The sequence below is a fragment of the Klebsiella sp. 2-CIP_Kleb. genome (assembly GCF_050378715.1).
Taxonomy (GTDB): domain Bacteria; phylum Pseudomonadota; class Gammaproteobacteria; order Enterobacterales; family Enterobacteriaceae; genus Klebsiella; species Klebsiella quasipneumoniae.
This window is the reverse complement of sequence record NZ_JBNRLG010000001.1, coordinates 447,703-669,392: the sequence shown is the minus strand read 5'-3', so window position 1 is coordinate 669,392 and position 221,690 is coordinate 447,703. Positions and strand designations below refer to the sequence as shown.

The following is a 221,690-nucleotide window of genomic DNA, read 5'->3' as shown; positions in this document are numbered from 1 at the left end:
TGCCAGCTTCACGCCCGATTTGAACAGCTACGAGACACCATAAAATACCAGAGCGCGGTGATGGACAACGGGATCTACCCGGTATGGCTGGTGGATCATGGCGGTAAAATTCTCTACGCCAGCGCGCATGCCGAACGCTACCTGCGCGCTAACACCCGCCTCTCCTGGTATAGCGGGGGCGATACGCTGTGCCTTGATACCGACAGCAAAAAACTGAAACGGACTATCGAGCAGGCCACCCGGACGGCAGAGCCGCCGAGGGCAGGCGTGTGCTATACCGCCGGGCGTCAGCCGAAACCAATCCTCGTGATCCCGGCGGCCCGTCTTGCCGGGGTCGCCTGCGTGATTATTCCCGAGCCGTTTCTCACCGGCAGCGCCTTGATGGAACTGTTTAACGTCAAGCCTGCCGAAAATGCGGTGGCGGAGCTGCTGGTGCGGGGCATGACGCCGGATGAATGCGCCTTACATCTGGGCGTATCTATCGCCACCATCAGAACCCACCTTAGCGCCCTGTACCGGAAAACCCACACCCGTAATCAGGCAGAACTGCTGCTGATCATTCGCGCGATTCACGGCTGATGCACTCGCATCCTCAGGAATGATGGTCGCGCAGGAAAACGGTCAGCACATCTTTCGGCGGCACGCCGCCGCATTCGCCAATCATCCAGCCTACCGCGCCGCGGTGATAGGCGCCGTGAAAGAGCATGTGGTTCAACATCTCCATCGCGGTCATATTGCCGTCGCCGCCGTCGACAAATTTGAAGGCGATACGTTCGTGGAAATCGGCGGGGGTCATGGCGCTGACGTAGTGAATGTATTCGTCCGTACAGGCGGTCATTGCCGTTTCCAGCGCATCAATGGTTGGCGTCTCGGGGGTATTCAGCGCGGTGTAACCGTGCGTCATGCCGCGCAGATTCGCCCGGAAAATCATGTCAACGACATGGATATGGTTCATCAGCCTGAGGGTCAGGTGACGCTTTTCGCCATGTATTGTTCCGTCTATCGCGCGGATCGCCTGCAAGGTGGCAAGGTCAATCCAGCGCTTGTACTTCAACAGCGTCACTACAGTATCTTTGTCCATAGTCGGTCCCGGGTTGGTTGAGCCATTATCTTAGCGATGATGCCAGCGAGTTGTCACTCTCCAGCGCCAGGCACAAAAAAAGCCTCGCCGGAGCGAGGCTTTTTAATAAGCAGGTGAGTTAGTCAAACACACCGTTAATCACGGCGGTGACAATGGCAGTGCTCAGCGCTACCAGCACCAGGTCATCGCCGACCGCCCGCCATTCATAGCCCGGATAATAGGGCAGATCGTTAATCATAGAAGCTGGCAGGGTCTTTTTCGCGATACCCGGAGGGAGCGGTTTGCCGCGGGCGACATTTTTGGCGATACCCGGAGGCAGCGCCTGATAGCCGACCAGACCGTAGTTCACGGCCAGGGAGCGCGCCCGTGAGAAGCTAATATCGCTGTCAACGTGGTCGGGCTTGCCGTAGTTTTTGCGGTTGCCATGATCGTCAGTGGACTGACCTTTATTTTGTCCTTTATTACCATGGTCGCCGCTGTTACCGCTGTTACCATGATTGCCGCTATTGCCATGGTTACCACTGTTCCCGTGATTACCACCGCCGCCGCCGTTGCCATTGCCGTTACCCGGGTTGGCATAGGCCGGTGCCGCCATGACGGCGAGAGAAATAACCGCCGCCAGTGCTGTTTTAATAGTGCGACGCTTAAGCATGATCTTGATTCCTTAATGTGGAGTACACGCATAAAAAATAAGATAACGCTATGCCTCAGGCAATCTCATATAGTCTTATTTTTTGCCGGGGTTTCACGGGAAGGTGATGAAAGGATAGCGGGGCGCGGACAAGCAATTCCTTTGCTGCGTTTTGACAGACGGGCGACCGCGCCCCGCTAAATTTGTCGCCGGCAGGATCGCTCCCGGGCGTGTCGCAAAAAAATGCCCGAAGCCATCGGGCAAAAATGAACAAAAATATTACGCTTCATTCATAACGCGTCTCACAAGACGGAGCGGATAGTAAATCCTGGCGCCGCTGCGCACAATCGACCGGTTGTTTAGAAATAAATAACCCCCGTCGGCCGCGCTCAGGACGCGACCCAATGGCAGGCCACCCGATGGCCAGGGGCCACCTCGCGCAGCGCCGGCGCTTCTCTGCGGCACCGATCGCCGGCCTGCGGGCAGCGAGATGAAAAGCGGCAGCCGGCGGGAGGATTGGTCGGATCCGGGATCTCGCCTTGCACCAGCGCCTGCGGTTCGCTGTGCGGGTCGAGGGTCGGCACCGCGGCTAGCAGAGCGCGGGTGTAGGGATGGAGGGGGCGGCTGAACAGCGCATCGCGGCTGGCGCTTTCCACCAGTTGCCCGAGATACATTACCGCCACATCGTCACATAAATGCTCCACCACCCCGAGGTCGTGGGAGATAAACAGAAACGTGACGCCGCGGTCGTCGCGCAGGTCGGAAAACAAATTGATGATCTGCGCCTGAATCGACACATCGAGGGCCGAGATGGGCTCATCGGCGACGATAAAATCCGGGTTGAGGATCAGCGCCCGGGCAATACCGATCCGCTGGCGCTGGCCGCCGGAAAACTGATGCGGAAAGCGGGCGTAGTGTTCCGGCGCCAGGCCGCAGATCTTCATCACGTCGATCACCCGGTCATAGAGCTCATCGCGGGTGCAGAGCTTGTGCTGCAGCATGGCTTCGCCTATCGCCTCGCCAATACGCAGCCGCGGGTTCAGCGAGCTGTAGGGATCCTGAAATACCAGCTGCATCCTCGGCCGAATGGCGCGCAGGGCGGGCCCGGTCAGGTCGGCCAGCTCCTGACCGTGAAATTTCACGCTGCCGGCGCTCTTCTCGTACAGGCCAAGCAGGGTTCGGCCGACGGTGGTTTTGCCGCTGCCGGACTCGCCCACCAGGCCAAAAATAGTGCCCGGACGGATGTTAAAGCTGACGCCGTCCACCGCGCGAAGCTCGCCGGTCTGCTGGCCAAAGAGGCCATCGCGCAGCGGAAAATACTTCTTCAATCCATCCACTTCAATAACATAGCGATCGCTCATGCTGTCGCCTCCGCAAATTCGCTATAAAAGCAGGCGGCCCGCTGGCGCTCGCCGAGCAGCGGCGGAATCGCCTCCCGGCAGCGCGGCGTCGCCCGTTCGCAGCGCCCGGCAAAAGCGCAGCCCGCCGGCAGGGCGGCCAGATCCGGTACCTGACCGGGAATCGAGTACAGTCGCCGACGCCGCTCGCCCGGTACCGGGCGGGAGGCGATGAGCCCACGCGTATAAGGGTGCTGCGGATGGCGTAGCACCTCCGCCGTGGCGCCCTGTTCCACGATCCTCCCGGCATACATCACCACCACCTGTTCGGCCATCTGCGCGATCACCCCCAGGTCGTGGGTAATCAGCATCATCGCCATCTGGCTGGCCCGCGCCCGGTCCCGCAGCAGGCGCAGGATTTGCGCCTGCACGGTGACGTCCAGCGCGGTGGTCGGTTCGTCGGCAATCAGCAGTTTGGGCTGACAGCTCAGTGCCATGGCGATCATCACCCGCTGCAGCATGCCGCCGGATAGCTGGTGGGGGTAGCTGGCCATCAGGCTGTCGCCGCGCGCCAGGCCGACCTCGCTTAGCAGCCGGATAGCCAGCTGCCAGGCGGCTTTCGGCGTGGCGCCGAGGTGGCGGATCGCTGGTTCGCACAGCTGTTCGCCGATGGTCAACACCGGGTTCAGGGCCGACATCGGTTCCTGAAAGATCATGGCCAGCTGGTGGCCGCGCAGGTCGGCCATCTGTCTGGGGTTCAGCCGCAGCAGATCGCGGTCCGCGAAACGAATTTCGCCGCCGTCGATGCGTGCGGCCTGCGACGGCAGGAGGCCCATCAGCGCCATGGCGGTGACGCTTTTGCCGCAGCCGGACTCGCCCACCACGCCAACGGTTTGCCCGGCCTGAATCGTGAAAGAGACGTCCTGCACCGCGCGCACGCGATGACGTTCGCCAGCGAAAGAGACGGAGAGATGATTAAAAGAGACTAACGGTAGGGTCATTTCAGCCTCGGTTTCATATTGGGATCCATGGCGTCGCGCAGGCCATCGCCCAGCACGTTAATGGCGATCACGGTGAGAAAGATGGCGATCCCAGGCGGCATCCACAGCCAGGGACGGCGCTGGAAATCGATCAGGCTATTGGCGGCATCCATCATATTGCCCCACGACGGCGTTGGCGGCACCACGCCGAGGCCGAGATAGCTCAGCGCGGATTCGCTGAGAATGGCGTTGGCGACAGCCATGGTCGCCATCACCACCAGAATCGGAATGGTATTCGGCAGCAGATGGCCGAACAGCCGGCGACGCGCCGACAGGCCCAGTACTTGGGTGGCCAGCATAAAATCGCGTTCGCGCAGGGAGAGACATTGCCCGCGCACCAGCCGCGCCAGTCGGGGCCACTCCAGCAGGCTGAGCATTACCACCACCATATAGATGCGCGAGTCCGGGGAAAAATCGAGCTCGGAAAGCATCGCCCCGGCAACAATCAACAGCGGCAATCCAGGGATGGTCATCACCAGGTCGGCCACGCGCATGATCACTCTGTCGGTTAACCCACCGACATAACCCGAGAGGGCGCCGAGCAGATAGCCGAGGAATACCGACATCACCATGGTCAGCAGGCCGATAATCAGCGAGATGCGCCCGGCCAGCAGCAGGCGGGTGTAGACATCGCGACCAAGGAAATCGGTCCCCAGCCAGTGTTCCGCCCCGGGCGGTTGGTTGATGCTCAGGGCGTCGGTGGCATCATCTTTCCACGGCGACCAGACGGGCCCCAGCACGCACCACACCGCCATTACGGCCAGCAGGATCAGGCAGAACATGGCCAGCCGGTTACGGCGCAGCTGTCGCCATCCCTGGCGCCAGGGAGAGGGGGTAATGTGCGCCAGCGCCGGGATAGCCGCCTGCCGCTGGCGGCGACGGGAAGCAAAGTAAGACAGGATCATCATGACCTCACCCGAATACGCGGATCGGCCCAGGCGTACAGCACGTCGGCGAGCAAATTACCGACTATCGTCAGCACCGCCAGAAACAGAGTAAACCCCATCAGCACCGGATAGTCGCGGGCGGCCAGCGAGTCGATATGGATGTGGCCTGCCCCCGGCCAGTTGAATACCTTTTCGGTAATGATCGCCCCGGAGAACAGCCCCGGCAGCTCAAAGCCCAGCAGGGTGATGATCGGCAGCAGGGCGTTGCGCAACGCATGTTTAAGGATCACCGTGCGCTCATGCAACCCCTTGGCGCGGGCGGTACGGATAAAATCCATTTTCACCACGTCGAGCATACTGGCGCGCACATAGCGCGTCAGGCTGCCCGCCTGCAGCATCACCAGCGCCAGCACCGGCAGCGCCAGGTGGGCAGCCACTTGCAGCACATACTGCCAGCCGCTTTCGTCGCTGCCGGTATTGGTCATCCCGCCTACCGGCAGCCAGTGGAGATCGACGGCAAACCATTTAATCAGCAACAGGCAGAGGAAAAAGGTGGGGAATGACATGGCGGCAAACACCGCAACGCTCACCAGATGATCAAACCAGGAGCCAGGTCGCAGGGCCGACACCACGCCGACCGCCAGGCCAATGCCCCAGTAAAAGACCAGCGCGACGCTGGCCAGCAGAAAAGAGTTCCAGATGTACTGATTGAGCAGCTGGCTGACCGGGATCTGATACTGCAGCGAAAAGCCTAAATCGCCTCGCAGAAGCTGTCCCAGCCAGTGGAGATAGCGGGTGAACAGCGGCTGGTCGAGGCCATAGATCGCCTTCAGCTCCGCAGCGCGGGCGGCGGTCAGGGTAATATTGCCATCGATAAAGTCGCCGGGGGTTTTGGCAAACAGCATAAAAATAATGAACGAGGCCAGCAGTAGCATCGGCAGCGTTTGCAGCAGGCGCCTCAGGATGAAATTTTTCATGACGATCTCGCATCAGCCGCCGGTTAACCCGGCGGCCAGGGGATTTACTTAACGATTTTCACATCCGGCAGGCTGCCGGTCAGGCCGTTGTAGATATCCGGTTTAAAGCCGGTGACGCGGGCGCTGCTGGCGGAAAGGATGTTGCGATAGCCGAGCAGGATCACCGGCGGATCGTCGGCCAGCACTTTATACAGCTGGTGATAGATCGGCTTGCGCTTTTCGATGTCGAGCACCGCGTTGCCAGCGTTAATCAGCTTATCGACCTCCGCGTTGTGGTAGCCGGACTCTTTAGCTTCGCTGCTGTAGAAATCCCATACCCCGTCGTGCGGGTCGTTGAGAGTGCTGGTGCTGAACGAGGCGAGATCGTAATTTCCGGCTTTGCGCTGCGCCATCAGAGCGTTGAAATCCACCACCTGCGGCTTAAGCAGCACGCCGATCTGCCGCCAGTTCTCTTTGGCGATGGGGATCAACGCATCGTTGAGCACCTTCTTGCTCACCAGCAGGGTTAGCTCCAGGCGTTGGCCCTCTTTGACGCGGATACCGTCGGCGCCAGCTTTCCAGCCGGCCTCATCCAGCAGCTTTTTCGCCTGCGCCGGATCGTAATGGTAAGGATTGACGCCTTCTGCGTTAAAGGCCCAGGAGATCGGGGCGATCGGCTCGATGGCGACTTTGCCGTACCCCTGATAGACCACGTCGATCAGCTTCTGCCGGTCCAGGCCGTAAATCAGCGCCTGGCGCACCCGCTTATCCTGCAGCGCCGGACGATGAACGTTGAATTCCACCTGGCTGTAGTCGCTGGAGCCGTAAAGATTAATGTTGGCGAAGCCGAGCATCTTCAGCTGTTCTATATCGTCAGGACGCGAGGTAAAGGCGTCGTAGTCGGTCTCCCCGGTCTGGAACAACTGGAAGTTGGTCGACGGATTGGTCACGCGATAGATAAAGCGCGGCGTTGGCGGCGTCCCACGGTAAAAATGGCTATTGGCATGGAAACGAATTTCCTGACCGGGAATATAGGTATCGTACACGTAAGGGCCGTTGCCCAGCGGCTTGCCGTGCAGTGAGCGCAGATAGTCGAGATGTCCCCGTTGATATCCTTTGCCGTACCAGGCTTTCGACAGCACTGGCCCGCCAATTTTGGCCAGCGTGGTGGCGCCTGGCTGGGTGGTGGTCACCTGAAGAGTGAGCGGGTCGATGACCTTCAGGCCGCTGACGCTGTCAGCCTTGCCGGCTTTGTATTCTGCGCCGCCAGCGATATTGGCCAGGGTGATGTCGGTATCGCCATCATATTTGGGGTCGAGCAGGACCGTCAGGGTAAAGGCGACATCTTCCGCCGTCAGCGGTGAACCATCGCTGAAGGTCAGACCAGGGCGCAATTTAATGGTATAGACTTTACTGTCCGGGCTGACCGTCCAGCTCTCCGCCAGCCCCGGGACCAGCTTGCCCTGGCTGTCCCAGTCGATCAGGCGTGAAAAAATGACGTTCGTGACGTTCTCATCCCAGCCGTTGACGAAAAAGTAGGGGTTAAAGATCCCCTGCGGCTCGGAGATCCCGGCCACCACCGTGTCTTTGCGCAGCTTGGCGCTGGCCGGGATCTGACTGGCGTCAGTGGCCGGGGTGATGCCTTCTTTCAGGAGACCCTCAGCAAAGACAGCAGAAGAAAATGCTACCACGCCGCCGAGCAGGGCCACTTTTAGCGCCAGGGCGAAGCGGGTTTTTTGGGTTTTTAATCCTTGTTGTAATCTGGACAAAAGTGCTACCTCATCAAGTGATTGCGTGGTGATTTACAATTCATGACGAAAGATAAGAGGCGCACTTCGCCCTGTCTAACACTGAAACGCTATGATTTATAACCAATTATCCTTAGCAAAGGATCGGAAATATAATTCCATTCTATGGCTATGGCGCAGTGGTTTCCGCTGCCTGAAGAGGGTGGGTCAAAATGCTGTCCGCGACCCAGCCATCCTGCACCAGCGCGCTGGCGGCCAGCGGCCCGCTCAGCCGGACCTGCAGCTGGCCGATGACCCGGCCCTGGATACGCTCGCAGTTGCTGTACAGCAGGCGGGCGTCGCCCCCCAGCAGGCTGGCGATATGCTGCAGATTGGGTTCGCGACCGCTGCTGCCGTCAAACCGTAAGGTCACGATCTGTTCGCCGTCGCGCAGCGATGGCCTGGCCTGCGGGCGGTCGGGGTGCTGCAGGCCGAGCATAGCGCGCGTCACCGGATGCTGCGGGTTGCCAAACACGCGCCAGACCTCCCCCTGTTCGACAATGCGTCCGCCTTCGAGCACGCTGACCCGATCGCAGAGGGTGCGAATAACCTCCATTTCGTGAGTGATCAGCACGATAGTCAGCCCCAGGCGCTGGTTAATCTCCTTCAGCAGGGTTAACACCGACAAGGTGTTTTCCGGATCCAGCGCCGAAGTTGCCTCATCGCACAGCAGAATTTCCGGTTGAGTGACCAGCGCCCGGGCGATGCCGGTTCGCTGTTTCTGGCCGCCGGAAAGGCGGGCAGGGTAGCTGTCGCGCAGGGCGCTGAGGCCCACCAGCTCAAGCATTTCCGTAACCCGCCGCTGACGTTCGCCGGCCGGGATGCCAGCCATCTTCAGCGGCAGCGCAATATTCTGCGCCACGGTTTTGGTGGCCATCAGGTTAAAGTGCTGAAAAATCATCGCCACCCGCCGACGCAGGTCGCGCAGCTGGCGCGGGGAGTAGCGAACGGTCGACTCGCCGTGGATGAACATCTCGCCGCTATCGGCACTTTCCAGGCGATTAAACAGGCGCAGCAGGGTGGATTTTCCGGCGCCGCTGCGGCCGATGATGCCGAAAATTTCGCCCTGACGGATGGTCAGGTCAATGTCCTGTAGCGCCTGCACGCCGTTAGGATAGGCTTTGCTGATACCAGCAAACTCAATATGGATCGGTGGGGCGGGGATATGCGTCACGATGATGCGCTCCGTTTGCCCGGGCAGCGGCTGTCGCCGCTGCCCGCGGTGATTAAAATCCGGGTAAAATTTTGCCCTGATAACGCGTCAGAATGAACTGACGAACGGCGTCCGAATGCAGCGCTTGCGCCAGTTTCTGAATGCCCGGGTCCTGAATATTGTCCGGACGCGCCACCAGATATTCGACGTACAGATCGCTGCCTTTTTCCACCAGCAACGCTTTATCGGTGTCGATACCGGCCTCCAGCGCATAGTTGGCAAAGATAAAGGCGAGGTCGACCTGCTTCACCGCCCGCGCCAGCATGGCGCCCTCCAGTTCGCGGATTTTAAAGTGATGCGGGTTGCTGGTGATGTCCTTCGTTGCCGATTGCGGATTGTGCGGATCCTTGAGGGTAATCAGCCCGGCGTTGCTTAACATCACCAGCGCGCGTCCGGTGTTCACCGGATCGTTAGGAATGGCGATCGTCGCCCCGTCAGGCACCGCGGTGAGACTCGTGTATTTGCTGGAGTAGGCGCCGAAAGGTTCGATATGCACCCCGACCACCGGAATAAGGTTGGTATGCCGGGTCTGGTTGTAGTTATCGAGAAACGGACGGTACTGGTAGTAGTTAGCGTCGAGGTGTTTCTCCGCCAGCTGCTGATTGGGCTGTATAAAATCGTTAAATACTTTGATCTGTAAATCGACGCCTTCCTTTGCCAACACGGGCTTCACAAACTCCAGGATTTCCGCATGCGGTACCGGCGTGGCGCCGACGATCAGCGTCTCGTTAGCCATTGCTGTGGTGGATAAGAGGGCCAGAAGTCCGGCGGCGATAATGGATTTTTTCATGATAGTGATTCCTGAAACCTGGAAGGGTAAGTTATTTGCGGCTGACGTAGCGCACCAGGCGGTCGCCGCTCATTTGCAGAAGCTGTACCAGCGCAATCAGCATCAGGACGGTGACCACCATCACGTCAGTCTGAAAGCGCTGATAACCAAAACGAATGGCCAGATCGCCCAGCCCACCGCCGCCAATCACCCCCGCCATCGAGGTGTAGTCGACCAGCAAAATGGCCGTCACGGTCACAGCGGCGATCAGCCCGGCCCGCGACTCCGGCAACAGCGTGTGCCAGATAAGCTGCCAGGTGCTGCCGCCCATCGACCAGCTGGCCTCCACCAGGCCGTGCTCCACCTCGCGCAGAGCGGTTTCCACCAGCCTGGCGAAGAACGGGGCGCAGCCGGCGACCAGCGGCGGAATGGTTCCTTCCACCCCCAGCGAGGTGCCGGTCAGCAACGTGGTCAACGGGATCATGACAATGAGTAAAATGATGAACGGCAGGGAGCGCAGCACGTTGACGCACAATGACAACAGGCGGTAAAGACGCGGGGCGTACAGCAAACGCGGCTCGCCGGTGAGATAGAGTACGATCCCCAGCGGAAGGCCCAGCAGCACGGTCCAGCCCAGCGACCAGGCCAGCATGGTGAGGGTATCGAGGGCGGCCTGGGCCACATCGCTCCAGTCGATTTGTGCGAAAAATGCCAGCAGACTCGTCATATCAGTTCCAGTCGTGTCGTTGCGGACGAATACCGTTCAGCACCCAGTTTCCGAGCAGCTGATACTTCCAGCGTACCGGGTCGTGCAGGGTGTGCACCCGGGCATTGCGCCAGTGGCGGTCGAGGTTGAGCGACTCACCGGTAGCCCGCGTGCCCCCCAGCTCAAACAGGCGGCTGGCGGCCTCCAGCGCTACTTCAGTGGTCCAGATTTTGGCGCGGGCGACGGCCAGCGATGCCTCTGCGACATGTTCCTCACTGAGGTCATTTTTATAGCGGTCGAGCACCCGTCCGGCCCGCTCCAGCAGCGCGTCGGCAGCGGCAAGACGGCTATCCAGCTGACCGATATGGTAGATAGTCAGCGGGTCGTCACTGGCCCGCGCCACACCGGCGTCGATCCACGGTCGGGCGCTGTTGCGCACGAACGCCACGGTATCGTCCAGCGCCGCGCGGGCGATACCGGCGTCTATCGCCGCGGTGGTCAACTGGGCAAAGGGGCCGGCAAGGGTCGGGCTGGCGTAGGACTTCCACGTTGGGAAAAGGTGGAAGGGATTGACCGGAAGATTATCGGCCAGTACGGTGCCGCTGGCGGTAGTTCGCTGACCGAGGCACGCCCAGTCATCGACCACCGTCAGCCCCGGGCTGTTCTGTGGCACAAAGGCGAGCTGGGCGCGATCGTCAGCATCCAGCGCCAGAATGCCAATCCAGTGGGCATACAGTGATCCGGTGCAATAGCCTTTACGGCCAGTGATCCGCAGCCCCTCGGCGCCTTGCACGATACGGGTACGAATATCGAGGACCGTTTTCCCCCCGGTTTCCGACAGGGCATTGGCGAAGCGATAGCCTTGCAGTACCTGGGCGAAAAAGAACGCCTGCTGGTCGTCGCTGCCCTGCAGACGAATATCTTCCAGCAGGCAATAGTGGTTCTGGGGAATCTGACCTAACGATGGATCGGCCGCGGAAAGAATGGCAATGACCTGCGCCAGGGTCGCGGCCGAGACCTCGGCGCCGCCAAAGCGGCGCGGCACCGTAATACCCCACAGCCCGCTGTTGGAGTAGGTATTGACGATCTCCACCGGGACGATACCCGTGCGGTCGCGCTCGGCGGCGCCGGGTTTGAGCACGGCGGCGATCTCATCGGCGATGGCGAGGGCTTCCGCATCGCTGGCAATAATATGCGCCTGCGGCGAGGACTGGGTGTAAGGCAGAGCGGGTGAACTGGCTGACATCATCTTCTCTCTTATTCAGTGAATAGCTTATGCGTAAATTGGATAAATAAATTATTCATAATGCCCATGTGTTATATGTATGAGTAAGCAAAACACGTGCCAGCGAGAGAGGAAGGCCGGTTGGCGATATTTAGCGGGCTGGCTATGTCTGCTGACGGAGCGGACTGCTGCAAATGCAGCGCACTTTTGCGCTGCCTGTTGCAAAGGCGACAGTTAGGGAAAAGCGACCTCCGGACAGAGGGAAGGCTGCCCGGCGGTGAGTGTGGCGAGTTCTCAGCGATCCTTCGCCGTAGGGGGAAGCAGTGAGGGGGCGGTCGCGGTTAGCGGCTGCCAGAGCCGCTCGGGGTCGCGAAACCCCGCTTCGACGAGGGCGTAAAAGCGGCTGGCATGGAGACCATCGACGAAGGCATGGTTAAATCGCCCGGCCACCGGGATCACGCCGTTCTGCAGTTTCCCCCAGGTGAGCGCCGGAATCGCGGCGCCCACCGCGTATTCCGCATGGGTCATCGAAGTAAAGTGGAGCCACGGCAGACAGCTGGCGCAGATAAAATGTTCGCCATCGACGATGAGCGGCGCCGGCGATGTCTCTCTTGCCGCGACGATCTTCGGCGTTGCCGCGGCGCTGAAGGCGGTGAACTCGGCAGCGTTGTCGCACCATACCTGGCGGAAGCCCTCCTCGACGGTCATCACCGGCGTCATGACCGCCAGGCTGTCATATTCAATCACCTCGCCATCGCGCACGCGCTGCCGGAGCTGCGGCACCCCGTTGGCCGCGCGCAGCAGGGCATAGAGCGCGAGCTGAAAAAATGAGACCCGCCGGTCCTTCGCACATTCGTACAGGCGCTGCGCCTCTATCGGAACGCAGAGATTAAAGCTGGGGTTGGCAAATTGTCGGTAAAAGGTGAAATGGTCCCGGCGGGGCCAGGCCGCGGTGTCGATGATCCGGTAACGTGCCATGGATGCCTCCTTATAGCTGGCGGTCTACTGACTATGCGACGATTTCAATCAGGTTGCCATCGGGATCGGCGAGCACCGCCTCATAATAGCCGTCGCCGGTGGTGCGCGGGGGTGAAACCAGTATTCCCGCCGCTCCGGCGCGTTGGGCAAGGGCATCGACCTGTTCTGCGCCGCCCACCGAGAGGGCCAGATGCGCCCAGCCGGTATGGTTATTATCCGCGCTGGCCTGCTGCAGGCCAGGCTTGGTCATCAGCTCGATCACTACTTCGTCGTCGATGGTGACAAAATAGGAGGCAAATCCGGGGTTGGTCTGGCTGAGGTATTTTTCATTAATACTGGCGGCAAAGAACTCGACCCAGAAGCGGGCCTGAGCCTCAAGCTGTTGGGTCCACAGAGCGAAATGGGCAATTTTCATGGTAAACCTCCGGGCTGGAACATTGACAATCACAGCAGGGCAGACGATCATGCTTACTGTTGCTCGTTTATGATTGTTTAAGGAGTTGCTTTGCTCGATTATGCTGCTTTTCCCCAACAGCGACAAGCGCTGATTTGCCAGATCCTGCAGGAAAACGGCAGAGTGGTGTGTGCGGATCTGGCGGCGCGTCTTCAGGTGTCTGAGCATACTATCCGCCGCGATCTGCATGAGCTTAGCCGCGAAGGCGTCTGTAAAAAAGTCTACGGCGGGGCGGTGTTGAGCCTGCCGGAAGCGGGAGACTACAGTGAACGGAAAGATAAAAACCGAGCAACAAAACTCAGGATCGCGCAGCAGTGCGCCCGGCTGGTGAAACCCGGCGGCACTATTTTCATTGATACCGGCACCACCAATCTGGCGATGGCCGAGGCGCTGCCCGCCGAGCTGGCGCTGACGGTGGTGACGAACTCTCCGGAGATCGCCGCGGTGCTGGTGAAAAAGCCGCTCTACGACGTGGTGATGCTCGGCGGTCAGGTGCAGCGGGCGAGCGGGGGCTGCGTTGGGGCCGCGGCGGTGGCTCAGGTGCAGGGGATGTTATTCGACCAGGGGTTTATCGGCGGCTGCGCCATGGCGCCAGAGTCAGGCCTGACCGGTTTTGACTATGCCGACTGTGAGTTTAAGAAAGCGGTGATTAAGCAGTGCAGCGAAATTATCATCGGCCTGACCTCGGATAAAATTCCGGCGGTGGCGCGGTTCGTGGTGGCCGCGAGCAGCGATATCGATGTGCTGGTGGTGGAGGAGAATATTAGTCGCGAATATCGCGTTGCCTTTCAGCAACACGATATCCGTATCCATACCGTGTAGCCGCTAGCGGGTGAGAGAGGTCGCGATAAGCCGCAGGCCCAGCGCCCCCAGCACCGTCGCGGTGGCGATATCGATTCGCCGCTTCAACCGCAGGTAGACCCGACGCGGGCGATCGGCGGAGAGCACCAGCGCCACCAGTGAATACCAGCTAACGTCAATCAGAAAACTCATCAGCGGCACGATGTAATAGAACGCGGTGGGGATCTGCGTCGGCAGCAGGGCGGTAAAAATCGAGGCAAACACCAGCGCGGTTTTGGGATTGCTCAGCTGGGTATACAGCCCGTCGCGGAAGGTCTTCAGCAACGAATGGTTGCCGGCCATGCCGCTGGCGGAAAAATCCATCGGCTGCGCCGAACCGCGGAAAATCTTATAGCCCAGCCACAACAGGTAGAGCCCGCCCGCTACTTTCAAGCCAATAAACAGCTCCGGCACCGCGGTGAGCACCTTCTGCAGGCCCAGCATCGCCATAATAGAAAAAATGGCGGCGCCGGCGCCGGTGCCGAGGGCGGTCACCAGACCGTGCAGGCGCGAGCGGGCGACCGCATTGCGCGCGACAAAAATAAAGCTCGGGCCGGGACTGATCACGCCCATGATCAGCACCGCGGCAATGGCCATCAGGCTGGATAAGAACATAGCAACTCCTGGTGTGTTCGCCGCCGTCAGGCGGTCGGCAACGTGGGGACGGTACGAGCAGACAGAGTAGCAAACTGGCTCAGGAAAGCACGTGAAAACCCTGTGGAATAGGCGAGGCTGAATGGGCATCCGCGGCGCGCGTTTTCTGCGCAACTGTTTGAATAACGATTCCCATTCTTGTCAGCAATGGTAAACTGAATAACTGTGATCTTTGTCATACCGTAATAACTACAGAGAAGAGACACTGCTATGCAACATATCATTGAGGGCTTCCTCAACTTCCAGAAAGAGATCTTCCCCCAGCGTAAAGAGCTCTTCCGCAGCCTGGCTTCCAGCCAGAATCCCAAAGCGCTTTTCATCTCCTGCTCTGACAGCCGTCTGGTGCCGGAACTGGTTACCCAGCAGGAGCCGGGACAGCTCTTTGTTATTCGTAATGCCGGGAATATCGTGCCGTCTTTCGGGCCGGAGCCGGGCGGTGTATCCGCGACCATTGAGTATGCCGTGGTTGCGCTGGGCGTGACTGATATCGTGATCTGCGGCCACTCAAACTGCGGGGCGATGAAAGCGATCGCCACCTGCCAGTGCCTGGAGCCGATGCCGGCGGTGTCTCACTGGCTGCGCTACGCTGATGCTGCGAAAGCGGTGGTGGAAAAGAAAACCTGGGCCAGCGAAACCGATAAGGTCAACGGCATGGTGCAGGAAAACGTCATCGCTCAGCTGAACAACATCAAAACCCACCCATCGGTGGCCGTCGGCCTGCGCGACCATACCCTGCGCCTGCACGGCTGGTTCTACGACATTGAAAGCGGCGAGATTCAGGCGCTGGATAAAAACACGAAATCCTTTGTTTCGCTGTCGGACAATCCGGACGTCTTTTTCGAATAAAGCCGTTCCCAGGGCACGGAGGCCCTGTTCATCTCATCTCCTCACCCCTACCACTCCACGCAAATTTTGCCGAAATGGGCGCCGCTTTGCAGATAGCGGAAGGCGTCTGGTAAGGCCGCAAAATCAAACACTTTATCGATGACCGGCCGCGACGCCTGCAGGTTCAGCGCGTTGACGTAGTCCTGTTGTTGCCGGCGATGACCCACCACCAGCCCCTGCAGCCGGGCCTGTTTACTCATCAGCAGATGGGTGGGCACATGACCTTCGAAGCCAGTCAGGACGCCGATGAGGGCGATGTGTCCGCCAACACGGACGGCTTCGAACGACTGGCTCAGGGTGCCCGGTCCGCCGAGCTCGAGGATAATATCGGCCCCGCGATGACCGGTGATGTCCTGCACCGTAGCACCCCACGCCGGGGTGGTGCGGTAATTGATGAGATGGTCAGCCCCCAGGGCGCGCGCGCGGGCGAGCTTTTCATCTGATGAGGAGGTGACGATGACCTGCGCGCCCATGCTTTTCGCCAGCTGCAGGGCGGTTATCGACACGCCGCCGGTGCCGAGCGTCAGCACCGTATCGCCCGCTTTTAGCCGCCCCTCCACCACCAGCGCGCGCCAGGCGGTGAGGCCGGAGGTGGTGATAGTCGCCGCTTCCCTGAAGCTCCATCCGTCAGGCGCATGGGTAAAATGGCTGGCCGGTCTGACCACATACTGGCAGGCAAACCCCTCGGCGCCGTCGCCCGGGGTCTGGCTGAAGTCCTTCACCTGCGGGCCAGGACGGCCATCCAGCCACTGCGGGAAAAAGCCAGCCACCACCCGGTCGCCTGGCTGAAACTCGCTGACTCCGGCGCCAACCGCTTCGACCACCCCCGCGCCGTCCGCCATCAGGATCCGCCGATCGGCGGTAGGAATCACCCCCGTCGCTACCAGCAAATCGTGATAATTCAGGGAGGTGGCGTGGAGCGCTACGCGGATCTCGCCTGCCGCCGGCGCGCCAGGGTCGGCAAGATCGACAAGCTGCAGATTGTCCAGTGAACCGGGTTTGTTGACGATCCAGGCTTTCATCATCGGGTTCTCTTTTCCGGGGGATATGGTAAGTATTGGCCCGGAATTGGCTGAACGCCACAGCGCGCCGCTCAGGAAATCACTGCCCGGAGAAAGAGGCGAAAAAAAAGCGCCGTTTTTGACGGCGCTTTTTTCATTGCGAAAGAACGAAGAGATTATTTGCTCAGCTCAGCCGTCATATGGACGCGATTATTAAACTGGGCGCTGGTGATTTTATAGGACGCACCCTGCTCAGCGGCCTGGGCGGCGATTTTGGCTTCAGCACGGTCCAGGGTGGAGGCGGTGGCGCTGACGCTCTGGGCGAAGCTAACGGAAGAGAACAGTGACAGTGCAGCAACAGCAACGAAAGTTTTGATGGATTTCATGGTCGTATTCCTTAATCTGGTGTCTGATATAGGGCTTGTCGCCCTGATGTGATAAAGAATACGCGCAATACCTGGAGGTTAAAATCAAAACAATTTGCGAAACTCATTCAAATTATATGAATAATTTTCGGCCGGTCGCGATGCGGCACGTCGTTGCCGGGCTGGCCGTACTCCTGGTCTATAGCAGCTGAGATCGGCGCAGAGGTGGCTAAACGTGGCCTCCGCGGTCATAAAATGATGAAAATGAGTATGGCTGACGAGGCGAAAATTCATTTTGATCCGCTCCAGTCCGTTATAAACCCGCTTGCGATTAACCCCCAGCGCGTCCGCCATCTGATTAATTGACTGTCCGTCGACCACGCCACGAATCATCTGCATCTCCAGGTCATTAAGTGGGGCTCGCAGCCGGGAGGAGTGACTCTGACGCTGATGGCGCGGCGCGAAAGGGCGGCTACGGTCTGCCAGCCGGCGCAGAAGGCGGCCGATCTCGTGAACGCTTTCCCGCTGGCTGACCCACAGGAGGGTATCCGCGTAAAAGGCGCGTCCGCGTCTCACATTGTTGGCGGAGGTAAATCCGACCACCAGACCGGGATAGCGCTGGGCTAATTCAGCAGCGGCCTGATAATCGTGATAGTTTTCCAGCGCTAAAATAATTACATCCATCCCGGCCAGATCGGGCAGATGGCTGAGCGGCAGTGAATGAATAATATTCAGACCGGGCAGGGTTTCCTGAATATCTCTGAAACACTGGGCGAGGCCGATATTAAAATAAATATTATTGCTGTGAATTAAAATATTCAAAGAATAAATCCTGTTGCAAGCGATCTAAACGGCGTGGAGAGGAGATTAGTTGCGAACCAGGAGCTTATTCATATCAGCAGGCGAGTTATTTATATAATTCATCATGCCCGGCGGTTTGAAGGAATAAATTTCGGCTACGCAAGCAGGATTAATATAATACCCTGCGCATTTAACGCGGACAATTAACGTGCTTTCGACCCCCGCCTGGTTTAAGCGAGATTTTAGGGTCTGGATAACCTGCCATAATCGCTGCGCGGACGGACGGAGATTATTTTTTTCCCAGACGTTAATCATTAACTCTTCATCGCTGACCAGACGTTCTCTGCCATGCGCCAGCAAATACTCCAGTAAACAAGCCATGGTGCTGCGCAGCTGAACCTGCGTTCGCGTCCCACGTAACGCGATAATTTCCCGATGATGCAGGCAGTAGAAAATATTATCCGCTAACTTATAGCCAAGTAGTTTATAGCCTGTAGTCATCCACCACTCCCTGACAAATCCCCGTATTGCCGGTGCAGAGTAACCGCCTGCGGCGGTCTGACCAAGTGAATTTTATTAGCTAGAATAATCAAAACAATTAACCACATTAGCATACATAACTAGAATAAAAATCTGATAATCTTGCCCTCTTCTGTTGGATTATGTGGTATAGGAAAAGTCTTAATCAAGCGGTGGCCGAAGTTAAACGGTTGAAAATATAGGTGGCGAAATCAAAAAATCGCACTTACATTGATCTAGATCAATTTAATACCTTTCAGGAGGCTTTCACCATTTACATAGTAAAACAAAGATTGAAATAACTTCCGTTACGCGATGATAAGCTGATTCTGAACTTATGGAATTACCCAGGGAACTGTTCATTACTTTCAGGAGCGTTTTTATGGTCATTGCAACTCGTAAGCCTCTGTGCAACAAACGCTGGTCCGCCAGCCCGGCCTCTCAGGATCTTCAGTTGACCCAGCTGCGTCACCCATGGGTCGCCACCAAAGCCAGCTGCAAAAGTAAAAAAGGCTGGAAGAGCCGCGGTTAACGGCTAGTCCACTTCCCCAGACACCACGCCCCGGTCGCGTTAATGTCACGACCGGGGTTTCGCTGTGATCGGTGTTTGCCGCGAAGGTCACACCGGGCGCAGGCAGTAGCCTGAGGCGGTATTCTCCACGCGGGCGAAACCCGGCAGGCCAAGATGCATACCGGCGATGAGCCACCGTTCGCTGGCGGCCTGGCGCAGCAGACTTTCCCGTGTATGCCGGGCCTGGTCAGGATCGACGTCAAATGCCACCGACACCTCTGGCCGGGCGCTCTGGATCGAGGGAAAGTGGACGATATCCCCCCAGATTAGCAGCGACGTTCCGCCCGCCTCAAGGCGATATCCGGTATGCCCTGGCGTATGGCCGGGCAGGGGACATGGCCGGATCCCGGCTACCGGCTCGTCTTCATCAATATCACGAATTTGCGTCGCACAGATCGCCATTATGCGGCGGACGAGCAGCACGTTACGTTGTCCACGATCGCTGGCGTTGTCCAGTGTCGATGGCGCCAGCCAGTAAGCGCTTTCCCGCGAGGGTAGGAACACCATGGCGTTGGGATAAGCCGGTGTACCGGCGGCGGTCAGCAGGCCGCCGATATGGTCCGGGTGCGCGTGAGTGAGAAGGATGGTGTCAATTTCCTCAGGGCGCACGCCGAGCAGCGCCAGATTGGCAATAAGCGCGCCGCCGACGCCGTTGGCCCCGCCGGTGCCGGTATCCACTAGCACCGTGTGCCCGCGTCCGCGGATCAGGTAAGCGCCGATCTCGATGGCCTCCGGCGAGGTTAACCCGGCCTGGCGCTGCAGACGCGCCGCCTCTTCAGGGGCGATCCCCGCGAGTAGCGTCAGCGGCGCTGTCATCTGACCATCACTGATGGCGCTTATCGTCAGGTCGCCTGCTGTCAGGGTATAAAAGGGAGCTGGTGTCATGTTGACCTCACGCTTGCTCCGCCGGGTGACGCAACCTGGCGGTAATGGGCTGATAGATAAAGACCGCGGCAGAGGTGACCCGGTGATGCAGGTCGTCACGCGGGACGATGGCGGCATAGCGGGTATGCCGGGTGGCCAGACCCCCGGGCTGCAGGACGATCGGCGCAGCGACGGGCAGGGCTTCCGCGGTATCGCTCAGCAGCAGCACCTCGTCAGGAGCCACCTCCCGCAGCGCGTGAGTCGTGAGATAGAGGTGGCGATGCCAGTCGGCGATCGCCGATTGCCAGCGGGCAAAATGACCCCCACCATTGCGGCGATAGGCGTCGCTGTCGAGGACGGCGGCATCGCGGATATCGTGTAGGGCCAGGTAGCGAGGGCAGCCCTCGCTGAACGTGCAGAAGCGCTGGGAGGCATGAAAACCGGGCACCGAGACCAGCGCCGGCAATTTTTCCCGATTGTAAAAGGTATTCCACGCCGCTTCGCTTTGCGGGTCGGTGTAGGCGCATTCGACGACATAGAGCATAGTGACCTCGAGAGACAGATGATTCAGCGCATAACGCGTTTTAGTGAGTTTTCTTCATCATATCCGGCAATAATGGCGCTGAAAAACGATGTTTATTCATCACTCAGTGATATTATGTCACTGACTTTCAATGGGCCCGCACAAGGAGCATTGGCTATGCGTCGTAAAATCCCCAGCAGCGCTGCGCTACTGGCCTTTGAGGCCGCCGCCCGCCACGGCAACTTTGCCCGCGCGGCGGCGGAGCTCGCGTTAACGGAAGGGGCCATCAGCCGGCAGATCGCCCGTCTGGAAGCGCTCCTCGACAGCAAACTCTTTGACAGGATCGGGAGCCGGGTACGGCTCAATCCGGCTGGCGCCCGCTATGCCAGACAGGTCCGCGAGATCCTCAGCAGGCTGGAGCGGGAAACCCACGACGTCAGCGGGATGCCCGCCGATGGCCGCAGTCTCGAGATCGCCGTGCTCCCCACCTTCGCCAGCCGCTGGCTCATCCCCCGGCTCGGGCAGTTCACGGCGCAGCATCCGCATATCGTGGTCAATATCGCCGCCCGCAGCGACCCCTTTATTCTGCCGGGCAGCGGATTTGATGCGGCGATCCATTTTGATCACCCGGCGTGGACCGGAATGGATGTGACGTTTTTATTTGCGGAGTATCTGCTGCCGGTCTGTCATGCCGCGCTGCTGACGGATGACGATCTCCCGGGGCTGCTGAACCGGCTGCCGCGCATTCATCGGCGGCAAAACCCGGACGCCTGGCTGCACTATGCCCGCGAGTGCGGTCTGGCGCTGGATAACCCGGCGCAGGGGCCGCGCTATGATCTGCATGAGATGGCAATCGCTGCGGTACTCAGCCAGCAGGGCGTGGCCCTGGTGCCGAAGATGTATGTGGAGAGCGAACTGCGCAGCGGGACGCTGGTCGCCCCATGGCCGGGCTTGCCGACGCTGGCCAAGCGCTTTTGCCTGATCAAACCCGGCGGCGGCGAGGGGGAGCCGGCGCTGCAGGTGTTTGAGCGCTGGCTGCAGACGACGATTGCGGCAGGTTAACTTATGGCGGGCCTGGGGGGCACTGCGCCGCCCGCTGGCGGGCATATTTGCCCGGCGATATCCCGGCATATCGGGTAAAGGCCACGCTGAACGCGCTGGTCGAGCCATAGCCGAGGCGCTCGGCGATATCCGTTATGCTGATGCCCGTCTCGCCCAGCCACTGCATGGCCAGGGTCATGCGCCAGCTCAACAAATAGCCCATCGGGGTCATTCCGGTCAGGCCGGTAAAGCGTTCAAATAACGTCGAGCGAGACAGCGCGCAGTCGGCGGCCAGGGCGTTGACGGTCCAGCGTCTGGCGGGGGCCTGATGCAGCAGGCGGATTGCCTGAGCGACCCGCGGGTCGCTCAGGCCGCGCATCAGTCCGGGGGTGGCGAGCGTTCCGCAGGATCGGATGGCCTCGATGAACAGCAGCTCAACCATCCGCGCCAGAACGAAAGATTTGCCTGCGCGATCCGCCTGGGCTTCCTCTTTCAGCAGCCCGACAAAGGTGGCCAGCCGCGGCTGGTTGCGAACCACCACTAAGGCGGGCAGCAGGGAGGTTAGCAGGCTGGCGTTATCCGAATCGGCAGCGCAGTGGCCAATCAGCGCCTGCATCTCCGCTGGCTGGTCGAGAGCTCCCAGGCGAAAGTGTTCCGCCGCAAGCTTCACCGGGGTGGTCTCCAGCGCCGGTGAAGGCGGCGGGGTCAGGCTGGTTAACGCGAAGCGGTACGCCGCCGGGATCAACATAAAATCCCCGGCGCGCAGGATCTGCGGCGCATGCTGGTCTATTTCCAGCCGACAGCCGCCTTCCAGTACCACGCCGTAGAACGACATTCCCTGGTCTGAACGTTTAACGCGCCATTCTCCCGCCCCCTCAATGGTTTTGGTCAGCACCGCTCTGAGATTGAGCATCGCTATGATTTCCGCCAGCGGGTCGCTCATTTCCGGACTCCTGCTAAAGAATAATGGATTATTGACCCTATATCGTCCGGAGCGGGCTGTCTATGATGAAAAGGAAGAAACCAACGGAGACAGAGAGATGCAAACGATTATGATCACCGGCTGTTCATCGGGTTTTGGTCTGGAGACGGCACGTTATTTTCTTGAACAGGGCTGGAAGGTTATCGCCACGATGCGGGTTCCGCGCGAGGATCTGTTGCCGGCCAGCGACCGTCTGCGGCTGGTGCGTCTTGACGTCACCTCAGCGCAGAGTATCGCCGAGGCGATTGCCGAGGCCGGAGAGATTGACGTTCTGGTCAATAACGCCGGAGTGGGGATGCTCAACGCCCTGGAGGGGGCGTCGCACGAGGCGATAGCGAACCTGTTTGCCACCAACACGCTTGGGACTATCGCCATGACCCAGGCGGTACTTCCCCGGTTCAGAGCGCGCCGTAGCGGGACGATCGTTAATATCACCTCGGCGGTCACCCTGCAGCCGATGCCCCTGCTGGCGGTCTATACCGCGAGTAAAGCGGCGGTGAATGCCTTCACGGAGTCGCTGGCGCTGGAGCTGCGGCCCTTTAATATTCGCGTCGGTGTGATCCTGCCGGGACGCGCTCCCCAGACCCGCTTCGGGGAAAACGCTCGTCGAACGATGGGCCAGCTCCCGGAGAGCTATGCGCCGCTCGGCCAGCAGATCCTCGACAGCATCCAGGATAACGCCAGCGTGACGCAGGCTGCCGATGTGGCTCAGGCCGTCTGGCGGATGGTGAAGGATCCTCAAGCCCCTTCGCGGTTGCCGGCAGGGGAGGATGCCCTGGCGATGGCGCAGGCTATTCATAGTCGCGAATAATCGGGTTTCGCTTTGTCGCTGGCAGGGTTCGATGACGTTCAGGCTGGAAGCGCAGAAGGCGTGCGTTTTCCGGTCACGATGCAGCAGGCTAATGTTGAGAGGGAATGATACGAAACGAGATTGGTGCGTCTGAATGGACTCGAACCATCGACCCCCACCATGTCAAGGTGGTGCTCTAACCAACTGAGCTACAGACGCATTATGGTGCGTTTAATTGGACTCGAACCAACGACCCCCACCATGTCAAGGTGGTGCTCTAACCAACTGAGCTATAAACGCATAATGGTGCGTTCGATTGGACTCGAACCAACGACCCCCACCATGTCAAGGTGGTGCTCTAACCAACTGAGCTACGAACGCAATGTTGTGGTGACAACGGGGACGCATATTAGCGGCAGGCAGGGGATGTGGCAAGAGGTAAACGTCACTTTTCTTGTACATTGTATGCGATTGCGGATCTTTTACCCACTCCGGCGATATTTTACTGAACCACAAGGATATTTCTTCGCCAGCAGGCGCCTCGCCTCTCTTTTCTTTGCCGGTCTCACCCTGCGCGTAAGGGTTGCCGTTGTGTTAAATTATCGCCCACCAGAAGAGAGGAGTAATAAGGAAGATGAAATCGATTGGTATTTTCTGCGGTTCTTCAGCTGGCGAACATCCGCTGTATCTCGAAACCGCCCGACGGGTTGGCCACATGCTTGCGCAGCAGGGACTGGCTGTTGTCTATGGCGGCGGCAAAGTTGGCTTGATGGGGGCGGTTGCCGATGCGGCGCTGGAGGCCGGGGGCACGGTCATCGGCGTAATGCCGCGCGGCCTGGTGGAGCGGGAAATTGCCCACCGCGGGTTGACGGAGCTGCATGTGGTGGAGGATATGCACGAACGGAAAACCAAAATGGCGGCGCTGGCCGACGGCTTTATTGCTCTGCCGGGCGGAGCGGGGACGCTTGAAGAGATTTTCGAACAGTGGACCTGGGCGCAGTTGGGCATCCATGAAAAACCGTGCGCATTCCTGAATATCAAGGGGTATTACGATCCGCTGCAGGCGATGGTCAATAACATGTTACGGGAAGGATTTATGCACCCGCGCTACGCGGAGATGCTGCCGTTTGCTGCTTCACCAGAGGAGATTATCGCCGGTTTCCGCGACTATACGCCGCCGGCCCGTAAATGGGTTCAGCAGCCCGCTATTTAAACATCAAGCGAAGGGTAAACAGCGCGCAGACGATGAGCATAACCAACAGCAATTCGAAGCGATAGCGTTGCAGCATGATGTCCTCCTGAAAAAAAACCGGCGCTATTCAGCGCCGGTTTATTACCTTAACGCCTGACCGTTATGCCGCCGGTTGTACCGCCGGTTTGGCTGCGTGGTGCGCCGCTTTATGGTGTTTCTTTGCTGCCTGCGCTTTCTGCGCTACGGCCGGTTTCGCCGCGGCTTTATGGTGCTTTTTAGCTGCCTGGGCTTTCTGCGCTGCTTCCGGTTTCGCCGCGGCTTTGTGGTGCTTCTTCGCTGCCTGGGCTTTCTGTTCGGCTGCCGGTTTCGCCGCCGCTTTGTGATGTTTCTTGTGGTGAACGGTGGTGTGGCTGGCTGCGGTAGCCGGGGTGGTGGTCGCGGCGTCGGCTGCGAAAGCAACAGATGACAGACCCATAGCAGCGGCAACAACCAGAGCTAATACTTTTTTCATGCTGAAATCCTCGAATTGGTTTCCTGAGTAACCCCACTGCGGGGCTGTTGGCCACACTATATGCATCTCCGGGGCGCTCATCAGTGAGTCTTTGGTGTCGGGGAGTAACGGAATGTACAACGTCGGAACATAACTGAAGAAAGAAAAAGCCCGCCAGGGTGGCGGGCTTTGGCAGGATTAGCGCGCGGCGCGCTGTAAGATGATGCTGGAGGGCTGGCGCTGCAGAAAACGCATCCGCAGCATCATCATAATAGCGGCGGAGGTCAGGCCGATGATAAATCCGCACCAGAAGCCGGCGGGCCCCATGCGGGGGACAATCACGTCGGTCAGCGCCAGCAGGTAGCCGCTGGGTAAACCCAGCACCCAGTACGCGGTAAAGGTGATAAAAAAGATAGACCGCGTATCTTTATAGCCGCGCAGGATACCGCTGCCGATCACCTGAATAGAGTCCGAGATCTGGTAGACCGCCGCCAGCAGCATCAGATGCGAGGCCAGCATCACCACCTCCGGGTTATCGTTGTACAGCAGGGCAATTTGCTTACGCATCAGCACGGTAAAGATAGCGGTAAACACCGCCAGGCAGACGCCCACGCCCACACCCGTACGGGCGGAAACCTGGGCATCGATCGTTGAGCCCTGGCCGAGGCGGAAGCCGACGCGAATGGTGACCGCGGCCGCCAGCGACAGCGGCAGAACGAACATCAGCGAGCTGAAGTTCAGCGCAATCTGGTGGCCGGCGACGTCAATGATCCCGAGCGGGGAGACCAGCAGCGCGACGACGGCAAACAGGGTCACTTCGAAGAATAGCGCCAGGGCGATGGGCAGCCCCAGCTGCACCAGCCGCAGCAGGACGGCGAAATCGGGGCCGCTGAAGCCCTCGGCGCAGCGGATATCGCGCATCGAACGCGACCGGCGCACCCACCACAGCATGCTGGCAAACATCACCCAGTAAACGGAGGCGGTCGCCACGCCGCAGCCGACGCCGCCCAGCTCTGGCATGCCGAAATGGCCATAGATAAAGATGTAGTTCACCGGAATGTTGACCAGTAAACCGATAAAGCCCATGACCATTCCGGGCTTGGTTTTTGCCAGCCCTTCACACTGGTTACGGGCGACCTGGAAGAACAGATAGCCCGGCGCCCCCCACAGCAGCGCGCGCAGATAGCCAACCGCTTTCTCCGCCAGCAGCGGATCGATGTTATGCATGGAGCTGATGATATACCCGGCATTCCACAGCACGACCATGATCAGCACCGAGACCAGCCCCGCCAGCCAGAAGCCCTGACGTACCTGCGGCGCGATACGCTCCCGACGCCCGGAGCCATTAAGCTGCGCCACCACCGGGGTCAGCGCCAGCAGCAGCCCATGGCCGAAGAGAATGGCCGGCAGCCAGATGGAGGTTCCGATGGCCACCGCGGCCATATCGGTGGCGCTGTAGCCGCCCGCCATCACGGTATCGACAAAACCCATCGCCGTCTGCGCTACCTGCGCAAGAATGACGGGTATAGCCAGAGCTAATAACTGACGCGCTTCAATGAAATACTTCTGCACGTGAACACCTTTGTATTGTTGTTATTTTGAGACTAAAAAAGCCGCCGTAACTGGCAGCAAGGGGATAAAAATGAGGAAATTCCAGTCTATTGTAGCGAGGATTAGCCATTAAGCCAGTGAAAAAAGAGTCGAGGCACGAAGCGCGCTGGCAACCGCTCAGCCCTCCTGTTATTGTTCCCGATAGCGAAAACGGTAATGATACCGTCATGATTTTCAACAGGAGCCAAACATGTTTACTGGTATTGTTCAGGGAACCGCGAAAGTGGTCTCCATTGATGATAAACCCAATTTTCGCACCCACGTGGTGGAGCTGCCGGCGCATATGCTGGAGGGGCTCGAAACCGGGGCATCGGTAGCCAACAACGGTTGCTGTCTGACGGTGACCGACATCAACGGCGCGCGCATCAGCTTTGATCTCATGAAAGAGACGCTGCGGATTACCAATCTCGGCGATATTCAGGTCGGGGATGAAGTTAACGTCGAGCGGGCGGCGAAATTCAGTGATGAAATCGGCGGGCATTTGATGTCCGGCCATATTATGACCACCGCGGAAATCGTGAAGATCCTCACCTCCGAAAATAACCGTCAGATCTGGTTTAAAGTACAGGACCCGACGCTGATGAAATATATCCTTTATAAAGGATTCATCGGTATCGATGGCATCAGCCTGACGGTAGGTGAGGTGACGGCAACCCGATTCTGCGTGCATCTTATTCCGGAGACGCTGCAGCGGACCACGCTGGGGGCGAAAAAGCTGGGCGACCGCGTCAATATCGAGATCGACCCGCAAACCCAGGCGGTTGTCGATACGGTCGAACGCGTGCTGGCGGCGAAAGAGATGGCGGCAAAGGTCAGTGAAGCCTGAAAAAAAATCCCCCGCCGGTGAGCGGGGGACTGTGTTTTAACGGGCGACGCGCAGTCCGTGTTCAACCCCGCGCGAGAACACCACCTGCCAGAGCTGAATGTCGCGGGCGCGGAAGGCGCCGGCGCAGGCGTTCAGGTAATAACTGAACATGCGTTTGAAACGCTCTGAATAGTTATCGGCAATTTCCGGCCAGCTGGCGAGGAAACGCTCATACCAGGCCATCAGGGTGGTGTCGTAATCGGCGCCGAAGTTGTGCCAGTCTTCCATCACAAAGTGCTTCTCACTGGCATCGGCGATCTGCCGTACCGACGGCAGGCAGCCGTTGGGGAAGATATATTTATTGATCCACGGGTCAACGTTATGGTCGGTGACTTTGGAACCGATGGTGTGCAGTAAGAAGCGGCCGTTGGGTTTTAAATTACGATCGGCGACCTCAAAGTAGGTGGCGTAATTTTTGGGACCCACATGCTCGAACATGCCGACGGAGACAATGCGGTCGAAGCTGTCGTGCAGATCGCGATAATCCTGAAGACGAATCTCTACGTCAAGGCCATCGCAGCGCGCCTGGGCCATCTTTTGCTGTTCGGCGGAGATGGTCACGCCGACAACGCTCACCTGGTAATTTCGCGCCATATATTCGGCAAGACCGCCCCAGCCGCAGCCGATATCCAACACTCGCATGCCTGGCTCGAGCTCCAGCTTACGGCAGATGAGATCCAGCTTATCCTGCTGCGCGGCTTCGAGGGTCTGCGCCTCTTTCCAGTAACCGCAGGAATATTGCATGTAGGGATCCAACATCCGGCTGAAAAGATCGTTGCCGAGGTCATAGTGCTCTTTGCCGACAATCCAGGCGCGTTTTTTACTTTGCAGGTTAAACAGGCGAGCGCCTGCGATGCGGAGTGTGTCTTTGAAATGATGAGGGAGTTGTTTTTCCAGCCCGGCGCGGAGCACTTTATGGAAGAATATATCCAGACGCTCGCAGTCCCACCAGCCGTCCATATAGCTTTCGCCTAAACCCAGCGACCCCTCCTGCAATACGCGTTTAAAAAAAAGAGGGTTTTTAATCCGCAGGTCTGACGGCGCGGAGCCGTTGATTTCAATTCCCGCACGGCCCAACAATTCAGCTGCAATCCGGTACCAGTCATCATTTGGTACACTTACTTCTTCTATACACGATGAACTCATAGCTTCTCCATCACGCCCAAGTGATCAGAACCTTAAAACAGCGTAGACGCTTTTTTGGCTTTGTGAGAAATCTCACGGATAATCCGTGAAGTCGCTATCCGACGTAGAACAGAGGAAGGGAGATAACCCTTGCCGAAAGGCCTTCCATGGTGAAACGGAGGCATCCTGCATCCGTTAATCTGTTAAATATTTTTTATTTATGTGAACCCGGATCCAGTATAGGACGCTAAGTACTGGCTTTCAATAAAAATATCTTAGCGTGCTAATCACTGGTCCGGGCTCTGGCGACGGGCGTCAGGCGTGGGAAGAGTGGGCCTCCAGCTCTGGCGTCTGCTGCAGTCGATAACCCACTCCGGCTAACAAAATAGAGACCAGCATCACGCTGGTGGTGGTCAGCAGCGGCGTGGCGATCAGCGCGGAGACTAACAGGCTGGTCAGGAAGCACAGGCCAAGCTGGAGCGTGTTCTGCAGCGCCGCCGCGCGGCCGGTTGCCTGCGGGAAAGGCTTCAGCGCCTGAGCGACCACAATAGGGTAGATCCCACCGTTGACTACCGCCATCAGGCAGAACGGGATCATTAACGCCACCAGCGAGGCATGCGTTTGCAGACCCACCAGCCAGGTGGCGGCGACGCTGACGGCGAAGATCACCAGCAGCCAAGGTAGCATCTGCTGTCCGGACCATTTTTGCAGCAGCGCGCGACAGCCATAACCGCCCACCAGAAAAGCGATGGTCTGCGGGATATAGCTCAACCCGATAGCGGTTGGGCCGTAGCCCATCTCATGAAGGATAAACGGCGAACCGGTAAGCCAGGCGAAGAAGCTGGCGGAACAGGCGGCGTAGATCAGGACGTTGCCGCTGTATTCCCGGGAGCGCAGCAGCGCGAGAAAAGTGATTTTCTTTTCAGTCACAGTGGCCGACTTAGCGGCGGCTTTCAGGCGCAGGGCAGGCAGCATCAGCAGCAGGGTGATGGCAAACAAGGTGGCGAAGATGGCCTGCCACTCGAAATGCACCAGCAGCCAGCTGCCCAGCAGCGGGGCCAGCGCAGGGGACAGCCCTACCAGCGGCATAATGGTGGCGAAGATGCGGTTGGTGCGCTGGGCGGGATAGTAATCGGTCACCATCGCCTGCCAGGTGACCGCCGCGGCGCAGACGCCAATCGCCTGCAGAAAGCGCAGCGCCAGCATCAGAGTGGCGTTCTGCACCCACAGCATCCCCAGGCAGCCGACCGCGAAAATCGCCAGGCCGCTCAGCAGCACCGGTTTGCGCCCGTAGCGGTCCGATAGCGGCCCCCAGAACAGCTGGCCCAGCGCGAAGCCGGCCAGGAACAGGCTCAGGCTGGCGCTAATGGATGCGGCGGAGGTGTCGAGATCCTGCTGCATGGCGGCAAATGCCGGCAGATACATATCGGTGGCCAGAAAGCCCAGCACGCTCAGGCCGGCCAGCCAGACTAAAAATCCTTTCCCAGGTTGTGACATAACGTTCTCATTTTTGGAGTACAGGTACGATGCCGCAGAGTGTAGGGAGTGCATGGTGGCTTGTGAAACGCTAATATTTGTCACATGCATTCAAAAATTTTGCAGGCAGAAAATGTGGTCTGAATACTCTCTGGAAGTGGTTGATGCCGTCGCCCGTAACGGCAGCTTCAGCGCGGCGGCGCAGGAGCTGCACCGGGTGCCTTCCGCCGTCAGCTATACCGTGCGTCAGCTGGAAGAGTGGCTGGCCGTCCCCTTGTTTGAGCGCCGTCATCGTGACGTGGAGCTGACCCCTGCCGGGGTCTGGTTTTTACAGGAAGGGCGCTCTGTTATCAAAAAAATGCAGATCACCCGCCAGCAGTGCCAGCAAATCGCTAACGGCTGGCGTGGGCAGTTGTCAATCGCGGTGGACGATATCGTGAAACCCGCGCGGATGCGCCAGATGATCGTGGATTTCTATCGCCATTTTCCCGACGTCGAACTGATCGTTTTCCAGGAAGTGTTCAACGGCGTATGGGATGCACTGGCCGACGGCCGCGTGGAGCTGGCGATTGGCGCAACGCGTTCTATTCCTGTCGGGGGGCGCTACGCGTTCCGCGATATGGGGATGCTGAGCTGGGACTGCGTGGTGGCGAGCGATCATCCGCTGGCGAAGATGGCGGGTCCGCTGAGCGATGATGTCCTGCGCAACTGGCCGTCGCTGGTGCGGGAGGATACCTCGCGTTCATTGCCCAAAAGGACAACGTGGCTGCTGGATAACCAGAAGAGGGTGGTGGTCCCCGACTGGGAATCGTCGGCCACCTGTCTGTCGGCAGGGCTCTGCGTCGGCATGGTGCCAAGCCATTTCGCCCGGCCATGGGTAGATCGCGGCGAGTGGACCGCGCTGGCGCTGGAAAATCCGTTTCCGGATGCGGCCTGCTGTCTGACCTGGCAGCAGAATGATGCTTCACCGGCGTTAAACTGGATGCTGGACTACCTGGGGGACAGCGACACGTTGAATCGGGAGTGGCTGCGGGCGCCGGAGTGATCCGCGCCCGCCAGTGCTTTAGCGACGATAGTCGACAAACGGGCCATCCGCCACTGAGCGGCGTTCGACAAGCCGAGGGTGCACCTCGATAGACTGCGACTCTTCGCGCTTGTTGACGATACGATCCAACAACATATTGAACGCGGCTTCGCCCAGCGAATCTTTCGGCTGATGAATGGTGGTTAACGCCGGGCTGAAATAGCGGGCGTTGCGCACATTATCATAACCGATCAGCGAAATGTCCTGTGGCACGCGCAGCCCCATTTCATCCGCGGCGCAGATGGCGCCCATCGCCATAATGTCGCCGCCGCAGAAGACCGCCGTTGGACGGTGCTGCTGGCTGAGGATCTGCTGCATGGCGCGGTAGCCGGACTCCGGCTCGAAGTCGCCCTGTACAATCCAGTTTTCCGGCACGCTGATATGCGCCTCTTTCATCGCCTGCATGAAGCCGGCCAGTCGCCCCGCGCCGGTGTTGCGCTCCAGCGGGCCCGGGATCACGCCGATTTCGCGGTGACCGCGTTCAATCAGGTAACGTCCGGCGATATACCCGCCCTGGAAGGCGTTATCGATCACCGCATCGGTAAAGTCGGCTTTGGCTTCGCCCCAGTCCATCACCACCATCGGAATATGGCGGTACTCTTCCAGCATGCTCAGGACGGAATCCGGATATTCCGAACACATCACCAGCAGACCGTCGACGCGTTTTTGCGCCATCATCGACAGATAGGCACGCTGTTTTTCCGGGTCGTTCCAGGCGTTGCCGAGGATCAGAGTATAGCCCTTCTGGAAACAGCTCTTTTCCACGGACTCAATAATTTCAGCGAAATAGGCGGCTTCGCTACTGGTCGCCAGCAGGCCAATCGATTTTGTATGATTGACTTTCAGGCTGCGGGCCACCGCGCTCGGCGAGTAGTGCAGCTCTTTAATCGCCGCCCATACCGCATTACGCGTCTCTTCGGCAACGAAACGGGTTTTGTTAATTACATGTGACACAGTTGTAGTGGAAACGTTTGCGCGCTTCGCTACATCTTTAATAGTTGCCATTACATCTCACTCCATGCCTTGACCTGATCGCCTGATCATCGATACGTAAACGTTTGCCTACACACACCCTGAATACAATTTTCAACATTGCATCACGTCGGGAAAACGACACAGAACGACAGGAAGGGGTCAATGGCCGATACGCTTTTAAATTAGCGTGGGATTTTGTCCGATCTTGGGGCAAAGTGGAAGAGCAAAAATGTGCATCGCCCTAAATCCCGGAAGATTTTTGCGATTTTTTGTGCAAAAATGAGCAAGCTCACTTTTGGTGTGGGGATAACAAGAGGGAAAAATGATGGATACCAATTTAAAGTTTTCGCTGATCACCACGATTATTGCTCTCGGCGTGATCGTCGCATTCAGCCTGACCGCCATTCTGCACTAATGCTCCAATGAGGGAGGAGCGCGGCTTCCTCCCCGTATCCCGCCATTATTATCAATTCTGCAAAAATCTTTTGTCATTTCGTTCACTTTTGTTTTTTTGTGATTGATGTCATGCTTTTGGCTTCTGATGTTATGCCGTCCCTCCCGACGGTCTGATGGAGTCATTGAATGAAAATCAACTTTCCTTTACTCGCGCTGGCGATCGGCGCCTTTGGCATCGGTACCACCGAGTTCTCCCCAATGGGATTGCTGCCGGTGATTGCCAAAGGCGTGGACGTTTCAATACCGGTGGCGGGAATGCTGATCAGTGCATATGCCATCGGCGTCATGGTCGGCGCGCCGCTGATGACTCTGCTGCTGTCGCATCGCGCCCGACGCAATGCGCTGATTTTTCTGATGGGGATCTTCACCGTCGGCAACCTGCTGTCATCCATTGCGCCGGATTACACTACGCTGCTGCTGTCGCGCATTATTACCAGCCTCAACCACGGCGCCTTTTTTGGCCTGGGGTCGGTGGTGGCGGCCAGCGTGGTGCCCAGGCACAAGCAGGCCAGCGCGGTGGCCACCATGTTTATGGGCCTCACCATCGCTAATATCGGCGGCGTGCCTGCCGCGACCTGGCTTGGGGAAACCATCGGCTGGCGGATGTCCTTCCTCGCCACCGCGGGGTTAGGCCTGCTGGCAATGGTGAGCCTGTGGTTCTCCCTGCCGAAGGGCAGCGCGGGCGAGCGGCCGGATGTCAAACAAGAGCTTTCGGTCCTGTTACGGCCGCAGGTGCTCTCAGCCTTGCTGACCACCGTGCTGGGCGCCGGGGCGATGTTTACGCTGTATACCTACATTTCGCCGGTCCTAAATACGCTGACCCATGCTTCATCGCTGTTTATTACCGCGATGCTGGTGCTGATTGGGGTTGGTTTTTCGCTGGGCAACTATCTGGGTGGCAAATTCGCCGACCGGTCGGTCTCCGGCACGCTGAAAGGCTTTCTGCTGCTGCTGATGGCGATCATGCTGGCGATCCCGCTGCTGGCGCAATCCCAGGCGGGTGCGGCCATCAGTATGATCGTCTGGGGCGCAGCCACCTTTGCGGTGGTGCCGCCGCTGCAGATGCGAGTGATGCGCGTGGCGCATGAGGCGCCGGGGCTCTCATCTTCGGTGAATATTGGGGCGTTCAACCTTGGCAACGCGCTGGGCGCCGCCGCAGGCGGGGCGGTGATCTCCGGCGGACTGGGATACGCTTTTGTGCCGGTGATGGGCGCGATCATTGCCGGTCTGGCGCTGCTGCTGGTCTGGTTTAGCGGCCGAGCGCAGCCGGAAGAGGCCTTTGCCAGTCAGTCATAAACGGGTGGGAAAGCGCTAAAAAAAACCGCAGCCGGGGGGACCCAGCTGCGGTTTGTCGTTTATGCGGCCAGGTTAGCGGCAACAAACTTCCAGTTAACCAGCGCCCAGAAGTGATCCAGATAGCTTGGACGGGCGTTGCGGTAGTCGATGTAGTAAGCGTGTTCCCAGACGTCAACGGTCAGCAGCGGCTTGGCGTCGGTGGTCAGCGGGGTACCGGCGTTGCTGGTGGAGACAATAGCCAGGCTGCCGTCGGCATTTTTGACCAGCCAGGTCCAGCCAGCGCCAAAGTTTTTCGCCGCGGCGTCGGTAAATTTGGCCTTAAACTCAGCGAAGCTGCCGAAGGATTTGGCAATAGCGGCAGCCAGCTCGCCTTCCGGTTCGCCGCCGGCGTTCGGTGCCAGGCAGTTCCAGTAGAAGGTGTGGTTCCAGACCTGCGCCGCGTTATTGAAAACACCGCCTTCAGAGGTGCGCACGATCTCTTCGAGCGACTTCCCTTCGAATGCGGTGCCTTTGATCAGGTTGTTAAGGTTAGTGACATACGCCTGGTGGTGTTTACCGTAGTGGTATTCCAGGGTTTCTGCGGAAATGTGCGGCGCCAGGGCGTCTTTTGCATATGGTAATGCAGGTAATTCAAACGACATTGCTACTCTCCTTATAACTTTTTTGTTTTATCTCACATTGACAAGATGAGGTTTTCACCTGAATCGAGTGCTGACCGCCCGACGCTTTCGCGTCCCGGGCCTGTTATTGTATTGAGAATGTTAACATTTGCCGCAGGCAGTGAAAAGCCTTACAACGATAAAGGCTATTATCACAGGCGCAACTGCCGAAGGCTTAACCGTTTTCTGCGGAGCAGAGCGTTAAGACGCCCGTAGATGTTGCAAAAATGTATAAGTTAAAGGGGGCAGGGTCACCAGTCTCTCGCCGCGATGGTTCATTCCTCAGCTCGTCATTCGAAGATCCTTGCAGCGCAAGCGCCTGAGTGGAAATAAGCATTGTAAATCAATTAATTAATGATGCTATGCTTTCAGGTAATCGCCACTATGCCAATAATTCATTGTCTATTTTCATATTTGTATGACAAATATAGCCGCCGGCAGCAATTTCCACAGGATGGCTACGATGGCAAAAACAGATGAAGTGGTAAGCCCGAAAATGATCCCGGTAGTGCAGGGGATCGTTGACTGGATTGAAGCACATATTTTTGACACCCTGCCGGTGAGCGCGATAGCGAAAAAGTCCGGCTACTCGCACTGGTATTTCCAGCGGCAATTCGCCATGGTGACCGGCTGTACGCTGGCGAGCTACGTCAGCCGACGGAAGATGACCATCGCGACAATCTACTTAACGCAGACCGAGGCCTCGATGCAGAGTATTTCTCAACGTCTGGGGTACGACGGGCAGGCGGCATTCTGCCGCACCTTTCACCGTCACTTTGGCATGTCGCCCACCCGCTATCGTCGGGAAGCGCCGGTCACAGAGGCGAATATGCAGTTTCCCCTGACGGTAGGGGCGGAGAACGGGCAGGTGAAGAGGGCTGCCGCCGTAGCGGCAGACCGGGATCAGCGAATGGTTTTCGGGGTCATGACGCGCCGGGCACCGACGTAATGGCGAACCCAGTAATCTTCGCTCAGGGAGGTGATTTGTATATCGCGACCTGTGCGCGGTGACTGAATGAATTTCCCGTTGCCGACGTAAACGCCTACGTGGTCGGCAGTGCCGCGTCCGCGGGTGCGGAAGAAGACGAGGTCGCCGCTCTGCAGTTCGTCACGATCGACCGGACGCGCATCGCGCAGGTGGTACATTTCGTTGGCGGTACGCGGGATATGAATCTTGACCAGGTCTTTGTAGGCGTAATAGACCAGCCCGCTGCAGTCGAACCCGGTGCGCGGGGAGGTGCCGCCCCAGCGATATGGTTTACCCAGCTGGCCCATCAGTTTGTTCATGGCGGTACTCTGCGCTTTTTGCACCCGGACTTTATGCGCATCGGCGATCGTCAGATTCGCTTCGCTGGCCTCGGGTTTACAGCGCTTTTTATAGCCCTTACGCACCACGCATTTGCTTTTGACGCTGTTCAACGCCAGGGTAGGCTCGGCGCTGGCGGCCACCGTTTTCGCGCACTGCTTTTTATACCCTTTACGCAGCACGCATTTTTTCGTGGCGCCGACGGCCTGACGATGAAGCGCGGTTTGGCTTGCTGCGGTAGTACGGGTAGGGAGCCGGGTGCTCGAGGACTTTTTACTGGTGGTTTTAGCGGTGGTTTTACTTTTTTGACTGGTTGCTTTTTTCTTGCGCTCTGAGCCGCTTTTCGCGGGCAACGCCTTTGGCGAGGCGGAGGCGTGCGTATGCCCTGAAGCCTGAGCCAGAGGTGTGAATGAGATAGATGTGAACAGTAATGCACAGAGCGATATCGCGATTTTGTTTAGCCGCGCCACTGAGCAATCCCCTGATTAATTACAGACATGTACAAATGCCTGACGATGAATGACAAACCGGAACGATTCTAAAGCATAAAAACCCGGAAAGTTAATATTCTTTTGTATCAAAAATGTCGATTGGTTAACGATTGCAAGAAAACGCGTCAGACATTGACCGCCTCGCACAGAAAATGCGCAACGCGCGCCTGCCCGCGGCGTCAAAATGATATTTTTAAGGCAACTTCGCGCAACAGAAGATAAAATATGAATAGTGAAAAAAATGTTATTATCGGTCCTGCCCTCGGGACGCTACAATGACAAGTTACTGCCGTAGAAAGAAGTTTAAGGAAGCACGACAATGAGCTCGACTTTAGAAAAGATCCAACGCCAAATCGCTGAAAACCCGATCCTGCTGTACATGAAAGGTTCGCCGAAGCTGCCAAGCTGCGGTTTCTCCGCTCAGGCCGTTCAGGCGCTGTCCGCCTGTGGCGAACGTTTCGCTTACGTTGATATTCTGCAGAACCCGGATATCCGCGCTGAGCTGCCAAAATATGCCAACTGGCCGACCTTCCCGCAGCTGTGGGTGGACGGTGAACTGGTGGGCGGCTGCGATATCGTCATCGAAATGTACCAGCGCGGTGAACTGCAGCAGCTGATCAAAGAGACCGCGGCGAAATATCACACTGACGAGCCGAAAGCGGAATAATTCCCGCTGTCAGTAAAAAAGCGACTTCCTGGAAGTCGCTTTTTTTATCACTCCGGCGTCGCTACCGGCAGCGGCCAGCCGCCCAGACGCTTCCAGCGGTTCACTATCTCGCAAAACAGCTGCGCCGTCTGCTCGGTATCGTAGAGGGCGGAATGGGCCTGCGCGCCGTCGAACGGCATCCCCGCGGCAATACAGGCTTTCGACAGCACCGTCTGGCCCAGCGCCAGCCCGCTCAGCGCGGCGGTGTCGAAGGTGACAAACGGATGGAACGGGTTGCGTTTTAGCCCCGCCCGTTCGGCGGCGGTCATGGTGAAGCTGTGGTCAAATGTGGCGTTGTGCGCCACCATGATAGCCCGACTGCAGTCGCTCTCTTTCATCCCTTTGCGTACCATTTTGAAGATGGCATGCAGGGCATCGTATTCGCTAACGGCGCCGCGCTCTGGATCGTGCGGGTTAATCCCGTTAAAGGCCAGCGCTTCGGGCTGGAGATTGGCGCCCTCGAAAGGTTCAACATGGAAATGCAGCGTTTCATCGGGCATCAGCCAGCCTTGCTCATCCATCTTCAACGTAATGGCGGCGATCTCCAGCAGGGCGTCGGTTTTGGCATTAAATCCTGCGGTTTCAACATCAATCACCACTGGATAAAAACCGCGGAAACGGTCGCACAGACCATTCAGTTGAGCGTTCTCGGACATCAGATTCTCTTAGCTGGTAAAAAGTAGCGCGCATTATGGCAAATTTTGCCACGGCTTGCAGCAGGCAGGGGTGAAAACAACGGGCGCCGCAGCGCCCGGGCGAGCGATGAAAATAAAGACGCTATGGTCGGGAGGGGTTAGTTGCCCAGCCCTTTGCCGGCGTCTTTCTCTTCAATCAGCTCAATTTTGTAACCGTCAGGATCTTCCACGAAGGCGATAACGGTGGTGCCGCCTTTTACCGGCCCGGCTTCACGGGTGACGTTGCCCCCGTTCTGGCGGATCCGCTCGCAGGCTTCGGCGGCGTTGTCGACGCTCAGCGCGATGTGACCGTAGGCGGTGCCCAGCTCATAGCTGTCCACGCCCCAGTTGTAGGTCAGTTCGATCACCGCGGTATCGCTCTCTTCGCCGTAGCCGACGAAGGCGAGGGAGTATTTGTACTCCGGGTTTTCGCTGGTGCGCAGCAGCTTCATGCCCAACACGTTGGTATAGAAGTCGATAGAACGTTGCAGGTCGCCAACGCGCAGCATGGTGTGGAGTAAGCGCATAATGTCCCCTATGCAGTTTATTTGCTAGATCAGAGCGTTGAGTATAGCGGCGATACGTCGCCGCTATCAATGGAGGGATTACAGCGTAGGATAATCGGTGTAGCCTTCCGCGCCGCCGCCATAGAAGGATTCCGGGCGCTGCGGGTTAAGCGCCGCTTTTTTCTGCAGGCGGGCCACCAGATCCGGGTTGGCGATGTAATCGCGGCCAAAGGCCACGGCATCAATCAGCCCTTTGTTGATCAGGTCGTTGGCTTTTTCAACGGTGTAGGCGCCAGCGCCAATGATCACGCCAGGGAAGCGGTCGCGAACTTTCTGACGGAAAGCTTCGCTATACGGCTTGCCGCCCGCCCAGTCCGGCTCGGACATGTGCAGATAGGCGATACCGCGTTTCGCCAGCTCGCTAATCAGATACAGCGCGTCTTCTTCTTCATTCGGGCCATTATCCACATTCTGGAAGCTGCCAATCGGCGACACGCGAATGCCAATCCGGTCAGCGCTCCACTCTTTGCTCACGGCGTCGACCACTTCCAGCACCAGACGGGCGCGGTTTTCCACGCTGCCGCCATACTGGTCGGTACGCTGGTTCGCCGATGGCGAGAGGAACTGGTGCAGCAGATAGCCGTGGGCCGAGTGCAGTTCAACCAGATCGAAACCGGCGTCACGGGCATTGCCCACCGCCTGACGGAAATCATCGACGATCCCCGGGATCTCTTCGGTTTCCAGAGCGCGAGGCATCGAGGTGTCGACGCGGATGGCGTGGCCGTTTTCGTCGCGCAGCGAGGTGCGGGTGCCGGCGCTCAGCGCAGACGGCGCTACCGGTGCAGCGCCGCCGGGCTGCAGGCTGCTATGGGAAATTCGTCCGGTGTGCCACAGCTGCACGGCGATATGGCCGTTTTCCGCGTGAACGCCGGCGGTGATTTTCTGCCAGGCGGCAATTTGCTCCGGGCTGTGCAGCCCTGGCGCGCCGGCATAGCCTTTGGCCTGGGCGGAAATCTGCGTCGCTTCGGTGATGATCAGCCCGGCGCTGGCGCGCTGACGGTAGTATTCGCCCATCAGCGGGGTAGGGATATCGCCCGGCTCGATGCTGCGCAGACGCGTCAGTGGAGCCATAAATACGCGATTAGGGACGGTGACAGCACCGACTTTCAACGGGGTGAATAATTTTGATTCCGACATAATGACTCCTGAGTAGACCGGTCGTCTAGGAACTGATGAAATAAAAACGCCTGTTATACAGCAGGCGCCGCAATAATCTGTTTCGCGTGGGCAAGGGCGCTCTCCAGCGGCGTTGCGCTACGCGTTATTTTGGCCTGCAGGTTGGCGCCGAGCCACAGGGAATAGAGTACCTGCGACAGCGTCCTGGCCTCGCCGTCAAAGGTCAGACTGCCTTCCTGACGCCCTTTCTCCAGCGCGTCGCCCAGCAGGGCGATGATCTGGCTGGCGCCGTGGTCCATGGCGGTGCGCATGTCTTCCGACAGATCGCAAACCTCTGCCGACAGCTTGACGGTGAGACACCCGCTAATAATCCCCTGCTGGTAAAACTGATTCAGCGTGTGCTGATAGTAGGCCAGCAGCCGATCGCGATAGTTGCCCTCGCCATGGGCGAAGTGATCGACAAGGCGCTGCAGATATCCGGCGTAATGGTTTTCAAGCAAGGCGACGCCGAAGGCTTCTTTAGAGCGAAAGTAATGATAGAAAGAGCCCTTGGGCACTTCCGCCGTCTTCAGGAGTTCGCTCAAGCCCATGCCGGTAAAGCCGCGATGCATGCATAGCTGCTCGCCGGTGGCCAGGATATGTTCTCGGGTATCGCAATCGCTGTGTCTGTTCATGGCGCACACTGTAGTAGACCGATTGGTCTAATGCAAGACTTAGCGCAAAAATGTTAGCTGGCGCAGCACGGAGTGAACAAAATTTGCGTCGGCGCAGGGAAACGTCTTCAATGAAAGGAGATGAGGGGACAGGAGGCGTGTGGTGGCAGAGCAGTTAGAGTTTTTCCCGGTGCAGAGCCCGTGCCGGGGAATTTGTCAGACCGATGAGCGCGGCTACTGTCGCGGCTGTTTCCGTAGCCGTGAGGAGCGTTTTAACTGGCAAACGATGAGCGATGCGCAGAAACAGGAGGTATTGCGTCTGTGCCGTCAACGCCTGCTGCGCAAAATACGCGCGAACAGACCAGAGGCGGCGGAAGAACCGCAGCAACCCTCACTGTTTTAAGCCAAAAATTACGTATACTCAGAGCACTTTTTTATTGAGGAAGTGGTTATGGTTCAGCGTATTGCTATGGCTCCCCAGGGGCCGGAATTTTCGCGTTTTGTGATGGGCTACTGGCGTCTGATGGACTGGAAAATGTCGCCAGGCGAGCTGGTCGGCTTTATCGAACAGCATCTCGATTTAGGCATTACCACCGTCGATCACGCCGATATCTATGGCGATTACCAGTGTGAATCCGCCTTTGGTGAAGCCCTGAAGCTGGCGCCGCATCTGCGTAGCCGGATGGAGATTGTCAGCAAATGCGGCATTGCCACCCGGGCGCGCGCTGAAAACACCATCGGTCACTACATTACCGACCGGGACCACATCGTGCTCAGCGCTGAGCAATCGCTGCGCAACCTGGCAACGGACCATCTCGATCTGCTGCTGATCCACCGGCCGGATCCGCTGATGGACGCCGACGAGGTGGCTGAAGCCTTCCTCGCGTTGCACCACAGCGGCAAGGTACGTCATTTCGGCGTCTCGAACTTTACCCCTGCCCAGTTCACCCTTCTGCAGTCGCGCTTGCCGTTTACACTTGCCACCAACCAGGTGGAGATCTCGCCGGTGCATCAGCCGTTGCTGCTTGACGGTACCCTCGACCAGCTGCAGCAACTGCGTATTCGTCCGATGGCCTGGTCCTGCCTCGGCGGCGGCCGCCTGTTTAATGAAGAGGGCTTTCAGCCGCTGCGCGACGAGCTGGCCCAGGTGGCCCACGAGCTCAACGCCGACAGCATCGAGCAGGTGGTTTACGCCTGGGTGATGCGCCTGCCGTCGCAGCCGCTGCCGATTATCGGCTCGGGTAAAATTGAGCGCGTGCGCTCGGCGATTGTGGCCGAAAAACTGAGTATGACCCGCCAGCAGTGGTTCCGTATCCGCAAAGCCGCGCTCGGTTACGACGTGCCGTAACGGGCATTTCGCCTCCGGAAAGCAGTTCCTGGTTTACACTTAACAGAGAGACAGCCATCCGGAGGTGTTATGCAACGATGTATTCTCGCTATCCTTTCCCTCGCATTTTGCGCTGGCGCGCAGGCCGTCAGTGAAGATGTGCCACTTAATCTCGTGACCAGCCAGGGCGTTGGTCAATCCATCGGCAGTGTAAAAATCACCGAAACCGACCGCGGACTCGAATTTGCTCCTAATCTGCGGGCGTTACCCCCGGGCAAGCACGGCTTTCATATTCATGCTGAAGGCAGCTGCCAGCCGGCGATGAAAGAGGGCAAAGCCGTAGCCGCCGGAGCGGCGGGCGGACATTACGATCCGCAACATACCGGTAAACATGAAGGGCCGTTGGGCACCGGGCATCTTGGCGATCTACCGCTGCTGGTGGTCAACGACGCGGGTGTGGCTGACCAGCCGATTATCGCTCCGCGTCTGAAAACGCTGGCGGAAGTGAAAGGCAAAGCGCTGATGGTTCATGTCGGCGGCGATAACATGGCCGACAGTCCGCAGCCGCTGGGCGGCGGCGGCGAACGGTTTGCCTGCGGGGTGATTAAGTAATCTTTTCGCCAATCGTTCCGGCGACCGGAGCCTGTTCCAGCTGCGACAGCGCGCAATACAGTCGCCATATCGCGGCGGCCAGCTCCCGGGCCGCCGGCTGATGATGGTGGTTCAGAACTTCGCAGATCCGCAGCAGCTCCTGCAGCGTGGAGGCCAGCGGCCGCTGCTGCACGCCACGCTCGCTCATCACATCGCGCAGCAGGTTGATACACAGGTCGCGCACCTGGGCGAGAGGATCGGAGCGCGTTTCCCACTCGCGAAGCTGCCAGACCACGTGGGAGCAGTTCAGCAATACCACCCCCCAGCGCAGCAGCCAGCGGCGAGCCAGCGCATCCTGGCTCTGACTGAGCTGGCTGACATGGTGATATACCAGCGATTCAAATTCGTGCTCGCTGTGCTGGGGGTGGCGGCTGAGCTGATCGACAAAGTGACGCCGTAACGCTCTGATGTGGCGTCGACCTTTACGGGCGTCCGAGCCGGGACTGAGCACCGCAAAGGCCAGCCATGCAAAGCCCACGCCGACAATCTTACTTAAATTGTCATTAAAAAAGGCCGCATAGTCGTAAACCGGTGGGTTGGTGACGGAGATAAACGAGCCCATAAAGACGATAAGCTGCCCCCACAGGCCGGCAAATTTTGGCCACTGCAGCTTGAGTAACTGCATGGTGGTCAGCAACGGGAACAGAAACAGCAAGAACTGCCACAGGTCGGTTATCTGCACCATCAGGCCAAATTTCACCACAAAACTGAACAGCGACAGCAGCACCAGGGTCTGCATCAGCAGCGTCAACGAACGAAACGGCGAGGCGGAAACCGAATAGAGCACGCAGCAAATGGAGGCCAGGGTCAGGGCCGCCGCGCAGCTGGTCCACTGGGTACTGATCCCCCACGCGCCAATCGCCACCAGCGCGCAAAAGGTACGGATGCCGTTGAGCAATGCCTCTGCCTGGTCGGTGTGGCGGGCCAGCGCGGGCGCGGAAGGGACATTGAACTCGGCGATCGCCGAGGCATTTTCAACCCGGCGGATCCAGCGGCTGCTTTCCAGATAAATGCGGCAGAAATAGCGTAACCGCGCCCAAAAGGCGAGGTGGCGGTAATCCGCGTCCGGCGGCGGCGCCAGCGGCGCCAGAATGCGGGCGACGTGATAGCTGTCAGCACTGGAGGTGGCGAGCTCCGCGAGCAACGATTCCAGCACCTGGCGGGTATTGGCCGGGGCGTCAGGCCAGTTCAGCAGCATACGCCGCAGACTGGAAATGACGCTGGTCATGCGGAGCTGCTGGTGCAGCAGGTAGTTCAGCAGGGGATTTTGCCGACGGAAGCGGTAGTGGCTCCAGAAGGCCTGGATGCGCAGCAGGTTCATGGTCAGGATCTGGCCAATTACGCTTTCATGGGCGGTGCGGATGGCATCCGTCGTTTCCGGGACCCACAGCAGACTGGCGTGCTCCAGCAGGCGGGCGTGCATGGTTTTCAGGGCCGTCAGCAGGTTGCTGCCATCGGAGGTGCTGGGCAGGATCATCATCATCAACCCGCCGCATAAGATCCCAACGATGACTTCGCAGACGCGCGACTGGGCAATCACCCATAGCTCGTAGCTGTCGCTGATATTAATCACCGGAAAGGCGATGATGGCGCAGGTATAGCCCGCCAGCTGAAAGGCGTAGGCCACGTTATTGGTGAACAAGGCGCAGGCCCACGTGCACAGCGCCAGCCAGCCGGAGATACTGAACAGGAACAGCCAGGGATCGTTGAGCGTATGGCCCGCCAGCAGCAGGGCGGCGCAGGCGCCGAGAAGGCTGCCGGCAATGCGGCCAAAACTTTTACTGATCACCCCGCCGACGGTGGGAAAGCTGACCACCGCCGCGGAGGTCATCGCCCAGTAGGGCTCATCCAGATCCAGTGCGTAGGCGATGCTTAACGCGAGACACATGGCGATGCCGTTGCGTAGCGCGTATCGCCACTGCGGTCGGGTGGCTTTAACCCAGGGCAGCGTGCGCCATGACAGGGTCTGCAGATTCATCACTGTCCGCCGATCGAGACGGTGCAGGTAGTGCCGGAGACCAGAGTGACATCGGCCGGCAACGTATCAAAGGCAATCCGCACCGGCACGCGCTGGGCGAGGCGGACCCAGGGGATATTCGGTTTGATATTGGCCACCAGCCCGGTTCCCTGTTCCACGCTCTGGTCGACAATCGCGCGACCGATGCTGGCGACATGCCCCTGCAGCGTCTGCTGATTGCTGTAGAGAATGATTTGCGCCGGATCGCCGATGCGAATATGGCGCAGTTTGGTCTCTTCAAAGTAGCCCAGCACGTAGAACGAATGGCTGTCCACCAGGGCAAAGACCGGATGGCCGGTGGTGGCGTAATCGCCGACCCGGGTGGAGAGGTTAGTCACCCAGCCGTCTACCGGCGCTTTGACGACCGTCTGGCTGAGCTGCCACTGCGCATGTTTCAGCGCCGCCTCGCTGACACCGACTCCCGCTCTGGCGGCCGCCAGGGTAGTGGTAGCGGTATTCAGGGCGGTATTGGCGTTTTCAAGGTCTTCAGCTGAGATGGCATTTTGCGACAGGTTTCTGCGACGGCGGGCTTCGCTGGCGGCTTTGCTTTGCTCCGCCTGCGCTTTCGCCACCTCAGCTTGCGCTTTCGCCAGCTGCGCCTGGGCGTTCAGCACCGCGATGCGGTAGGGGGTGTCGTCGAGGGTAAACAATACCTCACCGGCCTTGACCTGCTGGTTATCGGCCACGTTCAGCTGCAATATACTGCCGGAAACCTGAGGGGTGATCCCGACCTGCTCGGCGCGCACTTTACCGTCGCGGGTCCAGGGGGACTGAGTGTAGAAATTCCATAACAACCACGCGGCAACCAGAGCGATGGCCGCCACCAACAGCGTTGAAAGATATTTTAATTTTTTCATAACAGGAAGATCACCAGGCAATCAGTAACACCAGGGCCAGACAGACCGAGAGCGCGAACAGGGAGAGATCCATCAGCAGTGGATGCCAGATGTCGCCCGCATACATCCAGTCACGCAGCTGGCGATGTAAAAACAGCCAGATAAAGAAGCCCAGCAGGACGGCTTTGAACAACGGAGGGAAATAGACGGATGCGCCGAACACCAGGTCCTGCAGCGGCAATCCGGATGAATTAAGACTCAGTTTCACAAGCAAAAATCCTTTGCCATAACAGGGATAACCTCAGGACGTGCTACTCTTTAACAGTGTAAATCATTGTTTTGGTTTTTGTTGAATCAAGTAATTCATTTGTTTTGATTATTCAAATGCTGCACACTATTCTAAAATCAGTATAATAACTTAGCAAGCTAATTATAAGGAGATGAAATTGGAATCGCCACTTGGTTCTGATCTGGCACGTTTAGTTCGCGTCTGGCGCGCGCTAATCGACCATCGCCTGAAACCTCTGGAGTTAACGCAGACCCACTGGGTTACGCTGCATAACATCCACCAGCTGCCGCCTGAGCAGTCGCAGATCCAGCTGGCGAAAGCCATCGGTATTGAACAACCGTCCCTGGTGCGCACGCTCGATCAGCTGGAGGAGAAAGGGCTTATTTCTCGCCAGACCTGCGCAAGCGATCGGCGAGCCAAACGCATCAAGCTGACGGAAAAAGCCGAACCGCTGATCAACGAGATGGAAGAGGTGATAGGCAAAACCCGCGATGAAATCCTCGCAGGGGTCTCGAAGCAGGAAGTGGAAACGTTGCTTCACTTAATTCGTAAACTTGAACAAAATATCCTCGATCTCCAGGCAAAAGATTAATCGTTTTGCGGCCCGGTTTATCCCGGGCCTTTTTTTACCTGCCCTGGCGTCGCCAGATTACCACCCGGTTACGTCCGCTGTTTTTTGCTTCATACATGGCTTCGTCCGCGCGCTGGACGCACTCTTCGGCTGTCACACTGCCGTCATGGGTCGTATACACGCCCATGCTGATGGTCATCCGCTCTGGCAGAGGGGTTTGCTCGGCGCTGACCGCCAGGCGGATGCGCTCGGCGATCGCCTGCGCCTCGTCCTCTGCGGTGTTGACCAGCAGCAGGGCAAACTCCTCACCGCCAATGCGGGCGGCCGCGTCATCCTTACGCGAATGGCTGTCCAGCACCGAGGCGGCAAACTGGATCACCTTGTCGCCGGCGATGTGGCCATAGTTATCGTTGATGCGTTTAAAATGGTCGAGGTCGCAGATGATCACCGACAGCGGATGCTGGGCCTTCACCTTTGCCAGCTGCTGGTTGAGGGTATCGTAGAAGAAGCTGCGGTTGTAAAGCCGGGTCAGCGGGTCGCGGATCGAATTCTGGTATGAGTTGACATACTTGTGGTTAGACTCGCGATAGAGGATAAAGACGTCTACCAGCAGCACCAGGATCAGGAACAGGGTGCACAGCGTTTCAAAAAAACGCGCCTGATACCAGGCCTGATCGAGCTCCCCAACGGCAGAGAGCAGCTGGAAAATGGTGAACAAATATGCGCTGCAAAAAAAAGCGCCGCTGTACCAGAAAATATTGCGCAGTTTGCTAAACCAAATTATTAAAATCAGCGCGATAAACCAGACTGCCATCAGCAGCCAGCCAATAATACTTCGCCACAGCGGCGTAAAAGTATGGCTCAGATCGTCAATAAACCTAATGCTCAACCATGGCGAGTGGCTGGAGTAGATCCATGACAAAAAAATTATCATTAACGTAAAAACAATACATGCCGCGAAAGTCATTACATGGGCTTTAAAGGAGTGCATGATCCGTCGGCGAAAGTAATACAAAATAATTGACGACGTGAATAAGACGGCCATCATTATATTGCGAAAGAAATAATATATCACAGCGTCATTTTGTTTCACCACCGGCGCGGGATTACAGCTGAGCCAGTCCGGATAGCTACTGAGGGTGCCCAGCATCAGTAACGCCGAACAGGCAAAACCGAAAGCGACAGGCGTCAGATACAGGCGACGCTTGCTGCTCCAGTATTTCATGCCCATAAAACAGGCAATAGTGATATGAAAAACCATCAGAAAACTGGTCAGCAGGGGAAATAGTATTGATGAGGTGCTGTTGAATCTGGTCTCAAAAGAGCTGGTTAATCCGGTAATGCCGACTCCGGCCAGCAAACAAATAAAAAAATAAATGATAAGACGTCTAACAACATGATTCACATGTTTGGTCATAGGCAATATTCCAGAATAATAAACAACAGCAACGAGATTGGGTTGGCTTAATAATATTAACGGTTATAAGAGTAGTGGGGGCTGTGGGCAAAGATATTGCGCAGGCGCAATGATTGATGAAATATTAAAATTAATATGTGTTATCGCTAATACAAAACTTTTACGGCGAGATAAATGTGGGTGATAAGTACGATGCGGCGCAACTGGCCGCATCGTGACAGGTGTTAGCGAGGAGAGACGGTGACCTGGCTGCCGCTGCCGGCAATGGCTACGCGCTGTCCAACAGAGAACGGGGTGCTGCCCTGTTTCTGTACCACCATGATGGTGTTGCCATCATCTTTACGAATTTCCAGTTCCACGCCCTGGGTTTTATTCATGGCGCCCTGTACGCCCTGACCGGCTACGCCGCCCGCGACCGCGCCAGCCGCAGTGGCCAGAGAACGTCCGGTGCCGCCGCCGATGGTATTCCCGAGGAAGCCGCCCAGAACCGCGCCGCCAATCGCCCCGATGGCATTGCTGTCGTCGCCGCTCTGGATCTGTACGGCGCGGGTATGCACGATGGTACCGTATGTCACGCTCTGCACCTGTTTGGCTTCAGATGCGGAATAAACGTCGCCGGACAGGCCGCTGCTGCTCACACAGCCCGCGAGCGTAAAACCAATCATCGATACAGCCAAAACACGTAAAATCATTTATGAATCTCCTGTTCACCGAAGGTGTTCAATTGAACGTCCATGCGGTTAATTATATGGCATTTAGTCGTCGGCGGGCATAGCTTCCCCCCGGGATATACAAAAAATAATAATTAATGGTGCTTCAACCTAAACTAAACGCCGGTTCTTTACGATGTTCTCCGAAATGTCTCTCTATTGTTAAAAAGTATTATTACAACATAGCATTAGCAGACACTTTATGATGGAGTGAGACGCATACGAGGGTCATGGAATGAAGGAAAAACGTATGAGATCGGGTCGCTTTATTGGCGTTATGTCGGGTACCAGCCTTGATGGTATTGATGTCGTTTTAGCCGCTATCAACGAAAACATGGTGGCGCAGCAGGCCAGTCTCACCTGGCCCATCCCACACGCGATAAAAGAAGAGATCCTGGCGATTTGTCAGGGCCAGTCGCTGACCCTCTCGCAGCTGGGGCGTTTGGATACCCGCCTCGGAAGGCTGTTTGCCGAGGCCGTGCTGGCGCTGATGCGTCAGGAAAGTCTCAAACCCGCGGACGTCATCGCCATCGGCTGTCATGGGCAGACTGTATGGCACGAGCCGCAGGGCGATGCCCCGCACACGCTGCAAATTGGCGATAACAACCAGATCGCCGCCCATACCGGCGTCACTGTGGTGGGGGATTTCCGTCGGCGTGATATGGCGCTTGGCGGGCAGGGGGCGCCGCTGGTGCCGGCTTTTCATCATGCGCTGCTGGCGCACCCCGTTGAGCGGCGGATGGTGCTGAATATTGGCGGGATCGCTAATGTGTCGCTTCTGGTGCCGGGCCAGCCGGTGCGCGGCTATGATACCGGGCCGGGCAATATGTTGCTGGACGCCTGGATCTGGCGTAAGCAAGGTAAACCTTACGATAAAGACGCCCAATGGGCCAGTGAAGGCAAAGTGCTCCTGCCGCTGCTGCAGGATATGCTGAGCGATCCGTGGTTTGCCTTGCCGGCGCCGAAAAGCACCGGTCGGGAATATTTCAATTACGGCTGGCTGGAGCAGCATCTGGCTCGTTACCCGGGGCTGCGCGCACAGGATGTGCAGGCAACCCTCGCGGAATTAACCGCCGTGACCATCAGTGAGCAGGTATTGTTAAGCGGCGGCTGCGAGCGTTTGTTAGTGTGCGGCGGCGGCGCGCGTAACCCATTGTTAATGGCGCGCCTGGCGGCCCTGCTGCCGGGAACCGAAGTCTCCACCACCGATGAAGCGGGGATCAGCGGCGATGATATGGAAGCGCTGGCCTTTGCCTGGCTGGCCTGGCGAACCATCGCTGGCCTGCCGGGGAATCTGCCCTCCGTGACTGGCGCCAGCGAAGCCACGGTGCTGGGCGCCATTTTCCCTGCTAACCCGCCGCAGAATCGGAGTTAACTGAAATCTTAAATACGACGCGACCGGTAAACTGGACAAGTTAAGCGGAGGGCGGAGTGCCCTCCGTGACCGGGAAAGTCGAAGGCAAACGAATGAAAAAAATTCTTATCGCAGTTGTACCTTTTATGCTGGCGGGCTGTAGCTACTACAACCAGTTTGTCGAGCGGATGCAGACGGACACGCTGGAGTATCAATGCGACCAGAAACCGTTGACGGTCCATCGCAATAACTCACGCCAGCAGGTGAGTTTTATTTATGACAACCAGCAGCTGAATCTGTCAGAGGGGCTGTCGGCTTCCGGAGCGCGCTACACCGACGGCGTCTATGTCTTCTGGTCGAAAGGCGATACCGCCACCGTCTATAAGCGCGACCGCATCGTTCTCGATAACTGCCGGCTGCAGACCGCCAAACGTTGAGATTTCTGTCCGGGGGGCGCACAATAACGCCACCTTATGACTATATCCTCAATGGCCATGTCTGATAACGACGAACTCCAGCAAATCGCGCACTTGCGCCGTGAATACACCCGTGGCGGTTTGCGTCGCCACGATCTTCCAGCTGAACCTCTGCCGCTGTTTGAGCGCTGGCTGCGTCAGGCCTGCGACGCGAAACTCGCCGACCCGACGGCCATGGTGGTTGCCACCGTTGATGAAAGCGGCCAACCTTATCAGCGTATTGTGCTGCTAAAGCATTACGACGAAAAAGGGCTGGTGTTTTATACCAACCTTGGCAGCCGCAAAGCCCATCAGATTGAAAATAACCCGCAGGTCAGTCTGCTGTTTCCGTGGCATATGCTGGAGCGCCAGGTGATGGTGATCGGCAAAGCGGAACGCCTGTCCACGCTGGAGGTGGTCAAATATTTCCACAGTCGCCCGCGCGACAGCCAGATCGGCGCCTGGGTCTCGAAGCAGTCGAGTCGGATCTCTGCTCGGGGTATCCTGGAGAGCAAATTCCTCGAGCTGAAGCAGAAATTCCAGCAGGGTGAAGTACCGCTGCCGAGTTTCTGGGGCGGATTCCGCGTCAGCATTGAGCAGATGGAGTTCTGGCAGGGGGGCGAACATCGCCTGCACGATCGCTTTTTATACCAGCGCGATAACGGCGCCTGGAAAATAGACCGCCTGGCACCGTAATTGCCGAAATTAGTTATCGAAGCGCTGGCGCTGAAAGGGCCGGCGCTTTATTCTATGTACTTTTCGCATCTGGCGAAAAGTCGTGTACCGGCAGAGGTGCAGTCGTTTATACATGGAGAATTTGATGGCAAGCAGTAACTTGATTAAACAATTGCAAGAGCGGGGGCTGGTAGCCCAGGTGACGGACGAGGAAGCGTTAGCAGAGCGACTGGCGCAAGGCCCGATCGCGCTCTATTGCGGCTTCGATCCTACCGCTGACAGCTTGCATTTGGGGCATCTTGTTCCATTGTTATGCCTGAAACGCTTCCAGCAGGCAGGTCATAAACCTGTGGCGCTGGTGGGCGGCGCTACCGGTCTGATTGGCGACCCAAGCTTTAAAGCCGCTGAGCGTAAGCTGAATACCGAGGATACCGTGCAGGAGTGGGTGGATAAAATCCGCAAACAGGTAGCCCCGTTCCTTGATTTTGACTGCGGCGACAACTCGGCGATCGCGGCGAACAACTATGACTGGTTTGGCAGCATGAACGTGCTGACCTTCCTGCGCGATATCGGTAAACACTTCTCTGTTAACCAGATGATCAATAAAGAAGCGGTGAAGCAGCGCCTGAATCGTGACGATCAGGGCATCTCCTTTACCGAGTTCTCCTACAATCTGCTGCAGGGTTACGACTTCGCCTGTCTGAACAAACTGCACGGCGTGGCGCTGCAGATTGGCGGCTCCGACCAGTGGGGCAACATTACCTCCGGTATCGATCTGACCCGTCGTCTGCACCAGAACCAGGTGTTTGGCCTCACCGTGCCGCTGATTACCAAAGCGGACGGCACCAAGTTCGGTAAAACCGAGGGCGGCGCCGTGTGGCTGGATCCGAAAAAGACCAGTCCGTATAAATTCTATCAGTTCTGGATCAACACCGCGGATGCTGACGTCTATCGCTTCCTCAAGTTCTTCACCTTCATGGACATTGCAGAGATCAATGCCCTGGAAGAAGAAGATAAAAACAGCGGTAAAGCGCCGCGCGCCCAGTACGTGCTGGCAGAGCAGGTGACGCGTCTGGTGCATGGCGAAGAGGGTCTGGAAGCGGCGAAACGCATTACCGAGAGCCTGTTCAACGGCAACCTGAGCGACCTCAGCGAAGCTGACTTCGAACAGCTGGCTCAGGACGGCGTGCCGATGATCGAGATGGAAAAAGGCGCCGATCTGCTGCAGGCGCTGGTGGATTCCGAGCTGCAGCCGTCCCGCGGCCAGGCGCGTAAAACCGTCGCCTCTAACGCGGTGACCATCAACGGTGAAAAACAGGCCGATCCGGAATATGTTTTTGCTGACAGCGATCGCCTGTTTGGCCGCTACACCTTGCTGCGCCGCGGTAAGAAGAATTACTGCCTGGTCTGCTGGAAATAAAAAAATACTACCAGGGCGTGGGAAACCACGCCCTTTTTCTTTTTAGGGTTGTGGTAAGAAAATGAAGAACATCCTCGCCATTCAGTCTCACGTAGTGTTTGGCCACGCCGGCAACAGTGCCGCCGAGTTCCCGATGCGCCGCCTGGGCGCCAATGTCTGGCCCCTCAATACTGTACAGTTCTCTAACCATACGCAGTACGGCAAATGGACCGGCTGTGTGATGCCGCCTTCGCACCTGACGGAGATCGTCCAGGGCATCGCCGACATTGACAAGCTGCAGACCTGCGATGCGGTACTGAGCGGCTATCTCGGATCTGCTGAACAGGGCGAGCATATCCTGGGCATCGTGCGTCAGGTAAAAGCGGCCAATCCGGCGACGAAGTATTTTTGTGACCCGGTGATGGGCCATCCGGAGAAGGGCTGCATCGTCGCCCCGGGCGTGGCGGAATTCCACGTGCGCTATGCGCTGCCGGCCAGCGATATCATTGCGCCTAATCTGGTGGAGCTGGAGATCCTCTGCGGTCATCCGGTCGCCAGCGTGAGCGAGGCGGTGGCCGCCGCGCGGGAGCTGATTGCCCAGGGGCCGGAGGTGGTGCTGGTTAAGCATCTTTCCCGCGCCGGCATGAGCATGGACCGCTTTGAGATGCTGCTGGTGACCGCAGAGGAAGCCTGGCATATCAGCCGGCCGCTGGTGGATTTTGGCCTGCGTCAGCCGGTGGGCGTTGGCGATGTGACCAGCGGTCTGCTGTTGGTGAAACTGCTGCAGGGCGCCAGCCTGCGCGACGCGCTTGAGCACGTCACCGCCGCGGTGTACGAGATCATGTTGACCACCAAAAACATGCAGGAGTATGAACTGCAGGTGGTGGCGGCGCAGGATCGTATTGCCGTGCCGGAGCACTGCTTCAGCGCTACCCGGCTGTAACTTTCTGACTCTGCCCGGCAGACCGCCGGGCAGAGTCTGGTCTTACTTTAAGCCTTCCGCCGCCAGTGCGTCAGCCACTGCCGGACGCGCCGCCACCTGCGCCATCCAGCTGCCGATATGACCGCAGGCGGCCATATCCAGTTTAATCGCATAGCCCCAGCGCAGCACCGTGAACAGATAACCATCGGCGATGGTGAAGCGATGGCCGGTCAGCCACTGTTTATCCGCCAGCGAGGCATCCACGTACTGCAGTTTTTTCTCGAGCAACGCGCGGGCAACGGGCTTATAGTCTTCCGGTGTGTCCGGGCGGAACAGCGGCGTAAAGCCTTTATGCAGTTCGGTAGCCACGTAGTTCAGCCATTCCAGGGTCTGGTAACGGGCAACGGAGCCCACGGGCGCCAGCAGATGGCGGTCCGGCACCTGATCGGCGATGTACTGCATAATAGCCACGCCCTCGGTGAGCAGGATGTCATCATCCAGCAGCAGCGCCGGCACCTGACCTTTCGGGTTGATCAGCAGATAATCTTCCCCGTTTTCCAGCTGTTTCCTTGCCAGATCCACGCTCTGCAAAGTGAAATCCAGGCCGCTTTCGCGCAGGGCGATGTGTGAGGCGAGGGAACAGGCGCCGGGTTTGTAGAACAGTTTCATGCGTTACTCCTCGTGGCTGCAGTTTTCTGTATGTTAGTCCCGCCAGGGGTAAAAAAAAAGCCGCTAACCTAACGTTAGCGGCTTAAAAATAATTGGTTTTCCCTGCGGCGTCAGGCTGCCGCGGTTTCGCGTGCTTTTACGTCCGCGCTGTCGTCCTGAGTCATTCGGTTCAGCTTCGGCGCGGTCAGCAGCATCAGGGCGGCGATGACTGCGGTGACGATACCGATCTGCAGGAACACGTGGCCGTACACTTCCAGCGACACCAGCGGATCGGTGACGTTTTCCGGTACCGCCATCAGGTTGGCGATTTTCCCGGCGATGATTGCCGCACCGGCGGTGGTGAGGAACCAGCTGCCCATAATGAAGCCCATCAGACGCTGAGGAACCAGCTGAGCGACCATCGCCAGGCCGAGGCCGGAAATCATCAGCTCACCGATAGACTGCAGCGCATAGCTCAGGATCAGCCAGTTAACCGAGACGATACCAGCGTCGCTGGCGAACTTCGCCCCTAAAGGCAGGACGAGAAACGCGCCGGAGCACAGCACCATACCGATAGCGAACTTGTGCGGCATCGGCAGGCGGTCGCCCATCTTGTTATAGATGGCGGCCAGAATAGGGCTACCAATCATGATCCAGAACGGGTTCAGCGCCTGATACTGTTCCGGCTCGAAGGCGATGCCGAGGATCGAGTGCTCCACGTTGCGGATAGCGAAGAAGTTCAGAGAGGTCGGCATCTGGCTGTACAGTACGAAGAAGACGATCGCTTCTACCATCAGCAGGAAGGCGACGATCATTTTCCGACGCGCGGCGCCTTTCAGGCCCATCGCTTCTTTGGCGAAAATCACCACGATACCCAGCGCGATGACGCCCAGCGCCATGCGTGCGATACCCTGGTTGTGCAGCAGCCAGGTCGCGATAGCGACCAGCACCACCACGCCAGCGATGGTCGCCAGCAGTTTACCCATATGCACCGGGGCAAAGTCCGGTTTCGAACCGTACTGTTTTACCCATTTCTGGCAGAAGGCGAAGTTGATGATGGTGATCACCATCCCCACCACGCTCAGGGCGAAGGCGACGCTCCAGCCGAAACGCGCGGCCAGCCACGGAGTTGCCAGCATCGAGAAGAACGAACCGATGTTGATGGACATGTAGTACATGGTAAATGCACCGTCCAGACGCGGGTCGTTTTTGTCATAGCAGGTAGAGAGCAGGGAAGACGGGTTGGCTTTAAACAGGCCGTTACCGACGGCGATTGTCGCCATACCCATATAGACGATAGCGGCGTCATGGCCAGACCAGGCGACCAGCGCATAGCCGATGGCCAACACGATAGCGCCCAGCATAATGACGCGTTTGGTACCCAGCACTTTATCGCCCAGCCAGCCGCCAATGGCGACCAGGCCATAAACCAGCGCGCTAAAGGAGGAGAACAGAGTAATGGAATCCGCTTCCGACATACCCAGCTGTTTTACCAGGTAAACGGCCATGATCCCTTGCAGGCCGTAGTAACCAAAACGCTCCCACAACTCGATCGAGAAAATGAGATAGAACGCGCGTGGTTGTTTGAAAGCGTTCAGACTCACGCTTTCTGCTGGTTTATTGTTTGCAGTAGACACATATACCTCTTTTTTTACATCCCATATTTACTGGGGGGTGTTCGGGGCGCAATCTCGTTGGACCGCCGCCTTTATAGTTATTCTTGGAGGGAAAACGGCAGGTAATGTTCACTATCCTGGCGTATCAGGCAAGGCTTTTGTAATAATCTGTTACACATAATCAGGATGGCATAATGCTCCGGACATATGAATGTTATCCAGAGTTAAATTTCACCGTTACGTTATCGTTGATATTTTTATCTTTTTGATTGCCCGCTTTTCGCCAAAATGGCGATATATTCTGCTGATCGCGCAGTGAGGTAGTGATATGGTCCATTATCCTAAAAATTCATGGGCTATTATCCTGGTAATCTTTGCTTAGCCGTTGTATTACCTGACTTTAATTTCCATTTTCATAACATTCGTTCAACATTGAGTTGCGAGCATGATCTGGATCACAAATATATAGAAATTTTGCATTGATAAAAAATGAATGAGCTAGTTGTTTGTTATATAACCGGATAATTGCCCACCAAAATGCGGTTTAAGCGGTGTTAACGGCGGGTTAAATAGATAAATACAGACCATAACCCAGAGTGAGGCTATGGTCATGAGAAAGGCGCTCAGGCGTAAACTTTATCTTTGAATTCGCAAAGGTCTTCAATCAGGCAGGAGCCGCAGCGCGGCTTGCGAGCGATACAGGTGTAACGGCCGTGCAGAATAAGCCAGTGATGGCAGTCGACCTTAAACTCGGCGGGAACGACTTTCAGAAGCTTCTCTTCAACCTGTTCGACGTTTTTCCCGGGAGCGAATTGCGTCCGGTTGCAAACACGGAAGATATGGGTATCCACGGCGATCGTCGGCCAGCCAAAGGCGGTATTCAGCACCACGTTGGCGGTTTTGCGGCCCACGCCGGGCAATGCCTCCAGCGCGGCTCTGTCCTCTGGTACCTCGCCGTTGTGCTGCTCCAGCAGGATACGGCAGGTTTTGATGACGTTTTCCGCTTTGCTGTTAAACAGGCCGATGGTCTTGATATAGGATTTCACGCCCTCCACCCCCAGCGCCAGCATCGCCGCGGGCGTGTTGGCCACTGGGTAGAGTTTGGCTGTCGCTTTATTGACGCTCACGTCGGTTGCCTGCGCCGAGAGCAGGACGGCAATCAGCAGCTCAAACGGCGAGCTGAAGTGCAGCTCGGTGGTGGGGTGGGGATCATTGTCCCGCAGCCTGGTCAGGATCGCCAGGCGTTTGGCTTTGTTCATGTTACGCTTTCCCTGTCGCGTCAGACGGGGCGACAGCGTCGGCCCGGGCCGCCTGCGCCTTCCGCTGCTTGCTACGTTCATCGATAAGGTATTTTACCGCCAGCATCATGCCGAGGCCAATAAAGGCGCCTGGCGGCAGCATAGCCAGCAGGAAAGGGGTGTCCGTATGGAAAACCTCGATGCGCAGCACCTTTGCCCAGCTGCCAAGCAGGCTGTCGGCGCCGTCAAACAGCGTGCCATTGCCGAGGATTTCGCGCAGGGAGCCCAGCACGAACATCGCGCAGGTGGCCCCCATACCGATAGAGAAACCGTCCAGCGCCGACAGCGCCGGCCCTTTTTTGGCGGCAAAGGCTTCGGCACGGCCCACCACGATGCAGTTGGTGACGATAAGCGGGATAAATATCCCCAGCGACTGATACAGACCGAACGCATAGGCGTTGATCAGCATCTGCACCACGCTCACTACCGAGGCGATGATCATCACGTAAATCGGGATGCGGATCTCCGCCGGGGTCCAGCGGCGCAGGCTGGAGATGGTCAGGTTGGTCAGGGTCAGCACCAGGGTGGTCGCCAGACCCAGCCCAAGGGCGTTGGTGGCGGTCGAGGTGACTGCCAGCAGGGGACACATCCCTAACAGCTGAACCAGAGCGGAGTTGTTTTTCCACAGGCCCTGGACGATGACGTCTTTAACTTCGCTCATGGTTACTCTCCACAGGCGCTGAATTCAGGAAGTTGCGCAGGCAGCGTTTGTGCATACAGGCCTGCGCGCTTAACGGCATTGACCACCGCCCGGGGGGTGATGGTGGCGCCGGTGAACTGGTCAAAATCGCCGCCGTCTTTTTTGACCGCCCAATGGCTGTCGCCCTGACCGTGGATGACTTTCCCGGCAAAATGGGTGATCCAGTCCGACAGGCGAAGCTCGATTTTATCCCCCAGACCCGGGGTCTCATGATGCTCGGTCACGCGGGTGCCGAGGACCGTGCCGCTAAAATCGGCGGCCACCAGCAGCTGGATCGCTCCGGAATAGCCGTCCGGCGCGGTGGCTTCCATGACCGCGCCAATCGGCTGATCGTTATTTTTGGCAATCCACACTTTATGCTGGCCTTTGCCCAGCGCCGGGGCGCTGACCAGATAGCAGCTCTTGAGCAGATCGTTATTATAGCGGTCGGCAGGTAAAACCTGGTCGAATAACGCTTTCTGCTGCAGGGCCGCCTGCTGGTCGATGGTGCTTTTGGTCAGCTCATTGATCGCCGCCGTTAGCCCGGTGGAGCCGGCGGCAAAAAGCGCCAACGTGACGCCGTGTTTTCGCATCGTTTTTAACATCATCGTTCTCTCAACGGTGGCCATACACGCGCGGGCGCGTGTAGTAATCGATCAGCGGCACGGTAATATTCGCCAGCAGAACGGCAAACGCCACACCGTCCGGGTAACCGCCGAAGCTGCGAATAAGCCACACCAGCAGGCCGGCGAGGGCGCCGTAGATCAGACGTCCGCGGTTGGTTGTCGAGGCCGTCACCGGGTCGGTCAGAATAAAGAAGGCGCCAAGCATGGTGGCCCCGGAGAATAAATGCATCTGCGGCGAGGCCAGACTCTGCGGCGAGAAGATCCAGCCGAGGGTTGCGCACAGGCCAAGGCTGACGAGGAAGCTGACCGGGATATGCCAGCGGATCGCCTTCTGCCACAGCAGGAACAGACCGCCCGCCAGCCAGGCGATGTTCACCCACTGCCAGCCCAGCCCCGCCAGAACGCCGCCGTAAACCGGCAACTGCAGTACCTGCTGGACGCTATGCCCGGCATGCAGGGAGGTTTTGAAAGTATCCAGCGGGGTGGCCTGACTGATGCCGTCGATACCCAGCCGCAGGGTGGCCATGTCGTCTCCGACGGCGGTACGACCGGTGAAGATCATCTGCAGCGTATCGCTGAACGTCGGGATATGGGCGGCAATCTCGTAAGAAGGCAGCCAGGAGGTCATCTGCACCGGGAACGAAATCAGCAGCACGACGTAGCCGATCATCGCCGGGTTGAAAGGGTTATGGCCGAGTCCACCGTACAACTGCTTGGCGATCACTACGGCAAAGGCGGTGCCGAGCGCCACCATCCACCAGGGGGCCAGCGGCGGAATACTCACCGCCAGCAGCAGGCCGGTGAGCAGGGCGGAGTTATCCCTCAGGGTGGCCGCAACAGGCTGTTTGCGCAGTTTGAGAATAGCGGCTTCCGTTGCCCAGGCCGTCAGGGCGGCGAGGACAATCTGCAGGACGGTGCCCCAGCCGAAAAACCACGTCTGGATCACAATACCAGGCACGGCGGCGAGCAGCACCAGCAGCATAATGCGCGAGGTCTGCCGCTGGTTATGGGTATAGGGGGAGCTTGCGATTCTGAAAACCATTTATTCCTCGTTAACTGCCTGCTGTGTTGCTTTGCGCGCCTGAACGCGAGCGATCGCCGCGGCGACGGCCGCTTTGCGTGGGTCGTCATTGGCTGCGGTTGACGCAATATCCGCCTGGGCAGCCTGCTGTTCGGCTTTGCGCGCTTTGGCGCGGGCGATAGCGGCCTCCACCGCGGCCTTGCGCGGGTCGACCGGCTCGGCTGGCGGGGTTTCCGCCGGCGCGGCCTGCTGTTCGGCTTTGCGCGCTTTGGCGCGGGCGATAGCGGCTTCCACCGCGGCCTTGCGCGGGTCGACCGGATCGGCTGCCGGGGCTTCCGCCTGGGCAGCCTGCTGTTCGGCTTTGCGCGCTTTGGCGCGGGCGATAGCGGCTTCAACCGCCGCCTTGCGCGGGTCGACCGACTCGGCTGGCGGGGTTTCCGCCGGCGCGGCCTGCTGTTCGGCTTTGCGCGCTTTGGCGCGGGCGATAGCGGCTTCCACCGCCGCCTTGCGCGGGTCGACCGGCTCGGCCGCCGGGGTTTCCGCCGGCGCGGCCTGCTGTTCGGCTTTGCGCGCTTTGGCGCGGGCGATGGCGGCTTCCACCGCCGCCTTGCGGGGATCGGCTGCGTCGGTCGACGGAGTTTCCGCCGGCGCGGACTGCTGCTGTGCTTTACGCGCCCGGGCTTCGGCCTTCCGCGCTTCGCGGGCGGCAATCGCCTCGCTGTTGTCCGGTTTGGCGCCGGCCTGAATCACGATAGGCTGCGCGGCGTCGCGCTGTTTATCACGTACCCGGGCCAGGGCGGCGTTAATCGCATCCTGATCTTTGGCGGCTGGCTGGACGGCGGCTTTTTTATGCCGCTCGGCGCGGGCCGCTTTCTCACGCTCCAGGCGCGCCTGTCGGGCCTCGAATCGCGCCTTGGCTTCCGCAGCGCGCTGCTCTTCCAGACGAATCGCCGCGATCTCGGCTTTCTCCTGGCGGAAGTACTGCACCAGCGGAATATTGCTTGGGCATACCCACGCGCACGCGCCGCATTCGATGCAGTCCGCCAGATTGTGAGCGGTGGCTTTATCGTGCTGCTGGCCTTTGCTGAACCAGTACAGCTGCTGCGGCAGCAGATCGGCCGGGCAGGCGTCGGCGCAGGCGCTACAGCGAATGCAGCCTTTTTCTTCCTGCGGCTCGCCCATTTCGCTGGCGGAGGGCGCTAACAGACAGTTGGTGATCTTCACTACCGGGACGTCGAGCCCCGGCAGAGTAAAGCCCATCAGCGGGCCGCCCATGATCACCATCGGCTCAGCGCTGGCGCAGAATCCGGCGTCGTTCAACAGATGGCGCACCGGCGTGCCAAGGCGCGCCCAGACATTGCCCGGCCGGGTTACCGCCTCGCCGGTGAGGGTGACCACGCGCTCGGTTAACGGTTCGCCGTCAATTACCGCGCGTTTCACCGCGTAGGCTGTACCGACGTTCTGCATTAGCACGCCAATGTCCGAAGAACGACCGCCGTGCGGCACCTGTTTCCCGGTGAGAATCTGGGTGAGCTGCTTGGCGCCACCGGAGGGGTATTTGGTGGGGATCACGCGCAGCGAAATGCCATGGGCGTCGCAGAGTACCGCCCGCAGCATGGAGATGGCCTGCGGCTTATTGTCTTCAATGCCGATCAGCACCTCGTCAGGCTGCAGAATGTGGGCGAGGATGCGGATCCCTTCGACAATCTGCGCCGCGCAGTCCTGCATCAGGCGGTCGTCCGCCGTGATATAGGGTTCGCACTCGGCGGCGTTAATGATCAGCGTTTTAATTTTATCGCCGCCGCCGCGCAGTTTAGTGCCGGTGGGGAAGCCGGCGCCGCCGAGGCCGGCAACGCCAAACTGGTGGATGCGCTCAATCAGCGCTTCACGTGTGCGGGTCTGGTAGTCGCTCCAGCCGTCGCGTTCGATCCAGCGGTCTTCGCCGTCGGCGTCAATGATCACGCTCATCTCCGCCAGCGCGGATGGATGGGCGGTGGTGTGCGGGGCGATAGCGGCAACGGTGCCGGAGGTGGGGGCGTGAACCGGCAGCATTCTTCCCCAACCGCGGGTTAGCGGCTGGCCGCGCAGCACCCGGTCGCCTACTTTGACGCACAGTTCGCCTTCGGCGCCGATGTGCTGCTTCAGCGGGATCACAAAGCGCTGCGGCAGGGAAACCTGGCGCAGCGGGGTGCCGTTTGACTGGGTTTTCATCTCCGGCGGGTGAATACCGCCGTTAAAATCCCAGACTTTGTCTTTTCGGAAAGCGGAAAATAGCTTAAACATGTTGTTCCACAGGAATATTTCGCACCGGGATCGTGTGCAGATCCCATTTCCAGGTCTCCGGGGTGGTCGCCACCGGAACGAGTGAAATGCACTGGGTCGGGCAGGGGGCAACGCACAGGTTGCAGCCGGTGCATAGGTCGCTCATCACGGTATGCATGGCGCGGGTCGCCCCGACAATGGCATCCACGGGACACGCCTGAATACATTTGGTGCAGCCGATGCAGTTCGGCTCGTCAATCACGGCGAGCATGCGGGCCGGCTCGGCTGCCTGCTCGTCGCCATCGACAGGCTGCGGGTCGACGTTGAGCAAGGCGGCGATTTTTAACATCACCGCTTCACCACCCGGCGCGCAGCGATTAATTTTCTCACCCTGCACGCCCACCGCTTCCGCATAGGGGCGGCAGCCAGGGTAGCCGCACTGCCCACATTGGCTCTGTGGTAACAGTTCATCAATTTTTTCCACCACCGGGTCGTCCTGCACCGCGAAACGGCGCGACGCATACCCCAGTATTAAGCCGAAAATCAGCCCTAACAGGCTGATGGCGATCACGGCTATCCAGACTGCGCTCATTACAACTTCACCAAACCACTAAAGCCCATAAAGGCCAGAGACATTAAACCGGCGGTAATCAGCGCGATGGCATTACCGCGGAACGGCGCGGGGACATCGGCCACCACCAGACGTTCGCGGATCGCCGCGAACAGCACCATCACCAGCGAGAAGCCGACGGCGGCGGCAAAGCCGTACAGCGCCGACTGCAGGAAATTGTGGCCCAGGTTGATGTTCAGCAGCGCCACCCCGAGCACCGCGCAGTTGGTGGTGATAAGGGGCAAAAAGATGCCCAGCAGGCGATAGAGCGCCGGGCTGGTTTTACGCACCACCATCTCAGTGAACTGGACCACCACGGCGATAACCAGAATAAAGGCCAGGGTACGTAAATAAACCAGATTTAGCGGGATAAGGATCCAGGTATCAATCAGCCAGGCGCAAATAGAGGCCAGGGTCATCACGAAGGTGGTGGCGAGCCCCATCCCCATTGCGGTTTCCAGCTTTTTGGAAACCCCCATAAACGGACACAGGCCAAGGAACTTCACCAAAACGAAGTTATTGACAAGGACAGTACCGATAAAGAGCAGTAAATAATCAGCCATCATGCGACCTGAAACGAAAAAAAGCCGCTTATTATCGAATAAAACGATACCGGCGACAACAGGTTAAGTGTGGGGTTATTACGGATTAACAAAGGTCCGTTTTACCCGCTGTGAACGGCGAAAATAGGGCGCCAGCAGCGCGGCGGCCAGCAGCGGAAACAGTAGCTGACGCAGTGCAAGGACATCCGAAACGGGGGAGAAGGCAAACGCCTTTATCGCCAGCAGCAGCGTAATGAGCAGCCAGATAATATAGTGTTTCGGCACCAGCGAGCGCCGCTTGAAAAAGGCGATGGTCAGCCAGAGCGTATAAAACCACATGGCGAGGGCAAACAGCAACGAGGCGACCCACAGCGCCATGTGTCCGGTGCTCATGGCGCGCAGCAGGGCCCAGGTTTGCGGCGACATGAGGGCATTGGCAAAAAACAGCAGCGATAACGAGGCGCTCAGCAGCGCCACCAGCAACCAGGCCAGCGGTGCCAGCAGCCATCCGCCGATGCGTTCCGCAGATTGAGACGTCATGGTTCTCCCCTATTTAACGCCAGTATATAAAAGCAGGCCGGGAAGTATAAGCAACTGGCGTGAAGGATGACAGTCTTACTGCACGAATCGCCAAACGGATTTAGGCACCTGGCCCACATCGAACAATTTACCGCCGGAAACCAGCTCTGCCCGGCGGTGATCGGCGGCGCGATACATATTAACGATCTCTTCGGTGTCAGTCAGGGAGTAGTTAAGGTGATCAAATAGTTTTTCAAGACTTTCCAGCGAACTGATTTTGCGGAATTTTAATAAATAGTCCAGAACGGTCATTTTCGTATCCATTTTATAATCGGAATAATTACGTTGAATATTATCAGCATTCACTAAACCTACTCTCAACCAACGGCGCCTTCTGCCGGGGCCGCGTGGAATGTTTCAGGTTATATAAACCCATGACAAGGGGCAAAGCCAGCCTTGAAGAGCAGGGAGATGTTTAAGAATATTCTAAATCAGACCGGGCGCCGAATGGCGCCCGCAGGAGAAGATTAACGCTGTTCGCCGCGACTGGCAATAACAGATTTGTACCAATAAAAACTCTTCTTTCGTTTCCGTGCCAGATTTTGCTGGTGGTCCACATAGACAAAGCCATATTGCTTTTGATATCCGTTGAGCCAGCTAAGCAGATCGATAAACGACCAGGGATAATAGCCGCGAACGTCAGCTCCCTGCGCCAGCGCCTTTTCCAGAGCGCCAATATGGCTGCTCAGGTAGTCGATTCGCGGATCGTCGACCACCTCACCGGCAATAATCGGGTCTTTCGCTCCCAGCCCATTCTCGGTGATATAGATCGGGATATCGCCATAGCGCGCCTTGATCATCATAATGCCGTCGGTTAGCCCCTGCGGCCAGATCTCCCAGCCCCATTCGGTATAAGTGCTCTGCGGATTACGCACGAAATAGAATAACCCCTCCACGCCAGGCTCGCCGCCGGTGGGGATTTCGGGCGGCTGGGCGGATACCGTTTCCCGACGATAGTAATTCAGACCGATAAAGTCACAGCGGTTGTCTCGCAGCAGCGCGTCGTCGCCTGGAGCAAAGCGCGGTACTCCCCACAGGGCTTGAGTCTGCGCCAGCAGGGCAGCAGGATAGGTGCCTTTTAGCACCGGATCGTACAGCCAGTGGGTATGGATGGCGTCAGCCAGGTCGGTAGCCTGCCTGTCCGCCTCGCTGTCGGTGAGCGGGGTATGCGGCTGCAGCACATTGACGAAACCAATCTCGCCCGCCACGGCCATCTCGCGAAACGCCTTCACCGCCAGCGCATGGGCGATAAACACGTGATGACAGGCCTGGATGGCGCGCGCCGGATCGCGAACGGCCGGCGGATGCAGGCCGTTAATGTAGCCGTGGCCGATAAAGACGATGGTCTCGTTAAAGGTAGCCCACAGCTTCACCCGCGAACCAAAGCGGGCGTAGCACAGGCGGGCGTACTCGGCGAAGGCTTCGGCGGTGCTGCGTGCTTCCCAGCCACCCTCATCCTGCAGGGCCTGCGGCAGGTCCCAGTGATAGAGGGTAATCATCGGCTCAATATTATGCGCCAGCAGTTCATCGATCAGATCGCTATAAAACTGCACGCCTGCTTCATTAATCTCGCCGCGCCCGGTGGGCAGCAGGCGCGGCCAGGAGATGGAAAAGCGATAGCTCTGCAGGCCCATCTCGGCCATCAACGCCACGTCTTCGCGAAAACGGTGATAGTGATCGACGGCGATATCGCCGGTGGTCCCTTCAAAGGTGGTTCCCGGCAGGTGAGAGTAGATATCCCAGATTGACGGTCCCTTACCGTCAGCGTCGTGCCCACCTTCAACCTGATACGCTGCGGTAGCGGCACCCCATAGAAAATGTTGCGGAAAAGCGGCCATGAAAAAACTCCCAGTCTGATGATAGAGGGAGTGTAATCAAAGCAAGGATAACTGTGCAACCGGTTTCTGAAACCGGTTGCACAGTTGCGAAGCGGGTCACTGTTTCACGGCGGCGCTACTTTGTCTGCACCACATCCGCTGGCGGTGGCGACTGGTAGTTATCAATATGGTGCGCGATAACCAAAAGCAGTGCGGAAATCCCAAAAACAATCCAGCCAATAAGTTCTACAATACGAGTAAAAACAGTCGTCATAACACTTCAATATCCTTTGAACACAGTGGGAAATGTTACTCTATGGTCAGCAGATCACAAGGGGTATCTGTCTGATTTTGCACGCATGCGTTAAAACCTTAAGTGAAAAAATGATAAGTTTTATTCACGTTTTGTAAGAATATTCTCATTAGTCAGATATTGACATCAGCTGAATAAGAGAGGCGGTTAAATGAGTGATGCGATCCGGGTGGGGCTGGTGGGCTATGGCTATGCCAGCAAAACGTTTCACGCGCCATTAATCAGCGGCACGCCGGGCCTGGCGCTGACGACGGTCTCCAGCAGCGACGCGGCCAAAGTTCATGCCGACTGGCCTGGCGCGAAGGTGGTCAATGCGGCGGGTGAATTGCTGAACGACCCGGAGATCGATCTGGTGGTCATCGCCACGCCGAACGACACCCACTTCCCACTGGCGAAAGCGGCGCTGGAGGCCGGTAAGCACGTGGTGGTGGATAAACCCTTTACCGTGACACTGTCACAGGCTCGTGAGCTGGAGAGCCTGGCGAAGCACTGTGGCCGGGTGCTGTCGGTATTTCACAATCGGCGCTGGGACAGTGATTTCTTAACGGTCAGAACGTTAATCGACGAAGGCCTGCTGGGAGAGGTGTGTTACTTCGAATCCCATTTCGACCGCTTCCGCCCGCAGGTACGCCAGCGCTGGCGGGAACAGGCGGGGCCCGGGAGTGGAATTTGGTATGATCTCGGACCGCATCTGCTCGACCAGGCGGTGGTGCTGTTTGGTCTGCCGGTGAGCATCACGGTGGATCTCGCTCAACTTCGGCCCGGCGCGCAATCCACCGACTATTTTCACGCGGTGCTGGCCTATCCACAGCGGCGGGTGGTGCTGCACGGCACATTGCTCGCCGCCGCGGAGAGCGCGCGCTTTATCGTCCACGGCTCGCGGGCCAGCTTTATCAAGTACGGTCTCGACCCGCAGGAGGAGCGGCTGAAAAATGGCGAGCGTTTGCCGCAGGAGGACTGGGGGTATGATATGCGTGACGGTACCCTGACCCGCGCCGAAGGCGACGAACGTAGCGAGGAGACATGGCTGACGCTACCGGGCAATTATCCCGCTTACTATGCCGCTATCCGCGATGCGCTCAATGGGGTGGGAGAAAACCCGGTTCCGGCCAGCGAGGCGATTCAAATCATGACCCTGCTTGAGCTCGGTATCGAGTCGGCCCGGCATCGCGCCACGCTCAGCCTTGTGTGAGAGATAGCCCGGCAGCGCGGCTGCCGGGCCGGCTATCAGCCTTTAGCCACCCGCTGAATGAGCGCGGCTTTTTCCTGTTCGCTCAGAAACGCCTGGGTCAGACCATTGATCTGGGCCTGGCGGATCTGCTCCCGGCTCAGGCCCGCCGCCGGCGCCGCCACGGTGTATTCGTGGATAATATCGACCCCCTGGACCGCCGGATCGTCAGTGTTGAGGCTCGCCAGTACGCCGTGCTCAAGGAACTGCTTCAGCGGATGCTGGGCCAGAGAGGGTACGGTACTGGTTTGCACGTTCGAGGTGAGACAGGATTCAATCCCGATGCGGTGCTCGGCCAGATAGTCCATCAGGGCGGGATCCTGTACCGCTTTTACCCCGTGGCCGATACGCTCGGCGCCCAGCTCACGAATGGCCTGCCAGATACTTTCCGGGCCGGCCGCTTCGCCAGCGTGAACGGTGATATGCCACCCGGCATCGCGGGCCTGGTTAAAATGACTAAGGAACAGCGCCCCCGGGAAGCCCAGCTCATCGCCAGCGAGGTCGAGGGCGGTGATGCCATCGCGGTGGGCGAGCAGCGCCGCGAGCTCTTCCTGACAGGCCGCTTCGCCAAAGGTGCGGCTCAAAATGCCGATCAGGCGGGCGTCGACCTGAAAATCGCGGCACCCCTCACGTACCCCGGCGATCACTGCCTCTACCACGCCGTCAACCGGCAACTGGTGGGTCATCGCCATATAGCGTGGGGAGAAGCGCAGCTCCACGTAGTGCAGGCCATTGCGCGCCGCGTCTTCGACGTTCTCATACGCCACGCGACGGCAGGCTTCCAGCGAGGCCAGGACTTTCACCCCCCAGTCGAGCTTGGCGAGAAAACTGACCAGATCGGGCTCCAGGCTGGTGACCTGGACGTGGGGACGCAGCGTGTCAAGGGTGGTAGCGGGAAGGGTGATATTAAACTCGCGGCCAAGATCGAGGATGGTTTGGGCCCGGATGTTACCGTCAAGGTGGCGGTGAATGTCGGTTAATGGCAATGAGGAATCAATCATGGTCGCACTCTTTTTTTAGTTAAAGTGCACGTCATTATACAACATGGGCATAACTGTTTAAAAGCATTGAAAAAATCTATGCGATACAAACAGCTGGGGGCAATCAGGTCATTTTTACGCGCTTTTTGACTGGCCCCTTCAAAACAGGGGCCGAATGTCATGATCGACGCGATCCTGACCAGACAAGAAAAGCACACGCGCTGACCGCGGCACCCGCAAGGCAGACCGCCTGCCATCCCCAGTGGGAATAAAGCTGTGTGGCAACGATAGCCCCTGCCGCGCTACCCAGCGAATAAAAACACATGTAAGCCCCAACCAGGCGGCTTGCTGCTGCAGGCCTGGCGGCAATGATCAGGCTCTGGTTAGAGACATGTACGGCCTGTACCGCAAAGTCCAGCGCAATGACGCCAGCTAACAGCCAGAGCAAAGAGGTTTCAACATAGGCGATAGGCAGCCATGAGAGAGCCAGCAGCGCCAGCGCCAAGCCGGTAGTACGCTGAGCCCATCCCTGGTCAGCCCACTTTCCCGCTCTTGAGGCGGCCAGCACGCCAGCGAGGCCGGCTAAGCCAAACATCCCCGCCTGGGTGTGCGAGAGGGAAAGGGCGGTAAGCGGCATGACCATAGTTGTCCATAGCATGCTGAAGGCGGTGAAGATAAGAAGCGCCAGGATGCCGCGCTTTCTCAGTTGCGGTTCAGTGATATATAGCTGAAACACTGACTTCAATAAGGAAAGGTAGGTGGACTTTTGTGGCTGCGATTGCTTTGAGGGCGAAGGCATGACCTTCCAGACGACACCGGCCATCAACAGCATCATACAGGCAGCCGTGAGATAAACGGCTCGCCAGCCGGCAATATCGGCTATCGCGCCTGAGATAAACCGAGACAACAGGATGCCTGAAACAATTCCGCTGGTCAGGGTACCCACCGCCTGGCCTCGTTTCTGCGGTGTCGCCAGTATTGCCACCCACGCCACCATCAACTGCACCACAACGGCCATCAGGCCAACGATCAGCATGGCGCCAAGCAGAGTGGCTATATTGGGGGATAACCCTGCTACAACTAACGCCGCCGCTGAAAGCAACAGCTGAGTCATCACCACGTATTTACGGTTCAGCCAGTCCCCGAGCGGAACCAGGAACAGTAAGCCAATGGCATAGCCCAACTGCGTAGCGGTGATGACGCCGCCAATCATGCCTGGCGCCACCTTGAGGCTGACCGCCATCGAGTCGAGTAAAGGTTGAGCTGAATAAACGTTGGCTACCGCCAGCGCGCAGGTCAGTGAAAACAACGTCGTTATCCCTGCGGTGAGCATCGCGTCAGGGGCTGACGCGGTTTGAATTCCGTGGCCGGTACACCTGCTTGTCTTATCTTTCATAAGAGACCTTCTATCTGGTTGCTTTTTAAAACTCGTTTACCTATAGAAGTAGCCATAGTGGTTTTTTTTTGCAACTGGTAAAACGGAAGATTAAGCTAGCATTAGTAGACAGATTGATGAGGAGCGCGCAGATGGCAAAACAGGAATCACTCAGAACCAGTGAATGTCCGGTGGCGAGAACGTTGGAATCAATTGGTGAACGCTGGTGCCTGATGATTATCCGCGAAGCATTTGACGATGTACGGAGATTCAGCGAGTTTCAAAAAAATTTAGGGCTGGCCAAAAATATCCTTGCCGCGCGCCTGAAGCACCTGGTCGAGATCGGTATTTTCGAGATTTTACCGGCATCGGATGGCAGCGCATATAAGGAATACGTCCTGACTGAAAAGGGGCGCTCCGTGTTTCCCATTGTTGTGGCGATGCGTCAATGGGGAGAACGTTATATGTTTGAGCAGGGAGAAACCTACTCTGTCCTGCTGGATAACGAACACGGCCAGCCGCTTCAATATCTGGATGTGCGTTCCGCTCAGGGAGATAAATTGCAACCAGGCGACTGTCATCGCCGGCGCGTTGTATCAGATACCAGCGCCGAATAATGTCGTGAAGGGTTTGCGGGATTCTAGTGAGAATACGATCGTACCGCTAAAGGGTTGTGGAACAATCCTGACCTATTTTTTGCGCACTGCTTCTGATGCTAACTCCCCGGACGCGTAACAGTGACCCGCCGCCAGCCGCATAATCATTTACATTTATATTTTATTTGAATGTATTCATGTTACATATTAAATTCTGCTTACTTTATCGACGATGAGGCAGGGATGCGGATGTGGAAAGCGTAATCCATAATAATATTGAGGGTTTTCTGCTGTTGTTATTAAGCATGTGGCCCATTCTGCTGGTGGTATTCGTTGGCGTCGCGATCTCCTTCTATACCATGCTGTTACGCAAAACGGCGCTGGCCTGCCTGCTGTTCGCCGTCGCCATCGGCGCCGCAGGCTGGAGCTTTGCCTGACGCCAGGCCTCAGGGTTTATCCAGCAGGCTCATACTGGAGGTGGCGGCGCCATCATTCAGATTGGACGGCGAATGCCAGTCGCGACCCGCCAGGGCGCTGTCTCCCTGACCACTACTGGCGACGCTGTCCTGCTGCGTCGACAGCGTTGACCCTTCAAGCGCTTCCTCTGCCCCCGACTGGTCGGGCAGAGAACTGCTATACCCGCCATTATTCGAATACGTATCCATACCGTTGACTTCATTCGGCACCGTGTCGGTAGTGGTCCCGTCATCGTTAATGCAAAATGAGCCGCCGATGCCGTTAGGCTGACAGTCCGCGGCGAAAGTCGGGCTGGCCAGCGCGGTCAGCAGCAATAGCGGTAAGCTGATTTTCTTCATTTTCATCTCCATACGCAGCGTGGCCGACAGATGTTCTCAACTATAGAGGGGAGAGCGCGGCGGCAGGTAACAAAAATGTTTAATTTTGTAATAGCGGATGGTATCCGGCGCCCGTTTGCGTGGTCCGGGTGCAGTGGCTCAGCACAATGCGGTAATCAATTGTTAATTCAACGTAAAGGTTAATGAAAATTTAAGAGAAGGCCGCTATGTTGGCACAATCACACTTTCCATTAAGGATATTCCATGCGCGATAAATATTCCGGCCTGCAGATCGGCATCCACTGGCTGGTCTTTCTGCTGGTGGTGGTGGCCTATGCGGCGATGGAGCTGCGCGGATTTTTCCCCCGCAGCGATCGGCCGCTGATCAATATGGTTCATGTTTCCTGCGGAATCACCATTTGCGTGCTGATGGTGGCGCGTCTGCTGGTGCGGCTGAAAATGCCGACGCCGCCGATCGTGCCAAAGCCCTCACCGATGATGACTGGTTTCGCCCATCTCGGCCATCTGATTATCTATCTGCTGTTTATCGGCCTGCCGCTGATTGGCATGGTAATGATGTACTGGCGCGGGAATCCCTGGTACGCCTTTGGCCTGACGATGCCGTATGCTCCGCAGAGCGATTTTGAGCGGGTGGACACCCTGAAAGCGATCCATGAATGGTTAGCGAACGCCGGTTACTTCGTGATTGGCCTGCATGCCTTTGCTGCGCTGCTCCATCATTACTGGTGGAAAGATAATACCCTGCTGCGAATGATGCCCCGTAAGCGCTGAAGGGTTTGCTTCAACATTCAGACCCCGTCCCGAGACGGGGTTTTTTTTGCCTTTGTGGTGAATAAAATATAGTATACTCCCCTATATGATACGGAGGCGTTATCGTGCCACATTCACCTGAAGATAAAAAACGGGCGCTCAGCCGCGTACGACGCATCCGCGGCCAGGTTGAAGCCCTTGAACGCGCGCTGGAGTCCGGCGAGCCCTGTATGACCATCCTGCAGCAGATCGCCTCGATTCGCGGGGCGGCAAACGGTCTGATGGGCGAAATGGTGGAGATCCACCTGCAGGACGAGCTGGTCAGCGGCGACACCACCCCGGACCAGCGGGCCGCGAGAATGGCAGAGGTCGGTCATCTGCTACGATCCTATTTAAAATAACATCACGACGAGGAAGAGACAGTTATGAAATCACGCGCAGCAGTGGCCTTTGGCCCCGGTCAGCCGTTAAAAATCGTAGAGATTGACGTCGCGCCGCCGAAAAAAGGCGAAGTTCTGGTGAAAATCACCCATACCGGCGTGTGCCATACCGATGCTTTCACCCTTTCCGGCGACGATCCGGAAGGGGTCTTCCCGGCGGTGCTGGGCCATGAAGGCGGCGGCGTGGTCGTGGAAGTGGGCGAGGGCGTCACCAGCCTTAAGCCGGGCGATCATGTCATCCCGCTGTATACCGCCGAATGCGGCGAGTGCAAATTCTGTAAGTCGGGTAAAACCAATCTCTGTCAGGCGGTGCGCGCTACCCAGGGCAAAGGGCTGATGCCGGACGGCACCACCCGTTTCTCGTATAACGGCGAACCGATTTATCACTACATGGGCACCAGCACCTTCAGCGAATACACGGTCTGCGCTGAGATCTCGCTGGCGAAAGTCAATCCGCAGGCGCCGCTGGATAAAGTGTGTCTGCTGGGCTGCGGCGTGACCACCGGTATCGGCGCGGTGCACAACACGGCGAAGGTTAAGGCCGGGGATACCGTCGCGGTCTTTGGTCTGGGCGGCATCGGCCTGGCGGTGATCCAGGGCGCTGTGCAGGCGCAAGCCGGGCGCATTCTGGCAGTCGATACCAACCCGGATAAGTTCACTCTCGCTAAAGAGATGGGGGCTACCGACTTTATCAACCCCAACGACTACGATAAGCCGATTCAGGATGTGATTGTTGAGCTGACCGACGGCGGGGTGGATTTCAGCTTCGAGTGCATCGGTAATGTCAATGTGATGCGCGCGGCGCTGGAATGCTGCCATAAGGGTTGGGGCGAGAGCGTCATTATCGGCGTGGCCGGCGCCGGGCAGGAGATCAAGACCCGTCCGTTCCAGCTGGTGACAGGCCGCGTGTGGCGCGGCTCCGCCTTTGGCGGCGTGAAAGGCCGTAGCCAGCTGCCGGGAATGGTGGAAGACGCGATGGCGGGTAAAATTCGCCTCGACCCGTTTATTACTCATCGCCTGCCGCTGGAGCAGATTAACGAGGCCTTTGACCTGATGCATGAAGGCAAATCGATTCGCACCGTGATCCACTTTGGCGACCAGTAATCGCTAACGCGCAAGGCGTTTCGGCAACAGCATAAAAGGGCCCGGATGGGCCCTTTTGCTTAAGTCAATCAGTGATGGTCAGGGAGCGCGTAGGCGATAATGTAATCGCCGCGATCCGGAGACTGACGGGCGCCGCCCGCATTGATAATGATGTACTGTTTACCGGTTTTCGGCGACACGTAGGTCATCGGGCCTGACTGGCTGCCAACCGGCAGACGGGATTTCCAGATCTCCTTGCCGTTAGCGGTATCAAAGGCGCGCAGGTAGAAATCCTGAGTGCCGGCGAAGAACAGCAGCCCGGACTGCGTCGCCAGCGACGCGCCAAGGGTCGGCATACCGATCGGAATCGGCATGTGCATGCGGATCCCCAGCGGCCCGGTATCTTCTACGGTACCTACCGGCACCTGCCACACCAGTTTCCCGGTTTTCAGATCCACCGCGGACATGGTGCCGAACGGCGGCTTCTGGCACGGAATGCCCAGCGGCGACAGGAAACGTTCGCGCATGGCGCCAAACGGCGTGCCTTCCATCGGCACGATGCCCATCTCGATGCCGCTGGCGTCTTTCGCCACCTTCTCGCGCGGCACCATATAGTTGGCGAGACCCAGACGCATATCGTTAACGAACATCAGGCTGTTGTTGGGATCCACCGAGACGCTGCCCCAGTTCATGCCGCCAAGCGAGCCCGGGAACTGCAGGGAGCGGTCTTCCCCCGGCGGGGTAAAGACGCCCTGATGGCGCATCTCTTTGAACTGGATACGGCACAGCAGCAGGTCGATCGGCGTCGCTCCCCACATATCGGACTCGGTCAGCGTCTGGTTACCGATCATCGGCATTCCCACCGAGTAAGGCTGCGTCGGCGAGTAGCGCTCGCCTTTGACATTGCCCACCGGCACCGGCCGCTCTTCCACTTTCGCCACCGGCTCGCCGGTTTCGCGGTTGAGCATAAAGATCATGCCCTGCTTGCTGGTCTGCACCAGCACCGGGGTGGTGCCGCCCTTGCCGTCAGGCAGATCGTACAGCAGCGGCTGAGACGGCAGGTCAAAGTCCCACAGGTCGTGGTGGGTGGTCTGGAAGTGCCAGCGTACCTGGCCGGTAGCGGCATCCACGGCGACGATGGAGGAGCTGTATTTATCGTCCAGCGCGGTTCGTTCGCCGCCAAAGAAGTCAGGCGTAGCGTTACCGGTCGGCAGATAGATCAGGTTCAGCTTCGCGTCGTAAGACATCGCCGACCAGACGTTCGGCGTGCCGCGCGTATAGGTCTGGCCCTCCGGCGGTACGCCGGTCAGCGCCGGATTACCCGGATCCCACGCCCAGGCCAGTTTACCGGTGTGGACGTCAAACGCACGGACCACCCCCGGCGGTTCGCCGGTAGAGTAGTTATCCGCGACGCGGCCGCCGACCACCACCACATTACCCGCGACCAGCGGGGTGGAGGTCTGCTGATAGTAGCCTGCTTTGACTTCGCCCATCCCGACGCTAAGGTCGACAATACCGCGATCGCCGAAGCTCTCGCACAGCTTGCCGGTGTCGGCATCAATGGCGATCAGGCGGGCATCGATCGTCGGCAGGAACAGACGACGGGAGCAAGCGGCAGGCTGAGCGCCTGACGCTGGCGTCGTCTGCGCCTGGCTATCTTCGTAATAGCCTAAGCCGCGGCAGCGCTGCCAGTTAGGCGAAGAGGATTTGGAGTCATAGCGCCATTTCTCTTTGCCGCTGTCGACATCCAGCGCCAGCACTTTGCTGTAAGGGGTACAGACGTAGAGGGTATCGCCAATCTGCAGCGGGGTATTCTGATCTTCCGCGCCGGAGCCATTGCTCTGTGGGATATCGCCAGTATGCGCCACCCAGGCTACCTGCAGCTGGTTGACGTTTTGCTTGTTGATTTGATCCAGGGCGGCGAAGCGGTCGCCGTGGGTGGTGTTGCCCCAGTGCGCCCAGTTTTTCTGCTCTTCGCCCGGCGCGACGGGTTTCACCGGCACCGCTTCCGTGGCGCTGACCAGCGGTTCGGATTTAAACATCCAGCCAAAGCTTCCCGCCAGCGCCACGGCGAGCACGGCGGCGATGGCAAAAGCCGGGCCTTTTTTCGTCGGCGAGCTGGCAAGGAAAGGCCAGACCAGGGCGGCGAGGAAGGCCAGCACGCCAAGGGCGAACAGACGCGAGAAGAGCGGCCAGAAGTTCCAGCCAGCGTCGCCGATCGCCCAGATCACCGAAGCGATAAACGCCACGGCGTACAGCAGAATACCCCCGCGGCGGCGACGGAAAATCAGCACCGCCGCGATAACCATCACCACGCCCATCAGCGCGAAGTACAGCGTGCCGCCGACGAGAGCCAGTTTTGCCCCCAGAATACCGATAGCCAGACCGATGATGAGCATCAGTCCGGCGAGAAGCCACTGCAGGATCCGGGGGAATCCGCGCGGCGCGTTGCCAGTTGTCATGAAATCTCCTTAACCACACCAGCCACCTCAGTGCGAACCAAATGAAACAAAGTTATTTTGTTTTATTTTTGAATGAAGTGGTTTGTATCTTCATAAAGCCAAATTTATTGCCTGTTTTGATTTCGTATGAACCATTTGGTGAAATCGCGATATGATAGATCTGTTAAAGAAATTTGCGCAAATGTTAATAAATAATTTCGCACTAAATGATTATTTTGCTGAATGTGACGCAGTCAGCGTTGGCTCCCCGGCCGCTACGGGCCGGGGGATCAGCGGATCAGGCAGGCATTGATTTACGAATAGCGCTGAGCAGGGTTTGTGTCCCGGGGGTCAGCGTCGCATCGACGCGGGTTAGAATGCCGATGGGCTCCCCGGCGCCCTGGGTGGCAATCGGCAGGGCGGTCAGTACGCCACGGCGAAGATCGTCTTTCACCGCCCCGGAAGGGACGAACCAGACATAGTCAAAATCGACCGTCAGCTGGCGCGACAGTGAAGCGGAGAGGGTCTCGATGCAGCCGGCGGGCATTTTACAGCCCTGGCTCTGGAGCAGCGCTTCGGCGTTTTGCCGCGGCACGGTGCCCTTTGGCGAGACCACCACCGGCCACTCCATCACCCGACTGAGGGTCACGGTCTCCTGCAGCAGAGGATGTCCCGGGCGTACCACCAGCTTAAGGGATTCCAGGAACAGCAGTTCGTAATGCAGCCCGCTCATCAGCTCCGGATCGGACATCCGTCCGATGCCGATGTCGATCTCCCCGGATTTTAACCCGGCGAGCAGCATGGTGTTGTTCATGGTGGCGACCTGCAGCGTGATATCTTTTTGCTGCTTATGGAACTGGCCGATCACCGTCGGTAGGATCCCCAGCGCGGCGGTAGGCAGCGCGCCGATGCGCACGATATCGTTATTCAGGCCCTCTTTACGGTTCAGCGCCTGGCCCGCCGAGTTAAGGGCATCAAGCACTTTCACGGCATGAGTCAGAAACTGTTCCCCGACCAGGGTCAATTGCGCCCCCAGACGTCCCCGCTCAAACAGACGGGTACCGGTCAGCTGTTCAAGCTCGTTAAGCGTTTTTGAAAGTGCTGGCTGGCTCAGATTTAAAGTTTCAGCCGCGCGCCCCAGCGTTCCCTGTTGAGCGACGGCCACGAAGGTGTGTAGATGGCGCAAGCGAATGCGCTGACTGAAGAGACCATTTTTTTCCATAGTAAGATGATGTTAAAAACACAGCGGTGAAAGAGACAAGCGGCCTTGTTTAAATTTGATAACCAGATAGCAAAATATTATTAACATTTGAGCTGATTACATTACAAGATCTTTCCCTATGGTTTAACACGCCGTCGCCCCGGCTGTGCGGGGCGACGGCGGTGGTCAGCATGGCCGCTAGATATCGAAAAAGACGGTTTCGTTCTCGCCCTGCAGATAAATGTCGAAACGATAGACCACTTCCGCACCGCGAACCTCGCGCTCGGCGATTAAGGTTTTGCGTCTCACCTCCCATTCGATGAGATTCAGCACCGGGTCGCTGGCATTGGCCTCGTGCTCATCGGCGAAATACATCCGCGTATTCAGGCCAATGTTGATCCCCCGCGCCACCACCCACAGATTGACGTGCGGCGCCATCAGACGGCCGTCGCGGCCAACCACCGCGCCGGGCTTGATGGTTTCAAAGCGCCAGACGCCGGAGGTGAAGTCAGAGCAGGTGCGCCCCCAGCCGCGAAAGCCTGGGTCGACCGCTTTCTGCTGCTGACGGTCCTCAGGATGGTTATAGCGTCCCGCGGCGTTAGCCTGCCAGATCTCCAGCAGCACGTCGCGGACCGGGGTCCCGGAGCCGTCGATAACCCGGCCTTCAATGGTGATCCGTTCCCCGACCGTATCGGCGGTGGTGAGAACCGAACCAAAATTTTTTTCAAAAATATGAAAACCCGCCGCGTCCGGTGCCAGACCGATATGAACATAGGGTCCCGCAGTCTGCGAGGCGGTTTCAGGCAGATACTCTTTCATCGGGCGGCCCCCTGAGTGCGATTTTCAAACAGCGTGGCGCGATGGCCGCGCAGAACAAGGTCGAAGCGGTAGGCCAGACAATCCAGCGGCACGGCGGCGTGCATGTCCAGCTCGGCGATCAGGGTGCGCACGGCGTCGTCATTATTAATGGTCCTGACGATCGGGCACTGCTTGATCAACGGGTCGCCTTCGAAATACATTTGGGTGATCAGGCGCTGGGCCCAGGCGTCGCCTGAAAGCGAGAAATGAATATGCGCCGGACGCCAGTCGCTGGCCTGGTTGCGCCAGGGGTAGGGGCCGGGCTTGATGGTGCGAAAACAGTAATAACCGTTCTCGTCGGTCAGCACCCGACCGCAGCCGCCGAAGTTCGGGTCAATCGGCGCCAGATACTGATCTTTTTTATGTCGATAGCGGCCGCCGGCATTGGCCTGCCACACTTCCACCAGGGTGTTTTTCATTGGTCGGCCGAAACCATCCCGCACATAGCCGTGCACAATGATCCGCTCGCCAATCGGCAGGCCTTCTTTGGCATAGTTAAGGATAAGGTCATTATCCAGTGGTCCCAGGTCGTCGCGGCTAAACACCGGGCCGGTGATCTCTGACAGCGAGTTCTGCAGGGAGATTAGGGCGTTTTTCGGGGAGCGCAGGACGCTGGTTTTATAGCCCGGGGCGTAAGCGGGCGGGTGACTACTGTAATCGCGATGGATAACCTCGCGCGGGGACCATTTATCGTTCATCGGGTACTCCGTATAGAGGGTAGAGAGGCATGTTGTTGTAATGTCGCCAGAAACAGTGTGTGTAAATATATTGTTAATTTAAAGTGAAATTACCGGGTGTTTTTCATAACCGTCGGTTATGCCCTGCGCCATGCCCATTACCGTAAGCAGGTTATCGCCATCACAGTTTGTAAATTCTTCCCCCCGCCGGGAGGCAGCTTTCCTACACTCCAGGAAGTATTCACTGGAGGTAACACATCATGGCGAACACCATCACGGCTGATGAGATTCGGGAGCAGTTTTCGCAGGCCATGTCGGCCATGTACCAGCAGGAAGTTCCGCAGTACGGGACGCTGCTGGAGCTGGTGGCTGACGTCAACCTGGCGGTACTGGAAAATAATCCGAAGCTGCATGAACAACTGGCCAACGCCGACGAGCTGGCTCGCCTGAACGTTGAGCGCCACGGGGCGATCCGCGTGGGCACAGCGGAGGAACTGGCGACGCTACGTCGCATGTTTGCCATCATGGGGATGTATCCCGTCAGCTATTATGATCTTTCACAGGCCGGCGTGCCGGTTCATTCCACGGCGTTTCGTCCTGTCGACGATGCCGCGCTGGCGCGCAATCCGTTTCGGGTTTTTACCTCGCTGCTGCGTCTGGAGCTGATCGAAAACCGCGCTCTGCGTGAGCGAGCCGAGGCGATCCTCGCCCGGCGCAACATATTCACTCCCCGCTGTCTGGCGCTGATCGCCCGGCACGAGGCCGAAGGGGCGTTCACCCCTGCGGAAGCCCGCGAGTTCGTGCAGGAGGCGCTGGAGACCTTCCGCTGGCACCGGCATGCCACCGTCGATGAGGAGACCTACCACGCGCTGCATCGCGAGCATCGCTTGATTGCCGATGTGGTCTGCTTCCCGGGATGTCATATCAACCACCTCACGCCGCGGACGCTGGATATTGACCGCGCGCAGGCCCTGATGCCGGAGTGCGGCATTGAGCCAAAGGCCCTGATCGAAGGTCCGCCGCGCCGGGAGGTACCGATCCTCCTGCGACAGACCAGCTTCAAGGCGCTTGAGGAGCCAGTAATGTTCGCCGGCGAACACCGCGGCACTCACAGCGCCCGCTTCGGCGAAATTGAGCAGCGCGGCGTGGCGCTGACGCCAAAAGGACGCGCGCTATACGACCGATTGCTGCAGGCAGCAGGGACCGGCAAAGACAATCTCAGCCACCAGCTGCATCTGCAGGAGGTATTCCGCGAATTTCCCGACAGCGAATTTCTGCTGCGTCAGCAGGGGCTGGCCTGGTTTCGCTACCGCCTGACGCCGGCTGGCGAGGCCCATCGCCACGCGTTTCGCCCGGGCGACGATCCCCAGCCGCTGATCGAGCGCGGGTGGATAGTGGCCCAGCCTATCGTCTATGAGGATTTTTTACCGGTCAGCGCGGCGGGCATTTTTCAGTCCAATCTGGGTAACGAAACCCAGGCCCGCAGCCACGGGAATGCCAGCCGCGAAGCCTTTGAAGCGGCGCTGGGTTGTCCGGTGCAGGATGAATTTGAACTGTACCAGCAGGCGGAGGAGCGCAGCAAACGACGTTGCGGTCTGCTGTAAAATCAGTAACCTGCTGGCATCAGCCTTACAGGGAGCAGGTTATGCAACATCCGTCGAAACCGCTGGCGAAAACCCGGCAGGGCACGCTGGCCGGGAGTGCAGAGCAGGGGATCCATATCTGGCGCGGCATTCCGTACGCCGCGCCGCCCGTGGGGCCGCTGCGCTGGCGCGCGCCGCAGCCTCCCGCCCGCTGGCCGGGCGTGCGTCAGGCCGACGCTTTTTCCGCCGCCAGCTGGCAGGACATTGACTACTGCCGCGAACTTGGCGGCGGGGATCCCGGTCGCTTCAGCGAAGACTGTCTCTATCTCAACGTCTGGGCCCCCGCCAGCGCAGCGCAGCCGCTGCCGGTGATGGTCTGGCTGCACGGTGGCGGGTTTACCATCGGCGCCGGTAGCCTGCCGCCTTACGATGGCCTGGCGCTGGCCAGCCGCGACGTGGTGGTGGTGACGGTCAACTACCGTCTGGGCCACCTCGGCTTTTTCGCCCACCCGGCGCTGGAAGAAGAGGCGGGCGAGCGGCTGTATAACTTCGCGCTGCTCGACCAGATCGCCGCCCTGCAGTGGGTCCAGGAAAACATTCACGCCTTCGGCGGCGACGCCGCCAACGTCACGCTGTTTGGCGAATCCGCCGGGGCGCGCAGCGTGCTGTCGCTGATGGCCTCGCCGAAAGCGAAAGGGTTGTTCCATAAAGCGATTATTCAGAGCGGGTATACCTTACCCGATCTGCCGCGGGAAAAGGCGCTGGAGAAAGGCCGTCTGCTGGCGGAGCATTTCGCCTTACCACAGGCCAGCGCTGAGCAACTGCGGGCAATCCCGGCGGAGGCCTTCTGGTCGCTTTCCGCCCCGCTGAATATCGGGCCAGCGCCCATTGCAGGCGATATCGTGCTCCCGCAGCCGATGCTGGAGACCTTTTTTGCCGGGCGCCAGCATCCGATGCCGGTGATCATCGGCTCCAACAGCGATGAAGCCAGCGTGATGGCGGTGTTTGGCGTCGACATCGCCGGGCAGATCCAGAAACTGCGCCGTGAGCGCCGTCTGGGTCTGGGACTGATCAAACTCCTCTATCCCGGCGTAAAAGGCGATGAAGCGCTGGGGCGGGAAGTCTGTCGGGATATGGCGTTTACCACCCTCGGCTATGTTGTGATGCAGGCCCAGCAGCGCGTGGGCCAGCCGTGCTGGCGGTACTGGTTCGATTATGTCGCGGAAGCGGAACATGACGCCTATCCGCACGGCGCCTGGCATGGCAACGAGGTGCCCTACGTGTTTGATAACCTGCGGCTCACCGACCCGGTGCGGCAGTATGCCAGTGAAGCGGATCTGGCCTTCGCCGCTCAGGTCGCTGACTACTGGGTCCAGTTTGCCCGCGTCGCCAGCGGCGAGCAGGTGCTTGCCGGCGCGGTGCGCTGGCCGGCGTGCCTGCGCGGACGGGATCGTTTGCTGCGCATTGGCCTGCATAAGCGTGCCGGGTTTAAAGTGGAGAATCGCTTTATGCGCGCCCGGCTGGCGCTGTTTCGCCGGGTGATGAAGCACCACGTGACCCTCGAATAAAGGGGATGGGGGCGGCTCAGCGGGGCACGCCCCTGCTGCAGGCCGCGGGTGGCTAAGAAACGGCCCGGCGATGAGACAGGGCGCCGGGAGAGTGCTGTCCGCTTTGTTTAAGGCGGGTTTGCGTTAGAAATTGCGCTCTCCCTCCGCCGGCGATGAAAAAACAGCCTGTTCTGGTAGACAGGGCTTTTTTACCGTTTTTCTGCTGGCAACAATTGGATTATTAATCGTTTTTGTCTAGAGTGGGCGGAAATTATCACGCAGCGTGATGACGCGTTGCGAATCATTTCACCCGTGCAGAAGGACGCTTTCTCAGGCATGAACCGCAGACGTTTTCTTAAATCTTCCATGGCTGTTGCCGCCGTATGCGGAACGTCAGGAGTCGCTTCCTTATTCAGTCAGGCCGCGTTTGCTGAAGACGCGGGCATTGCCGACGGGCAGACGCGTCGGTTCGATTATGCCGTGCTGCAGGCGATGGCCCACGATCTGGCGCGCCAGCCGTGGGGCGGGGCACCGCGCGATCTGCCGCCGACGCTGGCCAATCTCACCCCGCAGGCTTATAACAGCATTCAGTATGACGCTAACCACTCGCTATGGAACAACATTGAAGAACGCAAACTGGATATCCAGTTTTTCCACGTCGGGATGGGGTTCCGTCGCCGCGTGCGCATGTTCTCTTTAGACGCCGCCACCCAGCAGGCGCGCGAGATCCACTTCCGTCCGGAGCTGTTCAAGTACAATGACGCCGGGGTAGATACCCGCCAGCTGGAAGGACAGTCCGACCTCGGCTTCGCCGGGTTCCGGGTATTTAAAGCACCTGAGCTGGCGCGCCGGGATATCGTGGCGTTTCTCGGCGCCAGCTATTTTCGCGCGGTAGACAGCACCTACCAGTATGGCCTGTCGGCCCGTGGGCTGGCGGTGGATACCTTTACCGATACCCCGGAAGAGTTCCCCGATTTCACCTCTTTCTGGTTCGAAACGGTCAAAGGGGACGCCACGGTCTTTACCGTTTACGCCCTGCTCGACAGCCCGAGCATCACTGGCGCCTACAAGTTCACCATCCACTGCCAGGATACCCAGGTCATTATGGACGTCGAGAACCATCTCTACGCCCGCAAGGATATCAAACAGCTGGGGATCGCGCCGATGACCAGCATGTTCAGCTGCGGCAACAACGAGCGTCGGATGTGCGATACCATCCACCCGCAGATCCACGACTCCGATCGGCTGTCGATGTGGCTGGGCAACGGCGAATGGGTCTGCCGGCCGCTGAACAACCCGCAGAAGCTGCAGTTCAACGCCTTCCAGGACAAGAACCCGCGCGGCTTTGGTCTGCTGCAGCTGGACCGTGATTTTTCCCACTACCAGGACGTGATGGGCTGGTATAACAAGCGTCCCAGCCTGTGGGTTGAGCCGCGTAACCAGTGGGGCAAAGGGGCGGTCAGCCTGATGGAGATCCCGACCACCGGTGAAACGCTGGATAATATCGTCTGCTTCTGGCAGCCGGAAAAGGCAGTGAAGGCGGGCGACGAACTCGACTTCCGCTACCGTCTCTACTGGAGCGCACAGCCGCCGGTCAGCACACCGCTGGCGCGTGTGCTCGCCACCCGCACCGGGATGGGGGGCTTCCCGGAGGGATGGGCGCCGGGCGAACACTACCCGGACAAGTGGGCGCGTCGTTTTGCCATCGACTTTGTTGGCGGCGATCTGAAAGCGGCCGCGCCGCGCGGTATTGAACCGGTGATCACCCTCTCCAGCGGCGAAGCGAAGCAGATTGAAATCCTCTACGTCGAGCCGTTCGATGGCTACCGGATCCTCTTCGACTGGTATCCGACTTCCAACTCGACCGACCCGGTGGAGATGCGTCTGTTCCTGCGCTGTCAGGGAGAAGCCATCAGCGAAACCTGGCTCTATCAGTACTTCCCGCCGGCGCCGGATAAACGTAACTACATTGACGACCGGATCATGAAATAACCCCGTGACAGCCGTGGCCCCAGGCACCCCCTGCGGGCCCGTAGAGAGCCCCATGACCACAGACATTCCAGCAGTACCGGAGTCGATCCCGGTGACCGAGGCGCTGACGCTTATCGCCATTGATGAACGCTACGTCAGCGACCTGCACCAGCTGGTGGTGAAAAACCAGCGCTGGCTACAGCAGTCGCTCAGCTGGGCCGGCGAGGTGCGCAGCGAAGAGGAGACCCGCCGCCATGTGCAGGGTAACGTGATGCTGCATCAGCGGGATTACGCCAAAATGTTTTTGCTGTTTCTCGAAAAGCGGCCGATTGGCGTTCTGTCGTTCAACCAGATCGAGCCGCAGAATAAGACGGCCTATATTGGCTACTGGATCGATGAGGATCACCAGGGGCAGGGGTATCTGTCCCGTTCCCTGCAGGCCTTTATCCACCACTATGCCCGCAGCGGGCTGGTGCGCCGGTTTGTGATCAAATGTCGGGTGGCGAATACCCGCAGCAACCAGGTGGCGTTGCGTAACGGGTTTGTTCTGGAAGGCTGTCTCCGACAGGCCGAGTATCTGAACGGCAGCTATGACGATCAGAATATCTACGCCCGTATTATTGACCGCGACGAGGCGCTACAGGGCGCCTAACAGCGGCGTTCGGGTGATCTGCTGTTGGCCGCCGAGGGTCTTCGGGCCGCGCAGGTGAATGGCTTCTCCTTCCCGTGCGGCGATTTGCACCTCGTCCCCAAGAGTGACCTGGTGCTCAACGATCACATCGCCGACGATGACAGCCCGCCCCTGGATCAGCACGTCATCATCAAGCAGAATCGGTCCACCGCGCAGCTGCGCCTCGCCGCCCACCATCGCCCGATGCTTTAGCAGACAGTTGCCTTCAATCACCGCATTCTCCGCGACCTGCGAGCTGTAGCGCACGGTGGGAATGGCGTCCTCACCGCGTCCCGCGATCAGACGGGCATGCCCGTAAATCCGCGCGTTATCGCACACCCAGACGTCGTTCTCCTCGTTTCCCTCGAGCCTGGCATGGTCAAAGACTTCCGCCCGATGTTCGACAAAAGCGTGTTCGACGAAGGCCTCGCCATAGATCTGCGCTTGGTGGAGAATGCGCGACGCGCTGACGGTGGCTCGCTGATAAATCTGCAGCACTTTGTCGCGATCGGCGGTCAGCCCACGGGCGGCAATGACTTGACAGTGGGGCAGAAGACGAGCCTCATCGGCGAGGCGACAGTAGCCGCGCACCAGACTCTGGCTAATCGTGACGTTGTCACCAATCTGCGCGTGATGGCTGACCTGCGAGGCGTGAATGGATGCCCGTCCGCTGATGATAGCCCCATGGCTGACCACGCAGGGGCCATTGAGTCGGGCATCGTCGAGGATGCGCGCCCCGGCGAAGACCACGCTATTGGCATCGTAGATCCAGCACTCTCCCTGCTGGCTGAGGGCGCTTTCTTCATCCACCCAGCCGCCTTCGCTGCCCGCTTTGACGTCAGCGAAATCGATAAGCGCCACGATCTGGCGCAGGGTGACGCACTGTTTACCATCCTCTTCCTGGTAACAATACTGCCGGGTCTGTTCGCTGAGACGGTATTTACGCATTCCCGATCCTCATTACTTATGGTTAACATAAACATAGCAAAGATCGCCGTAGCGCGTGGTATAAGGTTCCTTTAGAATGCAACTTCAAATTTAATTGATAACATCAATAAAATGAACAAAACGTATAGGTCGCAGCAGGTGCTTAACCTGCCGGCGGGATATTTTGGCATGGTGCTTGGCACCATCGGGTTGGGCTTTGCCTGGCGTTACGCCAGCACCCTCTGGCCGGTCAGCCGCAGTATTGGTGATGGGCTGGTGACGCTGGCGATAGCGATATGGGTCCTGCTCAGTATGGCGTTTATCAGCCGGGCGATCCGCTTTCCGGCGAGTGTGCTGCAGGAGATGCGACATCCGGTCAGCAGCAGCTTCGTCAGCCTGTTTCCCGCCACCACGTTGCTGGTATCGATTGGTCTGGCGCCCTGGTGCCGACCGCTGGCCATCGGGCTGTTTGTGCCGGGCGTGGCGCTGCAGCTGGCCTATGCCGCCTGGCAAAGCGGCGGCCTGTGGCGGGGAAACCATCCTCGCGAGGCCACTACGCCGGGGCTGTATCTGCCCACGGTGGCGAATAATTTTATCAGCGCGATGGCCTGCGGCGCGCTGGGGTTTACCGACGCCGGACTGGTGTTCCTTGGCGCCGGGGTCTTCTCCTGGCTGAGCCTCGAGCCGGCTATCCTCCATCGTCTGCGCAGCGCAGGCGAACTGCCGACCGCGCTGCGCACGTCGCTGGGGATCCAGCTGGCGCCTGCGCTGGTGGCCTGCAGCGCCTGGCTCAGCGTTAACGGCGGTGAGGCCGATACCTTCGCTAAGCTGCTGTTCGGCTACGGTCTGTTACAGCTGCTGTTTATGCTGCGTCTGATGCCCTGGTATCTTCGCCAGCCGTTCAATGCTTCTTTCTGGAGCTTCTCGTTCGGTATCTCCGCCCTGGCCACCACCGGCCTGCATCTGGGCCAGGCGAAGGCGGACGGCTTTTTTCATCATCTGGCGCTGCCTCTCTTTATTTTTAGCAATCTGGTCATCGGCCTGCTGCTGCTGCGCACAGGGCTGCTGTTGGTCAGCGGGAAACTGTTGCTACAGGTCGACCGGGAAACACTCCTGAATAAGAAGGAAGGATCATGACAACGCGAGACGCGGATTATTTTAGTGAAAAATATGGCCTGACCCGCACCCACTCTGAGGTGCTGCATGCCGCGACGATTGTGCCGCCGGGAAGGGCGCTGGATCTGGGCTGCGGCAACGGACGTAACAGTCTTTATCTGGCGGCGAATGGCTTCACGGTGACGGCGTGGGATAAAAATGCGATGAGCATCAACAATCTGGAGACTATTCGCGCCGCCGAAGGGCTGGATAATCTGCAGACCGCGGTGAAAGACCTCAACAGCCTGGCCTTTGACGGCGAGTATGATCTGATCCTCTCCACCGTAGTGATGATGTTCCTCGAGCCTGACACCATCCCTGGACTCATCGGCAATATGCAGCGCTGCACCGCCGCCGGGGGCTATAACCTGATTGTCGCGGCGATGGACACCGAGGACTATCCCTGCACCGTCGGCTTCCCGTTTGCTTTTAAACCCGATGAGCTTCGGGAGTACTACCGGGACTGGGAATTACTGAAATATAATGAGGACGTCGGTGAGCTGCATCGGACCGACGCCAGCGGCAACCTGATCAAATTGCGCTTCGCCACGCTGCTGGCGCGCAAGCCCGCATAATCCTCAGCGGCGCGTGTAATTACTGAGATTGACCGCGCCGCCTCTCACGAATACACCTCGGATCAAGAAGCGCGAAAATCCTCGCTGAAAAGAAAGGTTAAAGCCGACCTGTTAACGTTTTAAGTAATTATTTAATAACGTAATGTTGATCCCATCAATATTTGTATATCTTCCTTGACGAAGCCCTCATTTTGTCACAAAACTAGTGGGTCTTATCTGCTATAACGTCTGCCGAAAAAACTGCATTTACAGGGATCTCTTTATGCGTACTCGCGTGTTATTTAAAGTCGCCGCTCTGGCGGGGATGTTAGCGTTGACGGGCTGTGCGTCCAAACTGGCGCAACCGAATCAGTATTCGGGCTTTTTAAAAGACTATTCCAACCTGAAAGAAGCCACCACTGCCTCCGGTAAGTCGGAGCTGCGTTGGATCGATCCAAACTACAATCCGGCCAACTACGATAATGTCGTCTACCATCCGGTAACGTACTATCCAGTACCGAAGCCGACGACCCAGGTGGGTGAAAAGGCGCTGCAGGATATTTTGAATTACACCAACAAACAGCTCAAACAGGCCATTTCCGAGCGTAAACCGCTGGCAACCACCGCCGGCAAGCGTAGCCTTATTTTCCGCGGGGCGATTACCGGAGTGGACTCCAGCAAAGAAGGGCTGCAGTTCTATGAAGTGGTTCCGGTAGCGATGATTGTTGCCGGTACTCAAGCCGCCACCGGCCATCGTACGATGGACACCGACCTCTATTTTGAAGCCGAACTGATTGACGCCAGCACCAACAAGCCAGTGATCAAAGTGGTTCGTAAAGGTGAGGGCAAAACCCTGGCCAATGAAAACACGCCGCTGACTATCGAAACCATGAAGCAGGTGATCGATGATATGGCGGTAGACGCCGTCAAATTCGACCCTTCCCAGCGGTAATCTCGTCAGCGCCGTCTGCCGACGGCGCTGATTTATCTTCCGCCGTTTCAGGCCAGCTTTCGGCGCAGCAGCAGCTGTTCCGGTTTGGCAAACATCACCAGATTACCCAACAGGATCAGCGCCAGTCCGATAACGGCGTTGCTGTGCCATACATACCCTTCATAGACGGTGGAGATGGACAGGGCGACCAGCGGAAACAGCAGCGTACTGTAGGCGGCTTTGCTGGCGCCGATGCGCCCTACAAGGGTGAAATAGGCGCCGAAGGCGACAACTGAGCCGAACAGCGCCAGGTAAAGCAGGGCGCCAAGATAGCTGACGGTCCACTCCGGCATGAAATTATCCCCGCGGAGCAGAGCGATAGCCACCATCACCAGCGTGCCGTACAGCATCGCCCAGCTGTTGGTGGTCAGCGTCTCCAGCCCCCGCCGCTGGTGACGAATACTGAACATATTGCCCAGCGAAAAGCCATAGGTGCCCAGCGCGCTCAGACCGATCCCCCACAGTAGCGTAGCGTTTAGCCCGTTGGCCAGCAGGTCATCCCAGAACAGGGTGACGATACCGGCCAGACCGAGCGCGGCGGCAGCCCAGAAGCGTCCCGGCGGCTGCTGGCGGAAGAAAAGAAAGCTGTTGATGGCGTTAAACAGTACCGCCATGGAAAAGATCACCGACTCCAGACCGGTGTTGATCCAGGCGGCGGCGGTATAAAAGCACCAGAAATTGAAGCAGAAGACGCAGCAGCCCTGCAGCAGGCAGCAGAAATGGTCCTTCGCGCCCAGCGGCCGCAGACGTCGTGTGACGAGCAGAATCGTCAGCATTGTGACGCTGGCCACGGCGAAACGCCAGAATATCGATACCGGCGCCGCCACCGGCCCCTGCTGTAAAAAAATAGCAATCCACGTCGTCCCCCAGATAACGACAACGAGTGCATAAAGTAATGCGTTCACCCTGGTTCTCCTCTGCTTGTTGAACGGAGGAGTATGCCGCCTGCCGCAACCTGCGGCTTTCATCCGCTTGTTGTCGGCTTGCAAATTCTTGCGCTTATTTGTCTTTTGCCGGCGGTGAGGACTGGAAACCGCATCGCAGTCTCCCTAGACTAGAGTTTTCTTGACAGAACAGATGTGTGAAGGCGATGGGTTACGGGACGTTTGAAACATTACGGCGACAGAATGCGGTGCTGAAGGGCACCGTGGAGCTGAATTCCGGTATTCAACTGGCCGCGTGGTATAACAACTGCGATACCGTGACGGTGCGCAGCGATCATCATACCTTAAGCCTGTACATCGCCGATGGTTATGAAAGCTATCAAAAGACGCCGCACGGCTGGAAGAATGGCGGCGGCCCGGATCGCTTTTGCCTGATGCCGAAAGGCGATGAAAGCGTCTGGGATATCCGCGGCGATCTGTCGTTTGTCCATCTCTATTGTACCGATGCGCATCTGCGCCGCGTTGGGGAGGAAGTGTGGGATCGCAGCCCGGCTAACTTCACCCTTCAGGAAAAAACCTTCGCCAGCGATGACAAAATCACCAGCGTGTATCGTCAGTTTTTGCTGGCTAATGACTGGCGACAGCCGGCGAACCAGCTGACACTTAGCGCCGCCAGCAGTTTGTTGCTCACCCATCTGATCCAGCACTATTCCACAGTGCAGTGGCGCTTGCCCTCGGTCACAGGAGGACTGGCGCCAGGGGTGAAGCGTCACGTGCTGGCCTGGATCGACGCTCATCTCGATCAGCCGTTGACCCTGGCCGACCTGGCGCAGCAGGCGGGACTGAGTGAATTTCATTTTGCCCGTATGTTCCGCCAGTCGCTGAATATGGCTCCGCATCAATATGTGATGCAGCAGCGAATGGCGAAGGCGCAAAACCTGATCTGCCACAGCGCGCTGCCGCTCACCGAGATCGCTCTGGCCTGCGGTTTCAGCTCCGCCAGCCATTTCAGCCATCGGGTCAAAGCCGCCACCGGCCTGACGCCCTCCCAGCTACGGGCGGCGCAGCGCGGATAACACGCCGTAGCTCACTCCGCCGAGCATCACGCCCCAGAACGCCGAACCAATTCCCGCCAGCGTCACCCCGCTGGCGGTGATCAGAAAGGTCAGCACCGCCGCGTCGCGCTCACTGGCCTGGTGTACCGCCTGAAACAGGCTACCGCCGATGGTGCCGAGCAGCGCCAGGCCGGCCAGCATCTGGATCCACGCTGTCGGCAGGGCCGACATCAGCGCAGTGATCGATCCCCCGAACAGACCGGCCAGCAGATAAAAACCGCCGGCAGCCATGGCCGCCAGCCAGCGCTGCTGAGGATCCGGGTGCGCTTCCGGGCTCTGGCAGATGGCGGCAGTGATCGCCGCAATACAGATGGAGTAGACCCCAAACGGCGCCAGCAGCAGCGCCAGCCCCCCGCAGACAACGATCAGCGCGGAGACCGGTACGACATAGCCTGCTGCCTGCAGGGTAGCGAACCCGGGCGCGTTCTGTGAAGCCATGGTGACGAGGAAGAACGGCAGGCCGACGCTGAGAAGCAGCGCCGGGGTAAACTGCGGGGCGATCCATTCCGGTGCGACAAACGCCAGCGGCACAGCGGCGCTGGCTACTTCCCCGGAGATCGCGGCTATCAGCGCCCCCGCAGCCAGCGCGGCCACCACGGCGAAGCGGGGCCACAGCGCCTTACACAGAAGCCAGGCGGCGAGCATGCCGCCGCACAGCAGCAGATGATCCTGTAAGCCGGCGAAGGCTTGCAAACCGAAACGCAGCAGAATGCCGGCCAGCATTGCGGCGGCCAGCGAATGGGGAATGATTTTCATCAGCCAGGCAAACAGGCCGGTGACGCCGCAGAGGACGATCAGCGCATTGGCGAAGATAAATACCCCCACCGCCTCGGGGAGGGTCACCCCCTGCAGGCCGCTGACCAGCAGGGCGGCGCCCGGCGTTGACCAGGCGGTGAGCACCGGCACTTTTCGCCAGCCGCTCAACGCGAGGGTGCTGACGCCCATGGCGAGGCCCAGGGCCGTCATCCAGCCGGCGATCTGCCCGGGCGTGGCGCCGGCGGCCGCGGCGGCCTGCCAGATGATGGCGGCAGAACTGGCGTAGCCCACCAGCACGGCGACGAAGCCGGCGAACAGGGTGGGAAGCGGAACGGTAAACGAGCGCATAGTTTTCTCTTGTGCGTTATAACGTCCGTTTACTCTATCATTGTACGTTATAGCGCACAAGCTATCCGCGGCGTGAGGGTAGCGCCACCGAGGCGCTCGTCGCAAACGGCCCGCGATGCCGCTAATCGCCCTGTAGAATGAGGCAAATGGGGGTATACTCTGGGCTGAAAAATCAGGAGGTAGGATGAATATTGCGCAACATCTGGCGGCCACCCTCAAACATCTGCGTCAGCAGCGCGGCTGGAGCCTGTCGCGTCTGGCGGAAGAGACCGGGGTGTCGAAAGCCATGCTCGGGCAGATAGAGCGGAATGAATCGAGTCCGACGGTAGCGACGCTGTGGAAGATTGCCACCGGGCTGAACGTGCCGTTTTCGGCATTTATCGTTCCGGATGACAGCGTGGCGCCCTCCGCGTTTGACCCGCAGCAGCAGGCGATGGTGGTAACCCCGGTCTTTCCGTGGGACCCGGAGCTGCGCTTTGATCATTTCTCGATAACCCTCGCTCCCGGGGCGCTGAGTGAATCGACGCCGCATGAACAAGGGGTGATTGAGCATGTGGTGGTGATTAGCGGTACTCTGGAGCTCTGCTTACAGGGGGAGTGGCACTCGCTGCAGGCGGGTGAGGGGCGGCGCTTCGCCGGCGATGCGGCGCATGCCTATCGGAACAGGGGCGTCCTGGCGGCTCATTTCCATTCGCTTATCCATTATCCAAAAGAAAAAACCGCGGGCGAACCCGCGGCCAGACAAGATGACTGATGATAACCACTCACAACGTGACGAGGAAAATCCGGAATACGTAATGACAGTACTCTGTACGGTGATTTGAAGGAAATATCTTTTCCTTCAATACTTTGCTGAAAACTGAAAATTCGTCGTCCCGCGACGGCGGAAAAGGTTTTCGTCTGCGCCCGGTTCTGACTACAATAGCCGCCATTTCGACCCCCTTATACTGGATAACAACACGCGTATGCGCCTGCACAATCATCGTCTTGAACTTCTTAGTCCTGCCCGCGACGCCGGTATCGCTCGCGAAGCGATCCTTCACGGCGCTGACGCCGTTTATATCGGTGGACCTGGCTTTGGCGCCCGCCACAACGCCAGCAACAGCCTGAGTGACATCGCCGGGCTGGTGCCTTTCGCCCATCGCTTTGGCGCCAAGGTCTTTGTGACGCTGAACACCATTCTGCATGACGATGAGCTGGAGCCGGCGCAGCGGCTGATCACCGATCTCTATGACGCGGGCGTCGATGCACTGATTGTTCAGGATATGGGGATCATGGAGCTGGATCTGCCGCCAATCGAGCTGCACGCCAGCACCCAGTGCGATATCCGTAGCGTGGAGAAAGCAAAGTTTCTCTCAGACGCCGGCTTCAGCCAGATCGTGCTGGCGCGCGAGCTGAACCTCAGTCAAATCAAAGCCATTTACGATAATACTGACGCCACCATTGAATTCTTTATCCATGGCGCGCTGTGCGTGGCCTATTCCGGCCAGTGCTACATTTCCCACGCTCAGACCGGACGCAGCGCCAACCGCGGCGACTGCTCGCAGGCCTGTCGCCTGCCGTATACCCTGAAGGACGATCAGGGGCGCGTGGTGGCCTATGAAAAGCATCTCCTGTCGATGAAAGACAACGACCAGACCGCCAACCTGGCGGCGCTGATCGACGCCGGGGTACGCTCCTTCAAAATTGAAGGCCGTTACAAAGACATGAGCTACGTGAAAAACATCACCGCTCACTACCGCCAGATGCTGGACGCCATAATCGAAGACCGCGGCGACCTCGCGCGCGCTTCAGCCGGCCGCACTGAGCATTTCTTTATCCCGTCCACCGATAAAACCTTCCACCGCGGCAGCACCGACTACTTCGTTAATGCCCGTAAAGGCGATATCGGCGCCTTTGATTCGCCAAAATTTATCGGACTGCCGGTGGGCGAAGTGCTGAAGGTGGGTAAAGACCATCTCGACGTCGAGGTTAGCGAACCGTTAACCAACGGCGACGGCCTTAACGTGATGATTAAGCGCGAAGTGGTGGGTTTCCGCGCCAATACCGTGGAAAAAACTGGCGAAAATCGCTATCGAGTGTGGCCGAACGAGATGCCTGCGGATCTGCATAAAGTGCGTCCGCATCAGGCGCTTAACCGCAACCTCGACCACAACTGGCAGCAGGCGCTGCTGAAGACCTCCAGCGAACGCCGCATCGCCGTAGACGTCACCCTAAGCGGCTGGCAGGAGCAGCTGGTTCTCACCATGACCTGTGAAGATGGCGTCAGCGTGACCCATACCCTTGACGGGGTGTTTGCCGAAGCTAACCAGGCAGAGAAAGCGCTAACCAACCTGCGTGACGGTGTCACAAAACTGGGGCAAACCATTTATTATGCGCGCGATGTGCAGGTCAACCTGCCGCCGCTGTTTGTTCCCAACAGCCTGCTCAACCAGCTGCGTCGTGAAACCGCCGAAATGCTGGATGACGCGCGTCTCAACGCCTGGCAGCGCGGTACCCGCAAGCCGGTCTCCGTGCCGCCCCCGGTTTACCCGGAGACCCATCTCTCCTTCCTCGCCAACGTCTATAACCATAAGGCGCGGGCGTTCTACCAGCGCTATGGCGTGCAGCTGATTGATGCCGCCTATGAAGCGCACGAAGAGAAGGGCGATGTGCCGGTGATGATCACCAAACACTGCCTGCGCTTTGCCTTCAATCTCTGTCCGAAACAGGCGAAAGGCTCCATCAAGAGCTGGAAAGCCACGCCGATGCAGCTGATCCATGGCGATGAAGTGTTGACCCTGAAGTTTGACTGCCGTCCGTGCGAAATGCACGTGGTCGGCAAGATCAAAAACCATATCCTCAAAATGCCGCATCCGGGGAGCATCGTGGCCTCCGTTAGCCCTGACGAGCTGATGAAGACCCTGCCGAAGCGCAAAGGGGCCTGATCTGCGGCGACGCTACTGGCTGTGTGATGCCCGCGGTTTGCGGGCGTCCTGCCAGCGGTGATGCTCGCGCAGGTCGGCGGCGTTCTCTTCGCACCGGCTGCGAAGCTCATCGCTATCCGCCTCATGCAGCAGCTGCTGTTCGAGACCCTGTACCGGAAAGTAATCGTGCCCCTGACGGTGGGCCAGCAGATGCCCGGAAAATAGCGCGCACAACAACAGCAGGGCACTCGTGCTTCTTCTCAACATACCTTTTCTCTGCGAATCAATGGCGTGGGCTTACTATGCCAGGGGCTGTGCAGGTTTTTTTCCCGGTTTATCAAAGAAGGGCAAGGGTTTGTCAATGTCTGCTGAAAGAGGGTGAAAAAAGCCTGGCGTAGAAGGCCAGGCCTGAGGGATTACGCTTTTGGCGGCAGTGGTTTCCCGCTGTGCTCGCCGCCTTTTGGCGGCTGCTTACCACCATGCTGCGGTTGTTTGCCGTCTCGTTGCGGCTGCTTGCCATCATGCTGCGGCTGCTTGCCGTTGTGTTGCACTTGCTTACCGTCGTGTTGGCCCTTTTTCGCCGGCAATTTACCCTGATGGTGCGCGCCTTTTTCTGGCGGCGGCGGGTTGTCGGCAGCGAAAGCCCATGACGATATTCCCAGCGTCAACGCGGCGGAGAGTAAAGCTAACTTCTTCATAGCAATATCCTTTATTCTGATGTGTCCGCGTATTTCAGCAGGTAAAAGTGAAGACAAGATGGAGAAGTCCAGATCCGGAATACTCTGCATCCCGGTTCAAACTTTAAGACCTGCGGCGGTCATCAGCAGGCGAAATAGCAGGCTGATGGCGGCCAGCGTCAGCACGCTGCCTCCCCACAGCGCGATCAGCCACAGCAGACGTTTGGACCAGACGGTTTTCATCAATGATAACCCTCCCCGGGCTGGACTTTGCCGCGGAACACGTAATAGCTCCAGCAGGTATAGCCAAGAATAACCGGAATAATCAGCAGCGCGCCCACCAGCATAAAGCCCTGGCTTTGCGGCGGGGCGGCGGCCTGCCACAGGGTGATCGACGGCGGAATAATATGCGGCCAGATGCTGATCCCCAGTCCGCTAAAGCCGAGAAACACCAGGCCCAGCGTCAGGGTGAAAGGCGAGACATGGCGGTCATGCAGAGGCAGCGTGCGCCATAGCCAGGCGCTAATCAGGAGCACCAGCAGCGGCACCGGCAGCAGGAAATAGAGATTCGGCAGGCTGAACCAGCGGGCGGCGATCGCCGGGTGCGCCAGCGGCGTCCACAGGCTGATGACGGCAAATACCCCCAGCAGCGCGACCAGCATCTGCCGCGAAGCCCTGCGCATCCGCTGCTGCAGCGCGCCTTCGCTCTTCATTACCAGCCAGGTGGCGCCGAGGAGCGCATAGGCCACGCACAGCCCGAGTCCGCAAAAGAGGTTGAACGGGGTCAGCCAGTCAAACATGCCGCCGCTGAAGGCGCGACCGCTGACGGTAAAACCATTAATCACCGCTCCGACCACCACGCCCTGGCTGAAGGTTGCCAGCAGGGAACCGCCGAAAAAGGCGCGATCCCAGAACGGCCGGTGCGACGGCGTGGCCTGGAAGCGAAATTCAAAGGCCACGCCGCGAAAGATCAGGCCGATCAGCATCAGGGTCAGGGGGATCGACAGGGCGTCGATAATCACCGCGTAGGCAAGAGGAAAGGCGCCAAACAGACCGGCGCCGCCCAGCACCAGCCAGGTCTCATTGCCATCCCAAACCGGGGCGACGCTGTTCACCATCACGTCGCGCTCTGTGCTGCCCTGGACCGTGCCGAACAGTATGCCAATGCCCAGATCAAAGCCGTCCATGACGATGTACATCAGCGTGGCAAAGACGATAATCACGAACCAGATCACCGATAATTCGATACCCATTAGCGGGACTCCTTCTGCAGATAACCTTCAGTAGCGGCGGACAGCGGGCGGGCTGGCGTACCGGTTGTCGCGGGTTGCACCGCCTGCGGCCCCTTGCGGATCAGGCGCAGCATATAGCTGTAGCCGACGCCGAAGACGGCGCTATAAACCACAATAAAGGTCAACAAACTGACCGACATATGCAGATCGCCGTGGGCGGAAACGGCCTCGGCGGTGCGCTGAACGCCATACACTACCCATGGCTGGCGGCCCACTTCGGTGGTCACCCAGCCGGCGAGAATGGCAATCAGTCCTGAGGGGCCCATCCACAGGGCGAAGCGCAGAAACGGCCGCGAGTGGTACAGCCGGTCGCCGCGGCGCAGCCACAGGGCCAGCACCCCGAGCAGCAGCATCAGCATACCCAGACCGGCCATCAGGCGAAATGACCAGAACACCACGGTGGAGTTTGGGCGATCCTCAGGGGCGAACTCCTTCAGCGCCGGCACCTGTTTATCCAGGCTATGGGTGAGGATCAGGCTGCCTAGCGCCGGGATCTCAAGCCCGTAGCGGGTGCGCTCCTGCTCCATATCTGGCCAGCCAAACAGCAATAATGGCGTCGGCTCGCCTGGCGGGTTTTCCCAGTGTCCCTCAATGGCGGCGATTTTTGCCGGCTGGTGTTTCAGGGTGTTCAGGCCATGCATATCGCCGATCAGCGCCTGGACCGGCGCGACCAGCAGCGTCATCCATAGCGCCATGGAGAACATCTTGCGGATCGCTGGCGACTGATTGCCGCGCAGCAGATGCCAGGCCGCCGAGGCGCCGACGAACAGCGCGCTGCTGAGAAATGCCGCCACCGTCATGTGCAGTAAGCGGTAGGGGAACGACGGGTTAAATATCACCGCCAGCCAGTCGACGGGCACCACCTGGCCATCGACGATCTCAAACCCCTGCGGGGTCTGCATCCAGCTGTTGGAGGCGAGGATCCAGAAGGTCGAGATGATAGTCCCCAGCGCCACCATGCAGGTGGCGAAAAAGTGCAGCCCCGGCCCCACGCGGTTCCAGCCGAAGAGCATGACCCCGAGAAAACCGGCTTCCAGAAAGAACGCCGTCAGGACTTCATAGGTCAGCAGGGGGCCGGTGATGCTGCCCGCGAACTGCGAAAAACCGCTCCAGTTAGTGCCGAACTGATAGGCCATCACCAGCCCGGACACCACTCCCATACCGAAGTTGACGGCGAAGATCTTCGACCAGAAATGGTACAGCGAGCGCCAGGTGGGATTTTTGCTTTTCAGCCACAGGCCTTCGAGAACCGCCAGGTAGCTTGCCAGGCCAATGGTGATGGCGGGAAAGATAATATGAAACGAGACCGTAAAGGCGAATTGAATTCGCGCCAGATGGAATGCATCAAGACCGAACATGCAGGACTCCACAACAAAATTGATTCAGCGCAATTTTAGGCAGGGTGGCGGCAAGGGGGCAGAGGCAGTCGGTTCATTTTTTATCATAACAGTTGGCGGCTGTTATGATCTTTTTGCCGGTCTCCGGGGACCGCCAACATGGAGATCCCTCGGGTGAACAGCGTCATTTTTAACGCTGAAAGCAAAGCCAGATTGTTGGCCAGGAAAATATTAATAATCTATTTCACTGTATTATCGTAGTCTTACGGATCAGCTTAGACCTATAGCTGCCCGGGAAAGCGCGGTCGTTTAATTTTTGTGAGCAATATCCTCTGATTACGACAGATATAGCATTTTATTATCTGTTCTTTATTAATGAATTTAACGTCTGCACACGTTTGCTAGTATGAGAATCAGTAAAAAGGATGAGTCAGTTAATTATGAATTAAATAATTTTAAATTGTCGTATTTAGCCGTGCTTTGTATTTTATTCTCAGGATATCAATAAAAGGGAATGGTCATGTCAGAAAAAGGATTACATAGCTTATGTATTACCATCAGTATCATGTTCATTTTTTGGTTATGCATCATATCGTTTTTTTGGACAATTTTCTCGTGAACCTTTCCTGCGGGCGTTCTGTGTGACCGGGTTGCGCTGTTTTACATAACAGTTACTTAAAAGTGTTAATTTATAACAACTGATATATGATAAAGGGAGGTTGCAGCAAGGAAAGGGTGACAATGAAAAAGTATCAACAGCTGGCGCAGCAGCTGACCGACCAGATCGCGCTTGGCGTCTGGTTGCCGGGCGATCGGCTCCCCTCGCTGCGCGAGCAGGTGGTCAGCAGCGGCATGAGCTTTATGACCGTCAGCCATGCCTATCAGCTACTGGAAAGCCAGGGGCGCATCGTCGCCCGACCGCAGTCGGGATATTACGTCGCCCCCCAGCCGGTGAAGCTTCGTCAGCCGGCGCCGCCTGCTCAGGTGACCCGCGATGAAGCGGTCGATATCAATACTTACATCTTTGAGGTGCTCCAGGCCAGCCGCCAGGCGTCAATGCTGCCCTTTGCCTCGGCCTTCCCGGACCCGCGTCTCTTTCCACTCCAGCAGCTTAACCGTTCGCTGGCGCAGGTGAGTAAAACCGCCACCGCCATGAGCGTGATTGAGAACCTGCCGCCGGGCAACGCGGAGCTACGGCACGCCATTGCCCGGCGCTATGCCCTGCAGGGGATGAACGTCTCGCCCGACGAGATCGTCATTACCGCCGGAGCGCTGGAGGCGCTAAACCTCAGCCTGCAGGCGGTGACCGAGCCGGGGGACTGGGTGGTGGTGGAAAATCCCTGTTTCTACGGAGCCCTGCAGGCGCTGGAGAGGCTGCGTCTGAAGGCGCTGTCGGTGGCCACCGACGTCAAAGAGGGCATTGACCTGACGGCGCTGGAGGCGGCCCTGCAAAACTATCCGGTCAAGGCCTGCTGGCTGATGACCAACGGCCAGAACCCGCTCGGCTTCACCCTCAGCGCCGAAAAAAAAGCAGCGCTGGTGGCGCTGCTGGCGCGCTATGACGTGATGCTGATTGAAGATGATGTTTACAGCGAGCTCTACTTTGGCCGCGAGAAGCCGTTGCCGGCGAAGTTCTGGGATCAACAGGATATGACGCTGCACTGCAGTTCGTTTTCAAAATGTCTGGTGCCCGGCTTTCGCATCGGCTGGGTGGCGGCCGGGAAACAGGCGCGGCGGATCCAGCAGCTGCAGCTGATGAGTACGCTCTCCACCAGCTCGCCGATGCAGTTAGCCCTGGTGGATTACCTGTCGACCAAACGTTATGACGCCCATCTGCGCCGTCTCCGTCGCCAGCTGGCGGAACGTAAACAGCAGGCCTGGCAGGCGCTGCTGCGCCATCTGCCGCCGGAAGTCACTATCCATCACAGCGACAGCGGCTATTTTCTGTGGATCGAACTACCGGAAGGGGCCGACGCCAGCGTGCTGAGCGCCCGGGCGCTGGCGTCGCACATCAGCATCGCCCCGGGAAAAATGTTCTCCACCTCCGCCAGCTGGACCTCGTTTTTCCGCTTTAATACCGCCTGGGGCTGGGGAGAACGCGAAGAGCAGGGGGTGAAGCGCCTGGGCGAGCTAATTCGTGAGCAGCTTTCCTGATCGCTTTGGCTATTATTCGCCGCGATAACCAATCGCTAAAAATAAACGAAGATGGATTTTTATCGAGGCCGGTCATTATTTTACCGGCGCTCACCATAGGAAATACGCATACCCCTCCTTTTTCTCTAACTCGTTGTCTATAATCCATAAAGTCAGTCTTGTGTTGGCGATTTTTGCGTAATGCGTCCCGGGTCACAACCTGAATAAATTCCCCCGAGGGCGTTAATCCGCTGACTACCCTTATTTCAGGAGATATTTTTACGGCACGGCTGCCGCTAATTCCCTTGTGACAGGAGTAACACCTGATGAGCAAAAAATTGGCCCGTTGCAGCCTTTATGTGCTGGGGATGGCCTGCCTGACCGTCCAGGCGGCTGAGCCACTCACCTCGCTGGATAAACCGGAAGGGCGGCTGGATATTATTGCCTGGCCGGGGTATATCGAACGCGGTCAGACCGACAAGCAGTACGACTGGGTCAGCCAGTTTGAAAAAGAGACCGGCTGTCAGGTTAATGTGAAAACTGCCGCCACCTCTGACGAAATGGTTAGCCTGATGGCCAAGGGCGGCTACGATCTGGTGACTGCCTCGGGCGATGCTTCGCTGCGTCTGATCATGGGCAAACGCGTTCAACCGATTAACACAGCGCTGATTGCCGGGTGGCACACTCTCGACCCGCGCATTGCGCAAGGGGCATGGTTTAACGTCGGGGGCAAAGTTTACGGCACGCCGTATCAGTGGGGACCGAATCTGCTGATGTACAACACCCGCGTATTCCCGACGCCGCCGGACAGCTGGAGCGTGGTCTTCGTGAAGCAGGATCTTCCGGATGGCAAAACCAATCAGGGGCGGGTGCAGGCCTATGATGGCCCGATCTATATCGCCGACGCTGCGCTGTTTGTCAAAGCCACCCAACCGCAGCTGGGGATCGAAGATCCCTATCAACTGACCGAAACCCAGTACAACGCGGTGCTGAAGGTGCTGCGTGACCAGCAACCGCTGATCCACCGCTACTGGCATGACGCCACCGTGCAGATGAACGACTTCAAAAACGAAGGGGTGGCCGCCTCCAGCTCGTGGCCCTATCAGGCCAACGGCCTGAAGGCGGAAGGCCAGCCTGTCGCCACCGTATTTCCGAAGGAGGGGGTGACCGGCTGGGCGGATACCACCATGCTGCACAGCGAGGCGAAGCACCCGGTCTGCGCCTATAAATGGATGAACTGGTCGCTCACGCCGAAGGTGCAGGGCGATGTGGCGGCCTGGTTCGGCTCGTTGCCGGTGGTGCCTGAGGGCTGTAAAGCCAGCGCGCTGCTCGGAGAGAAAGGCTGTGAGACCAACGGCTATGACCAGTTTACCCGCATCCACTTCTGGAAAACGCCGATTGCCGAGGGGGGGAAATACGTTCCCTACAGCCGCTGGACGCAGGACTACATTGCGATAATGGGCGGCCGCTAAGGATCGGAGGTAAACAATGACGTACGCGGTCGAGTTTCAGAATGTATCGCGCCTGTATGGCGATGTACGGGCAGTGGACGGGGTCAGCATTGGCATCCGTGACGGCGAGTTTTTCTCGATGCTGGGTCCTTCGGGCTCGGGGAAAACCACCTGCCTGCGGCTGATTGCTGGTTTTGAGCAGCTCTCCGGCGGCACCATTCGGATCTTCGGTCAGCCGGCCAGCGAGCTGCCGCCCTGGCAGCGGGACGTCAATACCGTGTTCCAGGACTATGCGCTGTTTCCCCATATGTCGATCCTCGACAATGTTGCTTACGGCCTGATGGTCAAAGGCGTGGCGAAGAAAGCGCGCCATGCCCGCGCCCAGGAAGCGCTGGAGAAAGTGGCCCTCGGTTTTGCGCACCATCGCAAGCCCTCCCAGCTCTCCGGTGGTCAGCGGCAGCGGGTCGCCATCGCCCGGGCACTGGTGAACCAGCCGCGGGTGCTGCTGCTCGACGAGCCGCTGGGCGCTCTGGATTTAAAGCTGCGCGAGCAGATGCAGGTGGAGCTGAAAAAGCTACAGCAGTCGCTGGGGATCACCTTCATCTTCGTTACCCACGACCAGAGCGAAGCGCTGTCGATGTCCGATCGCGTGGCGGTGTTTAACAACGGGCGCATTGAGCAGGTGGACGCCCCGCAGGATCTTTATCTGCATCCGAAGACCGCCTTTGTCGCCGGTTTTGTCGGCACCGCCAACGTCTTTGAGGCCGAGGCGGCCCGGCGGTTATGCGGCCTGGCGGGCTGCTGGTCGCTGCGCCCGGAGCATGTTCGCCTGCAGGGCGGCGGGGAGGTGCAGGTGCAGGGCGTGGTTCAGGCGGTACAGTATCAGGGGGCGGCGACGCGGATCGAGCTCCGGCTGGCGGATGGCGACAAGCTGCTGGTCAGCCAGGCCAATATCGACGGCGCGGCGGCGAGCGTTCCTCGAACCGGGCAAACGGTGCAGGCGTCATGGTCGCGGGCGGCGATGACCCCGCTGGAAAGCGGAGGCTGAGATGACCATGGCGATTGTTCCTGCGCAGGCCGGACGCGTATCGGGGATCTTCTGGCGCCGGCCGGCGCTGGGCCTGTTTTTGCTGCTGCTTGGGCCGTTGATGTGGTTTGGCATCGTCTATCTGGGCTCGCTGCTGACCCTGCTGTGGCAGAGTATCTACACTTTTGACGACTTCACCATGTCGGTGACCAGCGACTTTACGCTGGCCAACCTGCAGGCATTGTTCAACCCCGCCAACTACGACATTATCGTCCGCACCCTGGTGATGGCGCTGTGCGTGACCTTGGCCAGCGCCCTGCTGGCGCTGCCGATGGCCTGGTATATGGCGCGCTACACCAGCGGCAAAATGAAGGCCTTCTTTTATATCACGGTCATGCTGCCGATGTGGGCCAGCTATATCGTCAAGGCCTACGCGTGGGTGCTGCTGCTGGCCAAAGATGGCGTAGCGCAGTGGTTCCTCGGCCATCTCGGGCTGGAAGGGGCGCTGAACGCTCTGTTGACCGTCCCGGCGGTGGGCGGCAACACCTTATCCACTTCCGGCCTCGGACGCTTTCTGGTCTTCGTCTACATCTGGCTGCCTTTTATGATCCTGCCGGTGCAGGCGGCGCTGGAGCGTATTCCGGGCTCTCTGCTGCAGGCCTCGGCCGATCTTGGCGCTGCCCCACGGCAGACCTTTCGCTACGTGGTCCTGCCGCTGGCTATTCCCGGAATTGCCGCCGGGTCGATCTTCACCTTTTCTCTGACGCTGGGCGATTTTATCGTGCCGCAACTGGTCGGCCCACCGGGGTACTTTATCGGCAATATGGTCTACTCGCAGCAGGGGGCGATCGGCAATATGCCGATGGCGGCGGCGTTTACCCTCGTGCCGATCGTGCTGATTGCCCTTTATCTGGCGTTCGTGAAACGTCTGGGAGCCTTCGATGCACTCTGAACGCGCACCCTGGTACCTGAAACTGGCGACATGGGGCGGGGTGGTGTTCCTCCACTTTCCGCTGCTGATCATCGCCATCTATGCTTTTAATACCGAAGATGCTGCCTTCAGCTTTCCGCCGCAGGGGCTGACGCTGCGCTGGTTCAGTGAGGCGGCAGGGCGCAGCGATATTCTGGAAGCAGTGACGTTGTCACTTAAGATCGCCGCCCTGTCGACGGCCATTGCCTTAGTGCTTGGCACGCTTGCTGCAGGCGCCCTATGGCGGAGCACCTTTTTTGGTAAGAACGCGGTGTCGCTACTGCTGCTCCTGCCCATCGCCCTGCCGGGGATTATAACCGGCCTGGCGCTCCTGACAGCCTTTAAAGCGGTCGGCCTGGAGCCTGGTCTGCTGACCATCGTGGTGGGGCACGCGACCTTCTGCGTGGTGGTGGTGTTTAACAACGTCATCGCTCGCTTCCGCAGGACCTCCTGGAGCCTGGTGGAGGCCTCGATGGATTTGGGGGCGACTGGCTGGCAGACCTTTCGCTACGTGGTGCTACCCAATCTGGGTTCGGCGCTGCTGGCGGGCGGGATGCTGGCATTCGCCCTGTCATTTGATGAAATCATCGTCACGACTTTTACCGCGGGGCATGAGCGAACCTTGCCGCTGTGGTTACTGAATCAGCTGGGGCGGCCGCGAGATGTGCCCGTTACCAACGTTGTCGCGCTGTTGGTGATGCTGGTAACAACGATACCAATCTTAGGGGCCTGGTGGCTCACCCGCGACGGCGATAACGTCGCCGGAAACGGGAAATAAAACCATGAAACAGGATAATGCTATGCAACACAACCTCTTAATAAACGGTAAGTTAGTGGCAGGTGAAGGCGAAAAGGTGCCGGTATACAACCCTGCGACCGGCGAAGTGATCCTGGAGATTGCCGAAGCGACAGCGGCCCAGGTGGATGCCGCCGTTGAGGCGGCGGATCGGGCGTTTGATGCCTGGAGCCAGACGACGCCGAAAACGCGCGCGGAATGTCTGCTGAAGCTGGCGGATGCCATCGCGGCGCAGGCGGAGCCCCTGGCGCAGCTGGAGTCGCTGAACTGCGGCAAGCCGCTGCACTGCGTGCTTAACGATGAGATGCCGGCCATTGCGGACGTTTTCCGCTTCTTCGCCGGCGCCGCCCGTTGCCTGCCGGGGATGGCGGCCGGAGAGTATCTGGAAGGGCATACCTCGATGATCCGTCGCGACCCGGTGGGCGTGGTAGCCTCCATCGCGCCCTGGAACTATCCCCTGATGATGGCGGCCTGGAAGCTGGCCCCGGCGCTGGCGGCAGGCAACTGTGTGGTGATAAAACCCTCCGAGATCACGCCGCTGACGGCGCTGAAGCTGGCAGAGCTGGCAAAAGATATTTTCCCGGAAGGGGTGATCAACGTACTGTTCGGCCGCGGCAAAACGGTGGGCGATCCGCTGACCGCCCACGCGAAAGTGCGGATGGTTTCCCTGACCGGGTCGATTGCCACCGGCGCCCATATCATCGGCCATACCGCCTCGTCGATTAAACGTACCCATATGGAGCTGGGCGGTAAGGCGCCGGTCATCGTCTTTGACGACGCGGATATCGACGCGGTAGTGGATGGCGTTCGGACCTTCGGGTTTTACAACGCCGGCCAGGACTGTACGGCCGCCTGCCGGATCTACGCCCAGCAGGGTATTTATGAGCAGCTGGTGGAGAAGCTCGGGGCGGCGGTGGCCAGCCTGAAAATGGGGGCGCCGGAGGATGCCGCCACCGAGCTGGGGCCGCTGAGCTCGCTGGCCCATCTTGAGCGGGTCAGCGCCGCGGTGGAAGCCGCAAAGGCGCTACCGCATATTAAAGTGGTTACCGGTGGCAATCGGGCTGACGGCGCCGGCTATTATTTCCAGCCGACGCTGCTCGCCGGCGCCCGGCAGGAGGACGCTATCGTGCAGCGCGAAGTGTTTGGCCCGGTGGTCAGCGTGACGCCTTTCAGCGATGAAGCGCAGGCCCTGAGCTGGGCAAATGACTCCCAGTATGGGCTGGCCTCTTCGGTGTGGACGAAAGATGTTGGCCGCGCCCACCGGCTCAGCGCCAGGCTGCAGTACGGCTGCACCTGGGTAAACACCCACTTTATGCTGGTGAGTGAAATGCCGCATGGCGGCCAGAAGCTGTCGGGCTACGGGAAAGACATGTCAATGTATGGCCTTGAGGATTACACCGTGGTTCGCCATGTGATGGTTAAACATGGCTAACGGATTGACCCTTAAGCGGCAAAAGATTATTACGCAATGGGTGTGTTAGTGCGCTAATAGTCACGATGGCAAAAATGGTTAAAACTCGCGGCGGGGGATGTGAGATTATTCTGATACCCCTTCAAGAGCTAAGCCATCGTGAGTGCCGGAGATAAGCGCCGGATGGGGTTCGCCAGCCACCCTGGGCGCATCGCGCCCGGCGGGTGAGGCGGCAACGTCGCGGTTTGCGACCGGATACCGGCCCCTGCCTGATGGCAGGGGCTTTTTTATGTCCACAGTAAGCCAGGAAGAGGAGGATGCCAGCGACGCTGGAGCAGGGAGGAATTTGTTTTAACCGTGTTCAGCGTTTGGTTTTTTTGCTCGGCAAGCTGGCGCTGCGACGGTCACGTATATAGGAAATAAGATTATACACCGCCGCGACCAGCAGGATCAGCGCGATGACCAGCGTGATGATTCCGGACATATCCACCTCGAAATATAAAAGCGCACTGCGCTAAAAACATTACCAATAGTTATGAATGTAAGTATTCTCTGCAGAGAAGGCAAATGATATTTGTTGTCATTTAGCGCTATTTTGGGCCCTGGCCAGCGAGGCCAGACAGGAAAAGGTTTGGTTACAATAGCTTGTAGTCGCCTGTTATCTTATTCAGATCCAGCGCCAGTGTGGTATATCGCATTTTCGGTCAACGCGCGCTAATCTTTTCATTTGCGATTGGCGAAATATTATCTTTATCAGATGAATCAAATTGCGCTGAACAGAAACTATTTCACGACTATAAATAAGGATTTTATATTTGCAGTCAGCGGGTGATATTTATTCGCAATATTTAATCACCGACGAATCAATCCACCATACGCGCCAGCGCGGTGGCGCACGCTCCCGGGTTTGACTTTCCGCCGCCGCTCATGCGATCATTTCATGCATATTCGGTTTTAACGTTGATGTCGCTGTGAAAATTTTTGCTTTTATTCTGCTGGCTGTCGGCACCGTGGCGCTGAGCTATGGTAACGCGCCGGCAAAACGTATTCAGGACTGTGAGAACGCGGGAGTGGGGCAGGCCGTCTGCGCCGCTGCCGAATGGGATAATGAGAAAGTGAATGTTCTGCCTCATTATAACCCTGAGCTGAACAAGGTTATTATCGCAGGCCATTCAGCCCGTAGCGTTTATGACCCTGATAATGGCGCCAGCCTCCGCACGTAAAAAAGCAGCCCAGTGGGCTGCTTTTTTAGGTTTCGTTGCTGAGTAAAATGATTAAAACCAGCCAAATCTCACCGACAGCAGGCTGATAAGCGCGAACGCGGCGCAGACATTAATCATAACGACGGTCTTGCTGGAGACATCCATAACGCCACCTTAATGAGTAAGTCCCTAAAGGTATAGTACGGCGGGCGCGGTTGCGCTATCGGATTAAGACGAATCAGGCTTTGTTCTGAATATTGAGCCCGATTCTGAATTTGTTATACAGGTATCTCTGAATCACGACGTCATGGCAGATAATTATCCCACCATGGAACGCTCCTCAGGGAAGGAAAACTAAGAATGACGTTATATCAAAAAATGTTGGTGTTTTACGCCATTATGGGCGTGATCTGTGCCGTAATTAGCTGGTTTTTAACCAAAGAGAGTTGGGTGATCCGCCTGCTGGCGGCCCTGTTGATCGGTGCCACCTGGCCGTTCAGCTTCCCCATGGCGCTGCTCGTCTCGCTGTTTTAACCTTCCGGCGGCGGACGACAGAAAAGGGTGGCGGCAAAGGTAAGGTTACTGTATAAAAACACAGTAACCTTATCATGGAGGCAAACAGGTGAACGGTTTCTTTTCGTCCGTCGCAGGCGCCACATTGCGCTGGCTCGATCTCCCGGGAGAGGAGCTTCCGCTGGTGTTTATCCACGGCCTCGGCTGCGCGTCCTCTTACGACTACCCCCGCGTCGCCAGCGACCCCGCGCTCAACGGGCGGCGCAAAATACTTATCGACCTCCCGGGCTTCGGCTACAGCGATAAACCGCACGACTTTAGTTACAACATACATAAGCAAGCGCAAGCTGTGGAGCAGGTCCTCAACCACCTGCGCCTGCAGCGCTTCGCGCTGTATGGGCATAGCATGGGTGGAAGCATCGCCATCGAAGCGGCAGGGCTGCTGGCGGAGCGAGTGACGACGCTGCTGGTGTCTGAACCCAACCTGTTCGCCGGAGGCGGTGAGTACAGTAGACGCATTGCGGCGCAGGCAGAGGGGGCCTTTATCGCTGAAGGTTACGCCAGGATGCTGGCGGAAGAGCGCTCGCCGTGGGCCGGCTGTTTGCAAAACAGCGCCCCCTGGGCCGTCTGGCGAGCCGCCAGCAGCCTGATAAACGGCAGCGACACGCCCTGGTTTACCCAGCTCTGCCAGCTGCGCTGTCAGAAGATGCTGATCGTCGGCGAGCAGTCGCTCCCTTATGCGGATATCGAACGGGTAGAGGCGCACGGGATCCCAGTCGGGATTGTGCCCCACGCGGGGCACTCGATGGCGTGGGAAAACCCGGAAGGGCTGGCGCAACTCATCGCCAGCCACGGCTAAGGGGAGACGGCGTCAGAAAGGCAGTTCGCGGGGCTGGGTCTGGAGCGTTATCCAGCGCAGCTCAGTGAATTCTGCAATTCCGGCCCGGCCGCCGAACCGGCCATAGCCGGAGGCTTTGCAGCCGCCAAACGGCATTTGCGCTTCATCATGAACGGTTGGACCATTGATATGGCAAATGCCGGTTTGCAGACGTTGCGCCAGGTTCCACGCTCTGGCGCTGTCGCGGCTGTAGACCGCCGCGGAAAGGCCATATTCGCTGTCGTTGGCTACCGCCAGCGCCTCTTCGTCATTATTAACCCGAATAATCGCTTTTACCGGGCCGAAGGACTCTTCGTTCCACAGCCGCATCTCGCGGGTGACGCCGTCCAGTAAGGTCGGCGCCATGTGGGTATCACTGGCTTTACCGCCGGTCAGCAGGCGGGCGCCCTTGGCTAAGGCATCGTCGATTAACGCGTTGCAGCGGGTGACGGTATTCATGTCGACCACCGGGCCGGTCAGGCTGGCGGGGAGAGAGGCGGCGCGCCTCGCCAGCAGAGGGATAAAGCGCTCCGCCACGGCGTTGTCGACAATAATGCGCTCGGTGGACATGCAGATCTGTCCGGCGTTGGCGAAGGCGCCAAAAATGGCGCCCGCCGCCGCCTGTTCGATATCGGCATCGTCGAGGACCAGCAGCGGCGCTTTGCCACCGAGCTCCAGCACCGCTGGTTTCAGATACTGCCCGCAGGTGCGGGCGATAATCCGCCCCACCGGCGTGGAGCCGGTAAAGTTGACACGCCGCACCGCCGGATGGGCGATCAGCGACTCCACCAGCGCCGGCGCGTCTTGCGGCGCGCAGGTAAGATAGTTCACCACACCCGGCGGGAAGCCCGCCGCGTCGAGGGCGTCGATAATCAATCCTTGTGTCGCCGGGGAGAGCTCAGCGCCCTTGAGGATCACCGTGTTGCCGCAGGCCAGCGGCGTCGCCAGCGCCCGTGTGGCAAGGATCAGCGGCGCGTTCCACGGCGCCATGCCCAGCACCACGCCAGCCCCCTGGCGGACGCCCATCGCCAGATTGCCCGGCACGTTGGATGGAATGATCTGTCCTTCAATCTGGGTGGTCAGCGCCGCCGCTTCGCGCAGGATATCAGCCGCCAGATGGACGTTAAATCCGGCCCAGTGCGCGGTCGCGCCGGTTTCCGCCGCCATGGCGGCGATAAATTTAGCCTCCCGCAACAGCATATGTTCCGCCGCGTCGAGCAGTAAGCGACGCCGTTCCGCCGGGAGCGTATCGCGCCACTGTGGGAAGGCGCTGGCCGCGGCCTCGACGCAGCGTTTGCCGTCGGCGAGACTGGCGGCAGCGGCAACCGAAGCGACATCGTCTTGGGCCGGGTGGCGCCGGGTGAAGGTCCGACGGTCTTCGGCATCATGCCACTGGCCATCAATGTACAGATTGCAGGTGATTGTCATGGGGGTAGTAACCTCTTGTTCTGCGGTCCCTCCAGTGTACCGGTCGCCGCTGATGGCGAGCGTGAGCGGGGCGGTTATCGCACATTTTTTTGCCGGAATTGTGCGTAGCTCACAACATCCCAATCGTGCCTGACGCAAAAAGCAGCGCGACGCCGATTAAACCAGCAAATTCAGCGCGATTGGCATAAGGTGATAGCCATTGATTATTTGCCGGTGGCGAGGGGCTGTGCTGTTATTACTGTTCTTATAATCAATAATCAGGATTTATAACCATGTCTACAGGGAAAACCACGCTGGCGCTGCTGCTGAGCGCGCTGTTGCCGGTCAGCGCCGCATGGGCCGCGGGCAATGATACGCTGGTCTATTGCTCAGAGGCCTCCCCGGAGTCTTTCAACCCGCAGATCGCCAGCTCCGGCCCGTCGTTCGTCGCCAGCTCGCAGGTGCTGTATAACCGCCTGGTCACTTTTGACCCGGTGAAGAACACGCCGATCCCGTCGCTGGCCACCGAGTGGCACGTCTCTGAGGATGGCAAGACCTGGACCTTCACGCTGCGTCAGGGGGTGAAGTTCAACAGCAATAAATTCTTCAAACCGACCCGCGATTTTAACGCCGACGACGTCCTGTTTTCCGTGCTGCGCCAGATGGATCCTCAGCATCCTTATCACAAGGTGTCGCAGGGGAACTATGAGTACTTCCACGACGTGGGCCTCGATAAGCTGATTAAGTCGGTGAAAAAGGTCGATGACTATCACGTCCAGTTCGTACTTAACGAGCCGAACGCGGCGTTTCTTGCCGACTGGGGAATGGACTTCGCCTCTATTCTGTCGGCGGAGTATGGCGAGGCGATGCTGAAGAAAGGGACGCCGGAAAACGTTGATAACTGGCCTGTCGGTACCGGACCCTATGCCCTGCAGCAGTATAAAGTGGATTCGCAAATCCGCTATATCGCCAATCCCCACTACTGGGAAGGCGAGGTGCCGACTAAGCACTTAATCTTTTCCATCACGCCAAACGTCGAGACACGCCTGGCGAAACTGCAGACTAACGAGTGCCAGATTATTCCTGCGCCTTCGCCGGTTCAGTTCCCGGTAATTAAGGGCAATAAAGATCTGGCGCTGCACGCCGTCGAGGCGCTGAACGTCGGCTACCTGGCGTTTAACACGGAGAAAAAACCGTTTGATAATGTGCTGGTGCGCCAGGCGTTAAACTATGCCACCGACAAGCAGGCAATCGTTAAGGCGGTGTTCCTCGATTCCGGTACGGTGGCGAAGTCACCGATCCCGTCCACCATGCTCGGGTATAAAAAAGACCTCCCGGACTACGACTACGATCCGCAGAAAGCGAAAGCGCTGCTCAAGCAGGCGGGTCTGGAGCAAGGGGCGGAAGTGACCCTGTGGTCGATGCCGGTTCAACGTCCGTACAACCCGAACTCAAAACGCATTGCTGAAATGATCCAAAATGACTGGGCGAAAGTCGGGGTGAAAGCGAAGATCGTCAGCTATGAGTGGGGCGAATACCTCGCCGGCATGCGTAAAGGTGAACACGATAGCGCGCTGTACGGCTGGATGTCGGACAATGGCGACCCGGACAACTTTGCCGGCACGCTGCTCAGCTGTGATAATATCCAGACCGGCTCTAACGCCGCCCGCTGGTGCGATAAGTCGTATGACGCGCTGGTGAAGAAAGCGCTGCTGGTGAGCGATCCGCAGGCGCGCGCCACACTCTATGAACAGGCGCAAGAGATCTTCTACCAGCAGGCGCCGTGGATCACCCTGGCGACCGGCAAGACCTTCTATGCCACCCGCAGTAACGTCAGCGGCTACCGCGTGAGCATGATGGGCAGCGATTTTTCCAAAGCGAAGCTGAATTAAGCGAAAGGAGAACAGGATGGCACATCTGGATGAGGTTATCGTCAAAGTCGATGACACTATTGCCGAGGGGGTTATCGCTCATATGAATGAGCTGCTGATCGCCCTGAGCGATGACGCGCAACTCAGTCGTGAGGAGCGCTATACCCAGCAGCAGCGTCTGCGCACCGCTATCGCCCACCATGGCCGACAGCATCAGGAAGAGCAGGACGCGCGCCGCGAGCAGTTGACCAAAGGCGGCGCGATCCTCTGAAGAGGCGCTCAGAACTGGCGTCTGGCCACCAGCCAGGCGCCCACTACCAGCATCACCGCGCCGCATAATGGCCCGATCAGCGCCCGCAGCGGTACGCCGTGGGCGCGAATTAAATCCATGATCAACCCGCCGACCAGCTGGCTGGCCACCAGTACCGCAATGGTAGTGGCCGCGCCGACGTTTTGATAGCCGCTGATGCTGGCAAAAACGAAAAAGGACCCCAGCAGGCCAGGGATCAGCGTCCACCACTTCACGCTCAGGGCCAGCTCCTGAAAGCCAGCGGCGCCCTGGCGCAGGAGCAACAGGGTCACGAAAATAACGATACCCACCAGCGAATTGAGCAGCATGGCGATGAGGATCGTCGACGCTGACTGGGTGATGCGCACCATCAGGGTGTTCTGTAGTACCAGGCCTACGCCGGCGGCCACCAGACAGGCGAGGGTGAGCGACGCATTCATGCCTTACCGTCCGGTTCCTGGCGCGCATCCAGCTGCAGCTGCATAAAGGTGAGATCCAGCCAGCGGCCAAATTTGGTTCCCACCTGCGGCATCTGCCCGGTGGTGATAAAGCCCAGCGTTTCATGCAGGTGCAGCGAGGCGTGGTTCTGCGACTCGATCCCGGCGACCATCACATGTTTATTCAGCCGCCGCGCTTCGGCGATCAGCGCAACCAGCAGTTTGCGGCCCAGGCCTTTCCCCTGATGGTCGGGGTGAACGTACACCGAATGCTCCACGGTGTGGCGAAAGCCGTCAAACGCGCGCCAGTCGCCAAAAGAGGAATAGCCGGTGATGACGCCGTTTTCCTCGCTCACCAGCACCGGAAAGCCGGCCAGCTGGCGGGCTTCAAACCACGCGATGCGGTTGTCGGTATCCACGGTTTTATCATTCCAGATAGCGGCGGTATGCACGACGGCGTGGTTATAGATCTCGGCGATCGCCGCGCAATCGTCTTTAATGGCAGGGCGGATGGACATAGCAAACCTCAGTTCTCGTACACTATAGTAGTACGTTATTATTACAATAATGAACGTCACGCTGTCATCCATTTTCAGCGAAATATTGCTGATGGGCCAGGGGGGGCGCGGCCCAACGGGCGATTGTGTAATGCGGGCGCGCGCACTATAGTGTTACGTTATGAATACTATAGAAGACAACCTCAATCAGCGCATCAGCGCGCGCATCCGCATCGAGCGCGAATCCCGCGGCTGGTCGCTGAACGACCTCGCCGAACGGGCCGGCGCCTCGCGGGCGATGATCCATAAGATCGAGCGCGGTGAAAGCAGTCCGACGGCCTCAATGCTGGGCCGCCTTTCCGGCGCCTTCGGGATCAGTATGTCGACGCTGATCGCCCGGGCGGAAATGCAGGAGGGCAAGCTGCTGCGTTTTGCCAGCCAGCCGGTATGGCACGACCCGCAAAGCCACTATCTCCGTCGCCACGTCTCGCCGCGCAGCGATCTGCCCATTGATATGGTGCAGATCGAGCTGCCGCCCGGCAGCGATGTGCCGATGCCGGCCTCGTCCTACGCGCTGGCCCGCCAGCTGATCTGGCTGCAGCAGGGCGAACTGGTGTTCATGGAAGGGAATACCCGCCACGAGATGCAGACAGGGGACTGTCTGGAGCTCGGCCCGCCGAACGACTGCCGCTTTATCAATGAGTCCGCAGAGACCTGCGTCTATCTGGTGGTGCGCCTTAATCAATCGCCATCCGGCTCTTAATGTTAAAGCGCATTGCGCATAAAGCAGCTAGCCTCAGTACAGTCTGCTAACAAGAGGAGTTTGCTATGACAGAACAACCGCAACGCCATCGCCGCTGGGTACTGGCTTCCCGTCCCCATGATGAACCGACGGCAGAGCATTTCCGCCTGGAAGAGAGCGAGGTACCGACGCCAGGGCCGGGTCAGGTTCTGCTGCGTACCGTTTATTTATCGCTGGATCCCTATATGCGCGGGCGGATGAGCGACGCGCCGTCCTATTCACCGCCGGTGGCCATTGGCGCGGTGATGGTGGGCGGGACCGTGAGTCGCGTCGTGACCTCGCAGCATGATGATTTTCAACCAGGCGACTGGGTGCTTGGCTACAGCGGCTGGCAGGATTATGAGCTTTCCGACGGCAGCGGACTGGTGAAGCTGGGGGACAACCCGCAGCACCCGTCCTGGTCGCTGGGGGTTCTGGGGATGCCGGGCTTCACCGCCTACATGGGGTTGCTGGACATTGGCCAGCCGAAGGCGGGTGACACGCTCGTGGTCGCTGCGGCCACCGGGCCGGTGGGCGCCACGGTCGGACAGATCGGCAACATTAAGGGCTGCCGTACCGTCGGCATCGCCGGCGGCGCGGAGAAGTGTCGCTATGCGGTTGACACCTTAGGCTTTGATGTCTGCCTTGACCATCGCGCAGCGGACTTTGCCGAACAGCTGGCCCAGGCCTGCCCGCAGGGCATTGACGTCTACTACGAAAACGTCGGCGGCAAGGTGTTTGACGCGGTGCTGCCGCTGCTGAATACCGCGGCCCGGGTTCCGGTCTGCGGGCTGGTGAGCGGCTATAACGCCACCGGTCTGCCGGATGGGCCGGATCGTCTGCCGTTGCTGATGGCGACCATCCTCAAGAAACGCATCCGGATGCAGGGCTTTATTATCGGCCAGGATTACGGGCATCGGATCGCGGAATTCCAGCAGCAGATGGGGCGCTGGGTGCAGGAGGGGAAAATTAAATATCGCGAACAGCTGATTGACGGTCTGGAGCAGGCGCCGCAGGCGCTGATCGGCCTGTTGAAAGGCGAAAACTTTGGTAAGGTGGTGATCCGCGTGTCGGCGGACGACTAATACGCCGGGTTTAGCCTGAATGCGCCTCTCTCCCGGCCGGGAAGAGAGGCGCTGCATGAATATCAGGCGTAAAAGGCTAACCGCTGGGCGAGCAGATCGACAAAGGCTTCGCGGTCCACATCCAGCAGCAGGGTGGTATTGGGCAGATTGCCGGTCAGATGGTAGTAATCGACCACCGTCATCCCCTGGGTATATTTTCCTTCCGTTTCCACGCCGACCCAGCGCTCGATAGTGGTAAAGAGCTCCGGCTTGAGGAGCCAGGCGATGGTGCAGGGGTCGTGGAGCGGCGCGCCGTCGAAGCCCCACTTTTCGTCCTTGTGGTAGGCCATAAAGAAGTCGAGCAATTCGGCGACGATGGTTGATACCGGATTGCCAATCTTGCGGAATCGCTCAATATCCGCAGGAAGGATCTGCGCCCGGTGGGTGACATCCAGGCCCGCCATTACCACCGGGATCCCCGACTGAAAGACCATCTCCGCAGCCTGCGGATCAACGTAGATATTAAACTCCGCCGCCGGCTGCCAGTTGCCCAGCCCCATGGCGCCCCCCATGATCACGATGCGGGCGATCTTCACGTGCAGCTCCGGATGGCTGGCGAGCAGCAACGCCACGTTAGTCTGCGGCCCGGTGGCCACCAGTGTCACTGGCTCCCGGCTTTCCCGCAGCACCCTGGCCATCAGCTCGACGGCGGTGCAGTTCTGCGGGGCAAAGGCCGGCTCCGGCAGGTTCGGGCCATCCAGTCCGCTTTCCCCGTGCACGTTATCGGCGATGATCAGGTCGCGCATCAATGGCTTCCACGCGCCGCCGGCGACCGGAATATCCGCTCGGTTCAGCAGGGTCAGCATACGCAGCACGTTGCGCAGGGTCTTCTCCGGCGTCTGGTTGCCTGCGGAGGCGGTGACGGCTTTCACCTCCAGCTCCGGCGAGGCGAGGGCGAGGACCAGGGCGATCGCGTCATCATGTCCCGGATCGCAATCAATCATTATCGGCAGTGCCATAGCAGCTCCTTGTTGGCGTTGTTCTGTGACCAGACTAACGCTGCGGCGCGAGGCAGACGAGAAAGTGTGCAGAATAGTGTGATGGCTAGCACGGTTGCAGGGGCAATCGCGCGGTTAGTCGCGGCGGTCCTGCGTCATCAGGCCTCGCCTTGCGATGGCGCAAGCTAGCGTCCGGCGCGGCGCGATAGAATAAAAATCGCTAATCCTTACGGATATTAATGGTTTGCTTTTCGGCGAGCGGATTCTTATCCTTAAGAAAACTCAAGAGGTTATGACGATGAAAGATGTAGTAGATAAATGCAGCACCAAAGGCTGCGCCATTGATGTCGGGACGATCATTGATAACGAGGACTGCGTCTACCGGGCTGAGAAATTATTCCCGAGCCGCGAGGAAGCGGAGTCAACCGTAGCCGCCGTTCGCGAGCGTGCCGCCGCGGCGGCGCCCGCCAGTGAACCGCCGCAGGTTGACTACACCCTCGCCGCCGCCGGCGACGAGGTGAAGCTCGATCTGTCCATCGCCTTCTCCTGCCAGGCGGAAAAGATCATTTTCGAATTGTCCCTGAGAAACCTGCTTTAATCAGCGTCCTGGGCGCCAGCGCCTGAGAATAACGCCTTCGCCCGCGAATCCGCGGGCGAAGGCGAGCATTATTCGAAGCGCCAGGCGAGGTTTAGCCCGATACCGTAGTTGCGTCCGGGCGCGGGCTCGTAGTAGCGTCCGTTGGACTCGTTAACGATGACGGACCCGACGTACTCGCGGTCGAACAGGTTGTCGACCCGGCCGAACAGATCCATATCCATCCTGCCATAGCTCCACTTATAGCCGGTCGTCAGGCCGACCACCGTCCAGGACGGGGCTTTGGCGGTGTTTTCGTCATTCGCCATGATGTCGCTCATGTAGCGAATATCGCTTCCGGCGTACCAGCCCTGCTCCGGCTGATAGCCGAAGGAGGCGTAGCCCATATTGCGCGCGATCCCCGGAATACGGTTACCGTTGCAGCTGGCGTCGCCGCAGACGTTGGTGCGATAGGTCGCGTCCAGCCAGGTCCAGGCCGCCTTCAGGCGCCAGCTCTCGCCAAACTGCTGATCCAGTCCCAGCTCCATGCCCTGACGACGGGTCTTGCCGGCGTTTTTATAGCTGGTGCGCCCGCCGCTGCTGCTGTCGACCACGATCTCATTATCGGTATCAGTCTGGAACAGGGCGGCGGTGAGCAGCCCATTGCCGATCCGCGTCTTGCTGCCGATCTCCACCGTGTCGTTGGTGGAGGGCTTCAGGCCGAAATTAAGGCCGCTCTGGTTATCGGAGCGGTATGACAGTTCGTTGATGGTCGGCGTCTCGAAGCCGCGGCCGGCGGAGAGGTAGACGTTCCACGCGTCGGTCAGGGCATACTTCAGCGAGCCTGCGGGCAGCCATTTGTGATAGCTGGCATCGCCGCTGTCATCGCCATTGCCCGGCGTGATGTAGTAGTCATTCGAATCGAACCATACCGAGCTGTAGCGCACCCCGGCATCGAGCGAAAGTTTGTCGGTGAGCTGCCACTGGGTCTGCAGGTAAGGGTCGACGTTCCACATCAGGTTGCGTTCGTTACGACGCAGCGCGCCCTGTTCGCCATACTGCGGCGCGCCGTTGACCATCACAAAGTTTTCATAGCCTTTGCGGCGCTCGCTCATGTTCTCGTAGTCAAGACCGGCGGTCAGGGTGACCGGCACCAGCAGCTCCCCGCGATGGGTCAGCCGGGTATCGATCCCCTGGTAGTGGCGGGTGAGGTCAATCACCCCGCCGGCGTGGCTCGGCTTCAGCTGTGGCGCGCGCGGGATCGACTGGAACTGGGTGGTTTCGCGTTCCCCGGCGTACATCATGACGCTGAGATCGTCCTGGGCGCTCAGCTGGCGCTCATAGCGCAGACCTGCCTGGGTCTGCCGGGTATTTTTGCGGGTATTATACTGGTCGCCGCGCGGCGACTGGCGCGGGTTATCGCGCCATTCATCGGCGGTTAATCCGCCGGCGTCATTGGCTTTGATATCGACACTATTCAGCAGCAGAGTCAGCTTACTGACGTCGTTGATACGCACCCCCAGCCGGGCGTTGGCCAGATTTTTGCGCGCGCCGCTGTGATCGCGATAGCCGTGGGTGGTGAAGCGGTTAGTCGACACCGTGTAATCCACATCGCCCGCGTGGCTGCCGTCGCCAACGGCGCCGGTGGCTTTCATTCCATAGTGCCAGGTGCCAAAGCTGCCATAGTAGCTGCTGGCTTCCACGGTGGGCGGCTGGGTGCCGGTCTGGCTGGTGACGTTGATCACCCCGCCGGACGAGTTACCGTAGAGGGCAGAGAAGGGGCCGCGCAGCACCTCAATGGTGTCGACGCTGCCGATATCGATATTGGACGTCTGCCCCTGGCCGTCGGGCATGGTCGCCGGAATGCCGTCCACATAGATGCGCAGCCCGCGCACGCCGTAGGTGGAGCGGGAGCCAAAGCCGCGAATCGACAGCTGCAGATCCTGGGCATAGTTTTGCCGGTTCTGCACCTGCAGGCCCGGCACGGCGCCTAGCGATTCAGAAAGGTTGACGCGCGGCGCGGCCTGGCGCATCTCATCCCCATTGACCACGCTGACGGCGGCGGGGGTATCCAGTTCAGAAACGGTGGTTGGCGCAGCGGTCACCACCATGGTTTGTTCATCGGCGGCCTGGGCGGCGGCGATGAGCGGCAGCAGCAGGGCCGGCAAGGCCGCATGTCGCACGGATAGGATTTTCATCGATAGTACTCGGGAGACGAACCAAATGGAACATATGTATATATGTTACCCCGTTTGTAAAATATTTGAAAATTATTAACTGCCGTTGGTTAACGGATAGTGCTCAAGGCTGACGAATTTACCGAACAACAACAATTAGCGCTCCACTTTAATAAGAATAATGATTACTATTCTCATTCAAAACAAGGTAGAGCCATGACTTTGCCGCCGGAAGCGATGTCGGGTCAGCACATACAGGTTTATCAAAGGGAGTCGTCATGTCATTACGTCAGTTTGCCGCGCCGCGTCTGCGCCATTCACTGTTATTCACTTCTCTGCTGCTGGCAGGCAGCTTTAGCGCCCACGCCGCGGAAGAGATGCTGCGCAAGGCCGTCGGAAAAGGGGCCTACGAAATGGCCTACAGCCAGCAGGAGAACGCGCTATGGGTTGCCACTTCGCAGAGTCGTTCGCTGGACAAGGGCGGGATTGTGTATCGTCTTGACCCCACCACCCTCGACGTGACGCAGATTATTCACAACGATCTGAAGCCGTTCGGCGCCGCTATCAACCATGCCACCGGTACGCTGTGGTTTGGCAATACCGTTGACAGCACCATCACCGCCATTGACGCCAAAACCGGCGCCGTGAAGGGGCGACTGGTGCTGGACGAGCGTCAGCGCAGTGAAACCGTGCGCCCGCTGCAGCCGCGCGAGCTGGCGGTCAATGAGCAAACCAACACCGTCTACATTACCGGTCTGGGCAAAGAGAGCGTGATTTGGGTGGTGGACGGCGCTACCCTGAAGCTGAAAACGACCATTACCGGCACCGGGGCGATGGCCACCGGCCTGGCGATCGACCCGCAGGATAAGCGTCTCTATACCACCAACGCCGACGGCGAACTGCTGACCATCGACAGCGAGAACAACACCATTGTGTCGCGCAAAAAATTGCTGGATGACGGCAAGGCGCATTTCTACCTTAACCTGAGCCTCGATACCGCCGGCCACCGCGCCTTTATTACCGACAGCAAGCAGCCGGAAGTGCTGGTGGTCGATACCCGCGACGGTAAGGTGCTGGAGAAAATCGCCGCGCCGGAATCGCTGGAGGTGCTGTTCAACCCCACCCGCAACGAAGCCTATGTGACGCATCGTAAAGCGGGGGAGGTGAGCGTTATCGACGGCAAGAGTTATAAGGTGGTGAAGACCTTTAAAACGCCGACCCATCCCAACAGCCTGGCGCTCTCTGATGACGGCAAAACGCTGTACGTCAGCGTGAAACAAGCTTCCAGCCGTGAGAAAGAGGCCACCGCCCCGGACGATGTGATCCGCATCGCGCTGTAAGGTCCCCGGGCGCGACGACCACTGCCACCGGTGGTCGCGCCCGGCATCTCACCCTCTGTTACAAACGCGTATTGGCCTGATAAACCAGATGGTTATACACTTACCCCTTTCCCGCCTCGCGCGGGCAGTGGTAATCAGTGGAGATAAAATGAAAAAGCCATTTATGGTGATTTGCGCCGGCGCGATGCTGGCCTTGCTGGCAGGCTGTTCGTCCAACTACGTTATGACCACCAAAAGCGGTCAGACGATCGTGACTCACGGCAAGCCGCAGCTGGATAAAGAAACGGGGATGACCAGCTATATCGATGAGTCTGGTAATAAGCGAGAAATTAACAGCAGCGACGTGTCGCAGTTGGTTGAGGATAACTAAGTCCTGACCTCCCGGTTTGCCCGCGATGGACAAACCGGGAGTCTTGCCATTTACTGCTTGAGCGTCGGCGCTGTGCTGTGAATCGCATGCACGCGCTTACGCACGCCAAACCAGCCCGCCACCAACAGCACCGCCAGCAACGGGATGGAGCCAATGGTATAGGTGCCGTTCGGATAATCGAAGGCCATCAGCACCAGCACGCTAAACAGGAACAGCAGCGTCAGCCACGAGGTGAACGGCGCCCCCGGCATTCTGAAGCTCACCTGAGCCGCTTTCCCTTCCTTAATCGCTTTGCGCAGACGCATCTGACACACCACGATAAAGCCCCAGGAAGCAATGATCCCCAGCGAAGCGACGTTGAGGACGATCTCAAACACCTGCGACGGCACCAGATAGTTGAGGAACACCCCGACCACGTACACCGCCAGCGTCGCCAGGATCCCGGCGTAAGGGACGTGGTGACGGCTCATCTTCGACATGAACTTCGGCGCGGAGCCCCCCATCGACATGGAGCGCAGAATACGTCCGGTGCTGTAGAGGCCGGAGTTAAGGCTGGAGAGGGCGGCGGTTAATACCACGATGTTCATCACGCTGCCGATGTACGGCACGCCCAGTTTTGAGAAGAAGGTAACAAACGGGCTCTGTCCCGCCTGGTAGGCGTTCCACGGCAGCAGCAGCACCAGCAGCACCACCGACCCGACGTAGAACAGGCCGATACGCCAGATCACGCTGTTGATGGCCTTCGGCACCATCGTCTCCGGATCTTTACACTCACCGGCCGCGGTGCCCACCAGCTCAATGGAGGCGAAGGCGAAGACCACGCCCTGCACCAGCACCAGCGCCGGCAGGAGGCCGTGCGGGAAGAAGCCGCCGTTATCGGTGATCAGGTGGAAGCCTGTGGCATTACCGTCCAGCGGCTTACCGGAGCCGAGGAAAATGGTACCGACCACGAGAAACGCGACGATCGCCAGTACTTTGACCAGTGCGAACCAGAACTCCATCTCGGCGAACCACTTCACGCCGATCATGTTCATGGTGCCAACGATGGCTAGCGCGCCAAGGGCGAAGACCCACTGCGGCACATCGCCAAAGGCGCCCCAATAGTGCATATACAGCGCCACGGCGGTGATATCGACGATCCCGGTCATTGCCCAGTTAACGAAGTACATCCAGCCGGCCACGTAGGCGGCTTTTTCGCCGAGGAATTCCCTGGCATAAGAGACGAAGCTGCCGCTCGAGGGGCGGTGGAGAACCAGTTCGCCGAGCGCGCGAAGAATAAAGAAAGAGAAGATGCCGCAGACCAGATAGACCAGTGCGAGCGCTGGCCCTGCCATTTGTAAACGTGCCCCGGCGCCGAGGAACAAACCAGTACCGATGGCGCCGCCGATGGCGATCATCTGTACCTGACGGTTGCCCATCGCTTTGTGATAACCCGCTTCATGTGAGTTGAGCCAGTGGCGTTTTGCAGCATGGTGCTCCGCTGCAGTGTCGTGTTTCGTATTCATTGATGTATCAGTTTCCTGTCAATGCCCATGTTTGCAGCCGGCGTGGAGGACGGCTGGCACATTATGCTGGCTTTCTCATCATTCTGACGTAGGAGATAAGCTCAGACATGGCGCTGAATCCTACACGTAACCTAATAGTTACGCACCTAAAACATTTACCGATAGCATTTGACAGATTTATCAATGAGATCAGCGTCGCAGAGTTTCCCGCAACAGAATGAAAGCGCTGGTATGCTGGCGTCGACTGGGGTAAGCGCGAGGTTGTCAGAGGACGGCGGGGGGGCAGTTCGCTGCTTTTGCATCCGTTATCCACGGGCGATGGCCACCTGCTCGCCGGGTCGCAGCCCGGCGTTTAACCGGTCATCCACGACCATTTTTTAGCCATTATCATCAGTGGTTTTGATGTTAATATCCGGTTATTCCAGCATAAATGGCTTCCGCGTCGGTCACGGCGCCGCGCAGGCGGAGGAAGCGTGATGCCTGCAGGGGAGCAGAATGAACAGAGCGGTTAAGCCTTAGTGTTTAATTCATTCTGCCGGGGCAGGTATTGTAAGATGTAAAACCATACCCATAGCGCCAGGCGACCCCACACAATGACCCCCTTACACTTTCATAAATATCACGGACTGGGTAATGATTACCTGGTATGCCATCGCGCCGTTGCCGACCAGCTGAGCAACGAGCATATTCGAATTCTGTGCCATCGCCACTATGGCGTTGGTTCCGATGGTCTGCTGATCGACAGCGGCGATCAAACCCATCCCACGCTGCGTATAATCAATCCGGACGGCTCCGAGGCGGAGAAAAGCGGTAATGGGCTACGGATCTATGCGCGCTATCTGTTTGATAGCGGTCGCGTCGGCCATGAGCCTTTTTTAGTGCACACGGCGGGCGGAGATGTCTATTGCACCGTGGAGAGTGATTTTCATCAGATTAGCGTGGATATGGGGCGGGCGAATTTCAATCCGGCGGCGTTACCCGCCTTAGTGAATTTGCCCGAGGCGGTGAATTATCCGTTGACGCTGGCGGATGAAACCCTGTCCGTCGTGCTGGTCTCCATGGGCAATCCCCACTGCGTTGTCCTCGTGGATAAGCTCGACCTGGAACAGGTTCATCGTTTAGGACCGCAAATTGAACATCATGCCTTATTCCCCAAACGCTGCAATGTGCAGTTCGTGGAAATTGTCGATCGCCATACCCTGAAGATTGGTATCTGGGAGCGGGGCGCCGGGTTTACGATGGCCTCCGGGAGCAGCAGCTGCGCGGCGGCCAGCGCCATGCGCCGGTTAGGGAAGGTGGACGATCGGGTGGATGTCAACATGCCTGGTGGTCAGCTGCACATCACCTTCGACGCAGATTTTCAGGTCCGTATGCGTGGCCCGGTGCATAAAATCGCCAGCCTGACGCTGGATAAAGACTGCTTTGTTGGCGGCAGCGCCATCTTCACTGGCGCTGCATAACAGATGGGGCGGTCAGCCTGAAATTAACTCTCCTGAGGATCAGCCGACGGCCCGTTTGCCGAACAAACGATGGTGGCATGATCCCACCAGGCATTGTGCTTAACGTTGGTGGCAAGGACGCTAAACTGCGCCTGCTGTATCTCATTCAGTAAAGCCGGGAGGGGTTTAAGCGTACGCCAGGGCTGCCACTCTTTCAGGAGATGATGCTTGACAGGATCGTAAGTGGCGAGGTCTTCAGCATAACGAGGAAGCCCGCACATCGAGCCGATCACCAGCCGGCCAGCGGGATGAAGTAATCTTCTCGCCCCGTCAGAGCCTGGCTCCGCTCTCTGGTGCCTTGCCTGCGAGTAGCGCATAATGGCAACCTTTCCAATTCGTTACGGGCAGGAAAGCCGGTATGTTGAAGAAATTGTGTTTATTAACCCTTATCTCTGCCTTGGGCGCGGGCTGCGCACCGTTACAGCCCTCCGGCTGTCATAAAACGACCGCGACGGGAAGCTGTGGCTCTGGCCGCTGGGACGATCGGGATGAGTGGGGCGCCCAGGCGCGGGCCATCAGGGCCGCGATACTAGCCCAGATGGATACCCCCGAGCGCTGGCAGGGTAAGAAATGCAGGTTGCATTTAGCCTTTGCGCAGGATGGCACGGTTTTACATGTCTCGACCAGCAACGGTAACAAAGCCTATTGTGACGAGTTAGCCGCTGCTGCCAGGAAGGCCACGTTCCCGCCTTTTAACAACCCCGATGTCTTCCGGGATTTTCAGCAGTCCGGCTTTGATATCCAGGGTTAAATTGACTGTCTGGTCGGCTTTTGCCGGCTGGAAAAGCCTGGCGACACCGCGTGTGCGTGGCTGACCGTGGTTGCCGGGGAATCTCACCACTTTTTTCATTGCGCTTGCTGTCGTCAGCGGCTGTTACACATTGCCTTTTCTCATCCGGGCAAAGGCGGCGAACAACGGGAATGGCTACCAGGGAGAAACAGAGATGAACATCAACGTGGTCGGCACCAGCGGCTCAGGCAAATCCACTCTGGCCCGGCGCCTGGCGCACCGGCTGGGACTACCCTGGATCGAGCTCGATCGCCTGTACTGGCGGCCGAACTGGCAGGGCACGCCGGATGAGGCGTTTTTCGCCGCCATTGCCGCCGCTACGGCCTCGCCGGGCTGGGTGCTGGATGGCAATTACAATCGCAGCCGCGGGGTCAAATGGCGCGAGGTGGATCTGGTGATCTGGCTGGATTATGGCCTCTGGCGCACGCTGCGCCAGGCGGTGTGGCGGGCCGCGAGCCGGGCGTGGCGACAACAGGAGCTATGGCCGGGCACCGGCAACCGCGAGAGTTTCCGCCGTTCGTTCTGCAGCCGGGAATCCATCATCCTCTGGACGCTGAAGACCTGGCGGCAGAATCGTCGACGCTATCTGGCCGATATGCAGGATCCGCAATATCGGCATATTCGCTTCGTCCGGCTGCGCAGTCCGCGGCAGGCCGAGGCGCTGCTCCGCGAGCTGGAAGCGCAGCGGTCAGGCGGGCATATCTAATTTTCAGCAGTACACATGTGAATTAATTGTTTCTCAATAGTTAGCAGAGATTTTAATAATGCAGGCACGTACTTTCATATGAGCCTGCGAAATGTCTTATCGAATCAGTATCCTGGATAAAAGTCCGCTTGCCGCCGGGGAAACCGCCGCGCAGGCGCTGGCGCGCACATTAACGCTGGCGCAACACGCCGAAGCCTGGGGCTATCACCGCTTCTGGGTCGCCGAACACCACAATACCGATCAGCTGGCGAGCCCCTCTCCGGAGCTGGTTATCGCCTGGCTGCTGGGCCACACCCGGCGCATTCGTCTTGGGTCCGGCGGCGTCATGCTCCAGCACTACAGCCCCTATAAAGTCGCGGAAAACTTTAACCTGCTGGCCGCCCTCGCGCCGGGTCGCATCGATCTCGGGGTGGGCAAGGCGCCTGGCGGCCTGCCGCTCTCCACCCGCGCCCTGCAGCAGGGCCTGCATCAGGAGGAGAAAGGGACCTTTGCCGATCAGCTGGCGCAGCTGGATAACTGGCTGTCACTGACTGAGCCAGGGGGAGAGGAGAGCCTGCGCGCCACGCCGATCCCGCCGCGCCGGGCCGACGGATTTCTGCTCGGCGCCAGCCTGGAGAGTGCGGAACTGGCCGCCCGTCTTGACTGGAACTTCGTGTTTGCGGCCCATCTCAATGGCGACAGCGCGCTGCGCCGCACGGTGATCAACCGCTGGCGCGAGCTCAGCCCGCGTGAGGCGATCGTCGCCGTGCAGGTGGTGGTGGCTGACGATCCGGCCACCGCCGCTGCGCTGGCGCAGCAGGTCGAGGTGTGGGGCGTCGAGCTGGAGAACGGCCAGCGGGTGACCGTCGGCAGTGAGGCTCAGGCCGTCGCCTTTGCCCGCCAGGCTGGCAGCCGGCCGACACGCATCCACCGCCGCGAATCTTCACTGATCTCCGGTACTCCCGAACAGGTTAAAGCCCGGCTTGACGCGCTGCAGGCGGAAGATCGGCTGGATGAATTAATCATTGATACCCCCATTAGCGACGGGCCAGCGCGCCTGCACTCCCTGCGCCTGCTGGCGCAGGCTCACTACGGCAAGGAGGTGCTGAATGTCCTTTGAACAACAACTGATTAGCTGGCGGCGCGAGCTGCACCAGAACCCGGAGCTCTCCCTACAGGAAGTAGCCACCACCGCGCGGATCCGCGACTGGCTGCAGAGCGGCGGGCTGACTCTGCTGCCCTTCGATCTGAAAACCGGGCTGGTCGCCGAAGTCGGCAGCGGCGACAAGGTGATTGCCCTGCGGGCGGACATCGACGCGTTGCCCATCGAGGAGGCGACCGGTCTGCCTTACCGCTCGCAAAATGAAGGGGTGATGCATGCCTGCGGCCATGATATTCACACCAGCGTGATGCTGGGGGCGGCGCTGCTGCTGAAGGAGCGGGAAGCGGAACTCCCGGGGCGGGTACGGATCCTGTTTCAGCCGGCGGAGGAAAATTTTGGCGGCGCGAAAACCCTGATCCGCGCCGGGGCGCTGGAGGACGTGTCGGCGATCTTTGGTATGCACAATGAGCCCGGCCTGCCGGTGGGCGAATTTGCCACCCGCGGCGGCGCGTTCTACGCCAACGTCGACCGCTTCGTCTTCAAAGTGACCGGGAAGGGGGCGCATGCCGCCCGCCCACATGAAGGAAAGGATGCGATCCTGCTGGCCAGCCAGCTGGTGACGGTGCTGCAGAGCGTGGCCAGCCGGGAAGTGAACACCCTCGACTCAGTGGTGCTCAGCGTGACGCGGGTCCAGGGAGGCAATACCTGGAACGTGCTGCCGGAGAGCGTCGAACTGGAGGGGACGCTGCGCACCCACAGCAGTGAAGTGCAGCAGCGGGTCAAGGCCCGGGTCAGCGAGATCGCGGCCGGTTTCGCCAGCGCCTTTGGCGCACAGATTGACGTCTTCTGGTACGCCGGCCCGACGGCGCTGGTCAATGACGCCCGCTGGGCCGACTTCGCCAGCGACGTGGCGGCCCAGGCCGGGTACCGCACCCATCACGCCGATCTGCATCTCGGTGGCGAAGATTTTGCGGTCTATCTTCAGCATATTCCCGGGGCGTTCGTCAGCATCGGCAGCGCCAGCGAATATGGTCTGCACCATCCGGCATTTAATCCGGATGAACGGCTGATTGCGCCCGCGGCGCATTATTTCGCCCGGCTCGCGGAAGAAGCGTTACAACACATTTAACGGATGGCAGGGGAAGGGGTAGCTATGTCTGAAAATCGACAATTGCGTCTGGGAACCATATTACATGGTGCATCGGGAAATATGTCCGCATGGCGTCATCCGGCGGCCCAGGCCGACGCCAGTATTAATTTTGATTTTGTTACAGAGACGGCGTTAAAAGCGGAAGCGGGTAAGCTGGATTTTATTTTTGTCGCCGACGGTTTATATATTAATGAAAAATCGATTCCCCATTTTTTAAATCGCTTCGAGCCCTTAACGGTGCTTTCCGCGCTGGCCGCGGTTACCCGGCGGCTGGGGCTGGTGGGGACCTTATCCACTTCGTACAGCGAGCCGTTTACCTCCGCCCGACAGTTCGCCAGCCTTGACCATTTAAGCCAGGGGCGGGCGGGCTGGAACGTGGTCACTTCGCCGCTGGAAGGGTCGGCGAAAAACTTCTCCCGGGCCCAGCATCCGGATCATGCGCTGCGCTATCGCATTGCCGATGAATATCTGCAGGTGGTGAAAGGCTTATGGGATTCATGGGAAGAGGACGCCTTTGTGCGCAATAAGGAGACTGGCCAGTTCTTTGATAAAAATAAACTGCATACGCTCGATCACCATGGCGATTTCTTTAAAGTGGCCGGGCCGCTAAATATTGCCCGCACGCCACAGGGACGGCCGATTATTTTCCAGGCTGGCGCGTCGGACGACGGCAAGAAATTAGCCGCACGCCACGCCGATGCCATTTTTACCCATCAGGAATCGCTGGCCGAGGCGCAGGCATTTTATCAGGATGTCAAAAGCCAACTCAGCGCATATCAGCGCACCCCGGACCAACTGCATATCTTCCAGGGCGTCAGCGTCATCGTCGGGGATGACGCCGAGGATGCGGAACGTCAGTACCAGACTACCGCGGCGCTGGTTTCCATCGAGGATGCGCTGAACTATCTTGGGCGCTATTTCGAACACCATGATTTTTCGCAGTACCCGCTTGATGAACCGTTCCCGGATATTGGCGACCTGGGACAAAACAGCTTCCGCAGCACCACCGACGAGATTAAACGTCACGCCCGCGAGCGGGGATTAACCCTGCGCCAGGTGGCCCTGGAGGCCGCGAGCCCACGTCCGCGCTTTACCGGCACCGCCAGCGATGTCGCCGATGGCCTGCAGCTGTGGTTCGAACAGCGCGCGGCGGACGGTTTCATCATTCAGGGCGGCACGCCGGAAACCTTCCCGCGCTTTGTTGACGAGGTGGTGCCTCTGTTACAGGCGCGCGGTCTGTTCCGTCGCGACTATCCGGGCACCACCCTGCGGGAAAGTCTGGGCCTGGCGCTACCCGCTAATCAATTCCAAAAATAAGAAAAGAGAATCACGCTATGCAGAAAACAACACTCTTGCTGGCCGTCGCGTTGGCATTTAGCGCCTCGTCGTGGGCACAGGACGTCAAGATCAATGGCACCGGGGTAAGCCTGGAGGCCAACAAAACGCCGATTCACACAGCGAAAAACCCGCAGGCCATTGCCCTGTTGCCGAAAGATCTGCATCTGGCGGTGCCGGGGAAATTCACCGTCGCGGTGGCGGCCCTGAACTCACCGCCGCTGACGGTCTTCGCCGATGACAACAAAACCCTGCTCGGCAGCGAGGCGGATATCGCCCGGCTGGTGGCGGAGAGTCTCGGGCTGGAGGTGAACGTAGTTCCCACTTCCTGGGAAGACTGGCCGCTGGGAGTCACCTCCGGCAAATATGATGCCGCGATCAGCAATATTACCGTCACCAAAGAGCGAAAAGAGAAGTTCGATTTCGCCACCTACCGCAAAGATTCGCTGGGCTTCTACGTCAAAAGCACCAGTCCGCTGAACAAAATTGACAAGGCGGAGGACATCGCCGGGCTGAAGATTATCGTCGGCTCCGGTACTAACCAGGAGGCGATCCTGCTGGCGTGGAACGCGGAGAACGTCAAGAAGGGGCTGAAGCCGTTTACCCCGGTTTACACCAAGGATGATGCCGCCCAGACGCTGGCGCTGCAGACCGGGCGAGCCGACGCCTTTTTCGGCCCTAACGTAATTGGCGCATGGAAGGCGGCGCTGACCGGCAAAACCAAACTGGTGGGCAGCGTCGACGGCGGCTGGCCGAAAGCGGCGCATATCGCGGTAACGCTGAAAAAAGACAGCGGGCTGGTGAATGCCGTCCAGGCGGCGCTGAACGGCGCTATCGCCAGCGGGGACTACGCCAAAGTGCTTAACCGCTGGGGAGAAGGGGTGGAAAGCATACCGCAATCGGAAATCAACCCGCCCGGGCTGGGCGACTGACAGGAGGCGCGATGAGCGAAGCATTCCGCGATATTTCTCCGGACGCCCCGGAGCTGCAGCCGATTATTAGCGGGCTGTTTGCTGAATACGCCGCCCGCTACGGCGACTATTTTTCCCGCGATGCGGAAGTGGAGTTGAGCGAGTGGTATTTGCCGCCGCAGGGGCTGTTTATCGTCCTTGAGAGTGAGGGCGAAATTATCGCCACCGGCGCTTATAAACCTAAGGATCGCCACACCGCAGAGATCAAACGTATCTGGACGCACCGCCGTCTGCGCCAGCAGGGGCTGGCGGCGAAAGTAGTTCAGGAGCTGGAGCGGCGGGCGGTGCTGGCCGGGTACAGCCATATCTACCTGACCACCGGCTTCCGCCAGCCGGAGGCGGTAAAGCTCTATCTCAGCCAGGGGTATGAGGCGCAGTTTGACCTCGCGCGAGACCCGGAAGAGTACAGTCAGCCGCCTTACGATGGCCGGCTGCGGTTCACTAAAGCGCTGGCGGTGAGCGCCTTTAGCCACAGCGCCTGAGGAGGCATTATGCATACATCTGAAACGATAAAAGTGGTGCCGGCGCGCTATCCGCTGCGGGTGGTGGGAGCCCTGGTGGCCCTGCTGGTGCTGGCGGTAGTGATCCAGTCGGTGGCCTTCAACCCGCGCTGGGAGTGGGGCGTCTTCGCCCGCTGGTTCTTTGACCCGGTGATCCTCGAAGGGCTGGGACAAACCCTGCTTCTGACCCTGCTCGGCACGGTGCTGAGCGTGATCTTCGGCGGCCTGCTGGCGCTGGCCCGCTTGTCCTCATCCTGGCTGCTCAGCAGCCTTGCCTGGGGCTATATCTGGCTGTTTCGCTCGCTGCCGCTGATTGTAGTGCTGATCATTCTCTACAACTTCTCCTATCTTTACGACACCCTGTCGCTGGGGATCCCGTTTACCGGCGTCACCTGGGCCAGCTACCAGACGATAAACGTGCTGGGGCAATTCTCCACGGCGGTGGTGGGCCTCACCTTGGTGCAGAGCGCCTATACCGCGGAGATTATTCGCGGCGGCTTCCTCGGCGTTGACCATGGGCAGTATGAGGCCGCTGCCGCGCTGGGGCTGCCCGCCTGGCGACGCACGCTGCGCATTATTTTGCCGCAGGCGCTGCGCACCATTCTGCCATCCGGCTTCAATGAGATCATCAGTCTGGCGAAAGGAACGGCGATGGTGTATGTCCTGGCGATGCCGGAGCTGTTCTACACCATCCAGATGATCTACAACCGTACCCAGGAGGTGATCCCGCTGTTGATGGTCGGCGCCGCCTGGTATCTGGCGATCACCAGCGTTCTCTCCGCCATTCAGTACCTGGTGGAACGTGGCCTGGCGCGCAGCGAGCGCCGCTCGGCGGTGAACAGCGCCCGCAGCAGCCGTCTGAATCAACCCGCACGTCAACCACAGCCCCAGGAGGCCGTCCATGCCCAGCTCTCGTAATGGCCATATCTCTATCACCGGCGTCAGCAAATACTATGGCCGCCACAAAGCGCTGGACGATGTGTCCTTGGAGATACCTCCGGGCACGGTGACGGTGATCCTCGGCCCTTCCGGTTCGGGCAAGTCCACGCTGCTGCGCACCATTAATCACCTCGAGCGCGTTGATGAAGGGTTTATTCAGATTGATGGCGACTATATCGGCTATCGCCGCAAAGGCGACAAGCTGTATGAGATGAAAGAGAAGGAGATCCTCCGCCAGCGGATCAACGTCGGCTACGTGTTTCAGAACTTTAACCTGTTTCCGCACCTGACGGTGCTGGAGAACCTGATAGAGGCGCCGATCGCCCACAAGCAGGCCACGCGCAAAGAGGCCATTGCCCGTGCCTGGGAGCTGCTGGACGTGGTTGGACTGCGCAATAAAGCAGATGCCTGGTCGCGGCATCTCTCCGGCGGCCAGCAGCAGCGTATCGCTATTGCCCGGGCGCTGGCGCTGGACCCGCGGGTGATCCTGTTTGATGAGCCCACCTCGGCGCTGGATCCGGAGCTGGTGGGCGAGGTGCTGGATGTGATCAAAAAGCTGGCGCGCTCCGGCACCACCCTGGTGGTGGTGACCCACGAGGTAGGCTTTGCCCGCGAGGTGGCCGACCAGGTGGTGTTTATGGTCGACGGCAGGATCGTCGAGCAGGGCAGCAGCGACGAGGTGCTCAACCATCCGCAGCATCCGCGTACCCGGCAGTTTTTATCCAGGGTGCTGCCGTCATGAACAGAGCGATAGCGACCCTTGTATTCAGCGCCCTGGCGCTGGACGCTCACGCGGCGCTGGATCTGCGCGCCAATGAGCAGCCATTGCCGGTCACCCGCGACCCGCAGGCGATCGCGAAAATTCCACCGGGCTATCGCTTCGTGGAACCGGGGACGCTGACGGTGGCGATCTCGGCGCTCAATTCTCCGCCGCTGGCGCTGCTGGCCAGCGACAACCGCACGCGGATCGGCAGCGACCCGGATATAGCCCGCCTGCTGGCCGGGAGCCTTGGCCTGAAGCTCAGGCTGGTGCCCACCGCTTGGGAGGACTGGCCGCTGGGCATCGCCGCCGGCCGCTACGATGTGGCGCTGATCAATATCGCGGTAACCGAGAAGCGCAAAGAGAAGTTCGATTTCGCCACCTACCGGGTGGACTCCCTGGCCTTCTCGGTGAAATCCACCAGCGACATCGCCGCGGTAAACGGACCCGCAGACCTCGCCGGGCGCAAAGTGATCGTCGGGTCTGGCACCAACCAGGAGCGGATCCTGCTGGGCTGGAATGAGGACAACCGGGCCGCCGGGCGGCCGCCGGCCCAGCCGGTCTACCTGACCGATGATGCCTCCGGCAACCTCTATATCCAGTCCGGGCGGGCGGATATCTTTTTCGGCCCGCAGTCGGTGGCCGCCTATAAAGCGGCCCTTAATGGCCAGACCCGGGTGGTAGGCCTGGGGCCGAAAAAAGCGTGGGTGGCGACAACCACCAAAAAAGGCAACGGCCTGGTCTTTGCCCTGCAGGCAGCCCTCGACGGGGCGATTGCCCGCGGTGAATATCAGCAGGTGCTGGCGCGCTGGGGAGAGCAGGGCGAGGCGGTGGCGCAGTCGGTGGTCAACCCGCCGGGGATCACCTACTAACCACCCGGGCCATGGTGTGCCGGTTGGGTGAGCGGTAATTTTCTGCCTACACTTAGGCTTTATCCTGGAGGCAGACCATGATTACCGTTTATGGCGTGCCGGGATGGGGCTCGACGATTAGCGAGCTGATGCTCTCCCTGGCCGATATTCCCTACGAGGTGGTTGACGTTGAGGGCTTTGACCAGCCCGGCCCGGCGCGCGAGCGCCTGCGGCAGATTAACCCGCTGTGTCAGGTGCCCACCCTGAGGCTGGCCGACGGCAACATCATGACCGAAACCGCCGCCATCGCGCTGATGATCCTCGACCAGCGTCCCGACCTGGCCCCCGCGCCGGGGACGCCGCAGCGTCAGCAGTTTCAGCGCCTGCTGGTCTGGCTGGTGGCTAATGTCTATCCTACCTTTACCTATGCCGACTATCCGGAACGCTGGGCGCCCGCCGCGGCGGAGCAGCTGGTGGAGAATTGTCGCCAGTACCGGAACAATCTCTATCTCTGGTTCGAACAGCAACTGGCCGCCGGGCCGTGGGCGCTGGGCGCGTCGATTACCCTCCTGGACTGCTATATCGCGGCGATGTACAGCTGGGGGCCGCGGCAGGCGTGGTTTGACGACCACGCGCCAAAATTCGCCGCCGTCGCCCGGGCGGTCTACCAGCGACCGGAGCTGGCCGCGACGCTGCGCCGTAACAAGCTGATTTAACGCACGCGATGCCAACCATAACGGCCATTGTGTGGTAGCGTTATGGCTCTGACCACAAGGAGTCTTTGCTATGCCGCATGTAGATATTAAATGTTTTCCCCGTGAACTGACTGAGGAACAAAAAACCGCACTGGCCGCCGACATTACCGAGGTGCTGATCCGTCATCTGAACAGCAAAGAGAGCGCGGTCAGCGTCGCGCTCACCCAGGTTGAGCCGGACGCGTGGCAGGCGGTGTGGGATAGTGAGATCGCCCCGCAGATGGCGCAGTTGATTAAGAAGCCGGGTTATAGCATGTAATTGCCACTGGCGGGCATGATGCCCGCCAGTGACGCTCGGTCAGAACCAAATCTCCGTCTGCACGCCGAAGTTCCATGTCCCGCCAGCGGTAAAGCCTTTGCTGCCGAAATCATCGTTGATCGCATAACGATCCAGGTCTTTATCCCAGTTCATCCAGGTGGCAAAGAAGCGGATTTCCGGCCGCGCCTTGATGTCCAGCACATCACCCACTTTAAAGGTGGGGGCGAAGGTCAGCTTGTAGAAATCACCGCGCACCGCCTGATACTGATAAACGTTGTCATTATAGCGATAGCTGCGCCCGTTCGGATTGAGATCCATATACTGCCACGAGGCCTCATACAGCAGGGCGAAGTGAGCGGAGATCCCTTGCGATACCCGCATGTTAAACGTCGCCCAGTCGTAGCGGTCGCCGTCGCGATAGCGGTCTTCGCTGTGCTGGGCGATCACCGACGGCGCCAGCTGCCAGTTTTTCCCCAGCGGCAGGATCCCGTACGACGCAAAGCGCAGGGAGGCCGCGTTCTCGGTCAGGTCGCCATCGCTCCCCGGCTGACGCGCTTCGGCGCCCAGCCCGACGCCGTACTGCAGGGCGCTTTCCGACACCCCCGGCGCCAGGCCGTAGAACTGCTGTTTGTCGTGGAGGGCCAGCATCGCGTAGTAGCCGTTTTTGGCGGTGTTATCGCTGCGCAGGGCATAGCTCCCGGTGGTCGAGGTATTATCTTTCAGGTCATCGTTGCCCTGGGCGGTCATCACCGTGGTCATCAGCTGCCAGTTGCCGTAAAAATGGTTTGCGGTGAACAGCAGATTCTGGATGTCATTATCCGCGTAATTATCGCTGCCAAGGTCGCCGAAGTTACGCGCATACACCGAATAATCGCCGCGCAGGCCGCTTCCCCAGTCGACATCATTGATCCCGCCGCCGGTGCCACCGAGGAACATGATGTCGCTATCGGTAAAGTGGATATCGAAATTATCGCGGTCGAAACGCTTGCCCGCCCAGATGGACGCGCTCCTGAACGGCCCGGAAAAATCGGCGAAATTGCCCATCTCGACGTACAGCTGACGTACGTTCAGGTGGTGGCTGTCGTTATCCTGTACCCAGGGATCCGGGTTGGTTGCCCCGTCGGCAAGCATGGTTTTAAAGTGCGCCCATGACCCGTCGCTGAAGGTCATTTTTTTGCCGAAGCTGAGCTCCACGTAGTTATCTTTCTCGTTGCCGAGACGGCCAACGTGGGCATCGCCGTTGAGCGAACTGGCCGGGGAGATTCCCGGCCCGCCGCGCGCGCCTTTACCATGACTGTCAACCAGCATCCCGGAGCGCGCGTAGGCGTTGAACTCGAAGCCATCGCTGAGGCTGCTTTTCGCCAGCTGTTTGTCGGCAGCCTGCTGCTTTTGCTCGGTCGCTGCGGTGCGCTGACTGAGCGCCTGCACCTGCTTTTCCGCTGCCGCCGCGCGTTGTTCCGCGGCGCTGGTGCGCAGCTCCGCCTGCTGCGCCCGACGTTTGGCCTCTCCGGCCTCCTGCTCCGCATGATTAAGCCGGGCCTCCAACAGAGCCAGCCGTTGCTCGACAGTGAGTGGGGCCGCACTCGCGCCGTAAGCCGAAAAAAGGGCGCAGCAAACCGCTGCGCTTATCAAAGAGATACGCATATCAATCCTTATTTTTTCAGAGGTATGAAGGGTGTGCTGCGCCTTACAGGGCGTGGTTTTCTCCACCAACAGACGATGCGTTCGACGGCGCACGGCGTCCAGCGTCAAGGTCAGCGCGGATCTGCTCGTACTGGTCGTCGAGGCGGTAGAAGCGACCCATCCACAACATTGAGGCCACAATCAGCAGCGCGGGGATATAGAGGTAGCAGGCTTTTATCGCCAGCATCGCGCCGTCGCTTTGCGTCTGGTTAGCGATATAACCGGCGGATGAGAGCAGTACCCCGGTAATGGCTCCTGCGCCCGCCATAGCCACCTTGCCAAGAAAGCCGTTGATGGAGGTTAAAATGCCGGCGGTATTGATGCCGGTTTTCCATACCCCGTAATCCACCGGATCGGCCTGCATGGAAAAGTAAATTGCCGTGCGCTGTCCGGCGCCAAGCGATAACACGACCGCTCCGGCAACCAGACCCCAGCTATTAACGCCTGCCGCCATCATCATACCCATGCCGACCAGGTTGATCGCGCTGGCGACCAGATACACGTGGCGCTTTTTCATTCGGCTGGCGAGCAGCGGCACGGTGAGGGTGCCCAGCAGGGGAACGAAGGTGGAGATTCCGGCGACGACCGCCGTGAGTTCGTTATTGCCGACGTAATAATGGAAGAAGTAGACCAGCGCCCCGGTTTGAAAGAAAAACGCGCCCCACATCAGGAAAATGTTGATGGCGAAGACGAACCACGGTCGATTGGCGCGCAGGCTGACCCAGGCGCGTTTTAAGGTCATGCGCTCCTGAGTAATGCTGATATTTTCCTTAACGTTCCGGAAGCTCACCAGCAGAAAAAAGGTGGCAATAACGCCGAAAACTACCGCCGTATAGAAGAAGCCGTGCTCCTGATTGCCTTTCCCCAGCGCGCCAACCAGCGGCAGAGTGGCGACCGCGACAATGGTCGCCCCGAGCGAGCCGAGCAGAATACGCACTGCCGACAGCGTCGTGCGCTCTCGCGAGTCGTTCGTCAGAAACGGCAGCATGGCGCAGAATGGAATATTAACGAGGGTATAGAGAAACGACAGGCACAAATAGGTGACAAAAGCGTAGATCAGCTTACCGGTGGTGCCGAAATCGGGCACGTAGAAGGCCAGAATACACAGCAGTCCAAAGGGGATCGCGCCAATCAGCAGATACGGACGGCAGCGCCCCCAGCGAGTGGCGGTATTGTCGATCACCAGCCCCATCAGCACGTCGGCCACGCCGTCCACCAGCCGGGTGACCAGGAACATCAGCCCGACATAATAGGCCGGGAGGCCCATCACGTCGGTGTAAAAAAACATCAGATACAGAGAGATCATCTGCCACACAAGGTTGCAGGAGAGATCGGCAATGCCATAGCCAAGGCGCTGCCGCCACAGGGTAAACGTTGTTTCTGCCATAAATCACTCGCTTATCGTTGTTGTTAAAGTCCGTACTGGCGAATAAACCAGGCCGGCGTACAGCTCCACGCATGGCAGTAACTATTGATGAGCTTACTGCCATAGGGGGAAAAGTCAGGATGCTGCGGATCGAAAATTTCCCAGAAGGTGTCGGCGCCGTAGTCGACCATCGCTCCCCAGTAGGCCTTGATCTCCGCTACCGCCTCCTCGCGCAGGCCGCATTGCAGCAGGGCGACAATGTGATGATGGCGCAAGTACGGGGTATTCATGGCAATGGCGGGCGGATGTTGCTGCAGGCGGCGCATCAGCGCTTGCCGCTGCCCGGCGGTGCCAACCTCCGCCAGTACCAGCCAGATCTGCGATGCCCATGAGACCTGGCGCGCGGCGCCGCTGATAAACACCTGCCGCTCGCTGTCCCACAGGTGGCGGAGGGCGGCCTCTTTCAGCTGCGCGAGCGTAGCGGTGTAGTCGGCTACCCGCTGCGGTTCAACACGCTGCGCCAGCCAGAGGGCACGTTGCAGGCAGTAGATAAGCACCCCCTGCGCCGACGACTGTTTATTCAGTTCCGCCTGCCAGTCGATAAATACCCACCAGTCATCGCTGTCACGTACCAGGCCGCGGGTATCGCAGCGGGTCAGCGCCAGCTCGATTTGCCGTCGCGCCGTGGGCCACAGTTCACGGGCGGTTTCCATGTCGCCAGTGCTTTGCAGGTAGTGATAGAGTACGTCGACAAAAAATAATGAATAATCAAAGAGAAATGTGTCATCGGCGCGCACGTCAGGCTGAACAAAGACATTGGCGGAGACCATGCCATCTTCCCGGGTATGGCCGGCAAACAGATACAGGCAGCGGCGGACCAGATCGTGGTGGCCGAAGGTCACGTCATTGACCAGCGCCTGCAGGCGCAGGTCGCCGAGCCACAGCCGACGGTCGCGTTTCGGCCCATCCTCAAACACCTCCTGCATGCAGTTTTGCAGGGTGCGAACCGCGACGTCATCAATGGCTTTCAGCTCCGAATCGGCGATGACCGCCGGCTGCGGGCTGCCGGCTGAGGTAACGGTTTCCAGGGCTATCTCATCGAACTGCAGACGAAATTTGCGCGACAGCGCTTTGATTTCCACCTTCAGGTAGCGCAGGCAGTAGCGACGCGGCAGGTCAACCCGGGCGGGCAGGACGTCGAGCCACAGATCCTGTTGCTGCAACCAGCTACTGCTCAGCCACCCCTGGTACTCGCTGAACGGCTCGCAGACTTCGCTCAGCGTTTCGCCGAAGGTGAAGTGCAGATGGGCCGGGGCATCCGGCGGGCTGCCGACGCTGCGGCAGCTGAACTGCAGGTAGCCAACAAAATGGCTGCCAAAGTCAATGATGATGCTGTCGCCGACGCGAAGCGGCTGCTGATAAAACTGCTCAGGCGTGCAGACGGTGTGTCCCCGCCAGCCGTTCAGCGCCGCCGGATCGGCGACGGCCTCGACGATGGCCTGCGGCGCCTGGCGCTGACGATGTAGCGCGGGCGTTAGGGCGGCCGCACGCTCTAATAAATGCGGATGGCGGGTCATCGCCACACTGGAATTGTATTGAATTGCCTGTGACATACTGCGTCCTCTCCATTAGGTTAGGCGCAGCATAGGCCGTCGTCCGGCGGCACCACCACTCTGGCAATGCCAAACCGTCAGTGAAAATGGCAGGAATAATGAGGTGGGGGCGCTGGCGATCACAAATCCGCACATCGGGCGCGTGGCGAAGGCCGGAATAGATTATCGTGCCCCTGCGCACCAGGCTGTTCAGGATTTGCTGTAATGATGACACTGACCGTTGAGTATTATTTCACCCACCCCCAGGATAAGCTCGGCATGTACGCCAGCGACCCGGAAGATAATAGCCAGGAACATGGCCACGAGTTTGCCGAGCTGGTGATCGTCGAGGAGGGGCATGGATTACACGTTATTAATGGCCGCCCGCTGTATATCCAGCAGGGCGATGTATTTTATGTCCAGCCTGGCGATGTCCACTATTATGATGAGCTGGGGACGCTGAAGTTGATTAATGTCTTAATTAATCCGGCGGTGGCCTTTCGCTATTTACAGCAGATGGAGGGATTGCTGCAGCAATTATCGGCGCAGCGCGCCGCCTGCTATGGCTGGCTGGCACCGGAGACCCGCAGCTATTGTCGGGAACTGGTGGAAAAGATATTTTCCCCGGCGCTGAGGGCGGCGGATAATACCCCGCAACGGGAGTCTCTCTTTTTCCAGCTGGTGACCACCATTCTCACAGCCGAGTCGGAAGCCGAATATAGCAGCACCCGCTATAAACTGCATAAATTACTCACCTGGCTGCAGGAGCACTGTTTCGAAGAACATAACTGGCAGCAGCTGGCAGAGCAATTTCATCTCACCACCCGCACGGCGTTTCGCCATATTAAAGAGGCCACCGGATTAACGCCGGATAATTATCTGAAACGTCTGCGACTGGTCTCCGCGCGGGTCAAATTACGCGAAACGGAGATGACCATTACCGAAGTGGCTTATCTGTGCGGCTTCGCCAACAGCAACCACTTTACCACCCTGTATAAAAAAGTGTTTGGCCTGACCCCAAGCGCCGATCGCCGCCGCCCACCGGGTTAAAAGGGGGGCCGCAGGCCGGGCAGGGGAAAAATCTGCCACCCGCGGCAGGTCACGCTTATTCGTCGAGGGAGTTTGCCCGCACATGACGACCGCTGGCGACAAAATTGCCGGTGCCAAGATGATGCAGGGTATTGAGCTTATCGTCGTCGAACTGCCAGCGTCCGGTGACGAATGCGCGTTCATCGGCGGCGGCAGACACCACCTCCCCGAACAGGGTGTCGTACTGGGTCTGGGCCGCCGTCGCCGGCAGCAGACGGCACTCCATCCATGCCAGACACTTCTCCTCGATCAGCGGCAGGCCCAGCTCCGGACCGGTCACCACCGGAATTCCGTAAGCATTGAATTTGTCTTCATCGCGGCCGCTGACGCTGCCGACGGCGTAGGTCCAGCTGGCGGCGGCCACGCCGGGAACCACGATGCCGAAGGTGCCGTTGCGCTCGATGATTTCCCGCGTCCAGGTGCTTTTATCCACCACGATAGCCACCCGCGGCGGGGCGAATTCCACCGGCATCGACCAGGCGGCGGCCATGACGTTGCGCCGGTCGGACGCAGCGTCGTAGCTGGTGATCAAAATGGTCGGACCGTGGTTGAGCAGGCGGCTGGCATACTGCAGTTCCACGTGGCGAAAGCGGCTCATAGGCGTTCCTTGAGTAATGGGTCGGTTGGCGGGTAATACGTTAAGCCGCAATGAAAATGTAATCAATACGTCATCTCGTCTGACTATAGTCGCCAGCACAAAGTCCCAAAGAGGATCACAATATGTTGGCTCCCCTGATGTTATCCCAGGTGAGCGCGCCCCGTCGGATGTCGACCGCCGGGCAGGGGTTGCTTTCCCGCAAGGGAGGGCGACAATGCGCGCGCTGACCCCTATCACTCTGCAGGCGGTCTCATTCGCCTTCGCAGAGACCCCCATTCTCGATCGCTTCTCGCTGCATATCGAACCCGGCAGCATTGTGGCGCTGCTGGGCCCGTCCGGCTGCGGCAAAAGCACCTTGCTGCGCCTGCTGGCGGGGCTGAGCGTGCCGGCCAGCGGTAAAATCCGCTTTGGCGATCGGCTGGTGGCCCGCGCAGGCTGGGGATTGCCCCCGGAACAACGCGATATCGGCATGGTTTTCCAGGATTACGCCCTCTGGCCGCATATGAGCGTGGCGCAGAACGTCGCCTTTCCGCTGCGCATGCGCGGCATTGCCCGCGCCGAACGCGAGCGCCGGGTGAGCGAGGCGCTGGCGCGGGTGGGCCTCGACGGCTTTGCCGAACGTAAACCTTCAGGCCTTTCCGGCGGCCAGCAGCAGCGGGTGGCGCTGGCGCGGGCGATCGTCGCCGCGCCGCGGGTGCTGCTGTTTGATGAGCCGCTCTCCAACCTGGACAGCGAACTGCGCGAATCGCTGTGTGGCGAAATGAGCCGCCTGCTGCGCCAGCTCGGCATCACCGCCGTGTATGTTACCCATGACCGCCGTGAAGCCGAGCTGTTAGCCGACCGGATAGTCCATTTATCCGCGGGCCGCGTGGCCGCTGTCCGCGCCGTTACGCCAACCTCGGGGGACGTTGTATGAACACCGTTATGACCGTTAAGAAAGGAGTGGTACTCGCGATGGCTCTCTCCGCCATGATGCTCTCAAGCGCCCATGCGCTGACCGTTTACACCGCCGGCCCTGGCTCGCTGGCGAAAAGCCTGGCCAGCGGTTTTGAACAACAGACCGGGGTGAAGGTGACCGTTTTCCAGGCCACCACCGGCAAAGTGATGGCCCGTCTGGAGGCCGAGCAGGCCAACCCACAGGCGGATGTGCTGATCTCCGCTTCATGGGATACCGCGGAGGATCTGCACCAGCGGGGTTGGTTGCTGCCTTTTCACAGCGCCAACGCCGACAAGGTACCGGCTAATCTGAAATCGGCGGACTATATCGCCCAGGGGGTCTCGGCGCTTGGCATCGTCTGGAACAGCAAAAGCGGCACTCCGGAGCCGAAAGAGTGGCGGGATCTCACCCAGCCGGCGTTTAAAGATAAGGTAACGACGCCTGACCCGGCGCTCTCCGGCGCGTCGCTGGATCTGCTGATTGGCCTGCAAAACAGCATGGGCGACCAGGCCTGGCAGCTGTTTGACGATCTGAAAAAGAACGGCATGGTGGTCAGCGGCCCCAACGCCCAGGCGGTGACGCCGGTGATGCAGGGGGCGAAAGCGGCGGTGTTCGGCGCGGTGGATTATGTCTCCTACGGCAATATTCAGCAGGGCGAGTCGCTGAAGGTGATCTTCCCGCCCAGCGGGACGGTGATTGCCCCACGCCCGATGATGATCCTCAAAACCAGCCAGCATGCCGACGACGCCAAAGCCTTTATCGATTACGTGCTGTCGCCGGAAGGTCAGGCGCGGGTCGCCGACGCCTGGCTGATGCCCGCTCGCCGCGATGTGGCCGCTAAACGCCCGCTGCTGGACGCGCTGAAGGTCTTGCCCACCAGCGGCGAGGGGAGTAGCGAGCGTAGCGCCGTCCTGACCCGCTTCAGTCAGCTGTATGCCCACTAATTGACACGGTTCTCCGGCGCTGGCCGCCGGAGAACGCTTCGTTTCAGGAACCGCTGTGAAACAAAAATTCCTTTCCGGCGTGACCCTTGCTGCCCTGACGCTGCTGGTCGCGTTACCGCTGTTGTTTATTCTGCTGCAGGCAATTTTTCCCCATTTCAGCGCCGGTTCGCTCCATGACGCCTTTGGCGGCGTCTCGCCGCTGCTGGCGGACCCTCAGCTGATGTCGATGCTCGGCGGTACGCTGTGGATCGCCGGCGGCGTGGCGCTGGCCAGCGTCCTCATTGGCCTGCCGCTCGGCATTCTGCGCGGTATGTTTTCGTTGCCGCTGCCCCGGCTATGGGACCTGCTGTTTTTGATCCCCTTTCTGACGCCGCCCTATATCTCGGCGCTCTCGTGGATGTTGGCGCTGCAACGCCAGGGCTATCTGCAGCAGCTGACCGGCTGGCAGCTAAACGATCTGCTATTCAGCCGCAGCGGGATCGTGCTGGTGATGACCTTTAATATTTTTCCCGTGGTCTACTTTGCCGTTTCCCGCAGCCTGCTGGCGAGCGGGCAACGGCTGGCGATGGTCGCCCGGGTCCATGGCGCCAGCGCCTGGCGCGCCTTCTGGCACGTGACGCTGCCGATGCTCTCCCCGGCGCTGGCGGCGGGGATGCTGCTGGCGTTTACTCTCGCCATCGAGGAGTTTGGCGTACCGGCGGCGCTGGGCAGCCGGGCGGGAGTGGTGATGCTGACGGTGGGCATTGAGAAAAAGCTGGCCGACTGGCCGGTGGACCTTACCGGCGCCGCGCTGCTGTCGCTGCTGCTGATGACGGTAGCGCTGTTCGCCTGGTGGCTGCAAACGCGGCTGGTGGGGGAGAAGGAGGTCACCAGCGTCACCGGCAAACCGGGAGAAAACCGTGGGACGTCGCTGGGCTGGATGACGCTGCCCGCGCTGCTGGCGATGGCGGCCGTCGGCGGCCTGGCGGTCGGGGTCCCCGCCGTCTCGATGATGCTCACCAGCCTGATGGGCACCCTCTCGGGCGGAGTCAGCCTGGAGAATGTCACGCTGCGTCACTTCGCGGCGCTATTCGACCAGCAGGGCGATGCCCTGTCGGCCCTCGGCGTCAGCCTGTCTCTGGCGCTAGGTTCGGCGCTGATCGTCGGCGCGCTGGGGCTGCTGGCCGCCTGGCTGGTGATGGTGCAGAAGATCAAAGGGCGCGGGGTGGTGGATGCGCTGTCGCTGATGCCGGCGGCGCTGCCGGGCGTGGTGGTGGGGGTGGGATTGATCCTGCTGTGGAACCAGCCCTTCTGGCCGCGCTCGCCCTACAACACGCTGTGGATGCTGCTGCTCTCCTATTGTTGCCTGCTGCTGCCCTGGCCGGCGCGCTATGTCGGCAGCGCGCTGCGCCAACTCGGCCCCAATCTTGAGCCCGCCGCCCGGGTCCACGGCGCATCGCCGCTGCAGGCGCTGCGGCTAATTGTTCTGCCGCTGGTCTTTCCGGCGCTGCTGGCGGCGATGCTGATGGTGTTTGCGGTGGCGTCCCGGGAGCTGGTGACCTCGCTGCTGCTGGCGCCCGCCGGCACGCAGACCGTGGCGGTGTTTATCTGGCGCCAGTTCGAACAGGGATCCGTTGGTCAGGGCATGGCGATGGCCAGCCTGACGCTGTTGACCGGTCTGCTCCTGATGCTGACGGCGCTGGCGCTGATGCAGCGCAGCACGCGCGGTTAACGACAAGCGCACAAAAAAGAGGGTCGGCGCGGGAATATAGGCTATAAATGTCGGACACCAACAGCTGGAGACCCTGATGAGTCCCTTTTTACGCGCCTATTTTTCCCGTCTGGGCTGGACGGGAGAGCCTGATGTTTCTATTGATACCTTGCGCCAACTGCATCTGCAGCATAACAGCGCTATCCCTTTCGAAAACCTCGACGTCCTGCTGCCGCGCGAGATCCATCTTGACGACCTGGCGCTGGAAGCGAAGCTGATCGCCGGCCGACGCGGGGGGTATTGTTTTGAACAAAATGGCCTGCTGGAGCGCGCGCTGCGCGAAATAGGCTTTAACGTCCGCAGCCTGCTGGGGCGGGTGGTGCTGGCCAATCCGCCGCAGATGCCGCCGCGCACCCATCGTTTATTGCTGGTGGAAGTGGCGGGCGAGCGCTGGATCGCCGACGTTGGCTTCGGTGGCCAGACGCTGACCGCGCCGATTAAGCTGCTGGCCGATATCCCGCAGCAGACGCCGCATGGCAGCTATCGTCTGGTGCATGAAGGGGATGAGTGGACGCTGCAGTTCAACCATCACGAGCACTGGCAGTCGATGTACCATTTCGATTTAGGTCGCCAGTATGCGTCTGATTATGTGATGGGTAACTTCTGGTCGGCGCACTGGCCGCAGTCACACTTTCGTCACCACCTGCTGATGTGTCGTCATCTGCTGGACGGCGGCAAAATGACCCTTACCAATTTCCACTTTACCCACTGGGAAAATAACCACGTGGTGGAGAAGGTCGATTTTGCCGATGTCTCCGCGCTGTACGAAGGGCTGCAAACCCGCTTCGGCCTGGGCGTGGACGATCCTAAACATGGCTTCAGCGAAGCGGCGCTGGCGGCGGTGATGGCGGCTTTCGATACGCATCCGGAAGCCGGGAAGTAAATTTCCTCATGCCCGGCGGCGCTGCGCTGACCGGGCCTGGGGAAAGATATCGAAGGGAGATAGAAGCGTTTATGTAGGCCGGGTAAGGCGTAGCCGCGATCCGGTAAACTAACGGCACAACGCGTTAAATGGCTTCCGCCAGCAGCCAATGCCTGCGATGGAACTACGCCGCGCCATAGAGGATCGTTATCGTCGTAATGTCAAAGTCAGCTAAAACAATTCCAGAGTAATCATCTTATTCAAATAACGGCTAAACGCCGTCTCGTCCAGGGTCTGGGTGCCGAGGGCGTAAATCCCGTCGAGGCCGCACACCAGGGCGATAAAACGCCAGGCGATATCCGCCGGCGGCTCGGTCGAATGAAACTCACCGCAGGCGAGGCCCTGCTCAACGATCGCCACGGTCTCGGCATGCCACATGGTCATGGTTAGCAGGTAGGCCGCTTTGATGTCCGGGTCGCTGTCGGCCAGTACCTGGCCTTCCCGCCACAGGCGGATATAGGGTTCCAGCCGGCCATCCTCGCTGCCGATCATCGAGAATAACCGCTCGCGCCAGCTGGCGTCCTCGGCCACCAGCGGCATGTCGAGCATCTCGCGGATAAGACGGATGAACACCTGGGACTTCAGCTCGCCGATGGAGGCGAAGTGGTGGTGCAGTTGCCCGGCGGCCACCTGCGCTTCGCGGGCGATCTGCCGCACGGTCATGGCGCTGAAGCCGCCGCGCAGCGCCAGGCGCATGGCGGCTTGCATAATCCCTTCCCGTCGCTCATCCCGCTGTAAATAGTGCATAGAACCCCGCTGTTATCTGGCTTTGGCCGAGTGTAACAAAAAGTTGGACATGCGTTCAACAATCCGGCAGGATCGCCATCCTGGACGTGTGTCCAAGTTCTAACATTGAGGTACAAGCTATGTCACGGCAATGGATGACGCTGATGGCTATTTTGCTGGTTTATATTCCGGTGGCGATTGACGCCACGGTGTTGCATGTGGCCGCGCCGACCCTCAGCGTCGCGCTGGGCAGCAGCGGCAATGAGCTGCTGTGGATCATTGATATCTATTCATTGGTGATGGCCGGGATGGTGCTGCCGATGGGCGCCCTTGGCGATAAAATCGGCTTTAAACGTCTGCTGCTGCTCGGCAGCGCTATTTTTGGCGTCGCCTCGCTGTGCGCCGCACTGTCGCCGACGGCTCTGACGCTGATTGCCTCCCGTGCCCTGCTGGCGGTGGGGGCGGCGATGATCGTCCCGGCGACGCTGGCCGGCATCCGCAGCACCTTTGCCGAGGCCAGCCAGCGCAATATGGCGCTGGGGCTGTGGGCGGCGGTGGGCTCCGGCGGCGCGGCCTTTGGCCCGCTGGTGGGCGGCATGTTATTGGAGCATTTCTACTGGGGATCGGTGTTCCTGATCAACGTTCCGATTGTGCTGGTGGTTATCGCCATTAACGCCAAAGTGGTGCCGCGCCAGCCCGCGCGCCGCGACCAGCCGCTGAACCTGCTGCAGGCGCTCATTTTGATTGCGGCGATCCTGATGCTGGTGTTTAGCGCCAAATCGGCCCTGAAGGGCCAGCTGGCGCTGTGGCTCACCGCGCTGGTGGCGATCGGCGGGGCGGCGATGCTCACCTGGTTTATCCGCAAACAGCTGTCGGCGGTCCGGCCGATGGTGGATATGCGACTGTTCACTCATCGCATTATTTTAAGCGGGGTGATGATGGCGATGACCGCCCTGATTACCCTGGTGGGTTTTGAGCTGTTGATGGCTCAGGAGCTGCAGTTTGTGCATCAGAAAACGCCGTTCGAGGCGGGGATGTTTATGCTGCCGGTGATGGTGGCCAGCGGCTTTAGCGGGCCGATTGCCGGGATGCTGGTGTCGAAGCTCGGGCTGCGCGAGGTGGCGACCGGCGGGATGTTGCTCAGCGCCTTCAGCTTTCTGGGCCTGGCGCTGACCGATTTCAGCACTCAGCAATGGTTGGCCTGGGGGCTGATGACGCTGCTGGGCTTTAGCGTCGCCAGCGCGCTGCTGGCCTCCAGCTCCGCCATTATGGCGGCGGCGCCGAAGGAGAAAGCGGCGGCGGCCGGGGCGATCGAAACCATGGCCTATGAGCTGGGCGCTGGCCTCGGCATTGCCCTGTTCGGCCTGATCCTGACCCGCAGCTACAGCGCCACTATTGTGCTACCGTCCGGGCTGAATGAGACCATGGCGCAGCGGGCGTCGTCATCGATCGGCGAGGCGGTCAGCCTGACCCAGGCGCTACCCGCCGGGGTGGCGGAGGCGCTGATGGCGGCGGCGAAGGCGGCCTTTACCCAGGCGCACAGTCTGGTGCTGGCGACAGCGGGGGTCATGCTTCTGCTGCTGGCCGCCGGGATCTGGCGCAGCCTCGCCACGGTGACGAAGCCGCAGACGGCGCTATAGCTGTAGCGACAGGTCCATCGCCGCGCGGCGTAGCGGGGCGAGGGCCTTCTCTTTTAACGCCGCGGCGCTGACCGTCGCGGCCGGCACCCCGACATTCAGCGCGGCCACCACCTGGCCATGACGCGACAGCACCGGCACCGCCAGCGAGCACAGGCCCACCTCTATCTGCCGGTCGGCGAGGGCATAGCCCTGCATGCGCACCCGATCAATCTCCGCGCGTAGCCCGGCCATATCGCACAGGGTGTGTGGGGTGTAGCGAATGAGCACGGCACGTGACAGTGTCACCTCCAGCTGCTCTTCCGGCAGCGCGCTGAGCAATACCCGACCCATCGACGTCGCCCACGCCGGCAGGCGACTGCCGCGTCCGATATCGACGCTCAATAAATTATTCACCGCCGCGCGGGCAATATAGAGCACGTTATCCCCGTCGAGTGTCGCCGCCGAACAGGATTCGCCGAGGGCTTTGCCGAGGCTGTCCAGCGCCGTCTGCGCCACTTTCGCCAGCGGGGTGCCGGCGAGATAGGCATGGCCCACCGCCAGCACACGGGGGAGCAGCTCATAATGGCGGCCATCCGGGCTATGGACCATGCCCAGCGCGGCGAGGGTATACAGGCACCGGCGTACCGCCGCGCGGGAAATTTGCGTTTTCTGGCTTAACTGGGAAATGGTCAGCCGCTGACGCTGTGGGGTGAAGGCGTTAAGCACCTCCAGACCGCGGGCCAGAGACAGCATAAAGTTGGGATCGTGCTCGGCCTGCCTGGCGCTCAGCGTATTGGGGATATTGTCGCTCATCGCATCCTTCTCCGTTGCAGCGTAAAGCTCACGGCAGATCACTATACCTTGCGCAAAATGGGGTGCGCTGAATTGTGCCGGTTTTACCACCACGATCACATTAATAACCGTCTTTTAACAAACGCGTCGATAATCGCACAACATTTGATTATCGCCGTTGACCATCCGCCAGGCCGAACCCTATTGTCAATGGCACAGCCCCCCCCGTTATGGATGTGGGTACAAAAAGTTATACATCTCATCAGGAAGCGAAAATGACTGCCACCGTAGAACGTATTGAGAGCTGGATTGTGGATGTCCCAACCATCCGGCCACATAAATTGTCGATGACCACCATGGGATGTCAGACGCTGGTGATCGTGCGCCTTACCCGCTCCGACGGCATCTGCGGCATTGGCGAGGCCACCACCATCGGCGGCTTGAGCTATGGCGTCGAGAGCCCGGAGGCTATCTCGTCGGCGATAACGCATTACCTGACGCCGCTGCTGCTGGGGCAACCGGCTGATAACCTGAATGCGCTGACCGCCCGCATGAACAGCGCCATTAAAGGCAACACTTTTGCCAGGTCCGCCATTGAAACCGCGCTGCTGGATGCCCAGGGCAAAGCGCTGGGGCTGCCGGTGTCGGCGCTGCTCGGCGGCGCGCTGCAAACGGCGTTGCCGGTGCTGTGGACGTTAGCCAGCGGCGATACCGCGAAAGATATTGCCGAAGGGGAAAAACTGTTAACCGAGCGGCGCCATCAGGCGTTCAAGCTGAAAATTGGCGCACGCGAATTAGCGACCGACCTGCGCCATACCCGCGCCATTGTGGAGGCGCTAGGGGATCGCGCCAGCATCCGCGTCGACGTCAATCAGGCCTGGGACGCCGCAACCGGCGCGAAAGGCTGCCGCGAGCTGGCGGCGATGGGCGTCGACCTCATCGAACAGCCGGTCAGCGCCCACGACAACGCGGCGCTGGTGCGGTTAAGCCAGCATATTGAAACCGCGATCCTCGCCGACGAAGCGGTGGCCACCGCTTACGATGGCTATCAACTGGCGCAGCAGGGCTTTACCGGCGCTTACGCGTTGAAAATCGCCAAGGCCGGCGGACCGAACAGCGTACTGGCGCTGGCCCGCGTCGCCCAGGCGGCGGGTATTGGCCTGTATGGCGGCACCATGCTGGAGGGGACCGTCGGGACTGTCGCCTCGCTACACGCCTGGTCGACGCTGCCGCTGCAGTGGGGAACCGAAATGTTCGGCCCGCTGTTGCTGAAAGACGATATCGTCAGCGTACCGCTCTCCTTTGCCTACGGCGAGGTGGTGCTCCCGCAAATCCCGGGTCTTGGCGTCGAGCTGGATGAAGACAAACTGCGTTTTTACACCCGCCAGGCGTAGCGGGAAACAGGAGAAACAGATGCTATTTAAAGTGGATATGACCGTGAATATACCGCTCGGCTTTCCCGTCGCCGAAGCGGAGGAAATAAAACAACGCGAAAAAGCCTATTCGCAACAATTACAGCGGGAAGGCAAATGGCGACATATCTGGCGCGTCGCCGGTCTTTACGCCAATGTCAGTATTTTCGATGTCAAAGATACCGAAGAGTTACATCAAATATTAATGGGATTGCCGCTGTATCCTTTTATGGATATTCGCGTCGAGGCGCTGTGCCGCCATCCCTCGTCTGTTCGTGACGATGATAGCTAATAATAACACCTGACCTCATGCCGGGGTGACCCGGTAAATACCCTACAACGATAAGAGAGAATAATAATGAGTAATGCTTTCGTACAACAAGAAGCCGTGCAGAAATTATTACGTGAAGGGGCGGGTTTACACGTCCCTGGCGGAAACGAACGTTTTAAAGCCATTATTCACCGTCTGCTGGAGAATATCTGTACGCTGATCGACGACTATAACATCACCGAAGAAGAGTTCTGGCATGCGGTGAACTATCTGCATGCGCTGGGTGGTCGTCAGGAGGCGGCGCTGCTGGCGGCAGGGCTGGGTCTGGAGCATTTCCTCGACCTGCGTCAGGACGCCATCGACGCAGTGGCGCGCCGGGAAACCGGCACCCCGCGCACCATCGAAGGGCCGCTGTATGTGGCCAATGCGCCGCTGGCCGAAGGTCACGCCCGGATGGATGATGGCGCCGACCCGGGGGAAGTGATGTGGCTGCATGGCCAGGTCAAAGATACCGAGGGCCGGCCGGTGGCCAACGCCATCGTCGATATCTGGCACGCCAATACCCTCGGCAATTACTCCTTCTTCGACCCGAGCCAGAGCGAATACAACCTGCGCCGTCGGATCCGTACTGGCGCCGATGGCCGCTATAGCGTGCGCAGCATCCTGCCTTCCGGCTACGGCTGTCCGCCGGATGGACCAACGCAGAAATTGCTGGATCAGTTAGGCCGCCACGGCAACCGTCCGGCGCATATTCACTTCTTCGTCTCCGCGCCGGGGCATAAACATCTCACCAGCCAGATCAACCTCAGCGGCGATAAATACCTGTGGGATGATTTTGCCTTTGCCACCCGCGACGGTCTGATTGCCGACCCGATTAAAGTGACGGACCGCGAGACTATCGCGCAGCGCGACCTTGAGGGAGAGCACACTGAGGTCTGTTTTGATTTCACCCTGTGTAAAGCACTCAGCGCCGACGAAGAGCAGCGCGGCGCCCGCCTGCGCGCCAAAGCGTAATCTGCTGTAACGGCCCCGGGCACGCGGTTGCCCGGGCCAGACATTGCACCTGAAAGCTAACAATTCACCCGGTTTATTTCATCCTGAATACCGCAGGAGGGACTGACTCATGCAAAAAACGCTATCAGCGCTTAAAGACAAAATTAACAACGCCTTAATTGTCGATCGTGAAAATCATATTTACCGCTGCCACCGGTCGATATTTACCGACCCGCAGCTGTTTGAATTTGAAATGAAGCATATCTTCGAAGGTAACTGGGTATTTCTCGCCCATGAAAGCCAAATTGCCGAACCGGGTGATTATTATACCCTGACGCTGGGGCGTCAGCCGGTGATTATTACCCGCGATAAAAAGCATGAGCTGCATGCGTTAATTAACAGCTGCGCTCATCGCGGCGCCATGTTATGCCGACGGAAAACCGGGAATAAAAACTCTTTTACCTGTCCGTTTCACGGCTGGACCTTCAGCAATAACGGCAAATTATTAAAAGCCAAAGATGAAAGCACCGGCGCTTATCCTGACACCTTCAAACAGGAAGGATCTCACGACCTGCAAAAGCTGCCGCGTTTTCAGTCCTATCGCGGTTTCTTATTCGGTAGTCTCAGTGCCGACGTGCAGCCGCTGGAAGCCTATCTCGGGGAAACTTGTAAAATCATCGATCTGATCGTCGACCAGGCGCCGGAGGGGCTGGAAGTGCTCAAGGGTTCGTCGAGCTACGTTTACGAAGGCAACTGGAAGCTGGGCGCGGAGAACGGCGCTGATGGCTACCATGTCAGCGTAGTGCACTGGAACTACGCCTCCACCATGTCACGCCGCAACTATGAAGCGCAAGGCACCCATGCGGTGGACGCCAACGGCTGGTCAAAAAGCCTCGGCGGCGGCTACGGATTTGATAACGGCCATATGCTGCTGTGGACCCGGGCGCTGAACCCGGAGGTGCGCCCGGTGTATGCCCATCGCGAGCGTCTGCAGGCGGAATTCGGCGAACGGCGCGCCGACCAGATGGTCAACGAAACCCGCAACCTATGCCTGTACCCCAACGTCTATCTGATGGATCAATTCTCCACCCAGATCCGCGTCATTCGTCCGCTGGCGGTGGACAAAACCGAAGTCACTATCTGGTGCTTTGCCCCGAAGGGTGAATCCGACCAGGCGCGGGCCCTGCGTATCCGCCAGTATGAAGATTTCTTTAACGTTAGCGGGATGGGCACCCCGGACGATCTCGAAGAGTTCAGCGCCTGTCAGCGCGGCTATCTCGGTGAAAATCTGGCGTGGAGCGATCTCAGCCGCGGCGCGCTGCGCTGGGTCGATGGTCCGGATGAGCATGCGCAGCACGCCGGATTTAATCCGCGCTTAAGCGGCGTGAAATCGGAGGACGAGGCGCTGTACATCGCCCATCACCATCACTGGCAGACGCTGATGCTCGCGGCGATTGAACAAGAGCAGCAGCGCTATGACCAGTCGATCACCCAGCGTGTGGAGGTGGCCTGATGCTGAACCTCGAACAGGTACGCCAGTTTCTCTATCACGAAGCCCGTCTGCTGGATGACCGTCAGTGGGATGAATGGCTCAGCTGCTACAGCCCGCAGGTGATCTACTGGATGCCGGCGTGGGGCGACGACGATCAGCTGACGCGCGACCCGCAAAAAGAGATTTCGCTTATCTACTATCCCAACCGGGAAGGGCTGGAGGATCGCGTCTACCGCATTAAAACCGAGCGCTCCGGGGCCAGCACGCCGGAGCCGCGGACCACCCATATCATCAGCAACGTCGAACTGCTGGGGGAGAGCGACGAGGGGCTGGAGGTGCGTTACAGCTGGGTGACCTGGAGCCACCGCTATCAGCACACCGATGCCTTTTTCGGCGCCACCTGCTGCACGCTGACCGAGCAGGACGGCCGGCCGCAGATCGTGCGCAAAACCGTGCGCCTGAATAACGACTATATCCGTCAGGTGATTGACGTTTACCACATTTAAGAGGCGCCTATGACCTTCACTATTGCTCTTAATTTTGAGGACGGTATCACCCGCTTTATTCAATGCCATGCCGGAGAGAAAGTCCTGGATGCTGCCTATCGGCAGAAGGTGAATCTGCCGATGGACTGCTCGGACGGCGTGTGCGGCACCTGCAAATGCCACTGCGCCAGCGGGGAATACGATCTCGGCGAGGAGTATCTCGACGAGGCGTTAAGCGATGAGGAAGCGCAGGCCCGCCAGGTGCTGACCTGCCAGATGGTGCCGACCAGCGACTGCGTTGTCGATGTGCCGGTGGCCGCCGCGCAGTGTAAAACCGCCCTGACGAACACCGGGGCGCAGGTGCGACAGGTGAATTGTCTGTCCGATACCGCCATCGAGCTGGTGGTCGCCCTCGATGAGCCGCTGGACTTCCTGGCGGGGCAGTACGTCAACATTCAGGTGCCAGGCACGCCGCACGTTCGCGCCTATTCCTTCAGCTCCCGGCCAGGCTCGGCAGAAGGGCGTTTCCTGATCCGTAACGTGCCCGGCGGCATGATGAGCCAGTGGTTAACCCTGCAGGCGCGGCCCGGGGATCGTCTTACCCTCAGCGGCCCGATGGGCAGCTTCTATCTGCGCCACGGCGAACGTCCGCTGCTGATGCTGGCCGGCGGTACCGGGCTGGCGCCGCTGCTCTCCATGCTCGAGACCTTGCAGGCGCAGAACGCCGCGCGCCCGGTGACCCTGATGTATGGCGTCACGCGCGACGCGGATCTGGTGAAGACCGAGGCGCTGGAGGCATTCCGTCAGCAGTTAAACCACTTTCGCTGGCTACCGGTAGTGGCGGAGGAAAACAGTCCTTGCCCGCAGCGCGGCTTCGTCACCGATCATCTTGACGACGCCATGCTGAATAATGGCGAGGTCGATATCTACCTTTGCGGACCGCCGCCGATGGTCAACGCGGTCGCCACGGCGCTGCGTGAGCGAGGGATCACCCCGGCGGGCTTCTGGTACGAGAAATTTATCGCCAGCCAGAGCGCGGCGGCATAAGGAGGCAGTATGCGTTTTAGCGATAAAGTGGTCGCCATCACCGGCGCGGCCCAGGGCATTGGCCGACAAACCGCGGAGCAGGCGGCTGCGGAAGGCGCGGCTCTACTGCTCATCGATCGTTCGCCCTGGGTGCATGAGCTGGCGGCGACGCTGGCTCAGTCCGGCAGTCAGGTGCTGGCGCTGGAGGCGGACCTGGAACAGTGGCCGAGCGCCGAGCAGGCGTTTGCCGACGGGGTGGCGCATTTTGGCCGCATCGATGTGTTAATCAATAACGTCGGGGGGACCATTTGGGCGCGGCCGTTTGCCGAATATCAACCGGAGCAGATTGAGAAAGAGATCCGCCGCTCGCTGTTTCCTACCCTGTGGGGCTGCCGCGCGGCGCTGCCGTGGATGCTGAAGCAGGGCAAAGGCTGCATCGTCAATATCTCGTCGGTGGCGACAGCAGGGGTCAACCGGGTGCCTTATTCGGCGGCGAAGGGAGGTGTGAATGCGCTGACCCGGTCGATTGCCATGGAGTACAGCGGCAGCGGTATTCGGATTAACGCCGTCGCACCGGGCGGGACGGAGGCGCCGCCGCGCCTGACGCCGCGTAACGACGAGCAGCCCAGTGAACAGGAGAAGGCGTGGTATCAGCAGGTGGTCGATCAGACGGTGGCCAGCAGTCTGATGCACCGCTACGGCACGCTGGCGGAACAGGCAAACGCGATCCTGTTTCTCGCCAGCGATGAGGCCAGCTATATCACCGGCGTCACCCTCCCGGTGGCGGGCGGCGATCTCGGCTAACGGCGGGTCGCGTACCAGCAGAGCAGGGAGCCGAGACACACCATCCCGGCCCCCTGCCAGAACGACCATGATAGCGCGGCGCTAAGCAGGATCGCCGCCAGCGCGGAGGAGAGCACCGGCGTGAAGTAGGAGGCCGCCGCCAGCAGGCTGACGTTACCGTGGAGGATCCCCACGTTCCACGCGGCGTAGGCCAGACCGAGCGCCACCGCTACCGTCAGCAGCTTGATGCTGACCGGCCAGCTGAAGACCATCGGCGGCTGCGGCGTGGCGAGAAACTTCAGCCATAGCGTCAGCGCGGTTAACAGGACGAACAGGGTAATGGCATTTTTGCCACGGGCATATTTGGCCGTTACCGTGCAGTAGGCCGCCCAGATAAAGGCGCCGATAAAGGCCAGCAGATAGCTGAGCGGACTGGAGATGACGTTGCTGATAATCTCCTCCAGCTGCAGGCCGTGCTCACCCCCCAACACCCAGCCGACGCCAAGCAGGGCTAGAAGCAAACCGGGGATCACCAGCCAGCTGCTTTTCTGACCATTAAACAGGATGGCGAACAGGATGGTCAGGCTGGGCCACAGATAATTGACCATCCCCACTTCAATGGCCTGCTGACGGCTGGCGGCATAGCCCAGGGACAGCGCGAGGCAGATTTCATAGCTGACGAACAGCACGCTGCCGGCCAGCAGATAGCGGCGCGGGATCTGGCGCAGGTTAGGGAAACCGACGGTAAAAATCAGCAGCAGGCCGCTGAGGCTGTAAATCATCGCCGCGCCGCCGACCGGTCCCAGTCCTTCGCTGACGCCGCGAATCAATCCGACCATCGTGCTCCATAAAATAATGGCGGCGAAGCCGATGGTCGTGGCTTTCTTTTTCTCCATGCTTATCCTGAGGGTTACGCGAATGCAGCCGGCATATATATCATCTTTTGACCGCCGCGGGGCGAAATTTTCCGCCATGGGTAACCCCTGGGGATTAGTGAAAACGGCCGCGGCTGGCGATTAAGGGGGAGTGGGTTTTGCTCCTTGATTTGACGCAAATTTTCCCGGGATTTTACTGTTAGTTTCCTCCGCGCGATGAATCAACATCCTGCATGGAGGAATGCAATGGACGTCAGCCGCAGAAAGTTCTTTAAGATCTGCGCAGGCGGTATGGCCGGAACCACAGCTGCCGCCCTGGGCTTTGCCCCCAAAATGGCGCTGGCTCAGGCACGCAACTACAAATTGCTGCGTGCGAAAGAGATCCGCAACACCTGCACTTACTGCTCCGTTGGCTGCGGGCTATTAATGTATAGCCTCGGCGACGGCGCGAAAAACGCTAAAGAAGCGATTTACCATATCGAAGGAGATCCGGACCATCCGGTGAGCCGCGGCGCGCTATGCCCGAAAGGCGCCGGCCTGCTGGACTATGTCCACAGTGATAACCGCCTGCGCTACCCGGAGTACCGTGCCCCGGGATCCGATAAATGGCAGCGACTCTCCTGGGATGAAGCCTTCAGCCGCATTGCCCGGCTGATGAAAGCCGACCGCGACGCTAACTTTATGGAAAAGAACGAGCAGGGCGTAACGGTTAACCGCTGGCTTTCCACCGGCATGCTGTGCGCCTCGGCGGCGAGTAATGAGACCGGCATGCTGACGCAAAAATTTGTGCGATCGCTCGGCATGCTGGCGGTAGACAACCAGGCGCGCGTCTGACACGGACCAACGGTAGCAAGTCTTGCTCCAACATTTGGTCGCGGTGCGATGACTAACCACTGGGTGGATATCAAAAACGCGAACGTCGTGGTGGTGATGGGCGGTAACGCCGCGGAAGCCCACCCGGTGGGATTCCGCTGGGCGATGGAGGCGAAGAACAACAACGACGCCACGCTTATCGTCGTCGACCCGCGCTTTACGCGCACTGCGTCGGTGGCCGATATCTATGCGCCGATTCGCTCCGGTACCGACATTACCTTCCTGTCGGGGGTGCTGCTGTACCTGATCGAACATAACAAAATCAATGCCGAGTACGTGAAGCACTACACCAACGCCAGCCTGCTGGTGCGGGATGATTTTGCCTTCGAAGAGGGGCTGTTCAGCGGCTATGATGCGGACAAACGCCAGTATGATAAATCGTCCTGGAACTACCAGTTCGATGAAAACGGCTACGCCAAACGCGATGAGACGCTAAGCCATCCGCGCTGCGTGTGGAATCTGCTGAAGCAGCACGTTTCCCGTTACACGCCAGAGGTGGTCGAAAACATCTGCGGTACGCCGAAAGCGGACTTCCTTAAGGTGTGCGACGTGCTGGCCTCAACCAGCGCCGCCGATCGCACCACCACCTTCCTGTATGCCCTGGGCTGGACGCAGCACACCGTCGGCGCGCAGAACATTCGCACCATGGCGATGATCCAATTGCTGCTCGGCAATATGGGCATGGCCGGCGGTGGCGTGAATGCCCTGCGCGGTCACTCTAATATTCAGGGGCTGACCGACCTTGGCCTGCTGTCTACCAGCCTGCCAGGCTACCTGACCCTGCCTTCTGAAAAGCAGCGGGATCTGCAGACGTACCTGGCGGCCAACACGCCAAAAGCGACCCTGCCGGACCAGGTGAACTACTGGAGCAACTACCCGAAATTCTTTGTCAGCCTGATGAAATCCTTCTACGGCGAGGCGGCGCAAAAAGAGAACGACTGGGGCTTTGAGTGGTTACCAAAGTGGGACCAGGCTTACGACGTTATCAAATACTTCAACATGATGGATAACGGCAAAGTCACTGGCTATATCTGCCAGGGCTTTAACCCGGTCGCGTCCTTCCCGGACAAAAACAAAGTGGTTCGCAGCCTGAGCAAGCTGAAGTATATGGTGGTTATCGATCCGCTGGTCACCGAAACTTCCACTTTCTGGCAGAACCACGGCGAGTCTAATGACGTCGACCCGTCGACGATCCAGACGGAAGTCTTCCGCCTGCCATCGACCTGCTTTGCTGAAGAGGACGGTTCGATCGCCAACTCCGGCCGCTGGCTGCAGTGGCACTGGAAAGGTCAGGATGCCCCAGGTGAAGCACGTAACGACGGCGAGATCCTGGCCGGGATTTACCATCGCCTGCGCGAACTGTACCGCACCGAAGGCGGTAAAGGCGCAGAGCCGCTGCTGAAGATGAGCTGGCGCTATAAGCAGCCGGACCATCCGGAATCGGAAGAAGTCGCGAAAGAGAACAACGGCTACGCGCTGGCGGATCTTTATGACGCCAACGGCACCCTGGTGGCGAAAAAGGGCCAGCTGCTGAACAGCTTCGCGCTGCTGCGCGATGACGGCAGCACCGCGTCGTCTTGCTGGATCTACAGTGGCAGCTGGACGGAGCAGGGCAACCAAATGGCGAATCGCGATAATGCCGACCCTTCGGGTCTGGGCAATACGCTGGGCTGGGCCTGGGCGTGGCCGCTTAATCGCCGGGTGCTGTACAACCGCGCTTCGGCCGATATCAACGGCAAGCCGTGGGATGCGAAGCGGATGCTGATCCAGTGGAACGGCAGTAAGTGGGTCGGGAATGATATTCCGGACTTCAATACCGCGCCGCCGGGGAGCAACACCGGGCCATTTATCATGCAGCAGGAGGGGCTGGGTCGCCTGTTCGCGCTGGATAAGCTGGCGGAAGGGCCGTTCCCGGAACACTACGAGCCGATGGAAACCCCGCTTGGCACTAACCCGCTGCACCCGAAGGTGATCTCCAGCCCGGTGGTGCGTTTGTATAAAGAGGACGCCATCCGCTTAGGTAAGAAGGATAAGTTCCCGTATGTCGGGACCACCTATCGTCTGACCGAGCATTTCCATACCTGGACCAAGCATGCGCTGCTCAATTCCATCGCGCAGCCGGAACAGTTTGTCGAAATTAGCGAAGGGCTGGCAAAAGCGAAAGGGATTGCCAACGGCGACCGGGTGAAAGTCAGCAGCCAGCGCGGCTTTATTCGCGCGGTAGCGGTGGTGACGCGCCGCCTGCAAACGCTCAACGTCAACGGCAAGCAGGTGGAGACCGTCGGGATCCCGCTGCACTGGGGTTTTGAAGGCGTGGCTCGCAAAGGCTATATCGCTAACACCCTGACGCCGAACGTTGGCGATTCCAACTCGCAAACGCCGGAATATAAGGCGTTTCTGGTCAACATCGAGAAAGCGTAAGGAGCGATTCAATGGCGATGGAAACACAAGACATTATTAAACGCTCCGCGACCAACCCGATCACCCCCGCGCCGCGCGCGCGGGACCATAAAGCGGAAGTCGCCAAGCTTATCGATGTCTCCTCCTGCGTGGGCTGTAAAGCCTGCCAGGTGGCCTGCTCCGAGTGGAATGACATCCGCGATGACGTGGGGCACTGCGTCGGGGTGTACGATAACCCGGCGGATCTTAGCGCCAAATCCTGGACGGTAATGCGCTTTAGCGAGACCGAACAGAACGGCAAGCTGGAGTGGCTTATCCGCAAGGATGGTTGTATGCACTGCGCAGAGCCGGGGTGTCTGAAGGCCTGCCCATCCGCCGGGGCGATTATTCAGTACGCCAATGGCATCGTCGATTTCCAGCAGGAAAACTGCATCGGCTGCGGCTACTGCATTGCTGGCTGTCCGTTTAACGTACCGCGTCTCAATAAAGAGGATAACCGGGTCTATAAATGCACCCTGTGCGTGGACCGGGTCAGCGTCGGTCAGGAACCGGCGTGCGTGAAAACCTGTCCTACCGGCGCGATCCACTTCGGCACGAAAAAAGAGATGCTTGAGGTGGCCGAGGAGCGGGTGGCTAAGCTGAAAAAACGCGGTTATGCCAGGGCCGGGATTTACAACCCGCAGGGCGTCGGCGGCACCCACGTGATGTACGTATTGCATCATGCCGACCAGCCTGAGCTGTATCACAAGCTGCCGAAGGAACCGCAGATCGATACCAGTATCAATCTGTGGAAGGGGGCGCTGAAGCCGCTGTCGGCGGTGGGCTTTATCGCCACCTTTGCCGGGCTTATCTATCACTACATCGGTATCGGGCCGAACAAGGAAGTTGACGACGACGAGGAGGAGCATGATGAGTAAATCGAAGATGATAGTGCGCACGACCTTTATCGATCGCGCCTGTCACTGGACGGTGGTTATCTGTTTCTTCCTCGTGGCGCTGTCGGGAATATCGTTTTTCTTCCCGACGCTGCAGTGGCTGACCGAAACCTTCGGTACCCCGCAGATGGGGCGTATTCTGCACCCCTTCTTTGGCGTGCTGATTTTTGTCGCCCTGATGTTTATGTTCGTTCGTTTTGTCCACCACAACATCCCGGATAAACAGGATATTCCGTGGCTGAAAGGCATTGTGGAGGTGCTGAAAGGCAACGAGCATAAGGTGGCGCGGGTCGGTAAATATAACGCCGGGCAGAAGATGATGTTCTGGACCATCATGAGCATGATTTTCGTGCTGCTGGTGACCGGGGTGATTATCTGGCGGCCCTGGTTTGCCCAATATTTCCCGATTCCGGTGATTCGCTATAGCCTGCTGATACACGCCACTTCGGCCATTATTCTGATCCACGCCATCCTTATCCATATGTATATGGCGTTCTGGGTGAAGGGGTCGATTAAGGGGATGATTGAAGGCAAAGTCAGCCGCCGCTGGGCGAAGAAACACCACCCGCGCTGGTATCGCGATGTCGAACGCCTTGAAGCGATGAAAGAGAGTCGCGAAGGGATGAAGTAAGCCTTCACGGCGCGAAACCCGCTCCGGAGATGTCGGAGCGGGTTCCCGGCAGTCAGCAGTTCGTGATAAGTGTATCGATTGAATCGATAACGCCCTGGCGCGCATGACTCAGATTGCAGACGAAATCCTGTGGCTGGATCCGTTTATTATTTAAGTTACTGATCATTGGCGTACAAAGTAAAAAGCTGTCAAATTCAATATTTATCCTTGGTACGACATGCTGATGCCAGCGTGGTAACTGTTGTGGTCGCATTAAAGGAATAATGACTCTCGTGGCCAAGTCTGCATAATAATCATTCTGCACAATCATATAATATGGCAGGGTTTTATTTGTCTGAGCAGAACAATTTCGATAAACATTGAATTGTTCAAGCATCATAGTACCCTGAAAAATTCATCATCAGTAAGAGTGCCTCCTTTTGCAATAAATTCATTCATTGCGGCAATGAATTCCTTGTGCTGTCTCTGTTTATCTGCTTCTCGTAAATCCTTACCTGGCTGTACTGACACCTTCTGGACGGGTACGTCAGTGGGTCTTTTACGTAGCGTATTACTTTTCATCATAGGCTCCTTGCGGTTGGTTCTGTGATTATTCACTTTACTCACTAAAAGATAAATGCCAGCAGTAATTTTAATGTTTATTTTGCGAGGCAGCTTCCAGAGGAAAGTAATCGCCTGAAATATTAATGGTTATAGTAATAAACCCGGCGCTGGTATTAACCAGCGCGGCGGGAAATAATCAGAACTTCTCCGGAATAAAGCGGAAGGGGAAATTGGTCTGTTTCATTTTACCAATTTTGCGCTTCGGCAGCGTGACATGCTCCACTGGCAAGGCTTCGTAGGGGATCTGCGACAGCAGGTGGGTGATGATATTCAGACGCACCCGCTTTTTATCCTCGGAGCGGGCGACGAACCACGGCGCCCAGGCGGTGTCGGTGGCGGCGAACATGGCGTCGCGGGCGGCGGTATATTCATCCCAGCGATTGAAAGACTTGATGTCCATCGGCGAGAGCTTCCAGATCTTGCGCCCGTCGTCGATGCGATCCCGCAGGCGCCGCTCCTGCTCCTGCGGGGAGACCTCCAGCCAGTACTTGAGCAGGATAATGCCCGACTCGACCATGCCGCGCTCCACCATCGGCGCGCCGTCGAGAAATTTCTGCACCTCCTCCGGGGTACAAAAGCCCATCACGCGTTCGACGCCGGCGCGGTTGTACCAGCTGCGATCGAAAATCACGATTTCCCCAGCCGCCGGGAGATGCTTGATATAGCGCTGAAAATAGAGCTGACTTTTCTCGCGTTCGGTGGGCGAGGGTAAGGCGACGACCCGGAAGATACGCGGGCTGACGCGCTCGGTGATCGCCTTAATGGTGCCGCCTTTGCCGGCGCCGTCCCGGCCTTCAAAGACGATGCACACCTTCAACCCTTTATGCACCACCCAGCGCTGCAGTTTCACCAGCTCCACGTGGAGCTTGCGCAACGCCTTCTCATACGCTTTATTGTCAAGCGGGGCGATCTTCACCGCCGCGTCGACCGGATTACCGCTTTTCTTATTACCCATCGCCATGCTCCGTGTTGCCGAGGTATCCCTTTGAAGTGTAATCCTTCACCGGCGAGGCGGTGGAAAATATTCCGCCCGGGACGGGTTAGCGGGCGCTCCCCGCGGCGATGACTTCCAGTCCCACCCGCTGCCCCCACGACAGCTCAAGGGTGTTACCGTCCGGGTCGGCAAAGAAAGCGAAATAGCCTACCGGATCGCCCAACTGCTCCGGTTCCCGACGCAAAACGCCTTCCCGCCGCGCCTGAGCGACTTTCTCATCGATCTCCGCCTGGGTGGCGCAGGCGACGCCGAGATGGCCGAACGGACCCAGCGGCGTGTCGGCAGGGTCATCACTTTGCACCAGCACCAGGGCGAAAGGTCGGGTGCGATCGCTGAGCCACGCCACTTTACGCGCCGAGGGGAGGTCGGGTTCGCGCTGGTGAATAACGGTCATCGCCGTATAGCGGGTATAAAAATCGATGCTGCTGGCCAGACAGCGGACGGTAAAGGCGACATGGGTAAAGCCGACATCAACATTTTGCATGGATGATTCTCCCGAGGTGAACGATGTCTCGACTTTACAACCTCAAGTTAACTTGAGATCAATCCGCGATGTATCCCTGCGTGCCCACCAATTTTTACAGGGGATTATCCACCGCCAGGCGCCTCTGCCGTCGGCAGGAAAGCCAACAGTGGCGCTGGCGAGCGCATGAACGAATCAGGCCGTTATATGGAGGATACTGCCGTCGGGCGTTTTTAGCTGGTGTGGCGAGGCGGGATGGTCAATAATGCCGGCCGTCTCTCAATACCCCTATAAGATGTATGAAAAAAACGATCTTTTCACTGGCGCTGGGCACTTTCGGACTCGGCATGGCGGAATTTGGCATTATGGGCGTGCTGCCGGACATGGCGCGCGATGTCGGGATTTCCATTCCCGCCGCCGGCAATATGATTGCCTGGTATGCCTTCGGCGTGGTGATCGGCGCACCGATCATGGCGTTGCTCTCCAGTCGGTTTTCGTTGAAATCGGTGATGCTGTTTCTCGCCGCCCTGTGCATTCTCGGCAATACCCTGTTTACCTTCTCCAGTAGCTACGCCATGCTGGCGCTAGGCCGGCTGGTTTCCGGGTTTCCCCACGGGGCGTTCTTTGGCGTCGGCGCGATTATCCTGTCGAAAATCGCGCCGCCAGGGAAGGTGACCGCCGCGGTGGCCGGGATGATTGGCGGCATGACGATCGCTAACCTGGTGGGCGTCCCCGGCGGCACCTGGCTTGGGCATCACTTTAGCTGGCGCTATACCTTCGCACTTATCGCGGTGTTTAACGTCGCGGTGTTTCTGGCCATCTGCTGCTGGGTGCCCACGCTGTATGACCGGGCCAGCACGCGGCTGCGCGAGCAGTTCCGTTTTCTGGCTTCCCCGGCGCCGTGGCTGATTTTTGCCGCCACCATGTTCGGTAACGCCGGGGTGTTCGCGTGGTTCAGCTATATCAAGCCCTTTATGCTCAACGTCTCCGGCTTTGCCGAAAGCCGGATGATGCTGATTATGATGCTGGCGGGGCTGGGTATGGTGGTTGGCAATCTGTTCAGCGGTAAAATTTCCGGGCGCTACAGTCCGCTGCGCATCGCGGCCATGACTGACGGGGCGATCGCCGTGACGCTGCTGCTGATCTTTGCCTTCGGGGAGCATAAAGTCGCTTCGCTGACGCTGGCGTTTTTCTGCTGTGCCGGGCTGTTTGCCCTGTCGGCGCCGCTGCAGATCCTGCTGCTGCAGAACGCCAAAGGCGGCGAGATGCTGGGGGCGGCAGGGGGGCAGATCGCCTTTAACCTCGGGAGCGCCATCGGCGCCTTCTGCGGCGGAATGATGATTGCCCAGGGGTTCGGCTGGAACAGCGTGGCGCTTCCCGCCGCCACGCTGTCGTTTCTGGCGATGAGCGCCTTGCTCATCTACGGTCGCCATCAGCGCCGACAGGCTTGCTAACGACGCTTACTCACGCCAGGGTTCGCCGAGCGTCAGCATCAGCCGGTTGGCCCAGGCGAAAAAGGCCGCTGACTGCAGCAGATCCAGCTGGGCCAGGGTATCTAAGCCCTGCTCATCAAGCGCAGCCAGATGGCTGGCTTTCAGCGCGGGCGGCGTCACCGACAGCGCGGCGGCGGCATCGATCTCCGCCTGCCAGCGCGGCGACTGCCCGCCGCGCAGATCGTCTCCCGGCGTCACCGCCAGCAGCGTGTCGACGGCGGTCTCGTCCTTCGCCAGCTGCGCCGCTTTGCGGGCATGTACCGAGGCGCAGTAAATACAGCCGTTGATTTTACTGGCCACCGTGGCGGCCAGTTCACGTTCGGCGCGCGGCAACCCCCCTGGGGTATAGAAAATGCCTTTATCAGTCAGCGTCCGCTGCTCCAGCACCGGCTGGTTGCGCGCCAGCAGGCGGAAGTAAGGCGAATCGCTATGGCCATATTTTGCCAGGATCGCCTGTTCTTCAGGGCTAAATTCCGCCAGCGGTTTATCCGCCAGCCAGGGTTCCCAATGCAGTTCATCACGGGTGAAACGCACCGGGGCCGCTTTGCCGCTTTGAGTTTGTGGGGTGGTGTGCCAGTACCCGGCCACCACCGGCGTGTCGGCGCTGACGATGGGCTGATGGTTGAGCGCCCGCAGGCCCAGCAGCAGGCGGCTCTGGAAGCTGACAAAGGCTACCAGCTGCGCCAGGGTGACGATGCCCCGCAGGCTCCAGCCTGCTTTTGTCAGAGCGTGCAGCGCGGCGGGGGTCGCTTCGACAGGAGTGAAGGTCAGCAGGCGGGCAAAGGCCAGCGCCGGAACCAGACGGTCCGTGGTCGGGTCGGCAAGGCCGAAGCCGGCATAGTGCGCCGCCAGCGCGTCCGCCTGGTGCAGTTTCGCCACCTTCGCGGCCACGGCGAAGCGTTCATCAAGAGGAAAGTCAGTATCCTGCTGGCTGAACAGCACTTCATAACTTCCCTGGGCGTGACGGGTGGCGGCGTCGCGGACTGCGCGCGCCTGATCGAGCGGGGAGCCGATGGCGATCTCCGCCAGTTCGGCCAGAATATCCTGACTCAGCGTCATGGTGACTCCTTATCTGATGTGGGGGGCAATATGCTGAGCGATCAGCTCAATGGAACGCAGCGTATCCCGGTGCGAAGGCTCCACCGAGTGCACCTGAAACGAAATATCGGTAGCGCGGGCCAGTACGCTGTCTTGCGCCAGGGAGGCGATAACATGCTCAGGATCGCCGACGTGGGCATCCAGCTGCTGCAGATAGTCAGTGACACTGTCACCTTCTATCCGATGACCCGCTTCCCGGTGCTGTGCCGCCTGTTTGCGCAGGCCGGGTTCGGCGATCTGCAGGGCGTGGGCGTGGCTGTCAGCGACAAAGGCGGTGCGCGAGGCGAGGATCCGCGGCGCAACGCCGTCCGGCAGCGCCGACAGATAGGCGTCGATGATCGGGTTCTGAATGGCGTCCAGCGGCAGGCGCGGCTCACCGGGCGGCCGGGGCTGCGTGCGGGACAGCATCAGCCCGTGTCCCGCCTGACCGGCACGGATGGCGCCCTCCACCGAGAAGGTGGCGATCCAGATTCGCGCCGCCAGCTGCGGCGCCGGCGGATAGAGATGGTTGTTCGGGTGGCTGAGGGTGTCGCCGCGCCAGGCGCTGTGGATCAGGTGCAGATGGTCGGCAAACACCGCTCCGCGCTGCTCGCTGGTCAGGCCGAAGGGCAGAAATGAGGTTGGCGTGCCGCCGGAGCCAAACCCCACCTCCAGACGCCCGTCGGTGAGTAAATCCAGCACCGCCGCGTCTTCGGCGACGCGCAGCGGATTTTCCATCGGCAAGGTGATAATGGCTGTACCGAGGCGAATGCGGTCAGTCTGCGCCGCGACGTGGGCGAGAAACACCAGCGGGGAAGGCAGGCCGCCTTCCTGTTCATGAAAATGGTGTTGGGCAATCCATGCGCTGTCGAAGCCGACGCGCTCCGCGTGGCGGATCTGTTCGGCCGCCAGCCGGTAGCGCGTTTGCGCAGAGCCCTGATCGAGCAGACGGGTAAAAAAGCCGAGGCGTTTAGGCATTATGCGTTCTCCGTATAGGGCTGCGCTAAGCGGGGGGAAACCTGGGGGATAGCGGCGATCAGCTCGCGGGTGTAGGCCTGCTGCGGGGCGGCGAACAGGCGGCCAACGTCGCCATGCTCCACCACCTGGCCGGCGCGCAGCACCGTGACGCTGTCGGCAATCCGCCTCACCGTCGCCAGATCGTGGGTAATGAACAGATAGCTCAGACCAAGCTGCTGCTGTAGCTGCTCTAGCAGGGCGAGGATCTGCGCCTGAACGGTGACGTCGAGTGCCGAGGTCGCTTCGTCAAGGACCAGGATCGCCGGCTCGAGGATCAGCGCCCGGGCAATCGCCACCCGCTGCCGCTGGCCGCCGGAAAGCTCCCGCGACGTCCGCGACAGCAGCTCCGGGGCCAGTGCCACCCGCGCGGCGACGCTCTCCACACGCTGGCGACGCGTCGCCGCGCTGAGGCGCTCAAAGTTTTTTAATGGCTCTTCGATAATCGCGAACAGCGTCTGGCGCGGGTCGAGCGAAGCGAAGGGGTTCTGATAGACGAACTGGATTTTGCGCCGCAGCTGACGCTGCGCCTCGCGGCTAAGATGCCCGGCGTCAATACCGTCGATGGTCACCTGTCCGGCGTCGGCGCGCTCGAAGCCCAGCAGGATCCTCGCCAGGGTGGTTTTTCCGGAGCCGGACTCGCCCACCAGCGCATGGGTGCTGCCGCGCCTGACCTCAAAGCTGACGCTGTCGAGCGCCTGCAGCGCCTGTTTGCCCAGCGAGAAGCGTTTGCTGATCCCGTCGACGCGAATGGCCGGCGTGGCCAGCGGACGAGGACGATCCGCCGTCAGCCTCAGCGGCGCGTCCTGCAGATCGCGGAGCAGCTGGCGGGTGTAAGGGTGCTGCGGACGCCGGACAATCGTCTCGGTGGCGCCTTGTTCCTGAATCTCGCCCTGGCGAAACACCATGATCCGGTCGGCGCGTTCGGCGGCCAGCGCCAGATCGTGGGTGACAAACAGCACGGCGGTTCCCGACTCGCGACGCAGGATATCGAGCAGGTCGAGAATGCGCTTCTGCACCGTGACGTCAAGGGCGCTGGTAGGCTCGTCGGCAATAATCAGATCCGGCTGCAGGGCAATGGCGATGGCGATCAGCACCCGCTGCTTCATCCCGCCCGACAGCTGATGCGGGTACTGGTCAAGACGCTGTTCCGGGTGGCTGAGCCCGACTTTAGCGAGCAGGTTGAGGACCTGCTGCCGGCGTTCGGCGGCGGAGAGGGATTGATGCAGTTGCAGAATCTCTTCCACCTGCTGACCAATGGTTTTTACTGGGTTAAGCGAATTGCCTGGGTCTTGCGGCACCAGGCTGATGCTCACTCCGCGCAGGCGGTTCAGGCGTTTTGCCGACCAGTCGCTAATCACTTCGCCATTGAGAATAATTCGCCCGGCGTCGCGGCGGGCATTATCCGCCAGCAGGCCGATAATCGCCTGCGCGGTTGTGGTTTTCCCCGAGCCGGATTCCCCAACGAAGGCCAGCATTTCGCCGCGCTGAATGGAAAAGCTGACGTTATGCACCACTTCGCGCCATTCGCCCCGCGAGCGGTAGCTGATGCGCAGATCTTCAACAGACAGAACGTTCATGGGCGTACTCCACTCCACTGGCGGCTAAGACGATTGGCGGCAAGGACCACCGCGACCACGGCGAGGCCGGGGAAGGTGGTCAGCCACCAGGCGGTCGACAGGTAATTACGACCTTCGGCGATCAGTAATCCCCACTCCGGGACCGGCGGCGGGGTGCCGTAGCCGAGGAAGCTGAGGGTGGCCAGAGCCAGCATCGCCTGACCAAACTGCAGCGTTGCGAAGGCGAGCACCGCGGTGAGCGAGTTGGGCAGGATATGACGCCAGAAGATGGCGAGAAAGGTGCCGCCGCTGCCCCGGGCCGCTTCGACGTAATCGCTGTGGCGCACGCGCACCACTTCCGCCCGCGCCAGGCGCGCGAAGCTGGCGATAGCCGCGACGCCGACCGCCACCGCCGCATTCACCGAGCCAAAACCCAGCAGAATGATCACCGTCAGCTGCAGCAGCAGCGAGGGGATGGCCAGCAGGACATCCACCAGGCGCATGAGGGTGGATTCCACGCGTCCGGCCAGTGCCCCCGGCGAGGGTGCCAAGGGCGGTGCCGACCACCAGGCCGATGGCGACGGCGATTAGCGCCGCCGACAGAGAATGTACCGCGCCGTAAACCACCCGCGTCCACAGGTCGCGGCCCAACTGGTCGGTGCCCAGCCAGTAGTGCGCCTGCGGCGCCAGGCGCTGAGCGCCGGGGATCCCTTCCAGTGGGTTAGCGGAGGTAAACCACTGTGGGGCAAGGGTCATTAACAGGGCGGTGATCATCACCGCCCACGCCAGCCACAGGCCTGGCTGCAGACGCACTCTGCGCCACTCCGGGCGGCGGCGAACCGCGATGGCATAGTCGACCAGGCTCATTTCACACCTCCGGTCTGTAATTGGAGTCGGGGATCCAGCCGCGGCATGACCAGGTCGACCAGCAGGTTGATCAGGACGAAACCGAGGGCGGAGATCATCACCACCGCCTGCAGCACAGCAATATCCTGGTTATTGACCGCCTGCTGGGTCAGCTGCCCGAGGCCGCTGCGGCCGAAGACGGTCTCGGTGATCAGCGCCCCGGCAATCAGCTCGCCCAGCAGCAGCCCGGCTATGTTCAGCGCAGGCAGCAGGGCGTTACCCATCACATGGCGCCAGAGGACGCCGGTTTCGCTCATTCCCTTGGCGCGGGCGACCGCGACGAAGGGCTGAACCGCCACCTGATCCATGCTGCGCATCAGGATCTGCGCCAGCGGGGCGGAGATGGGCAGCGCGACGGCGATAACCGGTAAAATCAGCCCTTCCAGCGGACCGGGGTTGATCACCGGGATCCAGCGCAACTGAAACGAAAAGAGCTGGATCAGGGCGATACCCAGCCAGAAGGTGGGCAGCGAGATAAACAGCACCGGCAACGACTGCAGGAGGTTGCTCAGCCAGCGCAGCCCCGGCAGACGCGAGGCGAAGGCGAGGGTGAACGCCAGGATCACGGCCAGCAGGAAGGCCGGCAGGGCGAGGCTTAAGGTATCCGGCAGGTTGCTGGCAATCAGGCTACTGACCGCCAGACCCGCCTGCAGGGAATAGCCAAAGTCGCCGTGCAGCATTGCCAGCAGCGTGTGCAGGTACTGGCGCCACAGCGGGCTGTCGGCGCCGTAGGCCAGCCGCATGTCGGCGATTTGCGCCGGGCTCAGACCGAGGTCCGGGTTCTGAAACTTGATCAGCACCGCATCCCCTGGCAGCACCTGCAGCAGGAAAAAGGTGAGGGTAAAGGCCGCCCACAGGACCAGCAGCCCCTGACCGAACCGTCGCAGAAGATAAGCGCTCATATCCGGCCTCTTAATGTTTATCCAGCCAGGCGCTGTAGAACGACGGACGACCGACGGCCTCGAAGCTGACGCCTTTCACCCACGGCGCGCCGGCGAACACCTGCGGCTCTTCGAAAATCGGGATCACATAGGCGTTTTCGATCAGATAGCGCTGGGCATCGCCGGTTAACTGCAGACGCTGCTGTGGCTCCACCGCCGCGGAGATGCCGGTCAGCAGATCGTTCAGCTTATCATCGCGGAAGTGCTGTACTTTATCGCTGGAGCCGCCTTTCTGCAGCAGCGCGTCGCGGTTGTTGGGGAAAAACATGCTTTTTACCACATCCGGATCGGCGCGGCCCACTTCCGAAACGGTGAGCGGCGTTTTCTGCGGGTCGAGGTTGTCAAGCGTACGGCTGCCGGCATCCCCGGCTTTGACCGTTAACGCGACTCCCACCTGGCGCCATTGCTGGGCGATCAGCTGCAGCACCTCTTTATTCTGCGGCTGCGGGAGCGACTCATAGACCGTCAGCGCCAGCCGCTGCCCGTCTTTGCTGCGAATCCCGTCGGCGGCCGCTTTCCAGCCGGCCTCATCCAGCAACTGCCGGGCTTTGGCCTGGTCGAAGGTCAGTTTATCGCTCAGATTGACATAGCCGGCGGCAGAGCTGGCCAGCACGGAGGTGGCTTGCGGGTAGTTAGCGGAGAACAGCGTCTCCACCACCTGTTTGGCGTTGGTGGCATGGAGCAGGGCCTGGCGCACCCGCAGGTCGGCGACCAGAGGGTTATCCGGGCGGAAGCTCAGGCTGTCGTTGACCCCGCGGGTAGGGGCGGCGTAGACCTTAAATCCCTGATCGGTCGCCTGCTTTTCATCGTAGGCCTGCACCTGGCGAATAAAGCCCGCCTGGCCGGCCAGCAGCGCGCCGATGCGCACGCTGTCTTCCGGGGTCACAATATAGGTGATGCCGTCGAGGTTGGCGGGCCCCTGCTGGGCGATGTTTTTCGGCCCCCACTGATAATCCTTGCGCGCCACCAGCGTCAGCTCGCGGCCCGGTTTTTCATCCTGCACCACAAAGGGACCGGAGCCGATGATATGCCGGGCATCGCCCAGCTCCTCAAAATTGCGCTGCAGGGTGCTGAGGGACACCAGACCGGAGCCGATGGTGGCGGTCCCTTGCAGAAAGCCCGGCGACGGTTTGTTGAAGTAAAATTTCACCGTCAGCGGGTCGATCACTTCGCTGCGCTGGTAGTTATTGATCACCTCCGAGACAGGCAGGCGGTGGGCTTTATCGCCCAGCCCATAGGTGTCGAAGTTTTTGGCGACGGCGGCGGCATCCAGCGGCGTACCGTCCGAGAAGGTGACCCCTTTGCGCAGGTGGAAAGTGTACTCGGTTTTATCGGCATTACTGGTCCAGCTCTCGGCGATCCACGGCTCAATCTCCAGCGTTTTCGGGTTCTGCCAGGTCAGCTTGTCGGTGATCTGATTGAGAATGCCGCCGTTTGGATAAAAGCCGCCGGCGGGTGGATAGAGATTGGTGTGCGGTTGCTGCTCCAGATAAATTAAGGTACCGCCTTTAACCGGCGTGTCGGCGGCCCAGACGGAAAAGGCGCCGGAAAGAAACAGCGCGGCCAGCGCGGGCAGGCGAAAATGACGATGCATGGTGAATTCCTTTGTTATCTATTGTCTTGCCATCATCGGGCGCGGCTAAAAACAAAGGAACCAAGGAATTGCGCTAAGCATTTGCGGAAATTGCATTTACTTTTCGCGGCGGGAAGCGAGGGGAAGCGCCTCTCCCGGGCGGGAGAGGCGCTGGCGATTAGCTACGCAGATCGATAACCATACGGCCGCGGATCTGACCCTGCTCCATCTCTTTAAAAATGGCGTTGATATCTTCCAGCGGGCGCAGGGTGACTTTCGGCACCACTTTGCCTTCGGCGGCGAACTGGAAGGCTTCCACCAGATCCTGACGGGTACCGACCAGCGAGCCGACCACTTCGATGCCGTCGAGCACCAGACGTGGAATATCGAGGCTCATTGCTTCCGGCGGCAGGCCTACCGCCACCACGCGGCCGCCGGCGCGAACGGCATCCACCGCCGAGTTAAAGGCCGCTTTAGCAACCGCGGTCACCACGGCAGCATGCGCGCCGCCGGTTTTTTCCTGAATCACTTTCGCCGCATCTTCATTGCGCGAGTTGATGGTCAGATCGGCGCCCATCGAGGCCGCCAGCTCCAGCTGGCCGTCGTTGACGTCGATGGCGATCACTTTGGCGTTAAAGACATTCTTGGCATACTGCAGCGCCAGGTTGCCCAGGCCGCCGAGGCCGTAGATAGCGATCCACTGGCCCGGTTTGATGTGGGAGACCTTAACGGCTTTGTAGGTGGTGACCCCGGCGCAGGTGATGCTGCTGGCGGCGGCGGAGTCGAGGCCGTCCGGGACTTTAACCGCGTAGTTGGCGGTGACGATGCACTCTTCCGCCATGCCGCCGTCGACGGTATAACCGGCGTTTTTCACCGAGCGGCACAGCGTCTCGTTGCCGCTGTTACAGTATTCGCAGTGGCCGCAGCCTTCGAAGAACCACGCCACGCTGGCGCGATCGCCCGGCTTCAGGGAGGTGACGCCAGGGCCGACTTTTTGTACTACCCCGATCCCTTCATGACCAAGAATAACGCCGGTTTTATCGCCAAAATCGCCGTTTTTCACGTGCAGGTCAGTATGACACACGCCGCAGCATTCCATTTTCAACAGCGCTTCGCCGTATTCCAGCGGGCGCAGCGTTTTTTCCGTAACGTTAACCTGATGGTCGTGGGTAACAACAGCTGCCTTCATGCCTGTCTCCTTGTGAGGGGAATGATTAATTTTATTAATGCAATACTACCTAATAAGGATTAGACGCTATGGGGAAAAAAACAAGGCGCTTTAGTACAGGATGTGGTTTTTTGCTACAACGATAGCACAAAATTCAGACAATACCTCTAATTTTGGTAGGTAATAATAGCGTCACTGAATGGTCATGTTTTCTTCATCACTCAACACTATTGTTTTGCGCATCAATTTCTTATAACAACAGAGTGATACAACAATGCATCTGGTCAAAACGCTCCTCACTGCCGGTCTGCTTTTTTCCGCCGCCGCACAGGCTCACAATGTGCTGGAATTCCCGCAGCCGGAAAACAATCCCGAAGAGTTTTACGCGGTTACCGAGATCCCGGCTGGCGGGATCATTAAGTATGAAACCGACGCCAAAACAGGATTTATCATCGCCGACCGCTTTCAGTCGATGCCGGTGGCTTACCCGGCAAACTACGGTTCATTAACCCAGTCGCTGGCCGGGGATGGCGACCCGCTGGACGTGGTGTTTTACACCCGCGCGCCAATGGCCCCGGGCACGCTGATTAAGCTGCGGCCGATCGGCGTCCTTAAGATGGTAGACGGCGGTGAGAAAGACGACAAAATCATCGCCGTGCCGGCCAGCAAAATTGATCCCACCTATGACGACATCAAGACCATCGCCGATTTGCCGAAAATCGAGCAGCAGCGGCTGGAGGCCTTCTTCCGGGTCTATAAAGAACTGCCGGAGGGGCGGAAAAAGGTCGAGCTGGCCGGGTTTAATGATGCCGCCGCCGCGAAGCAGGAGATCAAATCGGCCTGGGAAGCCTGGAAGGGGAAGAACCCGCAATAATATTCATCGCGGGCGCAGTCCGGCGCCCGCAGCATTCCATCATCCGATACGCTACCCAGCCGTACTGGAGGGTTTATCCTCTTGACGCGTCCTGCAATAGATGGTTGTATAATACAACTATATCTTGATCTGGACGCATCGCTATGGCTGACACCTCCTTAATCCAACAGATCCGTACCGCCTCACGGTTAATGGTGCGCGAGCTGGGTTTTATGAACACCACGCTGGCCGCCACCCACTATTCGCCGTCGGCGGTGCATACCCTGCTCGAAGTGTCGGTGAGAGGGGCGATGACCGCCGCCCAGCTGGTGACTTTGCTGGGCCTGGAAAAATCGAGCGTCAGCCGGATGGTTGCCCGTCTGCTGGCGGCCGGGGAGCTGGAGGAACGTCCCTGCGCGGAGGATGCGCGGTCTAAATCGCTGGCGCTTACCGCCAAGGGGCACGATACGGTGGCGATGATCAACGCGTGGGCTACCCGCCGGGTGGTGGAGGCGTTAGGCCATCTGGATGAGCCGCAGCAGCGGACCGTCGCCAGCGGACTGGCGGCCTATGCTCAGGCGCTGGCGCAGTGTCGGGATACTGCGCTGGCGGATACGACCCCGCAGATTTCGCTGGTGACCGGCTATCAGCCGGGGATGATCGGCCGGATAGCCCAGATGCACGGGGAGTATTACGCCCGGCACCATGACTTCGGCGCTTTTTTTGAAGGCAAGGTCGCCAGCGGCGTGGCGGAATTTGCCACCCGGCTTTCCTCGCCGGCCAACCAGATCTGGCTGGCGATGCGCGAGGGGAAGATTGTCGGTTCGGTGGCGATCGATGGCGAGGATCTCGGCCAGCAGCAGGCGCATCTACGCTGGTTCATTCTCGATGACAGCTGTCGGGGAACCGGCATTGGCAGGCGGCTCCTCAGTGAGGCGATGGCTTTCTGCGATAGTCGTCAGTTCAGCGCCGTTCAGCTGTGGACGTTTAAAGGTCTGGATGCGGCCCGCAAACTGTATGAGTCCTTTGGCTTCACGTTAACCTGCGAATGGCAGGGGGAACAGTGGGGAAAGGTGATGACTGAGCAGCAGTTTACCCGGCCAGGCAACGCCGGCTAAGGGCGGGGTGCCTTAGCCGGCGGGGGGGCGAAGATTACCCCAGTTGATTAAGCAGCCGGGCGATCTCCTCTCGCCACTGCGCCTGCAGCGCAGGCTTTTGATGTTTCGGCTTACGGGCCATGTCGTCCGCCAGCCATTGCTCCAGAGCGATCAGGCGCGCCAGCAGCGCCTCTTCATCATCAGCCGCGAGTGACGGCTCCTGAGGTGAGTAGGCCACCGTCGGGGTGGAGGGCTGCGCCTGCAGACGGGTATAAACCTCTTCCAGACTGTGCCACTCCGTTAGCCCGGCGCGGTCGATCAGCCAGAAGCGGTTACAGCTTTCGCTAATAAGCTGGCGGTCATGACTAACCAGCAGCACGCCGCCGGGGTAGTCGCGGAGCGTCTGCGCCAGCGCCGCTTTGCCCTCCATATCAAGATGGTTGGTGGGTTCATCCAGCAACAGCAGGCTGTAGCGCGCCAGCGACAGGCCGACGAACAGCAACCGCGACCGCTCACCGCCGCTGAGGGTGTTGACCTTCTGACCATGCCTCGCCCAGCCAAATCCAGCGGCGATCAGCGCCCGTTTCCGGGTGTCCGCCGACGGGGCGAACGGCGTCAGGGCGTCAAGCAGGCTGGCATCGTCCGGCAACTGCGCCAGCGTCTGGTCGTAATACCCGGGGTGAAGCCGGGGGTGCAGACGCAGCCCCGGAAGAGGCGATGCGTCGTTCATCTGCTGCCACAGCAGGCGCAGCAAGGACGATTTACCGCCGCCGTTGCGCCCCATGATGGCCACGCGATCTCCGCTGCGCAGTCGCGCCACGCCGGTGGTAAACAGGGCCGGCAGTCCCGGCGCGGGGGCCACCGACAGCCTGTCCATCTCCAGCAGGCGGTTCGCCGGCAGAGCGTCCCCTTGCAACACCAGGCGCCACGGCGGGCCGACGCTGAGCTCAGTCTGCTCGTCTTTCAGGCGGGCGACCTGCTTCTCCATCTGTTTGGCTTTGCGGGCGAGATCTTCGTTGTCATACACCCGACCCCAGGTGGCCAGCCGCCGGGCGCTGGTGCTGACCCGGTCGATCTCTTTTTGCTCGGCCTTATGACGTAATGCGGCGCTTTCATCCTGCTCCTGCAGTGCCTGACGGGCAGCGCTGCAGGGTAAGGCGAAGCTGTGCAGCGTCTGGTCGCGAAGGATCCAACTGGTATTAGTTACAGCATCCAGTAAGGTGTTGTCATGTGACACCAGCACGAAGCTCCCCTGCCAGGTTTGCAGGAAGCTTTCCAGCCACAACAGGGTGGGCAGATCGAGATGGTTGCCGGGCTCATCCAGCAGCAGCAGGTCAGGCTGGCGGATCAGCGCCCGGGCCAGCAGCAGGCGCGTGTGCTGCCCGCCGCTTAGGGTGCTGGTTTGCTGCGCCATCACCGCCGGCGTGAAGCCCATCTGCGCCAGCAGGCGTTCGGCCAGCCAGCGCTGTGCTTCCCGGGCGTCGGCGGGTAACGGGGCCAGCACCGCCTGCAGCAGTGACTGCGAACGCAGCGCCTCCGGCAGATGCTGTTCAACGCGGGCCATCAGACACTGACCGGCGAGCGAGACGCTGCCCGAGGTGGGCGCGAGGGTGCCGTCCAGCACCTGCAGCAGGGTGCTTTTGCCGCAACCGTTATGGCCAATGAGACCGATACGGTCGCCTTTCTTCAGGGTGAAGGAGAGGGTGTTAAACAGCGGCCCAAAAGCCGTCTCCACGTGGAGCGCATGGGCAGTTAGTAATGTACTCATAGTCAACTTACTCAAGAGTTACAGGCATGCGAATGCCTCGTCAAAACTCGCTGACGATAACCCGGTAAGCCGGAGAGAAGGGATTCTGTGAAGGGTCTTCGCTCAAGCCAAAGTTATCGCAGCACGATACCGATAACGCTTGAGCTGGCGCCATTGCCTAAGGCATGTGAAACAATAAACATTTCACAATACAGCATGGGGGGCCTCCTTTTATATTCAGTAAGTGAATGGGTGATGGCAGTGTAGTGGGGAAAGGAAAAGTGCGCCAGTGACAAAACTGGCAGGGGGCGTCCCCGCCAGCTTTCGCCTGCGCCACTTTTGCCTACGAAGCCGGGTTGGCGCAGAGGACTTATGTGTTTGCTAGAACATGATGGGAAACCAGCGGGCGTGGTCGCGGGTATATTCCGTCATCGCCTGGGGATCCTTTATCGCCTGGCAGGGGGCGTCGAGAATATTCGGATACGCATCCGGATACCAATCTTCCTCGGTGGTTAAGGTAAAAAAGCGAGACTCCCGGTGGGTTTCACAGGTATAGGCGTTTTTAATATTGTCGGCTTTGCGATATCCCTTGGGATCGCGATATTCGATATACACTTTGTACTCAGAACGGGTACCCCGCCACGCGCCCGGCTCCGGTTTCTGCCAGCGGACCGTCTGGTAGTAGCGCTCCCGCTCGCCGTAGCGATAGACGGTGGTCTCCCCGCCGGGAATCACGTCGGGTCTCAGGAAGAAAAAAGCCAGTCCCGCCAGCAGCAGTAGCAATGGCGGGAGAAGGTGGGTCAGCGGCCGCAGCGGCAGACGGTTGACCAGCAGCAGCCAGAGCAGCGGCGGGATCGTGATTACGATAACAGCGAAGAGGATTTTCGCCGGCGTATAGAGTTCATGCACCGACACCTCGCCGGCTTTCGCCGCGTAAAGCGCCTGCTTATCGCCGAAATACCAGTACTCGCCGTGAAAGGCGCTGATGGCGCTCACCAGCAGCAGCCCGCTAAACAACCCCAGCCAGACCCGTAATAGCGGTTGCAGAACCAATTTTTGCTGGCTCATTTAGGCTACCTCACCAGGGAGAGGGGCGATCGGGCGGGCAATCATGATTGCCGTGTCGCTGAGTGCGTTAAGATCGCTTACCGGAGCGCACTGGCGAGCCATGACCTGCGGATCGCGGTCAGGAAACCAGCCCTCATTGAATGACAGGGTGTAAAACTGGCTGTGCCGCTGCACTTCACAGCGCCAGGCGCGATGAAGATTATCCCTGTCGACAGGCCAGCGCGGATCTTTCGCTTCAACAAAAATCTCATATTTAGAGGGCTGAGGGATACGTTGGTTAGAATTTGTCTTCATCCAGAAAATGGCAGTGTAATAAACGTTGTGTTTCCCGTACTGAATACTGGCATCCCGTCCGGGGGTGACCTCCGGATGGAGGAAAATAAAGATTCCGGCGGCAATCAGTACCATCAGCGGGAATAGCGGATGCTGTATCGGCCGCCAGGGAATATTACGCACCGCCAACAGCCAGACCAGAGTCAGAAATAACACGTAGAGCAGGGCGAAGAAGAATTTACTCGGCGTATAGATGACGATATCCACCAGATCGCCGGTAGCGGGCTGATACTGCTCAGCGCGCGGGGTGAGCATCCACATATCGCCGCCAGAGAGGCACAGGCCGGCGATGATGGCGATACTACCCGTGAGGAGTAAGACAATCCGGATCAGAATAGCCTTCGCTTTATTCGCGTCAGGGGTTAATTTTTGCATTTCACATTCCGTTGTGAGGGGGTGAGAAACAACTATTTTGCACAGCGGAGGGCGCGCGGCAAATGCTATCCGTTTTCTATTTTTACGATAAATGAATATGGGCGGAAAAGGCGTTTCTGTGGTGGGAAATATTATCCGGACGCTATTAATAACCGGGCCGATCGTTCGGCCCGGTGAGCGCGATTAAATTGAGGTGCGGCGGTAATTACGATATTCCGGTAGCCAGAAATTATCGCTGATGGACTGCAGCAGCGCTTCTGCGGAGGTTTTCACCGCCACGCCCTGCTCCTGAGCCACCTTACCGACCGCGAAGGCGATCGCCCGCGAGACGGTCTGGATATCCTTCAGCTCCGGCAGCACCGGACCTTCACCGTTGTTCACCAGCGGCGAGTGTTTCGCCAGGGTTTCGCTGGCGGCCATCAGCATCTCGTCGGTGACCCGCGACGCGCCGGAGGCGATCACCCCCAGACCAATGCCCGGGAAGATATAGGAGTTGTTGCACTGGGCGATGGGGTACTGTTTGCCTTTGACGGTAACCGGGGCAAACGGACTGCCGGTGGCGACCAGCGCCTCGCCGTCGGTCCAGCTCAGGATATTCTGCGGCGTGGCTTCCACCCGTGACGTTGGGTTGGAGAGCGGCATCACGATTGGCCGCGGGCAATGCTTGTGCATTTCGCGGATAATCTCTTCCGTGAACAGCCCCGGCTGACCGGAAACGCCGATCAGGATGTTCGGTTTCACGTTGCGCACCACGTCGAGCAGGGAAAGTACATCGTTAGTGGTATCCCAGCCCTGCAGATGTTCGCGTTTCTGCACCAGCTTGTTCTGGAACGGCAGCAGATTAGGCATGCCGTCGGTTAACAGGCCAAAGCGGTCAACCATGAACACGCGCTGGCGGGCCTCTTCTTCACTGAGTCCTTCGCGGACGATCTGGGCGATAATTTGCTCGGCGATGCCGCAGCCGGCGGAGCCCGCCCCGAGGAAGACAATTTTCTGTTCGCTCAGCTGACTGCCGGCGCCGCGGCTGGCGGCGATCAGCGTCCCGACGGTCACCGCCGCGGTACCCTGGATATCGTCGTTAAAGGAGCAGATCTCATTGCGGTAGCGGTTGAGCAGCGGCATAGCGTTCTTCTGCGCAAAGTCTTCAAACTGCAGCAGCACGTCCGGCCAGCGGGCCTTAATCGCCTGGATCACGTCGTCAACGAACTGGTAGTACTCGTCATCGGTAATACGCGGGTGGCGCCAGCCCATATACAGCGGATCGTCCAGCAACTGCTGGTTGTTTGTTCCGACGTCCAGCACGATGGGCAGGGTGTAAGCCGGGCTGATGCCGCCGCAAGTGGTGTACAGCGACAGTTTGCCGATCGGGATCCCCATCCCGCCGATGCCCTGGTCGCCGAGGCCGAGGATACGCTCGCCATCGGTCACCACAATCACTTTGACGTTATGGTTCGGTACGTTCTGCAGAATGTCGTCAAGATTATGGCGATTCTGGTAGGAGATAAAGACGCCGCGGGCGCGACGGTAAATCTCGGAGAAACGTTCGCAGGCGGCGCCTACCGTCGGGGTATAGATAACCGGCATCATCTCTTCGAGATGGTTGCCAATCAGGCGATAGAAAAGGGTCTCGTTGGTGTCCTGGATGTTACGCAGGTAAATGTGTTTGTCGATTTCTGTTTTGAATCCCTGATACTGGATCCACGCGCGTTCCGCTTGCTCTTCGATGGTTTCAACCACTTCCGGCAGCAGGCCAAGAAGGTTGAAACTGCTGCGCTCTTCCATACTGAAGGCGCTGCCCTTGTTGAGCAGGGGGAATTCAAGCAGAACGGGACCCGCGTAGGGGATGTACAGGGAACGGTTTTTCTTATGGGTAAATTGCATCGCACTAACTCCTTGATCGTGTCCACAGTCCCGGCGCGGCGATAAGCGAAGGGCGGGGGGAAAAGCAGCGGGCAGAGTATAGAGCAGAAGGTCTTCAAGCGGGTAAACAAGCCGTCAATTGCCATAAAAAAACACCATCCTGGCAACAGGACGGTGTTGTTTATCATCACTCAGGCTGAAAATTAACCACCGCGGCGTTTGCGGCCGGTAGCATGGATATGGTTGAGGGTGGTTGCTTCATCGCCTTCCAGCACCACTTTTTTCTGCTGGGAAAGCTTGTAGTTCAGACCGAGAAGATGACGTGCCTGATGGTTCGATTTCATTCTGACTCCTTTATCCTGTTCTGGTTTCAAGGGCAAACCCGGTGGTGACCGGATGAAATGTAACCCAAAGTTGGCCGCACGTTTTTTATGCGGCCACAGGTAGGGTGGTCCATTTTCAGGGCAATAGCAACCTCGATGCGCCAGATTAAGAACAGTCTCCCTCGCGCAGCGCCGGCGTTACCACTTCATCTCGCCGGTATTAACTTTGGCGCTGAGCTCCAGCGAGCTGGTTTCCGCCAGCCCTGGCCACTGTGTCTCCATTGCCTTGATCACCCCGGCGGAATCCTTATGTGTCTTCAGCGCTTGCTCAAACTGCTGGAGGTAGGTTTTGGTAAAGCGCACCGCGCTGTCACCCTCCGGCGGCGTGCCGAGGTAATGTCCCGGGATCACCTGCTGCGGGTGCAGAGCAATCATCTGGTCCAACGTAGTGCGCCACTGCTGTCGACTGGCCGGCGTCTGGGTGTCGGCGGTCCAGAGATGCATGCCCCAGGCCACGCCGGTGCCGCCGAGGATCGTTTTGTTCGCCCGGATCCAAACGAACGCCGCGTAGTCATGGGGCTGCATAATCGTCACTTTTTCGCCATCGATGGTAAAGCTGTTGGCTTTCAGCGCCTGCGGGACGTATACCTGCGTCGGCGCACCGTCTTTCATCTGTGGTCCCCAGTACGCCAGCTTTGCCGCTTTGGTGGCTTCAATATGTTTAACCACTTCCGGCGTGGCGACCACTTCCGCCTGCGGGAAGGCTTTCACCAGCGGCTCAAGGCCAAAATAGAAGTCAGGATCGCCGGAGGTGATCACAATCCGCGACAACGGTTTGCCGTTTTTCTTGATCATGTCTACCAGCTTTTCGCCGTCTTTGACGCTGAACTGGGCGTCAAACAGCACCGCTTCATGCGGGCCGGAAACGAGGGTGGAGTTGACGGCAAAAAGACCTTTCTCCTGAGGGTTGTAAGTCTGCAGCGTCAGCGGCGCCGCGAAGACCGCGCCGCTGAACAGGGCGGTGGCAATAGCAAGAGCAGATAATTTCATGATTCATTCTCAGTGACAGGGGAATGCGTAGCATTGTACGGATTTCGCCATTTGATAGAATTCCTGAAATAAGAGATGCTGAGTTTCATAAATCGTGCAGATGAAGGGGGCGTGATGGACAGGGTGATTGCGGCGCAGGTGTATCTGCGAATTTGCGAACTGGGAAGCCTCAGCGCCGCGGCGCGCGCGCTGGGGATGTCGCGCCCGATGGTCAGCCGCTATCTGGAACAGATGGAGAGCTGGGCCGGCGCCCGGCTGATCCATCGCTCAACCCGGCGGCTGACGCTAACCCCGGCCGGGGAGAAGGTATTGCTCAAGACCCGCGGCCTGACGCGGATCGCCGATGAAATCGCCGGCGAACGCCAGCGTGCCGACCCCAGCGGCACGCTGCGGGTGGCGTGCGCGCATTTTACCGCGATGCAGCTGATCTCCCCGCTGCTGCCGGATTTTCTTGCCCGTTATCCGCTGTTGCGTCTGGAGCTGGATATCAATAACCATCCGGTCAGCCTGATCGGCGAGCGCATCGACGTGGCTATTCGCATTACCGATAATCCGGAGGCGGGGGCTATCGCTCGCCGCCTCGGCGTGTGCCGGTCGCTACTCTGCGCTGCGCCGCGCTGGCTCCGCCAGCATGGTCCGCTGACGACCCTTGACGATCTGCAACAGCATAACTGCCTGTTATACAGTCATTTTGCCGGCCAGCGCTGGCAATTCAGCGATGCACAGGGTCAGGAGGCGTCAGTGGCAGTGAACGGTAATCTGAGCGCCGGGATCTCTTCCTTACTGCTGGAGGCGGCGGTCGCGGGGTGCGGTATCGCGATGCTCCCCGAACTGGAGGCGCGGAGCGCGATTGCCAGCGGCGCGCTGGAGGTGGTGCTTCCTGACTGGACGCCGAAGGCGCTGAGCGTTTACGCCATCTATCTTTCCCGCGACTATCAGCCCGATGGGCTGCCGCTGTTTCTGGATGCGCTGCAGCGACGTCTGGGGAAAACGCTCGCCGATGCCTGAGCACTGACGCCGCCTTCAGCGGCAGCGCCGGCGGGCGGTTGCCCTGCCGGAAAGCCAAGGATCAACCTTACTCATTGCCCCACTGATTAAGGAAGTTGGCGATATCGTCAATACGGCGTTCGTCAATGGCCGCCTCGCGGGCCATCTCCTGCTGCGCTTCTTCATCGATCTCTTCGTTGTTGGTTAATCGCGCAATCAGCAGCTGAAAATAGCGCGCCAGCGCATCGCGTTCCTCATCCTTAACCGGGGCAGCCGCTTCGGTCTCGTATTCGTCCACGATGTCATAAAATTTCAGGGGAATGTCGTTACTCATCTGTCGTCCTCAGGATTGGCGTCAGGGCCGGGGTTAGCGCACAGCGGCGGGCGAGTATCATAGCACGCAGCCGGTCGGCTGCAGCAGAGGAAAAATCGCTGCGGCGGCGAGGCGAGAGGGCAGATATCGCTCCCCGGGGGACGGAGGGTAAAACCGGCGCGCGATGCCGCACGCCGGTCTGCCAGGAGGCTTAGACTACCCCGTCTCCACCGTCAGAGCACCACACCTGGCCGGAGGTATATGAGCAGGCATCGGATGCCAGGGTGACGTACAGCGGGGCGATCTCGACCGGCTGCCCCGGACGCCCCATCGGCGTGTCTTTGCCGAACTGTTTCACTTTCTCGTCCGGCTGACCGCCACTGGACTGCAGCACCGTCCAGTAAGGGCCGGGGGCTACGGCGTTAACGCGAATGCCGCGTTTTGCCACCTGTTTGGCCAGCGATTTGGTGAAGATCGCCAGGCAGGCTTTGGTCTGGGCGTAATCGAGGAGGATCGGACTGGGTTTATAGGCCTGCACCGAGGTGGTGTTGATGATCGCGCTCCCGGCCTGGAGATGGGGCAGCGCGGCGCGGGTGATCCAGAACGGCGCGTAGACATTGGTCTTAAAGGTGGCGTCAAAGTCTTCAGTGGTCAGCTCCTCAAGGGTCTCACAATATTGCTGACGTCCGGCGTTATTGACCAGGATGCTCAGGCCACCCAGCTGTTGCACCGCGTCGGCCACCAGCGACTGACAGAAGGACTCGGAGCGAATATCCCCCGGCAGGGCCACCGCGGTGCGGCCTTCGGCTTTGATCAGAGCGATGACTTCATCGGCGTCCTCTTGCTCCTCCGGCAGATAGCTTATGGCGACATCGGCCCCTTCGCGGGCAAAGGCGATCGCCACCGCGCGGCCAATGCCGGAGTCGCCGCCGGTAATTAGCGCTTTCTTACCGGCCAGCCGCCCGGTGCCGGTGTAGCTGGTTTCCCCATGGTCCGGTGACGGCTCCATTTCCGCATCCAGACCCGGCGGGTTCTGTTCTTGCTCCGGGAACTCCGGACGTGGAGCCGTCTCTTCTGGCAACATGGAGGTGGGTAGTTTCTTCATGGGCGGTTTTTCATCTTGCATAGTCATCTCCTTCAGACAGAACGGGCCAGCTGTAAGGATAGGTCAGGTTCCCCCATCGCCAGACCCCGGATGACTCACCCAGGGCCAGTGAATGGCCGCTAAAAGACGCATTGTTATTCCTTAACCGACTGATCCCCGGCGTATTTAAGCAAATAGCGCTGCGTTATCATTGCCGGGGTTAAATTAGGATTATTCCATCATGACTTAATGCGGGCTGGCTATTTTATTTGCTGCGCGGCGGAGATTTTTTAAAGGCAGAGAGGGAGACAAAGTGAAAAGGGGAATAATAGGGTAATCCGCTACGCATGGATAATAATGGTATACCTCTTTGGTGTTAATTTTTGGAAGGGTGGCAGCCCGGGATTAGTAGAAACATTTATTCATCAGATTATTTTCATTAGTTTACAAACGTGAACCAATGTCCACAGTACAGTTCACAAGGTACATATAACCCAAAGCGAATAAGGGAGTTGCGTAAAAATTAATTTTTATTGCCGCTTCGCTGTGGTTAATTTATTTTGTCGATGCGCTGGGTGATGGCCAAAATTAATTTGACTCCTGCGGGTATTCCTCTAGTGTTAGATATCGAGGGCGATGATTTGTAACAGGGTCATTTTCCATTTACCAACCGATATTGATCAAACCAAAGGTGAAAATTATGGCAGAGCATAGAGGCGGTTCAGGTAATTTTGCAGAAGATCGTGAAAAAGCATCCGAAGCCGGGCGTAAAGGTGGGCAGCACAGCGGCGGGAACTTCAAAAATGATCCTGAGCGTGCATCCGAAGCCGGTAAAAAGGGTGGTAAGAACAGCCATGGCGGTAGCCGTAAATCCGGCGACAGTTGATGACTGATGACCCGTGACGCCGTTATGACGGTGTCGGGAAAGAAACCTGTGGGCCTGTGGGTCCGCAGGTTTCTGTTTATTTGCAAACGCTTCCCTCAGCTAGTGTCTATTCTCCGCGACGGGAAAAGAGGTGCAGAATAATTCAATTACAGCCATCTTAACAATTAAATACTGATTACCGCAACGGCATTGTGCCGGCGAAGCGCTAAGAGTGAGTAAATAACGGTTCGGAGCAATACGTAACAGTACTGCTTTTTATCGCTGTGCATAAGTAAGCAATTTTAAGCCTGGTGTCAATCGTCGGACGCCAGGGGCGGGTAGCAACACATCCGCTTGCTAAATATTGTTCAGATCTAAGGTAATAAAATGAAACTGACGCCGGTATTTATTAAGCGCTGTCATCTTGTGGCCGCCGTTATGTGGGTGGGCCTGGCGATACCCTCGTTAATCTGGTGGAAAGACAGCGTCCTGTGGGTCATTCTCATCAGTATTTATGCCAATATTGTTGGACATTTATCCGGATATAGCGCAGCGCGAGCTGACCAGGCGGCGGAAGAGAATGAAGATTCCCCGTCAAAATAAATAATTAACGATCAGAGGTGTATATGACGGATAGTGAAAATTACCACAACTGGCTTCGCGATGCCCATGCCATGGAAAAACAGGCCGAGTCACTGCTTATGGCCACCATCAGACGCCTCGATAATGAACCGCAACTGCGAACCCGCCTTGAACAACATCTTTATGAAACTCGTCGGCAACTGTCCGCTCTGCAGGACCTTATCGCCCGCAACCATATTTCCCGCTCGGCGCTGAAGGATGCGATGAGCCGGGTCGCAGCCCTGGGCCAGACTATCGGCATCATGCTACCCGGCGATGAGCTCATTAAACTCATTATCACCGCCTACGTTTTTGCCCATTTTGAGGTCGCCTGCTATACCGCTTTATTAACGGCGGCGAAGCGCGTGGGGGACCATAGTGCGATGCCGACTCTGGAAGGGATCCTTGCCGAAGAGAGAGGGATGGCTGACTGGCTGCTGCATCATCTGCCGGCGCTGACCGGACAATATCTGATGCATAACTCTCTGCCCGGCGTTGAGGCCGGACAATAAGCCGCCGGAGTCAATCATGGTTAAGCGCCACACCATCGCGATCCTCGCCACAGACAAAGCGGTTCCGCTGAAATTAACCGCCAGGCAGCAGGCGCTGGTGGACGCGGTGGCGAACAGGGTGCCACCTGCAGAGCACGGCCCCGTATCGCCAGTCGACAAAACGCGCACGAAAACCAGCAGGGCGCGCTGAGGACGCTGACAGTGGCGGGCAGAACGCAAGGTGATAGTGATGCAACAGGAAGAGTGGTTTCACAGAGCGGTCATCTATCAGGTTGACAGTGCTCTGTTTTACGACGCCAACGGCGATGGGTTTGGCGATCTTGCCGGTATACGCCAAAAGCTGCACTACATTCGTAGCCTGGGGGCGACGGTGCTCTGGCTGACCCCTTTCTATCTTACCCCACTGCAGGATGATGGCTATGATATCAGCGACCATTTGCAGCCCGATCCCCGTTTCGGGACCATCGCCGACGTGATTGAGCTGATTGCCCGCGCCCGGGAGCTGGGGCTGCGGGTGATTGTTGAGCTGGTTATCCAGCATACTTCTGCCCAGCACCCGTGGTTTCAGGCGGCGCGACGCGATCCCCGGTCGCCGTGGCGGCCATACTATCTTTGGGCCGATCGGCCCCCGGAGAACGACGATCCTCCCATGTTTCCCGGCGTCGAGGAGAGCGTCTGGAGCTGGGACGACCAGGCCGGACAATACTATCGCCACATGTTTTATCGCCATGAGCCCGACCTGAATCTCGCTCATCCGCCGGTGATCGCTGAAATTGAAAACATCATCACCTTCTGGCTGCAGGCCGGGGTGTCAGGATTTCGCCTCGATGCGGCGTCACATCTGGTGAAGCAGGCCGGGAAGGGCGACGAGGCGCGGGGCTACCCGCTGTTGACGCATCTCCGGCAGGTCGTGCAGCGCCTCAATCCCGACGCGATACTGTTGGGTGAAGTGGACGTGGAAGTGGAAGATTATCGCCATTATTTCGGCCGCGGCGATCGGCTGCAGATGGTGCTCAATTTTTGGCTTAATAAATATCTCTATGTCAGCCTGGCGCAGCAGCGCGCCACCCCGGTAGTGAAGGCGTTGCAGGCAATGGTGGCCCCGCCGGACGGATGCTGCTTCGTCAACTGGCTGCGTAACCATGATGAACTGGACCTTGAGGGGATTGGCGAACGCAACAAACGCCAGGTTATCCGCACCTTTGCCCCTGATAAATCGATGTCGGTTTACCAGCGTGGCGTGCGCCGGCGGCTGGCGCCGATGCTGGATGGCGATACCCGACGCATCGCGCTGGCTCATGCCATCCTGCTCGCGCTGCCTGGCGTGCCGGTGATGCGCTATGGCGACGAGATTGGTATGGGCGACGATCTGCGCTTACCGGAGCGCTACGCGGTCCGAACGCCGATGCAGTGGTCGGGCGCGCCCAACGGCGGCTTTTCCCGGGCGGCGCCGGATGATTTGCCGGTGAAACCGGTGGCCAGTGGACGGTTTCGCTACCAGCGGATCAATGTCGAAGCGGCGTTGCGCCACCCCCGGTCGCTACTGCATCGGGTACGCAATATGGTGCTGGCGCGCACGGAATATACTGAACCGGGATCCATCCCTTTTACCCTTATTACGGTGAAGCCAGCCGCGGTGCTGGGCTTGTGCTATCGCAGCGAATCGCGGGAGGTGCTGATGCTGGCGAACTGCAGCCAGCAGGCGGTGGAGGTCCAGCTCCCGCCGCTGGCCGAGGGTTACTGGAGCCCGATCCTGGAAGATAAGTTCTACCAGGACGGGCTATACGGCGGAGAAAAGGCGCGGCTGGCGCTCTCCGGCTATGGTTACCGCTGGTTCAGCCGCAGCCTGCTTTAGCGCCGTCTTCCTGGTCGGCGGAAGAACGCCCGCAGGGCCATCGTCGCCACCGCCACACCGACGCCGGCAGCCACTTTACCCGGAAGATCGGCGCTGATGGTCACCGCTTTACGCCGCGCGCCATCGTTAAAGGGGCCGTGTCCGGGATGATTGCCGCGCACTGGCGTGAACAGGTCGTCCTGATGCTCTGCCGGCTTCGGCTGGCCGGTAAACTGTCCCTCCCACGCTTTTTTCACCATCAGCCGATCGAGCAGACGAGGGAAGAAGACCTGGCCGAGGATCGACTGGATGGTGCTTTTCCCCACCCACAGCTCGTTCACCGGCCGCTGGATCACGCTGTAGATGGCCTCAGCGGCGACCTCCGGCTGATAGACCGGCGGTACCGGCTGCATGGCCTGCTCCATTTTGTTGCGCGCCCAGCCAAACTGAGCAGTGTTCATCCCCGGCAGCTGGACCATGGTCAACTGGATGTGGCTTTTCTCATGCATCAGCTCGGTGCGCACGGCATCGGTGAAGCCGCGGATCGCCGCTTTCGCGCCGCAATAGGCCGACTGCAGGGGGATCGAGCGCCAGGCCAGCGCCGATCCAGCCTGAATAATCACCCCCCGATCCCGGGGCGTCATGACCTCGAGCGCCGCGCGGGTGCCGTTGACATAGCCGAGATAGGTCACCTCCGTCACCCGGCGAAATTCGTCGTCGCTCATCTGCCGAAAGGGCGCCAGCACGGTGGTCATGGCGTTATTGATCCAGACGTCTATGGCGCCGAGGGTGGCTTCCACCTCGGCGGCGGCGCGCTGCACGGCCCCGGCATCGGCGACATCGGCGCTAATCGCCAGCGTTTTGACGCCGAAACGTTCACAAGCCTGCTGCGTCTCCTGCAGACCCGTTTCATCGCGGGCGATCAGCGCCACGTGATACCCTGCGCGGGCGAAACGCAGCGCGGTGGCTTTTCCTGCCCCGGCGGTTCCGCCGGTAATAACCATCACGGACATAGTGACCTCATTAATTGTTTCGCTATCGTAAATTTAAGCTGCACGGATCGAATCATTATTAAGCATAAATAACGACGGTGAGGTGGGAAATATCCTGGAATAAGCGCAGTGTGAATCAGGCGACATATCCTGATGACTCTGGCCTGTTTCTGCATAAGCAGGCGTTAAGGTTCTATAATCTGTAAGATACTTGACAACCCGCGAGGAGGAAAAATGTTGACAGTAAACACGCGTAGCGTTGAAAAAGAAGAGGACGACGCCACCCGCGCCCCGGAATCGGGGGATAAACAACCGGAGCGCGATAAATAGCTAAGCCGGTGTTATTCCTGTTCCGGAATAATGGATATCTGGCCGTTACGTTCGAGAATAGCGAATTTTATCGCTTTCAGTTCATAAATCCCATGGTGCTGCCTGGCCGCCAGCAGGATATCATCGACAGAAATATTGACGAGCTTCATTTTCTCATCGATGACAGCACCATTTTCCACTACGATAACCGGCGTGCCATCCAGAAAATTTTCCGCCTGGGCAAATTTTTTCTTAATATAGCCGAATAAAATATCAATACTGACCAGGGTGACGATAGTCAGCATCGAACCGGTAACGGAATAGTCTGTGCTGAGCATCGCCTGCTGGGTCGCTTCACTGATAATCAGCAGCAGTATCAGGTCAAAATTGGTTAACTGCATCAGGGTTCGTCTACCGGCAATCTTGAAAATAATCAGCAGGATCAGATAGATTGCTGCGGCTCTGAGGACCATTTCCATCGCGACTCCTACGGATAGACAAACTGTTGCCAGCTGACGGCAGGGCGATCGTTGACTGCCGCCTGCAGGGAAATATTGCCTATCGTTTTGGGGGTAATAGATAACCATACCGATTGCGGCGAGCGGCTGGTCGTCCGCTGATACACCAGATGTAATTTCCCGTCGGCACTGTACATCTTATCCGGCTGCGGGCGGATATCGCCAACCTGGTAACGGGTTAATAACGTGGCGGCGAAACTGATCGTCGTGTCATTTTCCTGCGTGGGTTTGATCTGAATATTCAGTTCGGTTTCACTCATCAGTCTGGCATAACGCTGGTAATCGACGCGTAATTCACCTTTAGGGCTTTCCCGGTGCGCCTCACTGAAATATCCGGAGGACCACAGGCCGCTTAATGCGGTAAGAATGATGAGGCTGAGAACAATTATCCCATAGCGCCTGAAGCGATATTCAAAGCGGAGGGCCTGTTCATTCTCGTCGACGATGTGACAAGGTTGTTGATTCTCAGTCATTATTATTTCCCCGCGTTTCGTTTCGCCATCAGCGTAACGATAAGGACATTCTTATATTAGACGATATCAGAACAATTGACTTTGTAAAAATGGCCAGCCTCAGCCAGGCTTTAATCTGTTCATCAGCAAAAACAAGGAGGCATGATGAAAAAATTAGCCTTGGCCATGGCCTGTTTGTTTGCCGCCGCGGTCGCGCAGGCGGACGATAAAGGCGGTTTTAGCCAGGATGCCGCGCCGCCGCCGCCGCACAAACTCGATGACGGCTATCGCGGCGTCGAGGAGGGGCGGATCATGACCGTTGAGCAGGCGAAAACCATGCACGACGGCGCCACGGTTTCACTGCGCGGTAATCTGCTCACCCGACAGGGGGATGACCGTTATCAGTTTCGCGATAAAAGCGGCACCATCACCGCCATTATTCCGGTTGCCGCGTTTAATGAACAGCACGTAGAGCCTGACGATCTGGTCAGTATTAACGGCAGCCTTGATCGCAAAATGACGCCGCCGGTAGTTCGTATCGATCGCCTGCTCAAACAGTCGCCTAAGTAAGGGGAGCTTACCGATATGAGCACAACATCCCACCCGCATGACGAGGAGCGCGGGAAGCACCCTGCGCGCGAGGCGCCTGACGAACATGGCGAAGTGCCGCGCAAACGGGACGACAGCGAGGATGACAAAACCGATCCTTACCATCCTCACGATGGCCGTTAGCGTCATCCGCAACGGCAACTTTTGGGGAACGCTGATGCGGCGGGCCGCAGAATAGAAGCAGGTTCAGCATCAGGCACTATACTTTTTGTTCGACATCATCACAGGAGGAGTCATATGGCGATTCATAAGAAAGGGCTGGCGCACTGGGAAGGCGATCTCAAGCATGGCAAAGGCACCGTGTCGACGGAGAGCGGGGCGCTGAGCCAGCAGCCCTACGGCTTTAATACCCGTTTTGAAGGGGTGAAAGGCACCAACCCCGAGGAGCTGATCGGCGCCGCACATGCCGCCTGCTTCTCGATGGCCCTGTCGCTGATGCTCAGCGAAGAGGGCTATACCGCGACGTCCATCGACACCACCGCAGTGGTCACCCTCAATAAAACCGACGGTGGGTTTGCAATAACCGACATCGCGTTGCAAAGCCAGATTGTCCTGCCCGGCGTTGCGCCGGCGGCGTTCGATGAGATCATCCAGAAAGCGAAGGCCGGCTGCCCGGTATCACAGGTGCTGAAAGCCAATATCACCCTTGACTACCAGCTGAATCCATAAGCTGTTGTGCCCGCACTCTGCGGGCACCGTTCCCGCGATCTCTCTCCCTGTCACTGCCTCCGCTGCGCAATAGTGGTATCTTTGGTCCTTTGGTAAACGTAAGGGACTTCAGCATGATCGGCATTCGCGGAATGATCGAGGCGCAGGTGCTCGGCCTGACCGGCATGGCGCTAAAAGAGATTGATTTTGAACAGCCCAAAGGGGAGCCGGGGCTTTTTGGTCCGCAATCAGCCATCTGGCAGGTGCATGGCGATTTTACCTCAATGCTGTGCGGCGGCATTAGCGCGCTGTTGCTGCAGATGCTGCACCCCCTGGCGCTGGCCGGCGTCTGGGACCACTCCCGTTTCCGCGAGGATATCTTTGGCCGCCTGCGTCGCACCAGTCAGTTTATCTCCGCTACCACCTTCGCCGCCACCCCCGACGCCGAGCGGCTGATCGCCAAAGTGCAGGGGATCCATCAGCGGATCGCCGGGGTGGACAAGGACGGCACGCCGTATCAGGCAAGCGACCCGGCGCTGTTGACCTGGGTGCATGTCGCTGAGTGCAGCCGCTTTATGGCCTCCCACCTGCGCTACAAGCGGACGGTGGTCAGCGTCCAGCGCCAGGAGGACTATTTTCGCGAGTCGGCGGAGATCGCTCGTCGGTTGGGAGCCAAAGATATTCCCCAGACGCCGAATGAGGTCGCGGACTATCTTGAGGCGATGCGTCCGCAGCTGCGCTGTGACGAACGTACCCGGGAGGTAGCCGAGGTACTGCTCACCACCCGTCTGCCGGGTCGCCTGAGTCAGCCGGTTGGCCAGGTGATGATGCGGGCCGGGATCGATCTTCTGCCGCCATGGGCGCAGGAGATGCTGGGACTGTCGCTGTCGCCGCTGCAGCGGCGCACGACGCGTCTGATGGTACTGGCGATCGCCCGCGTGCTGCGCGCCTCGGTACGTAACGGCGCCTGGCATTGCGCCATGCGCCGGATGGCGGAGGCGTGATTCAGCCCGCCTTGCCCAGGTGCCGGGCAATCAGCGCCTCCAGGCTACCGTCCGCCCGCCATTCGTCCAACGCGTCATTCACCGCGTTAAAGCGGACCACATCATCCCGGGCGACGCAGATGGCCTGCTGGATCTCGGTAAAATTATCCGCTAAGACCCGCACCCCCGGATGGCGGCGCGCTGTCGCCTCCAGCGGCTGACGGATGCCAGCGACCATATCCCCTTCACCGGCGAGGAAGGCGTCGATGGCCTCCTGCGAGGAGGGGAGACGATTCAGGCTGGCGTACTGCAAATGGCGGGTGAGCCACAGATCGTAGGCGGCGTTTTGCCCGACGTTAATCGTGGTTGCCGGGCGATCCATATCGGCCACGCTCTGGCAGGGCGAACCGGCTCTCACCAGCGCGGTCCCCTGAATGGTGATATAGGGAGAAGTAAAGCGCAGGGTCGCCTCCCTCGCCGGGTCGATGGCCAGAAAGGCGATATCCCAGCGTTCGCCTCCGGCGTCGGCCACCACTTTACCGGCGGCAGGATAGGTGACGAACTCGGCGACGACGCCCCAGCGCTGCGCCAGTCGATGGCTGAGCTCGGGGGTAATGCCTGTCGGCTCGCCGTTTTCTCCAGGATGGGCCAGTACCGCATTGCCCAGATTAATGGCAAAACGCAGCCGGGATGGTGTGATTGCTGACATCGCTGACTCCTGTGGTGGCTAAGAGAAGGTGGCCCGACCTGTCGGTCGCCAGTGATAAGATAGTCCATCCGCGCGCGGTTGTACCTCCGGGGCCACACTTTCAGAATACAGTAATTAACGACCGCAGCGATTTCGTTAAACAGCAAGGCAATGGCTTTTATATTGTTAAGCATAAACTCAGCTTGTCAGTTTATTCTTCCCGCTCACTGAGGGAGAGAAATAATGGCACAACATAATTTTGAAAATGATAATAAATATCATCAGCGTTCTGAGCAGGCGCGAAGGAGTACCCTGGTTAGCGTGGTGGTCAATATTTTTCTCTCCGCGTTGCAGATTGCGGTGGGAATATATTCTGGTTCCCAGGGGTTAATTGCCGATGGCATGCACTCTTTTTCCGATCTGCTCGCCGATGGCGTCGTGCTGGTGGCGAATAAAAAGAGTCGCCGACCGTCTGACCACGATCACCATTATGGCCACTGGCGTTATGAGAACGGCGCCTCTCTGGTCCTCGGCGCGATCCTGGTGCTGGTCGGGGTCGGTATGCTGTGGTCTGCCGCGGGTCATCTCGCGCAACCGCAGACGATTCCGCCGGTGCACAGCGTGGCGCTGTGGATGGCGCTGACGGCGCTGGTGGTCAAAGAGGGGCTGTTTCGCTATATGCTGGCGGCCGCCAGGCGGCTGAACTCCTCGCTGCTCATCGCCAACGCCTGGCATGCCCGCTCAGACGCCGCGTCATCACTGGTGGTGGCGCTGGGGATTATCGGTAATCTGGCCGGGTTCGCCTGGTTCGACCCGCTCGCCGCGCTGGCGGTAGGGCTGGTGATTACGCGGATGGGCTATCGTTTCGCCGCCACCGCGCTGCACGATTTAATGGACCGCGCTGTCGATGAAGAGACGCAGCGGGCAATCGCCGGCACGCTGCGGGCCACGCCGGGCGTGGCGGGTCTGCACGATTTGAAAACCCGTAAGGCGGGGGATCTTGTGCTGGTGGATGTCCATCTCGAGGTAGCCGGAGAGCTGTCGGTCGCTGAAGGGCATCAGATTGCCCGGCAGGCGCGGGAGCGGGTCATGGCGCAGCATCCGGTGCTTAATGTGATGGTGCATCTCGATCCCTGCGCGGCGGTTGCCAGTTCGCCGGGGGAGGCAAACTGCCTGACGTCATAAGCGGAAAATAGACTGGCTCAGCGGTTATTTTATCCCTGAGCCATTATTCCTCGCCCCTTCCGCCCGCGCATTGATTGCCTGAACGATAAATAAGGCTCATACTGAGCCGGCCATTACCATCGCTAAATAATGGCGCAGATCTGCCCGTTGCAGTTAACGATAAAATAAACCAATCGGTTCATAGATAATCTCTATTCTTTATTTCGAGATAATGACCAGAGCGGTAATTCAGGAAGTCAGACAATGATCATTCGGCCAGAACAACACTGGTTTCTTCGCCTATTTGACTGGCACGGCTCCGTGCTGTCAAAAATCATCTTTCGTCTGCTGCTTAATGTGCTGATGTCCATCATCGCCATTATCAGCTATCAATGGTACGCGCAGCTGGGGATCCACTTAACGGTGGCGCCGTTCAGTCTGCTGGGCATCGCGATAGCGATTTTCCTCGGCTTTCGCAACAGCGCCAGCTATAGCCGCTTCGTCGAGGCGCGCAATCTGTGGGGGACGGTGCTTATCGCCGAACGCACCCTGGTGCGCCAGCTGCGCAATATCCTGCCGGCGGAACACGATGCCCATCAGCGCATCGTCAGCTATCTGGTGGCCTTCAGCTGGAGCCTGAAGCACCAGCTGCGCAAAACCGATCCGACGGCTGACCTGCGGCGGCTGCTGCCCGAGGAGAGGGTGACGGAGATCCTCGCCAGCTCGATGCCCACCAACCGGATCCTGCTGCTGGCCGGTAACGAAATTGGCCAGCTGCGCGAGGCGGGCAAGCTGAGCGACATCACCTACGGGCTGATGGACAATAAGCTTGATGAGCTGGCGCACGTGCTGGGCGGCTGCGAAAGGCTGGCCACCACCCCGGTGCCGTTCGCCTATACCCTGATCCTGCAGCGCACCGTGTACCTGTTCTGCACGCTGCTGCCGTTCGCCCTGGTCGGGGATCTTCACTACATGACGCCGTTTGTCTCGGTCTTTATCTCCTACACCTTTTTATCCTGGGATTCGCTGGCGGAAGAGCTGGAGGATCCTTTCGGCACCGCCGCCAACGACCTGCCGCTGAACGCGATGTGCAACACCATTGAGCGCAATCTGCTCGACATGACCGGTCAACATCCGCTGCCGGAGACGCTGCGTCCGGACCGTTACTTCAACCTGACCTGAACCCCTGCGCGCCGGGCAGTTTCCGCTGCCCGGTCATCACTTTCCCGTCCCCGCGTGACCCGCCGCGCAGAGGGCGGCGATAAAGGCAAAATTTGCAAATAAGTTAAATTTAACACCCGATAGATAACATCAATTATACAGATTTGTGGCGTATGTTATTATTCGGTTAACAAACGCAGTACCTACGCTTTCCCATCGTACTATCCTTGAGAAACAGCATTCTTATCAGGTGACGCCGCGCACACCACGCCTCGTCGCCGGGGTCGTCGCACGCTTTTTTTCGGCCGGCGGCGGCCAGAACAGAGCAGCAGGAGTAAAAAGATGACCAATAAAAGACGCGCGGTTCCCGGTGTTCACCCCTATGACGGTCCGGCAGGCGGGTGGGGCGCGCTGAAGGCCACGGCCATTGCCGTGCGTACCCAGATGGATGCCTTCGAGGCGCCCGCCACGCTGCTGCGAACTAACCAGCCGGATGGGTTTGACTGCCCGGGCTGCGCCTGGCCGGATAAAGAGCATAAATCCACTTTTCAGTTTTGCGAAAATGGCGCCAAAGCCGTTACCTGGGAGGCGACCACCAAACGGGTGACGCCAGCGTTCCTCGCGGCTAACACCGTGACCTCCCTGCTGGCGAAAAGCGATTTTGAACTGGAGGGCTATGGCCGCTTAACCCATCCTTTGGTCTACGACCGCGCCAGCGATACCCTGCGACCGGTGGCGTGGGAGGCGGCCTTCGCCCGTATCGGCGAGATCCTTCGCGGCCTGCAGCCAGATGAAGTTGAATTCTACACCTCCGGACGGGCCTCCAATGAAGCGGCGTGGCTGTTTCAGCTGTTTGCCCGCGAGTACGGCACCAATAACTTTCCCGACTGCTCTAACATGTGCCATGAATCTACCAGCGTGGGCCTGCCGCAGTCGATCGGCATTGGCAAAGGCACCGTCTCCCTCGACGATTTTGACCAGACCGAGCTGGTGATCTCCATCGGCCATAATCCGGGCACCAACCATCCGCGGATGATGGGCACTCTGCATGAGCTTTCCCGCCGGGGTGTGCCGATTATCGTTTTTAACCCATTGCGTGAGCGGGCGCTGGAGCGTTTTGCCGACCCGCAGAACGTGATGGAGATGGCGACATATCGCTCGACGCCGATCGCGTCGACCTACTACCAGGTACGGGCCGGCGGCGACGCGGCGGCGCTGAAAGGGATCGCCAAAGCGCTGCTGCAGCTGGAGGAGGAGCAGGGCCAGGTGCTCGACCACGCGTTTATTGCGCAACATACCCAGGGGTTCGCCGCCTTCGCCGAGGATCTGCACGCCACCCGCTGGCAGGACATTGAGCAGGAGTCCGGCCTGACGCGCGAGTCGCTAACCCAGGTCGCCGTGGCCTACGCCAAATCCACGGCCACCATCGTCACCTACGGCATGGGCATCACCCAGCATAATAAAGGCACCTCCAACGTCCGGCTGATTGCCGACCTGCTGCTGATGCGCGGCAATATCGGCAAGCCAGGAGCCGGGATCTGCCCATTACGCGGCCATTCAAACGTGCAGGGAAACCGCACCGTCGGGATCAGCGAAAAACCCACTGCGGCCTTCCTCGACAGCCTGCAGCGGGTGATGGGGATCGCGCCGCCGCGGCATCATGGTCACGATGCGGTGAAGGCGCTGGAGGCCATGATCGCTGGCGACGCCAAAGCCCTGATCTGCCTCGGGGGCAACTTCGCCGTGGCGATGCCGGATCACGAACGCGCTTTCCCGGCGATGCGCAACCTTGAGCTCAGCGTTCACGTCGGCACCAAGCTCAACCGCTCGCACCTGCTGACGGCGAAAGAGACCTTTATTCTGCCGTGTCTGGGCCGCACCGAGCTTGACCTGCAGGCCAGCGGCCGACAGTCGATCACCGTCGAGGATTCGATGTCGATGGTACATGCCTCCTCAGGCAAGCTTAAGCCCGCCTCGCCGACGCTGCGCTCGGAGCCGGCGATTGTCGCCGGTCTGGCGAAGGCCACTCTGCCGGCCAGCAAAGTCGACTGGCTGTATCTGGTGGAAGATTACGACCGCATTCGCGATCTGATCGAACAGACCATTCCGGGGTTCGAGGATTACAACCAGCGCATTCGCCACCCCGGGGGCTTTCGCATGCCGCTGCCGCCGACCGAGCGTATCTGGCCTACCGCCACCGGCAAAGCCATGTTCTCGGTTTTCAAAGGCGTGCATGAGAACGTGGTGGTGGAGGGAGAGGATGTGATGCGCTTAGTGACCCTGCGCAGCCACGACCAGTACAACACCACCATCTACGCTATGGATGACCGTTACCGCGGCGTTTTTGGCCGTCGCGACGTGCTGTTTATGAACGAGCAGGATATGGCCGACCAGGGCCTGGAGCATGGCGATCGGGTGGATATCCACACCGCGCTGCCGGGCAGCGCGTTGACGCTCAGAGATATCACCGTGGTGGCCTACGGCATCGCGCCCGGCACCGTCGGCGCCTATTATCCGGAAGCCAACGTGCTGGTGCCCTTGAACTATCTGGATGAAGAGAGCGGTACGCCCTCCTATAAGTCAGTTCCTGTCCGCCTGACGCTGCGCTCGAAAGAGATTCGCCCGCTGGCTGGCGCGCGTTAAAGAAGCAGGGCGTTGGGCGGCGTCGCGCCGTCCTGCGCCCCGTCGCCCCTCCTGTCCTCGCTTGAATTTATCGGTGATGAAACTAACATTCTGGTAACCTGTGCGCGGCCCCGGGGGTGAACGGCGGGGTTCAAACGGGAAAGAGAATGGATATTAAGCAACTCAAGTATTTGATCGCGCTCGATCAGACGCGCCATTTTGGCCAGGCGGCGGCAGCCTGCCATATTACCCAGCCAACCCTCTCCATGCGCATTCGTAATCTGGAAGAGGAGCTGAACCTGACCCTTATCCAGCGCGGGCAGCGCTTTGAGGGTTTTACCCCGGAGGGGGAGCGGATCCTCGCGTGGGCGCGGGCGGTGCTTGCCGCCCATGACGGCCTGGCGGCGGAGGCGGCCATCTGTCGCGGGCAGATGGTCGGCCAGCTGCGGGTTGGTATGGTGCCACTGGCGAGCCTCAACCCGATGCAGCTGATTAAACCCCTCGCGGAGAAATACCCGGCGCTGCAGTTCAGCCTGCTGTCAATGACCTCGGAGCAGATTATCGATGGCGTCAGCCGCAACCAGCTGGACCTGGGGATCTGTTACCTGCAGCATCTGGATGAACGCCTGTTTAAGATCGCCCGGCTGCCGCAAACCCGGATGGGACTGCTGCACGATAAACGCCATTTCGACTTCAGCGCCGGGACGCCGGGCTGGGATACGCTGGCGGCGCTGCCCCTTGGCTTTCTGACCAAGGGAATGTACTACCGGGAATCCATTGAAATCAGCTTTAAGGCCAAAGGGCTAACCCCGACGTCTGTCTTTGAAAGCGATTCAACGTTTCAGATTATCCAGGCGGTGCAGGCGGGGATCTGCTGCGCCATTATGCCGCTTAACAACGGCCTCGAAGCGCTGAGCGATAATCTTGAAATTCTGCCGATCGCCGAAACCCAGGTCGATTCGCAGCTGGCGCTGATTATGCGCCAGCAGGAGCCGGTCTCGTCCCTGGCGGAAAAATGCTTCGCCGAGGCGCAGGGGATTTTTGGCTGAGGCCAGCCTCAGATATTCTCCAGTCGAATGCCCCGGGTTCTCGGGCCGAAGATCCCCACCGACAGCATCACCATCAGCATACTGACGACGATAAAGCTAATCACCCCCGGCGTGCCGGCATATTGCAGAATAATGCCGATCAGGATGCTGGTCACCGCGGTCGAGAGACGACTGAACGAGTAGCAGAAGCCGACGGCGCGGGCGCGAATATGGGTCGGGAAGACCTCGGCCTGGTAGGCGTGGTAGCTGATGGTCAGCCAGGCGTTGGACCAGGTGATCATAAACCCGCAGATCACCAGCAGGATAGGATTGTTTTGCAGCGCAAACAGGGTGCCGAAGATGACGGTCATCAGCGCGGAGAGTACGATCTGCCACTTGTTCTCAAAGCGATGCACGAAGCGGGTGCAGAACAGGCAGCCCAGCGGATAGGCGAGGGTGATAAAGAAGGCGTACAGCAGACTGTGGGTGATACTGGCCCCCTGACCGGAAAGCAGCGCTGGCAGCCAGTTGCCAAAGCCGAAGAAACCGATCGCCTGGAAGAAATTCATCACCATCAGCATCAGGGTTCGCTGCCGGTACTGCGGCGCCCAGATTTCGCCGAAGGTGCCGCGTTTGACGACGCTCTGTGCCGCCTGCACATGCTTCGGCGACGGCGTCAGGCCGCAGCGGGCTTCCATGGCGCACATCACCGCATGCGCTTCATCATGCCGCCCTTTGCTTTCCAGCCAGCGGGCTGACTCCGGCAGCTTTTTGCGGATAAACCAGATCGCCAGCGAGAACAGCGCACCGAAGATGATCACCCAGCGCCAGCCGCTGAGGCCGAAGAGGGTGGTTGGCACCAATATCCAGGACATCAGCGCTACCGCCGGAACCGACAAGAACTGAATAAAGAAGGCAAAGGCGAAGGCTTTATTGCGCAGGTGGGTAGGTACCCATTCGCTGAGGTAGGTGTCAATGGTCACCAGCTCAATGCCGAGGCCGATTCCCACCAGAAAGCGGAAGAAGATCACTCCTTCCGCACTGCTCTGGGTCGCCATCAGCAGCGAGAAAAAGCCGTACCAGGCGAGCGCCACCATAAAGGTCAGGCGGCGCCCCAGCTTGTCCGCCAGCGGCGCCAGCAGACTCGCGCCGATAAACAGCCCCATAAAGGTGGCGGAGGCAAAGGCCGCCTGATCGGCGATGCCAAAGATCCCCGCCGCGCCGGTGTGGAAAATACCCTCCGCCAGCAGGCCCGCGCTGATGTACCCGGTCTGGAACAAATCGTAGAGCTCAAAGAAGCCGCCGAGGGAGAGTAGGGTGATAAACGACCATAACCCGAAGGAGGCGGGCAGCGCGTCAATGCGTCCGGTTAAGCTGGCGTGCGGTTGTCCTGGCGAAGCATAGGGCGATTCGCCGAGAACCTGGGTGGTAGACATGGTGTTGTGTTCCTCAGGAAGAATGGTTTGCCTGCTAATGTTAAGTGATTGTTAATAGTTTTAAATTTTTAATCTTTAGCGTTAACGGCAATCTTTAGCGTAAGATCGCGCCATGCAGGGTAAAATATGATATTCATGCTGCTTTTCGCCGCACGCCAAGGGAAGAATTGAAGTAAATCACCGTGGGCGGCAATGTTCTCCGCCAGGCGATGTCGCGCTGCGCAGGGCCAGGCCCAGGGCCAGACAGAGTAAACGAATCCTCACTGGCGGCGTTTTCCCGCTTTACCCGCTATTGCGCCGGGCTATAATGTGCCCACTTTCATACAGGAGTCATGCGTTGGACAGTCATCCTTATTGTTATTCTCCGGCAAGTTAACGCGACTATTTTCGCTGCTTGCCGAACCGGCGGGCAGCAATCTTTGATTACCGGATTGCCTCCCTGAATGTAGTGATTCGCGACCGAACGCGAGAGGCATCGTTATGTTTCTGTTTCCCACCACCTTATTTCCTCCACCATCATCCGCCCGCTAATTGCCCGGCGCGGCTGAGCGCGACATCAATACATTTTTATTGCTTTCTGTTATCTGGAGGAAGGCGCGATGGTATTTCCTTATATGACACATTTACTCGCGGCAATGCTGCTGGGAGCGCTGATCGGCGCGGAAAGACAATGGCGGCAACGTATGGCCGGTTTGCGGACCAATGCGCTGGTGGCCACCGGCGCGGCGGTGTTTATTCTTAGCGCGATGTCGGCCTCGCCGGACAGCCCGGGGCGCATTGCGGCGCAGATCGTCTCCGGTATCGGCTTCCTGGGGGCGGGAGTGATTATGCGCGATGGCATGAACGTTCGCGGCCTCAATACCGCCGCCACCCTGTGGTGCTCGGCCGGTATCGGTGTCCTTTGCGGCCTGGGGCAGTTCTGGAACGCGACGGCGGCGACGCTGATTATTCTGTGCGCCAATATCCTGCTCCGCGAAGCGGCGCAGCGTATTCATGCCTTGCCGGGCGCCGGTGACGAAGAAAAACGCTATATCTTACGCGTCACCTGTTTGCGCGAGCATGAAAAGGCCGTGCGTCAGCTGCTGCTGAATATTGCTCAGCAGCAGAGGTTCACCCTGCAGGGATTACAGTCGGCGGCAGCAGACACGGCGGATCAGCTGGAGATTTGCGCGGAGCTGATTAGCCATAAGCAGCATCAGAAAACGCTGGCGCAGATTATGGCGCAAGTGGGCGTTCAGCAGAACGTCACCTCGGTACACTGGCGCGTCGGAGAAGCGTAGAGACAGGCGGTGGGGCAGCGGAAACGGCCGCTGGCCGCGCGATTCGCCAACCCGTGGTAAAGCGGCTAGAATGGCCTCCTGCCGGAGGTTATAAGAATGTTAAATAATGGATGTGTGCCGTCGGAATCTGGCCAGACTATGACGACGGCTGATTTTCGCTTTACCCGCGTGATGGCCGAGCAGGCGGCGCGTGCCCGTCTGACGCTGGACGACGATCAGCTGTCGCTCATCGCTCGCCTGGACGCCCTGGGCCAGCAGCTGTTGTCCGCGCCCGGCACGCCGCAGGGACTGTACGTCTGGGGACGCACCGGGCGAGGGAAAAGCTATATTCTCGATCACTTTTTTGCCAGCCTGCCGCTTGCCGCCCGGCGTCGGGTCCATTTTCATCACTTCTTCCGCGAACTGCACCAGCGGCTGAATGCCCCCGGCGCGCCCGGCCTGCAGACGGTGATGATGCAGATGACCTCCGGCTGCCGCCTGCTGTGTTTCGACGAATTTCATCTTCACGACCCCGGCGACGCCATGCTGATGAAGGCGCTGCTGGAACACCTTTTTCAACGGGGCATCGTGCTGCTGGCAACCTCTAACTACCCGCCGGAGATGCTGCTGCCTAATCCGCTGTATCACGATCGCTTTTTACCGTCGATCGCGCTGATCCGCGCCCACCTGGCGGTCGTCGCACTTAACGGCGAGGAGGATTATCGCGAACGGCATCTGAGCCAGGATAACGCCTTCTGCAGCGGGCGGCTATGGGTTAACCCGGGCGAATCACAGCGTCAGCTGTACGAGCTGCCCTCGCTGCCTGCCGAACCGGTCCCGCTGGAGGTAGGCTACCGCACGCTGCAGGCGGCCGCGGCGTCACCCGCCTTGCTCCATTTCTCTTTTGCCCAGCTCTGCCAGGCCGCCACGGCGGTGATGGACTATCTGGCGCTCAGCGAACGTTATGCCGTCTGGTTACTGGACGAGGTGCCGCCGCTAGCCACGGTAGGGCCGGCGGCCCAGCAGCGCTTTATCAACGTGATTGATGTGTTGTATGAAAAGCAGATCCGCCTGCTGCTGGTGACCCGCTGCGACCTGGAGACGCTGGTGGCCGGGGTGGAACTGGAGGATATTCAGCGAACGCGGAGCCGCCTGCAACAGCTGCCGCGGGCGGTATAAAAAAAGCCCCGGCGGGTGCCGGGGCGAGGGGATCACAGGTCGAAACGGTCGAGGTTCATCACCTTGGTCCAGGCGGCGACAAAGTCATGCACCAGCTTCTGCTGCCCGTCGGCGCAGGCGTACACTTCCGCCAGGGCGCGAAGGACCGAGTTGGAGCCAAACACCAGATCCACGCGGGTGGCGCTGTACTTCGCTTCGCCGGTTTTACGGTCGCTGCCGGTAAACAGCTCCGCCCGATCATCGGCCGGTTTCCAGACGGTGGCCATATCCAGCAGGTTGACGAAGAAGTCATTGCTGAGCACGCCGACGCGGTCGGTAAACACCCCGTGTTTGCTGCCGTCGTAGTTGGCGCCCAGCACGCGCAGTCCACCCACCAAAACCGTCATTTCCGGAGCGGTTAAGGTCAGCTGCTGCGCTTTATCGATCAGCAGCGTTTCCGTCGACACACCGCCCTCGATGCGACGGTAGTTGCGGAAGCCATCCGCCAGCGGCTGCAGCAGGTCAAACGACTCGACGTCGGTCTGCTCAGGCAGGGCGTCGACGCGGCCAGGGGTAAACGGCACGTTGACGCTGACGCCAGCCGCCGCCGCAGCCTGCTCAACGCCGACCACGCCAGCCAGCACGATGATATCGGCCAGCGACGCTTTGCCGGAAGCTCGCTGGATCGCCTGTAGGGTCGGCAGCACCCGGCTGGCGATAGCATTGACCGGCCAGTCCTTCTGCGGGGCCAGCGCCAGACGCGCGCCGTTGGCGCCGCCGCGCTTATCGCCGCCGCGGAAAGTGGAGGCGGAGGCCCAGGCTACCGATACCAGCTCACTCACCGACAGGCCGGCGCCGGCGATGGCGGTTTTCAGGCTGGCGATGTCTTCCGCGCTCGGCTGATGGGTGGCCGCCGGCAGCGGATCCTGCCAAATCAGATCTTCTTTTGGCACTTCCGGCCCGAGGTAACGGGATTTCGGCCCCATATCGCGGTGGGTCAGCTTGAACCACGCCCGGGCGAAGGCCTCGTTAAAAGCCTGCGGGTCGTTGAGGAAGCGACGGGAGATCTTCTCAAACTCCGGGTCGAAGCGCAGGGTCAGGTCGGTGACCAGCATGGTCGGTTTGCGCTTTTTCCCCGGGTTAAACGGATCCGGGATAATTTCCGGGGCGTCTTTGGCTTCGAACTGGATAGCGCCCGCCGGGCTGCGGGTCTGCACCCATTCGTATTTGAACAGGTTCTCGAAAAAGTAGTTGCTCCACTGGGTGGGCGTCTGCGTCCAGACCACTTCCAGACCGGAGGTAATGGCATCCGCGCCTGCGCCGCTGCCGTAGCTGGAGTGCCAGCCCAGGCCCTGTGCTTCCAGCGGCGCGGCTTCCGGCTCGGCGCCGACGTGGCTGGTTTCTGCGGCGCCATGGGTTTTACCCAGCGTGTGGCCGCCGGCGATCAGCGCGACTATTTCTTCATCGTCCATCGCCATATTGCCGAAGGTGGCGCGAATGGCCGCGGCGGCGGACAGCGGCTCGCCGCTGGCGTTCGGTCCTTCCGGGTTAACGTAAATCAGCCCCATTTCGGTGGCGCCGATGGCCTGTTTCGCCAGGCTTTCCGGGTGACGGTGGGCCAGCCACTCTTTCTCATCGCCCCAGTCAACGTCCAGATCCGGTTCCCAGACATCTTCACGACCGGCGCCAAAACCGAAGGTGCGGAAGCCGGCGTTTTCCAGCGCCACGTTACCCGCCAGCATGTAAAGGTCGGCCCAGGAGATTTTCTGGCCATATTTCTGTTTTACCGGCCACAGCAGACGGCGGGCCTTATCTAGGCTGACGTTGTCAGGCCAGGAGTTCAGCGGCGCAAAGCGCTGCTGCCCACGACCCGCGCCGCCGCGACCGTCAACGGTGCGGTAGGTGCCGGCGCCGTGCCAGGCCATACGAATAAACAGACCGATATAGCTGCCCCAGTCTGCTGGCCACCACTCTTGCGAATCGGTCAGCAGCGCTCTGAGGTCAGCCTTCAGCGCGGAGTAATCGAGCTTTTTAAACTCTTCCCTGTAGTTAAAATCCTCACCCAACGGGTTGGAACGACTGGAGTGCTGGTTCAGCAGATCGACACGCAGCTGGTTAGGCCACCAGTCGCGGTTGCCGGTGCCGCTGCCGGCGCTCTGCTTGGGCGTCTCGGCGTGGAAAGGGCACTTTCCGGCGGATGCGTTGTTGGATGGGTCGTTAGACGTGCTCATATCAGGCTCCGTTTGCTTTTGTGAATGCCGTTACGATATACACTGCTACCAATAAGCGATATTTGAATGAGTCTACGGATTTAATAGCTAATTCCGTTCAACGAAGGGCGAAACACCCTCTTATATGACCTGGCGGATCCAGGGGTAAAAAATACACCTCACCATTAACCATAGACGTAACGAGACGGCAAAGGAAACGATCTGCGTCAATCGGGCCGAAGGAATGCTAATTGTTTGAGATATGACAATTTTACTATGAGAAAAGGATGAGGGTTTTCCGCTGAGCGAGCGTAACGAATGCCCGGCGCAGGGGTTGTTGGCGGACACAGAATAAGCTAATACTTAGACACCATGTGACTGGCGCTAAAGACAGAATACTGTTGGGGAGCATGGTCGACGTCGCCGCGCGCCTGGGCATTACCGCTATCTGGAGATAAGTTATGCCTGAATTCGCTTCATTAATGGCCTTTGCCGCGGTGGCGCTGGGATTAGTGTTAACCCCCGGCCCCAATATGATGTATCTCACTTCGCGTTCGATTTGCCAGGGAAAACGCGCTGGCTTTATCTCCCTTGCCGGGGTTGCCGTGGGCTTTTTCTTCTATATGCTGTGTGCCGCTTTCGGCATTACCGCGTTGGTTTTCGCGGTCCCTTATGCCTACGATGCCTTGCGTTTATGCGGGGTCGCTTATTTGCTCTATCTGGCGTGGCAGGCGATAAAACCAGGAGGGAGGCCGATATTCGCGGTGCGTGAATTACCTGCGGACAGTGGGCGTAAGCTGTTTCTGATGGGATTTATCACCAGCCTGGCGAACCCCAAAGTTGCTATCCTCTATTTGTCCCTGCTGCCGCAGTTTATCACCCCCGGACTCGGTAGCGTGCTCAGCCAGTCGTTAATGTTAGGCTGTACTCAGGTATTAATCAGTGTGGCGGTGAACGGCCTGATTATCTTGCTGGCCGGGCAGGTGGCGTTATTTCTTAGCCGGCGGCCGGGCTGGCAACAATTTCAACGCTGGCTGATGGCGACGGTACTGGCCGGAATGGCGGTTAAGATCGCTTTTGAGGCCAGAAAATAACCGGGTTTGTCGGGAAAAGGGAGGCCAGCGATATCCGTCGCTGGCTAACCTCGCACCCTGATGCCTTTCTGCCACAGAGAAAGGCTCTCCAGGCTCTAACATGCTGAAACATTTCTGCCAGATCATTAGCAACCTTTCAGTAGGGCTAACGCCGCGATAAGGCTATGCTTCCCGGCCGTTACGCCGTTGGCTTTTCCCGTGATCCAGGTGATGTACCGCTAATGCCCCTTTTGAGAGATGAAATTCGCGACCACTCCGCGGAAGAGATGCTGTTTATCCGCCGGGCCGCAATCGCCTTTCTGCTGGTGGTGGTCTGCTTTGGCGTGCTGATTTTCAACCTCTACCATCTGCAGGTGGAGCAGCACGATTTCTACCAGACCCGTTCCAACCAAAACGATATTAAAATGCTGCCCATCGCCCCCAGCCGCGGGCTGATATTCGATCGCAACGGCATACCGCTGGTGCAGAATATTACCCTGTATCGCCTGCAGGTGATCCCGAGCAAAATTCCCGATATGGCCGCGCTGCTGCAAACCCTGACGCCGATTGTCGACCTGACGCCGGACGACATCGCCAGCTTCCGCGACGATATGCACCACAGCAGCCGCTATAAAGCGGTTACCCTCAAATCCGACCTCAGCGACGTGGAGGTGGCCCGCTTCGCGGTCAACGAATTCCGTTTCCCCGGGGTGACGGTGGAGAGCTATCAGCAGCGTGAATACCCCTACGGCGCAGAGCTGGCGCACGTGGTGGGCTATGTGTCGAAAATCAACGACAGCGACCTGCAGCGGCTGGCGAAAGATGGCGAAGAGGAGAACTATGCTGCCGACCACAATATCGGCAAGCAGGGGATCGAGGGCTATTACGAAAAAGCGCTCCACGGCACCACCGGCTACCAGGAGGTGGAGGTGGACAACCACGGCCGGGTGGTGCGTCTGTTGAAAGAAGTACCGCCGGTGGCCGGGAAAAACCTCTATCTGACCCTTGACCTGCACCTGCAGCAGTATATTGAGTCGGTGCTGAAGGGGCAGCGCGCGGCGGTGGTGGTGGTCGATCCCCGGGATGGCGGGGTGCTGGCGATGGTCTCCAGCCCCAGCTACGATCCTAACCCGTTCGTCAAAGGTATCGGCTATCAGGCCTATAAATCGCTGCTGGATAACCCGGACCGGCCGCTGATCAACCGCGTCACCCAGGGGCTGTATCCCCCGGCCTCGACGGTGAAGCCCTATATGGCGCTGTCGGCGCTCTCCGCCGGCGTGATCACGCCGAACACCACCTTCTTCGGGGCGCCGACGTGGACCCTGCCGGGCACGCAGCGTCGCTACCGCGACTGGCTGAAAACCGGCCACGGCATGCTCAACGTGACCAAAGCCATTGAAGAGTCGGCGGACACCTTTTTCTACCAGGTTGCCTTCGAGATGGGCATCGACCGGATCCATGAGTGGCTGAGCAAATTCGGCTACGGCCAGCCCACAGGCATCGATCTCAATGAGGAGTATAGCGGGGTGCTGCCCAGCCGGGAGTGGAAACAGCGAGTGCATAAAAAGCCATGGTACCAGGGGGATACCATCTCCGTCGGTATCGGCCAGGGATACTGGATCGCCACCCCCATCCAGATGGTGAAAGCGCTCACCACGCTGCTGAACAACGGTAAGGTGCAGGACCCGCATCTGCTCTATTCGATGAAGCAGGGCAATCATGTGGAACGTTATCAGCAGCCGGCGAACCTGCCGCAGGTGGGCGATCCAAAATCCCCGTACTGGGGCATTGTGCGCAACGGTATGTATGGGATGGCGAATCTGCCCAACGGCACCGGCTACAAGCTGTTCCATACCGCGCCGTACCAGATTGCGGCGAAGTCCGGGACTTCGCAGGTGTTCAGTCTGAAGCAAAACCAGACCTATAACGCCAAAATGATCCCGGTGCGTCTGCGGGATCACATCTTCTATACGCTGTTTGCCCCTTATCAGCATCCGAAGGTGGCGATGGCGCTAATCCTGGAGAACGGCGGTGGGGATGGGGTGGTGGCCGGACCGACGGCGCGCGCCATTCTGGACCATATTTTTGTCCCGCAGCAGGCGCCGGCGGCCGCAGCCGACGTGCCGCAGCGGGAGAGCGCGGACGCCCAGTAAGCGGCTGGACTTATTCCGCAGGCGCATCGTTCATAGAGATTGGTTATTTGTCCCGTCATCTTCCAGGCGGCATAGTATTTTCCAGGGAACATGACGAGCGAGGAGGAAGGGTGACACGTAACCGATTATTGCTGGTTCAGACCGGGACGCCGCCGGCAGCCATCCGTGAGGAGCATGGCGATCTGCCGCGCTGGTTCCGCACGCTGCTGGCGCCGTGGCAGGCGCAGCTCACCGCGGTACGGGTGTTTGAGGACGAGCCGCTGCCGGCGCCGGATCGCCAGACGGTGGCGGTGCTGACCGGCTCCTGGGCGATGGTGACCGACCGTCTGGTATGGAGCGAACGGACCGCCGACTGGGTCCGTCAGGCGGTGGCTATCGGCATGCCGCTGTTCGGCGTTTGCTATGGCCATCAGCTGATGGCTCATGCCCTGGGCGGCGAGGTGGCGTATCATCCCGCCGGACGGGAAAGCGGCAGCCAGACCGTTTCGCTATCGCCGTGGGGTGTCGACGACCCGCTGCTGCGGGGCCTGCCGGCCGCATTTCCCGCGCATCTGAGCCATTTGCAAACCGTGTCCCGTCTGCCGGAGGGGGCCACGGTGCTGGCCGCATCCTCCCACGATCCCCACCAGATCGTGCGCTACGCGCCGCACGCGGTCTCCACGCAGTTTCACCCGGAATTCACCGCGCCGATTGCCCGCTCGCTGATCCGCTACCGGGAGGCGGTGCTGCAGGCGGAGGGCATCGACGCGAAGCGATTACACGATGAAGTGCAGGAGAGCCCGCAGGCCGCGGCGATCCTCTCGCGCTTCGTCAGTGCCTATCTGCCCCCTGATGCCCCCGGCCATTAATCCCCGGCAGTGAACAGTACCCGCCAGCGGCGACGACGGCGGGACATCTCGTAGGCCAGGTCGTCGACCTCTTCAACGCGCAGCGCGTCAGCCGCCTGCGGCGTCAGCTCCGCTAAACCATACTTCTGACGCAGGACGGCCAGCGCTTGCTCCTCGGGCGGCGTCCGGGCGCGAACCTGTGCGGCCAGGCGCTGCTGTAGCAGCCTGAAGGTCGCTTCATCCAGCGGCGGCAGCTGGCGCAGAAAGGTGTTGCAACAGCGCAGCAGCGCCACGGCGCGGCGATCCGGGGACTGGAGCGCCATCAGCAGCCCGTCGCGATCGGCGACGCGCTGATAGCGGCAGCTCACCACATAGCCGATCTGCTGCTCCACCCGCAGGCGCTGGAAAAAGAGTGGCTCACAGCGCTGGGCCAGCACCCGCAGGGCCGCCAGCGAGGCGCCCTCCGGCAGCGGAATAAAGACCAGCAGCGCTGTATCGCCCCCGGGGAAAGTCAGACGTTCGACGCCGCGGCGGCAGGGGCCAGAGAGGTTGCCCGGCGGGTTAACCCGGGCGCTAAGCAGGCTCAGCTGGCGTGCGATCCACTGCGCATCCTCTGCGCTGCCGCCGGTCAGGGCCGCCAGCCAACCTTCCTGATGCTCTGATGCGCCCAACCGATCGGGGAGCAAAGCCATGAGATGACGGATAGCAATACTCTCCGGCGGCGGGGCCAGCGGGGCGACCGGGAGTGCGAGCTGCCGCACAATGGCCTGCAGAATCGCCGCCGGCCGTCGGCCGGACGCTGGCCACTGCAGGAGCAACTGCCAGCTGCCGTCGACGCGATGCCACTCGCCGCGGCCCCCGGCGTGGCGCAGCGCGGCGAGCAGCGGGCGCAGCTGTTCCCCGCGCGCCAGCCCTTCGGCCTGATCGGGCGAACAATAGAAGGGTGGTCGGAGCAGGAGCCTCGGCGGCTCGCCCGGTGACGGGAGATGGAGCAGCGGCGCGGCTTTCTCCGGGTTTTCCGCGGCGAGGCCGCCAGCGGCTTGCGGATAAAAATCGAATTCCAGCGCCGGGTCAGAGACCGGGCGGCGCCACCACCGGCTAAGCGGCAGGCTAAAGCCCTGGGTGGCAACAGGCTCCCCTGGGGAAATGGTCTGGCAGGCCAGGCTGACCGTGGGGGCGGCCTGCAGGGCGGCGCAAAAATCGGCGAACCCGACGGGCGGCCCGCCGGGGGCAAAGCCGAATGCCCGCTGGCGCAGCTGATCGAGGGGCGACAGCGTTTGAAAACGGCGCCAGGACAGCTGATAGTAGTGTTGCTGCTGGTCTGGCGTCGTCTGCCGTAGCGCCTGCAGCCAGTGGGTTATCTGCTGGTCGACCTGTTCCGGCCGGTCGCTGGCGAAGACCAGCGCCAGCCAGCCGAGGCGCTGATCCTGATACAGCCAGCTCAGCGCCACCTCTTGCGCCTGGCCACGCTGGCGCAGCCCGGCCATCAGGCTGCCAGGGGCTTCATCAAGCAAAAACTCGCGCAATAACGTGACGTTGTCACTTAAGGCGATCAGCGGGCAGCGCCACAGCGCGGGCTGGCTGGAGACCGCCAGCTGCAGTGCAGTGGATTCGCCCAGGCACAGCGGCGGCGCCGGCGGCGGAGCCTCGCCTGCGGCAAGCCCGGTGGCGAAACGGGCCGCCAGCTCGCCGAGCGCCTCCAGCGACTGCGGCCCTTGCAGCCAGAGCTGCATCCGCCGGGCGACGTAATGGGCGCGGTGAAAATCACGTAACGCCGCCTGCAGTGCAGGGAGATCCCCCGCCAGCGCGTCGGCACTGCCTACCTGAAAGCGGCGAAAGGCCGCGGGCGCGCTGGCGGCGTGGCGCACGGCGGCTTCCCGGCGCGACGGCTCATGCTGCTGGATCAGGCGGTACTCGGCGTCAATCACCGCCACTTCACGCTGAATATCTTCCCTGAGCAGCCGCGGCGCCTGCAGCATCTCCTGTAGACGCGCGACACCGTCAGCCAGACCATCGGCGGCGACCTCGAAAAAGAACGCGCTGTGGCGGGCCAGGGTGGTGGCATTCACGCTTCCGCCCTGGCGCTGCACCCAGCCCATCAGCCGGTCATCATCCCGGTAGCGCTCACCGCCGTAAAACAGCAGATGCTCCAGCAGGTGCGCCAGACCGGGAAAGCGCGATGGTTCGTGGTGGCTGCCGGCGGCGACCCGCGCCAGGGCCGCGGCGCGATCGGCATGCGGCTGATGGACCAGGGTGGCCTGCAGGCCGCCCGGCAGCGTGACGGTGCGTGTCGCCAGCGTCATTACAGGTCCCGGGTTTTGTAGATCAGCTGCGAGCGGGTACGGTTGCGGAACTGCAGCTGGCTGACTTTTATGTCGCTGCAGGCCGCTTCGCGCCGGGCGTCGAGGATTTTGTGATGATGCGGCGATTTGCTGCACACCGGGTCGGCGTTATCGGCGCTGCCGGTCAGCATAAAGGCCTGGCAGCGGCAGCCGCCGAAGTCTTTCTCTTTTTCATCACAGGAGCGGCACGGCTCCGGCATCCAGTCATACCCGCGGTAGCGATTGAAACCGAACGAGTCATACCAGATCGACTCCAGGCTCTGCTCCAGCACCGACGGAAACGCCACCGGCAGCTGACGCGCGCTGTGGCACGGCAGGGCGGTGCCTTCCGGGGTGACGCTGAGGAAAATCGATCCCCAGCCGCCCATGCAGCCTTTCGGCCGCTCTTCGTAATAGTCCGGGGTGACAAACAGCAGGTTGGTGAGATTGCCGCTGGCGGCCATTTTCTGCCGGTAGTCGGCGACCACCTGCTCGGCGCGGGCGATCTGTTCCCGGGTCGGCAGCAGCCCCTCGCGATTGAGGAACGCCCAACCGTAGAACTGGCAGGTGGCCAGCTCAACGTCATCCGCTTCCAGCTCAATGCACAGCGCGATAATTTTATCCAGCTGATCGATGTTGTGCCGGTGAAGAACGAAGTTGAGCACCATCGGGTAGTCGCGCGCTTTTACCGCCCTGGCCATCGCCAGCTTCTGCTGGAAGGCTTTTTTGTTACCGGCCAGCGCAGCGTTGAGCACCTCATCGCTGGCCTGGAAGCTAATCTGGATATGGTCCAGCCCGGCCTCGCTGAAGGCGTCGAGTTTGCTCTCCGTCAGCCCTATGCCGGAGGTGATCAGGTTGGTATAGAATCCGAGGTCGCGCGCGGCGCGGATCAGCTCTGGCAGATCTTTACGGGTCAGCGGCTCGCCGCCGGAAAAGCCCAGCTGTACGCTGCCCATCGCCCGCGCCTGGCGAAAGACCTCGATCCATTGTTCGGTGGTCAGCTCCTTGTCCTGTTGGGCGAAGTCCAGCGGATTCGAACAGTAGGGGCACTGCAGCGGGCAGCGGTAGGTTAGCTCCGCCAGCAGCCACAGCGGCGGATTGACGGCGGGTTTACTCTGGCTCACGGCAGGTGATCCACTTCTGTTGACAGGCTATCTGCAGGAACTCGATGACGTCGTCATCGACGCCACCGGCTTCCGGGAAGCGTTCGTTGAGCACGGCGATAATTGCCGCGACGTCGCGCCGGCCATCGACCAGCTCGAGGATCGCCGCGGCGGTCTCATTGAGTTTAGCCATTCCCTCCGGATAGAGGATCACATGGCTCTCCTGGGCAGCTTCCCACTGCAGACGGTAGCCGCGACGAAAGGCGACGATGGAGGTTTTTTGCATGGTTACACCAGTCGGGTCGTGTGCCAGGCCGCCTTGTCGGTGACCGTATGATAGGGCGGGCGCTGCAGGGCATAGGCCATGGTCATGGCGTCAAGCATCGACCATAAAATGTCGAGCTTAAACTGCAGGATCTCCAGCATCCGGTTCTGTTTTTCAGCGCTGTCGCAGTAGGCCTTCGCCAGCGCCAGGCCATGCTCCACGTCGCGGTTGGCCTGGCTCAGACGGCTGCGGAAGTAAAAATAGCCTTCCTCTTTGATCCACGGGTAGTGCTGCGGCCAGCTGTCGAGGCGCGACTGATGGATCTGCGGGGCGAACAGCTCGGTCAGAGAGCTGCAGGCCGCCTCCTGCCAGCAGGCGCGACGGGCGAAATTAAGATAGGCATCCACCGCGAAGCGCACGCCGGGCAAGACGTGGCGCTCGCTGAGCAGATCGTCGCGGCTCAGACCGACCGCTTCTCCCAGCCGCAGCCAGGCTTCAATCCCGCCGTCCTCGCCATGGCTGCCATCGTGGTCGAGGATCCGCTGCACCCATTTGCGCCGGGTCTGCGCGTCCGGGCAGTTGGCCATGATCGCCGCGTCTTTCAGCGGAATGGTGGTCTGGTAGTAAAACCGGTTCGCCACCCAGCCCTGAATTTGCTCGCGGGTCGCGTCGCCGTTATGCATGGCAATGTGGTAAGGGTGGTGAATATGGTAGAAGGCGCCTTTGGCCCGCAGGGCCTCTTCAAAGGCCTGCGGCGACAGCGTGTCGGTGATCAGCATGCGGTTTCCTGAAGGGTGATAGCCATCCCGTCCCAGCTCACTTCAATCCCCTGTTGCGTCAGCGCCTGGCGCTGGGGAGACCGCTCGTTAAGGATCGGGTTGGTGTTATTGATATGAATAAGAATTTTACGTTTTGCCGACAGGGAGGCCAGCAGGGCCATCATCCCGTGCTCATCACCGAGCGCCAGGTGGCCCATATCGCGGCCGGTATTGCGCCCAACGCCGGCGGCCTGCAGTTCGTCATCCTGCCAGACGGTGCCATCGATCAGCAGACAATCCGCTTTTTGCAGCCATGGCAGAATGGTCTTATCCGGTTCACCGAGCCCCGGTGCGTAGAACAGCGTCTGCCCGTTGCGGCGGTTTTCGATAAACAGCGCCACGTTATGGCCCGGCAGCGGCCGGTCGCGATACGGTGAATAGGGCGGCGCGTTGCTGGCGATAGGCACCGCGGTAAACTGCAAATCAGGACAGGCGTCAACGGTAAAAGGCTGCTGCGGCGCGATGGGGTGATGCACCAGGCCGCCGTTCCAGTGTCGAAGCATGGTAAACACCGGGAAACCGGTGGAGAGATCCTCATGGACCTCCGGGGTGCACCACACCTGGTGCGGGCAGCCTTCGCGCAGGCTCAGTAACCCGGTGGTGTGGTCGATCTGGCTGTCGGTGAGAATAATGCCGCCGATATGCGTTCCGCGCAGCACGCCGGCTTTATTTAACTCGGGCGTGTGGGAAATCTGCTGACTGATATCCGGCGAGGCGTTGCACAGCACCCACTCCTGACCGTTATCGCTGACGATGATCGACGACTGGGTGCGGGCGCTGGCCTGGATCGTGCCGTCGCGCAGACCCTGGCAGTTGGCGCAGTTGCAGTTCCATTGCGGGAAACCGCCGCCGGCGGCGGAACCGAGGACTTTAATGAACATGAAGACGGACCGGGTAATGTAAAAAGATGCCCGCGCGAACGGCGGGCGGGGCGATTAGCGGTTAGAAATGTACAGCGTCACTTCCAGACCGAGACGTAAATCGATAAAAGCAGGTTTCTTCCACATGTTTTGTTCCTCTTAAAAATGACCACAGGCCTCACGGATAATGCAGGATCTGTGACGGCCGCCGCATATTGCGCTTCACCGGGTGAGAGATCAACCCGGAATCTGTAAGGATTTAACTTTATGTTTACAATATAACCTATTGTTGCCAAACATGTTTTAATACCCGCAGCCAGTTACGCCACAGCAGCTTATCCAGCACCAATTGATCATAGCCGCTGTCACGCAAGGCATTGATTAGCAGCGGTAAGCCGGCCACATCCCCCAGCGCGTCCGGCAGGGTGACGCCGTCAAAATCCGAACCGAGGGCCACATGATCCTCACCCATTATGTTAATAAGATAGTCGATATGCCGGACGATGGTGGCGATGGGCGTGTCGCTATCGCGCCGTCCGTCGGGGCGCAGGAAGGCGTTGCCGAAATTGACGCCCACTACGCCGCCGCTGTCGCGGATCGCCCGCAGTTGCCGATCGGTCAGGTTGCGCGGCTGCGGGCACAGGGCGTGGGCATTGGAGTGGGTGGCCACCAGCGGGGCGGTGGAATGGTGGGCGGTATCCCAAAAAGCCTGTTCATTCATGTGCGAAACATCGATCTGCATCTTCAGGGCGTTGGCCTGGGCGATGAGCGCGATGCCCTCGCCGGTAAGACCCGGCCCGCTGTCCGGGCTGCCGGGAAAGGCGCCGGTGACCCCGCAGCCGAAGCGATTAGCGATATTCCAGAACGGACCGATGCTGCGCACCCCGGCGCGATAAAAGTCCTGCAGATCGTCGCCTTGGGCGTCGAACCCGCCGGCGCCTTCGATGTGCGCCACCATCGCCAGCGCCTTATCCTGACGACAGCGTTCGATATCCGCCGCGCTCAGGCACAGCCGGGCGCGGCTGGCGTCATGGGCGCAAATCGCCTTGAGAATAGCCAGCTGCTGCCAGAGGATCGTTAAGGGATCCCACGCCTGGCTGGCGTACTGCGGCGCCATACGGGCGATGTACTCCTGCGGCGGCACAAAGAGGGCGAACAGGCCGCCGGCCAGACCGCCCTGGAGAATACGCGGATAATCGAGGTGGCCGTTCTCTACCCCGGCAAAGAAGGCGGTCACCGGATCCTCGCGATGGTGAAGCCAGAGATTCAGCAGCAGGTCATTGTGACCATCAAAAATCGCCATAGCGGGCTCCTGGGTTATCAGGTGGTAAAAATGGCTGACACGGTAGCGGATTTATGCCCGGGGGCAAGCAGAAATTCACAAGCCCGCAACAATTGCCAACGTGAACGGTGTATCACACTGTATCCCGCGGCGGGTCCCTGACATTAAGAGATAAAAATGGCCCCGGTCGGGCACATGGCGGATACAAATTTCCGCTTAACTGGTCACGTACTCTCTTGACGAAGATAAAAGGTGAGAAAGCGATGAACAGATTATCCCTGATCCGGTATACCAGCGCCGCGGCGCTGGGGTTATCCACCCTGTGGTCCGCCGCCATTTGCGCCGCTGAAGACGCGGGGGCGTTCGACAAAATCCACCAGATCCACGCTGGCGATCTGAATATTGGCTACGTGGATATCGGTCCGCGGGACGGCCAGCCGGTGATTCTGCTGCACGGCTGGCCCTACGATATTCAGAGCTATGCCCAGGTGGCGCCGGCTTTAGCGCAGAAGGGTTACCGGGTGATTGTGCCGTATCTGCGCGGCTACGGCGCCACCCGTTTCCTGTCGGCGAAAACGCCGCGTAATGGTCAGCCGTCGGCGATGGCGGCCGATATTGTCCATTTGATGGACGCCCTGAACATCAGGCAGGCAGATCTGGCCGGCTTTGACTGGGGGGCGCGCACGGCGGATATCGTCGCCGCGCTGTGGCCGCAGCGGGTGAAATCCCTGGTCTCGGTGAGCGGGTATCTGATCAGCAGTCAGCAGATTGGCGAAAAACCGCTGCCGCCGCAGGCGGAACTGTCGTGGTGGTATCAGTTCTATTTTGCCACCCCGCGCGGCGAAGCCGGTTACCGGCAGAACACCCACGACTTTGCGAAATTTATCTGGCATCAGGCGTCGCCGCAGTGGCCATTCAGCGACGCGACCTTTGCCAAAACCGCCCGGGCGCTGGATAACCCGGACCACGTGGCGATCACCATCAGCAACTACCGCTGGCGCCTGGGGCTGGAGAAGGGGGAAGCGAAGTATGCCGGCTATGAACAACGGCTGGCGGCGCTGCCGCCGATAACCGTGCCCACCATCACTCTGGAAGGGGCGAATAACGGCGCGCCGCATCCGGCTCCGGCCAGCTACCGGGCCAAATTTACCGGTAAATATGAGCACCGGGATCTGCCGGGGGCGGTAGGCCATAACCCGCCGCAGGAGGATCCGACGGCGTTTGTGCAGGCGGTGGTGGACGCCGATCGGTTGTAACCCGCGACTTGCCGGCGGCGCGACGTTGCGCTTCCGGCAACACGGCTTATGCTTGTGAAGAGTTTATTTTGCCGCAGGAGCAGCCTTTGGAGCGTGTTGACCACATCCTGGTCGTCGATGACGACCGCGACATCCGGGAACTGATTGTCGACTATCTGGAAAAATCGGGATTTCGCGCCAGCGGCGCGGCGAACGGCAAAGCCATGTGGTCGGTGCTCAAAAATCATCAAATTGACCTGATTGTGCTGGATATCATGATGCCGGGCGAGGATGGCTTAACGCTCTGCCGCCAGCTGCGCGCTAACCCGCAGCAGGATATTCCGGTGCTGATGCTCACCGCCCGCACCGACGACAGCGACCGGATCCTCGGCCTGGAAATGGGGGCTGACGATTATCTGATTAAACCCTTTGTGGCCCGCGAACTGCTGGCGCGCATCAAGGCCATTTTACGCCGCACCCGGGCGCTGCCGCCCAACCTGCAGATCACCGAGGCGGGCAGGCTGATCGCCTTTGGCGACTGGCTGCTCGATACCGCCGCCCGCCATCTGCTGGACGACAGCGGGGCGATTGTCGCCCTCAGCGGGGCGGAGTATCGACTGCTGCGGGTGTTTCTCGACCATCCCCAGCGGGTGCTGAACCGCGATCAGCTGCTTAATCTGACCCAGGGACGCGACGCCGAACTGTTCGAACGGTCAATCGACCTGCTGGTGAGCCGACTGCGTCAGCGCCTGCGGGAGGATGCCCGGGAGCCGGCCTATATTAAGACGGTGCGCAGCGAAGGCTATGTGCTGTCGGTCCCGGTCTCCATCCGCGAGAGGCATGAATGAGGTTCTGGCCCGTCTCGCTGCAGTCGAGGCTGATGGCGCTGCTGTTTCTGGCGCTGCTGCTGGCGAACACCTTAACCCTGTCGCTGCTGTTTTATGAGCGAATGAGCAGCGCCCGCAGTGTGATGCTGGGCAATCTGGCGTCTGATGTCGCCACCAGCGTGGCGATCCTCGACCGTCTGCCGCCCGCTGAACGCCCGCAATGGCTGCCGAAGCTGGCGCGCGGCAACTACCGCTATCAGCTGGACGCCGGCGAACGCGGCGACTACCCGGACAGCTGGCGCGCCCGGGACGCGGCGCGCTCCCTGCAGGAGGCGCTGAGCGCGCAATATCCGGTGAGTATTGTGGCGATCCCCGGTCCGCGTCAGCATATCCAGGCCCATATTACCCTCCACGATGGCGCCCCCTTGACCCTCGACCTGTGGCCAAAGCTACCGCCCATCGCCCGCTGGCTACCGGTGGTGCTGATCGCTCAGTTTGTCCTCCTGCTGGCCTGCGCCTGGTACGCGGTTCGCCAGGTACTGCTGCCCATCACCCGTTTTACCCATGCGGTGAATGCGCTTGAGCCGGCCAGCGACACGGCGGGAACCATGGCCGAGCAGGGGCCGGAGGAGGTGCGCCGTGCCGCCCGCGCGTTTAATGCGATGCAGACCCGCATCCACGATCATCTGCAGGAGCGGGCGCGGATCCTCGCCGCCATCTCCCACGATCTGCAAACGCCGATCACCCGGATGAAGCTGCGGGTGGAGATGGCCGACCAGCCGGAACTGCGCGACAAACTGCTGCAGGATCTCGACAATATGACCCGCCTGGTGCGCGAAGGTATCGCCTTCGCCCGCACCTCGCAGCCGCTGGCGGAGGCGCGCCAGCGGCTTAACCTTGACGCCTTTCTCGACAGTATCGCCTGCGATTATGCCGACGTTGGCCGGCCGGTGCGGTTTTGCCCCGAGGAGAGCGCCGGAGTGGTGTGGATCCCACCGCAGGCCCTGCGCCGGGTGATGACTAACCTTATCGATAACGGACTGAAATTCGGCGCCACGGTAACGGTAACCCTGACCCGCGACGCCGCCGGGGATATCACTATCCATGTGCTGGATGAGGGGCCGGGGATCCCTGAGGCATCGCTGCAGGCGGTGCTGCAGCCCTTTTTTCGCCTGGAGGACTCGCGCAATCGCGATACCGGCGGCACCGGTCTGGGACTGGCGATCGCCGCGCAGCTGGTCAGCCAGATGAACGGCACGCTGCGCCTGTCCAACCGCCCGCAGGGCGGCCTGGACGCCAGCGTGCGTCTCGCCGCGCAGGGATTGTATCCTGCTGTATCTCCGGCGCAGTTGGAAAACTAAGCCGACAATTCTCCCGCTTTCCTGACACATCCGCCCTACATCTCCTTGCTGTAATGTCGTGGCTGCCACTCCCGGCAGCGACGACACAATGAGGAGAAGGCGATGTCGATATTAATTGCGTTTTTCGGCGGGATGTTAACCCTGCTGAGCCCCTGTACGCTGCCGGTGATCCCGCTGCTGTTCGCCAGCGTCCGGGGCCGCCGGGGGCAGCTGGCGATCATGCTGGCGGGAATGGCGCTGATGTTCGGCGCTGTCTCGTGGCTGGTGACGGTCGCCAGCGGCTGGGTGGTCAATCTGACTCTGGTTGGGCGCAGCCTGGCGCTGGCGTTCTTCGCCCTTGTCGGGCTGAGTCTGCTTTCGCAGCGCATCGCACAGCGGCTGACCTCACCGCTGGTGGCGCTGGGGAATCAGCTTAACGACGCCAGCTCACGCCAGCGCGGCTGGATCGGTTCGTTGCTGGCCGGGCTGGCGGTGGGGCTGCTGTGGGCGCCGTGCGCCGGGCCGGTACTGGGGGCGATACTGAGCCTGGGCTTTGTGCATCCGGGCCAGGCGACCACCGGTGGGTTGCTGCTGGCCTACGGCAGCGGCGGGGCGCTGATGTTATTCCTGCTCGGGTGGTGCGGCGCGACGTTGATTGCCCGTCTGCGTCGCGGGCTGGCGTTCGGCGAACGGCTGCGCCAGCTGGCGGGGGTGGCGATGCTGGCCTCGGTGGCGCTGATCGCCAGCGGCGGCGACCGCTATTTGCAAAGCGCGGGAGGGTGGAGTCAGGCGCTGGAGCAGCGGCTGGCCGCCCGTCTGCCGCAGCCGACGCAGAAAACGGTTCTGCAACCGATCGCTATGCCCAAGCCCAGCAGCGCCATGCCTTCGCTGGTGGGGGGCAGCGCATGGCTCAATAGCCCGGCGTTAACCCCGGAGCGTCTGAAGGGCAAAGTGGTGCTGGTGGATTTCTGGACCCGGGGGTGCATCAACTGCCAGCATACCCTGCCTTACGTGCGCGACTGGGCGAACAAATACCGCGCGGCCGGGCTGGTGGTGATTGGCGTCCATACCCCTGAATATCCCTGGGAGCGTTCGCTGCCGCTGCTGCGCCAGGCGGTGAAGGAGTGGCGAATAACCTACCCGGTGGTGGCGGATAATGAGTACAGCATCTGGAACGCCTTCGGCAATCAATACTGGCCGGCGCATTACATTTTCGACGCTCGCGGGCAGCTTCGCTATACCGCCTTCGGCGAAGGGGATTATGCCCGCCAGGAGCAGGTGATCCAGCAGCTGTTGCAGGAGAGCAAAGCCTGACCCGCGGCGCAGGCCTCTGGCGGATGGATCCCTCCAGGCCTTATACCTGATGCCGGGCGGCGCTGCGCTTGCCCGGCCTACGGGGTTACGGAGCCGCGTGTAGGCCCGGTAAGGCGCAGCCGCCACCGGGCATCGAAGCGGGAACGGCGCAAAATATCCATTGCCGGTGACTGCCGAACGGTTCCCTCTCCCTCCGGGAGAGGGCTAGGGTGAGGGAAATTTACGTGACACTGTCACCTTTCAACCCACTCCTGTAGGGCCTCGGTCATCAGTTTGCCGAGCAGCGCGACCGCGGCGGAATGGGGTTCCTGACGCGGGGTTTGTTGCAGACTGACGGCCAGACTGCCAGGGGATGGCAGCAGTCCGCCGGCGGGGCGCAGATTGCCGGGCATGCCGATGCGGGTGCGAACCGTCAGCCCCAGGCCAGCCTGCACCGCCGCCCAGATGCCGCTCAGGCTGTGGCTGACGAACACCACCTGCCAGGGGATCCCAGCGGCATCGAGACAGGCAATGGCGCGGGAACGCATCAGGCACGGGCTGTCGAACATCACCAGCGGCAGCGGCTCGCCGGACGCCAGCAGCGCGCGAACGTCAAAGTCAGGATGCGCAATCCACGCCAGCGAACAGCGGCCCAGCCGCGGACCCTGATCTTCGGTTTGCCACAGCAGCGCCAGATCCAGCGTCTCCTCCGCCAGCGCCTGGCGCAGCGGGCCATTGCGATCCACCCTCGCGACTATCCGCACCTGCGGATGGTGGCGGGTAAACTGCCCAAGGATCCCCGGCATCAGCGATTCGCCAAAATCTTCCTGCATGCCAAGGTGAATTTCGCCGGTGAGCCGCTCGCCCTGCAGCGCGCGCAGGGTTTCATCATTGAGCGCCAGCAGCCGTCTGGCGTAGCTCATTAACTTTTCGCCTTCCGCGGTCAGCGCCAGGTGCCGCCCCTGCTTAACCACCAGCGCGGCGCCGCACTGGCCCTCCAGCTTTTTAAGCTGGGCGCTGACGGCGGAGGTGGAGCGCGCCAGACGCTGCGCCGCCAGGGCGAAGCTGCCGCACTCCATGCCGGTCACAAAGCTGCGCAGGGCGTCGAGATCGAGGCCGGGTAAGCGTTTCTCCATTATCATCCTTATTACCGGGACGTTAGGTTCTGGCGATTGCCATTATCGGGACCATACTGTGGCATCGCGGCGGGCAGGCGTCAACGAACCTACGGCGAGAAGCGTAGAAGCGCGTCGGTAGCGCAGGCAGGCATAAAAAAGCCGATAAGAGAACTTATCGGCTTAGTGCAGGCTGGGCTGGCCGCTGAGCGGGGCGACAGGCGCCGCCTCGCTCAGGCAGATTATTGCGTTAGCAGCTCCTGAGCGGTGCGCTCTACCAGGCTCAGCAGGACCTTCACATCATCCAGCGTCACCACCGGGTTCAGCAGGGTCAGCTTCAGGCAGGTAACGCCGTTGTGCTCGGTCACGCCGACGTTAGCGCGGCCGGAAGCCAGCAGGGCGTCGCCGACGCGCTGGTTGAGCAGGGCAATTGCCGCCGCGTCGCTCTGCGCCATCTGCGCCGGACGGGAACGGAACAGCACGCTCGCCAGCTGCGGCTGCATCACCAGCTCCAGCGTCGGCTGAGACTTCACGTACTCCGCGACGTTTTTCGCCATGGTGACGCCGTGATCGATGATCGCCGCATACTGCTTCTGGCCCAGCGCTTCGAGGCCCATCCACAGCTTCAGCGCATCGAAGCGTCGGGTGGTCTGCAGCGATTTGGACACCAGGTTCGGCACGCCGTGTTCTTCATCGAACTCGGAGTTGAGATAGGCCGCCTGATAACGCATCAGCTCGTAATGGCGGGCATCCTTCAGCAGGAACGCGCCGCAGCTGATGGTCTGGAAGAACTGCTTGTGGAAGTCCAGGGTAACGGAATCCACCAGCTCCAGACCGTCAAGATAGTCGCGATACTGCTCAGACAGCAGCAGCGCGCCGCCCCATGCTGCGTCAACGTGCAGCCAGATCTGATGCTCCGCGGCGATACCGGCGATGTCGCGCAGCGGGTCGATAGCCCCCGCGTCGGTGGTCCCGGCGGTGGCGACGATCGCCATGATCTGCTCGCCGTTAGCCTGCGCTTGCGCAATCTTCGCCTGCAGATCGGCCACGTCCATCCGCGCGAATTCGTCGGTTTTCACCAGCGTGACCGAGCGGTAGCCGAGCCCCATCAGCGCCATGTTCTTCTGCACCGAGAAGTGGGCGTTTTCGGAGCACAGTACTTTGTACTTGCGGATATCCCCCGGCAGCCCATCCTGCTGGATGGAGTGTCCCTGACGGGCGAAGAAGGCGTCGCGCGCCAACATCAGCCCCATCAGGTTGCTCTGGGTGCCGCCGCTGGTGAAGACGCCGGCGTCGCCTGCCGGATAGCCGACCCGGGCGCGCAGCCACTCGATCAGCTTCATCTCAATGATGGTCGCCGACGGGCTCTGGTCCCAGGAGTCCATGCTCTGGTTGGTGGCGTTGATCAACACTTCCGCCGCCTGGCTAATCACCAGGCTCGGGCAGTGCAGGTGCGCCACGCACTGCGGGTGATGCACCGACAGACTGTCTTTCAGGAAGTACTCGATTGCACGGTCAATCGCCGCCTGGTTACCCAAACCCTGTTCGTTAAACTCAAGGGAGATACGCTCACGCAGTTCGTCAACGCTTTTCCCCTGATACATCTCAGGTTGCTTCAGCCACTGCACAACGGCCTGACTGGTCTGCTCGATAACCTGCTGATAGGCCTCAACGCTCTGCGCCGAACCAGCAAGAATCGGATTCAATGTGGACATGGTGGTCACTTACTCCACTCAGACCGGTTTTACGCCGGCGGCCAGCAGGGCCTGTTCAAATTTGTCGAGGAACACATCCAGTTCCGCGTTGCTGATCAGCAGGGACGGCAGCAGGCGCAGCACGCAGCCGTGACGGCCACCGCGCTCCAGAATCAGGCCCGCTTCAAAGCATTTCTTCTGCAGCAGGGCGGAGAGTTCGCCGTCAGCCGGGTAGCAACCCATGTGATCCTGCGCTTCGTTCGGCTTGACGATTTCGATACCGATCATCAGACCGAGACCGCGAACGTGGCCAATTACCGGGTAGCGTTTCTGCAGCTCCGCCAGTTTGCCTTTCAGCCACTCGCCCTGGGCGGCGACTTTGTCAGCAATCTTGTTGTCGCGCAGATGACGCAGGGTGGTCAGGCCGGTAGCCATCGCCAGCTGGTTGCCGCGGAAGGTGCCGGTGTGGTGACCCGGTTCCCAGGCGTCGAACTGCTTTTTAATGCCCAGCACCGCCAGCGGCAGACCGCCGCCAACCGCTTTCGACATCACGATGATGTCCGGCTGAATACCGGCGTGTTCGAAGGCGAAGAATTTACCGGTACGGGCAAAGCCAGCCTGCACTTCATCGACGATCAGCAGAATGCCGTGCTCTTCGGTCACTTTGCGGATGCGCTGCAGCCACTCGACCGGCGCCGGGTTCACGCCGCCTTCGCCCTGAACGGCTTCGAGGATAACCGCCGCCGGTTTACGGACGCCGCTCTCCACGTCGTTGATCAGGTTTTCGAAGTAGTAGGTTAGCGCTTTGACGCCGGCTTCGCCGCCGATGCCCAGCGGGCAGCGGTACAGGTGCGGGTAAGGCATAAACTGGACTTCCGGCATCATGCCGTTGACCGCCGCTTTCGGCGACAGGTTGCCGGTGACCGACAGTGCGCCGTGGGTCATCCCGTGATAGCCGCCGGAGAAGCTGATCACCGCGGAACGGCCGGTGTATTTTTTCGCCAGCTTCAGCGCCGCTTCCACGGCGTCAGCGCCGGAAGGACCGGTGAACTGCAGGCAATACTCTTTCCCTTCGCCCGGCAGGCAAGAGAGCAGGTATTCGGAGAAACGATCTTTTAACGGGGTAGTCAGATCGAGAGTATGTAACGGCAAGCCGCTGGTAATGACACTTTGGATGCTCTGCAATACATCAGGGTGGTTGTGGCCCAGAGCGAGAGTACCGGCGCCGGCGAGGCAGTCCAGGTACTGTTTGTTATCCGCATCCGTCAGCCACACGCCTTCAGCTTTAGTGATAGCCAGCGGTAACTTACGCGGGTAACTCCTGACATTCGATTCAAATTCGGCCTGACGGGCCAAAAAGGTTTCGTTGTTTGCGTCTAATAAATCAGCACGTAAAGTATCAATACGGACTTTATCCGTCATCATATCACTCCCACAACCAGCATTGCGGTTGAACGCTGGTTGAATAATTGGTGTAAGGAATTGAATTGGCATTCATAAAGCGCGCACAATATATGGCTTTTTAAATCCGCATTCAACGTTTTATTGATTGCGTTATTTTGACGCTATTCTTACCGGGGTAAAAATTAACATAACCTGCTGAATTATAATAAAACAATCCAAGGTAACGATAACCCTTTAAAGTGTAATTATTAGTGAGAAAGTCTCTATATTTTTATTGCCGCTGCGTTAAAGCGCTGACGGAAAGCCTTCCGTCAGCGATAGCAAGAGTCAATGCAGCTCAACCGCATAATTTGTTAAAGGTGTAACTTTTTTCACCAACTTATTGTTATATAAAAACTGTTCGTAAGTGTCATAGCGCGCTTTATCCAGCGCCGCCGGATCGGTGGCGAACAGCGGCACGGTTTGCAGCCACGCCTGATGGTTAAGCTCGGTCTTCAGCTCCGGGTGCGCGGCGGCGAACGCCTCCCAGCTCTCCTGCGGATGGGCGCGCAGGTAGCTGACCCCGGCCTGCAGGGCGGTGAGGAATTTACGGATCTTCGCCTCATGAATCGCGTCGCGGTGGGCGACAATCACCAGCTCGTCATAGGCCGGTACGCCATAATCCTCTACGTTCATCACTACCGGCGTTTTGCCCTGCAGCTTCAGCTCCTGCGCTTCTATATTACGATAGCCGCCGATGACCGCGTCCACCTGGCCCGCCAGCAGAGCGCTGGTCAGCTGAAAATTGACGTTGACCAGCTTGATACTGGCCGGATCGATCCCCGAATGCTGCGCCATGGTCGCCAGGGTGGCCTGCTCAATGCCGCTGACCGAGTAACCCACCTTCCTGCCTTGCAGATCCGCCGGGGTTTTGATCTGCTTATCGAGGGCGATCACCGTATTCAGCGGCGAGTTGATCAGGGTGCCAACGCGCACCAGCGGTAACCCTTCGTCAGCGAAGAAGTGCACCTGCGGCTGGTAGGTGATGGCCAGGTCTGCCTGACGGGCGGCCACCATACGGGGCGGCAGCGCCGGATCCGACGGAGGGACAATCTTGACGTCCAGACCCTGGGCCTTAAAGGCGCCGATCTGCTCGGCCACCATAATCGGCGCATGGTCGGGGTTAATATACCAGTCCAGCACCAGGGTGAGCGGTTCATTGGCCAGCGCGTGACCGCT

225 protein-coding genes, 3 tRNA genes, 3 pseudogenes and 1 riboswitch (2 of these 232 only partly in view) are annotated in these 221,690 nt (G+C 59.4%); of the genes and pseudogenes, 110 read left to right on the top strand and 121 right to left on the bottom strand.

Annotation, left to right across the window (positions count from 1 at the left end; translation table 11 throughout):
- On the top strand, positions 1-579 hold the 3' portion of the coding sequence (locus ACQUTP_RS03365; protein WP_306235107.1) for a helix-turn-helix transcriptional regulator. 225 nt of this gene lie to the left of the window's left edge; 579 of the gene's 804 nt are visible here — the last part of the coding sequence; the start codon falls outside the window, past its left edge; it ends in the stop codon at positions 577-579.
- Between the two features lie 13 nt (positions 580-592).
- Here ACQUTP_RS03365 and ACQUTP_RS03360 read toward each other — a convergent pair whose 3' ends face one another.
- The 13 genes from ACQUTP_RS03360 to ACQUTP_RS03300 all read right to left on the bottom strand — a co-directional run bounded on the left by ACQUTP_RS03360 (position 593) and on the right by ACQUTP_RS03300 (position 13,025).
- Complete coding sequence (locus ACQUTP_RS03360; protein ID WP_017899546.1) at positions 593-1,081, bottom strand: DinB family protein; 489 nt, start codon at positions 1,079-1,081, stop codon at positions 593-595.
- Between the two features lie 118 nt (positions 1,082-1,199).
- Positions 1,200-1,733 (bottom strand): anti-virulence regulator CigR family protein, encoded by a 534-nt coding sequence (locus tag ACQUTP_RS03355; RefSeq protein WP_032456187.1) that lies wholly within the window; start codon positions 1,731-1,733, stop codon positions 1,200-1,202.
- Positions 1,734-2,101: 368 nt separating this feature from the next.
- Positions 2,102-3,073, bottom strand: coding sequence for an ABC transporter ATP-binding protein (locus tag ACQUTP_RS03350; RefSeq protein ID WP_039103704.1), 972 nt, complete (start codon positions 3,071-3,073; stop codon positions 2,102-2,104).
- Entirely contained in the window at positions 3,070-4,050 is a 981-nt protein-coding gene (locus ACQUTP_RS03345; protein ID WP_181352468.1) for an ABC transporter ATP-binding protein, read from the bottom strand. Before ACQUTP_RS03345 ends, ACQUTP_RS03350 begins: the two co-directional genes overlap by 4 nt.
- A complete protein-coding gene (gene opp4C / locus ACQUTP_RS03340; RefSeq protein WP_072140468.1) occupies positions 4,047-4,997 on the bottom strand; it encodes an oligopeptide ABC transporter permease in 951 nt (316 codons plus the stop codon). The genes ACQUTP_RS03345 and opp4C overlap by 4 nt, the downstream gene beginning before the upstream one ends.
- Entirely contained in the window at positions 4,994-5,953 is a 960-nt protein-coding gene (locus ACQUTP_RS03335) for an ABC transporter permease (protein ID WP_004202926.1), read from the bottom strand. The genes opp4C and ACQUTP_RS03335 overlap by 4 nt, the downstream gene beginning before the upstream one ends.
- 44 nt (positions 5,954-5,997) lie before the next feature.
- A complete protein-coding gene (locus ACQUTP_RS03330; protein ID WP_004202925.1) occupies positions 5,998-7,701 on the bottom strand; it encodes an ABC transporter substrate-binding protein in 1,704 nt (567 codons plus the stop codon).
- 148 nt (positions 7,702-7,849) lie between these two features.
- Positions 7,850-8,893 (bottom strand): methionine ABC transporter ATP-binding protein, encoded by a 1,044-nt coding sequence (locus tag ACQUTP_RS03325; protein ID WP_285754877.1) that lies wholly within the window; start codon positions 8,891-8,893, stop codon positions 7,850-7,852.
- Positions 8,894-8,945: 52 nt separating this feature from the next.
- Positions 8,946-9,722, bottom strand: coding sequence for a MetQ/NlpA family ABC transporter substrate-binding protein (locus ACQUTP_RS03320; RefSeq protein WP_285754876.1), 777 nt, complete (start codon positions 9,720-9,722; stop codon positions 8,946-8,948).
- 31 nt (positions 9,723-9,753) lie between these two features.
- Positions 9,754-10,428 (bottom strand): methionine ABC transporter permease, encoded by a 675-nt coding sequence (locus ACQUTP_RS03315; RefSeq protein WP_004202921.1) that lies wholly within the window; start codon positions 10,426-10,428, stop codon positions 9,754-9,756.
- 1 nt (position 10,429) lies between these two features.
- Positions 10,430-11,656 (bottom strand): SfnB family sulfur acquisition oxidoreductase, encoded by a 1,227-nt coding sequence (locus ACQUTP_RS03310; protein WP_023318450.1) that lies wholly within the window; start codon positions 11,654-11,656, stop codon positions 10,430-10,432.
- 270 nt (positions 11,657-11,926) lie between these two features.
- On the bottom strand, positions 11,927-12,610 hold the full coding sequence (locus tag ACQUTP_RS03305; protein WP_131076437.1) for a CatA-like O-acetyltransferase, family 1: 684 nt from the start codon (positions 12,608-12,610) through the stop codon (positions 11,927-11,929).
- A gap of 31 nt (positions 12,611-12,641) precedes the next feature.
- Entirely contained in the window at positions 12,642-13,025 is a 384-nt protein-coding gene (locus ACQUTP_RS03300) for a VOC family protein (protein WP_285754873.1), read from the bottom strand.
- A gap of 90 nt (positions 13,026-13,115) precedes the next feature.
- On the opposite strand from ACQUTP_RS03300, the gene ACQUTP_RS03295 reads away from it, so the two are divergent.
- Positions 13,116-13,886, top strand: a complete 771-nt coding sequence (locus ACQUTP_RS03295) for a DeoR/GlpR family DNA-binding transcription regulator (protein ID WP_004202915.1) — start codon at positions 13,116-13,118, stop codon at positions 13,884-13,886.
- 3 nt (positions 13,887-13,889) lie between these two features.
- Here ACQUTP_RS03295 and ACQUTP_RS03290 read toward each other — a convergent pair whose 3' ends face one another.
- Positions 13,890-14,519 (bottom strand): LysE family translocator, encoded by a 630-nt coding sequence (locus tag ACQUTP_RS03290; protein WP_023318448.1) that lies wholly within the window; start codon positions 14,517-14,519, stop codon positions 13,890-13,892.
- 249 nt (positions 14,520-14,768) lie between these two features.
- Here ACQUTP_RS03290 and ACQUTP_RS03285 point away from each other — a divergent pair, with 249 nt between their 5' ends.
- A complete protein-coding gene (locus ACQUTP_RS03285; protein ID WP_004202911.1) occupies positions 14,769-15,404 on the top strand; it encodes a carbonic anhydrase in 636 nt (211 codons plus the stop codon).
- Positions 15,405-15,451: 47 nt separating this feature from the next.
- Here ACQUTP_RS03285 and ACQUTP_RS03280 read toward each other — a convergent pair whose 3' ends face one another.
- The 4 genes from ACQUTP_RS03280 to ACQUTP_RS03265 form a co-directional block, all read right to left on the bottom strand.
- Complete coding sequence (locus ACQUTP_RS03280; RefSeq protein WP_023318447.1) at positions 15,452-16,468, bottom strand: zinc-dependent alcohol dehydrogenase family protein; 1,017 nt, start codon at positions 16,466-16,468, stop codon at positions 15,452-15,454.
- A gap of 152 nt (positions 16,469-16,620) precedes the next feature.
- Positions 16,621-16,830: a YdgH/BhsA/McbA-like domain containing protein gene (locus tag ACQUTP_RS03275; RefSeq protein WP_004202908.1), complete on the bottom strand. Its 210-nt coding sequence runs from the start codon at positions 16,828-16,830 to the stop codon at positions 16,621-16,623.
- Between the two features lie 84 nt (positions 16,831-16,914).
- Positions 16,915-17,631, bottom strand: a complete 717-nt coding sequence (locus ACQUTP_RS03270) for a hypothetical protein (protein ID WP_186384188.1) — start codon at positions 17,629-17,631, stop codon at positions 16,915-16,917.
- 45 nt (positions 17,632-17,676) lie between these two features.
- Positions 17,677-18,111, bottom strand: a complete 435-nt coding sequence (locus ACQUTP_RS03265) for a winged helix-turn-helix domain-containing protein (RefSeq protein WP_017899535.1) — start codon at positions 18,109-18,111, stop codon at positions 17,677-17,679.
- Positions 18,112-18,511: 400 nt separating this feature from the next.
- Here ACQUTP_RS03265 and ACQUTP_RS03260 point away from each other — a divergent pair, with 400 nt between their 5' ends.
- On the top strand, positions 18,512-18,661 hold the full coding sequence (locus ACQUTP_RS03260; protein ID WP_002907802.1) for a hypothetical protein: 150 nt from the start codon (positions 18,512-18,514) through the stop codon (positions 18,659-18,661).
- Positions 18,662-18,748: 87 nt separating this feature from the next.
- Here the strand turns inward: ACQUTP_RS03260 and ACQUTP_RS03255 are convergent, their stop codons facing one another.
- Positions 18,749-19,585: an MBL fold metallo-hydrolase gene (locus ACQUTP_RS03255; protein WP_043519952.1), complete on the bottom strand. Its 837-nt coding sequence runs from the start codon at positions 19,583-19,585 to the stop codon at positions 18,749-18,751.
- Between the two features lie 7 nt (positions 19,586-19,592).
- A complete protein-coding gene (locus ACQUTP_RS03250; RefSeq protein ID WP_285754871.1) occupies positions 19,593-20,108 on the bottom strand; it encodes a hypothetical protein in 516 nt (171 codons plus the stop codon).
- 156 nt (positions 20,109-20,264) lie between these two features.
- On the opposite strand from ACQUTP_RS03250, the gene ACQUTP_RS03245 reads away from it, so the two are divergent.
- On the top strand, positions 20,265-21,149 hold the full coding sequence (locus ACQUTP_RS03245) for a LysR substrate-binding domain-containing protein (RefSeq protein ID WP_032456178.1): 885 nt from the start codon (positions 20,265-20,267) through the stop codon (positions 21,147-21,149).
- Position 21,150: 1 nt separating this feature from the next.
- Here ACQUTP_RS03245 and ACQUTP_RS03240 read toward each other — a convergent pair whose 3' ends face one another.
- Positions 21,151-22,071: an AraC family transcriptional regulator gene (locus ACQUTP_RS03240; RefSeq protein ID WP_080846819.1), complete on the bottom strand. Its 921-nt coding sequence runs from the start codon at positions 22,069-22,071 to the stop codon at positions 21,151-21,153.
- A 97-nt stretch (positions 22,072-22,168) separates the two neighbouring features.
- Between ACQUTP_RS03240 and ACQUTP_RS03235 the strand changes: the two genes are divergently transcribed.
- Positions 22,169-22,921 carry an SDR family oxidoreductase gene (locus tag ACQUTP_RS03235; RefSeq protein WP_285754868.1) on the top strand — a complete coding sequence of 251 codons (753 nt, stop codon included), beginning with the start codon at positions 22,169-22,171 and terminating at the stop codon, positions 22,919-22,921.
- A 121-nt stretch (positions 22,922-23,042) separates the two neighbouring features.
- Here the strand turns inward: ACQUTP_RS03235 and ACQUTP_RS03230 are convergent.
- From ACQUTP_RS03230 to ACQUTP_RS03220, 3 genes are all read right to left on the bottom strand, one after another.
- Positions 23,043-23,119, bottom strand: a tRNA-Val gene (locus tag ACQUTP_RS03230).
- Between the two features lie 4 nt (positions 23,120-23,123).
- A tRNA-Val gene (locus tag ACQUTP_RS03225) sits at positions 23,124-23,200 on the bottom strand.
- A 4-nt stretch (positions 23,201-23,204) separates the two neighbouring features.
- A tRNA-Val gene (locus ACQUTP_RS03220) sits at positions 23,205-23,281 on the bottom strand.
- A 253-nt stretch (positions 23,282-23,534) separates the two neighbouring features.
- Between ACQUTP_RS03220 and ACQUTP_RS03215 the strand changes: the two genes are divergently transcribed.
- On the top strand, positions 23,535-24,113 hold the full coding sequence (locus ACQUTP_RS03215) for a TIGR00730 family Rossman fold protein (RefSeq protein WP_428902346.1): 579 nt from the start codon (positions 23,535-23,537) through the stop codon (positions 24,111-24,113).
- 139 nt (positions 24,114-24,252) lie between these two features.
- Here the strand turns inward: ACQUTP_RS03215 and asr are convergent, their stop codons facing one another.
- Positions 24,253-24,603 (bottom strand): acid resistance repetitive basic protein Asr, encoded by a 351-nt coding sequence (asr, locus tag ACQUTP_RS03210; RefSeq protein WP_048294977.1) that lies wholly within the window; start codon positions 24,601-24,603, stop codon positions 24,253-24,255.
- A 177-nt stretch (positions 24,604-24,780) separates the two neighbouring features.
- On the bottom strand, positions 24,781-26,154 hold the full coding sequence (mdtK, locus tag ACQUTP_RS03205; protein WP_004202895.1) for an MdtK family multidrug efflux MATE transporter: 1,374 nt from the start codon (positions 26,152-26,154) through the stop codon (positions 24,781-24,783).
- Between the two features lie 229 nt (positions 26,155-26,383).
- Between mdtK and ACQUTP_RS03200 the strand changes: the two genes are divergently transcribed.
- Complete coding sequence (locus ACQUTP_RS03200; protein ID WP_004202894.1) at positions 26,384-27,019, top strand: riboflavin synthase; 636 nt, start codon at positions 26,384-26,386, stop codon at positions 27,017-27,019.
- Between the two features lie 36 nt (positions 27,020-27,055).
- On the opposite strand, the gene cfa is transcribed toward ACQUTP_RS03200, so the two are convergent.
- On the bottom strand, positions 27,056-28,204 hold the full coding sequence (cfa, locus tag ACQUTP_RS03195; RefSeq protein ID WP_023318439.1) for a cyclopropane fatty acyl phospholipid synthase: 1,149 nt from the start codon (positions 28,202-28,204) through the stop codon (positions 27,056-27,058).
- A gap of 294 nt (positions 28,205-28,498) precedes the next feature.
- A complete protein-coding gene (gene punC, locus ACQUTP_RS03190) occupies positions 28,499-29,680 on the bottom strand; it encodes a purine nucleoside transporter PunC (RefSeq protein ID WP_043519960.1) in 1,182 nt (393 codons plus the stop codon).
- A gap of 112 nt (positions 29,681-29,792) precedes the next feature.
- On the opposite strand from punC, the gene punR reads away from it, so the two are divergent.
- A complete protein-coding gene (gene punR / locus ACQUTP_RS03185) occupies positions 29,793-30,704 on the top strand; it encodes a DNA-binding transcriptional activator PunR (RefSeq protein WP_004202889.1) in 912 nt (303 codons plus the stop codon).
- 18 nt (positions 30,705-30,722) lie between these two features.
- On the opposite strand, the gene purR is transcribed toward punR, so the two are convergent.
- Entirely contained in the window at positions 30,723-31,748 is a 1,026-nt protein-coding gene (purR, locus tag ACQUTP_RS03180; RefSeq protein ID WP_004202888.1) for an HTH-type transcriptional repressor PurR, read from the bottom strand.
- Positions 31,749-32,043: 295 nt separating this feature from the next.
- On the opposite strand from purR, the gene ACQUTP_RS03175 reads away from it, so the two are divergent.
- Entirely contained in the window at positions 32,044-32,133 is a 90-nt protein-coding gene (locus ACQUTP_RS03175; RefSeq protein ID WP_004152976.1) for a YnhF family membrane protein, read from the top strand.
- A 167-nt stretch (positions 32,134-32,300) separates the two neighbouring features.
- The gene (locus tag ACQUTP_RS03170; RefSeq protein WP_004202887.1) at positions 32,301-33,470 is read left to right on the top strand and encodes an MFS transporter; all 1,170 of its coding nucleotides are present in this window, start codon (positions 32,301-32,303) and stop codon (positions 33,468-33,470) included.
- Between the two features lie 59 nt (positions 33,471-33,529).
- Here ACQUTP_RS03170 and sodB read toward each other — a convergent pair whose 3' ends face one another.
- A complete protein-coding gene (sodB, locus tag ACQUTP_RS03165; protein WP_004202885.1) occupies positions 33,530-34,111 on the bottom strand; it encodes a superoxide dismutase [Fe] in 582 nt (193 codons plus the stop codon).
- A gap of 481 nt (positions 34,112-34,592) precedes the next feature.
- Between sodB and ACQUTP_RS03160 the strand changes: the two genes are divergently transcribed.
- Entirely contained in the window at positions 34,593-35,078 is a 486-nt protein-coding gene (locus ACQUTP_RS03160; protein ID WP_023318438.1) for a helix-turn-helix domain-containing protein, read from the top strand.
- Here ACQUTP_RS03160 and ACQUTP_RS03155 read toward each other — a convergent pair.
- Positions 35,033-35,905, bottom strand: coding sequence for a C40 family peptidase (locus ACQUTP_RS03155; RefSeq protein ID WP_004189707.1), 873 nt, complete (start codon positions 35,903-35,905; stop codon positions 35,033-35,035). The two genes, ACQUTP_RS03160 and ACQUTP_RS03155, sit on opposite strands and share 46 nt — an antisense overlap.
- Positions 35,906-36,245: 340 nt before the next feature.
- On the opposite strand from ACQUTP_RS03155, the gene ACQUTP_RS03150 reads away from it, so the two are divergent.
- Positions 36,246-36,593 carry a Grx4 family monothiol glutaredoxin gene (locus ACQUTP_RS03150; RefSeq protein ID WP_002907768.1) on the top strand — a complete coding sequence of 116 codons (348 nt, stop codon included), beginning with the start codon at positions 36,246-36,248 and terminating at the stop codon, positions 36,591-36,593.
- A gap of 47 nt (positions 36,594-36,640) precedes the next feature.
- On the opposite strand, the gene rnt is transcribed toward ACQUTP_RS03150, so the two are convergent.
- The 4 genes from rnt to ACQUTP_RS03130 form a co-directional block, all read right to left on the bottom strand.
- A complete protein-coding gene (gene rnt, locus ACQUTP_RS03145) occupies positions 36,641-37,288 on the bottom strand; it encodes a ribonuclease T (RefSeq protein WP_004202881.1) in 648 nt (215 codons plus the stop codon).
- A 137-nt stretch (positions 37,289-37,425) separates the two neighbouring features.
- On the bottom strand, positions 37,426-37,833 hold the full coding sequence (gene gloA / locus ACQUTP_RS03140) for a lactoylglutathione lyase (RefSeq protein ID WP_004202879.1): 408 nt from the start codon (positions 37,831-37,833) through the stop codon (positions 37,426-37,428).
- A gap of 78 nt (positions 37,834-37,911) precedes the next feature.
- The gene (locus ACQUTP_RS03135) at positions 37,912-39,009 is read right to left on the bottom strand and encodes an alkene reductase (protein WP_004202878.1); all 1,098 of its coding nucleotides are present in this window, start codon (positions 39,007-39,009) and stop codon (positions 37,912-37,914) included.
- A 53-nt stretch (positions 39,010-39,062) separates the two neighbouring features.
- The gene (locus ACQUTP_RS03130) at positions 39,063-39,662 is read right to left on the bottom strand and encodes a TetR/AcrR family transcriptional regulator (RefSeq protein ID WP_004202876.1); all 600 of its coding nucleotides are present in this window, start codon (positions 39,660-39,662) and stop codon (positions 39,063-39,065) included.
- Between the two features lie 139 nt (positions 39,663-39,801).
- On the opposite strand from ACQUTP_RS03130, the gene ACQUTP_RS03125 reads away from it, so the two are divergent.
- From ACQUTP_RS03125 to sodC, 3 genes are all read left to right on the top strand, one after another.
- The gene (locus ACQUTP_RS03125; RefSeq protein ID WP_017901094.1) at positions 39,802-40,044 is read left to right on the top strand and encodes a DUF1289 domain-containing protein; all 243 of its coding nucleotides are present in this window, start codon (positions 39,802-39,804) and stop codon (positions 40,042-40,044) included.
- 48 nt (positions 40,045-40,092) lie between these two features.
- Positions 40,093-40,989, top strand: coding sequence for an aldo/keto reductase (locus ACQUTP_RS03120; protein ID WP_017901093.1), 897 nt, complete (start codon positions 40,093-40,095; stop codon positions 40,987-40,989).
- Positions 40,990-41,058: 69 nt separating this feature from the next.
- Positions 41,059-41,580, top strand: a complete 522-nt coding sequence (gene sodC, locus ACQUTP_RS03115) for a superoxide dismutase [Cu-Zn] SodC (protein WP_017901092.1) — start codon at positions 41,059-41,061, stop codon at positions 41,578-41,580.
- Here the strand turns inward: sodC and ACQUTP_RS03110 are convergent.
- From ACQUTP_RS03110 to ACQUTP_RS03100, 3 genes are read right to left on the bottom strand one after another with little or no spacing between them, the layout of a single operon-like run.
- The gene (locus tag ACQUTP_RS03110) at positions 41,573-43,597 is read right to left on the bottom strand and encodes an FUSC family protein (protein ID WP_004202870.1); all 2,025 of its coding nucleotides are present in this window, start codon (positions 43,595-43,597) and stop codon (positions 41,573-41,575) included. The genes sodC and ACQUTP_RS03110 overlap by 8 nt on opposite strands.
- Complete coding sequence (locus tag ACQUTP_RS03105; RefSeq protein ID WP_017901091.1) at positions 43,597-44,493, bottom strand: efflux RND transporter periplasmic adaptor subunit; 897 nt, start codon at positions 44,491-44,493, stop codon at positions 43,597-43,599. The genes ACQUTP_RS03110 and ACQUTP_RS03105 overlap by 1 nt, the downstream gene beginning before the upstream one ends.
- Before the next feature lie 10 nt (positions 44,494-44,503).
- Positions 44,504-44,740 carry a DUF1656 domain-containing protein gene (locus ACQUTP_RS03100; RefSeq protein WP_004202868.1) on the bottom strand — a complete coding sequence of 79 codons (237 nt, stop codon included), beginning with the start codon at positions 44,738-44,740 and terminating at the stop codon, positions 44,504-44,506.
- Positions 44,741-44,912: 172 nt separating this feature from the next.
- On the opposite strand from ACQUTP_RS03100, the gene slyA reads away from it, so the two are divergent.
- Entirely contained in the window at positions 44,913-45,353 is a 441-nt protein-coding gene (slyA, locus tag ACQUTP_RS03095; RefSeq protein WP_017901090.1) for a transcriptional regulator SlyA, read from the top strand.
- Between the two features lie 34 nt (positions 45,354-45,387).
- Here slyA and ACQUTP_RS03090 read toward each other — a convergent pair whose 3' ends face one another.
- Entirely contained in the window at positions 45,388-46,749 is a 1,362-nt protein-coding gene (locus ACQUTP_RS03090; RefSeq protein WP_023318433.1) for a sensor domain-containing diguanylate cyclase, read from the bottom strand.
- Between the two features lie 224 nt (positions 46,750-46,973).
- Complete coding sequence (gene slyB, locus ACQUTP_RS03085; RefSeq protein ID WP_002907749.1) at positions 46,974-47,441, bottom strand: outer membrane lipoprotein SlyB; 468 nt, start codon at positions 47,439-47,441, stop codon at positions 46,974-46,976.
- 268 nt (positions 47,442-47,709) lie between these two features.
- Between slyB and anmK the strand changes: the two genes are divergently transcribed.
- The 6 genes from anmK to pdxY all read left to right on the top strand — a co-directional run bounded on the left by anmK (position 47,710) and on the right by pdxY (position 52,285).
- Complete coding sequence (gene anmK / locus ACQUTP_RS03080; RefSeq protein WP_126065661.1) at positions 47,710-48,834, top strand: anhydro-N-acetylmuramic acid kinase; 1,125 nt, start codon at positions 47,710-47,712, stop codon at positions 48,832-48,834.
- 92 nt (positions 48,835-48,926) lie between these two features.
- Positions 48,927-49,250, top strand: a complete 324-nt coding sequence (gene mliC, locus ACQUTP_RS03075; RefSeq protein WP_069602978.1) for a C-type lysozyme inhibitor — start codon at positions 48,927-48,929, stop codon at positions 49,248-49,250.
- 57 nt (positions 49,251-49,307) lie between these two features.
- Positions 49,308-49,964, top strand: coding sequence for a pyridoxamine 5'-phosphate oxidase (gene pdxH, locus ACQUTP_RS03070; protein ID WP_004202860.1), 657 nt, complete (start codon positions 49,308-49,310; stop codon positions 49,962-49,964).
- A complete protein-coding gene (locus tag ACQUTP_RS03065; RefSeq protein WP_017901085.1) occupies positions 49,965-50,102 on the top strand; it encodes a hypothetical protein in 138 nt (45 codons plus the stop codon).
- Positions 50,089-51,363: a tyrosine--tRNA ligase gene (tyrS, locus tag ACQUTP_RS03060; protein WP_004175868.1), complete on the top strand. Its 1,275-nt coding sequence runs from the start codon at positions 50,089-50,091 to the stop codon at positions 51,361-51,363. The genes ACQUTP_RS03065 and tyrS overlap by 14 nt, the downstream gene beginning before the upstream one ends.
- Before the next feature lie 61 nt (positions 51,364-51,424).
- Positions 51,425-52,285: a pyridoxal kinase PdxY gene (pdxY, locus tag ACQUTP_RS03055; RefSeq protein WP_100050969.1), complete on the top strand. Its 861-nt coding sequence runs from the start codon at positions 51,425-51,427 to the stop codon at positions 52,283-52,285.
- Between the two features lie 42 nt (positions 52,286-52,327).
- On the opposite strand, the gene gstA is transcribed toward pdxY, so the two are convergent.
- The 13 genes from gstA to blr all read right to left on the bottom strand — a co-directional run bounded on the left by gstA (position 52,328) and on the right by blr (position 64,236).
- Positions 52,328-52,933, bottom strand: a complete 606-nt coding sequence (gstA, locus tag ACQUTP_RS03050) for a glutathione transferase GstA (protein ID WP_004202856.1) — start codon at positions 52,931-52,933, stop codon at positions 52,328-52,330.
- A gap of 110 nt (positions 52,934-53,043) precedes the next feature.
- Positions 53,044-54,549 (bottom strand): dipeptide/tripeptide permease DtpA, encoded by a 1,506-nt coding sequence (gene dtpA / locus ACQUTP_RS03045; protein WP_004202855.1) that lies wholly within the window; start codon positions 54,547-54,549, stop codon positions 53,044-53,046.
- Positions 54,550-55,151: 602 nt separating this feature from the next.
- The gene (gene nth / locus ACQUTP_RS03040; protein ID WP_023289926.1) at positions 55,152-55,787 is read right to left on the bottom strand and encodes an endonuclease III; all 636 of its coding nucleotides are present in this window, start codon (positions 55,785-55,787) and stop codon (positions 55,152-55,154) included.
- Position 55,788: 1 nt separating this feature from the next.
- The gene (locus ACQUTP_RS03035; RefSeq protein ID WP_017900824.1) at positions 55,789-56,487 is read right to left on the bottom strand and encodes an electron transport complex subunit E; all 699 of its coding nucleotides are present in this window, start codon (positions 56,485-56,487) and stop codon (positions 55,789-55,791) included.
- 2 nt (positions 56,488-56,489) lie between these two features.
- Entirely contained in the window at positions 56,490-57,110 is a 621-nt protein-coding gene (rsxG, locus tag ACQUTP_RS03030; RefSeq protein WP_004202852.1) for an electron transport complex subunit RsxG, read from the bottom strand.
- Positions 57,111-57,120: 10 nt separating this feature from the next.
- Positions 57,121-58,173, bottom strand: coding sequence for an electron transport complex subunit RsxD (gene rsxD / locus ACQUTP_RS03025; protein WP_285754861.1), 1,053 nt, complete (start codon positions 58,171-58,173; stop codon positions 57,121-57,123).
- Positions 58,174-60,435: an electron transport complex subunit RsxC gene (gene rsxC / locus ACQUTP_RS03020; protein ID WP_371349491.1), complete on the bottom strand. Its 2,262-nt coding sequence runs from the start codon at positions 60,433-60,435 to the stop codon at positions 58,174-58,176. It abuts the gene before it with no gap.
- Positions 60,428-61,006, bottom strand: coding sequence for an electron transport complex subunit RsxB (rsxB, locus tag ACQUTP_RS03015; protein WP_004202846.1), 579 nt, complete (start codon positions 61,004-61,006; stop codon positions 60,428-60,430). The genes rsxC and rsxB overlap by 8 nt, the downstream gene beginning before the upstream one ends.
- Positions 61,006-61,587, bottom strand: a complete 582-nt coding sequence (gene rsxA / locus ACQUTP_RS03010) for an electron transport complex subunit RsxA (protein WP_002907658.1) — start codon at positions 61,585-61,587, stop codon at positions 61,006-61,008. The genes rsxB and rsxA overlap by 1 nt, the downstream gene beginning before the upstream one ends.
- Positions 61,588-61,665: 78 nt before the next feature.
- Positions 61,666-62,106, bottom strand: a complete 441-nt coding sequence (locus ACQUTP_RS03005; RefSeq protein ID WP_004202845.1) for a DUF2569 domain-containing protein — start codon at positions 62,104-62,106, stop codon at positions 61,666-61,668.
- A gap of 75 nt (positions 62,107-62,181) precedes the next feature.
- Positions 62,182-62,397: a transcription modulator YdgT gene (gene ydgT / locus ACQUTP_RS03000; protein ID WP_004202843.1), complete on the bottom strand. Its 216-nt coding sequence runs from the start codon at positions 62,395-62,397 to the stop codon at positions 62,182-62,184.
- 215 nt (positions 62,398-62,612) lie between these two features.
- Positions 62,613-63,983, bottom strand: coding sequence for a GH1 family beta-glucosidase (locus ACQUTP_RS02995; RefSeq protein WP_060655927.1), 1,371 nt, complete (start codon positions 63,981-63,983; stop codon positions 62,613-62,615).
- Positions 63,984-64,098: 115 nt separating this feature from the next.
- Positions 64,099-64,236: a division septum protein Blr gene (blr, locus tag ACQUTP_RS02990; RefSeq protein ID WP_012541534.1), complete on the bottom strand. Its 138-nt coding sequence runs from the start codon at positions 64,234-64,236 to the stop codon at positions 64,099-64,101.
- 190 nt (positions 64,237-64,426) lie between these two features.
- Here blr and ACQUTP_RS02985 point away from each other — a divergent pair, with 190 nt between their 5' ends.
- Positions 64,427-65,467 carry an oxidoreductase gene (locus tag ACQUTP_RS02985; RefSeq protein ID WP_065904391.1) on the top strand — a complete coding sequence of 347 codons (1,041 nt, stop codon included), beginning with the start codon at positions 64,427-64,429 and terminating at the stop codon, positions 65,465-65,467.
- 35 nt (positions 65,468-65,502) lie between these two features.
- Here ACQUTP_RS02985 and add read toward each other — a convergent pair whose 3' ends face one another.
- Together add and ACQUTP_RS02975 are read right to left on the bottom strand one after the other, a co-directional pair.
- Positions 65,503-66,504, bottom strand: coding sequence for an adenosine deaminase (gene add / locus ACQUTP_RS02980; RefSeq protein ID WP_004202835.1), 1,002 nt, complete (start codon positions 66,502-66,504; stop codon positions 65,503-65,505).
- Positions 66,505-66,661: 157 nt separating this feature from the next.
- Positions 66,662-67,816, bottom strand: a complete 1,155-nt coding sequence (locus ACQUTP_RS02975) for an MFS transporter (protein WP_183474466.1) — start codon at positions 67,814-67,816, stop codon at positions 66,662-66,664.
- A gap of 194 nt (positions 67,817-68,010) precedes the next feature.
- On the opposite strand from ACQUTP_RS02975, the gene ACQUTP_RS02970 reads away from it, so the two are divergent.
- Positions 68,011-68,475 carry a winged helix-turn-helix transcriptional regulator gene (locus tag ACQUTP_RS02970; RefSeq protein ID WP_023318421.1) on the top strand — a complete coding sequence of 155 codons (465 nt, stop codon included), beginning with the start codon at positions 68,011-68,013 and terminating at the stop codon, positions 68,473-68,475.
- 230 nt (positions 68,476-68,705) lie between these two features.
- Positions 68,706-68,891, top strand: a complete 186-nt coding sequence (locus tag ACQUTP_RS02965; RefSeq protein ID WP_004202827.1) for a hypothetical protein — start codon at positions 68,706-68,708, stop codon at positions 68,889-68,891.
- Between the two features lie 9 nt (positions 68,892-68,900).
- Here the strand turns inward: ACQUTP_RS02965 and ACQUTP_RS02960 are convergent, their stop codons facing one another.
- Positions 68,901-69,269 (bottom strand): hypothetical protein, encoded by a 369-nt coding sequence (locus ACQUTP_RS02960; protein ID WP_004202826.1) that lies wholly within the window; start codon positions 69,267-69,269, stop codon positions 68,901-68,903.
- A 243-nt stretch (positions 69,270-69,512) separates the two neighbouring features.
- On the opposite strand from ACQUTP_RS02960, the gene cybB reads away from it, so the two are divergent.
- The 3 genes from cybB (at position 69,513) to ACQUTP_RS02945 (ending at position 71,563) form a co-directional block, all read left to right on the top strand.
- Positions 69,513-70,040, top strand: coding sequence for a cytochrome b561 (gene cybB, locus ACQUTP_RS02955; RefSeq protein ID WP_032456162.1), 528 nt, complete (start codon positions 69,513-69,515; stop codon positions 70,038-70,040).
- A 104-nt stretch (positions 70,041-70,144) separates the two neighbouring features.
- Positions 70,145-70,420 carry a metal/formaldehyde-sensitive transcriptional repressor gene (locus tag ACQUTP_RS02950; protein WP_004202822.1) on the top strand — a complete coding sequence of 92 codons (276 nt, stop codon included), beginning with the start codon at positions 70,145-70,147 and terminating at the stop codon, positions 70,418-70,420.
- Positions 70,421-70,444: 24 nt separating this feature from the next.
- Positions 70,445-71,563: an S-(hydroxymethyl)glutathione dehydrogenase/class III alcohol dehydrogenase gene (locus ACQUTP_RS02945; protein ID WP_004202819.1), complete on the top strand. Its 1,119-nt coding sequence runs from the start codon at positions 70,445-70,447 to the stop codon at positions 71,561-71,563.
- A 68-nt stretch (positions 71,564-71,631) separates the two neighbouring features.
- Here the strand turns inward: ACQUTP_RS02945 and ACQUTP_RS02940 are convergent, their stop codons facing one another.
- The 4 genes from ACQUTP_RS02940 to pcaH all read right to left on the bottom strand — a co-directional run bounded on the left by ACQUTP_RS02940 (position 71,632) and on the right by pcaH (position 76,740).
- A complete protein-coding gene (locus ACQUTP_RS02940; RefSeq protein WP_004202818.1) occupies positions 71,632-74,004 on the bottom strand; it encodes a glucose/quinate/shikimate family membrane-bound PQQ-dependent dehydrogenase in 2,373 nt (790 codons plus the stop codon).
- Positions 74,005-74,281: 277 nt separating this feature from the next.
- Complete coding sequence (locus ACQUTP_RS02935; RefSeq protein ID WP_004143800.1) at positions 74,282-75,205, bottom strand: LysR substrate-binding domain-containing protein; 924 nt, start codon at positions 75,203-75,205, stop codon at positions 74,282-74,284.
- Positions 75,206-75,382: 177 nt separating this feature from the next.
- A complete protein-coding gene (gene pcaG, locus ACQUTP_RS02930) occupies positions 75,383-76,003 on the bottom strand; it encodes a protocatechuate 3,4-dioxygenase subunit alpha (RefSeq protein WP_080846796.1) in 621 nt (206 codons plus the stop codon).
- Positions 76,000-76,740 (bottom strand): protocatechuate 3,4-dioxygenase subunit beta, encoded by a 741-nt coding sequence (gene pcaH, locus ACQUTP_RS02925; protein ID WP_004202816.1) that lies wholly within the window; start codon positions 76,738-76,740, stop codon positions 76,000-76,002. Before pcaH ends, pcaG begins: the two co-directional genes overlap by 4 nt.
- A gap of 239 nt (positions 76,741-76,979) precedes the next feature.
- On the opposite strand from pcaH, the gene hglS reads away from it, so the two are divergent.
- The 4 genes from hglS to rimL all read left to right on the top strand — a co-directional run bounded on the left by hglS (position 76,980) and on the right by rimL (position 82,472).
- Positions 76,980-78,323: a 2-oxoadipate dioxygenase/decarboxylase HglS gene (gene hglS / locus ACQUTP_RS02920; RefSeq protein ID WP_023318417.1), complete on the top strand. Its 1,344-nt coding sequence runs from the start codon at positions 76,980-76,982 to the stop codon at positions 78,321-78,323.
- Positions 78,324-78,364: 41 nt separating this feature from the next.
- The gene (locus ACQUTP_RS02915; RefSeq protein WP_023318416.1) at positions 78,365-79,870 is read left to right on the top strand and encodes a carboxylesterase/lipase family protein; all 1,506 of its coding nucleotides are present in this window, start codon (positions 78,365-78,367) and stop codon (positions 79,868-79,870) included.
- A 315-nt stretch (positions 79,871-80,185) separates the two neighbouring features.
- The gene (locus ACQUTP_RS02910; RefSeq protein ID WP_049003833.1) at positions 80,186-81,841 is read left to right on the top strand and encodes a glucan biosynthesis protein D; all 1,656 of its coding nucleotides are present in this window, start codon (positions 80,186-80,188) and stop codon (positions 81,839-81,841) included.
- Positions 81,842-81,893: 52 nt separating this feature from the next.
- Positions 81,894-82,472, top strand: a complete 579-nt coding sequence (gene rimL / locus ACQUTP_RS02905) for a 50S ribosomal protein L7/L12-serine acetyltransferase (RefSeq protein ID WP_004202802.1) — start codon at positions 81,894-81,896, stop codon at positions 82,470-82,472.
- Here rimL and ydcK read toward each other — a convergent pair.
- Complete coding sequence (gene ydcK, locus ACQUTP_RS02900; protein WP_004202800.1) at positions 82,458-83,438, bottom strand: YdcK family protein; 981 nt, start codon at positions 83,436-83,438, stop codon at positions 82,458-82,460. The genes rimL and ydcK overlap by 15 nt on opposite strands.
- A 111-nt stretch (positions 83,439-83,549) precedes the next feature.
- On the opposite strand from ydcK, the gene tehA reads away from it, so the two are divergent.
- From tehA to ACQUTP_RS02885, 3 genes are all read left to right on the top strand, one after another.
- The gene (gene tehA, locus ACQUTP_RS02895) at positions 83,550-84,554 is read left to right on the top strand and encodes a dicarboxylate transporter/tellurite-resistance protein TehA (RefSeq protein WP_004202798.1); all 1,005 of its coding nucleotides are present in this window, start codon (positions 83,550-83,552) and stop codon (positions 84,552-84,554) included.
- Positions 84,551-85,147, top strand: a complete 597-nt coding sequence (tehB, locus tag ACQUTP_RS02890) for a tellurite resistance methyltransferase TehB (protein WP_285755892.1) — start codon at positions 84,551-84,553, stop codon at positions 85,145-85,147. The genes tehA and tehB overlap by 4 nt, the downstream gene beginning before the upstream one ends.
- A 262-nt stretch (positions 85,148-85,409) precedes the next feature.
- Positions 85,410-86,078 carry a DUF3313 domain-containing protein gene (locus ACQUTP_RS02885; protein WP_004202796.1) on the top strand — a complete coding sequence of 223 codons (669 nt, stop codon included), beginning with the start codon at positions 85,410-85,412 and terminating at the stop codon, positions 86,076-86,078.
- 47 nt (positions 86,079-86,125) lie between these two features.
- Here the strand turns inward: ACQUTP_RS02885 and ACQUTP_RS02880 are convergent, their stop codons facing one another.
- Positions 86,126-87,022, bottom strand: a complete 897-nt coding sequence (locus ACQUTP_RS02880; protein WP_285755894.1) for a DMT family transporter — start codon at positions 87,020-87,022, stop codon at positions 86,126-86,128.
- 185 nt (positions 87,023-87,207) lie between these two features.
- On the opposite strand from ACQUTP_RS02880, the gene ACQUTP_RS02875 reads away from it, so the two are divergent.
- Entirely contained in the window at positions 87,208-88,077 is an 870-nt protein-coding gene (locus ACQUTP_RS02875; protein ID WP_004202793.1) for an AraC family transcriptional regulator, read from the top strand.
- On the opposite strand, the gene ACQUTP_RS02870 is transcribed toward ACQUTP_RS02875, so the two are convergent.
- Positions 88,054-89,220: a benzoate/H(+) symporter BenE family transporter gene (locus ACQUTP_RS02870; protein ID WP_335888006.1), complete on the bottom strand. Its 1,167-nt coding sequence runs from the start codon at positions 89,218-89,220 to the stop codon at positions 88,054-88,056. The genes ACQUTP_RS02875 and ACQUTP_RS02870 overlap by 24 nt on opposite strands.
- Before the next feature lie 184 nt (positions 89,221-89,404).
- Between ACQUTP_RS02870 and ACQUTP_RS02865 the strand changes: the two genes are divergently transcribed.
- Positions 89,405-89,974 carry a helix-turn-helix domain-containing protein gene (locus ACQUTP_RS02865; RefSeq protein WP_428902345.1) on the top strand — a complete coding sequence of 190 codons (570 nt, stop codon included), beginning with the start codon at positions 89,405-89,407 and terminating at the stop codon, positions 89,972-89,974.
- A 10-nt stretch (positions 89,975-89,984) separates the two neighbouring features.
- Here the strand turns inward: ACQUTP_RS02865 and ACQUTP_RS02860 are convergent, their stop codons facing one another.
- Positions 89,985-90,152: a hypothetical protein gene (locus tag ACQUTP_RS02860; protein ID WP_032431237.1), complete on the bottom strand. Its 168-nt coding sequence runs from the start codon at positions 90,150-90,152 to the stop codon at positions 89,985-89,987.
- Between the two features lie 33 nt (positions 90,153-90,185).
- Between ACQUTP_RS02860 and ACQUTP_RS02855 the strand changes: the two genes are divergently transcribed.
- Positions 90,186-92,147, top strand: a complete 1,962-nt coding sequence (locus ACQUTP_RS02855; RefSeq protein ID WP_004202789.1) for a peptidase U32 family protein — start codon at positions 90,186-90,188, stop codon at positions 92,145-92,147.
- A 12-nt stretch (positions 92,148-92,159) separates the two neighbouring features.
- Here ACQUTP_RS02855 and ACQUTP_RS02850 read toward each other — a convergent pair whose 3' ends face one another.
- The 5 genes from ACQUTP_RS02850 to ACQUTP_RS02830 all read right to left on the bottom strand — a co-directional run bounded on the left by ACQUTP_RS02850 (position 92,160) and on the right by ACQUTP_RS02830 (position 95,453).
- A complete protein-coding gene (locus tag ACQUTP_RS02850) occupies positions 92,160-92,393 on the bottom strand; it encodes a DUF2554 family protein (RefSeq protein WP_017900476.1) in 234 nt (77 codons plus the stop codon).
- A gap of 149 nt (positions 92,394-92,542) precedes the next feature.
- The gene (locus ACQUTP_RS02845) at positions 92,543-92,824 is read right to left on the bottom strand and encodes a hypothetical protein (protein WP_069734148.1); all 282 of its coding nucleotides are present in this window, start codon (positions 92,822-92,824) and stop codon (positions 92,543-92,545) included.
- A 96-nt stretch (positions 92,825-92,920) separates the two neighbouring features.
- Positions 92,921-93,046, bottom strand: coding sequence for a DUF2474 domain-containing protein (locus tag ACQUTP_RS02840; RefSeq protein ID WP_004202785.1), 126 nt, complete (start codon positions 93,044-93,046; stop codon positions 92,921-92,923).
- Positions 93,046-94,056 (bottom strand): cytochrome d ubiquinol oxidase subunit II, encoded by a 1,011-nt coding sequence (cydB, locus tag ACQUTP_RS02835; protein WP_032456154.1) that lies wholly within the window; start codon positions 94,054-94,056, stop codon positions 93,046-93,048. The genes ACQUTP_RS02840 and cydB overlap by 1 nt, the downstream gene beginning before the upstream one ends.
- Entirely contained in the window at positions 94,056-95,453 is a 1,398-nt protein-coding gene (locus ACQUTP_RS02830; RefSeq protein WP_023318407.1) for a cytochrome ubiquinol oxidase subunit I, read from the bottom strand. Before ACQUTP_RS02830 ends, cydB begins: the two co-directional genes overlap by 1 nt.
- A gap of 720 nt (positions 95,454-96,173) precedes the next feature.
- Between ACQUTP_RS02830 and ACQUTP_RS02825 the strand changes: the two genes are divergently transcribed.
- The 6 genes from ACQUTP_RS02825 (at position 96,174) to patD (ending at position 103,241) form a co-directional block, all read left to right on the top strand.
- Positions 96,174-97,586 (top strand): PLP-dependent aminotransferase family protein, encoded by a 1,413-nt coding sequence (locus tag ACQUTP_RS02825; protein WP_032453089.1) that lies wholly within the window; start codon positions 96,174-96,176, stop codon positions 97,584-97,586.
- Between the two features lie 305 nt (positions 97,587-97,891).
- Positions 97,892-99,037: a putative ABC transporter substrate-binding protein YdcS gene (gene ydcS, locus ACQUTP_RS02820; protein WP_049003826.1), complete on the top strand. Its 1,146-nt coding sequence runs from the start codon at positions 97,892-97,894 to the stop codon at positions 99,035-99,037.
- Positions 99,038-99,053: 16 nt separating this feature from the next.
- Positions 99,054-100,064: an ABC transporter ATP-binding protein gene (locus tag ACQUTP_RS02815; protein WP_032453087.1), complete on the top strand. Its 1,011-nt coding sequence runs from the start codon at positions 99,054-99,056 to the stop codon at positions 100,062-100,064.
- Between the two features lies 1 nt (position 100,065).
- The gene (locus ACQUTP_RS02810; RefSeq protein WP_428902344.1) at positions 100,066-100,995 is read left to right on the top strand and encodes an ABC transporter permease; all 930 of its coding nucleotides are present in this window, start codon (positions 100,066-100,068) and stop codon (positions 100,993-100,995) included.
- Entirely contained in the window at positions 100,985-101,791 is an 807-nt protein-coding gene (locus ACQUTP_RS02805; RefSeq protein WP_017900483.1) for an ABC transporter permease, read from the top strand. The genes ACQUTP_RS02810 and ACQUTP_RS02805 overlap by 11 nt, the downstream gene beginning before the upstream one ends.
- Positions 101,792-101,813: 22 nt before the next feature.
- Positions 101,814-103,241 carry an aminobutyraldehyde dehydrogenase gene (gene patD / locus ACQUTP_RS02800; RefSeq protein ID WP_043520012.1) on the top strand — a complete coding sequence of 476 codons (1,428 nt, stop codon included), beginning with the start codon at positions 101,814-101,816 and terminating at the stop codon, positions 103,239-103,241.
- A 340-nt stretch (positions 103,242-103,581) separates the two neighbouring features.
- Here the strand turns inward: patD and ACQUTP_RS02795 are convergent, their stop codons facing one another.
- The gene (locus ACQUTP_RS02795; RefSeq protein ID WP_004175940.1) at positions 103,582-103,704 is read right to left on the bottom strand and encodes a small membrane protein; all 123 of its coding nucleotides are present in this window, start codon (positions 103,702-103,704) and stop codon (positions 103,582-103,584) included.
- Positions 103,705-104,191: 487 nt separating this feature from the next.
- On the opposite strand from ACQUTP_RS02795, the gene ACQUTP_RS02790 reads away from it, so the two are divergent.
- A complete protein-coding gene (locus ACQUTP_RS02790; protein WP_186997702.1) occupies positions 104,192-104,443 on the top strand; it encodes a hypothetical protein in 252 nt (83 codons plus the stop codon).
- 51 nt (positions 104,444-104,494) lie between these two features.
- Here the strand turns inward: ACQUTP_RS02790 and yncL are convergent, their stop codons facing one another.
- Positions 104,495-104,587, bottom strand: a complete 93-nt coding sequence (yncL, locus tag ACQUTP_RS02785; RefSeq protein ID WP_002906891.1) for a stress response membrane protein YncL — start codon at positions 104,585-104,587, stop codon at positions 104,495-104,497.
- Positions 104,588-104,782: 195 nt separating this feature from the next.
- Between yncL and ACQUTP_RS02780 the strand changes: the two genes are divergently transcribed.
- Together ACQUTP_RS02780 and ACQUTP_RS02775 are read left to right on the top strand one after the other, a co-directional pair.
- Positions 104,783-104,956, top strand: a complete 174-nt coding sequence (locus tag ACQUTP_RS02780; protein ID WP_004202771.1) for a GhoT/OrtT family toxin — start codon at positions 104,783-104,785, stop codon at positions 104,954-104,956.
- An 88-nt stretch (positions 104,957-105,044) separates the two neighbouring features.
- The gene (locus ACQUTP_RS02775) at positions 105,045-105,794 is read left to right on the top strand and encodes an alpha/beta fold hydrolase (RefSeq protein ID WP_114506168.1); all 750 of its coding nucleotides are present in this window, start codon (positions 105,045-105,047) and stop codon (positions 105,792-105,794) included.
- Between the two features lie 12 nt (positions 105,795-105,806).
- Here ACQUTP_RS02775 and ACQUTP_RS02770 read toward each other — a convergent pair whose 3' ends face one another.
- Positions 105,807-107,240: an aldehyde dehydrogenase gene (locus ACQUTP_RS02770; protein ID WP_017900487.1), complete on the bottom strand. Its 1,434-nt coding sequence runs from the start codon at positions 107,238-107,240 to the stop codon at positions 105,807-105,809.
- Positions 107,241-107,512: 272 nt separating this feature from the next.
- Between ACQUTP_RS02770 and ACQUTP_RS02765 the strand changes: the two genes are divergently transcribed.
- Both ACQUTP_RS02765 and ACQUTP_RS02760 read left to right on the top strand, forming a co-directional pair.
- The gene (locus ACQUTP_RS02765) at positions 107,513-109,111 is read left to right on the top strand and encodes an ABC transporter substrate-binding protein (RefSeq protein WP_004202766.1); all 1,599 of its coding nucleotides are present in this window, start codon (positions 107,513-107,515) and stop codon (positions 109,109-109,111) included.
- Between the two features lie 16 nt (positions 109,112-109,127).
- The gene (locus ACQUTP_RS02760) at positions 109,128-109,361 is read left to right on the top strand and encodes a YdcY family protein (RefSeq protein WP_004202765.1); all 234 of its coding nucleotides are present in this window, start codon (positions 109,128-109,130) and stop codon (positions 109,359-109,361) included.
- A gap of 8 nt (positions 109,362-109,369) precedes the next feature.
- Here ACQUTP_RS02760 and ACQUTP_RS02755 read toward each other — a convergent pair whose 3' ends face one another.
- Complete coding sequence (locus ACQUTP_RS02755; protein WP_004202763.1) at positions 109,370-109,819, bottom strand: DMT family transporter; 450 nt, start codon at positions 109,817-109,819, stop codon at positions 109,370-109,372.
- Entirely contained in the window at positions 109,816-110,334 is a 519-nt protein-coding gene (locus ACQUTP_RS02750) for a GNAT family N-acetyltransferase (protein ID WP_004202758.1), read from the bottom strand. The genes ACQUTP_RS02755 and ACQUTP_RS02750 overlap by 4 nt, the downstream gene beginning before the upstream one ends.
- Before the next feature lie 160 nt (positions 110,335-110,494).
- On the opposite strand from ACQUTP_RS02750, the gene ACQUTP_RS02745 reads away from it, so the two are divergent.
- Together ACQUTP_RS02745 and ACQUTP_RS02740 are read left to right on the top strand one after the other, a co-directional pair.
- Positions 110,495-111,076 carry a helix-turn-helix domain-containing protein gene (locus ACQUTP_RS02745; protein WP_004202756.1) on the top strand — a complete coding sequence of 194 codons (582 nt, stop codon included), beginning with the start codon at positions 110,495-110,497 and terminating at the stop codon, positions 111,074-111,076.
- A 65-nt stretch (positions 111,077-111,141) separates the two neighbouring features.
- The gene (locus ACQUTP_RS02740) at positions 111,142-112,179 is read left to right on the top strand and encodes an NADP-dependent oxidoreductase (RefSeq protein WP_186997700.1); all 1,038 of its coding nucleotides are present in this window, start codon (positions 111,142-111,144) and stop codon (positions 112,177-112,179) included.
- 62 nt (positions 112,180-112,241) lie between these two features.
- On the opposite strand, the gene rihA is transcribed toward ACQUTP_RS02740, so the two are convergent.
- Positions 112,242-113,177, bottom strand: coding sequence for a pyrimidine-specific ribonucleoside hydrolase RihA (gene rihA / locus ACQUTP_RS02735; protein WP_017900490.1), 936 nt, complete (start codon positions 113,175-113,177; stop codon positions 112,242-112,244).
- A gap of 277 nt (positions 113,178-113,454) precedes the next feature.
- Here rihA and ACQUTP_RS02730 point away from each other — a divergent pair, with 277 nt between their 5' ends.
- Positions 113,455-113,754, top strand: a complete 300-nt coding sequence (locus tag ACQUTP_RS02730) for a DUF406 domain-containing protein (protein ID WP_020481014.1) — start codon at positions 113,455-113,457, stop codon at positions 113,752-113,754.
- Positions 113,755-113,822: 68 nt separating this feature from the next.
- Here ACQUTP_RS02730 and pqqU read toward each other — a convergent pair whose 3' ends face one another.
- Complete coding sequence (gene pqqU, locus ACQUTP_RS02725; RefSeq protein ID WP_017900492.1) at positions 113,823-115,928, bottom strand: TonB-dependent receptor PqqU; 2,106 nt, start codon at positions 115,926-115,928, stop codon at positions 113,823-113,825.
- A 257-nt stretch (positions 115,929-116,185) separates the two neighbouring features.
- Here pqqU and ACQUTP_RS02720 point away from each other — a divergent pair, with 257 nt between their 5' ends.
- Together ACQUTP_RS02720 and ACQUTP_RS02715 are read left to right on the top strand one after the other, a co-directional pair.
- Positions 116,186-117,247: a YncE family protein gene (locus tag ACQUTP_RS02720; protein WP_428902343.1), complete on the top strand. Its 1,062-nt coding sequence runs from the start codon at positions 116,186-116,188 to the stop codon at positions 117,245-117,247.
- Positions 117,248-117,395: 148 nt separating this feature from the next.
- The gene (locus ACQUTP_RS02715; RefSeq protein WP_002906779.1) at positions 117,396-117,617 is read left to right on the top strand and encodes a YgdI/YgdR family lipoprotein; all 222 of its coding nucleotides are present in this window, start codon (positions 117,396-117,398) and stop codon (positions 117,615-117,617) included.
- 50 nt (positions 117,618-117,667) lie between these two features.
- Here ACQUTP_RS02715 and ansP read toward each other — a convergent pair whose 3' ends face one another.
- Positions 117,668-119,122 (bottom strand): L-asparagine permease, encoded by a 1,455-nt coding sequence (gene ansP / locus ACQUTP_RS02710; RefSeq protein ID WP_032456141.1) that lies wholly within the window; start codon positions 119,120-119,122, stop codon positions 117,668-117,670.
- Positions 119,123-119,715: 593 nt separating this feature from the next.
- Here ansP and dapF point away from each other — a divergent pair.
- Positions 119,716-120,582, top strand: a complete 867-nt coding sequence (dapF, locus tag ACQUTP_RS02705) for a diaminopimelate epimerase (protein WP_017900494.1) — start codon at positions 119,716-119,718, stop codon at positions 120,580-120,582.
- A gap of 23 nt (positions 120,583-120,605) precedes the next feature.
- On the opposite strand, the pseudogene ACQUTP_RS02700 reads toward dapF, so the two are convergent.
- A pseudogene (locus ACQUTP_RS02700) lies at positions 120,606-120,887 on the bottom strand (class I SAM-dependent methyltransferase); the annotation flags it as partial.
- A gap of 92 nt (positions 120,888-120,979) precedes the next feature.
- On the opposite strand from ACQUTP_RS02700, the gene ACQUTP_RS02695 reads away from it, so the two are divergent.
- The 11 genes and pseudogenes from ACQUTP_RS02695 (at position 120,980) to pptA (ending at position 130,718) form a co-directional block, all read left to right on the top strand.
- Complete coding sequence (locus tag ACQUTP_RS02695) at positions 120,980-121,372, top strand: cell envelope integrity TolA C-terminal domain-containing protein (protein ID WP_100098507.1); 393 nt, start codon at positions 120,980-120,982, stop codon at positions 121,370-121,372.
- 193 nt (positions 121,373-121,565) lie between these two features.
- Complete coding sequence (locus ACQUTP_RS02690; RefSeq protein ID WP_043519654.1) at positions 121,566-122,117, top strand: shikimate kinase; 552 nt, start codon at positions 121,566-121,568, stop codon at positions 122,115-122,117.
- 91 nt (positions 122,118-122,208) lie between these two features.
- Complete coding sequence (locus tag ACQUTP_RS02685) at positions 122,209-123,216, top strand: MsnO8 family LLM class oxidoreductase (RefSeq protein WP_004202735.1); 1,008 nt, start codon at positions 122,209-122,211, stop codon at positions 123,214-123,216.
- Complete coding sequence (locus tag ACQUTP_RS02680; protein ID WP_080846777.1) at positions 123,206-124,327, top strand: M20 peptidase aminoacylase family protein; 1,122 nt, start codon at positions 123,206-123,208, stop codon at positions 124,325-124,327. Before ACQUTP_RS02685 ends, ACQUTP_RS02680 begins: the two co-directional genes overlap by 11 nt.
- A gap of 24 nt (positions 124,328-124,351) precedes the next feature.
- Positions 124,352-126,615: pseudogene (locus ACQUTP_RS02675) on the top strand (NtaA/DmoA family FMN-dependent monooxygenase).
- 11 nt (positions 126,616-126,626) lie between these two features.
- Positions 126,627-127,136, top strand: coding sequence for a GNAT family N-acetyltransferase (locus ACQUTP_RS02670; RefSeq protein WP_032456136.1), 510 nt, complete (start codon positions 126,627-126,629; stop codon positions 127,134-127,136).
- A gap of 9 nt (positions 127,137-127,145) precedes the next feature.
- Positions 127,146-128,072 (top strand): amino acid ABC transporter permease, encoded by a 927-nt coding sequence (locus ACQUTP_RS02665; RefSeq protein WP_023318390.1) that lies wholly within the window; start codon positions 127,146-127,148, stop codon positions 128,070-128,072.
- Positions 128,056-128,835: an amino acid ABC transporter ATP-binding protein gene (locus tag ACQUTP_RS02660; protein ID WP_023318389.1), complete on the top strand. Its 780-nt coding sequence runs from the start codon at positions 128,056-128,058 to the stop codon at positions 128,833-128,835. The genes ACQUTP_RS02665 and ACQUTP_RS02660 overlap by 17 nt, the downstream gene beginning before the upstream one ends.
- A gap of 38 nt (positions 128,836-128,873) precedes the next feature.
- Positions 128,874-129,725: a transporter substrate-binding domain-containing protein gene (locus tag ACQUTP_RS02655; protein WP_074440910.1), complete on the top strand. Its 852-nt coding sequence runs from the start codon at positions 128,874-128,876 to the stop codon at positions 129,723-129,725.
- 77 nt (positions 129,726-129,802) lie between these two features.
- Positions 129,803-130,420, top strand: a complete 618-nt coding sequence (locus ACQUTP_RS02650; protein WP_032456135.1) for a glutathione S-transferase family protein — start codon at positions 129,803-129,805, stop codon at positions 130,418-130,420.
- 70 nt (positions 130,421-130,490) lie between these two features.
- Positions 130,491-130,718, top strand: a complete 228-nt coding sequence (pptA, locus tag ACQUTP_RS02645) for a tautomerase PptA (protein WP_032456134.1) — start codon at positions 130,491-130,493, stop codon at positions 130,716-130,718.
- Between the two features lie 39 nt (positions 130,719-130,757).
- On the opposite strand, the gene ACQUTP_RS02640 is transcribed toward pptA, so the two are convergent.
- The 3 genes from ACQUTP_RS02640 to ACQUTP_RS02630 are packed head-to-tail and all read right to left on the bottom strand — an operon-like array spanning position 130,758 to position 135,380.
- Complete coding sequence (locus tag ACQUTP_RS02640) at positions 130,758-132,362, bottom strand: carbohydrate porin (RefSeq protein ID WP_135728727.1); 1,605 nt, start codon at positions 132,360-132,362, stop codon at positions 130,758-130,760.
- A gap of 43 nt (positions 132,363-132,405) precedes the next feature.
- The gene (locus tag ACQUTP_RS02635) at positions 132,406-133,788 is read right to left on the bottom strand and encodes a glycoside-pentoside-hexuronide (GPH):cation symporter (RefSeq protein WP_043519650.1); all 1,383 of its coding nucleotides are present in this window, start codon (positions 133,786-133,788) and stop codon (positions 132,406-132,408) included.
- Positions 133,789-133,811: 23 nt separating this feature from the next.
- On the bottom strand, positions 133,812-135,380 hold the full coding sequence (locus ACQUTP_RS02630; RefSeq protein WP_064187175.1) for a family 78 glycoside hydrolase catalytic domain: 1,569 nt from the start codon (positions 135,378-135,380) through the stop codon (positions 133,812-133,814).
- Positions 135,381-135,584: 204 nt separating this feature from the next.
- Here ACQUTP_RS02630 and ACQUTP_RS02625 point away from each other — a divergent pair, with 204 nt between their 5' ends.
- Entirely contained in the window at positions 135,585-136,409 is an 825-nt protein-coding gene (locus ACQUTP_RS02625; protein WP_004202721.1) for a helix-turn-helix domain-containing protein, read from the top strand.
- A 55-nt stretch (positions 136,410-136,464) separates the two neighbouring features.
- Here the strand turns inward: ACQUTP_RS02625 and ACQUTP_RS02620 are convergent, their stop codons facing one another.
- Positions 136,465-137,046, bottom strand: coding sequence for a flavin reductase family protein (locus ACQUTP_RS02620; RefSeq protein ID WP_032456131.1), 582 nt, complete (start codon positions 137,044-137,046; stop codon positions 136,465-136,467).
- Between the two features lie 214 nt (positions 137,047-137,260).
- Here ACQUTP_RS02620 and ACQUTP_RS02615 point away from each other — a divergent pair, with 214 nt between their 5' ends.
- The 4 genes from ACQUTP_RS02615 to nhoA all read left to right on the top strand — a co-directional run bounded on the left by ACQUTP_RS02615 (position 137,261) and on the right by nhoA (position 141,560).
- Positions 137,261-137,962 carry an ABC transporter ATP-binding protein gene (locus ACQUTP_RS02615; protein WP_285755917.1) on the top strand — a complete coding sequence of 234 codons (702 nt, stop codon included), beginning with the start codon at positions 137,261-137,263 and terminating at the stop codon, positions 137,960-137,962.
- Positions 137,959-138,927 (top strand): ABC transporter substrate-binding protein, encoded by a 969-nt coding sequence (locus ACQUTP_RS02610; protein WP_192079878.1) that lies wholly within the window; start codon positions 137,959-137,961, stop codon positions 138,925-138,927. Before ACQUTP_RS02615 ends, ACQUTP_RS02610 begins: the two co-directional genes overlap by 4 nt.
- A 55-nt stretch (positions 138,928-138,982) precedes the next feature.
- Entirely contained in the window at positions 138,983-140,638 is a 1,656-nt protein-coding gene (locus tag ACQUTP_RS02605) for an ABC transporter permease (protein ID WP_285755921.1), read from the top strand.
- A 76-nt stretch (positions 140,639-140,714) separates the two neighbouring features.
- The gene (nhoA, locus tag ACQUTP_RS02600) at positions 140,715-141,560 is read left to right on the top strand and encodes an N-hydroxyarylamine O-acetyltransferase (RefSeq protein WP_094308862.1); all 846 of its coding nucleotides are present in this window, start codon (positions 140,715-140,717) and stop codon (positions 141,558-141,560) included.
- A 210-nt stretch (positions 141,561-141,770) separates the two neighbouring features.
- Here nhoA and ACQUTP_RS02595 read toward each other — a convergent pair whose 3' ends face one another.
- Positions 141,771-142,346, bottom strand: a complete 576-nt coding sequence (locus ACQUTP_RS02595) for a TetR family transcriptional regulator (RefSeq protein WP_025999264.1) — start codon at positions 142,344-142,346, stop codon at positions 141,771-141,773.
- A gap of 119 nt (positions 142,347-142,465) precedes the next feature.
- Between ACQUTP_RS02595 and kmrA the strand changes: the two genes are divergently transcribed.
- Positions 142,466-143,965, top strand: coding sequence for an efflux MFS transporter KmrA (gene kmrA / locus ACQUTP_RS02590; protein ID WP_004202702.1), 1,500 nt, complete (start codon positions 142,466-142,468; stop codon positions 143,963-143,965).
- Here kmrA and ACQUTP_RS02585 read toward each other — a convergent pair.
- Complete coding sequence (locus tag ACQUTP_RS02585) at positions 143,960-144,850, bottom strand: IclR family transcriptional regulator domain-containing protein (protein ID WP_072140467.1); 891 nt, start codon at positions 144,848-144,850, stop codon at positions 143,960-143,962. The two genes, kmrA and ACQUTP_RS02585, sit on opposite strands and share 6 nt — an antisense overlap.
- 116 nt (positions 144,851-144,966) lie before the next feature.
- Here ACQUTP_RS02585 and ACQUTP_RS02580 point away from each other — a divergent pair, with 116 nt between their 5' ends.
- The 7 genes from ACQUTP_RS02580 (at position 144,967) to benD (ending at position 151,219) form a co-directional block, all read left to right on the top strand.
- Positions 144,967-146,130, top strand: coding sequence for a muconate cycloisomerase family protein (locus ACQUTP_RS02580; RefSeq protein ID WP_167879641.1), 1,164 nt, complete (start codon positions 144,967-144,969; stop codon positions 146,128-146,130).
- Positions 146,131-146,149: 19 nt separating this feature from the next.
- Positions 146,150-146,440 carry a muconolactone Delta-isomerase gene (gene catC, locus ACQUTP_RS02575; protein ID WP_004202698.1) on the top strand — a complete coding sequence of 97 codons (291 nt, stop codon included), beginning with the start codon at positions 146,150-146,152 and terminating at the stop codon, positions 146,438-146,440.
- A gap of 66 nt (positions 146,441-146,506) precedes the next feature.
- Positions 146,507-147,433, top strand: a complete 927-nt coding sequence (catA, locus tag ACQUTP_RS02570; RefSeq protein WP_043519645.1) for a catechol 1,2-dioxygenase — start codon at positions 146,507-146,509, stop codon at positions 147,431-147,433.
- 109 nt (positions 147,434-147,542) lie between these two features.
- The gene (locus tag ACQUTP_RS02565) at positions 147,543-148,925 is read left to right on the top strand and encodes a Rieske 2Fe-2S domain-containing protein (protein WP_004202694.1); all 1,383 of its coding nucleotides are present in this window, start codon (positions 147,543-147,545) and stop codon (positions 148,923-148,925) included.
- A complete protein-coding gene (gene benB / locus ACQUTP_RS02560) occupies positions 148,925-149,410 on the top strand; it encodes a benzoate 1,2-dioxygenase small subunit (protein WP_004202692.1) in 486 nt (161 codons plus the stop codon). The genes ACQUTP_RS02565 and benB overlap by 1 nt, the downstream gene beginning before the upstream one ends.
- Before the next feature lie 9 nt (positions 149,411-149,419).
- Positions 149,420-150,436 (top strand): benzoate 1,2-dioxygenase electron transfer component BenC, encoded by a 1,017-nt coding sequence (gene benC, locus ACQUTP_RS02555; protein WP_004202691.1) that lies wholly within the window; start codon positions 149,420-149,422, stop codon positions 150,434-150,436.
- A 9-nt stretch (positions 150,437-150,445) separates the two neighbouring features.
- Positions 150,446-151,219, top strand: coding sequence for a benzoate diol dehydrogenase BenD (gene benD / locus ACQUTP_RS02550; RefSeq protein ID WP_023318370.1), 774 nt, complete (start codon positions 150,446-150,448; stop codon positions 151,217-151,219).
- Here benD and yddG read toward each other — a convergent pair.
- Positions 151,216-152,094, bottom strand: coding sequence for an aromatic amino acid DMT transporter YddG (yddG, locus tag ACQUTP_RS02545; RefSeq protein ID WP_048295818.1), 879 nt, complete (start codon positions 152,092-152,094; stop codon positions 151,216-151,218). The genes benD and yddG overlap by 4 nt on opposite strands.
- A 225-nt stretch (positions 152,095-152,319) precedes the next feature.
- On the opposite strand from yddG, the gene fdnG reads away from it, so the two are divergent.
- The 3 genes from fdnG to fdnI are packed head-to-tail and all read left to right on the top strand — an operon-like array spanning position 152,320 to position 156,912.
- Positions 152,320-155,367 (top strand): formate dehydrogenase-N subunit alpha, encoded by a 3,048-nt coding sequence (gene fdnG / locus ACQUTP_RS02540; RefSeq protein ID WP_285755928.1) that lies wholly within the window; start codon positions 152,320-152,322, stop codon positions 155,365-155,367.
- A gap of 11 nt (positions 155,368-155,378) precedes the next feature.
- Complete coding sequence (fdxH, locus tag ACQUTP_RS02535) at positions 155,379-156,263, top strand: formate dehydrogenase subunit beta (protein WP_057215499.1); 885 nt, start codon at positions 155,379-155,381, stop codon at positions 156,261-156,263.
- The gene (fdnI, locus tag ACQUTP_RS02530) at positions 156,256-156,912 is read left to right on the top strand and encodes a formate dehydrogenase-N subunit gamma (protein WP_004202678.1); all 657 of its coding nucleotides are present in this window, start codon (positions 156,256-156,258) and stop codon (positions 156,910-156,912) included. Before fdxH ends, fdnI begins: the two co-directional genes overlap by 8 nt.
- A 52-nt stretch (positions 156,913-156,964) precedes the next feature.
- Here the strand turns inward: fdnI and ACQUTP_RS02525 are convergent, their stop codons facing one another.
- From ACQUTP_RS02525 to ACQUTP_RS02510, 4 genes are all read right to left on the bottom strand, one after another.
- Positions 156,965-157,291, bottom strand: a complete 327-nt coding sequence (locus ACQUTP_RS02525) for a CcdB family protein (protein WP_004202676.1) — start codon at positions 157,289-157,291, stop codon at positions 156,965-156,967.
- The gene (locus ACQUTP_RS02520; RefSeq protein WP_004202675.1) at positions 157,288-157,473 is read right to left on the bottom strand and encodes a hypothetical protein; all 186 of its coding nucleotides are present in this window, start codon (positions 157,471-157,473) and stop codon (positions 157,288-157,290) included. Before ACQUTP_RS02520 ends, ACQUTP_RS02525 begins: the two co-directional genes overlap by 4 nt.
- Before the next feature lie 178 nt (positions 157,474-157,651).
- Positions 157,652-158,470 (bottom strand): polyphosphate kinase 2, encoded by an 819-nt coding sequence (ppk2, locus tag ACQUTP_RS02515; protein ID WP_004202673.1) that lies wholly within the window; start codon positions 158,468-158,470, stop codon positions 157,652-157,654.
- Positions 158,471-158,555: 85 nt separating this feature from the next.
- On the bottom strand, positions 158,556-158,993 hold the full coding sequence (locus tag ACQUTP_RS02510; RefSeq protein ID WP_004202671.1) for a VOC family protein: 438 nt from the start codon (positions 158,991-158,993) through the stop codon (positions 158,556-158,558).
- Between the two features lie 278 nt (positions 158,994-159,271).
- Between ACQUTP_RS02510 and araJ the strand changes: the two genes are divergently transcribed.
- A complete protein-coding gene (araJ, locus tag ACQUTP_RS02505) occupies positions 159,272-160,426 on the top strand; it encodes an MFS transporter AraJ (RefSeq protein WP_053810337.1) in 1,155 nt (384 codons plus the stop codon).
- Between the two features lie 6 nt (positions 160,427-160,432).
- On the opposite strand, the gene ACQUTP_RS02500 is transcribed toward araJ, so the two are convergent.
- The 7 genes and pseudogenes from ACQUTP_RS02500 to adhP form a co-directional block, all read right to left on the bottom strand.
- Positions 160,433-161,524, bottom strand: a complete 1,092-nt coding sequence (locus tag ACQUTP_RS02500; RefSeq protein ID WP_049003865.1) for an alkylhydroperoxidase domain protein — start codon at positions 161,522-161,524, stop codon at positions 160,433-160,435.
- 9 nt (positions 161,525-161,533) lie between these two features.
- Entirely contained in the window at positions 161,534-162,520 is a 987-nt protein-coding gene (locus tag ACQUTP_RS02495; protein ID WP_285755929.1) for a putative FMN-dependent luciferase-like monooxygenase, read from the bottom strand.
- A complete protein-coding gene (locus ACQUTP_RS02490) occupies positions 162,520-164,136 on the bottom strand; it encodes a dipeptide ABC transporter ATP-binding protein (RefSeq protein ID WP_285755930.1) in 1,617 nt (538 codons plus the stop codon). Before ACQUTP_RS02490 ends, ACQUTP_RS02495 begins: the two co-directional genes overlap by 1 nt.
- Positions 164,133-164,982, bottom strand: a pseudogene (locus tag ACQUTP_RS02485) (ABC transporter permease). Before ACQUTP_RS02485 ends, ACQUTP_RS02490 begins: the two are co-directional and overlap by 4 nt.
- Positions 164,979-165,923 carry an ABC transporter permease gene (locus ACQUTP_RS02480; protein ID WP_004202661.1) on the bottom strand — a complete coding sequence of 315 codons (945 nt, stop codon included), beginning with the start codon at positions 165,921-165,923 and terminating at the stop codon, positions 164,979-164,981. Before ACQUTP_RS02480 ends, ACQUTP_RS02485 begins: the two are co-directional and overlap by 4 nt.
- Positions 165,924-165,933: 10 nt before the next feature.
- Positions 165,934-167,556, bottom strand: a complete 1,623-nt coding sequence (locus ACQUTP_RS02475; RefSeq protein WP_004202659.1) for a TIGR04028 family ABC transporter substrate-binding protein — start codon at positions 167,554-167,556, stop codon at positions 165,934-165,936.
- Between the two features lie 157 nt (positions 167,557-167,713).
- On the bottom strand, positions 167,714-168,724 hold the full coding sequence (gene adhP, locus ACQUTP_RS02470; RefSeq protein WP_004202657.1) for an alcohol dehydrogenase AdhP: 1,011 nt from the start codon (positions 168,722-168,724) through the stop codon (positions 167,714-167,716).
- Between the two features lie 253 nt (positions 168,725-168,977).
- On the opposite strand from adhP, the gene ACQUTP_RS02465 reads away from it, so the two are divergent.
- Positions 168,978-169,577, top strand: a complete 600-nt coding sequence (locus ACQUTP_RS02465; RefSeq protein ID WP_004202655.1) for an inorganic diphosphatase — start codon at positions 168,978-168,980, stop codon at positions 169,575-169,577.
- Positions 169,578-169,720: 143 nt separating this feature from the next.
- A complete protein-coding gene (locus tag ACQUTP_RS02460; protein ID WP_080846755.1) occupies positions 169,721-170,674 on the top strand; it encodes a bifunctional helix-turn-helix transcriptional regulator/GNAT family N-acetyltransferase in 954 nt (317 codons plus the stop codon).
- A 34-nt stretch (positions 170,675-170,708) separates the two neighbouring features.
- On the opposite strand, the gene ACQUTP_RS02455 is transcribed toward ACQUTP_RS02460, so the two are convergent.
- The 4 genes from ACQUTP_RS02455 to ACQUTP_RS02440 all read right to left on the bottom strand — a co-directional run bounded on the left by ACQUTP_RS02455 (position 170,709) and on the right by ACQUTP_RS02440 (position 176,057).
- Positions 170,709-172,421, bottom strand: coding sequence for an ABC-F family ATP-binding cassette domain-containing protein (locus ACQUTP_RS02455; RefSeq protein WP_428902342.1), 1,713 nt, complete (start codon positions 172,419-172,421; stop codon positions 170,709-170,711).
- A 360-nt stretch (positions 172,422-172,781) separates the two neighbouring features.
- Positions 172,782-173,468: a hypothetical protein gene (locus tag ACQUTP_RS02450; protein ID WP_017900528.1), complete on the bottom strand. Its 687-nt coding sequence runs from the start codon at positions 173,466-173,468 to the stop codon at positions 172,782-172,784.
- Positions 173,469-174,176, bottom strand: coding sequence for a glycosyl transferase (locus ACQUTP_RS02445; RefSeq protein WP_428902341.1), 708 nt, complete (start codon positions 174,174-174,176; stop codon positions 173,469-173,471).
- Between the two features lie 183 nt (positions 174,177-174,359).
- The gene (locus ACQUTP_RS02440; RefSeq protein WP_004202648.1) at positions 174,360-176,057 is read right to left on the bottom strand and encodes an NAD-dependent malic enzyme; all 1,698 of its coding nucleotides are present in this window, start codon (positions 176,055-176,057) and stop codon (positions 174,360-174,362) included.
- Between the two features lie 78 nt (positions 176,058-176,135).
- Between ACQUTP_RS02440 and ACQUTP_RS02435 the strand changes: the two genes are divergently transcribed.
- Positions 176,136-176,243: a hypothetical protein gene (locus ACQUTP_RS02435; RefSeq protein ID WP_032425875.1), complete on the top strand. Its 108-nt coding sequence runs from the start codon at positions 176,136-176,138 to the stop codon at positions 176,241-176,243.
- On the opposite strand, the gene sra is transcribed toward ACQUTP_RS02435, so the two are convergent.
- Together sra and ACQUTP_RS02425 are read right to left on the bottom strand one after the other, a co-directional pair.
- Positions 176,240-176,380, bottom strand: a complete 141-nt coding sequence (gene sra, locus ACQUTP_RS02430; RefSeq protein ID WP_004202647.1) for a stationary-phase-induced ribosome-associated protein — start codon at positions 176,378-176,380, stop codon at positions 176,240-176,242. The genes ACQUTP_RS02435 and sra overlap by 4 nt on opposite strands.
- A 177-nt stretch (positions 176,381-176,557) precedes the next feature.
- The gene (locus ACQUTP_RS02425) at positions 176,558-177,409 is read right to left on the bottom strand and encodes a Vmh family MBL fold metallo-hydrolase (protein WP_023318352.1); all 852 of its coding nucleotides are present in this window, start codon (positions 177,407-177,409) and stop codon (positions 176,558-176,560) included.
- A gap of 114 nt (positions 177,410-177,523) precedes the next feature.
- Here ACQUTP_RS02425 and ACQUTP_RS02420 point away from each other — a divergent pair, with 114 nt between their 5' ends.
- Complete coding sequence (locus ACQUTP_RS02420) at positions 177,524-178,417, top strand: LysR family transcriptional regulator (protein ID WP_285755939.1); 894 nt, start codon at positions 177,524-177,526, stop codon at positions 178,415-178,417.
- A gap of 67 nt (positions 178,418-178,484) precedes the next feature.
- Here the strand turns inward: ACQUTP_RS02420 and ACQUTP_RS02415 are convergent, their stop codons facing one another.
- Together ACQUTP_RS02415 and ACQUTP_RS02410 are read right to left on the bottom strand one after the other, a co-directional pair.
- Positions 178,485-178,730, bottom strand: coding sequence for a YmjA family protein (locus ACQUTP_RS02415; RefSeq protein WP_004202643.1), 246 nt, complete (start codon positions 178,728-178,730; stop codon positions 178,485-178,487).
- Positions 178,731-178,920: 190 nt separating this feature from the next.
- Positions 178,921-179,835 carry an SDR family oxidoreductase gene (locus ACQUTP_RS02410; protein ID WP_004202642.1) on the bottom strand — a complete coding sequence of 305 codons (915 nt, stop codon included), beginning with the start codon at positions 179,833-179,835 and terminating at the stop codon, positions 178,921-178,923.
- 658 nt (positions 179,836-180,493) lie between these two features.
- Between ACQUTP_RS02410 and ACQUTP_RS02405 the strand changes: the two genes are divergently transcribed.
- The 5 genes from ACQUTP_RS02405 to ACQUTP_RS02385 all read left to right on the top strand — a co-directional run bounded on the left by ACQUTP_RS02405 (position 180,494) and on the right by ACQUTP_RS02385 (position 183,646).
- Positions 180,494-180,679 carry a general stress protein gene (locus ACQUTP_RS02405; RefSeq protein ID WP_275200978.1) on the top strand — a complete coding sequence of 62 codons (186 nt, stop codon included), beginning with the start codon at positions 180,494-180,496 and terminating at the stop codon, positions 180,677-180,679.
- Positions 180,680-181,045: 366 nt separating this feature from the next.
- Complete coding sequence (locus ACQUTP_RS02400; RefSeq protein ID WP_004202641.1) at positions 181,046-181,261, top strand: hypothetical protein; 216 nt, start codon at positions 181,046-181,048, stop codon at positions 181,259-181,261.
- A 23-nt stretch (positions 181,262-181,284) separates the two neighbouring features.
- Positions 181,285-181,791: a ferritin-like domain-containing protein gene (locus ACQUTP_RS02395; RefSeq protein WP_032456113.1), complete on the top strand. Its 507-nt coding sequence runs from the start codon at positions 181,285-181,287 to the stop codon at positions 181,789-181,791.
- 16 nt (positions 181,792-181,807) lie between these two features.
- Positions 181,808-181,981, top strand: coding sequence for a hypothetical protein (locus ACQUTP_RS02390; protein ID WP_023318350.1), 174 nt, complete (start codon positions 181,808-181,810; stop codon positions 181,979-181,981).
- 39 nt (positions 181,982-182,020) lie between these two features.
- The gene (locus ACQUTP_RS02385; protein WP_004202637.1) at positions 182,021-183,646 is read left to right on the top strand and encodes an alpha-amylase family protein; all 1,626 of its coding nucleotides are present in this window, start codon (positions 182,021-182,023) and stop codon (positions 183,644-183,646) included.
- Here ACQUTP_RS02385 and ACQUTP_RS02380 read toward each other — a convergent pair.
- The 3 genes from ACQUTP_RS02380 to ACQUTP_RS02370 form a co-directional block, all read right to left on the bottom strand.
- Positions 183,643-184,638: an SDR family oxidoreductase gene (locus ACQUTP_RS02380; protein ID WP_004202636.1), complete on the bottom strand. Its 996-nt coding sequence runs from the start codon at positions 184,636-184,638 to the stop codon at positions 183,643-183,645. The genes ACQUTP_RS02385 and ACQUTP_RS02380 overlap by 4 nt on opposite strands.
- Before the next feature lie 320 nt (positions 184,639-184,958).
- Positions 184,959-185,405, bottom strand: coding sequence for a DUF421 domain-containing protein (locus ACQUTP_RS02375; protein ID WP_004202634.1), 447 nt, complete (start codon positions 185,403-185,405; stop codon positions 184,959-184,961).
- 8 nt (positions 185,406-185,413) lie between these two features.
- Positions 185,414-185,917 (bottom strand): hypothetical protein, encoded by a 504-nt coding sequence (locus ACQUTP_RS02370; RefSeq protein WP_211773839.1) that lies wholly within the window; start codon positions 185,915-185,917, stop codon positions 185,414-185,416.
- 144 nt (positions 185,918-186,061) lie between these two features.
- Between ACQUTP_RS02370 and ACQUTP_RS02365 the strand changes: the two genes are divergently transcribed.
- From ACQUTP_RS02365 to ACQUTP_RS02350, 4 genes are all read left to right on the top strand, one after another.
- The gene (locus tag ACQUTP_RS02365) at positions 186,062-186,466 is read left to right on the top strand and encodes a YdeI family stress tolerance OB fold protein (protein ID WP_004202632.1); all 405 of its coding nucleotides are present in this window, start codon (positions 186,062-186,064) and stop codon (positions 186,464-186,466) included.
- Between the two features lie 15 nt (positions 186,467-186,481).
- The gene (locus ACQUTP_RS02360; RefSeq protein ID WP_017900537.1) at positions 186,482-186,628 is read left to right on the top strand and encodes a hypothetical protein; all 147 of its coding nucleotides are present in this window, start codon (positions 186,482-186,484) and stop codon (positions 186,626-186,628) included.
- Positions 186,629-186,742: 114 nt separating this feature from the next.
- Positions 186,743-187,174: an OsmC family protein gene (locus ACQUTP_RS02355; RefSeq protein WP_004202630.1), complete on the top strand. Its 432-nt coding sequence runs from the start codon at positions 186,743-186,745 to the stop codon at positions 187,172-187,174.
- Positions 187,175-187,287: 113 nt separating this feature from the next.
- The gene (locus ACQUTP_RS02350; RefSeq protein WP_032456112.1) at positions 187,288-188,157 is read left to right on the top strand and encodes an oxygenase MpaB family protein; all 870 of its coding nucleotides are present in this window, start codon (positions 187,288-187,290) and stop codon (positions 188,155-188,157) included.
- A gap of 1 nt (position 188,158) precedes the next feature.
- Here the strand turns inward: ACQUTP_RS02350 and ACQUTP_RS02345 are convergent, their stop codons facing one another.
- Positions 188,159-188,845, bottom strand: coding sequence for an ABC transporter substrate-binding protein (locus ACQUTP_RS02345; protein WP_048324334.1), 687 nt, complete (start codon positions 188,843-188,845; stop codon positions 188,159-188,161).
- 222 nt (positions 188,846-189,067) lie between these two features.
- Here ACQUTP_RS02345 and ACQUTP_RS02340 point away from each other — a divergent pair, with 222 nt between their 5' ends.
- The 4 genes from ACQUTP_RS02340 to ACQUTP_RS02325 all read left to right on the top strand — a co-directional run bounded on the left by ACQUTP_RS02340 (position 189,068) and on the right by ACQUTP_RS02325 (position 194,820).
- The gene (locus tag ACQUTP_RS02340) at positions 189,068-190,009 is read left to right on the top strand and encodes a cation diffusion facilitator family transporter (RefSeq protein ID WP_004202626.1); all 942 of its coding nucleotides are present in this window, start codon (positions 189,068-189,070) and stop codon (positions 190,007-190,009) included.
- A gap of 243 nt (positions 190,010-190,252) precedes the next feature.
- Positions 190,253-191,170 carry a bestrophin family protein gene (locus ACQUTP_RS02335; RefSeq protein WP_023318342.1) on the top strand — a complete coding sequence of 306 codons (918 nt, stop codon included), beginning with the start codon at positions 190,253-190,255 and terminating at the stop codon, positions 191,168-191,170.
- A 321-nt stretch (positions 191,171-191,491) separates the two neighbouring features.
- Positions 191,492-193,792 (top strand): FdhF/YdeP family oxidoreductase, encoded by a 2,301-nt coding sequence (locus ACQUTP_RS02330; protein WP_004202619.1) that lies wholly within the window; start codon positions 191,492-191,494, stop codon positions 193,790-193,792.
- A 146-nt stretch (positions 193,793-193,938) separates the two neighbouring features.
- A complete protein-coding gene (locus ACQUTP_RS02325; protein WP_004202617.1) occupies positions 193,939-194,820 on the top strand; it encodes a LysR family transcriptional regulator in 882 nt (293 codons plus the stop codon).
- An 8-nt stretch (positions 194,821-194,828) separates the two neighbouring features.
- Here ACQUTP_RS02325 and ACQUTP_RS02320 read toward each other — a convergent pair whose 3' ends face one another.
- Entirely contained in the window at positions 194,829-196,235 is a 1,407-nt protein-coding gene (locus ACQUTP_RS02320) for an MFS transporter (protein WP_004202615.1), read from the bottom strand.
- 599 nt (positions 196,236-196,834) lie between these two features.
- Between ACQUTP_RS02320 and ACQUTP_RS02315 the strand changes: the two genes are divergently transcribed.
- Together ACQUTP_RS02315 and zapE are read left to right on the top strand one after the other, a co-directional pair.
- Positions 196,835-197,515 carry an MgtC family protein gene (locus ACQUTP_RS02315; RefSeq protein WP_004202612.1) on the top strand — a complete coding sequence of 227 codons (681 nt, stop codon included), beginning with the start codon at positions 196,835-196,837 and terminating at the stop codon, positions 197,513-197,515.
- A gap of 96 nt (positions 197,516-197,611) precedes the next feature.
- Complete coding sequence (gene zapE / locus ACQUTP_RS02310) at positions 197,612-198,673, top strand: cell division protein ZapE (RefSeq protein ID WP_032425868.1); 1,062 nt, start codon at positions 197,612-197,614, stop codon at positions 198,671-198,673.
- Positions 198,674-198,705: 32 nt separating this feature from the next.
- Here the strand turns inward: zapE and katG are convergent, their stop codons facing one another.
- On the bottom strand, positions 198,706-200,883 hold the full coding sequence (gene katG / locus ACQUTP_RS02305) for a catalase/peroxidase HPI (protein WP_004202604.1): 2,178 nt from the start codon (positions 200,881-200,883) through the stop codon (positions 198,706-198,708).
- A gap of 343 nt (positions 200,884-201,226) precedes the next feature.
- A riboswitch (ZMP/ZTP riboswitch) is annotated at positions 201,227-201,306 on the top strand.
- Between the two features lie 17 nt (positions 201,307-201,323).
- On the opposite strand from katG, the gene ACQUTP_RS02300 reads away from it, so the two are divergent.
- The 3 genes from ACQUTP_RS02300 (at position 201,324) to ACQUTP_RS02290 (ending at position 204,936) form a co-directional block, all read left to right on the top strand.
- A complete protein-coding gene (locus ACQUTP_RS02300; protein WP_004202603.1) occupies positions 201,324-201,956 on the top strand; it encodes a LysE family translocator in 633 nt (210 codons plus the stop codon).
- 221 nt (positions 201,957-202,177) lie between these two features.
- On the top strand, positions 202,178-204,088 hold the full coding sequence (mrdA, locus tag ACQUTP_RS02295; protein WP_032425867.1) for a penicillin-binding protein 2: 1,911 nt from the start codon (positions 202,178-202,180) through the stop codon (positions 204,086-204,088).
- A 110-nt stretch (positions 204,089-204,198) separates the two neighbouring features.
- On the top strand, positions 204,199-204,936 hold the full coding sequence (locus tag ACQUTP_RS02290) for a glutamine amidotransferase (RefSeq protein WP_285755946.1): 738 nt from the start codon (positions 204,199-204,201) through the stop codon (positions 204,934-204,936).
- Here the strand turns inward: ACQUTP_RS02290 and pqqF are convergent.
- The 7 genes from pqqF to ACQUTP_RS02255 all read right to left on the bottom strand — a co-directional run bounded on the left by pqqF (position 204,933) and on the right by ACQUTP_RS02255 (position 211,585).
- Positions 204,933-207,218 carry a pyrroloquinoline quinone biosynthesis protein PqqF gene (gene pqqF / locus ACQUTP_RS02285; protein ID WP_335888009.1) on the bottom strand — a complete coding sequence of 762 codons (2,286 nt, stop codon included), beginning with the start codon at positions 207,216-207,218 and terminating at the stop codon, positions 204,933-204,935. The two genes, ACQUTP_RS02290 and pqqF, sit on opposite strands and share 4 nt — an antisense overlap.
- The gene (pqqE, locus tag ACQUTP_RS02280) at positions 207,218-208,360 is read right to left on the bottom strand and encodes a pyrroloquinoline quinone biosynthesis protein PqqE (protein ID WP_023318333.1); all 1,143 of its coding nucleotides are present in this window, start codon (positions 208,358-208,360) and stop codon (positions 207,218-207,220) included. The genes pqqF and pqqE overlap by 1 nt, the downstream gene beginning before the upstream one ends.
- On the bottom strand, positions 208,347-208,625 hold the full coding sequence (pqqD, locus tag ACQUTP_RS02275) for a pyrroloquinoline quinone biosynthesis peptide chaperone PqqD (RefSeq protein WP_004202592.1): 279 nt from the start codon (positions 208,623-208,625) through the stop codon (positions 208,347-208,349). The genes pqqE and pqqD overlap by 14 nt, the downstream gene beginning before the upstream one ends.
- A 2-nt stretch (positions 208,626-208,627) precedes the next feature.
- Entirely contained in the window at positions 208,628-209,383 is a 756-nt protein-coding gene (gene pqqC / locus ACQUTP_RS02270) for a pyrroloquinoline-quinone synthase PqqC (protein ID WP_004143685.1), read from the bottom strand.
- Complete coding sequence (gene pqqB, locus ACQUTP_RS02265; protein WP_048294906.1) at positions 209,377-210,303, bottom strand: pyrroloquinoline quinone biosynthesis protein PqqB; 927 nt, start codon at positions 210,301-210,303, stop codon at positions 209,377-209,379. Before pqqB ends, pqqC begins: the two co-directional genes overlap by 7 nt.
- Before the next feature lie 54 nt (positions 210,304-210,357).
- Entirely contained in the window at positions 210,358-210,429 is a 72-nt protein-coding gene (pqqA, locus tag ACQUTP_RS02260) for a pyrroloquinoline quinone precursor peptide PqqA (protein ID WP_002905689.1), read from the bottom strand.
- A gap of 136 nt (positions 210,430-210,565) precedes the next feature.
- Complete coding sequence (locus tag ACQUTP_RS02255; RefSeq protein WP_065803170.1) at positions 210,566-211,585, bottom strand: dipeptidase; 1,020 nt, start codon at positions 211,583-211,585, stop codon at positions 210,566-210,568.
- 242 nt (positions 211,586-211,827) lie between these two features.
- On the opposite strand from ACQUTP_RS02255, the gene ACQUTP_RS02250 reads away from it, so the two are divergent.
- From ACQUTP_RS02250 to ACQUTP_RS02235, 4 genes are all read left to right on the top strand, one after another.
- Complete coding sequence (locus ACQUTP_RS02250) at positions 211,828-212,820, top strand: alpha/beta fold hydrolase (RefSeq protein ID WP_048324305.1); 993 nt, start codon at positions 211,828-211,830, stop codon at positions 212,818-212,820.
- 86 nt (positions 212,821-212,906) lie between these two features.
- Positions 212,907-213,647, top strand: a complete 741-nt coding sequence (locus tag ACQUTP_RS02245; RefSeq protein WP_285755951.1) for a response regulator — start codon at positions 212,907-212,909, stop codon at positions 213,645-213,647.
- Positions 213,644-214,987 carry a HAMP domain-containing sensor histidine kinase gene (locus ACQUTP_RS02240; protein ID WP_023318328.1) on the top strand — a complete coding sequence of 448 codons (1,344 nt, stop codon included), beginning with the start codon at positions 213,644-213,646 and terminating at the stop codon, positions 214,985-214,987. The genes ACQUTP_RS02245 and ACQUTP_RS02240 overlap by 4 nt, the downstream gene beginning before the upstream one ends.
- Before the next feature lie 102 nt (positions 214,988-215,089).
- Positions 215,090-216,280 carry a cytochrome c biogenesis protein/redoxin gene (locus ACQUTP_RS02235; protein ID WP_285755956.1) on the top strand — a complete coding sequence of 397 codons (1,191 nt, stop codon included), beginning with the start codon at positions 215,090-215,092 and terminating at the stop codon, positions 216,278-216,280.
- Between the two features lie 233 nt (positions 216,281-216,513).
- Here the strand turns inward: ACQUTP_RS02235 and ACQUTP_RS02230 are convergent, their stop codons facing one another.
- The 4 genes from ACQUTP_RS02230 to ACQUTP_RS02215 form a co-directional block, all read right to left on the bottom strand.
- The gene (locus ACQUTP_RS02230) at positions 216,514-217,407 is read right to left on the bottom strand and encodes a LysR substrate-binding domain-containing protein (RefSeq protein WP_285756087.1); all 894 of its coding nucleotides are present in this window, start codon (positions 217,405-217,407) and stop codon (positions 216,514-216,516) included.
- Between the two features lie 209 nt (positions 217,408-217,616).
- Entirely contained in the window at positions 217,617-219,098 is a 1,482-nt protein-coding gene (locus ACQUTP_RS02225; RefSeq protein WP_074470656.1) for a pyridoxal phosphate-dependent decarboxylase family protein, read from the bottom strand.
- A gap of 9 nt (positions 219,099-219,107) precedes the next feature.
- Complete coding sequence (locus ACQUTP_RS02220) at positions 219,108-220,493, bottom strand: diaminobutyrate--2-oxoglutarate transaminase (RefSeq protein ID WP_004202575.1); 1,386 nt, start codon at positions 220,491-220,493, stop codon at positions 219,108-219,110.
- A gap of 306 nt (positions 220,494-220,799) precedes the next feature.
- Positions 220,800-221,690: the 3' portion of an ABC transporter substrate-binding protein gene (locus ACQUTP_RS02215; protein WP_306738499.1), read on the bottom strand. 45 nt of this gene lie beyond the right edge of the window; 891 of the gene's 936 nt are visible here — the last part of the coding sequence; its start codon lies off the right edge, out of view — the gene reads right to left on this strand; the stop codon is at positions 220,800-220,802.

What these genes read in the sequence shown, in the direction of transcription:
- ACQUTP_RS03360 (WP_017899546.1), bottom strand. Translation starts at nt 1,081, where the DNA reads ATGGACAAAGATACTGTAGTGACGCTGTTGAAGTACAAGCGCTGGATT.
- ACQUTP_RS03355 (WP_032456187.1), bottom strand. Translation starts at nt 1,733, where the DNA reads ATGCTTAAGCGTCGCACTATTAAAACAGCACTGGCGGCGGTTATTTCT.
- ACQUTP_RS03350 (WP_039103704.1), bottom strand. Translation starts at nt 3,073, where the DNA reads ATGAGCGATCGCTATGTTATTGAAGTGGATGGATTGAAGAAGTATTTT.
- ACQUTP_RS03345 (WP_181352468.1), bottom strand. Translation starts at nt 4,050, where the DNA reads ATGACCCTACCGTTAGTCTCTTTTAATCATCTCTCCGTCTCTTTCGCT.
- opp4C (WP_072140468.1), bottom strand. Translation starts at nt 4,997, where the DNA reads ATGATGATCCTGTCTTACTTTGCTTCCCGTCGCCGCCAGCGGCAGGCG.
- ACQUTP_RS03335 (WP_004202926.1), bottom strand. Translation starts at nt 5,953, where the DNA reads ATGAAAAATTTCATCCTGAGGCGCCTGCTGCAAACGCTGCCGATGCTA.
- ACQUTP_RS03320 (WP_285754876.1), bottom strand. Translation starts at nt 9,722, where the DNA reads ATGAAAAAATCCATTATCGCCGCCGGACTTCTGGCCCTCTTATCCACC.
- ACQUTP_RS03315 (WP_004202921.1), bottom strand. Translation starts at nt 10,428, where the DNA reads ATGACGAGTCTGCTGGCATTTTTCGCACAAATCGACTGGAGCGATGTG.
- ACQUTP_RS03310 (WP_023318450.1), bottom strand. Translation starts at nt 11,656, where the DNA reads ATGATGTCAGCCAGTTCACCCGCTCTGCCTTACACCCAGTCCTCGCCG.
- ACQUTP_RS03305 (WP_131076437.1), bottom strand. Translation starts at nt 12,610, where the DNA reads ATGGCACGTTACCGGATCATCGACACCGCGGCCTGGCCCCGCCGGGAC.
- ACQUTP_RS03300 (WP_285754873.1), bottom strand. Translation starts at nt 13,025, where the DNA reads ATGAAAATTGCCCATTTCGCTCTGTGGACCCAACAGCTTGAGGCTCAG.
- ACQUTP_RS03290 (WP_023318448.1), bottom strand. Translation starts at nt 14,519, where the DNA reads ATGTTCTTATCCAGCCTGATGGCCATTGCCGCGGTGCTGATCATGGGC.
- ACQUTP_RS03285 (WP_004202911.1), top strand. Translation starts at nt 14,769, where the DNA reads ATGCAACATATCATTGAGGGCTTCCTCAACTTCCAGAAAGAGATCTTC.
- ACQUTP_RS03280 (WP_023318447.1), bottom strand. Translation starts at nt 16,468, where the DNA reads ATGATGAAAGCCTGGATCGTCAACAAACCCGGTTCACTGGACAATCTG.
- ACQUTP_RS03275 (WP_004202908.1), bottom strand. Translation starts at nt 16,830, where the DNA reads ATGAAATCCATCAAAACTTTCGTTGCTGTTGCTGCACTGTCACTGTTC.
- ACQUTP_RS03265 (WP_017899535.1), bottom strand. Translation starts at nt 18,111, where the DNA reads ATGACTACAGGCTATAAACTACTTGGCTATAAGTTAGCGGATAATATT.
- ACQUTP_RS03260 (WP_002907802.1), top strand. Translation starts at nt 18,512, where the DNA reads ATGGTCATTGCAACTCGTAAGCCTCTGTGCAACAAACGCTGGTCCGCC.
- ACQUTP_RS03255 (WP_043519952.1), bottom strand. Translation starts at nt 19,585, where the DNA reads ATGACACCAGCTCCCTTTTATACCCTGACAGCAGGCGACCTGACGATA.
- ACQUTP_RS03250 (WP_285754871.1), bottom strand. Translation starts at nt 20,108, where the DNA reads ATGCTCTATGTCGTCGAATGCGCCTACACCGACCCGCAAAGCGAAGCG.
- ACQUTP_RS03245 (WP_032456178.1), top strand. Translation starts at nt 20,265, where the DNA reads ATGCGTCGTAAAATCCCCAGCAGCGCTGCGCTACTGGCCTTTGAGGCC.
- ACQUTP_RS03240 (WP_080846819.1), bottom strand. Translation starts at nt 22,071, where the DNA reads ATGAGCGACCCGCTGGCGGAAATCATAGCGATGCTCAATCTCAGAGCG.
- ACQUTP_RS03235 (WP_285754868.1), top strand. Translation starts at nt 22,169, where the DNA reads ATGCAAACGATTATGATCACCGGCTGTTCATCGGGTTTTGGTCTGGAG.
- ACQUTP_RS03215 (WP_428902346.1), top strand. Translation starts at nt 23,535, where the DNA reads ATGAAATCGATTGGTATTTTCTGCGGTTCTTCAGCTGGCGAACATCCG.
- asr (WP_048294977.1), bottom strand. Translation starts at nt 24,603, where the DNA reads ATGAAAAAAGTATTAGCTCTGGTTGTTGCCGCTGCTATGGGTCTGTCA.
- ACQUTP_RS03200 (WP_004202894.1), top strand. Translation starts at nt 26,384, where the DNA reads ATGTTTACTGGTATTGTTCAGGGAACCGCGAAAGTGGTCTCCATTGAT.
- cfa (WP_023318439.1), bottom strand. Translation starts at nt 28,204, where the DNA reads ATGAGTTCATCGTGTATAGAAGAAGTAAGTGTACCAAATGATGACTGG.
- punC (WP_043519960.1), bottom strand. Translation starts at nt 29,680, where the DNA reads ATGTCACAACCTGGGAAAGGATTTTTAGTCTGGCTGGCCGGCCTGAGC.
- punR (WP_004202889.1), top strand. Translation starts at nt 29,793, where the DNA reads ATGTGGTCTGAATACTCTCTGGAAGTGGTTGATGCCGTCGCCCGTAAC.
- purR (WP_004202888.1), bottom strand. Translation starts at nt 31,748, where the DNA reads ATGGCAACTATTAAAGATGTAGCGAAGCGCGCAAACGTTTCCACTACA.
- ACQUTP_RS03175 (WP_004152976.1), top strand. Translation starts at nt 32,044, where the DNA reads ATGGATACCAATTTAAAGTTTTCGCTGATCACCACGATTATTGCTCTC.
- ACQUTP_RS03170 (WP_004202887.1), top strand. Translation starts at nt 32,301, where the DNA reads ATGAAAATCAACTTTCCTTTACTCGCGCTGGCGATCGGCGCCTTTGGC.
- sodB (WP_004202885.1), bottom strand. Translation starts at nt 34,111, where the DNA reads ATGTCGTTTGAATTACCTGCATTACCATATGCAAAAGACGCCCTGGCG.
- ACQUTP_RS03160 (WP_023318438.1), top strand. Translation starts at nt 34,593, where the DNA reads ATGGCAAAAACAGATGAAGTGGTAAGCCCGAAAATGATCCCGGTAGTG.
- ACQUTP_RS03150 (WP_002907768.1), top strand. Translation starts at nt 36,246, where the DNA reads ATGAGCTCGACTTTAGAAAAGATCCAACGCCAAATCGCTGAAAACCCG.
- rnt (WP_004202881.1), bottom strand. Translation starts at nt 37,288, where the DNA reads ATGTCCGAGAACGCTCAACTGAATGGTCTGTGCGACCGTTTCCGCGGT.
- gloA (WP_004202879.1), bottom strand. Translation starts at nt 37,833, where the DNA reads ATGCGCTTACTCCACACCATGCTGCGCGTTGGCGACCTGCAACGTTCT.
- ACQUTP_RS03135 (WP_004202878.1), bottom strand. Translation starts at nt 39,009, where the DNA reads ATGTCGGAATCAAAATTATTCACCCCGTTGAAAGTCGGTGCTGTCACC.
- ACQUTP_RS03130 (WP_004202876.1), bottom strand. Translation starts at nt 39,662, where the DNA reads ATGAACAGACACAGCGATTGCGATACCCGAGAACATATCCTGGCCACC.
- ACQUTP_RS03120 (WP_017901093.1), top strand. Translation starts at nt 40,093, where the DNA reads ATGGTTCAGCGTATTGCTATGGCTCCCCAGGGGCCGGAATTTTCGCGT.
- sodC (WP_017901092.1), top strand. Translation starts at nt 41,059, where the DNA reads ATGCAACGATGTATTCTCGCTATCCTTTCCCTCGCATTTTGCGCTGGC.
- ACQUTP_RS03110 (WP_004202870.1), bottom strand. Translation starts at nt 43,597, where the DNA reads ATGAATCTGCAGACCCTGTCATGGCGCACGCTGCCCTGGGTTAAAGCC.
- ACQUTP_RS03105 (WP_017901091.1), bottom strand. Translation starts at nt 44,493, where the DNA reads ATGAAAAAATTAAAATATCTTTCAACGCTGTTGGTGGCGGCCATCGCT.
- slyA (WP_017901090.1), top strand. Translation starts at nt 44,913, where the DNA reads ATGAAATTGGAATCGCCACTTGGTTCTGATCTGGCACGTTTAGTTCGC.
- ACQUTP_RS03090 (WP_023318433.1), bottom strand. Translation starts at nt 46,749, where the DNA reads ATGACCAAACATGTGAATCATGTTGTTAGACGTCTTATCATTTATTTT.
- slyB (WP_002907749.1), bottom strand. Translation starts at nt 47,441, where the DNA reads ATGATTTTACGTGTTTTGGCTGTATCGATGATTGGTTTTACGCTCGCG.
- anmK (WP_126065661.1), top strand. Translation starts at nt 47,710, where the DNA reads ATGAGATCGGGTCGCTTTATTGGCGTTATGTCGGGTACCAGCCTTGAT.
- mliC (WP_069602978.1), top strand. Translation starts at nt 48,927, where the DNA reads ATGAAAAAAATTCTTATCGCAGTTGTACCTTTTATGCTGGCGGGCTGT.
- pdxH (WP_004202860.1), top strand. Translation starts at nt 49,308, where the DNA reads ATGTCTGATAACGACGAACTCCAGCAAATCGCGCACTTGCGCCGTGAA.
- tyrS (WP_004175868.1), top strand. Translation starts at nt 50,089, where the DNA reads ATGGCAAGCAGTAACTTGATTAAACAATTGCAAGAGCGGGGGCTGGTA.
- pdxY (WP_100050969.1), top strand. Translation starts at nt 51,425, where the DNA reads ATGAAGAACATCCTCGCCATTCAGTCTCACGTAGTGTTTGGCCACGCC.
- gstA (WP_004202856.1), bottom strand. Translation starts at nt 52,933, where the DNA reads ATGAAACTGTTCTACAAACCCGGCGCCTGTTCCCTCGCCTCACACATC.
- nth (WP_023289926.1), bottom strand. Translation starts at nt 55,787, where the DNA reads ATGAACAAAGCCAAACGCCTGGCGATCCTGACCAGGCTGCGGGACAAT.
- ACQUTP_RS03035 (WP_017900824.1), bottom strand. Translation starts at nt 56,487, where the DNA reads ATGAGCGAAGTTAAAGACGTCATCGTCCAGGGCCTGTGGAAAAACAAC.
- rsxG (WP_004202852.1), bottom strand. Translation starts at nt 57,110, where the DNA reads ATGTTAAAAACGATGCGAAAACACGGCGTCACGTTGGCGCTTTTTGCC.
- rsxD (WP_285754861.1), bottom strand. Translation starts at nt 58,173, where the DNA reads ATGGTTTTCAGAATCGCAAGCTCCCCCTATACCCATAACCAGCGGCAG.
- rsxC (WP_371349491.1), bottom strand. Translation starts at nt 60,435, where the DNA reads ATGTTTAAGCTATTTTCCGCTTTCCGAAAAGACAAAGTCTGGGATTTT.
- rsxB (WP_004202846.1), bottom strand. Translation starts at nt 61,006, where the DNA reads ATGAGCGCAGTCTGGATAGCCGTGATCGCCATCAGCCTGTTAGGGCTG.
- rsxA (WP_002907658.1), bottom strand. Translation starts at nt 61,587, where the DNA reads ATGGCTGATTATTTACTGCTCTTTATCGGTACTGTCCTTGTCAATAAC.
- ACQUTP_RS03005 (WP_004202845.1), bottom strand. Translation starts at nt 62,106, where the DNA reads ATGACGTCTCAATCTGCGGAACGCATCGGCGGATGGCTGCTGGCACCG.
- ydgT (WP_004202843.1), bottom strand. Translation starts at nt 62,397, where the DNA reads ATGACCGTTCTGGACTATTTATTAAAATTCCGCAAAATCAGTTCGCTG.
- ACQUTP_RS02995 (WP_060655927.1), bottom strand. Translation starts at nt 63,983, where the DNA reads ATGGCCGCTTTTCCGCAACATTTTCTATGGGGTGCCGCTACCGCAGCG.
- blr (WP_012541534.1), bottom strand. Translation starts at nt 64,236, where the DNA reads ATGACGACTGTTTTTACTCGTATTGTAGAACTTATTGGCTGGATTGTT.
- ACQUTP_RS02985 (WP_065904391.1), top strand. Translation starts at nt 64,427, where the DNA reads ATGAGTGATGCGATCCGGGTGGGGCTGGTGGGCTATGGCTATGCCAGC.
- add (WP_004202835.1), bottom strand. Translation starts at nt 66,504, where the DNA reads ATGATTGATTCCTCATTGCCATTAACCGACATTCACCGCCACCTTGAC.
- ACQUTP_RS02975 (WP_183474466.1), bottom strand. Translation starts at nt 67,816, where the DNA reads ATGCTCACCGCAGGGATAACGACGTTGTTTTCACTGACCTGCGCGCTG.
- ACQUTP_RS02970 (WP_023318421.1), top strand. Translation starts at nt 68,011, where the DNA reads ATGGCAAAACAGGAATCACTCAGAACCAGTGAATGTCCGGTGGCGAGA.
- ACQUTP_RS02960 (WP_004202826.1), bottom strand. Translation starts at nt 69,269, where the DNA reads ATGAAGAAAATCAGCTTACCGCTATTGCTGCTGACCGCGCTGGCCAGC.
- cybB (WP_032456162.1), top strand. Translation starts at nt 69,513, where the DNA reads ATGCGCGATAAATATTCCGGCCTGCAGATCGGCATCCACTGGCTGGTC.
- ACQUTP_RS02945 (WP_004202819.1), top strand. Translation starts at nt 70,445, where the DNA reads ATGAAATCACGCGCAGCAGTGGCCTTTGGCCCCGGTCAGCCGTTAAAA.
- ACQUTP_RS02940 (WP_004202818.1), bottom strand. Translation starts at nt 74,004, where the DNA reads ATGACAACTGGCAACGCGCCGCGCGGATTCCCCCGGATCCTGCAGTGG.
- ACQUTP_RS02935 (WP_004143800.1), bottom strand. Translation starts at nt 75,205, where the DNA reads ATGGAAAAAAATGGTCTCTTCAGTCAGCGCATTCGCTTGCGCCATCTA.
- pcaG (WP_080846796.1), bottom strand. Translation starts at nt 76,003, where the DNA reads ATGAAAGAGTATCTGCCTGAAACCGCCTCGCAGACTGCGGGACCCTAT.
- pcaH (WP_004202816.1), bottom strand. Translation starts at nt 76,740, where the DNA reads ATGAACGATAAATGGTCCCCGCGCGAGGTTATCCATCGCGATTACAGT.
- hglS (WP_023318417.1), top strand. Translation starts at nt 76,980, where the DNA reads ATGGCGAACACCATCACGGCTGATGAGATTCGGGAGCAGTTTTCGCAG.
- ACQUTP_RS02915 (WP_023318416.1), top strand. Translation starts at nt 78,365, where the DNA reads ATGCAACATCCGTCGAAACCGCTGGCGAAAACCCGGCAGGGCACGCTG.
- ACQUTP_RS02910 (WP_049003833.1), top strand. Translation starts at nt 80,186, where the DNA reads ATGAACCGCAGACGTTTTCTTAAATCTTCCATGGCTGTTGCCGCCGTA.
- rimL (WP_004202802.1), top strand. Translation starts at nt 81,894, where the DNA reads ATGACCACAGACATTCCAGCAGTACCGGAGTCGATCCCGGTGACCGAG.
- ydcK (WP_004202800.1), bottom strand. Translation starts at nt 83,438, where the DNA reads ATGCGTAAATACCGTCTCAGCGAACAGACCCGGCAGTATTGTTACCAG.
- tehA (WP_004202798.1), top strand. Translation starts at nt 83,550, where the DNA reads ATGAACAAAACGTATAGGTCGCAGCAGGTGCTTAACCTGCCGGCGGGA.
- tehB (WP_285755892.1), top strand. Translation starts at nt 84,551, where the DNA reads ATGACAACGCGAGACGCGGATTATTTTAGTGAAAAATATGGCCTGACC.
- ACQUTP_RS02885 (WP_004202796.1), top strand. Translation starts at nt 85,410, where the DNA reads ATGCGTACTCGCGTGTTATTTAAAGTCGCCGCTCTGGCGGGGATGTTA.
- ACQUTP_RS02875 (WP_004202793.1), top strand. Translation starts at nt 87,208, where the DNA reads ATGGGTTACGGGACGTTTGAAACATTACGGCGACAGAATGCGGTGCTG.
- ACQUTP_RS02870 (WP_335888006.1), bottom strand. Translation starts at nt 89,220, where the DNA reads ATGCGCTCGTTTACCGTTCCGCTTCCCACCCTGTTCGCCGGCTTCGTC.
- ACQUTP_RS02865 (WP_428902345.1), top strand. Translation starts at nt 89,405, where the DNA reads ATGAATATTGCGCAACATCTGGCGGCCACCCTCAAACATCTGCGTCAG.
- ACQUTP_RS02860 (WP_032431237.1), bottom strand. Translation starts at nt 90,152, where the DNA reads ATGGCGGCTATTGTAGTCAGAACCGGGCGCAGACGAAAACCTTTTCCG.
- ACQUTP_RS02855 (WP_004202789.1), top strand. Translation starts at nt 90,186, where the DNA reads ATGCGCCTGCACAATCATCGTCTTGAACTTCTTAGTCCTGCCCGCGAC.
- ACQUTP_RS02850 (WP_017900476.1), bottom strand. Translation starts at nt 92,393, where the DNA reads ATGTTGAGAAGAAGCACGAGTGCCCTGCTGTTGTTGTGCGCGCTATTT.
- ACQUTP_RS02845 (WP_069734148.1), bottom strand. Translation starts at nt 92,824, where the DNA reads ATGAAGAAGTTAGCTTTACTCTCCGCCGCGTTGACGCTGGGAATATCG.
- ACQUTP_RS02840 (WP_004202785.1), bottom strand. Translation starts at nt 93,046, where the DNA reads ATGAAAACCGTCTGGTCCAAACGTCTGCTGTGGCTGATCGCGCTGTGG.
- cydB (WP_032456154.1), bottom strand. Translation starts at nt 94,056, where the DNA reads ATGGGTATCGAATTATCGGTGATCTGGTTCGTGATTATCGTCTTTGCC.
- ACQUTP_RS02830 (WP_023318407.1), bottom strand. Translation starts at nt 95,453, where the DNA reads ATGTTCGGTCTTGATGCATTCCATCTGGCGCGAATTCAATTCGCCTTT.
- ACQUTP_RS02825 (WP_032453089.1), top strand. Translation starts at nt 96,174, where the DNA reads ATGAAAAAGTATCAACAGCTGGCGCAGCAGCTGACCGACCAGATCGCG.
- ydcS (WP_049003826.1), top strand. Translation starts at nt 97,892, where the DNA reads ATGAGCAAAAAATTGGCCCGTTGCAGCCTTTATGTGCTGGGGATGGCC.
- ACQUTP_RS02815 (WP_032453087.1), top strand. Translation starts at nt 99,054, where the DNA reads ATGACGTACGCGGTCGAGTTTCAGAATGTATCGCGCCTGTATGGCGAT.
- ACQUTP_RS02810 (WP_428902344.1), top strand. Translation starts at nt 100,066, where the DNA reads ATGACCATGGCGATTGTTCCTGCGCAGGCCGGACGCGTATCGGGGATC.
- ACQUTP_RS02805 (WP_017900483.1), top strand. Translation starts at nt 100,985, where the DNA reads ATGCACTCTGAACGCGCACCCTGGTACCTGAAACTGGCGACATGGGGC.
- patD (WP_043520012.1), top strand. Translation starts at nt 101,814, where the DNA reads ATGCAACACAACCTCTTAATAAACGGTAAGTTAGTGGCAGGTGAAGGC.
- ACQUTP_RS02795 (WP_004175940.1), bottom strand. Translation starts at nt 103,704, where the DNA reads ATGTCCGGAATCATCACGCTGGTCATCGCGCTGATCCTGCTGGTCGCG.
- yncL (WP_002906891.1), bottom strand. Translation starts at nt 104,587, where the DNA reads ATGGATGTCTCCAGCAAGACCGTCGTTATGATTAATGTCTGCGCCGCG.
- ACQUTP_RS02780 (WP_004202771.1), top strand. Translation starts at nt 104,783, where the DNA reads ATGACGTTATATCAAAAAATGTTGGTGTTTTACGCCATTATGGGCGTG.
- ACQUTP_RS02770 (WP_017900487.1), bottom strand. Translation starts at nt 107,240, where the DNA reads ATGACAATCACCTGCAATCTGTACATTGATGGCCAGTGGCATGATGCC.
- ACQUTP_RS02765 (WP_004202766.1), top strand. Translation starts at nt 107,513, where the DNA reads ATGTCTACAGGGAAAACCACGCTGGCGCTGCTGCTGAGCGCGCTGTTG.
- ACQUTP_RS02760 (WP_004202765.1), top strand. Translation starts at nt 109,128, where the DNA reads ATGGCACATCTGGATGAGGTTATCGTCAAAGTCGATGACACTATTGCC.
- ACQUTP_RS02755 (WP_004202763.1), bottom strand. Translation starts at nt 109,819, where the DNA reads ATGAATGCGTCGCTCACCCTCGCCTGTCTGGTGGCCGCCGGCGTAGGC.
- ACQUTP_RS02750 (WP_004202758.1), bottom strand. Translation starts at nt 110,334, where the DNA reads ATGTCCATCCGCCCTGCCATTAAAGACGATTGCGCGGCGATCGCCGAG.
- ACQUTP_RS02745 (WP_004202756.1), top strand. Translation starts at nt 110,495, where the DNA reads ATGAATACTATAGAAGACAACCTCAATCAGCGCATCAGCGCGCGCATC.
- ACQUTP_RS02740 (WP_186997700.1), top strand. Translation starts at nt 111,142, where the DNA reads ATGACAGAACAACCGCAACGCCATCGCCGCTGGGTACTGGCTTCCCGT.
- rihA (WP_017900490.1), bottom strand. Translation starts at nt 113,177, where the DNA reads ATGGCACTGCCGATAATGATTGATTGCGATCCGGGACATGATGACGCG.
- ACQUTP_RS02730 (WP_020481014.1), top strand. Translation starts at nt 113,455, where the DNA reads ATGAAAGATGTAGTAGATAAATGCAGCACCAAAGGCTGCGCCATTGAT.
- pqqU (WP_017900492.1), bottom strand. Translation starts at nt 115,928, where the DNA reads ATGAAAATCCTATCCGTGCGACATGCGGCCTTGCCGGCCCTGCTGCTG.
- ACQUTP_RS02720 (WP_428902343.1), top strand. Translation starts at nt 116,186, where the DNA reads ATGTCATTACGTCAGTTTGCCGCGCCGCGTCTGCGCCATTCACTGTTA.
- ACQUTP_RS02715 (WP_002906779.1), top strand. Translation starts at nt 117,396, where the DNA reads ATGAAAAAGCCATTTATGGTGATTTGCGCCGGCGCGATGCTGGCCTTG.
- ansP (WP_032456141.1), bottom strand. Translation starts at nt 119,122, where the DNA reads ATGAATACGAAACACGACACTGCAGCGGAGCACCATGCTGCAAAACGC.
- dapF (WP_017900494.1), top strand. Translation starts at nt 119,716, where the DNA reads ATGACCCCCTTACACTTTCATAAATATCACGGACTGGGTAATGATTAC.
- ACQUTP_RS02695 (WP_100098507.1), top strand. Translation starts at nt 120,980, where the DNA reads ATGTTGAAGAAATTGTGTTTATTAACCCTTATCTCTGCCTTGGGCGCG.
- ACQUTP_RS02690 (WP_043519654.1), top strand. Translation starts at nt 121,566, where the DNA reads ATGAACATCAACGTGGTCGGCACCAGCGGCTCAGGCAAATCCACTCTG.
- ACQUTP_RS02685 (WP_004202735.1), top strand. Translation starts at nt 122,209, where the DNA reads ATGTCTTATCGAATCAGTATCCTGGATAAAAGTCCGCTTGCCGCCGGG.
- ACQUTP_RS02680 (WP_080846777.1), top strand. Translation starts at nt 123,206, where the DNA reads ATGTCCTTTGAACAACAACTGATTAGCTGGCGGCGCGAGCTGCACCAG.
- ACQUTP_RS02670 (WP_032456136.1), top strand. Translation starts at nt 126,627, where the DNA reads ATGAGCGAAGCATTCCGCGATATTTCTCCGGACGCCCCGGAGCTGCAG.
- ACQUTP_RS02665 (WP_023318390.1), top strand. Translation starts at nt 127,146, where the DNA reads ATGCATACATCTGAAACGATAAAAGTGGTGCCGGCGCGCTATCCGCTG.
- ACQUTP_RS02660 (WP_023318389.1), top strand. Translation starts at nt 128,056, where the DNA reads ATGCCCAGCTCTCGTAATGGCCATATCTCTATCACCGGCGTCAGCAAA.
- ACQUTP_RS02650 (WP_032456135.1), top strand. Translation starts at nt 129,803, where the DNA reads ATGATTACCGTTTATGGCGTGCCGGGATGGGGCTCGACGATTAGCGAG.
- pptA (WP_032456134.1), top strand. Translation starts at nt 130,491, where the DNA reads ATGCCGCATGTAGATATTAAATGTTTTCCCCGTGAACTGACTGAGGAA.
- ACQUTP_RS02640 (WP_135728727.1), bottom strand. Translation starts at nt 132,362, where the DNA reads ATGCGTATCTCTTTGATAAGCGCAGCGGTTTGCTGCGCCCTTTTTTCG.
- ACQUTP_RS02635 (WP_043519650.1), bottom strand. Translation starts at nt 133,788, where the DNA reads ATGGCAGAAACAACGTTTACCCTGTGGCGGCAGCGCCTTGGCTATGGC.
- ACQUTP_RS02630 (WP_064187175.1), bottom strand. Translation starts at nt 135,380, where the DNA reads ATGTCACAGGCAATTCAATACAATTCCAGTGTGGCGATGACCCGCCAT.
- ACQUTP_RS02625 (WP_004202721.1), top strand. Translation starts at nt 135,585, where the DNA reads ATGATGACACTGACCGTTGAGTATTATTTCACCCACCCCCAGGATAAG.
- ACQUTP_RS02620 (WP_032456131.1), bottom strand. Translation starts at nt 137,046, where the DNA reads ATGAGCCGCTTTCGCCACGTGGAACTGCAGTATGCCAGCCGCCTGCTC.
- ACQUTP_RS02615 (WP_285755917.1), top strand. Translation starts at nt 137,261, where the DNA reads ATGCGCGCGCTGACCCCTATCACTCTGCAGGCGGTCTCATTCGCCTTC.
- ACQUTP_RS02610 (WP_192079878.1), top strand. Translation starts at nt 137,959, where the DNA reads ATGAACACCGTTATGACCGTTAAGAAAGGAGTGGTACTCGCGATGGCT.
- nhoA (WP_094308862.1), top strand. Translation starts at nt 140,715, where the DNA reads ATGAGTCCCTTTTTACGCGCCTATTTTTCCCGTCTGGGCTGGACGGGA.
- ACQUTP_RS02595 (WP_025999264.1), bottom strand. Translation starts at nt 142,346, where the DNA reads ATGCACTATTTACAGCGGGATGAGCGACGGGAAGGGATTATGCAAGCC.
- kmrA (WP_004202702.1), top strand. Translation starts at nt 142,466, where the DNA reads ATGTCACGGCAATGGATGACGCTGATGGCTATTTTGCTGGTTTATATT.
- ACQUTP_RS02580 (WP_167879641.1), top strand. Translation starts at nt 144,967, where the DNA reads ATGGATGTGGGTACAAAAAGTTATACATCTCATCAGGAAGCGAAAATG.
- catC (WP_004202698.1), top strand. Translation starts at nt 146,150, where the DNA reads ATGCTATTTAAAGTGGATATGACCGTGAATATACCGCTCGGCTTTCCC.
- catA (WP_043519645.1), top strand. Translation starts at nt 146,507, where the DNA reads ATGAGTAATGCTTTCGTACAACAAGAAGCCGTGCAGAAATTATTACGT.
- ACQUTP_RS02565 (WP_004202694.1), top strand. Translation starts at nt 147,543, where the DNA reads ATGCAAAAAACGCTATCAGCGCTTAAAGACAAAATTAACAACGCCTTA.
- benB (WP_004202692.1), top strand. Translation starts at nt 148,925, where the DNA reads ATGCTGAACCTCGAACAGGTACGCCAGTTTCTCTATCACGAAGCCCGT.
- benC (WP_004202691.1), top strand. Translation starts at nt 149,420, where the DNA reads ATGACCTTCACTATTGCTCTTAATTTTGAGGACGGTATCACCCGCTTT.
- benD (WP_023318370.1), top strand. Translation starts at nt 150,446, where the DNA reads ATGCGTTTTAGCGATAAAGTGGTCGCCATCACCGGCGCGGCCCAGGGC.
- yddG (WP_048295818.1), bottom strand. Translation starts at nt 152,094, where the DNA reads ATGGAGAAAAAGAAAGCCACGACCATCGGCTTCGCCGCCATTATTTTA.
- fdxH (WP_057215499.1), top strand. Translation starts at nt 155,379, where the DNA reads ATGGCGATGGAAACACAAGACATTATTAAACGCTCCGCGACCAACCCG.
- fdnI (WP_004202678.1), top strand. Translation starts at nt 156,256, where the DNA reads ATGAGTAAATCGAAGATGATAGTGCGCACGACCTTTATCGATCGCGCC.
- ACQUTP_RS02525 (WP_004202676.1), bottom strand. Translation starts at nt 157,291, where the DNA reads ATGATGCTTGAACAATTCAATGTTTATCGAAATTGTTCTGCTCAGACA.
- ACQUTP_RS02520 (WP_004202675.1), bottom strand. Translation starts at nt 157,473, where the DNA reads ATGAAAAGTAATACGCTACGTAAAAGACCCACTGACGTACCCGTCCAG.
- ppk2 (WP_004202673.1), bottom strand. Translation starts at nt 158,470, where the DNA reads ATGGGTAATAAGAAAAGCGGTAATCCGGTCGACGCGGCGGTGAAGATC.
- ACQUTP_RS02510 (WP_004202671.1), bottom strand. Translation starts at nt 158,993, where the DNA reads ATGCAAAATGTTGATGTCGGCTTTACCCATGTCGCCTTTACCGTCCGC.
- araJ (WP_053810337.1), top strand. Translation starts at nt 159,272, where the DNA reads ATGAAAAAAACGATCTTTTCACTGGCGCTGGGCACTTTCGGACTCGGC.
- ACQUTP_RS02500 (WP_049003865.1), bottom strand. Translation starts at nt 161,524, where the DNA reads ATGACGCTGAGTCAGGATATTCTGGCCGAACTGGCGGAGATCGCCATC.
- ACQUTP_RS02495 (WP_285755929.1), bottom strand. Translation starts at nt 162,520, where the DNA reads ATGCCTAAACGCCTCGGCTTTTTTACCCGTCTGCTCGATCAGGGCTCT.
- ACQUTP_RS02490 (WP_285755930.1), bottom strand. Translation starts at nt 164,136, where the DNA reads ATGAACGTTCTGTCTGTTGAAGATCTGCGCATCAGCTACCGCTCGCGG.
- ACQUTP_RS02480 (WP_004202661.1), bottom strand. Translation starts at nt 165,923, where the DNA reads ATGAGCGCTTATCTTCTGCGACGGTTCGGTCAGGGGCTGCTGGTCCTG.
- ACQUTP_RS02475 (WP_004202659.1), bottom strand. Translation starts at nt 167,556, where the DNA reads ATGCATCGTCATTTTCGCCTGCCCGCGCTGGCCGCGCTGTTTCTTTCC.
- adhP (WP_004202657.1), bottom strand. Translation starts at nt 168,724, where the DNA reads ATGAAGGCAGCTGTTGTTACCCACGACCATCAGGTTAACGTTACGGAA.
- ACQUTP_RS02465 (WP_004202655.1), top strand. Translation starts at nt 168,978, where the DNA reads ATGCATCTGGTCAAAACGCTCCTCACTGCCGGTCTGCTTTTTTCCGCC.
- ACQUTP_RS02460 (WP_080846755.1), top strand. Translation starts at nt 169,721, where the DNA reads ATGGCTGACACCTCCTTAATCCAACAGATCCGTACCGCCTCACGGTTA.
- ACQUTP_RS02455 (WP_428902342.1), bottom strand. Translation starts at nt 172,421, where the DNA reads ATGAGTACATTACTAACTGCCCATGCGCTCCACGTGGAGACGGCTTTT.
- ACQUTP_RS02450 (WP_017900528.1), bottom strand. Translation starts at nt 173,468, where the DNA reads ATGAGCCAGCAAAAATTGGTTCTGCAACCGCTATTACGGGTCTGGCTG.
- ACQUTP_RS02445 (WP_428902341.1), bottom strand. Translation starts at nt 174,176, where the DNA reads ATGCAAAAATTAACCCCTGACGCGAATAAAGCGAAGGCTATTCTGATC.
- ACQUTP_RS02440 (WP_004202648.1), bottom strand. Translation starts at nt 176,057, where the DNA reads ATGCAATTTACCCATAAGAAAAACCGTTCCCTGTACATCCCCTACGCG.
- sra (WP_004202647.1), bottom strand. Translation starts at nt 176,380, where the DNA reads ATGAAATCGAACCATCAGGCACGTCATCTTCTCGGTCTGAACTACAAG.
- ACQUTP_RS02425 (WP_023318352.1), bottom strand. Translation starts at nt 177,409, where the DNA reads ATGAAATTATCTGCTCTTGCTATTGCCACCGCCCTGTTCAGCGGCGCG.
- ACQUTP_RS02420 (WP_285755939.1), top strand. Translation starts at nt 177,524, where the DNA reads ATGGACAGGGTGATTGCGGCGCAGGTGTATCTGCGAATTTGCGAACTG.
- ACQUTP_RS02415 (WP_004202643.1), bottom strand. Translation starts at nt 178,730, where the DNA reads ATGAGTAACGACATTCCCCTGAAATTTTATGACATCGTGGACGAATAC.
- ACQUTP_RS02410 (WP_004202642.1), bottom strand. Translation starts at nt 179,835, where the DNA reads ATGCAAGATGAAAAACCGCCCATGAAGAAACTACCCACCTCCATGTTG.
- ACQUTP_RS02405 (WP_275200978.1), top strand. Translation starts at nt 180,494, where the DNA reads ATGGCAGAGCATAGAGGCGGTTCAGGTAATTTTGCAGAAGATCGTGAA.
- ACQUTP_RS02400 (WP_004202641.1), top strand. Translation starts at nt 181,046, where the DNA reads ATGAAACTGACGCCGGTATTTATTAAGCGCTGTCATCTTGTGGCCGCC.
- ACQUTP_RS02395 (WP_032456113.1), top strand. Translation starts at nt 181,285, where the DNA reads ATGACGGATAGTGAAAATTACCACAACTGGCTTCGCGATGCCCATGCC.
- ACQUTP_RS02390 (WP_023318350.1), top strand. Translation starts at nt 181,808, where the DNA reads ATGGTTAAGCGCCACACCATCGCGATCCTCGCCACAGACAAAGCGGTT.
- ACQUTP_RS02385 (WP_004202637.1), top strand. Translation starts at nt 182,021, where the DNA reads ATGCAACAGGAAGAGTGGTTTCACAGAGCGGTCATCTATCAGGTTGAC.
- ACQUTP_RS02380 (WP_004202636.1), bottom strand. Translation starts at nt 184,638, where the DNA reads ATGTCCGTGATGGTTATTACCGGCGGAACCGCCGGGGCAGGAAAAGCC.
- ACQUTP_RS02375 (WP_004202634.1), bottom strand. Translation starts at nt 185,405, where the DNA reads ATGGAAATGGTCCTCAGAGCCGCAGCAATCTATCTGATCCTGCTGATT.
- ACQUTP_RS02370 (WP_211773839.1), bottom strand. Translation starts at nt 185,917, where the DNA reads ATGACTGAGAATCAACAACCTTGTCACATCGTCGACGAGAATGAACAG.
- ACQUTP_RS02365 (WP_004202632.1), top strand. Translation starts at nt 186,062, where the DNA reads ATGAAAAAATTAGCCTTGGCCATGGCCTGTTTGTTTGCCGCCGCGGTC.
- ACQUTP_RS02360 (WP_017900537.1), top strand. Translation starts at nt 186,482, where the DNA reads ATGAGCACAACATCCCACCCGCATGACGAGGAGCGCGGGAAGCACCCT.
- ACQUTP_RS02355 (WP_004202630.1), top strand. Translation starts at nt 186,743, where the DNA reads ATGGCGATTCATAAGAAAGGGCTGGCGCACTGGGAAGGCGATCTCAAG.
- ACQUTP_RS02350 (WP_032456112.1), top strand. Translation starts at nt 187,288, where the DNA reads ATGATCGGCATTCGCGGAATGATCGAGGCGCAGGTGCTCGGCCTGACC.
- ACQUTP_RS02345 (WP_048324334.1), bottom strand. Translation starts at nt 188,845, where the DNA reads ATGTCAGCAATCACACCATCCCGGCTGCGTTTTGCCATTAATCTGGGC.
- ACQUTP_RS02340 (WP_004202626.1), top strand. Translation starts at nt 189,068, where the DNA reads ATGGCACAACATAATTTTGAAAATGATAATAAATATCATCAGCGTTCT.
- ACQUTP_RS02335 (WP_023318342.1), top strand. Translation starts at nt 190,253, where the DNA reads ATGATCATTCGGCCAGAACAACACTGGTTTCTTCGCCTATTTGACTGG.
- ACQUTP_RS02330 (WP_004202619.1), top strand. Translation starts at nt 191,492, where the DNA reads ATGACCAATAAAAGACGCGCGGTTCCCGGTGTTCACCCCTATGACGGT.
- ACQUTP_RS02325 (WP_004202617.1), top strand. Translation starts at nt 193,939, where the DNA reads ATGGATATTAAGCAACTCAAGTATTTGATCGCGCTCGATCAGACGCGC.
- ACQUTP_RS02320 (WP_004202615.1), bottom strand. Translation starts at nt 196,235, where the DNA reads ATGTCTACCACCCAGGTTCTCGGCGAATCGCCCTATGCTTCGCCAGGA.
- ACQUTP_RS02315 (WP_004202612.1), top strand. Translation starts at nt 196,835, where the DNA reads ATGGTATTTCCTTATATGACACATTTACTCGCGGCAATGCTGCTGGGA.
- zapE (WP_032425868.1), top strand. Translation starts at nt 197,612, where the DNA reads ATGTTAAATAATGGATGTGTGCCGTCGGAATCTGGCCAGACTATGACG.
- katG (WP_004202604.1), bottom strand. Translation starts at nt 200,883, where the DNA reads ATGAGCACGTCTAACGACCCATCCAACAACGCATCCGCCGGAAAGTGC.
- ACQUTP_RS02300 (WP_004202603.1), top strand. Translation starts at nt 201,324, where the DNA reads ATGCCTGAATTCGCTTCATTAATGGCCTTTGCCGCGGTGGCGCTGGGA.
- mrdA (WP_032425867.1), top strand. Translation starts at nt 202,178, where the DNA reads ATGCCCCTTTTGAGAGATGAAATTCGCGACCACTCCGCGGAAGAGATG.
- pqqF (WP_335888009.1), bottom strand. Translation starts at nt 207,218, where the DNA reads ATGACGCTGGCGACACGCACCGTCACGCTGCCGGGCGGCCTGCAGGCC.
- pqqD (WP_004202592.1), bottom strand. Translation starts at nt 208,625, where the DNA reads ATGCAAAAAACCTCCATCGTCGCCTTTCGTCGCGGCTACCGTCTGCAG.
- pqqC (WP_004143685.1), bottom strand. Translation starts at nt 209,383, where the DNA reads ATGCTGATCACCGACACGCTGTCGCCGCAGGCCTTTGAAGAGGCCCTG.
- pqqB (WP_048294906.1), bottom strand. Translation starts at nt 210,303, where the DNA reads ATGTTCATTAAAGTCCTCGGTTCCGCCGCCGGCGGCGGTTTCCCGCAA.
- ACQUTP_RS02255 (WP_065803170.1), bottom strand. Translation starts at nt 211,585, where the DNA reads ATGGCGATTTTTGATGGTCACAATGACCTGCTGCTGAATCTCTGGCTT.
- ACQUTP_RS02250 (WP_048324305.1), top strand. Translation starts at nt 211,828, where the DNA reads ATGAACAGATTATCCCTGATCCGGTATACCAGCGCCGCGGCGCTGGGG.
- ACQUTP_RS02240 (WP_023318328.1), top strand. Translation starts at nt 213,644, where the DNA reads ATGAGGTTCTGGCCCGTCTCGCTGCAGTCGAGGCTGATGGCGCTGCTG.
- ACQUTP_RS02235 (WP_285755956.1), top strand. Translation starts at nt 215,090, where the DNA reads ATGTCGATATTAATTGCGTTTTTCGGCGGGATGTTAACCCTGCTGAGC.
- ACQUTP_RS02220 (WP_004202575.1), bottom strand. Translation starts at nt 220,493, where the DNA reads ATGATGACGGATAAAGTCCGTATTGATACTTTACGTGCTGATTTATTA.